Origin of the sequence: Paenibacillus sp. AN1007, from assembly GCF_040702995.1 — a bacterium.
In the GTDB taxonomy this organism is placed as follows: Bacteria; Bacillota; Bacilli; order Paenibacillales; family Paenibacillaceae; genus Paenibacillus.
On record NZ_CP159992.1, the window covers coordinates 2,610,658 to 2,841,343 of the forward strand.

At 46.3% G+C, this 230,686-nt stretch carries 188 protein-coding genes and 5 pseudogenes (2 of these 193 running past the window's edge); 43 read left to right on the top strand and 150 right to left on the bottom strand.

The annotated features are described in order from the left end of the window. Positions 1-314: the 3' portion of an FAD-dependent oxidoreductase gene (locus tag ABXS70_RS11555; protein WP_366295926.1), read on the top strand. Its footprint begins 910 nt before the window's first position; the window shows 314 of its 1,224 coding nt (coding positions 911-1,224); the start codon falls outside the window, past its left edge; it ends in the stop codon at positions 312-314. A gap of 168 nt (positions 315-482) precedes the next feature. Here the strand turns inward: ABXS70_RS11555 and map are convergent, their stop codons facing one another. The 5 genes from map to ABXS70_RS11580 all read right to left on the bottom strand — a co-directional run bounded on the left by map (position 483) and on the right by ABXS70_RS11580 (position 8,009). Next, positions 483-1,223, bottom strand: coding sequence for a type I methionyl aminopeptidase (gene map, locus ABXS70_RS11560; protein WP_342556105.1), 741 nt, complete (start codon positions 1,221-1,223; stop codon positions 483-485). A 281-nt stretch (positions 1,224-1,504) separates the two neighbouring features. Then, positions 1,505-3,553, bottom strand: coding sequence for a glycoside hydrolase family 16 protein (locus ABXS70_RS11565; RefSeq protein ID WP_366295928.1), 2,049 nt, complete (start codon positions 3,551-3,553; stop codon positions 1,505-1,507). A 206-nt stretch (positions 3,554-3,759) separates the two neighbouring features. Further along, a complete protein-coding gene (locus ABXS70_RS11570; protein WP_366295930.1) occupies positions 3,760-5,208 on the bottom strand; it encodes a family 1 glycosylhydrolase in 1,449 nt (482 codons plus the stop codon). A 15-nt stretch (positions 5,209-5,223) separates the two neighbouring features. Then, positions 5,224-6,063 carry a BglG family transcription antiterminator LicT gene (gene licT / locus ABXS70_RS11575; protein WP_342556102.1) on the bottom strand — a complete coding sequence of 280 codons (840 nt, stop codon included), beginning with the start codon at positions 6,061-6,063 and terminating at the stop codon, positions 5,224-5,226. Between the two features lie 44 nt (positions 6,064-6,107). Then, on the bottom strand, positions 6,108-8,009 hold the full coding sequence (locus ABXS70_RS11580) for a beta-glucoside-specific PTS transporter subunit IIABC (protein WP_366295932.1): 1,902 nt from the start codon (positions 8,007-8,009) through the stop codon (positions 6,108-6,110). 292 nt (positions 8,010-8,301) lie between these two features. Here ABXS70_RS11580 and ABXS70_RS11585 point away from each other — a divergent pair, with 292 nt between their 5' ends. The 3 genes from ABXS70_RS11585 (at position 8,302) to ABXS70_RS11595 (ending at position 9,613) form a co-directional block, all read left to right on the top strand. Next, a complete protein-coding gene (locus tag ABXS70_RS11585; protein WP_342556100.1) occupies positions 8,302-8,487 on the top strand; it encodes a hypothetical protein in 186 nt (61 codons plus the stop codon). A gap of 78 nt (positions 8,488-8,565) precedes the next feature. Beyond that, entirely contained in the window at positions 8,566-9,021 is a 456-nt protein-coding gene (locus ABXS70_RS11590) for a hypothetical protein (RefSeq protein ID WP_342556099.1), read from the top strand. Between the two features lie 121 nt (positions 9,022-9,142). Beyond that, on the top strand, positions 9,143-9,613 hold the full coding sequence (locus ABXS70_RS11595) for a ferritin-like domain-containing protein (protein ID WP_366295935.1): 471 nt from the start codon (positions 9,143-9,145) through the stop codon (positions 9,611-9,613). 142 nt (positions 9,614-9,755) lie between these two features. Here ABXS70_RS11595 and ABXS70_RS11600 read toward each other — a convergent pair whose 3' ends face one another. Further along, positions 9,756-10,655 carry a cation diffusion facilitator family transporter gene (locus ABXS70_RS11600; RefSeq protein WP_366295937.1) on the bottom strand — a complete coding sequence of 300 codons (900 nt, stop codon included), beginning with the start codon at positions 10,653-10,655 and terminating at the stop codon, positions 9,756-9,758. Between the two features lie 273 nt (positions 10,656-10,928). Here ABXS70_RS11600 and ABXS70_RS11605 point away from each other — a divergent pair. Beyond that, positions 10,929-11,181 (top strand): annotated as a pseudogene (locus ABXS70_RS11605) (hypothetical protein). Between the two features lie 161 nt (positions 11,182-11,342). Here ABXS70_RS11605 and ABXS70_RS11610 read toward each other — a convergent pair. From ABXS70_RS11610 to ABXS70_RS11620, 3 genes are all read right to left on the bottom strand, one after another. Then, positions 11,343-12,062, bottom strand: coding sequence for a hypothetical protein (locus ABXS70_RS11610; RefSeq protein WP_366295939.1), 720 nt, complete (start codon positions 12,060-12,062; stop codon positions 11,343-11,345). A gap of 127 nt (positions 12,063-12,189) precedes the next feature. Continuing rightward, positions 12,190-13,584, bottom strand: a complete 1,395-nt coding sequence (locus ABXS70_RS11615) for a HAMP domain-containing sensor histidine kinase (RefSeq protein ID WP_342556095.1) — start codon at positions 13,582-13,584, stop codon at positions 12,190-12,192. 29 nt (positions 13,585-13,613) lie between these two features. Continuing rightward, positions 13,614-14,321, bottom strand: a complete 708-nt coding sequence (locus ABXS70_RS11620; RefSeq protein WP_342556094.1) for a response regulator transcription factor — start codon at positions 14,319-14,321, stop codon at positions 13,614-13,616. A 157-nt stretch (positions 14,322-14,478) separates the two neighbouring features. On the opposite strand from ABXS70_RS11620, the gene ABXS70_RS11625 reads away from it, so the two are divergent. Next, positions 14,479-14,736 carry a GlsB/YeaQ/YmgE family stress response membrane protein gene (locus tag ABXS70_RS11625; RefSeq protein WP_342556093.1) on the top strand — a complete coding sequence of 86 codons (258 nt, stop codon included), beginning with the start codon at positions 14,479-14,481 and terminating at the stop codon, positions 14,734-14,736. 103 nt (positions 14,737-14,839) lie between these two features. Here ABXS70_RS11625 and ABXS70_RS11630 read toward each other — a convergent pair whose 3' ends face one another. Next, a complete protein-coding gene (locus tag ABXS70_RS11630) occupies positions 14,840-15,607 on the bottom strand; it encodes an alpha/beta hydrolase (RefSeq protein WP_366295942.1) in 768 nt (255 codons plus the stop codon). 138 nt (positions 15,608-15,745) lie between these two features. On the opposite strand from ABXS70_RS11630, the gene ABXS70_RS11635 reads away from it, so the two are divergent. Next, on the top strand, positions 15,746-16,381 hold the full coding sequence (locus tag ABXS70_RS11635; protein WP_342556091.1) for a TetR/AcrR family transcriptional regulator: 636 nt from the start codon (positions 15,746-15,748) through the stop codon (positions 16,379-16,381). Positions 16,382-16,484: 103 nt separating this feature from the next. Here the strand turns inward: ABXS70_RS11635 and ABXS70_RS11640 are convergent, their stop codons facing one another. The 7 genes from ABXS70_RS11640 to ABXS70_RS11670 form a co-directional block, all read right to left on the bottom strand. Next, the gene (locus ABXS70_RS11640; RefSeq protein WP_366295944.1) at positions 16,485-19,136 is read right to left on the bottom strand and encodes an FtsX-like permease family protein; all 2,652 of its coding nucleotides are present in this window, start codon (positions 19,134-19,136) and stop codon (positions 16,485-16,487) included. After that, the gene (locus ABXS70_RS11645; RefSeq protein WP_342556089.1) at positions 19,129-19,821 is read right to left on the bottom strand and encodes an ABC transporter ATP-binding protein; all 693 of its coding nucleotides are present in this window, start codon (positions 19,819-19,821) and stop codon (positions 19,129-19,131) included. Before ABXS70_RS11645 ends, ABXS70_RS11640 begins: the two co-directional genes overlap by 8 nt. Before the next feature lie 112 nt (positions 19,822-19,933). Beyond that, on the bottom strand, positions 19,934-21,178 hold the full coding sequence (locus ABXS70_RS11650; RefSeq protein ID WP_342556088.1) for a HAMP domain-containing sensor histidine kinase: 1,245 nt from the start codon (positions 21,176-21,178) through the stop codon (positions 19,934-19,936). Continuing rightward, positions 21,178-21,879: a response regulator transcription factor gene (locus ABXS70_RS11655; RefSeq protein ID WP_342556087.1), complete on the bottom strand. Its 702-nt coding sequence runs from the start codon at positions 21,877-21,879 to the stop codon at positions 21,178-21,180. The genes ABXS70_RS11650 and ABXS70_RS11655 overlap by 1 nt, the downstream gene beginning before the upstream one ends. Before the next feature lie 280 nt (positions 21,880-22,159). Further along, positions 22,160-22,633 (bottom strand): IS200/IS605 family transposase, encoded by a 474-nt coding sequence (gene tnpA / locus ABXS70_RS11660; protein WP_138227108.1) that lies wholly within the window; start codon positions 22,631-22,633, stop codon positions 22,160-22,162. Between the two features lie 250 nt (positions 22,634-22,883). Further along, the gene (locus tag ABXS70_RS11665) at positions 22,884-23,072 is read right to left on the bottom strand and encodes a hypothetical protein (protein WP_308721801.1); all 189 of its coding nucleotides are present in this window, start codon (positions 23,070-23,072) and stop codon (positions 22,884-22,886) included. 73 nt (positions 23,073-23,145) lie between these two features. Next, positions 23,146-23,886 (bottom strand): methyltransferase domain-containing protein, encoded by a 741-nt coding sequence (locus ABXS70_RS11670; protein ID WP_342556086.1) that lies wholly within the window; start codon positions 23,884-23,886, stop codon positions 23,146-23,148. Between the two features lie 139 nt (positions 23,887-24,025). Here ABXS70_RS11670 and ABXS70_RS11675 point away from each other — a divergent pair, with 139 nt between their 5' ends. Next, complete coding sequence (locus ABXS70_RS11675; protein WP_366295947.1) at positions 24,026-25,228, top strand: MFS transporter; 1,203 nt, start codon at positions 24,026-24,028, stop codon at positions 25,226-25,228. Beyond that, positions 25,215-25,862, top strand: coding sequence for a TetR/AcrR family transcriptional regulator (locus ABXS70_RS11680; protein WP_366295949.1), 648 nt, complete (start codon positions 25,215-25,217; stop codon positions 25,860-25,862). The genes ABXS70_RS11675 and ABXS70_RS11680 overlap by 14 nt, the downstream gene beginning before the upstream one ends. A 188-nt stretch (positions 25,863-26,050) precedes the next feature. Here ABXS70_RS11680 and ABXS70_RS11685 read toward each other — a convergent pair whose 3' ends face one another. Next, a complete protein-coding gene (locus tag ABXS70_RS11685) occupies positions 26,051-27,088 on the bottom strand; it encodes a 2-dehydropantoate 2-reductase (protein WP_342556083.1) in 1,038 nt (345 codons plus the stop codon). Between the two features lie 13 nt (positions 27,089-27,101). Beyond that, positions 27,102-27,848, bottom strand: coding sequence for an acetoacetate decarboxylase (locus tag ABXS70_RS11690; protein WP_342556082.1), 747 nt, complete (start codon positions 27,846-27,848; stop codon positions 27,102-27,104). 163 nt (positions 27,849-28,011) lie between these two features. On the opposite strand from ABXS70_RS11690, the gene ABXS70_RS11695 reads away from it, so the two are divergent. Continuing rightward, positions 28,012-28,896, top strand: coding sequence for a LysR family transcriptional regulator (locus ABXS70_RS11695; RefSeq protein ID WP_342556081.1), 885 nt, complete (start codon positions 28,012-28,014; stop codon positions 28,894-28,896). A gap of 316 nt (positions 28,897-29,212) precedes the next feature. Beyond that, entirely contained in the window at positions 29,213-29,629 is a 417-nt protein-coding gene (gene arr, locus ABXS70_RS11700; protein WP_342556080.1) for an NAD(+)--rifampin ADP-ribosyltransferase, read from the top strand. Position 29,630: 1 nt separating this feature from the next. Here the strand turns inward: arr and ABXS70_RS11705 are convergent, their stop codons facing one another. The 6 genes from ABXS70_RS11705 to ABXS70_RS11730 all read right to left on the bottom strand — a co-directional run bounded on the left by ABXS70_RS11705 (position 29,631) and on the right by ABXS70_RS11730 (position 37,145). After that, positions 29,631-30,809 (bottom strand): MFS transporter, encoded by a 1,179-nt coding sequence (locus ABXS70_RS11705; protein ID WP_342556336.1) that lies wholly within the window; start codon positions 30,807-30,809, stop codon positions 29,631-29,633. A 142-nt stretch (positions 30,810-30,951) separates the two neighbouring features. Beyond that, the gene (locus tag ABXS70_RS11710; protein WP_342556335.1) at positions 30,952-31,254 is read right to left on the bottom strand and encodes a metalloregulator ArsR/SmtB family transcription factor; all 303 of its coding nucleotides are present in this window, start codon (positions 31,252-31,254) and stop codon (positions 30,952-30,954) included. A 174-nt stretch (positions 31,255-31,428) separates the two neighbouring features. Further along, positions 31,429-32,895 (bottom strand): 6-phospho-beta-glucosidase, encoded by a 1,467-nt coding sequence (gene ascB / locus ABXS70_RS11715; protein ID WP_366295952.1) that lies wholly within the window; start codon positions 32,893-32,895, stop codon positions 31,429-31,431. 87 nt (positions 32,896-32,982) lie between these two features. Then, positions 32,983-34,965 (bottom strand): beta-glucoside-specific PTS transporter subunit IIABC, encoded by a 1,983-nt coding sequence (locus ABXS70_RS11720; RefSeq protein ID WP_366295954.1) that lies wholly within the window; start codon positions 34,963-34,965, stop codon positions 32,983-32,985. 157 nt (positions 34,966-35,122) lie between these two features. Continuing rightward, on the bottom strand, positions 35,123-35,971 hold the full coding sequence (gene licT, locus ABXS70_RS11725) for a BglG family transcription antiterminator LicT (RefSeq protein WP_342556074.1): 849 nt from the start codon (positions 35,969-35,971) through the stop codon (positions 35,123-35,125). 238 nt (positions 35,972-36,209) lie between these two features. Further along, the gene (locus tag ABXS70_RS11730) at positions 36,210-37,145 is read right to left on the bottom strand and encodes an ArsR family transcriptional regulator (RefSeq protein WP_366295956.1); all 936 of its coding nucleotides are present in this window, start codon (positions 37,143-37,145) and stop codon (positions 36,210-36,212) included. 277 nt (positions 37,146-37,422) lie between these two features. Here ABXS70_RS11730 and ABXS70_RS11735 point away from each other — a divergent pair, with 277 nt between their 5' ends. Next, positions 37,423-38,931, top strand: a complete 1,509-nt coding sequence (locus ABXS70_RS11735; protein WP_342556072.1) for an alpha-N-arabinofuranosidase — start codon at positions 37,423-37,425, stop codon at positions 38,929-38,931. A 585-nt stretch (positions 38,932-39,516) separates the two neighbouring features. On the opposite strand, the gene ABXS70_RS11740 is transcribed toward ABXS70_RS11735, so the two are convergent. The 5 genes from ABXS70_RS11740 to ABXS70_RS11760 all read right to left on the bottom strand — a co-directional run bounded on the left by ABXS70_RS11740 (position 39,517) and on the right by ABXS70_RS11760 (position 42,961). Further along, the gene (locus tag ABXS70_RS11740; protein WP_342556071.1) at positions 39,517-40,107 is read right to left on the bottom strand and encodes a hypothetical protein; all 591 of its coding nucleotides are present in this window, start codon (positions 40,105-40,107) and stop codon (positions 39,517-39,519) included. Positions 40,108-40,236: 129 nt separating this feature from the next. After that, the gene (locus tag ABXS70_RS11745; protein WP_342556070.1) at positions 40,237-40,974 is read right to left on the bottom strand and encodes a GAP family protein; all 738 of its coding nucleotides are present in this window, start codon (positions 40,972-40,974) and stop codon (positions 40,237-40,239) included. A gap of 73 nt (positions 40,975-41,047) precedes the next feature. Then, complete coding sequence (locus tag ABXS70_RS11750) at positions 41,048-41,524, bottom strand: hypothetical protein (protein ID WP_342556069.1); 477 nt, start codon at positions 41,522-41,524, stop codon at positions 41,048-41,050. Next, the gene (locus tag ABXS70_RS11755) at positions 41,511-42,458 is read right to left on the bottom strand and encodes a MerR family transcriptional regulator (RefSeq protein ID WP_342556068.1); all 948 of its coding nucleotides are present in this window, start codon (positions 42,456-42,458) and stop codon (positions 41,511-41,513) included. Before ABXS70_RS11755 ends, ABXS70_RS11750 begins: the two co-directional genes overlap by 14 nt. A 26-nt stretch (positions 42,459-42,484) precedes the next feature. After that, on the bottom strand, positions 42,485-42,961 hold the full coding sequence (locus ABXS70_RS11760) for a hypothetical protein (protein WP_366295960.1): 477 nt from the start codon (positions 42,959-42,961) through the stop codon (positions 42,485-42,487). A gap of 341 nt (positions 42,962-43,302) precedes the next feature. On the opposite strand from ABXS70_RS11760, the gene ABXS70_RS11765 reads away from it, so the two are divergent. Together ABXS70_RS11765 and ABXS70_RS11770 are read left to right on the top strand one after the other, a co-directional pair. After that, complete coding sequence (locus ABXS70_RS11765) at positions 43,303-43,962, top strand: TetR/AcrR family transcriptional regulator (RefSeq protein WP_342556066.1); 660 nt, start codon at positions 43,303-43,305, stop codon at positions 43,960-43,962. A 110-nt stretch (positions 43,963-44,072) separates the two neighbouring features. Then, the gene (locus ABXS70_RS11770; protein WP_342556065.1) at positions 44,073-45,218 is read left to right on the top strand and encodes a choline esterase; all 1,146 of its coding nucleotides are present in this window, start codon (positions 44,073-44,075) and stop codon (positions 45,216-45,218) included. 132 nt (positions 45,219-45,350) lie between these two features. On the opposite strand, the gene ABXS70_RS11775 is transcribed toward ABXS70_RS11770, so the two are convergent. From ABXS70_RS11775 to ABXS70_RS11805, 7 genes are all read right to left on the bottom strand, one after another. Then, positions 45,351-45,578 carry a hypothetical protein gene (locus ABXS70_RS11775; protein WP_342556064.1) on the bottom strand — a complete coding sequence of 76 codons (228 nt, stop codon included), beginning with the start codon at positions 45,576-45,578 and terminating at the stop codon, positions 45,351-45,353. Between the two features lie 184 nt (positions 45,579-45,762). Next, a complete protein-coding gene (locus ABXS70_RS11780; protein ID WP_342556063.1) occupies positions 45,763-46,557 on the bottom strand; it encodes a MerR family transcriptional regulator in 795 nt (264 codons plus the stop codon). A 191-nt stretch (positions 46,558-46,748) separates the two neighbouring features. Beyond that, positions 46,749-47,555: a type II CAAX endopeptidase family protein gene (locus ABXS70_RS11785; RefSeq protein WP_342556062.1), complete on the bottom strand. Its 807-nt coding sequence runs from the start codon at positions 47,553-47,555 to the stop codon at positions 46,749-46,751. A 184-nt stretch (positions 47,556-47,739) separates the two neighbouring features. Further along, a complete protein-coding gene (gene cydC / locus ABXS70_RS11790) occupies positions 47,740-49,470 on the bottom strand; it encodes a thiol reductant ABC exporter subunit CydC (protein ID WP_366295963.1) in 1,731 nt (576 codons plus the stop codon). Then, the gene (cydD, locus tag ABXS70_RS11795; RefSeq protein WP_366296622.1) at positions 49,467-51,245 is read right to left on the bottom strand and encodes a thiol reductant ABC exporter subunit CydD; all 1,779 of its coding nucleotides are present in this window, start codon (positions 51,243-51,245) and stop codon (positions 49,467-49,469) included. Before cydD ends, cydC begins: the two co-directional genes overlap by 4 nt. Before the next feature lie 108 nt (positions 51,246-51,353). Then, positions 51,354-52,367, bottom strand: coding sequence for a cytochrome d ubiquinol oxidase subunit II (locus tag ABXS70_RS11800; RefSeq protein WP_342556060.1), 1,014 nt, complete (start codon positions 52,365-52,367; stop codon positions 51,354-51,356). Further along, on the bottom strand, positions 52,364-53,740 hold the full coding sequence (locus tag ABXS70_RS11805) for a cytochrome ubiquinol oxidase subunit I (RefSeq protein WP_342556059.1): 1,377 nt from the start codon (positions 53,738-53,740) through the stop codon (positions 52,364-52,366). The genes ABXS70_RS11800 and ABXS70_RS11805 overlap by 4 nt, the downstream gene beginning before the upstream one ends. A 652-nt stretch (positions 53,741-54,392) precedes the next feature. Here ABXS70_RS11805 and ABXS70_RS11810 point away from each other — a divergent pair. Continuing rightward, positions 54,393-54,968 (top strand): GNAT family protein, encoded by a 576-nt coding sequence (locus ABXS70_RS11810; protein ID WP_342556333.1) that lies wholly within the window; start codon positions 54,393-54,395, stop codon positions 54,966-54,968. Between the two features lie 271 nt (positions 54,969-55,239). Here ABXS70_RS11810 and ABXS70_RS11815 read toward each other — a convergent pair whose 3' ends face one another. Then, on the bottom strand, positions 55,240-56,154 hold the full coding sequence (locus ABXS70_RS11815) for a DsbA family protein (protein ID WP_342556058.1): 915 nt from the start codon (positions 56,152-56,154) through the stop codon (positions 55,240-55,242). 134 nt (positions 56,155-56,288) lie between these two features. Here ABXS70_RS11815 and ABXS70_RS11820 point away from each other — a divergent pair, with 134 nt between their 5' ends. Further along, the gene (locus tag ABXS70_RS11820; protein WP_342556057.1) at positions 56,289-56,630 is read left to right on the top strand and encodes a helix-turn-helix domain-containing protein; all 342 of its coding nucleotides are present in this window, start codon (positions 56,289-56,291) and stop codon (positions 56,628-56,630) included. On the opposite strand, the gene ABXS70_RS11825 is transcribed toward ABXS70_RS11820, so the two are convergent. Continuing rightward, positions 56,622-57,677, bottom strand: a complete 1,056-nt coding sequence (locus ABXS70_RS11825; protein WP_366295966.1) for an alkene reductase — start codon at positions 57,675-57,677, stop codon at positions 56,622-56,624. The two genes, ABXS70_RS11820 and ABXS70_RS11825, sit on opposite strands and share 9 nt — an antisense overlap. A 189-nt stretch (positions 57,678-57,866) precedes the next feature. Here ABXS70_RS11825 and ABXS70_RS11830 point away from each other — a divergent pair, with 189 nt between their 5' ends. Then, positions 57,867-58,730: a LysR family transcriptional regulator gene (locus tag ABXS70_RS11830; protein ID WP_366295968.1), complete on the top strand. Its 864-nt coding sequence runs from the start codon at positions 57,867-57,869 to the stop codon at positions 58,728-58,730. Between the two features lie 46 nt (positions 58,731-58,776). On the opposite strand, the gene ABXS70_RS11835 is transcribed toward ABXS70_RS11830, so the two are convergent. The 6 genes and pseudogenes from ABXS70_RS11835 to codB form a co-directional block, all read right to left on the bottom strand. Continuing rightward, positions 58,777-59,079 (bottom strand): ClbS/DfsB family four-helix bundle protein, encoded by a 303-nt coding sequence (locus tag ABXS70_RS11835; RefSeq protein WP_366295970.1) that lies wholly within the window; start codon positions 59,077-59,079, stop codon positions 58,777-58,779. A gap of 64 nt (positions 59,080-59,143) precedes the next feature. Beyond that, positions 59,144-60,169 (bottom strand): hypothetical protein, encoded by a 1,026-nt coding sequence (locus ABXS70_RS11840; protein WP_366295972.1) that lies wholly within the window; start codon positions 60,167-60,169, stop codon positions 59,144-59,146. Further along, complete coding sequence (locus ABXS70_RS11845; RefSeq protein WP_366295974.1) at positions 60,166-60,660, bottom strand: sigma-70 family RNA polymerase sigma factor; 495 nt, start codon at positions 60,658-60,660, stop codon at positions 60,166-60,168. Before ABXS70_RS11845 ends, ABXS70_RS11840 begins: the two co-directional genes overlap by 4 nt. A gap of 387 nt (positions 60,661-61,047) precedes the next feature. Next, positions 61,048-62,112 (bottom strand): polysaccharide deacetylase family protein, encoded by a 1,065-nt coding sequence (locus ABXS70_RS11850; RefSeq protein ID WP_366295976.1) that lies wholly within the window; start codon positions 62,110-62,112, stop codon positions 61,048-61,050. A 420-nt stretch (positions 62,113-62,532) separates the two neighbouring features. Beyond that, positions 62,533-63,807 carry a cytosine deaminase gene (locus tag ABXS70_RS11855; protein WP_366295978.1) on the bottom strand — a complete coding sequence of 425 codons (1,275 nt, stop codon included), beginning with the start codon at positions 63,805-63,807 and terminating at the stop codon, positions 62,533-62,535. Then, positions 63,776-65,052, bottom strand: a pseudogene (gene codB / locus ABXS70_RS11860) (cytosine permease). The gene ABXS70_RS11855 and the pseudogene codB overlap by 32 nt, the downstream one beginning before the upstream one ends. Before the next feature lie 498 nt (positions 65,053-65,550). On the opposite strand from codB, the gene ABXS70_RS11865 reads away from it, so the two are divergent. Next, positions 65,551-66,978, top strand: coding sequence for an N-acetylmuramoyl-L-alanine amidase family protein (locus ABXS70_RS11865; protein WP_366295980.1), 1,428 nt, complete (start codon positions 65,551-65,553; stop codon positions 66,976-66,978). A 69-nt stretch (positions 66,979-67,047) separates the two neighbouring features. Then, positions 67,048-67,611, top strand: coding sequence for a GerMN domain-containing protein (locus tag ABXS70_RS11870; protein ID WP_366295982.1), 564 nt, complete (start codon positions 67,048-67,050; stop codon positions 67,609-67,611). 171 nt (positions 67,612-67,782) lie between these two features. Here ABXS70_RS11870 and ABXS70_RS11875 read toward each other — a convergent pair whose 3' ends face one another. The 16 genes from ABXS70_RS11875 to ABXS70_RS11950 form a co-directional block, all read right to left on the bottom strand. Beyond that, positions 67,783-70,053 (bottom strand): glycoside hydrolase family 3 N-terminal domain-containing protein, encoded by a 2,271-nt coding sequence (locus tag ABXS70_RS11875; RefSeq protein ID WP_366295984.1) that lies wholly within the window; start codon positions 70,051-70,053, stop codon positions 67,783-67,785. A gap of 332 nt (positions 70,054-70,385) precedes the next feature. After that, positions 70,386-70,913 carry a DUF3237 family protein gene (locus tag ABXS70_RS11880; RefSeq protein WP_366295986.1) on the bottom strand — a complete coding sequence of 176 codons (528 nt, stop codon included), beginning with the start codon at positions 70,911-70,913 and terminating at the stop codon, positions 70,386-70,388. Between the two features lie 159 nt (positions 70,914-71,072). Beyond that, the gene (locus ABXS70_RS11885; RefSeq protein ID WP_366295987.1) at positions 71,073-72,047 is read right to left on the bottom strand and encodes a sensor domain-containing diguanylate cyclase; all 975 of its coding nucleotides are present in this window, start codon (positions 72,045-72,047) and stop codon (positions 71,073-71,075) included. Next, a complete protein-coding gene (locus ABXS70_RS11890; RefSeq protein WP_366295989.1) occupies positions 72,040-72,675 on the bottom strand; it encodes a chemotaxis protein CheC in 636 nt (211 codons plus the stop codon). The genes ABXS70_RS11885 and ABXS70_RS11890 overlap by 8 nt, the downstream gene beginning before the upstream one ends. Then, on the bottom strand, positions 72,665-73,039 hold the full coding sequence (locus ABXS70_RS11895) for a response regulator (RefSeq protein WP_366295991.1): 375 nt from the start codon (positions 73,037-73,039) through the stop codon (positions 72,665-72,667). The genes ABXS70_RS11890 and ABXS70_RS11895 overlap by 11 nt, the downstream gene beginning before the upstream one ends. A 340-nt stretch (positions 73,040-73,379) precedes the next feature. Next, on the bottom strand, positions 73,380-75,176 hold the full coding sequence (locus tag ABXS70_RS11900) for an L-fucose isomerase (protein ID WP_366295993.1): 1,797 nt from the start codon (positions 75,174-75,176) through the stop codon (positions 73,380-73,382). Positions 75,177-75,199: 23 nt separating this feature from the next. Further along, the gene (locus ABXS70_RS11905) at positions 75,200-77,977 is read right to left on the bottom strand and encodes a family 78 glycoside hydrolase catalytic domain (protein ID WP_366295995.1); all 2,778 of its coding nucleotides are present in this window, start codon (positions 77,975-77,977) and stop codon (positions 75,200-75,202) included. Between the two features lie 50 nt (positions 77,978-78,027). Then, positions 78,028-81,078, bottom strand: coding sequence for a sugar-binding domain-containing protein (locus ABXS70_RS11910; RefSeq protein ID WP_366295997.1), 3,051 nt, complete (start codon positions 81,076-81,078; stop codon positions 78,028-78,030). 56 nt (positions 81,079-81,134) lie between these two features. Continuing rightward, positions 81,135-84,182, bottom strand: a complete 3,048-nt coding sequence (locus ABXS70_RS11915) for a family 78 glycoside hydrolase catalytic domain (protein WP_366295999.1) — start codon at positions 84,180-84,182, stop codon at positions 81,135-81,137. Between the two features lie 129 nt (positions 84,183-84,311). Next, positions 84,312-86,060, bottom strand: coding sequence for an extracellular solute-binding protein (locus ABXS70_RS11920; RefSeq protein WP_366296001.1), 1,749 nt, complete (start codon positions 86,058-86,060; stop codon positions 84,312-84,314). Positions 86,061-86,157: 97 nt separating this feature from the next. Then, complete coding sequence (locus ABXS70_RS11925; protein ID WP_342556035.1) at positions 86,158-87,078, bottom strand: carbohydrate ABC transporter permease; 921 nt, start codon at positions 87,076-87,078, stop codon at positions 86,158-86,160. A 26-nt stretch (positions 87,079-87,104) separates the two neighbouring features. Beyond that, a complete protein-coding gene (locus tag ABXS70_RS11930; protein WP_342556034.1) occupies positions 87,105-88,046 on the bottom strand; it encodes an ABC transporter permease subunit in 942 nt (313 codons plus the stop codon). Between the two features lie 244 nt (positions 88,047-88,290). Next, positions 88,291-90,114, bottom strand: coding sequence for a sensor histidine kinase (locus ABXS70_RS11935; RefSeq protein WP_366296003.1), 1,824 nt, complete (start codon positions 90,112-90,114; stop codon positions 88,291-88,293). Then, a complete protein-coding gene (locus ABXS70_RS11940; RefSeq protein ID WP_366296005.1) occupies positions 90,115-91,737 on the bottom strand; it encodes a response regulator in 1,623 nt (540 codons plus the stop codon). A gap of 3 nt (positions 91,738-91,740) precedes the next feature. Next, positions 91,741-92,961: a glycoside hydrolase family 140 protein gene (locus ABXS70_RS11945; protein ID WP_366296007.1), complete on the bottom strand. Its 1,221-nt coding sequence runs from the start codon at positions 92,959-92,961 to the stop codon at positions 91,741-91,743. Next, on the bottom strand, positions 92,942-93,166 hold the full coding sequence (locus tag ABXS70_RS11950; protein ID WP_366296008.1) for a DUF4038 domain-containing protein: 225 nt from the start codon (positions 93,164-93,166) through the stop codon (positions 92,942-92,944). The genes ABXS70_RS11945 and ABXS70_RS11950 overlap by 20 nt, the downstream gene beginning before the upstream one ends. A 300-nt stretch (positions 93,167-93,466) precedes the next feature. On the opposite strand from ABXS70_RS11950, the gene ABXS70_RS11955 reads away from it, so the two are divergent. After that, a complete protein-coding gene (locus tag ABXS70_RS11955) occupies positions 93,467-96,115 on the top strand; it encodes a chitobiase/beta-hexosaminidase C-terminal domain-containing protein (protein ID WP_366296010.1) in 2,649 nt (882 codons plus the stop codon). Between the two features lie 171 nt (positions 96,116-96,286). Here the strand turns inward: ABXS70_RS11955 and ABXS70_RS11960 are convergent, their stop codons facing one another. The 3 genes from ABXS70_RS11960 to ABXS70_RS11970 are packed head-to-tail and all read right to left on the bottom strand — an operon-like array spanning position 96,287 to position 102,601. Continuing rightward, positions 96,287-100,780: a carbohydrate binding domain-containing protein gene (locus ABXS70_RS11960; protein ID WP_366296012.1), complete on the bottom strand. Its 4,494-nt coding sequence runs from the start codon at positions 100,778-100,780 to the stop codon at positions 96,287-96,289. A gap of 42 nt (positions 100,781-100,822) precedes the next feature. Beyond that, positions 100,823-101,701, bottom strand: a complete 879-nt coding sequence (locus ABXS70_RS11965) for a carbohydrate ABC transporter permease (protein ID WP_342556028.1) — start codon at positions 101,699-101,701, stop codon at positions 100,823-100,825. A 15-nt stretch (positions 101,702-101,716) separates the two neighbouring features. Beyond that, positions 101,717-102,601 carry an ABC transporter permease subunit gene (locus ABXS70_RS11970; protein ID WP_342556332.1) on the bottom strand — a complete coding sequence of 295 codons (885 nt, stop codon included), beginning with the start codon at positions 102,599-102,601 and terminating at the stop codon, positions 101,717-101,719. A 211-nt stretch (positions 102,602-102,812) separates the two neighbouring features. On the opposite strand from ABXS70_RS11970, the gene ABXS70_RS11975 reads away from it, so the two are divergent. Beyond that, a complete protein-coding gene (locus ABXS70_RS11975) occupies positions 102,813-104,522 on the top strand; it encodes a histidine kinase (RefSeq protein ID WP_342556027.1) in 1,710 nt (569 codons plus the stop codon). A gap of 9 nt (positions 104,523-104,531) precedes the next feature. Next, the gene (locus tag ABXS70_RS11980) at positions 104,532-106,172 is read left to right on the top strand and encodes a response regulator (protein ID WP_342556026.1); all 1,641 of its coding nucleotides are present in this window, start codon (positions 104,532-104,534) and stop codon (positions 106,170-106,172) included. Positions 106,173-106,315: 143 nt separating this feature from the next. On the opposite strand, the gene ABXS70_RS11985 is transcribed toward ABXS70_RS11980, so the two are convergent. From ABXS70_RS11985 to ABXS70_RS12025, 9 genes are all read right to left on the bottom strand, one after another. Continuing rightward, positions 106,316-107,200 (bottom strand): IS3 family transposase, encoded by an 885-nt coding sequence (locus ABXS70_RS11985; protein WP_342553462.1) that lies wholly within the window; start codon positions 107,198-107,200, stop codon positions 106,316-106,318. Beyond that, the gene (locus ABXS70_RS11990; RefSeq protein ID WP_342553461.1) at positions 107,149-107,466 is read right to left on the bottom strand and encodes a transposase; all 318 of its coding nucleotides are present in this window, start codon (positions 107,464-107,466) and stop codon (positions 107,149-107,151) included. The genes ABXS70_RS11985 and ABXS70_RS11990 overlap by 52 nt, the downstream gene beginning before the upstream one ends. Positions 107,467-107,640: 174 nt before the next feature. Then, a complete protein-coding gene (locus ABXS70_RS11995) occupies positions 107,641-109,326 on the bottom strand; it encodes an extracellular solute-binding protein (protein ID WP_366296015.1) in 1,686 nt (561 codons plus the stop codon). Between the two features lie 154 nt (positions 109,327-109,480). Next, positions 109,481-110,059, bottom strand: coding sequence for a hypothetical protein (locus ABXS70_RS12000; RefSeq protein WP_366296624.1), 579 nt, complete (start codon positions 110,057-110,059; stop codon positions 109,481-109,483). A 173-nt stretch (positions 110,060-110,232) separates the two neighbouring features. Beyond that, positions 110,233-110,946, bottom strand: coding sequence for a glycoside hydrolase family 16 protein (locus ABXS70_RS12005; RefSeq protein WP_342556330.1), 714 nt, complete (start codon positions 110,944-110,946; stop codon positions 110,233-110,235). Positions 110,947-111,196: 250 nt separating this feature from the next. Then, on the bottom strand, positions 111,197-112,039 hold the full coding sequence (locus tag ABXS70_RS12010; protein WP_366296017.1) for an SUMF1/EgtB/PvdO family nonheme iron enzyme: 843 nt from the start codon (positions 112,037-112,039) through the stop codon (positions 111,197-111,199). A gap of 139 nt (positions 112,040-112,178) precedes the next feature. Further along, positions 112,179-112,811, bottom strand: a complete 633-nt coding sequence (locus ABXS70_RS12015; RefSeq protein WP_342556023.1) for a glycoside hydrolase family 11 protein — start codon at positions 112,809-112,811, stop codon at positions 112,179-112,181. 113 nt (positions 112,812-112,924) lie between these two features. Beyond that, positions 112,925-113,692, bottom strand: coding sequence for an alpha/beta hydrolase-fold protein (locus ABXS70_RS12020; protein WP_366296019.1), 768 nt, complete (start codon positions 113,690-113,692; stop codon positions 112,925-112,927). Between the two features lie 57 nt (positions 113,693-113,749). Beyond that, positions 113,750-115,033 (bottom strand): SGNH/GDSL hydrolase family protein, encoded by a 1,284-nt coding sequence (locus tag ABXS70_RS12025; RefSeq protein ID WP_366296021.1) that lies wholly within the window; start codon positions 115,031-115,033, stop codon positions 113,750-113,752. Between the two features lie 293 nt (positions 115,034-115,326). Here ABXS70_RS12025 and ABXS70_RS12030 point away from each other — a divergent pair, with 293 nt between their 5' ends. Further along, entirely contained in the window at positions 115,327-116,469 is a 1,143-nt protein-coding gene (locus ABXS70_RS12030) for a glycosyl hydrolase family 8 (protein ID WP_366296022.1), read from the top strand. Positions 116,470-116,591: 122 nt separating this feature from the next. Here ABXS70_RS12030 and ABXS70_RS12035 read toward each other — a convergent pair whose 3' ends face one another. From ABXS70_RS12035 to ABXS70_RS12105, 15 genes are all read right to left on the bottom strand, one after another. Next, positions 116,592-118,232, bottom strand: coding sequence for an ABC transporter substrate-binding protein (locus ABXS70_RS12035; RefSeq protein WP_366296024.1), 1,641 nt, complete (start codon positions 118,230-118,232; stop codon positions 116,592-116,594). Between the two features lie 35 nt (positions 118,233-118,267). Next, complete coding sequence (locus ABXS70_RS12040; RefSeq protein ID WP_366296026.1) at positions 118,268-119,194, bottom strand: carbohydrate ABC transporter permease; 927 nt, start codon at positions 119,192-119,194, stop codon at positions 118,268-118,270. Between the two features lie 27 nt (positions 119,195-119,221). Continuing rightward, positions 119,222-120,196, bottom strand: coding sequence for an ABC transporter permease subunit (locus ABXS70_RS12045; RefSeq protein WP_366296028.1), 975 nt, complete (start codon positions 120,194-120,196; stop codon positions 119,222-119,224). A 158-nt stretch (positions 120,197-120,354) separates the two neighbouring features. After that, the gene (locus ABXS70_RS12050; RefSeq protein WP_366296030.1) at positions 120,355-122,679 is read right to left on the bottom strand and encodes a helix-turn-helix domain-containing protein; all 2,325 of its coding nucleotides are present in this window, start codon (positions 122,677-122,679) and stop codon (positions 120,355-120,357) included. Between the two features lie 312 nt (positions 122,680-122,991). After that, positions 122,992-124,707 (bottom strand): RICIN domain-containing protein, encoded by a 1,716-nt coding sequence (locus ABXS70_RS12055; RefSeq protein WP_342556015.1) that lies wholly within the window; start codon positions 124,705-124,707, stop codon positions 122,992-122,994. A 2-nt stretch (positions 124,708-124,709) separates the two neighbouring features. Continuing rightward, positions 124,710-124,928 (bottom strand): hypothetical protein, encoded by a 219-nt coding sequence (locus ABXS70_RS12060; protein WP_342556014.1) that lies wholly within the window; start codon positions 124,926-124,928, stop codon positions 124,710-124,712. 81 nt (positions 124,929-125,009) lie between these two features. Continuing rightward, positions 125,010-125,957: a carbohydrate ABC transporter permease gene (locus ABXS70_RS12065; protein ID WP_342556013.1), complete on the bottom strand. Its 948-nt coding sequence runs from the start codon at positions 125,955-125,957 to the stop codon at positions 125,010-125,012. A gap of 17 nt (positions 125,958-125,974) precedes the next feature. Beyond that, positions 125,975-126,820 carry a sugar ABC transporter permease gene (locus tag ABXS70_RS12070; RefSeq protein WP_342556012.1) on the bottom strand — a complete coding sequence of 282 codons (846 nt, stop codon included), beginning with the start codon at positions 126,818-126,820 and terminating at the stop codon, positions 125,975-125,977. Positions 126,821-126,873: 53 nt separating this feature from the next. Continuing rightward, a complete protein-coding gene (locus ABXS70_RS12075; RefSeq protein WP_366296034.1) occupies positions 126,874-129,444 on the bottom strand; it encodes a DUF5696 domain-containing protein in 2,571 nt (856 codons plus the stop codon). 16 nt (positions 129,445-129,460) lie between these two features. Then, the gene (locus ABXS70_RS12080; protein WP_366296036.1) at positions 129,461-130,096 is read right to left on the bottom strand and encodes a Yip1 family protein; all 636 of its coding nucleotides are present in this window, start codon (positions 130,094-130,096) and stop codon (positions 129,461-129,463) included. Then, on the bottom strand, positions 130,080-131,498 hold the full coding sequence (locus ABXS70_RS12085) for an NHL repeat-containing protein (protein ID WP_342556329.1): 1,419 nt from the start codon (positions 131,496-131,498) through the stop codon (positions 130,080-130,082). Before ABXS70_RS12085 ends, ABXS70_RS12080 begins: the two co-directional genes overlap by 17 nt. Before the next feature lie 72 nt (positions 131,499-131,570). Next, the gene (locus ABXS70_RS12090) at positions 131,571-132,446 is read right to left on the bottom strand and encodes a carbohydrate ABC transporter permease (RefSeq protein ID WP_342556009.1); all 876 of its coding nucleotides are present in this window, start codon (positions 132,444-132,446) and stop codon (positions 131,571-131,573) included. 2 nt (positions 132,447-132,448) lie between these two features. Next, positions 132,449-133,405, bottom strand: a complete 957-nt coding sequence (locus ABXS70_RS12095; protein WP_342556008.1) for a sugar ABC transporter permease — start codon at positions 133,403-133,405, stop codon at positions 132,449-132,451. Positions 133,406-133,424: 19 nt separating this feature from the next. Next, on the bottom strand, positions 133,425-136,322 hold the full coding sequence (locus tag ABXS70_RS12100) for an extracellular solute-binding protein (RefSeq protein WP_342556007.1): 2,898 nt from the start codon (positions 136,320-136,322) through the stop codon (positions 133,425-133,427). A gap of 106 nt (positions 136,323-136,428) precedes the next feature. Then, positions 136,429-137,784: an extracellular solute-binding protein gene (locus ABXS70_RS12105; RefSeq protein ID WP_342556006.1), complete on the bottom strand. Its 1,356-nt coding sequence runs from the start codon at positions 137,782-137,784 to the stop codon at positions 136,429-136,431. A 274-nt stretch (positions 137,785-138,058) separates the two neighbouring features. Between ABXS70_RS12105 and ABXS70_RS12110 the strand changes: the two genes are divergently transcribed. Continuing rightward, positions 138,059-138,823 (top strand): helix-turn-helix domain-containing protein, encoded by a 765-nt coding sequence (locus tag ABXS70_RS12110; RefSeq protein WP_342556005.1) that lies wholly within the window; start codon positions 138,059-138,061, stop codon positions 138,821-138,823. A gap of 101 nt (positions 138,824-138,924) precedes the next feature. Here the strand turns inward: ABXS70_RS12110 and ABXS70_RS12115 are convergent, their stop codons facing one another. The 5 genes from ABXS70_RS12115 to ABXS70_RS12135 all read right to left on the bottom strand — a co-directional run bounded on the left by ABXS70_RS12115 (position 138,925) and on the right by ABXS70_RS12135 (position 147,324). Beyond that, on the bottom strand, positions 138,925-140,556 hold the full coding sequence (locus ABXS70_RS12115) for a response regulator (protein WP_342556004.1): 1,632 nt from the start codon (positions 140,554-140,556) through the stop codon (positions 138,925-138,927). Continuing rightward, complete coding sequence (locus tag ABXS70_RS12120; RefSeq protein ID WP_366296040.1) at positions 140,541-142,298, bottom strand: histidine kinase; 1,758 nt, start codon at positions 142,296-142,298, stop codon at positions 140,541-140,543. Before ABXS70_RS12120 ends, ABXS70_RS12115 begins: the two co-directional genes overlap by 16 nt. Before the next feature lie 37 nt (positions 142,299-142,335). Next, a complete protein-coding gene (locus ABXS70_RS12125; RefSeq protein ID WP_342556002.1) occupies positions 142,336-144,027 on the bottom strand; it encodes an extracellular solute-binding protein in 1,692 nt (563 codons plus the stop codon). Positions 144,028-144,173: 146 nt separating this feature from the next. Further along, the gene (locus tag ABXS70_RS12130) at positions 144,174-145,709 is read right to left on the bottom strand and encodes a glycoside hydrolase 43 family protein (RefSeq protein ID WP_366296042.1); all 1,536 of its coding nucleotides are present in this window, start codon (positions 145,707-145,709) and stop codon (positions 144,174-144,176) included. An 88-nt stretch (positions 145,710-145,797) separates the two neighbouring features. After that, complete coding sequence (locus tag ABXS70_RS12135; protein WP_366296044.1) at positions 145,798-147,324, bottom strand: glycoside hydrolase family 43 protein; 1,527 nt, start codon at positions 147,322-147,324, stop codon at positions 145,798-145,800. 208 nt (positions 147,325-147,532) lie between these two features. Between ABXS70_RS12135 and ABXS70_RS12140 the strand changes: the two genes are divergently transcribed. The 3 genes from ABXS70_RS12140 (at position 147,533) to ABXS70_RS12150 (ending at position 149,241) form a co-directional block, all read left to right on the top strand. Beyond that, positions 147,533-148,423: an AraC family transcriptional regulator gene (locus ABXS70_RS12140; protein ID WP_342555999.1), complete on the top strand. Its 891-nt coding sequence runs from the start codon at positions 147,533-147,535 to the stop codon at positions 148,421-148,423. A gap of 90 nt (positions 148,424-148,513) precedes the next feature. Beyond that, the gene (locus ABXS70_RS12145; protein WP_342555998.1) at positions 148,514-148,954 is read left to right on the top strand and encodes a ribonuclease domain-containing protein; all 441 of its coding nucleotides are present in this window, start codon (positions 148,514-148,516) and stop codon (positions 148,952-148,954) included. Between the two features lie 11 nt (positions 148,955-148,965). Beyond that, positions 148,966-149,241 carry a barstar family protein gene (locus ABXS70_RS12150; RefSeq protein ID WP_342555997.1) on the top strand — a complete coding sequence of 92 codons (276 nt, stop codon included), beginning with the start codon at positions 148,966-148,968 and terminating at the stop codon, positions 149,239-149,241. 177 nt (positions 149,242-149,418) lie between these two features. Here the strand turns inward: ABXS70_RS12150 and ABXS70_RS12155 are convergent. The 8 genes and pseudogenes from ABXS70_RS12155 to ABXS70_RS12190 all read right to left on the bottom strand — a co-directional run. Continuing rightward, positions 149,419-150,291: pseudogene (locus ABXS70_RS12155) on the bottom strand (glycoside hydrolase family 30 beta sandwich domain-containing protein); the annotation flags it as partial. 33 nt (positions 150,292-150,324) lie between these two features. Next, a pseudogene (locus tag ABXS70_RS12160) lies at positions 150,325-151,059 on the bottom strand (carbohydrate-binding protein); the annotation flags it as partial. Positions 151,060-151,131: 72 nt separating this feature from the next. Further along, positions 151,132-152,052: a carbohydrate ABC transporter permease gene (locus tag ABXS70_RS12165; RefSeq protein WP_342555996.1), complete on the bottom strand. Its 921-nt coding sequence runs from the start codon at positions 152,050-152,052 to the stop codon at positions 151,132-151,134. Positions 152,053-152,067: 15 nt separating this feature from the next. Next, a complete protein-coding gene (locus tag ABXS70_RS12170; protein ID WP_342556328.1) occupies positions 152,068-153,009 on the bottom strand; it encodes an ABC transporter permease subunit in 942 nt (313 codons plus the stop codon). Between the two features lie 164 nt (positions 153,010-153,173). After that, on the bottom strand, positions 153,174-154,850 hold the full coding sequence (locus tag ABXS70_RS12175; protein ID WP_342555995.1) for an ABC transporter substrate-binding protein: 1,677 nt from the start codon (positions 154,848-154,850) through the stop codon (positions 153,174-153,176). Positions 154,851-154,970: 120 nt separating this feature from the next. After that, positions 154,971-156,713 carry a histidine kinase gene (locus ABXS70_RS12180; protein WP_342555994.1) on the bottom strand — a complete coding sequence of 581 codons (1,743 nt, stop codon included), beginning with the start codon at positions 156,711-156,713 and terminating at the stop codon, positions 154,971-154,973. Continuing rightward, complete coding sequence (locus tag ABXS70_RS12185) at positions 156,710-158,278, bottom strand: response regulator (RefSeq protein ID WP_342555993.1); 1,569 nt, start codon at positions 158,276-158,278, stop codon at positions 156,710-156,712. Before ABXS70_RS12185 ends, ABXS70_RS12180 begins: the two co-directional genes overlap by 4 nt. A 398-nt stretch (positions 158,279-158,676) precedes the next feature. Further along, the gene (locus ABXS70_RS12190; protein ID WP_366296048.1) at positions 158,677-161,007 is read right to left on the bottom strand and encodes a glycoside hydrolase family 95 protein; all 2,331 of its coding nucleotides are present in this window, start codon (positions 161,005-161,007) and stop codon (positions 158,677-158,679) included. A 290-nt stretch (positions 161,008-161,297) separates the two neighbouring features. Here ABXS70_RS12190 and ABXS70_RS12195 point away from each other — a divergent pair, with 290 nt between their 5' ends. Then, complete coding sequence (locus ABXS70_RS12195; protein ID WP_342555991.1) at positions 161,298-162,179, top strand: AraC family transcriptional regulator; 882 nt, start codon at positions 161,298-161,300, stop codon at positions 162,177-162,179. A 120-nt stretch (positions 162,180-162,299) separates the two neighbouring features. Continuing rightward, positions 162,300-163,589, top strand: coding sequence for a glycoside hydrolase family 27 protein (locus ABXS70_RS12200; protein ID WP_342555990.1), 1,290 nt, complete (start codon positions 162,300-162,302; stop codon positions 163,587-163,589). 104 nt (positions 163,590-163,693) lie between these two features. Here ABXS70_RS12200 and ABXS70_RS12205 read toward each other — a convergent pair whose 3' ends face one another. The 6 genes from ABXS70_RS12205 to ABXS70_RS12230 form a co-directional block, all read right to left on the bottom strand. Further along, positions 163,694-165,109, bottom strand: a complete 1,416-nt coding sequence (locus ABXS70_RS12205) for an MFS transporter (RefSeq protein ID WP_366296051.1) — start codon at positions 165,107-165,109, stop codon at positions 163,694-163,696. A 70-nt stretch (positions 165,110-165,179) separates the two neighbouring features. Next, complete coding sequence (locus tag ABXS70_RS12210) at positions 165,180-165,770, bottom strand: TetR/AcrR family transcriptional regulator (RefSeq protein WP_342555988.1); 591 nt, start codon at positions 165,768-165,770, stop codon at positions 165,180-165,182. Between the two features lie 111 nt (positions 165,771-165,881). Then, positions 165,882-166,256: a hypothetical protein gene (locus ABXS70_RS12215; RefSeq protein ID WP_366296053.1), complete on the bottom strand. Its 375-nt coding sequence runs from the start codon at positions 166,254-166,256 to the stop codon at positions 165,882-165,884. 152 nt (positions 166,257-166,408) lie between these two features. Then, entirely contained in the window at positions 166,409-167,137 is a 729-nt protein-coding gene (locus tag ABXS70_RS12220; RefSeq protein ID WP_366296055.1) for an amino acid ABC transporter ATP-binding protein, read from the bottom strand. Beyond that, complete coding sequence (locus ABXS70_RS12225; protein WP_342555986.1) at positions 167,130-168,578, bottom strand: amino acid ABC transporter substrate-binding protein/permease; 1,449 nt, start codon at positions 168,576-168,578, stop codon at positions 167,130-167,132. The genes ABXS70_RS12220 and ABXS70_RS12225 overlap by 8 nt, the downstream gene beginning before the upstream one ends. A 330-nt stretch (positions 168,579-168,908) precedes the next feature. After that, entirely contained in the window at positions 168,909-170,981 is a 2,073-nt protein-coding gene (locus tag ABXS70_RS12230) for a serine hydrolase domain-containing protein (RefSeq protein WP_366296057.1), read from the bottom strand. A 253-nt stretch (positions 170,982-171,234) separates the two neighbouring features. Here ABXS70_RS12230 and ABXS70_RS12235 point away from each other — a divergent pair, with 253 nt between their 5' ends. Further along, positions 171,235-172,665 (top strand): PLP-dependent aminotransferase family protein, encoded by a 1,431-nt coding sequence (locus tag ABXS70_RS12235; RefSeq protein WP_366296627.1) that lies wholly within the window; start codon positions 171,235-171,237, stop codon positions 172,663-172,665. A 69-nt stretch (positions 172,666-172,734) separates the two neighbouring features. Here the strand turns inward: ABXS70_RS12235 and glyA are convergent, their stop codons facing one another. The 9 genes from glyA to ABXS70_RS12280 all read right to left on the bottom strand — a co-directional run bounded on the left by glyA (position 172,735) and on the right by ABXS70_RS12280 (position 181,944). Beyond that, on the bottom strand, positions 172,735-173,994 hold the full coding sequence (glyA, locus tag ABXS70_RS12240) for a serine hydroxymethyltransferase (RefSeq protein WP_366296059.1): 1,260 nt from the start codon (positions 173,992-173,994) through the stop codon (positions 172,735-172,737). A gap of 25 nt (positions 173,995-174,019) precedes the next feature. Next, positions 174,020-175,207 carry a benzoate/H(+) symporter BenE family transporter gene (locus tag ABXS70_RS12245; RefSeq protein ID WP_366296629.1) on the bottom strand — a complete coding sequence of 396 codons (1,188 nt, stop codon included), beginning with the start codon at positions 175,205-175,207 and terminating at the stop codon, positions 174,020-174,022. Between the two features lie 38 nt (positions 175,208-175,245). After that, a complete protein-coding gene (locus ABXS70_RS12250; RefSeq protein ID WP_366296061.1) occupies positions 175,246-175,989 on the bottom strand; it encodes a YggS family pyridoxal phosphate-dependent enzyme in 744 nt (247 codons plus the stop codon). A gap of 230 nt (positions 175,990-176,219) precedes the next feature. Then, positions 176,220-177,152, bottom strand: coding sequence for a ribose ABC transporter substrate-binding protein RbsB (gene rbsB / locus ABXS70_RS12255; protein WP_342555981.1), 933 nt, complete (start codon positions 177,150-177,152; stop codon positions 176,220-176,222). 15 nt (positions 177,153-177,167) lie between these two features. Beyond that, positions 177,168-178,139, bottom strand: coding sequence for a ribose ABC transporter permease RbsC (gene rbsC / locus ABXS70_RS12260; protein WP_342555980.1), 972 nt, complete (start codon positions 178,137-178,139; stop codon positions 177,168-177,170). A 1-nt stretch (position 178,140) separates the two neighbouring features. Continuing rightward, the gene (locus ABXS70_RS12265) at positions 178,141-179,622 is read right to left on the bottom strand and encodes a sugar ABC transporter ATP-binding protein (RefSeq protein WP_342555979.1); all 1,482 of its coding nucleotides are present in this window, start codon (positions 179,620-179,622) and stop codon (positions 178,141-178,143) included. A gap of 14 nt (positions 179,623-179,636) precedes the next feature. Next, positions 179,637-180,038, bottom strand: a complete 402-nt coding sequence (rbsD, locus tag ABXS70_RS12270) for a D-ribose pyranase (protein WP_342555978.1) — start codon at positions 180,036-180,038, stop codon at positions 179,637-179,639. Positions 180,039-180,083: 45 nt separating this feature from the next. Further along, on the bottom strand, positions 180,084-180,962 hold the full coding sequence (rbsK, locus tag ABXS70_RS12275) for a ribokinase (protein WP_342555977.1): 879 nt from the start codon (positions 180,960-180,962) through the stop codon (positions 180,084-180,086). After that, positions 180,955-181,944: a LacI family DNA-binding transcriptional regulator gene (locus ABXS70_RS12280; protein ID WP_366296064.1), complete on the bottom strand. Its 990-nt coding sequence runs from the start codon at positions 181,942-181,944 to the stop codon at positions 180,955-180,957. Before ABXS70_RS12280 ends, rbsK begins: the two co-directional genes overlap by 8 nt. A 267-nt stretch (positions 181,945-182,211) precedes the next feature. Here ABXS70_RS12280 and ABXS70_RS12285 point away from each other — a divergent pair, with 267 nt between their 5' ends. Then, a complete protein-coding gene (locus ABXS70_RS12285; protein ID WP_366296066.1) occupies positions 182,212-183,246 on the top strand; it encodes a DMT family transporter in 1,035 nt (344 codons plus the stop codon). Between the two features lie 247 nt (positions 183,247-183,493). On the opposite strand, the gene ABXS70_RS12290 is transcribed toward ABXS70_RS12285, so the two are convergent. Both ABXS70_RS12290 and ABXS70_RS12295 read right to left on the bottom strand, forming a co-directional pair. Further along, positions 183,494-184,627: a serine hydrolase domain-containing protein gene (locus tag ABXS70_RS12290; protein ID WP_366296068.1), complete on the bottom strand. Its 1,134-nt coding sequence runs from the start codon at positions 184,625-184,627 to the stop codon at positions 183,494-183,496. 202 nt (positions 184,628-184,829) lie between these two features. Then, positions 184,830-185,021, bottom strand: a complete 192-nt coding sequence (locus ABXS70_RS12295) for a hypothetical protein (protein WP_342555973.1) — start codon at positions 185,019-185,021, stop codon at positions 184,830-184,832. Positions 185,022-185,198: 177 nt separating this feature from the next. Between ABXS70_RS12295 and ABXS70_RS12300 the strand changes: the two genes are divergently transcribed. Further along, positions 185,199-185,870 carry a cyclase family protein gene (locus ABXS70_RS12300; RefSeq protein ID WP_366296070.1) on the top strand — a complete coding sequence of 224 codons (672 nt, stop codon included), beginning with the start codon at positions 185,199-185,201 and terminating at the stop codon, positions 185,868-185,870. A gap of 98 nt (positions 185,871-185,968) precedes the next feature. Here ABXS70_RS12300 and ABXS70_RS12305 read toward each other — a convergent pair whose 3' ends face one another. Both ABXS70_RS12305 and ABXS70_RS12310 read right to left on the bottom strand, forming a co-directional pair. Further along, complete coding sequence (locus ABXS70_RS12305) at positions 185,969-186,841, bottom strand: YitT family protein (RefSeq protein WP_342555971.1); 873 nt, start codon at positions 186,839-186,841, stop codon at positions 185,969-185,971. A 142-nt stretch (positions 186,842-186,983) separates the two neighbouring features. Then, positions 186,984-187,340, bottom strand: coding sequence for a MerR family transcriptional regulator (locus ABXS70_RS12310; RefSeq protein WP_366296071.1), 357 nt, complete (start codon positions 187,338-187,340; stop codon positions 186,984-186,986). Between the two features lie 112 nt (positions 187,341-187,452). Between ABXS70_RS12310 and ABXS70_RS12315 the strand changes: the two genes are divergently transcribed. Continuing rightward, a complete protein-coding gene (locus ABXS70_RS12315) occupies positions 187,453-188,235 on the top strand; it encodes an SDR family NAD(P)-dependent oxidoreductase (RefSeq protein WP_366296073.1) in 783 nt (260 codons plus the stop codon). 94 nt (positions 188,236-188,329) lie between these two features. On the opposite strand, the gene nspC is transcribed toward ABXS70_RS12315, so the two are convergent. Together nspC and ABXS70_RS12325 are read right to left on the bottom strand one after the other, a co-directional pair. Beyond that, the gene (nspC, locus tag ABXS70_RS12320) at positions 188,330-189,457 is read right to left on the bottom strand and encodes a carboxynorspermidine decarboxylase (protein ID WP_366296631.1); all 1,128 of its coding nucleotides are present in this window, start codon (positions 189,455-189,457) and stop codon (positions 188,330-188,332) included. 1 nt (position 189,458) lies between these two features. Further along, positions 189,459-190,703, bottom strand: a complete 1,245-nt coding sequence (locus tag ABXS70_RS12325) for a saccharopine dehydrogenase family protein (protein WP_342555967.1) — start codon at positions 190,701-190,703, stop codon at positions 189,459-189,461. Positions 190,704-191,898: 1,195 nt separating this feature from the next. Here ABXS70_RS12325 and ABXS70_RS12330 point away from each other — a divergent pair. Both ABXS70_RS12330 and ABXS70_RS12335 read left to right on the top strand, forming a co-directional pair. Next, on the top strand, positions 191,899-192,516 hold the full coding sequence (locus ABXS70_RS12330) for a TetR/AcrR family transcriptional regulator (protein ID WP_366296075.1): 618 nt from the start codon (positions 191,899-191,901) through the stop codon (positions 192,514-192,516). A gap of 66 nt (positions 192,517-192,582) precedes the next feature. Continuing rightward, positions 192,583-194,904, top strand: coding sequence for an MMPL family transporter (locus ABXS70_RS12335; protein ID WP_366296077.1), 2,322 nt, complete (start codon positions 192,583-192,585; stop codon positions 194,902-194,904). Between the two features lie 149 nt (positions 194,905-195,053). Here ABXS70_RS12335 and ABXS70_RS12340 read toward each other — a convergent pair whose 3' ends face one another. From ABXS70_RS12340 to ABXS70_RS12350, 3 genes and pseudogenes are all read right to left on the bottom strand, one after another. Further along, entirely contained in the window at positions 195,054-195,479 is a 426-nt protein-coding gene (locus tag ABXS70_RS12340) for a MarR family transcriptional regulator (RefSeq protein WP_366296079.1), read from the bottom strand. 99 nt (positions 195,480-195,578) lie between these two features. Further along, a pseudogene (locus tag ABXS70_RS12345) lies at positions 195,579-195,713 on the bottom strand (helix-turn-helix domain-containing protein); the annotation flags it as partial. Between the two features lie 136 nt (positions 195,714-195,849). Then, positions 195,850-196,200: a DoxX family protein gene (locus ABXS70_RS12350; RefSeq protein ID WP_366296632.1), complete on the bottom strand. Its 351-nt coding sequence runs from the start codon at positions 196,198-196,200 to the stop codon at positions 195,850-195,852. A 365-nt stretch (positions 196,201-196,565) separates the two neighbouring features. Between ABXS70_RS12350 and ABXS70_RS12355 the strand changes: the two genes are divergently transcribed. Continuing rightward, a complete protein-coding gene (locus tag ABXS70_RS12355) occupies positions 196,566-197,249 on the top strand; it encodes a DUF981 family protein (RefSeq protein WP_366296081.1) in 684 nt (227 codons plus the stop codon). Positions 197,250-197,358: 109 nt separating this feature from the next. Here the strand turns inward: ABXS70_RS12355 and ABXS70_RS12360 are convergent, their stop codons facing one another. Continuing rightward, entirely contained in the window at positions 197,359-198,117 is a 759-nt protein-coding gene (locus ABXS70_RS12360; protein ID WP_366296083.1) for a gamma-glutamyl-gamma-aminobutyrate hydrolase family protein, read from the bottom strand. Positions 198,118-198,376: 259 nt separating this feature from the next. Then, the gene (gene helD / locus ABXS70_RS12365) at positions 198,377-200,797 is read right to left on the bottom strand and encodes an RNA polymerase recycling motor HelD (protein WP_366296085.1); all 2,421 of its coding nucleotides are present in this window, start codon (positions 200,795-200,797) and stop codon (positions 198,377-198,379) included. Between the two features lie 418 nt (positions 200,798-201,215). Here helD and ABXS70_RS12370 point away from each other — a divergent pair, with 418 nt between their 5' ends. After that, positions 201,216-201,347: a hypothetical protein gene (locus ABXS70_RS12370; protein ID WP_342555960.1), complete on the top strand. Its 132-nt coding sequence runs from the start codon at positions 201,216-201,218 to the stop codon at positions 201,345-201,347. A gap of 119 nt (positions 201,348-201,466) precedes the next feature. Here the strand turns inward: ABXS70_RS12370 and ABXS70_RS12375 are convergent, their stop codons facing one another. Then, entirely contained in the window at positions 201,467-202,507 is a 1,041-nt protein-coding gene (locus ABXS70_RS12375) for an NAD(P)-dependent alcohol dehydrogenase (protein WP_366296087.1), read from the bottom strand. Positions 202,508-202,714: 207 nt separating this feature from the next. Between ABXS70_RS12375 and ABXS70_RS12380 the strand changes: the two genes are divergently transcribed. Beyond that, a complete protein-coding gene (locus ABXS70_RS12380; protein WP_366296088.1) occupies positions 202,715-203,170 on the top strand; it encodes a MerR family transcriptional regulator in 456 nt (151 codons plus the stop codon). 102 nt (positions 203,171-203,272) lie between these two features. Here ABXS70_RS12380 and ABXS70_RS12385 read toward each other — a convergent pair whose 3' ends face one another. Then, positions 203,273-204,313 carry an ABC transporter substrate-binding protein gene (locus ABXS70_RS12385; protein ID WP_342555957.1) on the bottom strand — a complete coding sequence of 347 codons (1,041 nt, stop codon included), beginning with the start codon at positions 204,311-204,313 and terminating at the stop codon, positions 203,273-203,275. A 299-nt stretch (positions 204,314-204,612) separates the two neighbouring features. On the opposite strand from ABXS70_RS12385, the gene ABXS70_RS12390 reads away from it, so the two are divergent. After that, the gene (locus tag ABXS70_RS12390) at positions 204,613-205,425 is read left to right on the top strand and encodes an undecaprenyl-diphosphate phosphatase (protein ID WP_366296090.1); all 813 of its coding nucleotides are present in this window, start codon (positions 204,613-204,615) and stop codon (positions 205,423-205,425) included. Positions 205,426-205,500: 75 nt separating this feature from the next. Here ABXS70_RS12390 and ABXS70_RS12395 read toward each other — a convergent pair whose 3' ends face one another. After that, positions 205,501-206,190 (bottom strand): hypothetical protein, encoded by a 690-nt coding sequence (locus ABXS70_RS12395; protein WP_342555955.1) that lies wholly within the window; start codon positions 206,188-206,190, stop codon positions 205,501-205,503. 285 nt (positions 206,191-206,475) lie between these two features. On the opposite strand from ABXS70_RS12395, the gene metE reads away from it, so the two are divergent. Then, positions 206,476-208,773 carry a 5-methyltetrahydropteroyltriglutamate--homocysteine S-methyltransferase gene (gene metE, locus ABXS70_RS12400; RefSeq protein WP_366296092.1) on the top strand — a complete coding sequence of 766 codons (2,298 nt, stop codon included), beginning with the start codon at positions 206,476-206,478 and terminating at the stop codon, positions 208,771-208,773. 110 nt (positions 208,774-208,883) lie between these two features. Here the strand turns inward: metE and ABXS70_RS12405 are convergent, their stop codons facing one another. The 7 genes from ABXS70_RS12405 to ABXS70_RS12435 form a co-directional block, all read right to left on the bottom strand. Next, on the bottom strand, positions 208,884-209,462 hold the full coding sequence (locus ABXS70_RS12405; RefSeq protein WP_366296094.1) for a redoxin domain-containing protein: 579 nt from the start codon (positions 209,460-209,462) through the stop codon (positions 208,884-208,886). A 10-nt stretch (positions 209,463-209,472) separates the two neighbouring features. Further along, entirely contained in the window at positions 209,473-210,189 is a 717-nt protein-coding gene (locus ABXS70_RS12410) for an ABC transporter ATP-binding protein (protein WP_366296096.1), read from the bottom strand. Continuing rightward, positions 210,182-211,003 (bottom strand): ABC transporter permease, encoded by an 822-nt coding sequence (locus ABXS70_RS12415; protein WP_366296098.1) that lies wholly within the window; start codon positions 211,001-211,003, stop codon positions 210,182-210,184. The genes ABXS70_RS12410 and ABXS70_RS12415 overlap by 8 nt, the downstream gene beginning before the upstream one ends. Before the next feature lie 24 nt (positions 211,004-211,027). Continuing rightward, positions 211,028-211,615, bottom strand: coding sequence for a nitrous oxide reductase accessory protein NosL (locus tag ABXS70_RS12420; RefSeq protein WP_342555950.1), 588 nt, complete (start codon positions 211,613-211,615; stop codon positions 211,028-211,030). Beyond that, positions 211,612-213,054, bottom strand: a complete 1,443-nt coding sequence (locus ABXS70_RS12425) for a NosD domain-containing protein (protein WP_342555949.1) — start codon at positions 213,052-213,054, stop codon at positions 211,612-211,614. The genes ABXS70_RS12420 and ABXS70_RS12425 overlap by 4 nt, the downstream gene beginning before the upstream one ends. Before the next feature lie 233 nt (positions 213,055-213,287). After that, entirely contained in the window at positions 213,288-213,965 is a 678-nt protein-coding gene (gene bshB2, locus ABXS70_RS12430) for a bacillithiol biosynthesis deacetylase BshB2 (protein WP_342555948.1), read from the bottom strand. 20 nt (positions 213,966-213,985) lie between these two features. Continuing rightward, positions 213,986-214,330, bottom strand: a complete 345-nt coding sequence (locus tag ABXS70_RS12435; RefSeq protein WP_366296101.1) for a YojF family protein — start codon at positions 214,328-214,330, stop codon at positions 213,986-213,988. A gap of 219 nt (positions 214,331-214,549) precedes the next feature. Here ABXS70_RS12435 and ABXS70_RS12440 point away from each other — a divergent pair, with 219 nt between their 5' ends. Next, entirely contained in the window at positions 214,550-215,320 is a 771-nt protein-coding gene (locus ABXS70_RS12440) for a DUF817 domain-containing protein (RefSeq protein WP_366296103.1), read from the top strand. A gap of 40 nt (positions 215,321-215,360) precedes the next feature. Here ABXS70_RS12440 and ABXS70_RS12445 read toward each other — a convergent pair whose 3' ends face one another. From ABXS70_RS12445 to ABXS70_RS12480, 8 genes are all read right to left on the bottom strand, one after another. Then, a complete protein-coding gene (locus tag ABXS70_RS12445) occupies positions 215,361-216,083 on the bottom strand; it encodes a hypothetical protein (protein WP_366296105.1) in 723 nt (240 codons plus the stop codon). 227 nt (positions 216,084-216,310) lie between these two features. Continuing rightward, on the bottom strand, positions 216,311-217,204 hold the full coding sequence (murB, locus tag ABXS70_RS12450; RefSeq protein WP_342555944.1) for a UDP-N-acetylmuramate dehydrogenase: 894 nt from the start codon (positions 217,202-217,204) through the stop codon (positions 216,311-216,313). A 303-nt stretch (positions 217,205-217,507) separates the two neighbouring features. Beyond that, the gene (locus tag ABXS70_RS12455) at positions 217,508-218,497 is read right to left on the bottom strand and encodes an SDR family NAD(P)-dependent oxidoreductase (protein WP_366296107.1); all 990 of its coding nucleotides are present in this window, start codon (positions 218,495-218,497) and stop codon (positions 217,508-217,510) included. A gap of 252 nt (positions 218,498-218,749) precedes the next feature. Beyond that, the gene (locus ABXS70_RS12460; RefSeq protein WP_342555942.1) at positions 218,750-220,801 is read right to left on the bottom strand and encodes a serine hydrolase domain-containing protein; all 2,052 of its coding nucleotides are present in this window, start codon (positions 220,799-220,801) and stop codon (positions 218,750-218,752) included. A 111-nt stretch (positions 220,802-220,912) separates the two neighbouring features. Continuing rightward, entirely contained in the window at positions 220,913-222,211 is a 1,299-nt protein-coding gene (locus ABXS70_RS12465) for a GHKL domain-containing protein (RefSeq protein WP_366296109.1), read from the bottom strand. Between the two features lies 1 nt (position 222,212). Beyond that, entirely contained in the window at positions 222,213-222,953 is a 741-nt protein-coding gene (locus tag ABXS70_RS12470; protein ID WP_366296111.1) for a LytTR family DNA-binding domain-containing protein, read from the bottom strand. Between the two features lie 268 nt (positions 222,954-223,221). After that, the gene (locus ABXS70_RS12475; protein ID WP_366296113.1) at positions 223,222-223,827 is read right to left on the bottom strand and encodes an alpha/beta fold hydrolase; all 606 of its coding nucleotides are present in this window, start codon (positions 223,825-223,827) and stop codon (positions 223,222-223,224) included. 170 nt (positions 223,828-223,997) lie between these two features. Further along, positions 223,998-224,306: a hypothetical protein gene (locus ABXS70_RS12480; RefSeq protein ID WP_366296115.1), complete on the bottom strand. Its 309-nt coding sequence runs from the start codon at positions 224,304-224,306 to the stop codon at positions 223,998-224,000. 204 nt (positions 224,307-224,510) lie between these two features. Between ABXS70_RS12480 and ABXS70_RS12485 the strand changes: the two genes are divergently transcribed. Continuing rightward, a complete protein-coding gene (locus ABXS70_RS12485; RefSeq protein WP_342555937.1) occupies positions 224,511-224,936 on the top strand; it encodes a hypothetical protein in 426 nt (141 codons plus the stop codon). Between the two features lie 89 nt (positions 224,937-225,025). Here ABXS70_RS12485 and ABXS70_RS12490 read toward each other — a convergent pair whose 3' ends face one another. Continuing rightward, complete coding sequence (locus ABXS70_RS12490) at positions 225,026-226,249, bottom strand: sialidase family protein (protein WP_342556324.1); 1,224 nt, start codon at positions 226,247-226,249, stop codon at positions 225,026-225,028. Positions 226,250-226,278: 29 nt separating this feature from the next. Continuing rightward, a complete protein-coding gene (locus tag ABXS70_RS12495; RefSeq protein WP_342555936.1) occupies positions 226,279-226,647 on the bottom strand; it encodes a hypothetical protein in 369 nt (122 codons plus the stop codon). A gap of 163 nt (positions 226,648-226,810) precedes the next feature. On the opposite strand from ABXS70_RS12495, the gene ABXS70_RS12500 reads away from it, so the two are divergent. Beyond that, the gene (locus tag ABXS70_RS12500; protein ID WP_366296117.1) at positions 226,811-228,091 is read left to right on the top strand and encodes a stalk domain-containing protein; all 1,281 of its coding nucleotides are present in this window, start codon (positions 226,811-226,813) and stop codon (positions 228,089-228,091) included. Between the two features lie 298 nt (positions 228,092-228,389). Here the strand turns inward: ABXS70_RS12500 and ABXS70_RS12505 are convergent, their stop codons facing one another. The 3 genes from ABXS70_RS12505 to ABXS70_RS12515 form a co-directional block, all read right to left on the bottom strand. Next, positions 228,390-228,608 (bottom strand): hypothetical protein, encoded by a 219-nt coding sequence (locus ABXS70_RS12505; RefSeq protein WP_342555934.1) that lies wholly within the window; start codon positions 228,606-228,608, stop codon positions 228,390-228,392. Positions 228,609-228,706: 98 nt separating this feature from the next. Continuing rightward, on the bottom strand, positions 228,707-229,897 hold the full coding sequence (locus ABXS70_RS12510; protein WP_342555933.1) for a Ger(x)C family spore germination protein: 1,191 nt from the start codon (positions 229,895-229,897) through the stop codon (positions 228,707-228,709). A 4-nt stretch (positions 229,898-229,901) separates the two neighbouring features. Then, a protein-coding gene (locus ABXS70_RS12515) for an endospore germination permease (protein WP_366296120.1) crosses the window boundary here: on the bottom strand, positions 229,902-230,686 show its 3' portion. The gene runs 331 nt beyond the window's last position; only the last 785 of its 1,116 coding nucleotides appear in the window; the start codon falls outside the window, past its right edge — the gene reads right to left on this strand; its stop codon occupies positions 229,902-229,904.

Below are 230,686 nucleotides of genomic sequence, written 5' to 3' on the forward strand. Positions count from 1 at the left end.
CCGAGACGAGAGATTCCAAAATGCTGGCCAGCAGAGATAAACTGATCACTGAGTTCGGCAAACTTTTTCCGAATATTGAGGTAGAACCAGAGTATTATTTGGGAGCCTTTTACGGCGGGACACATGACGGTTTGCCGGTGATTGGTCAATATGACTCCTATCCGCATTGTTATGTTATTATGGCATACGGTGACAACGGAACCGTGTATAACGGAGTTCTTGCGAAGATCGTCACGGATCAGATTTTGCATGGCTCCAGCCCGGATATGGATCTTTATTTGCAGAATAGACCGCTTGTTGAGAAAAGAAAATAACTCAATCATCCGTTTCGCCAACACGGTGACTTTCATCATGCAGAAGATGCCATCAGCTGCTTTATCTCATTGCTTCATCATGCATTGCCCTTAACGCCAAAAGCCGATTCCCCAACTGGAATCGGCTTTTAAGCATAACTTTTTTAAAACATTCAATGCGCTCTATATTTACAGCGTGATAATGATCGGTCCCTTTTTGGAAAGAATGATCGTATGTTCAATCTGTGCTACATGGCTGTTCTTCGTAGCAAAGGTCCATCCGTCGTTTTTTTGATACACTTCTTCTTCGGAAGTTGAGATAAAGGGTTCAAACGCAATTACCATGCCTTCTTTTAGCAGCTCATCATCGGATGTATCATTGTAATTATAGATATGATCCGGTGCTTCATGAATGGCACGACCAACCCCATGCCCTGTGAGATTACGAATAACCGTAAATCCGTGCTGGCGGGCTGTCAGGAAAACAGCTTTCCCAAGACCACTTTTTTTGGATCCGGGGTTTGCTTTTTTCAATCCTGCTTCAAAAGCCTGCTTGGCTGCCTCACAGATTTTCGTTAACACTTCTTCTCCCTGACCCACAACAAATGAAATGCCTGTATCTGCGAAATATGCATTTTTGGAGCCGGAAACATCAATGTTGACGATATCGCCTTCTTTGATGACCCGATCACCTGGAATCCCGTGTGCGACTTCTTCATTGACACTAATGCATGTATAACCGGGAAAGTCATATTCACTTTTGGGAGCGGAAATGGCGCCTTCTTTCTCAAAAAGTTCTCCAGCCAAATTATCGAGTTCTTTTGTCGTTACACCCGGAACGGTCCGCTCAACCAACGTATCTCTAATGGAAGCAACAATCCTGCCAATTTCTTTTAAACCATTAAAATCCTCTTCTGTTTTTGCAATCATAACCGGTACCTCACTATTCTTATCATTATTAACATGGTTCACTTTGATTGCATCATAAATCACCGCTGTTTGCAACATTTTTAGGATTTGATGTACTCGCACAAAGGAAAAAATCAACTATTTGACATCTACGTCTTTGATTACGTGCTGGCCCTTACCTCTCTTACGTGTGCAAAAAAGAGGTAAACCGAAGTTCACCCCTGGTAAATAACGTTAATGATCATGCTGCATGATAAATTTCGCTCTCGCTAAATTAACTCAAGTGAACTACATTAAAACCATTATTGCTGTTTATATACCCGAACATAGTCCACCTGCATGGTTGCAGGAATATCCGAAGCATCCGGAATGCGGCCACCATCGAAATTACCGCCGATGGCCAAGTTCATGATTAAATAGAACGGTTCATCAAATGGAGCATTAGGGTTGTTCGGTGCAGTTGCAGACGACCACTGCTGATTGGTAACTTTGTAGAAGAATTTACCGTCCACGTACCATTTGATGTTGTCCGGTTCCCAAACTACAGAATATACGTGATAATCGTTAGCAATAGTTTGTCCTGCGGGAAAGTGATACTCTCCCCCTGCATACTGATTGGCAGGCCATTGCCCGCCAAAGTGAATCGTTCCACTGGTTGTTCCAGGCAGACGACCTCTTGCCTCCATCACGTCAATTTCACCTGATGCAGCCCAAGTGCCATATACCGAATCTTGCGGCAGCATCCAGAGTGCAGGCCAAATGCCATCTCCTGTAGGCAGTTTGGCACGGAAATCGACACGCCCGTACTTCAAGGATAACTTGTCTTTGGTATTTACCTTACCGGAGGCATATTTCGCAAAACGATTCGGGTCTTGAGGGAATGATTGATTACTATGTGTTGCACGGATATTTAATTTTCCATCCTGAACAAAAATATTTTGCGGACTGGTAGTGTAGTGCTGCATCTCCGCGTTGCCCCAACCCCAGGTTCCCGGATCATCATTGAGATAATACCCTGTTTCTATATTCCATTTGCTTGTGTCCAGCGAAGAACCACTGAACTCATCCTGCCAAATAAGATTCATGCCTTCAATCACCGGATTGTTCGGTGTACCGATGGAGATATCTTCTTGGTCCGAACCATCGGGACGTGGGGCATCCGGGTTACCAATGAGTGTATAGTTCACATAGTTGCTGCCCACGTTTCCACCGGGCTGTCCGTTAAGCGGATAGCCGATTCGAATTTGCATATTTTCCTGAATAGGTCTAAACCACAGACCATAGATATGATCGGCCCAGTATCCCCACTGATTGGCATCGGAAATCGGATTGTAGCCATTGCCGGAATACGTAAATTTACTTTGACCACTATTACTTAAGTCTACCCATTGACCATTGATATTGATTTGGTATACAAAATTTTGTAATTCTTTCGCAATAGGTGCGCTCCCGCCAATCTTGGGCAATGGGATACCTATGGAACCGCTTCCATCTGCTGTGAAAGTTGTCCCTTCATAAGGAGTAACCACAAATGAGTTACGCACAGGTTCATTGAATGTAATGGTGTAAATAATGTTCGCATCGGATGTTTTGGACTGCAGCTTGACGTGAATAGATTCGGTTACGTTAAACCAGTACCCTCCTCCACCCTCAGAGAATTGGCCGAAGTTCTGGTCGTAAATCCAGCCGCTGGATGCGTTATTGTCAATATCAATCCACGTGCTGCTCTGAACAGGTTTCACATACACCTTGAGATCCTGAGCGACGGCTTCATAGGTGACTGATGGATTATTGTTAAAGGTGGGATACGTAAAGCCGGCGCCTCCGGTGCTGCTGGCAATGATGTCAGGCCCCTGTGTAGGGCTCATTGCTGTGATCGTTGTTTCGTTAATGTTTTGAAAGACCAGTCGATAATCCAGCTTTATTCCGTTCGCTTTGGAATACAATTGAACATCGGTTGTTGAGGAGAGAGTGAACCAATATCCTTGAAAGCCTGCGTCAGTCCAGTGACCCCAGTTTTGGTTGTACGTAAAGTTTTCTGCCTGATCAATATCCACCCATTGGCTTCCTACCTTCACATTAACACCTAAATCCCCGTTCACTTCGCTCCACGCAGCAGAACCCCCATTAAACTTAGGCATCACGAACCCGAAACTGGCCTTGCCCACCCCCGATTTGGATATGACCGGTCCGTCAGCAGACGAAAAGTACTCCATGGATGTAATCGTCTTCCCGGCAGCCTGAGCCGTTGAGCCAGGCCCTAGCAAAACACTGACCAGCATGATGAATAAGAGCAGCACACCCATCCTTCTGTACACCAATCGTCTCTCCCTGCAAGCCGCTGATTTCATTCATTCTCCTCCTTCAAATCATTTTTCCAATCTGTTATCAATAAGGAAAAAGATTACAGATCAGATAACTATATTCTACCGAAAAGAAGAATGTGGTGAAAGATATATTTATAAATTGTATTAGCCTGCCAATTCATGTTACGAATGGAAAGAGATGATTCCTTTAAGACAGAAATCATCTCTTACTTTCACTCTTTGGCATACGTTTAAAGTCCGTTATTGGCAATCAGATTTTGGTACCAGAAGAAGCTTTCCTTCCGTCTTCGCGCAAGTGTGCCGTTTCCGTCATTATCTTGGTCTACATGGATTAAACCATAACGCTTTTCCATTTCCGAAGAAGAATAGCTGATCAGGTCGATGATACCCCAGACGGTATAGCCTATAATTTCAACGCCATCCAGCAGCGCCTCATGCATTTGTTCGATATGGGAACGCAGGTATTCAATACGATAAGGATCACGAATCGTTCCGTTCTCTTCAACGGTATCATAAGCCCCCAGTCCGTTTTCTACAATGAACAGAGGAACCTGATAACGGCTGTACAGATTGTTAAGCGCGAGTCTCAGACCAATTGGATCGATCTGCCATCCCCAATCACTGACAGGCAGATAGGGATTCTTGATGCCTCCCATCGTATTGCCGCTAACCGTTTCCAAGCCCTCGCTATCTGCGCTGGCCACAAAGGAGTTGTAGTAACTGAATGATATGAAGTCAGCGGTATACTTGTTCAGCAATTCGTCGTCACCCGCAGCTTTTTCGATAACGATATTCTGTTCTCTAAAATATCTCTCGATGTAACCTGGATAAGCGCCGCGCACCTGCACATCGGTAAAGAACAGATTAAATTGATTATTTTTATGAGCGGCCAGCACATCCAGCGGATTACATGTATGAGGATAATGCAGCAGGCTTGTCAGCATACATCCGATCTTGGCGTCTGGAATAATCTCGTGGCACAGCTTTACGGCATAAGCGCTCGCAACGAATTGGTGATGCAGCGATTGGTATACTGCTAGCTCAACATTCTTGAACCGATCTGGAACAATACCACCATTGGTAAACGGATGACGCACAATGCCATCAATTTCATTAAATGTGATCCAATACTTTACTTTATCTTTGTAGCGGTTGAACACCACTGTGCTGAAGCGAACAAAGAAGTCGACTACCTCTCTGGATGTCCATCCACCGTAATGATCGACCAGATACATCGGCATCTCATAGTGAGACAAGGTCACCAGAGGTTCAATACCATTTTTAATCATCTCATCAAAAAGACGATCGTAGAAAAGCAGCCCTTCTTCGTTTGCATTCGTTTCATGCCCATTCGGGAAAATCCGAGTCCACGCAATGGAAGTGCGCAGCGTTTTGATCCCCATCTCACCCATTAACGCCAAGTCCTCCGGGTAGCGATGATAAAAATCAATTCCTCTTCGTTTCGGATAATTCACGGTAGATTGATCCTGGAGCGCTGCCGCGAGCTGCTCCGAGTTTACAGCATTTTGCTTTTTGTAGTCACCTATGTTTTTCTTATTCATTGCCGTATCAGCGGTAGATATGCCTTTCCCTGCTGTGTTCCAGGCTCCTTCAGCCTGATTCGCTGCAATTGCTCCGCCCCATAAAAATCCTTCGGGAAATGTTCTGATGGTCTTCATGTCATACTCCTCCTGTTAATGCGCTCTGTCCATCACACGACTAATGTGAATGATGAGATACAATCTCTCTTCGTTGGACATAAATCGTTCGAATTTCGCGCCAATATAATTGTTGATCTTGGAAACACAATTGCTTTCCTCTGGATATTTACTCGAAATTCGTTCCAGCAGTTCATCATCCTTGGATTCAAGCATCGTGTTCTCCAATAACCGCTGCACAAAAAACTGCAGATGCGTTAGAAAGCGTGAATAGTTAATGCTTAATGTATCCAGTTCAATTCCGTAATGAATTCGAATGATATTAAGAATATCCTTCACGGTGTTGGTCATGATCATGACCTGACTCATGTTCTGTTCCGTTTGCTGCGCATTGACCAGATGGAAGGCAATATTGGCTGCCTCCTCCTCGGGCAGATCCAGTTCGAGCCGATCTTTGATAAATTTCAACGCCTGTTTCCCGATGAGAAATTCTTGCGGGTAAAACTTCTGAACTTCCCATAACATGCGATTTTGAATCTGAATATTAGATTTGAACCGTTTGGCAGCCATATGAAGATGGTCTGTCAATGAGAAGTATAGATTCTCGCTTAGATCCCTCGATAACGCTTGCTTAGCATAGGATATGATTTCGTCTGCCAAAATTAAATACTCTTTCGGCGTCTCTTTCATCAGCGCTGTCATATCCGAGGACATTCCTTCATTCTCAACGACATATACCTTTTCAATCTCATGATCATGAATCATGTCTCCGGGTCTGCTTCTGAATCCGATTCCCCTGCCCATAGCGATAACCTCTTTATTATCATTCCGCTTGGCCAAAACAATGCTTGTATTGAGAACCTTAACTACTCTCATATCCATGCTCCTCTATGTTCAGGGTGAGCTTCACCCCATAATCATTACAAAATGGTTATAAGCGGCGTCTCTGGGCCTATTTTTTCCGATTTCTCGTGTCCCAGAATCTCCAGATAATCGCCACTGTTTGTTACAATCACCGGTGTTGTTGTGTCGTAGCCGGCTTTTTCAACAGCGTCCATATCAAACTCGATCAGAAGTTGACCGTGTTTCACGATGTCACCCTCTTGAACAACAACATTAAAGTGCTGTCCTTTTAACTTTACAGTATCAATCCCGATATGGATCAGAAGTTCAATGCCTTCTACTGATTTCAAACCGATGGAGTGTTTGGTGCGAAACACCGTTTGAACTGTTCCATCAAATGGAGCCACGACCTGCCCTTTGGCAGGTTTGATTGCCATGCCTTTACCCATCGCTTCTTGGGAGAATGCTTCATCCTTCACGTCTTTTAACGGAATGGCCTCTCCTTCAATCGGGGCGAAAACAACCAGACGGGATTGCAGTTTCTCTTTCTTCGGAGCTGCCTGAGATGTTGTTTCCACTTTAACAGATTCTACCGCGGAAGCTTGTGTATCAGACGCTGCTCCGGGATCGTTAAAGCCGATGAAATAAACGGCAACGGGAGTAATAATGATAGAAATGGCTGCTGTAATCAGCGCATAAGTAAAGTTATTTTCAGCTCCGATAAACATCGGTAAAGAAGCAAGACCCGGCCCTACTGCAGCATAGGCCTTTAAATTGACAATCCCTGCAAAGAGCCCTGCTGAACCCGCTCCGATCATACAGGCAACCAAAGTGCGTTTCAACCGCAGATGTACCCCGTACAGGGCTGGTTCGGTAATGCCGAACAATCCAGATATGCCGGCTGGCAGGGCAACCTGCTTCAATTTTTTATCTTTCGCCAAGAACCAGACTGCAAGTGCTCCGGCACCTTGTGCCATGTTAGAAGAAAGCATCGCACTGTGAATTAACGTTTCATATCCTGGTGAAACCATGGCTGCAAAAATAACGGGATAAAACACTTTGTGCATTCCGAACATCACGATAAATGGTAAGAATACAGCCAAGATAACAACGGTTAACCAGCCGATTTTACCTTGAATCCAGAATAAACCGTCAGACAAACCGACACCCAGATAGTTACCAATTGGTCCAAGAACCGTAAGTGCGAGCGGTGCCATGACAAGAATAACAATCAGAGGTTTAAGGAAGATTTTCACTGGTCCTGGAGACACCTTATCTGCAAATTTCTCCACATAAGACATGAGCCAAACGGTCAGAATGATGGGTAATACGCTGGACGCATAACTGATATTAGGTACTGGAATACCAGCGATTTGTACGGGCACTTCTCCTCCAAGTAATGTGATCATTTTAGGATGCAGTAAACCCCCCGCCAGTGTGGCTGCAATATATGGATTGGTTTTGAATTTCTGTGCACTTGAGTATGCCAGCAGAAAAGGCAGAAAATAAAAAGCAGAGTCAGCGATATTAAGCAGCAGCGCGTAGATCTGACTTTCTTTTGACAGTAGACCAAGAGATGTGCTTAACAAAAGCAAAGCTTTAAACATCCCTGCTGCTGCGATTGCCGGAATGATCGGCTGGAAAATGCCCGTGATCAATCCGGCAAAACTCTCAAACAAACCTTTGAAACTCATATCTCTTTTCTTGTTTGGCTCCGGGTTTTCATCTGTTTTTATAGTGATCATTTGTTTAAGTTCATTATATACATAGCTTACATCATTCCCGATAATAACTTGATATTGTCCGCCGCTGTATACGGCTCCCATGATGCCATCCATGGCTTTAATTTCATCTGTTTTTGCTTGATTTGGATCTTTCAGATTCATCCTTAATCGGGTGGAGCAATGGAGAAAATCATTGATATTTTCTTGTCCGCCTACGTTGTCAAGGATAGCCTTAGCGGTTTCTTTGTAATTCATGTAAACACCTCACCCTGAAATTGTGCATAAAAAAAGGCCTAAATTGGGTGGGTATAATAAATATACAAACCACCCAATTTAGGCCTTGCCTGCCGAACAGTAACACGCCAAATTGAATCATATATGATGTTGTTTAAAGCAAATATAAACGTTTACATCGATAATGTAGCATGGATTTCGACAAAAAGCAACACTTTATACGCAAAGGATCTTATTAGCATTTATGAATTACCTTAAGATTTAATGGGCATCTTAACCAGATGATATATGTACGCGACGGGGGTTATAAACAATGCAGCACATTAATGATTGGTTAAAACACATTGCACATGATTACATTTTGGTGATTATCGCTGCAGTTCTCTTCTTTGCAGTTAAAGCCATTGTAGGTTGGTTCACTTACAAGCACTACGATCGAAAACTAGATGCCATTGCGGAGCAAGTCAACCGTCTCCTCGAACAGAAAAAAACAGATTAACTCGTAATATACCACGTATAAACGCTATTAAATCCGAAACAGAAGTCGACGATCAGAGTTAGATTTGGAGGAAAAGATATGCTGGGTAACTGGGTTCTAGGTATGTTCATCCCCCTGCTGCTGGGTACGTGGATTTTAAGACGTCATTACTACTTGCTCGTGTTATTTTTCCCCCTTGGGGTGGCCATATCGGCTTGCATTAACAGTGTCGGGTTTAATTATTTTTGGAATATTATGCCGAATACAAACAACCAGTCATATGCTGCTCTGCCGATGGAACTTGGTATTTATCCTATTACGGGGTGTATCATGATGTACATGATTCTAGTAAAAAAGACCAGACCTTGGTCAAGCATCTTTATATCAGCACTTGTGCTGACGCTGATTGAGTGGTGTGCTAAGTTGATGGGGCATGTTGTTTATTTTAACGGATGGAATATCTTCTGGACGTACTGGTCCTATTTCCTTCCTTTTGTGCTAGCCTATGGCTATAGTAAGCTTTTTAAAAAAGACATTTCCAGACGCTATCGTTAAGCGTTCCAATCGTTAGAATGCCGGGGTAAGAAATGTCATATAGCAATTGTAACGAAAAGAAGGTTAACGCTGCTGGGCATCTGTGCATATCATAACTCATCATTGTTATGGAGGGATTGGAATGTACACGGCGTATCCTTATCTTTACAGAAGTGCTTTTACTCCAGTATGGGCGACATCCACGGCTGAAGCACTTGGATTAATACAATCGGCTGTTCAAGGTGAACGAAATGATGAAATGTTCTATGATGCTCTCATCCGCATGGCTCCTGACTCTACCCAAGCAGCTATAATTACAAGCATTCGTAATGATGAGCGCGGACATAATCAGATGTTCAGACAGATGTACAAAGATCTTACGGGTCAAGAAATTACGGGGGTAAGCAGTGAATCTCCGGAAACAGTTTCCTCCTATCTTGGCGGCTTGCAAAAGGCATTTCAGGGTGAACTTGCCGCTGTAGAGAAGTACAGAAAAATATGGTTTGGTCTCCCCTACGGCATATACAAAGACACAGTGTGGGGTATTATTCTGGATGAACAGAAACACGCGGATAAGTACAATAATCTAATCATGTACAATATGCCCAAATAAATGCAGCATGAGGACACTTTCATTAACACGGGAGTGTAAAAAATGTGAAAGAATTTCGAAGGTAACAACATCAAAAAAACCAGTAAACATTATTGTTTACTGGTTTTTTGCGTATTCTTGCCCTTTTATATTTCGAACAATATCACATGTATTCTTTGACTGCTTCCTGCTCTGGCTCCGGCTCGACATGAACGTGTACCGTATACACATCATGCTCTTCCAGAAGCTCGTTTTCCACATCGGTACAAATATCATGAGCTTGCTGCAGATCCAAATCTCCACGAACCGTGATCACCACGTCAACCACGGCGTTGCTGCCGTAATTACGTGCTCGTACATCTTTAACCGTCTCTACACCGTTGATTCCGGCGATGGTCTCCCGGTATTCTTGAATCAACTCTACGTCAAATCCATCTGTAAGATGGTGCGTAGCTTCTCTGAAAATATCCCAGGCCGTTTTGCAGATCAGCAAACCGACGATAATCGCCGTTACAGGGTCAAGCCACGGAAGGCCGAACTGGGAACCCACGATCCCGACGACGGCACCGATACTCACCCAAGCATCGGAAATATTATCCCGTGCGGCAGCCATAACTGCCTGGCTTTTGATACGTGTGGCCAGTCTTTTATTGTATCGATAGACTAAAACCATAACAACTGCGCAAAAAATGCCTGTATACGCGGCAAGGAGATCAGGAGATTCGTGCTTACCCTCGAATACGGAAGTGAAGGCTTCAAATAATACCTGCAGCCCCACAGCCATCATGATGAACGAAGCGACAAGAGAAGCCACCGTTTCTGCCCGCCAGTGCCCATATGTATGATCTTTATCGGCCGGACGCTGGGCGAATCTTAAACCAATCAGTACGGCGATGGATGCGACAATATCCGTTGCATTATTCAAGCCGTCTGCTTTGAGTGCTTCAGAGCCAGCAATAGTGCCAATCACCAGCTTTATTGCGGTCAAACATATATAAGCGATGATACTGATGATCGCCCCACGTTCCCCGAGTTTTAAGTTTTCGTATCTTACTTGATCCACATTCCGTTCCTCCCGCAATCTTCAACTCTCTTAACACTTGTATGATGGTATCATTGAACATTTGTGTGGGTCTAGAGAAACGTTTTGAGTGTAAGCAAACATAGTCTGAGTGCCGCAAGAGTTTAACGGGCATCCAAAAAAGTTGCGTAAGGAAAACTTGTACCCTTTATTCTTCAAGCACTTTTCTAAGTAATTAATGCTTTTAAACATGGGAAATAGTAGAATTCATAAGGAACATTTGTTCTTATATAATGGTAGAGGGAGATGCATCAGGTGTTTAAAAAATTAGAATGCGTTTGTATTCATACGAAAGATATTGAGAAATCACTTTTGTTCTACACTTCTATGGGTTTAACTGAAAATTGGAAAATAGAACGCAGCTTGGAGAACGGCTCTGCCTGGACAGTAATAAGTTTAAAATTCCCTCAGTAGGACAGTTCTGAAGAACTCCCTTTGCAACGGAGTCTGGAATATAGCTGTAATGAAAGCCCCTGATGAAAATGTGTTTGTATTAGTTGGAAAGTAACTTGAAAATATAGAGATGTGTTCATTTCACTATGGTTCGTCTATTCTGACCAACGTTATCAACTCATAACGACATAAAACCTGCCCAAACTTTTGGGCAGGTTCGAAAAGTAAATCTTATAAAACCGCTCTGTGAATCAAAGAAGTGAGTCGATTGTATATTTAGTCCAGCAGGCTGAAGATCTGAATACTCTCAACCTTGGCATCCTTGATATGGAACGACATGACATCTACATAGTTTGATGGCTCGTAACGGAAGTCATCTTCCTCGTCAGGTGCCCCATCCCCCACTAGCTTTCCTTCAGGATAAGCTTTTTTAAGTGTGTCCAAGCTGTCCCCTGCTTTAATGTTTCGAACTGTCGTATACTTGGGATCGGTAATTTGGATATTAAAGATCGAGTCTTGTTTGCCTTCAGGTACACTGATGGTTTTAATCTCCAGACCAGGGTACGTGTATACTTTTTCCGTAAATCCGATTAAATTATCCATATTGGTTCCATCACCTTCAGTATACGTATGGGATTTCACGTTATCCGGTTTACCCAGCATCTGCTCCATCTGCTCTTCATTCGCTGTATCCGAGATCGCAATCGTGTGTTCGTTATAGACAAAAGCAAGCTCCTTCAGCACCACATTGCCTTCCTTCTCCACTGAACCTTCTTTAATGACGGCACTATCTTCTCCCTCTGATTTCTCGGAAGCAGGGGCATTTGAATTTGCTGCTCCTTCGTCTTTGTTCTGCTCCTTCGATGTACCTGGTTCAACCGAGTTCTGAGCAGGCTCGGGAGACTCGGCATTGCTGGACTGACAGCCCGTCATTGCCATCGTTAGGACAATACTCAGTAGGATAAAACCTGCAGCTTTCTTTGTAGACTTCATCATTTAATCCCTCCATAAATGTGTGATTTGTTCTTATGAAGTCATTATAAAAAAAGCATTTGTTAGTCTTATAACAGAAATGTATCAGTCTTGTAACGGAACTTATTAGGGCTTCCATATGGGAGAAAGCTTAAGCACGGGGCAGCACAATGGTCACTGTCGTGCCTTGTCCTAACTCACTTTCCACGTCGATATATCCATTGAACCGCTCGACGATCTCTTTACAAATGGACAGCCCGAGTCCTGAACCATTCGCTGTGCTTGCATTTTTCGCCCGGTAGAAGCGTTCCTGTACTCGCTCCAGTTCGTCACCCGCGATTCCGATGCCTTGGTCACCTATCTTTACAACAACCTCGCTTGACGTATGTTCCATCTGCACTTCAATCGTAGAATGGCTGCCTGAATATTTGATAGCGTTATCCATAAGGTTGGCGATTGCATGGGATATGAGCATTGGATTGACATTCGCGTAGACTTTTGTCAGATTTTCATCTGCCGGGTCTCCCTCCGCTTGTTTAACCGTGATCCTGATCTTTTTCTCCTTCGCCTTGGCTTCCATATTCGTGGCGACTTGCTGGATCAGCGAGTTCATTTCTGTCTTTTCGACTTCCAGTTCGCTTGAACCTGTCTTATCAAATCGGGATAACAACAACAGTTCATTGATCAAACGGGTGAGCCGATCCGATTCCTGCAGCAGATGCGCATAGATTTTTTGCAGCTCTTCGTTCTCATTCTCCCCTTCGTACAAGTATTGAGAGAAACCACGAATCGCTGCCAGAGGTGTTTTTAATTCATGAGATACGTTGGAGACAAATTGTTTCTGGTATTGAATGTAATTATGAAGCTGCTGACCCATTTGATCTAACCCTTCCGCCAGCATGCCCAGCTCATCCTTGCGGTTCAGATGAACTCGGCGAAATTCTTGTTTGGAGAAACTTTGTGCGGCACCCAGGAGCACCTTAATCGGTTTGGTTGTATTGCGTGCAATCCACAGACTGGCTAACGTAATCAGCACAATGAATCCGCCTGCACCCGCAAATAAGACATAACGGATTTGATCCATGATCGCATAAAAGTACGAAATGTCCTCTACGAACTCATACACATATGCATTTTCGTAAAATTGATTCTGAATGGGTGTTGCAAAATAAAGCAAATGGTCATCCGTTACAGTGTAGGCATAACTTCCGCTCAGAGCTTTTTCAATATTTTTCTCGAAAATGTGTGGTTTGCCATCATTAATGATGATGCCATCTACAGCCAAACCGAGCAGCTGCTTGGAGCTGTCATAGATCCGCACTTCCTTGCCTGAAGCTTTCAGCTTCTCCAGTGCAAGTCTGACGATTTCTTTCGTCTGCGGCTCCCCTGATGATGATCGATGCTGTGCCAGCACCTCACGGAAGGACAACTCAGACAGATCCGCCTTCTCCATCATCTGTTTTTCAATGGTAATGAAGCTGTAGTAATCAATGGCTTTATTAATAGCAAATATGATAATGCCAAAGGACAGCACGGAGAAAAACAAATAGTTCAGCAGTAACCGGGTTGCGTACTTCAGGCCCCGCCACCTCCAAGCTGATAGCCGAACCCATAGATCGTTCGGACATATTTCGGTTCGTCCGCGTTATCCTCCAGTTTCTTCCGCAATCGCATGATGGTCATATCGACGCTGCGGCTATCCCCCATAAAATCATATCCCCATCCGATCTGTAAGAGCTCATCCCGAGTATAGATTTTGTCAGGCCTTTTAAGTAAAGTTTCGAGAATTTTAAACTCTTTGGCTGTTAGGGAGACAGGCACATCGTTTTTCAGCACTCTTCGGCTTTCAAGATCAAATGTCAATTCTTCATGAACGATACGTGTCGTTTGCGATTCTGTCCCTTCACCAGCTTCTACCTTGCTCTCGTTTCTTCTCAGAACCACTTTGATTCGAGCGAGCAATTCCCGATTGTCAAAGGGTTTGGTCATATAATCTTCCGCGCCAAGCTCTAGTCCGAGCACTTTATCTATAATCTCATTTTTGGCAGAGAGCATAATCACTGGAAGAGAACGTTTGCCCGTTATTTCCTTGCACAAGTCATATCCGGAGCAATCTGGCAGCATCAAATCAAGCAGCACCAGGTCGGGTTGAAATGATTCTAACAATTGCAGTCCGGTTTTGCCATCTTCTGCGGTTTTCACATCATAATTTTCTCGCCGTAGTACAAGCTCAATCAAATCTCGAATGGCGACTTCGTCGTCAATGACAAGTATTTTCTTCAATGTCTGTACACCCCTTCTATCCTTGTTCCCCAGCCTGCATCCTAAGTACTCTCATCTTAGCACAGACCATTTAAACTCCTCCACCAACAGGAAGATGAGGTATATTCCACTGAGCCCGACATAACTTGTAATAAACCCGAAGAAAGGAGAACAAACCATGGATCTGCTCTGGGTACTTATTGTTGGTGGACTTATTGGCTGGTTAAGCGGCAGCTTGATTGGGCGGGATGTACCGGGCGGTGTACTTGGGAACATTGTTGCGGGTTTTATCGGTTCCTGGCTAGGAACGGAATTGCTTGGACCGAGGGGACCGGTGATTGGCGGATTTCATATCATTCCGGCGATCGTTGGCTCGATTATTGCGCTGCTCCTCTTTTTTGCTCTGGCACGCGGCGGAGCTTTCCGAAGACGTTAACCAAGAGAAGCGGAGATCGATCCCGTTGTTCAATAGAAAATCAACAAAAGACCGACAGCATTCATCGTTTGCAGATGAGAGCCTCGGTCTTTTTTTTATTTCCTCATGGTTTTATTGATTTTATCCATTCTTCCAATGCCTGAACAACCTGCTTAAGCTGTTCCTGTTCTGTGATCTTAGGTTCATTGTCTCCCTTCTGCATTCCGTAGGAGCCAAATTGACCATGGTTACCGCCTTCAATACTTACATATGTCGTGTCAATCGGAAGATTGGATTTGGCTTTTTCCCACGATTCCCAGTTCAGAACACCATCCTTGCTGCCCGTCATTTGCAGTGCGGACAAGTTCGTTCCGTCCAGTCTCCCGCCATCATCTGCATAAGAAGCCAGGAAAAAGACACCTTTGATCTGGTCTGTGTGTGCCGCAGCATATCTTGAAGCAAACACACCTCCTAATGAATGCCCACCAATAACAAAGCTTTCACCCGCATGTTCCGCGAGAAACGAATCGGCCCGTTTCCCCCCGAACATCGCCAAGTTCAGCGGCATCTTTGTAATATATACACGATGTCCATGCTTCGCTAGTGCCCGTGCCATAGGCGCGTAACTTGCCGGCTCCACCAAACCTCCGGGATAGAACACAACATTCGGCTGTGAGATGTGCTGCCCTTTAGGTTCAAATTGATAACCGTTCTTCACTTCGCTGACAACGACCTGATTGTCACTTTTCATTGCCGCTTCCGCTTGTTCCGATGGGCTGTAGGTTACCGATGCCAAGTAGGCAGACATTCCTGCAACCAGGGCAATAATCACTACACTGGTCCATATCGCAATTTTTTTCCATCTGTTCTTACGCGCTGCTGTCCTTACCATAATTCTATTGCCCTACCTTTAAACGTATCATTTTTAATTACAGAATTAATTATATTTACTGGTAAGTAAAATTACAAGACTCTTTGCTTATATTTATGATTTGACATAAAATATTGTGGAAGGAGTGTGTACGAATCTATGCCAGAGCAAGTACCTAAACGTTTGCGCGGGAGACCCAAGCAGACGGACAATGACATTTCCATGCAGCAGACTATTATCTATACGGCATCCACCCTATTTAAAGAATTTGGCTACGAGATGGTGACCCTTCAGCAGATCGGCAAGAAATGCGGCGTATCCAAACCAACCATATATTATCATTTCGCGGGCAAAGCGGATCTATTCGTGGCAGCCATGACAACGATGCTGCAGAACGTTAGAAAAATTACCGCGCATATGCTGGATGAGGCGGAACATCTGCGAGACGGGTTAATTCGATTAGCAGAAGCTCGTCTTGCCAATCCGCATGGTGAGATCGAAATGATGATGCGTGAAGCGGAGCCTTTTCTGGAGGAAGAACAGATTCATGCCATTCGTGAAGCAGAACATCAGATTCATGAGGTGTTAGCCTCGCATTTTAGAAAAGCCATGGATAAGAAAATCTTTCGTGAAGAAGAGCCGCTATTCTTGGCAGAAGCTTTTTCGACTCTAATGTTGATGGGGAACCGAGAACATGATCAGCAAAAATATGAGTCTCATCGCGTCCTAGCGGAGAAAATTGTACTTGTTTTTCTTAAGGGAGTAACGAGCTCTTCATCCTCGGATTTGATCTGATGTTTAATTCTATAATTTTTCTCCTGTCTATTTCAGAATTTATTCATGCCAAAAAAAAGCTCGGTTGTTCGTTTTAAAGCGAACAACCGGGCTTTTTGACGCGTTAATTTTCCCCGCGCAAACCATCTGTAATCTGGATTCGTTCAAGACGTCTAAGCGGCCAGTAGGAGGCTAAGAGTGTGGCTGCGATAGCACCCAAGCTGCTAGTGAGAATGCTGCTCCAAGGCATAACCCATTCGATCTGCACAGCATTCCTCATCAGATAAGATACACCGTAGCTCAAGGCTGTACCGAGAAGACTTCCGTACACAGCTGCAAATACGCCATAGAACACACCCTCAAGCAAAACCATTTTGCGAATTTCCTTTTGCGTCATACCAATCGCTTTTAATACGGCGAACTCCTTCGTTCGCAGAATAAGATTCGTACTCACCGTATTCAAAATATTCAGAAACGCAATAGCTGCAATGACACCTATGAAGCCGTACAGGAATATATTTAACGTCATCGCATCGTTGCGAGCTTGTTTCATTTCCTCTACCCGATCACGGTAACTATACCCTGCATCCTGCTGCACAAGACTTTTGAAATAACCCACAATTGCCCCGTTATCTGTCTCAGGATTGGCTTGAAGTAATATTCTGTCATAAGCATTATCACTCGTGATGTTTTCAATCACCTTTGGTGTCGTTATCATTTGAATAATAGCACTTTCGGTGTATTCACCAGAAAGAGGACCTTGATCTGCGGTTCCGACAACAGTAACCGTTTTGTAAGGCTGATTGTCATTCATTGAGCGAACTTTAATTTTATCCCCAACCTTGAAACGGGTCTGGTCAATGATCATGTTAGTTCCTTTTTCGGTGGTCATGCTGATTTTCTGGATAACAATGACACCATTTTCATCGTTCATTTGGCTTGCATCAATGCTTCCGGAGGTGAGTTTGGGACGAAGCTCCTGAAGTCCGTTTATACCGTAAGACATGAGAAAGTTGTTATCCGTCCGATATCCGTTCTCCATTTCAACACTGTACATTTCTTTCTGCTGCTGGTAGTAATTCGGATTCAATTTTTCTTTCGGAATGATCGCTTGGAGCTGATGATTGTAGAAAGAATAAGCCTGTTTAACTCCATCAAGTGTAGCCAGCTTGTTATATACCGAATTAGGGATACGTTTACTCATACCCTGATAGTCCAAAGAGTAAGAGTAATTGATACCTGATGCAGAGGTTGTACCCAGAACGTTCACCAAGCCGCTAAACACAATGTACATGACCATGCTGATAATCATTGAAAAAGCCGTAATGCGAAATCTCTTTCGGTTCCGCCGAATATTTCGACTGGCAAACCGCCCTTCGAATCCAAGCCATTTGCTTCCGGCAAAGGACAAGCGTTTGACATCCCCCTGCTCTACCACCGTGCTGCCTGAGGTTTTCAGTGCTTCAAGTGGTGAGATGCTGGATGCCAGCTTGGCCGGACCCAGCGCTGACACATAGACAACAATCAGTCCTAAACCGGCAGCCGCAAGTAGAATAGGCACTGAAATAATCATGTGCATATCGTTCAGAAAACCTAATGTCAGCAAACTGATGTTATAGAATAACACTTTCATCAAAATGGTTCCTGTAAATAAACCGATCGGAATGGCAATCAGACTAAGCACAGTCGCTTCTTTGAATACAATTCTGCGAATCTGAGCGGGTGCTGCACCGAGACAGCGCAGCATGCCAAACTGAGAGATGCGTTCGAGCACTGAAATATGAAACGTATTGTAAATTACTGCGCTTGTGCATCCCATAATGATAAGAACAATGGCTGCCAATGCATAAATTGAACTTTGGTTAACGTTGGAATAGGTGCTTTTGCCAAAGAGTTTGAGCAATTCATTGTTGTATTCAATGCGTACATTCTTTATAACGGTTTCCCGGTTCAGCTCCTGAGCGGAACCTTGATCAACATTCCCCAAACCCGATGAAGACAGAATGGCTTCGCTCTTCTCCTTTATATTGTCCATCGATTTCATGGTCGCATAGATAAAAAAATTCTGAGACGGATCGATTTTTTGATGATCATCATACGTAATCGCTGAATAGATAAAAGTGGATGACCACGTTACATTTTTGGCTGTTTTCATCACCCCGACGACGGTATATTGCTGTTTCATGCGTGGTTTGAATTTCTCATCCAGGTCCCACCCATAATCACCAACGGAGTTCGCACTCTTCACCTTTCCTGTGGAAGCTTCGAGCCGATCTCCCAGGTTTAGCGTTATCTTATCTCCAATTGCTGGTTTCGAAGCGAACGTATTCAGGCTCCAGGATGACAGGATGATTTCGTTAGGCTTTTGCGGCAAACGTCCACTCTCTAACTGAACTTGAAGCTTGGACATGGCTTGCGCGTCGTATCCTTTCACATTCAAATAACGATACGGTGCAGCAAACGGGTTTTCGTTTTTCTCCTTTTCACTCGTTGAACTTATGATGGCATAACCAATACGATGAATGACTCCCGCACTGCCTATGGTGGCTTGATTCACGATGCGAGGCACGTCTTTGCCCGGAACTCCATTGAAGGACACCTCATAATCTCCGTAATCTTGAATCGTCTGACGTACCAGTTTGTCCTGATAACTCATCGCTAGTGTGCCGACAGCCGTAAGCAGCGTTACGGATAGAATGATGCCAACAATGGTGAGAATGGATCTTTTTTTCTGTCCAAGCAAATATTTCTTCGTGAGCTCCGTATACTTACGCATCGTGCTGTCCCTCAAGCTGCTGATCGAAAAGAACCCCGTCTTTAATGTTCACAATACGGTCCGCTCTCCGGGCTGCATCGGAATCATGTGTAATCATAATCAAGGTTTGATTGTACTTTCGAACCGAATAGGTGAGCAAATCTACAATTTCCTTGCTGTTTTTGCTATCCAGATTTCCCGTCGGTTCGTCAGCCAGAATGATGGAAGGTTTGTTAATCAACGCCCGTCCGATAGCTGTGCGCTGCTGCTGCCCACCCGATAGCTGGTTAGGGAGATGATGCTTTCTGTCTTTTAGGCCGAGTACATTCATTAATTCGTCTGCATAGTCTTCATCGGCTTGACGATGATCGAGCAGCATAGGCAGTTTAATATTTTCCTCTGCGCTTAGAACCGGAATCAGATTATAGGCCTGGAAAATGAAACCGACCTTTCGTCTTCTGAAGATTGCTAAATCCGTCTCGTTTAGAGAATATAGATCTGTCCCATCAATATTAACTTGTCCACTGGTTGGGCGATCCACACCTCCAAGCAGATGCAGTAACGAACTCTTTCCCGAACCGCTGGCACCAACAATAGCAACAAATTCACCCTGTTGAACCGTTAAGTTAATATCTTTCAGGGCATCGACTTTGGCGTCATTGCTTCCATATGTTTTACATAAGTCATTCGTTTTTAAAATTTCCAAAGCATGTGCCTCCTTCAAGAGCTTGAACAATTGATGTATTCATATGGGTTATTATAAGCTTGGAAGCTTACGTTAAAGTGAAGAGGAAGCTTACGTTATTGTAAGCTTCCTCTCAATACACAGTTTTCATGAAAGTAATTCGGAATTCCGTTCCTTCTCCAGGCTCGCTGGATACCGAGATCATTCCACCCAAACCTTCAATAATGGACTTGGTCAGTGACAGGCCTACCCCGGTACTGTGGGGTTTAGCATTGCTTCTCCCAAGGTAAAAACGCGTGAATACATGGGGAATCTGTTCCGGCCTGATCCCTTCCCCTTCATCCCGGATGATAATCGAGTGTAATAATCCTTCATCCTCCATCGTAATGTACACTTTGCCTGATACCGGAGAGTGTTCCAGTGCATTTTTAGTCAGATTAATAATCGCCTCGGTTAACCATTCCTCATCTGCATGCAGCAGCATGCCTTCGCCGCCTTGAACGATGATCCTCTGTTTCTTCTGCTCCGCCAAAGGCTGCAAGGTCTGCACCGTTGATTCAATAATGTCTTTGGGTTTAATGTTTTGCAGTTGAAAAACGATAGCTCCCGCTTCCACTCGTGCCAGCTTCAACAAGCTGATAATCAGCCATTCCATGCGTTCAATCTGCTGCCTGCTTCGTTCCAGAAAAGTGGTACGGATCTCTTCTTTCATATGTGGGTCATGCAGCATATTTTCATTAAACACAAGCAACGATGCAAGCGGTGTTTTAAGTTGATGTGATATATCGGTAAGCAGATGGCTGAGAAATGTTTTCTCCTGCTTCAGCTGATCTACACTATGACTTAGTCTGCCTGCCATCATGTTAAAGCTATGACCAAGGGTACTGAAGTCTCCCTCTGCATTCTCAGGCAATGAAGTATCGAATTGACCTTCCACCACCTGTTCCGCTGCATGTGTAACGCGGCGAATTCTGGAAAACAACTTGCGGTACTCCCAATATAAAAGCAGCAGCACCGGGATACCGCACAGAAAAAAGACCAACGCTGTATTCCCGGGCAAGGCTGTTCCCGATAGGGCAGGCTGATCCTGAATATTCATATGCTCTGTATACCCGTATCGAGACAATATCTGTTTACCTAACTTAAGATCCTGCTCTTCTGTACCTTGAGTGATCGTATGAATGAGCTGATCTTCAAGCTGCGGCTGCTTGCTTAACACTTGTCCGACAAAGGCCGCTTGCTGGTTCACAACCGTTTCATTGATGCTTTGGATCTGCAGATTCATCACAACGTAAATGATTGCAGTCAAACCTAATTGAACAAGGATAAATTTGGTGTACACAGATTTCCACTCCGGATTACGGATGACTTCAACCATCAGCGGTATGCTCCTGTCGTTTCGGCGTTCCATTTGTATCCAACCCCGCGAATCGTAACAATATACTTTGGCGCGGCTGGCGTTTCCTCCACTTTTTCCCTTAATCTGCGTATATGTACGGACAATGTATTATCATCAATGAATTCACCAGAGACATCCCATAACTTCTCAAGGATTGATGTCCTGCTGCATATTTGTTTAGGATGGGACATTAACATGAGAAGCAGGCGGAACTCCAGCGTTGTCAGTGCAACTTCCTTTTTATTTTTGAAAACAACACCTTCCAGCACGCGAAATTCAAAGTCGTCGGATTTCCATATGTTCGAATGCTGTTCAGGTCGGGAATGACGCCGTAAAACAGCCTTGATTCTGGAAAGAAGTTCCTTGGTACGAATCGGCTTCGTCATATAATCGTCAGCACCCAGATCTAATCCCGCGACCACATTCATCTCTTCATCCAGCGCGGTGAGAAAAATGATCGGTACCTGTGAGTCCACACGAATTTCTTTGCATAATTCATATCCCGTTCCGTCAGGCAAATTAATATCGAGCAAAATGAGTTCTATTTCGGTCTGCGCAAGAGCATCGCGAGCTTCCTTCAAGGTTCCCGCATGAGTGACCTCATAACCTTCATTGGTTAACGTATATTCTATTCCAAACACAAAATTCTCATCATCTTCAACAAGTAAAATGTGGTTCATTGCTGCACCCCTATTCTAGCGTTACCTCTTAAACTCAAGTGTATGTGCTTCATCATTCTACTAAATGTAACATTTGAAATACAAGCGGGGTCTCGTTTGCCGTTTGTATGAAGATATTCTGTGCTTAAGGAAAAGCCAAATCAGGACCACCCGTCCAACGGGTGGTTTGCTCTTGGGGTATAACCCCCTGTTGCCAAACTGCGCCTAAAGACGCTAGCCTGACAGCAGGGCTGTTCAGGCTCAGTGTAATTTGTCTCTTTCACTTACCAGTAAACTGGTTTTACTTCTTTTTGCTTCGATTACTGCTGAATGGATCTTCGTATTCTTTTACACTCAGCTTATCTACCGCCTGATCATGTGCTTCTTGCTCACGAATATACTTTCTTACGGTTGCTTCATTTAGACCCACTGTGCTCACATAGTACCCTTCGGCCCAAAATTTTCGATTTCCGTATTTATACTTAAGCTGGGCATGTTTTTCGAAGATCATGAGCGAACTTTTTCCCTTTAGATATCCCATAAACGTGGAGACCGCAATTTTTGGAGGGATGGCTACTAACATATGGACATGATCGGGCATCATGTGACCTTCTATGATTTCGACTCCTTTGTACTTGCACAAACGTTTAAAGATTTCGATTAAATCTCTTCTCACTTGATTATAGATTTCTTTCCGTCTATACTTCGGGGTGAACACAATGTGGTACTTACACATCCACTTTGTGTGAGCTAGGCTGTAGCTCTTGGTTGCCATGAATGACCATTCCTTTCTTTTTGAGCCTGAACATCTCAATTGTATTGGAATGGTCATAATGGTCAAACCCTTCATCCCTCCACCCGCATAGCGGGTGGTTTTTTGTTTCGCGCGTTTCACGCACTCAACTGGCTAAAGCCATAAAAAGACAACCGATATATGTATCGGCTGCCTGTAACGAAAAATGATAAAACGGTTATGTCGTACTAAACGTGCAGGATTGCTTTTGTATTCTCTCCCGAGAATTATTTTATTTCACCAACTTCTCCGGGTTTTTCACTTTAATGGAAACGACCTCACCGCAGTTCAGACAGATCGTATACACGCGTTCAGAACCAAGCGACATCTTTTTATCCAAAGGCCTCAAATTAATAAAGTCCGTTGCCTCCACAAAGGATGTACCTCCGCAATCGTTACAAGTTCTAGATGTTGTTGTCATATCCAATATTCCCCTTTCTACTTATGTAATTTCAACCCATCATTTCAATCATTTTAATCATTACGATGCATACTTACCCTTTCTTACATACACTAATTACCATTGGACTTGAGGGTTGAAACGTTGTTTGATCCCAGTTCGCATACTGTCTCTCTAAGGTAAAACCTTGCTTTGACAGCAACTGCTTAAGTGTCTGCACATCCGTAAATCGGCAAGCAATGCGTGACGTCGTTTGGCGATGGCCCCAGTCCCGAACGGTTGTCCAGTGCATGATCTGTTTCTCGGCATCATATGTCTGGCTGCCAGATACATTAACCGTCACGCCATCCACATCGACAAATGTGCCCCAGTGCTCTTCTTCTTCATCCGATAAATCATTGCCGTCCGGATTCCGCATCTCAAATGCAAATATGCCACCAGGCTCCAAATGATTATACGCCGTTTGCAGCAATGCCTGCTGATCCTCATCGCTCAGAAAAGCCTGAAATGCATTTCCTGTCAGAAAAATCATGGAGAAGCGCTGATCGGATTCAAACGTACGCGCATCTGCTTCGATAAAAGCAACCGGTAGATCCTTCGCTTTGACCCTCGCATACGCGAGCATAGGCTCTACGATATCTACACCGCTAATTTGAACTCCTCTTTCGGCTAAATAAAGTGTGGCTAATCCTGTTCCACAAGCAAGCTCCAGCACATGTCCCGGATTTTTCTTGGCAAGTTGAAGGAAAAATTCGTATTTGTCCGTCTCACCGCCAAATTCCAGATCATAGTTCATTGGATCTCGGTACTCTTCCTGATTGTTGTGATCAATCAATACGTCTCACCCTTTTTCCATCAAAAATGTATTTACAACAGGAATTATAACACACTATAATGGTTTACATTGAGTAAAGGTTAACGATATGTAAACTATAAAAAATGTGTACATGATGGAGAAGGAGAAATGTAAACGTATGCGTACGATGACACAATCCACCCGCTTTCCGATGTTTATTTTGATGTTAAATCTGTTTATTGCTTTGCTCGGACAAGGGATGCTGATTCCGATATTACCGGAGTATCTCAAGCTGTTCCATGCAGGAGGCACCGTTGCCGGATTTTTGGTCGCGGCCTTTGGCGCAGCTCAGTTTCTATTTTCTCCCCTAGGAGGACAATGGGCTGACCGTTTTGGACGCAAAAAGCTGATTATGGCAGGTATGTTTCTGGTTGTCGTGTCTGATCTTATTTTTGCGGTATCCACATCTCTGCCTCTTCTCTATATCGCTCGTTTTATCGGGGGAATCAGTCTAGGTCTGATGGTTCCAGCCAATCTGGCTTATGTGGCCGATATTACAACGCCGGAGACCCGTGCCAAGGGGATGGGTTATTTTGGTGCATCGATGAACCTGGGTATGGTACTTGGGCCTGGTCTTGGCGGTTTTATTGCCGAGATGGGTGTACGTATGCCGTATTTCGTTGCTTCCGGTTTGGGTTTGGTTGCGGCACTGCTCACCCTGCTCTTGCCAGAGACTCTTCCACCTGAAAAGAGAACGACCTCAACGTCGAAGAATAAAGGGTTCACAATAGGCGAGCAAATCCGGAGTTCGTTCAAGGTCCCTTATTTCGGATACTTGTTGATTATTCTTGCGATGACCTTTGGTCTGATGAGTTATGAGACGGTCTTCTCGCTATTTGCGGAGTATAAATACGGTTTTAATGCTTCAACCATCTCCATTATCATTACGATGGGAGCGATTATCGGCATCGTGGTCCAAATCTGGCTGCTGGACTTTTTTGTGAAACGCTTGGGTGAAATCAAACTCATCCGTCTGTCCTTAATCATGGCCCCTATTGCTCTTCTGCTCATGTTAATTAAGGTAAGTCTGGTATTTCTGTTATTTACATCGGCGCTTTATTTTGCATTTAATGCATTCCTTCGACCAACCGTCAGCTCCCTGATATCCAAAAGCGCGGGGGATCGTCAAGGTTATGCATCAGGCCTGAATACGACGTATTCGAGCTTAGGTACCGTGTTTGGCCCCCTAGCTGCCGGTCTACTGTTTGACAAAAACGTGAACTTTCCGTATATTTTTGGTGCCTTTATGTTACTGGCGGCATTATCACTTACGATGAGCACACAACGTTCGAAGAAAGGAAAACGATATGCAGGCGAATGAAAATTGGCATCAGCAGTTAAAAAATCAGAATCGGGATGAACTGATCGAAGCGGGCAAGCAGCTTTTTCTAAAGCACGGTCTGCTTCAAGTGAAAATCAAAGACATTTGTGCCGAAGCGAATCTAAGCCGAGTGACCTTCTATAAACATTTCCAATCGATCGATGAGCTGCTGCTTACCATTCAGATGCAGTTGGTTGAATCCATGACACAGTATGTCGGACAGGCTGCAACCCCAAATGGTAGTGGCCGTGAACAGCTTGCAGCAATGCTGAACGCATGGGTTTCTTTTGCTAAGGAAAATCCGGACCATATTCGTTTTATTCAATTATTTGATATCAATTATGAGGTGGTTCATTTTCAGCCGGAATTAAAGGATACTTATGAACGGTTTATCCAAAACGGTAAAGAGAACCACTTCCTGCTTGAAGCATTGAACTCAGGAGCTGCCGATGGCAGTATCCGTAACGCTGCCCCTCCGCTTAAGCTGGCGCAGTTCATATTTACGGTGATGATGGGTATGCTGCAGAAGATGTTTACACACCGATCTCATGAACTTCATCAGCTGGATGATCAGATGACGAGACAGTTAGTTGATATGCTGCTGCATTATGCTGGCAATGAGGACAAAGGGTAGTTAATTTGTGGAGCAGGATTAGACCGTTTGAACAACGATGCCTGAGATAGACTTGGCAAAATAAAGAAGCCCTCCCTAACATGTTTACATCTTGTGCTCATGTGGTAGGAAAGGCTTTTTTATATGTGTTCTATCTGTTATTTGTCTTATTTGTGTTATGAGTTCGTAATTACATCAAGCTTCAAGCTTTAGACCCGTGACATATTCAAAAGCTGTTCAAAAGCTTGGATGTTGGTTTTAAACTCAGGTACGTTGCGTGCTTCTTCTGCGGCTTCGACCAGTTGAACGACCATATCATTATACGGCGTTGCAATCCCGGTACCTTTAGCCTTGCTCGAAACTACACCGTTGATATAGTGAATCTCCGTGTTACGTTGTTTCTCCAGATCCTGCAGCATGCTCGCCTTAAGCAGTCTGGATGGTTCCATTACATGACGTAACGTTTCAATACGTGCGGGGATATCATTTCCGCTCTGCAGCTCCAGTGAAGCCATATCGAATCCGTTCATGGTGACAAAAGAAACACCGTTTGCATGTCCGACCTTGATCGTTTCGTCGATGATATGAACAGCACTTCGAATGCCCGCTTCATGATCCAGAATATCTCCATACGTGCCATTCAGTGCAGCGGACAAGCCGCTAAAAGCATTGTTGATCAGCAGTTTTGACCATTTCGTCCCTACCAGGTTATCCGAAATATGTGTACCACCAACGAGATCCAGCACTTCCTTTACACGCTGAATTCGCTCGGTCGTCTCCCCGTTCAATTCCCCGATCTGGAATGCGTACTGCTTGAATTGAGGATACGCCGTGGTCAGACTGGATACGCCAGGTTCCATGAATGTAGCGCCAAACTCCACCGAACCCGCGATAACTCGCTGCGCACCAACGATAGATGCCACGTTATCTTCCGGAATCCCGTTTTGCAGAGAACATACGACACTGTCCTCATGCAGATATGGAAGCAGTTCTTTTAACACAGACTCATTGTAGAGCTGTTTCGTTAATAATAATATTAGATCATACTGCCCTGACTTTTGATCAGGAGTGATGGCTTTTACTTTCGCCTGGAACTCAGTCGTACCGATTACTTTCGCTCCTGTCTGATTAAGTGCATCGACATGTTCCTGATAGGCATCAATTAACTCCACGTCCATTCCGCCATCTGCCAGATAAGCTCCAACGATGGTTCCAAGTGAACCCGCACCTACAATTGCAATTCTCATATATGCTGCCTCCTTATTTTTCTTCCAGATAGTTGTATACAGGTTGTGCTGCATTCAAAGTTAAGTTCGTCAGGATGTGGGAAGCAGACACGACTTCAAGCACCGGCAGATCAGCTAAAGGCGCAAGTGCATGCTCAAACAGCTGCAGCCGAGCCGGGCCTGTCCACGCTTCCTTCACCTCGATATCGGTAATTTGGGTACGAATCAAGTCGCAGATGCGAAGATTGCCTGTATAATCCGTGGCGATTTTGATCATAAAGTTGGGACGGCAGATTTCTTTTTTTGCAAGCTCTTTATCCATCTCCACATGTTTGAAACCCATCGTTGCGGTGGCTGCTCGCAGTGATCCATAGTCGAGTGTGCCCACAAGTGTGTCAGAGTCTGTGTACAGCTTGGGAGCACCAAGCTTTTTCGGATATGCGGTCAACTCTCGGCCGCTGGCGATCGCAGGGAAGTTATCCACGTACATCGAATGCACATAATCCCCTTCTTCTCCATTGAACTGAACCGGGATGACCTGTCCAGCTTCCGTGTATGCACCAAGTCCGGAGACGTCCGGCATCCACATCACTTCGAATTTCACCAAGGGTTCGGTGATTTGCAATGGCTCAGGAACAGCTGCCCGCAGAGCCTGTTCATCCGTTCGATAGATGATGTTCAGATATTCGCGGTTGACGAATTTATAAGGTGGCATCGGATATGCCGGAGCAGTTAAAGGGGTATTCAGGTTTTTAGCAATATTGTTTACATCGATTTTCATGAAAAAGACACCTGCCTTTGCATCAAGTTATTGGGGTATTGGTTTAAATGTAATTTGAATTTGTTGATTTGCTTATAAAAAAGTCTACATCATTCTTTAAATTTAATATAATACATAATAAGTACTATATATATTTATTGAAATAAATAAGGAGTGCATACCAATGGAGCTTCTCCAGCTAAAATATTTTCAAACGGTGGCTTACACAGAACATATCTCAAAAGCTGCTGCCCAATTAAACATTGCTCAACCTTCGTTAAGTCTCACGATTAAGCGGCTGGAAGACGAAATGGGTACTCCCCTTTTTCATCGGAAAGGCAGAAACATTGAGCTGAATGCCGCTGGAGAAATTCTGCTGAAACATGTGAACCGCATTTTTGTTGAGCTGGAGAATGCCAAGCTGGCCATTACGGAAAAAGAGGATGAACTGTCAAGGTTGATCCGGATCTCCATCTCCAATTCAAGATTTCTATCAGGTCTGATACGTGAGTATATCGAAGTTTTCCCCGATTCCCAGCTTCATCAAGGTATTGCAAGCCGAAATGACATTATTACACAGCTAAAAAAAGGAGACGTGGATCTGGGGATCACCGGCTACCCTGTTCAGGATGAGGAAATCGACAGCCGTGTGCTGGTCGAGGAGGACATTGTGCTTGTCCTGCCTGCTGATCATGCTTATGGCAGTGAACAGCAAATCTCATTACATGCCGCTGCGAGTGAACCTTTTCTTTCTCTCGCCAATAACGATGAATACCGACGTTTCACCATGATGCTGTGTGAAAGGGCAGGTTTTGTTCCCCATTTGGCATTCGAGGTCGATTCTCATACGTTGGTCGAGATCATCAGACTGGATCGGGGGGTTGCACTGCTGCCTGTCTCTGTCTGTCGTAATCTTGGACTGCACTATGTGCCGATCGCTGACGATGCTGCCGTATATCCGATCAGCTTGTCATGGATGAAACATCGAAACCTCTCTTCATCATTGGAGCAATTCCATCATTTTATTATCTCGTATTACGCTTCCAATGCCCCGATGTTTAAGGTGTAATATAAAAAATAATCCGATGGCAGATAATGGATGCAGCCCAAGTGTTTCGGCTGACTGCTGTTCGTATTAAAAACAAAAAAAGCCGCTAAGTTAGCGGCTTAATGGAAACAATTATGGTCCGTTCAACAGGACAGTATCTTCTACTAGTGAATGCTTTACATTAATGATTTCAACACAAAGATGAGACATATCGGCTCGATCATCTTTCCTCTACTCTAATTATAACGTTTACGAAAATAGAATAACAGACTGTTTTTTCACCGATGCCTGCACTATACTGCTAAATACAAATCCAATAAAAAAGAGGTGTTTCGGCATGGATGACACAAAGAATATTTTGGATCAAGGCCCTTTTTTCCACGGTACCAAAGCAGAACTAAACATTGGCGATTTATTAGAGCCGCAATTTTTATCCAATTATCAAGACAAGAAGTCGAATCACATCTACTTCACCGGAACCTTAAATGCTGCTAAATGGGGTGCTGAATTAGCACGATCTGATTCAAAAGAACGAATTTACATCGTAGAACCCTTAGGAGATTTCGAAAATGATCCCAACGTAACGGATAAACGGTTCCCTGGAAACCCGACCCGATCCTATCGATCCAAATCCCCACTAAAGATCGTCGCTGAATTAGGTTCATGGGAACGACACACGGATGAAGAAATTGATCATATGACTTCATCTCTGAAAAAGTTAAGTGATGAAGGTAAAAATGTGATCTATGATTGATTCACCCTAGTTCATGATTGACATTGGCTTGTTTAACGACATTTACTTGATTAAGAACGATCAACGCCATAACTGCGATCGCAATCCCGCCAGCACCAATCCAGGTTATCGATGAGAGAGAGAACGTTTCAATAGCGATTCCTCCCATGCCAGCACCCGCGGCCATAGCAAGCTGCATCATGGACTGATTAAGACTAAGCATAACCCCTGAAGCTTCCGGTTCAATGGTTGTTAAATGATATTGCTGCGTTGGACCGGATGACCAGGCGGAAAAGGACCACAACAAAAGTACGAGCATTACGCCCACTAACGTATGAGTTACAATAGACAACAGAATCAGCATGAGAATATGCAGTGCAAATCCACTGAATAATGTTCGATTAACTCCCCACCGATCCGCACTGAAGCCCCCAAGTTTGGAACCAATCATGCTTGCTATACCAAATATGAGTAAAGCTCCACTGAGATATTGTTCATTTAATTCTGAAACGTGAAGTAAGTAGGGTGAAAGATAGGTATAAGCAATTGAGTATCCTCCCAGCCAGAAGAAAGTGATCGCCAATCCTAATGCGACTTTAGGTTTTTTCAACAGCCTCAGCTGCTGCTTAAGCGGCACAGGCGCGTCCCCCTCAATACGGGGAATGACGAAAGAAAGAATGATCATAGCCAGCATTCCTAAAATCGCAATTCCTGCAAACATGGATTTCCAACCTAGAGTGTCGGCTGCAACTCTCCCGAGGGGGACACCAATGATTAATGACGCTGTGAAACCCATAACCACTGTAGCAATAGCACTTGCTTGTTTACCTGACGGTGCAATTTTAGCAGCAATGTTCAAAGCGGTGACCACGACAATTCCTGCTCCGATTGCCATCATGATCCGAGCAGCTGCAAAGAGTCCATATCCTGGCAGGACAAACGCAAGGATATTAGAAACAACAAATATCCCCATACTGATCATAATTAACTTTCTTCTGTCCATACTCGCGGTGAGTGCCATTAGGATTGGTGTACAAAGAGCATAAATCAAAGAAAAAATGGTGATTAACTGACCTGCTGCAGCCAGTGAGACATCAAAAGAGGCAGCCACTTTATCTAAAATACCCGATAAAGCATACTCGGAAGTACCGACTAAAAAACTGACTATGGCTAAAATGTAAACTTTCGAATGAGATGACATCAATTCAATCCACTCCTTAACGAATTTATAAATTGTTATATCTAAATTTGTAGATATAATGAAACATAAAAAGACATATTGGAAATTGTCGATATGAAGAGGTGAAGAAAAACTGAATTCCGGTTAAGAACTCAGTTGCAACTTACATATCACTCATCATATAACGAGTAAATTCAGCTATCGCTTCCTCGTCTCTCTGATAATATGTAAATTTGCCTATGCGTTTGGTTGTGATCAGCCCTGCCCGCTGCAATATCGTAAGATACTGGGAAGCGGTCGACTGCGTCATGTTAAGTTTGTCGGTGATTTGACTCACACACACCCCTACTTCATTCATATCCACTCCTTCATGGGGTTTGAAATGTTCGTATGGTTCTTTGAGCCATTGTAAGATCTGAAATCTGGATTCATTTGAGACAGCTTTTAATATTTCAATTGGATTCATAACCATTATTATATCGATCTTTTGCGATATGTCAATTCGAAATGTTTAATGACCTTTTGTGTTAGAGTTCAAAGGCGTGAAATGCAATATAAGAAGACTGCCTGATGAGGCAACCTTCTTATATTTTTATTAAAATAACTAGAGATAAGAATGACGAGTCTTAATTACATTTAATTAAAGAATCTCTCCATTGGACTCAATCACTTGTTTGTACCAGTAGAATGAATCTTTACGCGTTCGTTCCAATGAACCATGACCTGCGTTGTCTTGATCGACATAGATAAAGCCATAACGTTTACCCATTTCGGATGTAGAACAGCTGATGATATCAATGGGTCCCCAACTTGTGAAGCCCATCAGTTCCACACCGTCTGCCACTGCTTCCTTCATCTGTTCAATATGGCTGCGCAGGTAATCAATGCGATAAGGGTCATGCACAGATCCATCCTCTTCGAGCGTATCGGTAGCGCCGAGTCCGTTCTCTACAATAAAGAGCGGCATACGATATCGATCATACAACCGGTTCAGCGCGATGCGAAGGCCGATTGGATCGATTGGCCAGCCCCACTCTGTGGCTTTCAGATGCGGGTTTTTGATCTGACTTACCAGCATACCAGAGTTGCTGTTGTCGTTCGGGTCGTATTTACCGATATACGTCATGTAATAACTGAAAGCAATAAAGTCCACCGTATTGTCGCGGATAATCGCATCATCCTCAGGCTCTTTCACCAGTTCAATGCCTTGTTCTTCAAAGTATCTCTGCATGTAAGACGGGTACTCTCCACGCGCCTGCACTTCCGGATAGAACAGGTTCATCTGATCTTCTTTCATGGTCTGCAGCACATCTTCCGGTTTGCTGGATGCAGCATATGTCTCCAGACGGCAGATCATGCAGCCAATCTGAGCGTTAGGCATTTTTTCTTTACCGCTTTTCACAGCCAGTGCACTTGCCACAAACTGATGGTGTGTTGCCTGATAGGCTACCTGCTCCGGTGTACCTTTGATTTTATCTTCCAAAATGCCGCCGCCCGTGTACAAGCTGGTCAGCATCATATTCATCTCATTGAAGGTGATCCAGTATTTCACTTTGTCTTTGTAACGGTCGAACAATGTGTTCGCAAATTTCAAATACAGATCAATCATCTCACGGCTTTCCCAGCCGTTGTATTTGCGGGTTAACTCAATCGGCATTTCGTAGTGAGAGATTGTCACCAGCGGCTCAATGCCGTACTTCAACAGTTCGTCGAACAACTTATCGTAAAACGCAAGTCCGGCTTCGTTAGGAACGGTTTCTTCTCCTGTCGGGAAGATTCGCGGCCAAGCGATGGAAAGGCGGAATACCTTGAAGCCCATCTCGGCAAACAATGCAATATCTTCTTTGTAGCGATGGTAGAAATCGACGCCATTTCGTTTCGGGAAATACACATCCGTACTGCCGCTTAAATACTGCTCCAGTTCAACGGAGTTTACGTCAAAGGTAAAATCTTTGCCATCACGCTCCTCATGAGGAACATACGGTGCCATATCCGAGGTAGAAAGTCCCTTACCGTCAGCGTCAAATGCACCTTCCAGCTGATTAGCAGCCGTAGCTCCTCCCCACAAGAATCCTTTAGGGAATGCGTGTTTTGTTGTTTGTGTCATGATGGTTTCTCTCCTTTTTTGTGTAAATATAACGTTAAATTTTATAACTCGGTAAAATAGAAAGCCTTCATTCGTGTAGTAATAAACTTAACGAACGGTGAGCAGCAGCAATTCATTCAATGGAATCACCCCCTTCACCTTAACGGGAACTACATCAAGATAATCTGGCGTGTTGGCTACAATAATCGGGGTTGTTAGATCAATGCCGGCAGCTTGAATGCTTTCAAGATCAAACTCCAGCAGTAAATCTCCCTTGTTCACTCGTTGTCCGATAACAACCTTCTCTTCAAAAAACTTACCTTTTAGAGACACCGTGTTAAGTCCAACATGAATGAGAATGTCGATTCCGCTGTTGGATGTCAGCATAATCGCATGTTTGCTTTTGGCAATCATGGTTACTGTTCCATCAAAAGGTGCCGTTACACGTCCCTCTTTGGGATAAATCGCAATCCCTTTGCCCGTCATTTCTTCAGCAAATGTAGGATCAGGCAGTTCTTTAAGCAGCACCAGATCACCTGTTAGCGGGCTGAATATTTCGCCTTTCTTCTCCTCAATGGAATGAACGGTTACAGGCGGCGGTGAAAGTGCTTGATCAGGTTGTTTTGCTGATTCGGATGCTCCTGCAGTTAATGCTGTTGTCGTATCAGCTGCCGTCAATTCGGCTGCGCTTCCCTCCTCGGAAAGACCTGATACAGCGGGTAGAGTCATATTGGGTTCATCCCACTTGAGTAATAAGGTTACCGTAAAAGAAACGACAAAGCTGATGCCTACACCGATAAGCGCATACCAGAAATTGGACATCCCACCTCTTGGATCAATGTATAATGGCAGTGACAGCAGACCCGGAACGGCAAAACCGAAACATTTTAACCCTACCGCTGTAATAAATCCACCGCCGGCTGCTCCACCGATGATCGAAGCATAGAACGGTTTTTTCAGTTTCAACGTTACTCCATAGATTGCAGGCTCTGTGATGCCAAGAAAAGCAGATATGCCGCTGGATAAAGCAATCGATTTCATCGATTTGTTTTTAGTTTTGAGGAATACCGCCATTACGGCGCCAGCTTGACTCATGTTGGCTGCAAGGTTAAGCGGCAGTAACAGCACGTCGTAACCGAGTTTGCTCAAATTCTGTAAGGTTCCCGGGAAAAATGCATAATGCATACCCGTCATAACGATCACTGGCATAAGTCCGCCCAGCACGATTCCCGTTAATGGGCCCGAGTGAGCAAAGAGCCAGGATGTACCGATCTCCAGATAGATGCCAATGTAATTGCCAAGCGGCCCGATGGCGATTAACAGAATCGGAACGGTTATCACCAGCACGATCATTGAGGTAAATATCACTTTAACCGGACCAGGAATGAAACGATCCACCCAGCGATGTACATAACTAAGGAGCCATACACCAAGAATGATTGGGATCACGGACTGGGTATAATTGACGATCGACACTGGCAGAGATAGAAAACGAATCGGCTCCAGATGATTTTCCAGGTAAGCATTCAGAATGGTTGGATATAATAGTGTGCCTGCTAGGGTCAAGGCGATATATTCATTCACTTTAAATTTTCGTGCAGACGATACAGCCAGCAGGAAAGGTAAGAAATAAAAGGCTGCATTAGCGATTGACGCCAAAATCTGATATTCACCGCTGGTCTCCTGAATGGCTCCCAGGGTAACAAGCAATGCGAGAATCCCCTTCAACATTCCGGTACCTACAATCGCTGGAAGAATCGGGGTGAAAATACCCGAGATCGTGTCCAGTACGGCATTAAGACCTCTTGAACGCGGCGGTTCTGCTTCTCTCTCCGCTGCACCAGCTTGTTTCAACTGGTCCTCCAGCTCTTCATAGACGGCTGCAACCTTGTTGCCAATCACAACCTGGAACTGATCGTTTTGGAACTGTGCCCCAAGAACACCATCCAGTGCGCGAATCTGTTCAAGATGCACTTTCTTTTCTTCACACACATTAAAGCGCAATCGAGTGATACAATGCCAGGCTTGCGTAATATTTTCCCGCCCTCCTGTTAATCGGATAATCTCTTTGGACAACTCCCGGTGATCCATGCTGCTTCCTCCTTTTTTTGGCGAAAAAAAAACCAAATGTAAACCCGGCCCGGCAAACTCGCGGGATCGGAAACATTTGGTGGTGCCTGATCGAATCAGTAACACTCCATATTCAATTCATACCGTGATGGTACGCTTCAAATGGGTTGTATTGAGGTCAACCCGCGTCGGTTCGGGATGTCACTCTCTCGATGTGAATCATGAGGTATACCATCTCATCGGGAGTAATTACAAATCCGCGCTGCTGTTCCATCGTCTCCTTAATCTTGAGCGCGCATTGGAAGCTGTCTGGATATCGTTCTGACAATACATCGTATAAAAACTGCTGATCCTTGAATGAGAGCACTTCCCGGTTCATTTGCCGAACGATAAAGTATCTCAGATGTGTGATAAACCTGGAAAAATCGGCAGACTCCTGATTCAGCGCCCTTCCAAAATGATCGGTCATGATCCCAAGAATGTCATTGATCATCTGTGTAATCTTGATCGTCTGGTTCATACTGCCCGAATCAAATTGTGAATTCACAAAATGAAGGGCGATTGAACTGGACTCTCCAGCGGGCAGTGTAACCAGAAAAGCTTCATTGATCCTGCGTACTGCCAATTCACCAGCACGGTATTCGGCAGGATACAGATGCCGGATATCCCAGTGAAGCGGATTTTGCATATCCACTCCTTTTTTGAAACGATCCAGAGCAAAGTGAATATGATCTGCGAGCGTTAACAAAATGGAGTCATTCAGTTTTTTTCCTATAATCTCCCTGCCTTCTTCAATAATCTGATCCGTGATATCGATGACTTGCAGCGGGATATCGCTGAGAAATTGTTCAACTCGCTGATATTTATCATTCGAGCCGATCCGGAACGTTTTCTGAATCTGGCTTTGCTCGATAGGCTGTCCCTTTACTTTTTTGAAGCCTACCCCTGTTCCGATGACAATGACTTCACAGCCTTCGGCATCCTCTGCCAGGGCGATGTTATTGTTTAACGATTTCTTGAACCTCATGATGTTCTCACCCCCCAATATGCAAAAAGCACCACCATGGTCCAATACACAAGCAGAGAACTTGTGATATCCAGACTGTGGTGGTGCCTGATCGAATCAGTGACACTCCTTATTTAGCTGTATTTTATACCAGCCATGTAATCGTTGTCAATACCATTACTCTGGAGAAATTATCTATTTCGTTTAACGTCTGGCCTTGAGCAGTGTCTATATATAGATTGATAACAGATGGCATATGTTATTCATCGGACTCGTTATTTTCCGGACCATCATAATAGTATCGGATCAAAATATCCTGATCATAGTTGCCGAAACCTTTGCCAAACAGCGTAAGTCCCCCGCGGCCTGCCGCGCTTTCTTCCGGCTTCAAACCAAATGTCCAATAAGCGGCTGCCTGCGGCTTCAGGTCCGAGATGGATGCATCCGAGATTCGCTGACCATCGATAAACGTCCCCCCCTTGTTAATGCGCAGCACCTTCAGCACGCCATACTGATTAACGTCTAACTTCCACCATAATGGCGTATGTTTACCTTTCCGATCACCGAAGTCACCTGGGCTTGTCCAAGTACCCAGGTCAATACCGTTAAGGGTGAACCGAATATCGGATGGCCAGTTCTCATTGACCTTGGGTGCTTCCGAACTGAGTTCGAGTGAAATCTCAATCTCCCGAAGGTGCTGATCGTTATGCAGATAATTGGGAATCTTATATTCAAGAAAACCTCGTGCCATCCACAGAATTCCCGCATTAACCCGGTCCGGGTCCATGAAACAGGCCGGGGTATCATATTGTCCAATCATCTGGGTTGTTGTTGCGATGCCGCAGGTCGGCCATGCTTCGTAATCGGTATACTGCCCAACGGGAATAGATACTTCATGGTAAGAAGCGTCCGCGGGCACGGATGGCGACAGTTGAATGGTCATGAACTCCTGTACGATAAAACAATATTTATAGGTCCCTCCATTCTCCCGCTTCATTCGGCTGCCCACAATGCCTGCCTTCTGCAGTTTACTGACATGTGTGCTTACAATAGCTTTACTCAGGTACAGCTCCTGGGCTAGAGCATTAATATGCATTTCCCTGTTCTTCAGGAGCAGCCGTACGATATTTAAACGGGCTTCACTTGCTAGTGCCTCGTAGACAAGCAGCGAAGATGCGTCTGTTCCAAGCATCATAGAATCCACTTCCTTGATTTATTTTCAATATCACATTTGGGACCCAGCCGCTGTCCTGCAGTGTGAATAGGAGCTTATATAGCCGATTTCAGGATTCGCTATTTTGCGAACTGTGTAAAATCAACTTGCTCTGTACAATCGCATTATGATACATATTAAATAACAAATCAATGTTTTGATTTTGCTTTTAAGCGAATTCAATTCAAATTGAAACGATGATATGCACCCCAAGAGCTATGACATGATACTGCAAACTAATCTTATGGAGGTTTTCAATATGCTTAAATCCAAAATGCTGATCGACAAAGACTTTCAAATTGCTGAAGTAGACCCGCGGGTGTATGGTTCTTTTATAGAACATCTGGGTCGTGCCGTTTATGGCGGTATTTATGATCCAGGACATCCAACAGCAAATGCACAAGGCTTCCGTCAAGATGCCATCGAAGCCATCAAAGCGCTGAACGTGCCCATTGTGAGGTATCCAGGTGGTAATTTCGTATCCGGTTACAATTGGGAAGATGGAGTAGGCCCGGTAGCTGAGCGTAAGCGCAGGCTTGAACTGGCTTGGTGGACGATTGAAACGAATGCGGTAGGTACCAATGAATTTGCAGATTGGGCCAAGCTGGCAGGTACTGAAGTAATGATGGCTGTTAACCTGGGAACCCGCGGTATTGATGCAGCCAGAAATCTGATTGAATACTGCAACCACCCGTCCGGTACTTATTGGAGTGATCTGCGTATCTCTCACGGATATAAAGACCCGCATAAATTCAAAACATGGTGCCTCGGCAATGAAATGGACGGCCCTTGGCAGATTGGTGCGATGACTGCATACGAATATGGTCGGATTGCCAATGAGACAGCCAAAGCAATGAAATGGGTAGACCCGGATATCGAACTCGTGGCATGCGGCAGCTCCAGCCGTGATATGAGTACATTTGCAGATTGGGAAGCAACCGTGCTGGATCTTACCTATGAAAATGTGGACTACTTGTCTCTGCATCAGTACTACAATAACAACAAAGACAATACGTATGACTTCCTGGCGACCTCGCTGGATCTGGATCAATTTATCGATAGTGTTGCTTCGATCTGTGATTTTGTGCAGGCGAAGAAACGCAGCAAAAAGAAATTGATGCTGTCCCTGGACGAATGGAATGTATGGAAATCCATCGGTACAAGCCGTATGGAAGAACGCTGGCAGATTGCTCCTCCTGAATTTGAAGATGTTTACACGCACGAAGATGCACTGGCAGTAGGCTGTTACCTGATTACCATTCTCAAACACGCCGACCGTGTTAAAATGGCCTGCCTCGCGCAGCTGATTAATACGATTGCACCAATCATGACGGAAAATAACGGCGCAATCTGGTTCCAGACGACGTATTTCCCGTTCATGCACGCATCCAACTTTGGGCGCGGTACGGTGCTGCGGTCCATCACATCTTCACCTAAATATGATTCCAAAGCCTTCACGGATGTACCTTATCTTGAATCGATCAGTGTACATGATGAAGAGAACGGTACGATCACCATCTTTGCGGTAAACAGACATCTGGATGAGTCCATGGAGCTGAACGTTGACCTGCGCTCCTTCGGAGAAACGACTTTTGTAGAGCACATCGTGTTGGAAAACAACGACTTGAAGGCAGCCAATACCAAAGAGCACCCACGCAATGTCCTTCCTCACAATGGTGGACATACAACAGTGGATCAAGGCAAAGTACAAGCTGTGCTGAACAAAGCGTCCTGGAACGTAATCCGTTTGAAAACAAAACAAGCTTAATCGCAGCGTGATTGAAGCATTTCACACCCCGTACTGTAACTAGGTACGGGGTGTTTTGATGCAGATATTAGTAGAACTTTGCCTTCCCCCTCTTATTAATCTCCTAACCTGCAGACTTGACCTCTAACCTTGGTATGGCGCTAACGATCTCAGGTAACCTTATTTCCTTCTTTTGAGGCCAGTTTATATTCTAACGATTTCAGGAGACGCTATTTGGAACCATTGGGCGATTTTTCGCATCCAATCTCGCTTTTTGAGTGAAATAGTGTTTCTCAGAAGCGTTAAAATTTTTCAATGCTCGTTATTCTGCGGAATAGGGTCTCTGGAAATCGTTAGAGCTGGAACGGAACACAGATGCGAAACACGAAACACAAAACGCAAAATCTCTCACTCCTGCTCTCTTTATTCGTCCCCGTTATGCTGCCCTGTTTCATGACAAGGTGGTCAGCCACACAAAATACAAATAGGCCACCCTCCGCCTGAAGTACGGAGAGCAGCCTGCAGTTTCGAGTTTCACTATGGGTCATCTCTTCAACTAACGATCATTGGACTTTCTGTTTAGATGGACTTACTCTGCTTGCCGTGTTAGGCCTCCTGCTCTTCCGTTTCAGCCTCGGCTTGGGCTGCTTGAGCTGGTGACATCAAACCCTGCACAGCACCCATAAATGGCTGTATTTGTTTGATCATGCCGTACCCCATTTTCACAACAGGCACGAAACGCTGGATCATACCGAACAAGCGCATACCGCCTCCAAGCATACCTCCAATGGAACCCGCTCCGCCCAGCCCGCCGAAACCGCCTAACAACGAGCCCATCATTGGCATCAAAGACGAAACTTGAGCGCGACGAGGCGATGTACGTGCTGCCACACGAGAGCGTGTGGATGACTTACGCGCACCATTGATCTTACTCCGACTCCGGGAGGATACCGTTTTACCCGTCCGGGCTGGCTTGGATTTGCTTTTAAATGAACTACCGCTGCCGGCTGCACCTGTTGATGTTGTTGGTCTGCCCGCTGATGCTTGTGTTAGTTTTCCGCCCCCGGTAAGCACTACGCCTTCGCTGCTCACGCCAGAGATGTACCCGATGTACGTTTCGCCATTATGAAGAGTCACGCAGACCGGACGATCCTTGAACCGTTTTGCCTTAACGTGTATTTCATTGGTTCTAGCCATGGATTTCACCTCACTCGACTTGATCTACTTTAGTCTACGCGATGAGTGGACGACTTGCCTGTGCGAATAACACATCCATGTGTCGAAAACAGCAGGACACGAAAACGACTAAAACGATCCCCCCACGCCTCACTGGGTCCAACCTAGATCATAAACAGCGTTGACGGTTAACAAAAAGCCAACAATGCCGACAATCCAGGCCGCAGCACGATGGGCGTGGTTCACCAGCCAGTTATCTATTTTAGCCAAAGGTTGTTTCAAAACAGGATAGGCCAACAATCGTCCTGCCAGCAAAACTAACGCAGGTAATATCATAACGAAGCAGTACCCCAATAACAGAATTCCCGAAGTAGGCCATGCGGGTCCTTCTGTAACCAAAAGGCTGATTGCTGCAAGATAAGGCAGCATCGTTCCCAGTTCAAGCACAACCGCGGTCAGGGCAAGCCCGATAAGCACAGTGATAGACATTTTGCTGGAAACCGCATCTCCCGTAATACGTCCCCTCCATTTTAAAATAAAACCCTGTCCACTTGCTGCACGCTCCGCAGCGCGAGCACGAGATTTCTTCGTATCCATGAGCTGGCTTATGATCATTAACAGTATTCCTGACACCAGCTGCCCTAACAGAAATGGTTTTGAATCAAGCAGAAGAGCATATCTGTCCAGAAATGCATCCGCTCCGAACATCATAATGAGACCTATACCAAAGTAACAACCAGAGACGGTGAATAAATAGATTAAAAATCGATCTACCCGAACACGCCGGGGTGTCATCAGCAGCCAGACAGGAACTAAGAGAGTGCCCAAACTGGTCGAATCAATGAGTGCCAGCAGTACAAGGGTAGACAGCAGTGCTGTCAATGTCATCGTGTTCCTCGCTCTCTTCTATAGTTTATAACCTTCCAAGTGTTCATCAGAGCACAGAAACCTGCCCGTGAAGTTACCCCGGTCCCAGATGAAACTTTTTCTCACATACTGCCTTCGGCTCACTCCCTCGTGACTTATGCGACGCGACTAACTCCCCATCATACAAAATAGAACAGCTGATCCAACCCTCATCGCCTTTTGTTCCTGCCTTGACGTGAGTAGAAATCAGAGGAATAAACGTATCTTTCGGGATAACAAATTTCTCTTGGTATGGGAGTTTAATGGTATCCCAACGGATGCTTTGCGGATTTTTTCGGGCATTGATATCTACCTCCAGATCAACTGCGGAATCATGATCACTTTCAACAAGCACTTCCACAGTTATTACATCCGATTCATGCGCTGCTGCTCTTTTGGACTCTTCACGCCCCGTTTCGTTCAATGGATCTTGTGACATTCCACAAGCGGACAGCAGCATCAGCAAACCAGCCAACAAGACGAAGAGCCACAGATTCTTATTTACAATCCCGCTTTTTCTATTCTGCTTCATGGATGCCCTCCTCTCTTTGTTTCAAAAAAAAGCCAATCATCTCATCCACATAAGACATGAATTCATGATCCATCCCCATAACTACAGGTTCAGCAGGATCTTTCGGTTTCATAAGTTCCCAATATTTATCGAGCAGTTTTTCATCACGCTCAAACAGCTCCAATACCATTTCGTACAATTCGGCAGCAAGGTTCTGTGCTTCTGGAGAATATGGTGATGAAGACATCATGCTTCGTATACGCTGGAACATGGTTAATAGCTTTTCGACTCGCGGATCGCTACTGCCAAGAACAGGCAGACGATTCAATATGTCGATTTCCCTTGATGTTAACTGCAAATCATCACTGAATTCGGGTCGTATAATCCCTTCGCTCAGCGGCCGATCTTGCATATTGGAAATAATCTGCAGTAATTCCTCAAGGTCATTCATTCCTTTTAGCTGCAGGCTTTGAATGGTTGATCTGAGATAATACTGCTTACGGCTTAACTCTTGCTTTTTTTGTTCAATAAGCTCTATTTGTTCGTGTAAAGAAGCGATCCAATTGTCATTTTCGCCCATATGGCGCTGGTTCTGTAACAGCTCTTTAATCTGTTCCAACGTATAACCGATGGATTTCAACAGAAGAACTTTTTGAAGGCGTAGAATCGCATGTTCATCATAGTAACGATACCCATTCTCTGTAATAAGTGTGGGGCGCAGCAATTCAATTTGTTCATAATAATGAAGTGTTCTCTTGCTGATATTAGTTCTTTTTGCCAATTCTCCAATAAGGATCATGTGTACCACTCCTCCTTTAAACATTATAAACAATAACGTATACGTTATTGTAAAGCCCCAATTGTTATTCTTCCGGTAAGCGACCAAAGCAGGTTGCTGAAAAAGAGTCTGTGGATATAAATTTTCAGGCAAATAAAAGAACACATAACGCCCCATCGCGGATGTGTTCTTTCTTGTTCATGTTACATGCTGTTCACTGAGTAATACCTCTCGTACTCTTTTGTCATGACGTACCTGTTAACTCCTTTAGCAGCCTGCACGGCTTTCGCAGCAAACTCTTCGGCACGTTCATGATGATGCAGCTTACGTTCAATTTCGGCTAGAAGAGCATATCGCATCCAGTCTTTTTTAATGGAACTCAAATGCGCTCTGGCCCGCTCGCTCTCCCCTTCCTCTACAAGTAAAAACGTTTCATAGTATGTACGGTAATCCGACCTGCGCATCTCGCGCAGCGATTTTCTCAAGGAAAAAAGATCCTTGCGATATGCACTGTAGGCTGCCTGATAGTTTGCTTTCGCAAACTTGCTGGTAGATGTACTGCTCATCAGCTTTTCCATTGTGCGCTCTACTTCCTCATCCAGCTGATTGGCGGTTGCATAGAAAATATAAATGTACGGCGTGTTCTCCCTTTTTCGTAAAAAAGCCTCCAACCGCTCCATTCGCGTCTCCCATGCCATTGGATAAAAAATATAAATGCTAAAAAAGAGAAGTACGGCGATAAGCGATGTGCCAGCGACTAAAAAAATCGACTGTTCATTTAACAACATCACAAGCGCATAAACAAAAACAGCCGTATAAAAAACGAATTCCCCCCTGCTCACTTCCGGCTTTCAGTCCTTTCCAACTGGAGTTCTCTTAGAATGAATGATGAAATTATTATTATACCAGAACTACAACCTCATTTTGGAAGAAGATTTGCAGCTTTAGTTCATATTGACATGTGAATCAATTACATATATAGTGTGAATTAGTTCACACCATCTTTGAAGGAGAGTCATTTATGCCGAAAAATTCGTTCTTTCGTTTAGATGAAGCAAGGCGTGAAGAAATATCTAACAGTGCTTTGCCTTTATTTGTTGATCACGTTTATGAGGATATAACGATGAAAATGATTTTCGACTGTTTGTCTATGCATCCCGGAACATTTTATCGATATTTCGAAGACAAAGATGATCTGTATTGTCTCCTCATACGGAATGTGACCCAGAAAAGAGCCGTATATTTTAATAACAGTAACGGAGATTTACTTAACCAGTTTTTCCTTACCAGCCTATTCGGTAACGTTAACAGCTTAATGACCGAGCCGCTGAATGAGTTGGAAATCAAACTTACTGAAACCTTTTTAACTATTCCGGAGCCCGTTCTGCTTAAAGTGTATCTTCATGTGCTAAAAGGTGAGTCATTCCCCTTAATCAAGGACATTTTACGCCGAATGAGAATTGATGGATACCTCCGGCCTGATCTAGACGACGACTTGATTTCTTTTATGTTTGAGTCCATGCAGTTTAATTTAGTCATGTTTTTCAGGGAATTCGATATTAAAGATCCCCTGCTGCAGCACAAGATTAGCAGATACTTTGCTGACTTCATGGGTCATGGGCTGCTTGAAGATCATCAATATGCTGCGATCGTTAGTGATCTCAAGACAAACAAGGAGTAGATCGGATCCACCGAAGACAGAAGTCACGTTACAGCGTTTTGAAAACGATTATATATCTCAGGGCAGTGTATTCATATTCACCACTTTGATGAGTTAAGGGGGAGAAGAATTTGCAGACATATGACGCATTTCCAGAGCCCATTGGCGGTTATAAGGTCGGCAGAACGCAAATAGACTTAGAATATACAGCATCCGACCACGCCAAAAGAGAACTAACGGCTTTTGTATACTATCCGTCCGACAGCAGCGAAGGTAAGGCGACATCCACATATATGTTTCCTGAAGTCTATGCAATGTTTAATGAGCAGCCGCTTGTCACTGCATATATTAAGGGTAATGATGTTTTCTCTATAGATATTAAGACCCGGTGTTACGATGACCTCGCTCTCTCGGGAAAGGAGCGGCGCTATCCGGTGTTATTTTATGTTTGCGGCGGGGGAGGTTGTCCAGAATGGGGTACTGTGATCTGTACAGACTTGGCGAGCATAGGATATGTTGTCATAAGTATCGGCCATCCGAACAGCACGATGTATAAGCGTAAAGATGGGCGCCTGTTCAACGTATCCAAGAATTTTTCGGACGTCATTATGGCCTTTTCTGAAGATCGGGAGATGCTGGCGTTGGCTAAAACGATGGAGATGCGGCCTGATGATGAAACGGCCATTGAGATGTGTCATAACGTGCTTAGCCTGCCGATCCTTGCCGAGTTAACAGAGTATAGTGCACTACAGGCAGAAGATGTAAGGTATGCTGCCGATTATCTTGACAAACTGGACGCGGGAGAGCTGCATTCTATCTTTAAAGGCAGACTGCTGCTTGACATCGGCATGGGTATCGTCGGACATTCGTATGGAGGACCTACAACAGCGATGGTTTGCCGGGACGATGACCGGTTCGCCTGCGGGATTGGTTTGGATAGCGGTGCGTTTGGCCTTCTGGGCAGCGACATTAAAAAACCCTTTATGCTGCTGTTTAGTGAACCGAACTATAACATGAATGCGATCATTGGTGTCAACAACAGCATGGAGACCTATTACTTCTCTGTAGATCGTGCTGCGCATTTAGATTACTGCGATATTATGTTTACCGGCGTTAATAAGGGACTCCGAGGTGCACGGGATGCTGTGGAAATGCGAAATCTGGTGACCGACTATACGAAAACCTTTTTTGATCATTACATACGGCAGAAGGATGCAGCTGTGGAACGTCTGGCATACGATGGCGTACACTTGGTCAAGAAAACCAGCAGCACATGAGAACACTTAAGCAGGAAAAGAAAGTTTGAATTATACAACAGAAGAAAGTTTGAGATAACAAGAGCCTGTATCACTTAGATACAAGCTCTTGTCTGTTTGTGTATTTTTACACAACATAAGCTTTAGACATCCTCACATGGACAATCTCGTCAAAAAATCCTCGATCTCATCCATATATCCGTCAGTTGTTATACTTCTGGGAGCCAAAAGAAAACGAAGCCCCATCTTCCACTCGGACCCGGCAATAGATGTGGGTAACATGGAATGTTCCGTCTGCTGGAACGTTTTCACACGAAGCAGATCAGACGGATGAATCTCTTGACGATAAATTCGTTCCGTGTCCTTAATATCAACATTCATATCATCTTCTCCCAGCATCAGCAGTACCGGACTTTTGAAATTGTAGTCCTGCTGTGCAGCAATATATAACCCTATACCTGTGAGTAACAATATGACAATGAATAATGAAATCCGTTTTTTCGTTTAAGCCTGTTCTGTTTTGACATCGCTGTCTCCTTTGCGGGTCATGTAGTTCCATTGATGCTCATACACTTCCCGCCTCTGGATTGGAGAGATGCGACAAAAGTTCATAATGAAGCTGGTCAGGCATGAACAGGGACAAATAGGATTTTTCCACCATGACCAGCGGCCCTGAACAGATGTATCCCATCTGATCAGCGTAAGCATAGAAATGCTGGATATGTGTCTTAAGGTGTTCTTCATTCTGGACCCAAAGACTGCGGGATACATATGAACCTGCGGGCAGCATCAGATCATACGCTGCTTTTTCTTTCCGAGTATACATACCTACGATGCCCGAGTCTTGATACACATAATGAATATCCGCTTCGAACAAATTAGAGATGCTGCTGCCGTGTTTCACGAGTTTCTGTGCACTCAGACTTTCAGGAACCTGCATTTCAAACCATAGGGTGAGAGGGACTTGTTCCCGCTGCACAATCACGTACATCTCTTCGTCCGGTTGAGGCATGTGGTTTTTCTCCTCCAGCAGCTTTTCAATAAAATGTTTGGTTTCCTGAAGCCGTTGAATTGCTGCCTCTGTGTCTGATAGCGCCTGACGAATGAGCGGGATAATCTGCTCCGCAGTCAGATGTGACAGACAATCTTTGATCATCTGCACGGACAGGCCCATCTTACGCAGCAGCAAAATATGAGCGAGCCGGTATACTTCATCCATTCCGTACATCCGGTATTGATTTTCACCTGTATATGCGGGCTGCAGCACACCTTTTTCCTCAAAATAACGAATCTGATGTACCGATACCTGCATCAGCTTGGCCAGCTCGCTAATTGTAATTTCATCCTTCATACCATCCATCTTCATCTCCACCTTCGCTGTTCTGCCTGTTTACAGCATATACCTTAGGTCGGACCTAAGGTCAAGTACCCTTTCATTTCATTCATTATGAACCAATGCATATGTACCAAAACAGCAAAAGAGCAGGTCAATACGTGACCTACCCATAACGTGTTATTTGTGTATAAAGTAAAGATCTGTACGACATTCCCTCATCTTCTGGACTGTATGTGTCCTCTACGCTGCGCGCTGATCAGCATCGGGACAGCTATGAGCAGACTAACGATAACAGGCACAATAGATGCTTCGAGTCCGAAGGTTCCACCAGTCAGCAAAGATGGTCCTGACAGCTGCACGTCAAAAAAACCTTGTGCGTCAATACCGGAGACCGGAATACCAAGCACTCCCTCAAGTGCATTCCAAGCAAAATGAAGTCCAATCACAAACCACAGATTACGCCGCCACAGAAACCCGGCTCCCAGCAGGATACCTGCCTCAATGACGATCGCGATTGAACTCCAGAGTGAGGCTCCGGGATTAGGCAGATGAGCCAGACCGAAAAAAATAGAAGTTGCCGCGAGTGCAATCCAGCTTCCGCCCCTCTTCTCTATGGCCTGCAGAAACAGGCCGCGAAATAACAATTCTTCCACAATGGCTGCAGCGATCGCGATAGCCAAAATAGAACTGACAGCATTCTCCGTGGACCATGTGAAGCTGTAACCGCCAAGCATCATGATGATCCCGACAGAAACAGCAATGAAGGCCAAACCGACTCCTGCACCTAACAACAACTCGGTCCCTGCCCGCCGAGGCTGCAGTTCCTCCACGCTGCGCACTGCGATGAATTTCATAACAAGCCCGTAAATTGCAATGGAAACGATACCTCCGGCAAGTGCCAGCATAATGGACAGGATGCCTTCCGAGTTAACCAACAGTCTTTGAGAGATGAATCCGGATATCCCCAATAGAACGCTGCCTGTAAACATCCATACGAGCGGGAACTGCATTACTTTTTTCACCTTAAGCTAACCTCCTTACATTATTGGACTAGTTACCCTTAGTATATATGTATGACGTGTTTAATGCTTTCAAGCTATGATCGGCAGTGTTTGCCATATTCCTGCATAGAAAAATGGTTGAGCTTGTGGGCCTCGCAGCGTTAAACGACAAAAAGCCGCTAAGGAGCGGCTTTTCATCGTAGAGCTAGGTTTTTGATTCTCCAATCATCTGCAGTTCAATTTGTTTCATCTCGTAAAAATAACCCTTTTGCTCCATCAATACCTTGAACGAGCCTGTTTCCACAACACGTCCCTGATCCATCACTATGATCTGATCCATATGTTCAAGGCCTGTCAGCCGATGACAGATAAGCAGCAGTGTATCTTCTGCCGCTTGTGCCAGCAGCTGCTGCAGTACACGCGCTTCTGTAACGTAATCCAGCGAAGAGGTAGGTTCGTCCAGCAGCCACAACCTTCCCCTGTGCAGCATCGCCCGAGCCAGGGCCAGACGCTGCTTCTCGCCGTCAGACAAATTTTCTCCCTTTTCATAGACGGTGTCGTTCAAGGATAGATTGAACAGCTGCACTTGGTGGAGCACATCTTCCAGTTCTGCGTCCATGTGCCCCTCCTCGCTGAGCAGCAGGTTATCCCGAATGGTTCCCCGGAAAAAATGACTTTGCTGCAGAACAACACGGGTATTTTGCCAAATGCTCTCTTCCTGGAGTTGTTTTATGGGAATGCCGTTAACTTGTATGCTGCCTGAAACGGGGCTGCGCAGTTTGAGCAGCACATCCATAATGGTTGATTTTCCAGAACCGCTCGGTCCGACAATTGCCGTTTTGGAACCAGAGGGGAAATGCACTGAAACGTCATTTAACGCGCGTCTCCATTCGTCTTCGTATTGGTAAGACACGTGAGACAGATCGATCGAAACGGCTTCTTCAGGCATAGGCACAAGCCCATGAGGCTGGTCGTTTTTTTCTTCAGACATCCGTACAGTTTCGTTCAACCGTTTGGCAGCATACTCGCTGTCCAGCTTATATGCAGGTAATACGGCCATGGCAGCTGATTCCTCAAATACCGTTTGTGCAGCCAATATTAACATTGCCAGATATACTCCGGCAAACACTCCATCTGCAATGAGAAAAGAACTGAGCAGCAGTACCCCCCATGTGACCAAATAGGTGACGAAAATATGCATGGATTGCCCACGCAGCAGTTGTCCGGCATCTCTCCGCTGCCTTGATGCAAGTGCAGCTGATGTCTGCTGCAGCTGCTGCTCCCGCTGTATCAATTGTCCGTATACTTTCAGATCACGGAAACCATATAACACCTCGGTCACTTCCGTAGACAGTGCCGCCCGCTGCTCGCGAACCTGCCCATTCATTTTACGCTGCTGCATCAGCACCAGAGCTGGCACGACAAATGCCGTAATCAGCATGCCAACGACGAGCAAGCACGCAATCCAGAACGAAAAAACAGCCGTAAAGATGACTGTACACAGAAATACCATTACAACCATCATTGGCGGATACGCAACACGCAAAAAATAATGCTGCAGGCTTTCTACATCGCCAACGATACGAGCTAGCAGATCTCCACTTCGGTTTTTGTTTAATATCCCCGGTGTGACAGGAATAAGCTTGGCAAAGTATGCGGTACGCAAACGGCTTAGAATTGAGAATGTCGCCCGGTGTGAAGCCAGCCGTTCTCCGTAACGGCTGGCCGCGCGCAGAAACCCGAGCAGTTTAACCATCGACGTAAGCACAATCAACGTGTACAGCGGGGGTGCAAACACAGTTTGAGAGATGAGATATCCGCTGGCAGAAAAAAGAGCAACACCTGCTGTACCAGCTGTAAATCCGCATAAAATGGAAAGCAGAATGTCCTTGCGTTCCTGCAGCATGGCTTTGGACAGAACAGCCAACTCTTTCATACAATCCCTCCTGTTCTCTGGACTTGTACCATCTCGGCATATGCAGGCAGACGCTCCAGCAGTTCCTGATGTGTTCCGGAATCTGCAAGCAGCCCATTCGCCATAAACAAAATCCGGTCGGCCTGCTGAATCGTATATAAACGATGAGCCACCGTGATCATTACTGCCTTTTGAGACAATGCAGCGATGGAACGCTGCAGAATCTGTTCAGTGTGCAGGTCAAGTCCAACCGTCGGTTCATCAAACAAAATGATGGCAGGCTGTTTCAGGAAAGCGCGAGCAAGCGCCAGCCGCTGCTTCTCACCGCCGGACAGCCCGCGCCCGCCTTCCCCTACTGGAGTATCCAATCCTTTTTCCAGCTGCGCAATAAGTGTCTGTAGTCCCGCTTGTTCAGCGGCTCGTTCTATATCCACACGCGACATGGTCTGTTCTGCGCCAATTGAAATATTGTCAGCGAGTGTACCCGCAAAAATATAAGGATGCTGTGTAATGTAACTGATCTGCCGGAACCAGTCGGCTTCATCGATTTGCGTCAGCGGTTTCCCGTTAATTAGAACGGAACCGGATGTCGGCTGCAGTAACCCGGAGATCAGGTGCAGTAATGTGGTTTTACCTGAACCGCTTTTGCCGACAATGGCTGTATGTTCTCCAGGTTTGATCGAGATCTGTTCCGCCGCAAGTTTAAATGAGCCGGGGGCATAATGAAACTTTATATTTTGCAGTTCGATGGAAGGCGGCGCTGTGGCACGAGTTATCGCATGATTAGCTGTTGCTTCTTTCGCAGCTTGTTCTTGAACTGACTTTCCTGTTTCTTCCTTCTCGCCATCATGATTTGCTGTACTCGTGGTATCCGCTTCTGCCAGCATCTGCTCCACCTTGCGCATGGCTCCCATGCTGGTTCGACCGCTGTGAAAAGCAGTCCCTGTATTTTTAAGCAGGTTGTAGAACTCGGGCACAAGCAGCAGCACCAGAAAAGCGGTATGGAATGTCATGGATTTATACACAAGCAGCTGAATGGCAAGCTCAAGCGCGACGATGCCGATGCTTAACATCACGATGGCTTCCAGCATAAATGTATTCGTAAAGGCAATCTTCAGAATACTCATCGTGGTATCCCGAAAACCCAGACTACTGCGTTCAATCTCCTGCTGCTGGCGGCTGGCTTTTCCAAATATTTTTAACGTAACGAGTCCTTGAAGCGAGTCCAGAAATGTTCCGGAGAACTCGGCCAACTGCGCGTATTTTTCTTCGGATTTGTTTTTGGTCTGCAGTCCGACCAGAATCATGAACAACGGGATAAACGGTGCTGTGCACAGCAAAATCCAGCCCGTGTTAGCATGCTGCATAAATGCAGCAGCCAGAATCATGATCGGAATGATCGATGCTTCCATCATGCGCGGCATGTACTGACTGAAATAACTGTCCGCTTCGTCCACCGCATCGAGAGCCACACTGACCTTACCTCCCGTCTGCCCCTGCAGCGACGAGAACATAGAGGTTCGGGTCAGATTCTGTAACACTACAGCCCGCATTTGGGTTTTGGCACGTGCGGCCATGTATATGCCAACGCTGCCGTTGGCATATGCTAACAGCGTACGTACAGCCATAACGGTCAGTAATATACCAAGCAGCAGCATGATCGATGTGAAAGATGCCTTTTCTACAAAAATGCGCTGCACAGCCTCAGCCATAAACACAGCCTGACTTATAACAGCTGCACCCAGGGCCAGTGAAAAGGCCATAAGGAGCACTCTGCTTTTCCGAAGCGAAGACATTTGCTGTTTAATCAGTTCCGACTTCCTTCTGCCAGGCGACTTCCCCTGCTGCTCGGGTTGCTGCTTCGTTTGTTCTTTTCGCTGCCTTTTCACGGGACAACCCTCCTTTTATTTGCTGCCTTTGACATAGTCCGCGTCAAACAGGAACAATCTGAACACAAGAATCAGAGAAGGAATCAGCAGGCATAGTCCTCCGATAAAGACAACGACAAGCGCGAAACCCATAGCTGGCGATGTGGCACTGCTCTGAATCGTAATGTATGGATCGAGAATGTAAGGATACTGACCGATCCCGTAAGCAAAAAAGGCACAGAAAAATTGAAGCATGATGCATATAAATGCAAGACCATAACGACGTCCGTTATACAGCAGCCACATGGCAGTCATGAAGAAGGCTACCGATAAAGCGAGCAGCCACCAGAGGTCCATCATATTTTGAAAATGGCGTTCGTTGTGCTGACCCAGATATATAAATGCTGTCAGTGCCAGAATAATCGTCGGTGTGCTCCAGAACAGGGAGTAATTACGCATAAGCTTCAATGCGCCCTTATCCTCTGCCCTCGAAGCGTAGAAGGTTAGAAACGATCCGCTGATAAACAAAACGGAGACAATCGCAAGACCAACGATGCTCCAGGATAGAGGATTGGTAAACAATGCCCAGTAATCCAGGGAAATCGTCTCTCCCTGCTTCAGGATGAACCCGCCCTCGGACAAAGTCAGGGCCACGGACAGAGATGCCGGAATCAGCAATCCTGCAGCTCCGTATAAAAACAGGTACACGATGTTATTCTTGGAACCGTAATTTTCAAAAGCATAGAACGAGCCCCGAATGGCAATCAGAATGACGGCAATACTTCCGGGAACAATAAGTGCCGCACCATAATAGGAAGCCGTATCCGGAAAAAATCCGATGATGCCAATATAGAAAAAGACAAAAAATACATTCGTAATCTCCCAGACGGGTGACAGATAGCGGGAGATCAAACGGTTAATTAGATGATCCTGTTTTGTCAGGCGTGCATAAAAGGCGAAAAATCCAGCCCCGAAATCAATCGAAGCGATGATTAAATATCCATACAGGAACAGCCAGAGTACCGAAATACCGATCAACTCATAACTCATTGGTTATGTCCTCCATTCCCTGCAGCTGCAGCCGTTCGATCTTCTCTGGACTTCAACCACTTTTCCAGCTCAACCTCAGCAGGATTGTTGTTGAACAGACGCTTCAACACAAGGACACAGATCACGCCGAGCACGATGTACAAGAGCAGGAAGACAAAAAATAAAATTCGGATACTCGGGGATGAAGTGGCTGCTTCTTCGACCCGCATGTATCCACGAATGATCCACGGCTGCCGACCGATCTCTGCATAGAACCAGCCCATCTCCACAGCTAGAAAGGCAAGCGGTGCGCTGACTGCAGCAAGGCGAAGCATCCACTTGTTGAGTGGATTACGTCTCTTCCAGAGTACAAACAGAAAATATAGACCGGATATGGCAAGCAGCGCGAATCCAATGCCGGCCATCAGATCGAATAAATAATGCACAAGCAGCGGAGGCTGCTCATCCGGCGGGAATTCGTTCAATCCGGTGACCTTGGCATTAAAATCTCCAAAGGCCAAAAAGCTGAGGATCTTGGGCAGATGCAGTGCACCTATAATCTCATGTTCCGCATTCAGCCATCCGAGCAGAATCAAATCTGCGCCGCTCTCCGTCTCAAAATGCCATTCGGCAGCAGCGAGCTTCTCCGGCTGGTGTTCAGCCAAAAATTTGGCGGATACATCACCAGCGAGTGTATTGAATAAACTGAATACCAACACGACGGCCATCATCAGATTTAGTCCTTTTTTGTGATAAGCGGATACTCCTCTTCTCAACATGGCCAGCGCAGCGATTCCGGCAAGCAGAGCCGCCCCTGTTAAGTAAGCCGAGCTTAATACATGGAACACCTTGGAGAATGTGGCTGTATTCAGCATGGCTTGTACAGGGTTTACCGCAGTAAATTGACCTGCCTGCATTACAAATCCTTCAGGCTGATTCATAAATCCGTTCACGGTTGTAATAAACACCGCTGACATCCCTGCTCCCGCAACTACAGGAATGGTCAGCAGCCAGTGAATGTACGGGTTTTTGAACCGATCCCATGTGTAAAGATAGATGCCCAGGAAAATGGCTTCAAAAAAGAACGCGAATACTTCCATGAAAAGCGGCAGTGCGATAACATTCCCAGCCAGCTTCATAAAGTTAGGCCACACCAGAGCAAGCTGCAGTGAGATCGCTGTACCGGTCACCACTCCAACAGCCACCGAGATGACAAAACCTCTTGACCACCTCTTCGCCATAAGTATGTAGTGGGGGTCCTTCTTCCGAATTCCGATAAACTCAGCAATGGCGATCATTAACGGAATCCCTACACCAAGCGTTGCAAAAATAACGTGAAATCCGAGTGTCAGACCTGTTACGAGCCTGCTCCATAAGACGGTATCGATTGCCATTTTATAATGCCTCCTCTCAAACTCCATTCATTGATTATGTTTCTTTGTATCATTTTTTAGGTCTTAACATGAGAAAAATTTCACAAAACAAATGACAACGATAGGCTGCCACTCGTTAAGCACATTTACTCCTTCTTTACTCCTTCAGATGTAAAGCGAAATCCAGCGCTGGATGCCTTATATTCTCTGATTGCGAAGCGCCTCTAGGATTGGCTCAGACCTGATATTCAAAATTATTATATCCTCAATTTTAATCAATTCAATCACTGACACGTCTTCGACCTTAAACGTTCAAGAAAGGCTCAACTCTTTCTGACAAGTTGGTGAAAAATATTAAAACCACCCTTTGGAGCTATTGATTTGCTGCACACTCACGTGTTAATAAGCTTCGCAGCCACATAAATAATCTTCATCGTTTTACCGTGAGTGAGTTCCTGAATTTTGCCTTGGAGCCAACCGAAATTCTTGGGGCGCATGAATCTGTGTTACACTTAAATGGCTTAACGGTCTGATGACACAGAAAGAGCTGCATAATTAATGAAAATGAAAGGTGTGATGTCCATGGTACATAACCGACAAGCTCGAAAACCAGTCTATTTTTTCTGCAAAATCAAAAACAACAAATCCGTACAAAGGAGATGTCACATTGAACTTGAACATTATTGAAGGTAAATTTGATCATAGGTCGGAAACCGAGCGACTGGTGATTCGACCATTACAAAACGAAGATTATGAGAACTGGCTGCATGAATTCGAAAGCCGCTTTCCCTCTCGGCATCGACATGATCCTGGAAAAATCGATATGAGTGACTGCACACCTGAATGGTTCGAGCAGCTAGTGGAGAGACATCAGGAACTTGCCCGCACCGATGCCGTATATATATTCGGTGTATTCAGAAAAGAAGATGGTACACATCTGGGCATGATTGATATTGCCACGTTGGCTAGAGAACCGTTTCAATGGGCCAGCTTTGGCTACACCATCCACAATCAGCATTGGAGACAAGGATACGGTCAAGAGGCGGTATGCGAAGTTCTCCGTATGGCAGCAGCAGACTTGAAGTTTCACCGATTGGAAGCCCATATTAATGTGGATAACACTCCCTCTATTAAACTGGCTGAACGTGCAGGTCTGGAATTCGAATGTTTGCGAAAAGGTTTCATCTTTGAAAACGAAGAATGGACGGATCATCTCGTGTATTACAAAAACCTGCCTCACGTAATTTAGGCGCTCAGTCTAATCCGTTTAAAAGGATCAGTAACATCACTGAAAAAAGCAGCGGCCTGAATGGCAGCTGCTTTTTTACCTCTTTTTCCAAACTTCCATTTTACGATCAGACCCTAGAATCAGAACAGCGAAATACATACTACTTCCTGTTCTATAGATAAGGTCATTCTAGATGTATTAATGTGACTTTATTGAAATACAACCCTCGGGGAATTTGTAATAACACATGGATAAATGTACTAAATCCATTGTTAACTTTTACCTAAGACTGTTATACACGCTGAACGACCATTTCTCCTAATATTTGCTCGATCCGGTAGGTATCTTTTGGTAATTGTGAATGTACATAGGATTCCACATCGCCCGTATCAATGTCGTACAGCACCTCGATCTCTTTCGAGAAAAGAAGGTTCCCTTCTTGGAATGTGTGAGACAGGGCCGCGATCTTTTTGGGTTTGGGCGTCTCACCCAAAATCTGCTGCAGTGCTTGAACGTACGTTTCCAGAGCACGAGCCCCTACCACCTTAATTCCCTGCTGCTCTTTATTCACGATAATAATAGAGGGGAATCCTCGAACGCCAAGACGGGCAGTCATCTCAAAATCTTCTTCCAACAAATCCTGTGCAGCTTGCTGTGAGGATGCGTCCACGATTTCTTTACCATTCAGTCCGAGTTGGTTGACAAGTTCAATCAGCACTTCATCTTCTCCAATATTTTGATTCAATGCAAAGACGGCTTCTCGTGCTCGTCTCAGGAATGCCTGTTCCTTCCCAGGATGCATACGCTGAATCACCTTGAATACCCGAGAAGGCGGATAGGAAGATTGAATCGGCTGATCATACCATAAGGACCCGTCAATCGGCATGCGTGAGTGCTCGCCTACTTCCCTCCAATGGCCGGCAACATCGGAAGGTTTCTGAATACCGTTTGCACCATCAGAGAATCCCTCCCAGCTTGCCAGCAATCCTCCCATTTTAATCTCTACGTTAAAGTAATGACCATACTCTTCAATAAAGCGATGCAGGACAGGCTCAAGTGCCCAGCAGTGCGAACAGATCGGGTCGGTTGCATAGTACAGCGTAACTTTTTTCTCTTCCTGCTTTAGATCAATAACCTGCATCTCTTCTTCATCACTTATGCCGCATACACCCGTTTCCAGGTCACACATCATAGATTCGTTACTCATCGTTATCCCGCCTTTTTGATCTTATCGAATAGATTAGCTTTGTGTTAGTATGATTATAATATCTATAATCTTAAGAACAAGTACGATTCTTTTTCTGACTTAGTATCAAAAAGTATACTATTGGAGGTTTTCGTATGAAATACGATTTTAATTTTGATCAGCTGTGTCCCGCGACGTATGCTTTTCAGGTGATTGGCGGGAAGTGGAATCTGCCGATTCTGGCCATTCTCAGTGAAGATGACAGCATTCGGTACAATGAGTTAAAAAGAAGACTGCCCGGAATTACGCCAACGATGTTAACGAACTGTTTGAAAGACCTGATTCAATACGGAATCGTTCATCGCGAGCAGTATAACGAAATACCGCCAAGAGTCGAATATTCGCTTACTCCATCCGGCAAAGAGCTGGTGCCTTTGATCGAATCCATGGTGTTATGGGGGGAGAAAAATATACAGCGAAGTTCAGAATCACTTTAGCACGGATAAATGTTTAGTGCTCTCATACACTGTTATCGGAAGTCCGGATCTCCATCTCTGTACCAGATCCGGATTGGCAATGAATGGCCGGCCAAAGGCTGCCAGATCAATTACACCGTCATTGATTGCCTCCTCTGCCCTCTCCAGATCGAGATTCCCTACGCCGATAATCGTGTGCTCCCATTGTGAGCGAACCGCCTGATGAAAGTTGAGTCCATCCGACCAAACTTCAGCATAGCTTTCGGTTGAGGGGTGCAGTATCGTGATACCTGTTTCACGGAAAAGCTCCAGATAGGCGCGGATTGTCTCTGCCTTGGAAGTCCATGCATATGACGGATCGTCATCTTTTTTCTCGGAAAAGCGGATGATGATGCGATCTGTGCTGATTTCTTTTTTCACCGCGATAATGACCTCTTTCAAAAAGCGAAGTCTCCCCTGAAGGTTGCCCCCATACTCGTCATTTCGTATGTTCGTCCACTCATTTATAAATTGGTCCATCAGATAACCGTGGGCCGCGTGGAGCTCTATTCCGTCAAATCCCGCCAAAACTGCGCTGCGAGCAGCTAATTGGAAATGATAAACGACATCTTTGATCTCTTCAGTGGTCATCGTTTCAGGCATTTCGTAAGATTTGTGAAGTTTATGCACTTTTCCCTGTGCCTGGATGGATGAAGGAGCCTGCGGCCTCCTGCCGATCAGGTCCGAATGCGACAATCTGCCCACATGCCATAACTGTGCGATAATCGTGCCGCCGTGCCTGTGCACAGCCTCCGTTACCTTTTTCCATGAAGCAGTCTGTGCCTCTGTATATAATCCAGGTACCCCAAACGTTCCTTTACCCGAGAGCATGGGGGTAATGCCCTCGGTAATGATCAAACCGACGCCATCCTTGGCTCGTTGTTCGTAATATGCACTAATTTCTTCCGTTACCGTTCCGTCTTCGTCCCGTGCAAAGCCCCTTGTCAGCGGAGCCATGACGATGCGGTTGCGAAGGTTCCACTGCCCCAGTGCTACAGGTTTGAAAATGTTAAAAAATGAATTTGACATGTCTTTTCCTTCTCTCTTTTTGAAATTAAGGATATTGTAGAACGGATAAGACATATCGTAAAATGATTAGAATATATAGGAGTATCACTGTGAGTGATACCTCAGTTTGAAGGAAAATTGAAGATGGGATACTTCAATCTAGTCGGGGTTACTCTCTTATTGTCTAAATTTTATATTCAGGAGGCCATCATGGAATTATCCGATATTGACATCATGCTCGCCGTTGGACGCACAGGCAAAATCTCACAAGCAGCCAAAGAGCTGAACTATGCCCAGTCCAATGTCACGACACGTATCAAAAAACTGGAAGAAGAATATCAGGTCCAGCTGTTTGACCGCTCTGCCAAAGGTGTACAGCCTACAGAAAAAGGAAAGCAGTTCCTTGATTATGCTGCACGCCTTCGCAACCTGCTGTATGATCTGGAGCAGGAAATGACGGACCCGGAAGAACCATCAGGGACGTTAAGGATCGGAATTGTCGAAACGGCAGCATCACGGCGTTTTATCGAGATATTAAATGAGTACCAGATGACGTATCCAAACGTGTCGATCTCGCTGGTGAATGCTACCTCCCCCAAGGTGCTGCGGCATAAAATTCAGTCTTCTGAACTTGATGGTGCTTTTATTAGCGGGGCATGTGTCAAAGAAGGATTGAAGGTCGAATACGAGATGCAGGATACGGTACACATCATCTCCAAACGAACGGAGACCCCGCTTGAAACATTTTGTCAACTTTCATGGGTTGTGTTTCCGCAGGGATGTCCGTATCGTGAGATTACGGAGAAGTTTCTGGCGGAAGAAGGCCTATCGGCCAAAAACCTGATTGAAGTCAGTACTATGGAAAATCTGCTCGGCTGCGTAGAATCCGGGATTGCGGTTACGATCATGCCCTGCAGCGTTGTCCACAATCAACCTGAGGCATATACAGTGCATGATCTGTCTGATGTACTTACGCCAACCGCCACCACTTTTGTGCGGGGTGAGAACCGATATGCCAGCAGCGCCCTGCGTCAGTTCATAAAGCTGCTAAACGAGAAGTGTATGACCTTCTGAACGTTCTTACGAAAAGTGAGCTCGGCGTTTGGTGAATGTCTTTTACTTATAATTGTTTCGCCATTTGTGCACATTTTTTTAAAGCCCATATGTAATGATCTGCCGTGTTAGCCGCAAAGTAACTATACAGATTGCTTGTTTTGACCCATTTATAATGCTTTTTAGCCATGATCTCTTCTTGGGTATGCTGCTGTATGAGTGACATGACTCGTTCGTGGCTCAGTTCCAGTTTACGAATGGCTCCTCTTGGGAAAATAGTCTTATACCTCTTCCTTTTGGATATTCCAAAAAGAGAGCTGCCGTCTGGCTGCTCTCTCCGAATGCTGCATCTTGTTTCTCTGCTGCTCATTTTTGCATATCCACGATCTCAATCTACTCATTAGAGAAGCTCTTCTTACGCCCTCCAGTTATGCTTATTTGCTTAAGCTGTTCCATAATTGCTGAAATACCCTCTGATCTACTTTGAAAAATACGGGAGCATAGCCGTAACGTACCATGCTTTCCTCTCCGAACAGGACAAGTTGAACCCTGGTTTTATCCTCAAGAGTCAAATAGAGTATTTTGCGGTTATCATCCCCATAGAGACGTTCCTGCAGTTCAGGACTGGCCGCTGCGGGAGCTGCTAAAAATAACTGCTCGATAAAGCTGCTCAGTGAGCCGTCGACTGAAAGTTTCTGCAGCTGACCGAGCCCGTTATTCCAGCTATCAAAGCTCTCCCACTGCGCCGCAATCACCTGATCCTTAATGTTAAGCTTGCCAATGAGAGCGGAAAGGCCGCTGACCGATATACCATTTGTTTTATCAAAAAATTGAGCGTATCCTTGACCGTCTACTTCGATATAGGACATAATCCGAAAATCCGAATTGTATCCTTTCACGGTATAGATATCTGCCTTACCAATAGTCGAGGCCAACTCCTTGTAGTCATCCTGACTGCTCAGCTCATGGATGCCACCAGAGGTTTTGCCCAGTCTCTTGCCTCGCAGCGCCAAGGCATCTGCACCTTCCACCGTAGTCGCAGATTCGGTATAGACGTTTCCATGATAAACGACCAATCCAATCATGTCTGCCTTAACATTCTGGTTATCTCCACTGGGCAGCTCAATCTTCGGAATCTCTACAGGAACTATGTTTGAATTCTCGGTCTTGATCGCAGTGTATCCTCTGGTAACCTGATCCTTGTCCATTAATGCAGCATTTGACGCTATCTCTTTTGCAGGCGAAATCGTTCCACCCCACTGCTGCCAAACGGTTGGTACGGCAAGCCCGATGCTTGCTGCTGCGACAACGCCTGCTGCTATGTACAGTGACTTACGAGCACGCTTTGTTGTGGGGTGCTGGGCTTTCACATTCTGTTCGATTCTTTTTTTCATCTGATGATCTGTTTTCAACTGATCCACCGCTTTCTTATATCGCTGTTTGAATTCCTGCTCATTCATGGCTGTTCCTCCCCTTCAAGCTCCAGTTTTAACAGTTGTCTCCCCCGCTGTAACCTCATCTTTACTGCCGATTCACTAATCTCTAAAATCTTGCTGATGTCCCGGACTGCATAATCTTCGTAATAATAGAGATGAACAACCGATCTATATTTCACGGGTAGAGACAGCACCAGTTCGATCAAAGCCTGATCCTCAGGATCATTCGTGATCACTAGTTCTGAAGCTTCCAGTTTGACTTCCCGCTTACGCCAGCCTCTACGGAGTAAGGATTTGCAATGATTAGTCGTTACTCGAATTAACCATGCTTTTTGATGTTCAGCATCATGAAATGCTGGCGCCTTTTCCATGAATTTAATGAACGTATCCTGAGTGGCTTCTTCCGCGTCTTCCCGTCTGCCGAGGTGCACCATTGCAATCCGGAACAGCGTATCCGCATATGTCTCATAGATACTCATGACCTGATTGCTCTTCTGGGATATGGACTGCTGCATAGGATGTTTTTGCCCCCCTTTATACTCTGAACACTCTTACGGACGACATTTGGTCACATTTTGTTTTCAACTTTTTTCGGCCGGATCGAAAAGAACACAAAAAAAGGCTATCTCTCTGACAATGCACCGCGTAGGGTACATACCATTGAAACAGCCTTCCTTTTTCTATATAGATGATGTTAAGCGAAATTCACTTATAAATTGAACCCATACAGCTGTCAACTTAGGGCGTGTCTTGAAACCCGCTGAAGTGCATCTTTTATGCCCTTTTTGCCCCCTGCTGCGTCACTTTCCCTTGACGTGCGCCAGCACGCCTGCGATAAACTTTCTGGCATGGAACAGAAATTCGGCAAAATTTTGGCTTCCTTCAGCGTTTTCAGACACCCCCTAGTGAATTTCCAAATAATCCAGATATGCATCCCATGTGCCGTCGTCAGCGGTTACAATCAATTCAATCACCTGATTTCCGGTTCCATGACTGATGTTATTCAGCGTATAAACGGCGGGGCTGCTGCCTCCATAATAAAACGTGCCTTTGGTCTGCCCGCCAATCCTCAGATCTACCCGCGCCATATTGGCATTGTTGGATGCCCCCCTGAGCGAGAATGAATGCGTTCCGGTTGAGAAGTTATGTGTAGTCCGCACGGCATCGTTATTAGCATACAGGACAACTCCGTTGAACGGAGAGCTGATGTTACCGGTATACTGACCGCTTTTGGTCATATTCTCCGTTTCGATTCTCACCGCAGCTGCAGGAGGATTGTTGGTGCCGCCATCCGGTGCAACAGCTCGTCCGGTAGATGACGAGATCATGCCCGCACAGAGGCCGCGGCTTTTCAGGTTTTGAGCAATCTGAGGAATGGCCTGAAGTGTCGTTTGGTACTGATCATGCATCAAAATGACGTCACCGCTTGCCATGCGATTTACTGCCGCCACAATCTGGGAGGCATTCGCACCGTTCCAATCCTGTGAATCGACGTTCCATAATACTTCTCTCAAACCGTTCTGGCTGATCACCGATTTCAATGTTCCGTTCGTAGCACCATACGGCGGTCTGAAAAGCGATGGCGAAGAGCCTGTAATGGAACGAATCGTCTGCTGGGTACGTGTAATCTCGGATGCCATCTGTGTTGTATTCAGCTTGGTCATATCCGGGTGGGTATAGGAATGGTTGCCAATCCACATCCCCGCCGACACCTGCGCACGAACAAGTGCCTGATTGTTTTGCGAGTTTTGTCCGGTATTAAACATGGTGGCACGCAGGCCTGACTGCTTTAAGGCATTAAGAATATTGTTTGTATTGTTCGAAGGACCATCATCAAAGGTCAGAGCCACATATCCGTTGGGACAGCCGGCATCAGCCGCACCGACGGAAGGCATCGGTGGAATGAAAAATAAAGAGCTCATAAGTGCAGCAGACATGGCGGCTTTGATTAATTTGGATTTAAACATGAATACACCTCCAGAGATTGGTTGACATAATATTTATTTTGTGTAAGTAAAATATGCTCAGTGGTTATCCTGTCCTATTCCTCCTTTCTTCACCTCGACACAGGCTAAATATAAAGCGCTTACAAAAGTAAATAAAAAAAATTTCTCTCTCGCTGTAATCTATTCTTTCGGGTTGAATCTAGTATAAACGATGATTATATTGAAGTAAATTCAAATTATTACAATATATCCTATTTAACTTCGAGAAGCACACTTTCCAGCTTGATTTTAAAGAAAAGAAACTCCTTCAAGCAAGGACTTTGTCTTTGTAGATGACTTGGCCCTGCATGAAGGAGAAGGTATTGCTGTACAACGTTATTATGCTGCGCATTTATTTATAATTGTGCTCATTTCATGTATACAAGCACAGCCGTCAAGCATCTATTTGTTAAACGTCACTTTTTCCTTGCTGCCGTCCATAATAACAGATGTATCGCGCGGTTTTGTTTCCGCAATTTTACGCCCATTTCTGAACGAATACAGTACCGCTGCCTGCTTGCGAACCGCTTCGTATTCGTTCTCTGCTTCCATAACGATGAAGTTGGCTGGTTTGCCTTCTTCAACACCGTAACGGTCCTCAATGTGCAGCGTTTTGGCACTATTTTTCGTAATCAGGTCAATGGAATTCACAATCTGGTCGTACCCGAGCAGCTGGGAAGCGTGAATGCCCATGTGAAGCACCTGCATCATATTTCCTGTACCGAGCGGATACCATGGATCGAAAATATCATCATGTCCAAAGCAGACGTTCAGGCCCGCTTCCTGCAGCTCCTTCACCCGAGTCAGTCCTCTTCTCTTCGGATACGTGTCAAAGCGTCCCTGCAGATGAATGTTCACCAGCGGATTGGATACAAAGTTCAGATTGGCCATCTTCAACAGACGGAACAGCTTGTACGTATATGCATCGTTGTATGAACCCATTGCAGTGGTGTGACTTGCTGTGGTACGTGAGCCCAGACCGCGTTCATACGCTTCCTTCGCAACCACTTCGATGAAGCGGGACTGCTCATCATCAATTTCATCACAGTGAATATCGATAAGACGGTCATATTTTTCAGCCAGGTCAAAGGCCACTTTCATCGAATCCACCCCGTACTCACGGGTAAACTCAAAATGCGGGATACCGCCTACAACGTCTACGCCCATTTTGAGTGATTCTTCCAGCAGCTCCGCACCATTTGGATAAGAATGAATGCCTTCCTGAGGAAAAGCAACCAGTTGAATGTCAATGTAAGGAGCCAGTTCCTCCTTCACTTCAAGCATCGCTTTAACGGCGATCAGACTTGGATCTGTCACGTCCACATGGGTTCTCACATGCTGAATACCCTGCGCCATCTGCCATTTCAAAGCCGTTTTGGAGCGTGTTTTAACATCTTCGTGGGTCAAGAATGCTTTACGCTCCGACCAGCGCTGGATGCCTTCAAACAATGTACCGCTCAGATTCCATTCTGGCTCCCCTGCTGTCAGGGTTGTATCCAGATGAATATGTGGTTCAATGAACGGCGGAAGCACGAGTGCTCCGTTTACATCCAGCGTCTCTTCGTTTGCACCAACATCTGATTGTTGATCCTGCGTAACCTGTTCGAATTTCCCGTCTCTGATGATAATATTCCACAAGCCCTCTTTACCCCGCAATTTTGCGTTCTGTATAATCATGTGTTTTCCCCTTTTCTTTGGATGATGTCATGGACACGATGGCCATGATGACGATATACGCCACGGCTGTACCAATCAGCGCATTAAGCGGTGTTACTCCGGGAGCAAGCTGTGCGAATGCAACGCCGATCGCCCATGCGGCCATCGCTGCCCAGTTTACTCTTTTAAAATTCATGTCGGCGAATGGTGCATACGATCTGCGTTTTACAATGAAATAATCCGCAATAATGATGGCCCCGATTGAAGGAATGGCTGCACCCAGTACGTTCAGAAAACCAACAAAGTTGTTGTACATCCACATGGCAAACACGGTTCCGACAATCCCGTTAACGATAACAAAGAATTTTTTCGATATTTTGGTAATGTTCGCAAAACCGAGACCGGAAGCGTACAGTGCATTGTCATTGGTTGTCCAGATGTTAAGTCCCAGTACGATAATGGCCGGGATCAGCAGCCCTTGCAGGAACATCACTTCTGATATGTCAGCCAGGTTGTACGCCATTGCACCGACAGCGCCGAACAGGAACATGAGCGAGTTACCGAGAAAAAACGCAATCACCGTCGCCGTTACCGCCTGCCGGGATGTGCGGGAGAATCTTGCAAAGTCTGGTGTCAGTGTACCGCCACTTATGAACGAACCGATACAAATCGTCAGAGCTGCAGCCGCGGTAAGCGTCTGTGTTGGCGTGTAATCCAACAATCCTTGCAGCCCCCCAGTGAGCCCGCTCCCTCAAACATGGAATATCCTCCGAGAATCGCTATGGCAGGTACCGCAATATAACCAAGAATGACAAGAGACTTCATACCGAAGATCGCTGACGCTGTCATCGCAAGTCCAAACACCAGGATCAACAGGTATACATTCCAGTCCATCGCCTTGGCAACCGGAATGGCAAACATCGCTACGCCGACACCGAACCATCCAACCTGTGTAAAGCCCAGCAGGAATGAAGGCAGATAAGAACCTTTTTCACCAAACGAATATTTCGCCAGCAGATGGGTGGACAATCCTGTCTTGGCAGCGATATGTGCCAGTGCCCCCGTATATATGCCCAGCACCAGATTTCCTGCCAGCACGATGGCCATGAACTCCATGAAGGTCAAGCTGACACCAAGTGTTCCCCCTGCCAGCATACTGGCCGAGAAAAAAGTGAATCCAAGCATGACGGATAATGTTTTCCAGAAATGATTGCGCTGCGCCTTCGGCACCTCTTGCCATGAAAATTCTTGATCTTGTTTGCTCATCAGAAACCCTCCAGATAAAAGTGTTCTGATACCATAAAAAAAGCAGAAAAAGAGGCTACTCATCACGCTTTTACGCTGACAAGTAGCCTCTTTATGCATCATAACCCGCGCGAAGACGCAGAACATCCCTATGCAGGAAATGTCCTTTCTCGCGTGATTACAAAATCCGCTGCCCTTGCCAGCCTCTCTGGACTGAATTAAAGGTACCAGTATTCAATTACAATCTATTATTTTGGAAAAACGTTAAACTGTCAATGTCATTATTATCCAAAGGTCATTAATATTTTATAAACAAAAAACGGTGAATATCGCACAATCCCCTACCGGGCCTGAGATTCGAAAGCACATTTAAAACAGTGTCATCGTCTGAATTTCATCCAAAAAGATATTGGTATCAGGCAGGAACTGTATGTTTATTTGTAGAATATTGTCACAAGTGCTGTTCGTTGGATGGATGAACGTTCTCATCAGAAACTTAGAATTAAACTGAGGTGTAAAATGAAAAAAATCGTAAGTGTACTCTTGTTCAGTTTGTTATTTCTGCTTGCCCTGCCGGTTACAGGACATGCTGCATCTGCTCCGCAAACCAAAATTATATTGGACGGACAGGAGCTTATGCTTCCTTCCGATGTCGAAGTTGTCAACATCAACAAAAACGTGATGATCCCGATCCGTGTCGTTGCCGAGAATCTAAAATTCAAGGTGCAGTGGAATCAGAAAACGCAAAACGTAAGTATTGAGCAAAACGCGAAGGTGCTCTCCTTAAATGTTGGCAAAACAGAAGCCAGCGTTCAAAACGAGAAAGTGCAGCTGAACACGGCCCCGAGGCTGATCAAGAATACGGTCGTTGTGCCCCTTCGTTTTGTTAGTGAAGAGATGGGGTTGTCTGTAAGCTGGAATAACAAGGACAAAGTCGTGGGCCTGACAAGCGCCGCCGTTCCTTCAGATGAACCTTCTCCTGTTCCTGCCCCTGCTGTTCCAGGGCAAGGCAGCAGCACGGAATGGAGCAAAGTCAGTGATATCAGCTTCGCCAATCAGCAGCTTGTTGTATCCGTCGATACCGAGGTTACACCGCAGATCACAAGGCTGAATAATCCGGATCGGATTGTAGTGGATTTGCCGAATACTGCTTTTGGTGAAATGGGGCCAGCTCTGCAGCAGGGCAAGATGGGTAAGCTGGATGTCAGCGGTATTCCTAATGTAACCGAAATACGATACTCTCTTTTTAAAAATGATCCAGCTCAAGTCAGGGTTGTTATCGAGCTCAACAATCTGAGCGATGTACAGGCTAATACTCAATATGTCAGCGGCAAGCTGATCGTGGATCTGGCTCTTACCGGGATCATTGGCATTCCGGTGAGTCCTTCAGGAAGTGATAGCGGCAAAAGTGTCGTTGTTATTGATGCGGGACACGGAGGAAAAGACCCGGGTACAATCGGAATCTCGAATACACAGGAAAAGAATTTCACGCTGCCGCTCGCACTGAAGGTCCAGGCCCTTCTGCTGCAGGAGCCTGATATCGAAGTGGTAATGACACGCGAAACGGATGTTTATCCCACACGTCCGGAGCGAGTGCAGCTGGCAAACACATTGAACGCGGATGTATTTGTATCGATCCATGGAAACAGTGTGAAAGCTTCGCCTCAATCATCAGGTACTGAAACGTATTATTACAAGCGCAGCAGCAGTAAACAGCTTGCCGATATTGTGCATAAACATCTGATTGAAGCATTAGGCTTCAAAGATCGAAAGGTCAAAAACGGTAATCTGGAAGTGCTCCGCAACACAACGATGCCTGCTGTACTGCTCGAAATCGGGTTTCTCAGTAATCCTGACGAAGAACAAGCCATGTTCTCCGAGAGTGTCCAAAATAAAGCGGCTCAGGCCATCGTGGATGGCATCAAGGAGTTCTTGAATCAATCCTAATGAACAGCCGAACAAAACCTGAAAATGACTCTAAACCAGAAATGATTCTAAGGATAAGAAGGTGCTTGGATGAGAAAAAAGTCAACGTACACACAGCTGATCTGCCTTATGGCAGTGATGTTTATGCTCGCTGGCTGCGGCGATAAACCAGCAGTGGACCCTGGGAATGCGGAGCCTCCACCGAATCAGTCTCCTACCAATAGCTCTTCTCCTGCTGCGCCAAATGTGGAAGAAAAAGAGACACAAGAGATTGAAGTAAGTTATGTAGACCCCGAAGTAACGCAGATCAAGACAAAAAAAGTTGAAATTACATTTACGGACAGTAAAGAAAAATATACGCAAGCGTTTGATACACTGCAGCGCTCGGATGACCCAAATTATATTTCTTTATGGAGTAACATTGGACTCGAATCACTTGAGGAACAGGACGGAAAACTTACGTTAAACATTCATATTCCCGACGAAGCCAGACTTGGTTCCGGCGGCGAACTCCTTTTCCTTGATGTGCTCAAACAAACCATGTTCCAGTTTGAAGAAATCCAGAGCATTCAGCTGCTGGTGGACGGCAAAGAAACCGATAGCCTGATGGGGCATGTCGAGCTCGAAAACCCGATCCTTCGCAGCACAGAGTAAGCTGCAGATCCTAGTTATGCCAGTGTGCAGCAGCTATTTTTGACGTTAAATGGACAAACTTCATTTCCATTTTACCTCATAAAAACAACAGAAAAACCTTGCTGATCATCGAGACGGCAAGGTTTTTCTGCGTATGTCATGTGAAAAATGGATTTCATACATCGCATGCCTTTATTGGGCGGATCGCCCCGAATCAACGGGAAGTTTGCCTTGGGGTTCTCGTTGACCAAGCAGTACCTTAATGGCAGCGAGTGTGTTGGGTTCCTGTTTACCATACGCCGCAAGGGCGGAATGTACGTTTTGCAAATGAAGCATTTCGTAGGGATTGCCAAGAGACAGCAGCGTATAGCGCATCTGGCGCTGATTTAACTCGTTGACCAGCAGCTGCAGCTCGCTCCAGCGGAACTGACTTCCCACGCTGCGGAATTGATATGAAGCTATAAGCACATAATCTGCCTTGTTCAGCGTTTGGAAGATGCTTTTCATATCATCAGAATTCAAGACAGAGGTTACCGTTTGTAAGGGGAGGCTGCCCGCTGTCTGCTTAAGCTGTCGCTGCAGCTGTGCTGCCTGCTCAGCATCGGAAGCGACAATCACCACCCGATCGCCCGAACGAATAGTCTCAGATTTCATCCCTTCTGTCCCGGTCAGAACGGTGACAGCACGCTCTGCTATCATACGCTCCACCTGAAGATGAGGCTCAGCACCAACGATGCCTTTCAGAACACGCAGCTTCTGGGTGAGGGTCGGAGCGGGTTCAAACAGATTGTATTTGGACTTGACTGTCAAAATACGTTTTACCGCCTCATGCACTCGTTCTTTGGACAGCTTTCCGTTATTCACCGCCTGAATTAACGCCTGATGTGCCGAAGATGCATCTTGCGGCATGAGAATCACATCTACCCCCGCGGCAGCAGCGCGCACGACAGCTTCAGTTTCACCAAAATGCTCAGCAATACCTTTCATCGTGAACGCATCGGAAATAATGATACCTTGATAGTGCAGTTCTTCCCGAAGCAGACCGGTCAATACCTTCCGAGACAACGTAGCTGGAAGCGGCACGCGGGTACCGTCCTTGCGAGAGATAACCTGTTCATTATCAATCGCTGGGAACGCAATATGCGCCGTCATGATCATATCAGCACCCTGTTCGATCGCTGCTTTGAACGGTTTCAATTCTATCGCATCAAGCCGCTCACGTGCATGTGCAAGCACAGGCAGACCGAGATGAGAGTCAACGGCTGTATCTCCATGTCCCGGAAAATGCTTGACTCCCGCAACAACACCTGATTGGCGCAGTCCCTCCATCATGGCAAGACCGAGCCGCGTCACCAGATCCGCATTCGAACCGAATGACCGCATTCCGATAATTGGGTTGTCCGGATTACTGTTGATATCAAGGACCGGCGCGAAATTGACCTGAATACCAAGCGCTTTAAGCTCTTCTCCTGTCAGTTGACCGGCGGCTTCCGCCAGCGACGGATCGTTCGCAGCGCCCAGCGCCATCTGTCCAGGGAGATTGGTACCGCCAGGAATGCGCCGAATCACCCCTCCTTCCTGATCCATGCCGAGAAAGAGCGGGATATCTCCTGCCTGGCTTTGAATATGATGCGTGAAAGTGGTAAGCTGCGCATCCACAATATTTTTTTCGAAAAGGATAAGTCCCCCGACATTCTGATCCTGAATGCTGCGCTGCAGTCCCTCGTTAATCGTTGTAGTCGCCTTGCCGTTCCACTGCCTGATATCAGGCATCAGCATCTGCCCGACCTGCTCGCTAACGGTCATATAGGAGATCAGTTTGTCCCAATCTTTGGCTTCGATTGCAGCTTCACGTTCGAAACGAATGACCCGAGCCATAAATACGGCATATTCTGCCCGCGTCACTTTTTGATCCGGTCGATACGTCCCGTCTGCATACCCCCCGACTAACCCGTTTGAACTCATCATCTGGATTGGGGATGCGGCCCAGTGTTTCGCTGTATCCGTCCACTTGGCCGACTGCGGTCCTTGTTTTAGCGGATATGCACGTGTCAAAAACGCTGCCGTTTCAGCACGGCTGATCGGTGCATCCGGTCGGAATGAACCATCCGGAAATCCGCCAGCCAGCCCCTGCTGCTCAGCAATGGCGATCTCGCGGGAAAAAGGATGGGCTGCCGGCACATCTGTATAATTCAAGTGATCCACCGGTTTCTCAAGCTGATCAGGATAAAGCTCGCGTACCATAAAGGTAATGGCCTGTCCTCGGGTCACCGGGGTTCGGGGCTGAAATCGGCCATGACCGTAACCCGCCACCGTCCCCCTTTTTGCCATATAGTGAATGCCATCTTCGGCCCACTTCGAGTACTGAAGATCGACAAATTCAGTTTCTGCGTGTGCACTCCCCAGTCCGATCATCATCATACCGAAGACTGCAGCTGCAGTTATTTTATATTTAAAGCGCAAACCATTTCACTCCTGTTCCGTTTCTTGATGATAGATTAGACGCGGCTCCACGTACTTTTGTTGCTCACTCCGGTCCAATCCGTCATGGGGCAGCGCCTCATCTCTGTGGTCGCAGAACATAAAATGATATGTTATATTCATTAAAACTGTATTAATAGTTTATTTCAGGATTTTTTAGGAGGTTTTAACGTTGATCTCAAGTGTAGGTTTACCGGGAATGCTATTTGCGATCGTGCTTCTGATTCTTGTCATTATGCTGATTCGGCGAATATTACGACGCTGACTAATAAACTTATCATCCATTAGAACTGCTGTCATTTCGTAAAAGTACATCAGGATTTCACTTTGAAAATATGAATACTTACCCCTTCCGCTGCGGGGCAGCCCTCACCAATCAGCGCCTCTGTGTTCAGATAAGACAAAGCTTTACTGTTTGTGATGATTCGAGGAGATGTGCGAAACAGTCTGTTCCCCTTCGTCTCCCCGATGTATCCGTTATTTTCGATGTATATTTCGCAGGGCTGCCCCGTATAATCCTGTCCCTGCAGCATATAACGAGCCGACAGGCTGTGACGTCCTCCATCTTTTCCAATGACTTGAGTATCCACTCCTCCTTGACGCACAATGCCTTCGAAACAAGTTCCCGTAACATGTCCCCCGAACATAATCATGACTACCGTTTCGCCATCCGTATTCTTAAGCTCAATAGAACGTTCAATCTTCACATGTACAGTGAATAATTCCTCCAACTCTAACTCAACCATAATTCCCTCATCCTCTCCATCCATTAATTTCGGAATGATTAGATCAATCATCAACCATTCCGTTCTACTTCGATAAATATATACGTACTCCTGCATGATGGCCCAATCCAGAGGGGCGGGATAAATACAGCACAAAAAAGCTGCCTTAACAGCAGCTTAAGCTTGAACAGCAGAAATATTTTTATTTCGAATATAATCCGTAAGAAAGAAAAGTGAAGGCTCGAGTACACCTGACTTGTCCGAACCAGCGCTGCATCACCAGACTTGATCAATTTCAGGATGAAAGAAGGCATAACCGCGCTTTCCGTTTTTCTTGATGCGGTACATCGCCATATCTGCAAGCTTGAGAAGTTCAGTCGGATCTTGGCCATCCTTAGGAAAAAGACTGATGCCAATGCTTGCTGACAAGTGGATCTCGATCGCGTTCACATGAATCGGTATTGCAAATGCTGCCGTCAGGTTCTGAGCAACAATCTCCGCGTCATTATCCTGCTTAAGCTGGTTCAGAATAATGCTGAACTCATCTCCGCCTAGTCTTGCCACGCAGTCCGTACTGCGGATGTTTCCCTTCAATCGCCGGGCGACTTCCATTAACACCTGATCTCCTATTTCGTGACCGTAAGTATCATTAATCTGCTTGAATCCATCAGTATCGATATACAGTACGGCAAAACGCGTCTCACTTCTGACCGCATTGCTAATAGCCCATGCAAGACGGTCCTTGTAAGCAAGCCGATTAGGAAGACCTGTCAAGGAATCATGGAGAGATAGATGTTTGCTGATCTTCTCCGATACTTTGATCTTCGTATATTCTGTCTCCAGTTCTTTAATCAGATTTTTAAGCTTGTACACCCGAGTACTCGTATTGGTTGTATCGCTAATCTGCAGCAGTGCATAACTGTGATCGTTCTCATAAAGCGGTTCAACATGCAGATTCTGTCTGTAAAAGCTCTCATCTCCTCCATCCTTCGGAAGGATAAAGTTTTTATGTAAAGCGCTGGAGCAGAATCTGCTCTGCCCGTGGTACAGCGCATTTTGTAATATATTCAGATACATATTGGCCTTGAATCTGGGGCAGATCTGCAGCAGATTTTTTCCCAACACATCTTCGGCAGACATACCTGTAAAACGTTCAAGCCAGCCATTCCACACGAGAATTTTCAATTGTCTATCGATAATTATAATCCCCATCTTTGTTTTGTTCAGTGCCTGTACAACGAGATTATCCATGGTTACCCTCCAGCAGAGCATCTATTTTATTCAGCAGACTGGAGATGGAATCCATGCTCAATGCAATAACGATAATTCCTTTTACATCTGTATCCGCCAGTAAAAAGGAGGTGTGCAGCACCAATATGTATACTTCGTTTTGAAGCAGAATTTGCGGATCAGACCGCGTAACATGAATCAGTTCAATATCCGGGAGGACATATTCCAGTTTCATTTCAAGGAAGTTTCCAAATTCACCGATAATGGCATTAAGCAGCACATTGCTGACTTCCTGCAGCACATCGAGATCGGTATCCATCAGGTGGCAATTATTCGCATTGAGGTTCTCCGTAAGCTCTCCAAGACACATGTTCGCCAGCACTTTTGCCTGTTCTGCAGGAAACATGAGGAACGCTTTGCCTTGAAACTGATGTCCGAACTGCAGCGATGACCTGAAGAGATGACCTTCCGCGAATAAAATATTATATCTGCGATCCTCCGGGTCAACTTCAGCAATAGAGATGAGATCAACTTCAGGGATACTGAGTACAATATGCTTGTCTACAATCTCCGATAACATGTTTGCTGCTTGTCCAACATATACGTTCACCAGTTCGGTCAGCAGATCTTTCTGCAGCTCATTCAGCATAATGTGCCACCTGAATCATCTGCAGCAGTGTATTCGCTTTTTCTGCTGTTAGCGGCTTATTTAGAAATCCTGTGATACCCAGCTCTTCCACTTCTTCACGGGTAGCTTTCTGAATATCCGCTGACAATATAATAATGCGGACGTTCTGATCTTTTTCCCGAATCAAGCGAAGCATATCCTGGCCGTTAAGTCCAGGCATCAAAAGATCCGTCGTGATCAAATCAGGCTTGAAATCCTGATAAAGTCGGTATCCCTCTTCACCGTTGGTGGCTGTTCGAATTTCGCAATTCGGAATATGATCGCCAATCAACTTGCTCATCATTTTCTGCACAAACATTGAATCTTCCACAATTAATACTTTCATGATTCTACTCAGTCTCCTCGATAAATATTTAAGGGCGCAGGATATCAGGCGCTGTAGACAGTTCTTGAGAAGGAGCTTCGCGCACAGGTGGAACCCCTTAAAAGTGACTGACGAATAAAACAGGCAAAACCATATAAATTATAGTAACTAAAAAATTAGATTGTCAACAATACTTAAAAATAAAATAGAACGTATTCCTTTGTCAATGGAAGGGGAATCCCAGCTTATGCGTGTGGTATCGAATCAACTTCGATCCGCAAAAAAAGACAAAGCAGATCAGGAGATGCCATGTTGGCACTTCAATGATGATCCTGCTTTGTCTTTATGATTTCGTTTATGTTTAAACTGAACCATACAGCGGGCCATATGCAGCACAAGCGCGGTAGTCTGCGGCCTCCAGATCTTTCGTTCCAAATGCAGACCAGGCGCTGGGCCGGAAAATGCGGCTTGAATCCACATTATGCATGTTAACCGGAATGCGAAGCATACTGGCAAGTGTAATCAAGTCTGCACCAATGTGACCATAACTGACGGCACAATGATTGGACCCCCAAGCTGCCATTACATTATACACATCACCAAAAACAGGATCATCTTCCACCAGATTTGGCACAAACCATGTTGTAGGCCAGGTTGGGGTTGTTCGCAAATCCAACTGCTGATGCACCTCTTCCGGCAAATCCACCGTATAACCTTCGGCCAGTTGAACCACGGGTCCCAGACCTGCGACGAGATTGATACGTGCCATCGTCACCGGCATCTGCCCGCGCGTTGTATAGTCTGTAGAATATCCGCCTCCGGCAAACTGATCCATGTAGGTTGGGCGCCATCTGACAGCATTTAGGCAGGCCTGCACTTCCTGCGTTTCAATCTCCCAATGCGGCTTCATTACAGGCTGGCCGTCACGCTGCTGCTCCCCTGTTCCGTCCAGTGCTGCCGGACCTGAATTAATCAGATGGATGAAACCATTCGCTGTTAACCCGTCTGGCTTCCATCCCGTGGCTCGCTCTACAGCTTCCGGGCTCCAGTAAGCACGTACATCGGCAAAAATCTGAGCGGTATACGACAGATAATGGTTAAACAGCATGGTGATCGCGTTGAGATTATCATTCTCGGTGGCGATCATATACGGCTCTCGAATACCGTTCCAATCGAAGGAACTGCACAGGATGGCTTCGAGCACATCAGCGCTTGGCTGGTGATCTGTCCATTCCCGCTGCCCCTGAAATCCGGATGCAATGGCGTTATAACCGTACGCTTCTTCCTCATAACCCATCTCCGCCAGTCTGGGATTGCCAATCATCAGATCTCGTACAATCAACGTCATACGGATCGAGGTTTCCCAGTTTTTCATTTTGTTCTCCGGGCTGATCCGGACCGATTCCGGATTGGGGTCGGGCCCTTCTACGCAGTGGCGTGCGGCCCAAGCCATGGCGGTTACGAATTCCTGCTGGTCATAGATGTGTTTGTCGAGTCTGCGGCTGACTTCTGTCATATCAACATAAGCATTTTTCATGCCGAGATAACGCTGGTAGAAATATTCATCGACAATGCAGCCAGCTATGCCCATCGAGACAGGGCCAATGGACAGATAAGACCTGCCGCGAAGCAGAGCTGCCGCCATTCCCGCACGAGCGAAACGGATTAACTGATCACGTACGTCCTCGGGAAGCTTGCGTTCGTCCTGATCCTGAATGTGTTTCCCGTAAATTTTGAAGATGGGTAACCCCTTTTGGTTGTGTGCTGCATGCAGCGCAGCCAGATAGACAGCACCAGGACGTTCAGTGCCATTAAATCCCCAGACAGCATGCGGCAGTGTGGGGTCTGTCTCCATCGTCTCCAGCGGATAACACCAGCCATTCGACACGGTGACCACGACACCTACGCCTTCCTTGCGAAATTGTTCACCACATCGGGCAGCCTCTGTCACTCCGGAGATGCAGGGTTCAAAGATAATGACCTGCACGGGCGAGCCGTCCGGATTTCGAAGAACTTCCGTGATCTCAGCCGCTGCTTCACGAGCGAGTTCCATAGTACTGTCAGCCAGCGCCGCCTTTACAAGTTTGCGGCGATCCACGATCGGACGAATACCGATCTTGGGAAAGCCGCTGTCATAACGATGTGTATCCTGATTCATCGGTATCTCTCCTTCACTGATTTTTACAAATTCCTCTCGAACGGAAGAGAGAAGCTGTACTTTCCAGGGTTCAACTCATGGATACGCGGCAGTTTTGCTGCCGTAACGACAGCGGCGGGCATAACAAGTGTGCCTGTCGTTCCTTCAGGAACTTCTACCTGTATATGCAGCCCTGCTTGATCCTTCTTCCAAGATGAAGTAATGAGACCATATGCAGTCCTTAGGGACGCACTAACCTTATTCAATTTGCTGGGGATAAAAGGCTCAATCCATATTTTTTCATAACCTGGTGAGTTAGGCCTTATGCCTGCCAGCCTTGTATAAAAAGAGGCGCTGATGCCGCCAAACATCGCGTGATCATGCGAATGCATGCCTCCTTTCTCACTCCACTGCTCCCATAGCGTCGTTGCTCCGCGTTCGATCTGATAACCAAACCCGGGGTATTCCTTTTTGCTCAGCAGCTCGTAAGCTGTATCAATGTGTCCGTAATCTGCCAACACGTCTAACAGATATCTTGTACCATAGATGCCTGTGTGAAGATGTCCGTCTTTTTCGGCGATAGCCTGCACCAGCCGGGCTGCGGCGGCAGCGCGCAGTTTGACTGGTACCATACCGTAGGCAAGCGGCATGAGCTGCGCTGTCTGAGAAGCGCTCCCATAGATGCCGTCACCTGTGTGAAACTTGTCCTGGAAGGCTCGATTGATGTCACCAGCCAGCTTCCGATAGCGATTATAATCTGCCTGTATTCCTAATATGGATGCCGTTTCGGCAGTAATTGAAGTGATTTCGTAATAAACACTCGTATTCACAAGTTCAACTTCATGGAAATAGTTCTCCCAGCCATCGCCATTCGGAGGACACCAGTCTCCAAAGCCCTCCTTCACTATGTGTTCAGGCCACTTCTCATGCAGATGGTCAATGTATGTCTTCATAGACGGGTAACTGCGGCGCAGCGCTTCCAGATCGTTATAATGCTGATAAAGATGCCATGGAAGAGAGACTTTGTCTCCGCTCCAATCGGGATTAGTCATGCTGTCCTCAATATCCTCCAGCCATTTGCGGTAATAACGCTGCATATTGAAATGGTGCATGCCCGCCTCCTCAACAACAGCGGAATCCATGAGGCAGGGAGTGCGTTCATCACGCTGACAGCAGTCTGTCGGGATGCTCACCAGGTTGTTCAGATAGGACCAGCGAATGTTACTGTAAAGCTGGTTAAGCATCTCATCCGAGCATTCAAACGTGCCTGCCGATTCTACATCGGCATGAACCGGAACAGCCTGAATGGAGATCGAGCAGGAACCAGCGCTGACTTCAACATAACGGAAGCCATGATATGTGAAACGTGGTTCATATTTTTCTTCACCTTCTCCACGAAGAATGTAAGTGTCTGACGCCTTGGCGTTTCGATTCGTCCATGGATCAATACAACCTGATTCATCGATCAGTTCGCTGTATTTCATCCTTACTTCACTCCCTGCCCGGCCCTTAACCTGAATTCGGGCCCATCCCGAGATGTTCTGCCCGAAATCGTATACATTTACGCCGGGACGCGGATGAAAGACTGCTGTTGGTTCCAGCGGTTCAAAGGGCACAACCGGAGGTTGTTGATTTTCCTTCAGTTTGCCTGCAGGGGGCTCAGCGCTCACCACGCTTGACCAGTCGTTATTTTCAATAAAACCGGGTTGGCTCCAACCAAGCTGCTCCAGTCTTGCATCATAGGACTCCCCATCATAGATATCATTGACAAGAATAGGGCCTGCCGCAGATGACCAGGAAGAATCCGTGGTGATGCTATGTGTACTCCCATCCTCGAACCGGAGGTCCAGCTGCAGGATCAATGCTTTATCCCTGTTCCATTTCCAGCCCCAGCGTGAGTAGTTAAAATGGTACCCGTTCCCCAGCCACACGCCCAGCACATTATGTCCCTCTTGAATCAAATGGGTTACGTCATACGTGTCATAAAGCATGCTGTGGTTATACGGTGTGTTCGCCGGAGCAAGTACGCGCTCATCCGCACGATTTCCATTGATATGAAGCTCATACCACCCAATCGAATAGATGCGTAATCTGGCTTCAATCGGGAGGAAAGTCAGGTCAAATGTTTTACGAAACAGCGGACTATCTACCGGGAGTGGTGAGGTACAGATCGACAGCATATTTCCTTCCAGCACCAGCCCATTACCTGAAGCATGAATCGAACCTGCTGTACAGTGCGTCGTTTGGGGATCGTAAAAACGGTTGGAATACAGCACGCGACCGTTCGTGCCCGTAAGCTTCAAGTCGCGAAAGACCGCTTTTTGTCCTTCTTTCGTGCGAAATCCGACTGTTCCTTCATAAGAAGCTGCCCTGTATGAACAAATCCGCTGCTCATTCACCATCACGTGCCATACTTCGTTTTCTGTGTTTACTTTGAGTTTGATGGGCGCTGCCTTTCTTTCAAGTAAAGACACCGCAACCTCATCCAAGTTATGACGTATACCTTGTTTTATATAGTAAACGGACATGAGACAGGAGTTCACAAGCTGATCATTCCCGGGCTCCTTTTGATTCTCAGCGAATTCGATCCCGCCATGATTGTTTTCATCCTGATAACCGAAAAGAAATGAAGCTCCATCTGCTTCGATATGCAGAACAACTTCTGCCTGATATGCAGTCCAATCTTCACATGGTTGTGCCTTGCGAGTGATCCACTCCGCAGCCCATTGATCCGATTTCATTACAATTTGATTGTCCGTCCGTTCAACTGCTTCATCAATCGGGTCGATCCGTTCTGACTCGCTTCTCTTCATTGATGTCATACTGCTGCTCCTTCCTGTAAGTCAGCTTGGCTTCTCGTCATAGTGCCATACTATGGCTGGGTACGCAGCGTCACCTCAGGTGCATTCCAGGCACTGACAGACAGTTTGTCTAATCTAATTTCGAAGCCGGATTCATAAGCAATATGTCTCTGTTCTCCCGGCAGGAGACCAAAATCATTGTCATCCAGATAACAGCTCCAATCATCGGGAAAATGGTGAATGATTACCCGGATTGCGGGCACCATACCCGAATTGTGAATCACAATCGTTCCACCCGTCCTCCCCTTCTCATCCTTGTCAGCTGACTGGACATACCATTCAAGCGTGGTAGAGGGAAGCTCACGCATTGGAGCATTGGGTAGTTCCCCGTACAGCATAAAGGCATGCGCTGCCTCATGATCCGAGTATTCGTTTGAATGGTGTCTGTGCTCCTGCTCGAAGGCCAGCAGTTCGGCAGTTTTCGGCTGGGCGTTATACCAGTACCAATGATCGGAGAGCCGTCTTCCATCTTCTGAATGGAGCGTTACTGCAGCGAGGAAAGGCTGAATGGCTGAAGCTTCCGGCAGGAGCTTTTCCAGTGATGCAATGGGATAGACCCGTCCCGGAGACACGGTTAAACCCGGATAATTCCAAGTCATCCATTCCGTTAATTGGCTGCTGAACATCGTGACTCGAACAGTCACGTTACTAAGCGTTTCTCGCGAGTCGTTCACGAGATGCAGGTCAGCCCGGAACACTTCCCCTGCCAGCCAGCCTTCCAGTTTACCGGCGGTGATGAAAGCATTCTGTGGACGTGAAGCCTGCTTGGCTCGATAATAGGAAAGCTTGGCTGTGCCGTAATAATCAATCACTGCCCAGGAATGTCCCGGGAAACAGTCGGTGAATTTGTAATACCAGAATCCGCTCTTGTCCTTGCCGGTTCCTGCGCGCTGTACATCAGCGACCAATCGGATGGCATCCCCCTGAGCGGTCTGTGAATATATGATGTAGTCCTCCCAGCTCTGGATAGGTCCGTATGATGCGTAGCGCATTACTTTAATAACATCCTTCAGGCTGAATTGATGAAAATGAGCTTTCCAGCCCCTGCTTTCTTCGGTTGGCGGAAAAGAGGACAGTGCCTCCTCCGGCATATAACGCAGACAACTGGAGATATTGGTCTGGCTCGGAATGCCGAATTCCCCGTAAAATACCGAAGGCATTGCCACAACTGCCTCTTCCAGCGGTTCACCGCCGTGATACACGTTCCAGTTATGGGCGCTGCCTCCCCAAGGATCCGTTCGGTGAAATGGACGCGACGGATCAAACTCGCGGCATCGTTTTCCAACCAGAAAAAGTCCTTCATCTGCGCCTCCATGAGCTCCGTTCTCATTGCCTCCACCCCACATGATCAAAGAAGGGTGATTCCGCAGCCGTTTAACGGAAAGTGCCGTTTGACGGTCAATCACGCCAAGATCTGTTACCGGAGCATCAGGCGGGCCCCAGCAAAGCGGGAACTCCTGGTATACCATAATGCCTTTTTGATCACATAAATCATAGAATTCATCACTTTCCACTAATCCGCCGCCCCATGCCCGCAGCATTTGTACATGACCTCTGCGTGCCAGCTCCAGCAGCCGTTCAATCTGACCTTCCTTTTGCGTCAGCATGACGTCAGGCCAGCACCAATTGGCTCCTTTGATAAACATCGATTCGCCATTAATCACAAACTGCCAGCGATAGTCGGTTTCCGGCACCGCCTCCGTCATGGGCCTCATTTCAAGAGTGCGGATTGCAAATGAAGTTCGAATCTCACTTACGTTAACAGGCTTCGTGTCGGCATATCCGCCCACTGATCCAAGCAAAGATTCAGGCGCTGACTCGCGGGACAAACCATCGATGTCTGCATCTTTATGTTCACAGCTGCCGGAAGCAGACCTCAATATAAGCTCATAGATTGGCTGCTCTCCATATCCTGATGGCCACCATAGGTTAGGACGGCTTAGTTTAAACACAGTACTGAATTTGCTTCGCCCACGGGGCACTTCTATAGAAAAGATAAAGCTGGTGTCAACACGGCTGCCCCTTTCATCCGCAGTCGATTGGACTGCACTCGTTGGATTCCTCCAATCATCCCTGCTGCTCTTCTCCGTTTTTAAACGGATAAGGCCTTCAATCGTTAATGAGGTCCGCTCTGTAAGGCTGCTCTCTGTCGTAAATTCCAATTGCAGCAGGGCTTCATCGGAAGTGCAGGACATGGTTACTAGATAGGGATCAAGCAGCGCAATATCCGGCTGAACCGTTACCCATACATCCTTCCAGATGCCAAGTGAGATGAGATGGCCGTAATGCCAGCCAAAGCCCGGACTGGGTTTCATCAGCCCATTCCAGCTTTGCGGCGCCGGGTCGATTCGAACGACGAGCACATTGACCTCATTCCATTGAACCAGCTCTGTAATATCATGGACCGGACCGCCGAACATACCCTGATGATGTCCAAGTGAGACACCATTAAGAAACACTGTGCCTGAGTAGTCGATACCGTCGAATGTTAAGGAAAGCCGTCTTCCCTCCCACGTCTCGGGTACTTCTAACGCAGTGGCAAACCACCACTCCCTGCATTCCACACGTGTTCTGCGAAACCAGAGTGGAGTCTCTTGAGGCGTCCCGTTCTGTTCTAATTCATCAATGGTATTTGTGTTCCAATGCGGATCAGCCATTAATTCCAGATCGACCAGCGCCTGCTGCACCGTTGTAGGAACTTTGACTTCGAGCCAGTCACTCCGATCATGATCCGGATCATACCAACGATCGCGCATTCCTTCACTCGGCTTGGCTTTTCGTCCAAACCAGCCCGTCGCCGGGGCGGGATCACCATGATCCGCCGGTTCGCTCCCCTTCATACGCCAGATGCCGGAGAGCAGCATGGAATTCTCTGACTTCGAGCTGCTGGTCTGGAAGCTTGACATCGTTTGAACTTCATTTGGAATAGAGAGAACAGGAATGCGGCTGTCCATCTCCACCCATGCGTCTCCATGAAGCGGAGAGCGGGCATAAGCATCGTCCTGTACTTCATCCAGAAAACGCTTACCTTCAACAGGATAATAATACGAGATGTTTGTCATTTTCCTAACACTCCATTCGTGTTCTGCGAACCTCTGCCGACACTACATGCACTGTTTCAGTATGTTCTGTGTATGAGCAGTGGCCGATATCCTTCGGGAACTTCCATCTCCACCGCAACTTCTTTTGGTGCGACGACCTCCAATTGAAAAACGGAATCACCTGATTCCTTCCGAATCTCCCACTTCACGTCAATTCTTCCGTCCTGGGGAAGAGGCACCGCCCCTTTGGCCCACTGCAAATCGCCTGGCTGCGGGGCTATCCGAACGGCTGTCCAACCGTCTGCGGCAGGACGCACTCCGAGAACCACAGCACCTAAAAAATATCCCGGTGCAGCTGACCAGGCATGACAATGACTGCGTGTCAGATCCTTGGGGTTCGCTCTGTTCTCGGTAAATCCCGGGTACATTTCCCAGCAGGTTGTAGCTTCATGTTTCACCATCTCACCGAACTTCTCACGCATATCCTGCAGCATTCTATCGATCTCACCATGCATTACCAGTGCTTCATAATAAAAGAACGTCATAAACGGACTGCCTATCCCTACAAAATGATCAGGTGGTGAAGTTAGATAAGCTGCAAGTATCTCCTTACGCTCATCTGCTGCCGCTCCAGTAATCAAAGCCGTCACCTGAGTCTGCATGCTGAATGTGCTGGAAGGAGAACCATCGGCATAAATGCAGTCAATAAAAGCCTGATGCTCTTCACTCCAGAGATGTTTGTTAATGGCATAGATTAAATGCTGTGACCTGGCATCGTAATATGCCGCTTCTTCTGCACATCCTGCCAATTCAGACAACCGAGCTGCGTCTGCCAGCGTGCGTGCTAATATGGCATTCTGATGCGTAACTGTCCCGTCATTCGGCTGCTCGATCGGAGCCCAGTCGAGCAGATTCCATGCGTGAATGGTCAACAGGCCCTGCTTATCCAAATGCTGCAGATAATGATCCAGCGTGAACTTTACTTTTGGCCAAATCGCTGCAGCAAACGCTCCGCTTCCGGTATGACGTGTGTATTCAAGGCAGGCGGTTATCCAGAAAAACGTCCAGTTCGGAATCACACTGCTCCAGCCGCTGGGTACCTGATCCGCATAAAGCGGGGTCTGACTTCCTGAGCCAGGCACGAGCTGCAGACAGTGTTTAACGATATCCAATGCACCGAATACATAATAGTTCACCAGAGCTTCATTACGGCTGTCACCAATCCAGAAAACCTGTTCATAAGCCGGACAATCCACAAAGGTGTCTTCCATACACAACCGGGTCGTATGTTTGCTGATCTCCCAGATGTCATTCAAGAGCGGGTCGGAGCAGTGAAAGCGGCCAATCTCTGCCACCGGATAGCTGCTCTGCACCAGAGTTACACCGAACAACCGCAGAGGTTTCATATTCCCGTGGATCGTAAGCATCAGATATCGCAGTCCGCGCCGGACAGGCGATTCATAGCGTTGTCTGCCTTCACGGCACACATAACGCAGTGTATTATCCACGCCAAAGGTATCCTGCCGGGAACCACCGTCCATATACTCAAATCCGTAAGCATCCAGTATGGTGCCTTCAGGTGCCTCGATCTCAAATCGCAGGAAGCCTGACCATTCGCGTCCAAAATCCAGAATCAGCTCGGTACCTCTACCCGTCGTCGCTGCGGGTATGATGGCCGGTATCCGGTTGGCAAGACAGATCTGCTGTAATGGCGCAGGAACAGCCTTCGTCTGTTCCGCTCTCTTCCATATGCTGGATACAAATATCGAAGCATCGGAGCTGAGCAGGTCGGGGAAGGGTTTAACCCACCTACGATAAAGGAGGAGCTCTCGGATTGTAGACAATGTCCTGCACTGAAGATAAACATCAGCATCCTTGAAGGCGTGTATGTCCAAGGACTTCTGACCTCCGAAACCTTGATACTGACGAAGTGCATCCGGGTTGGGCTGATGATCAATGTGAACAAGTGAAGCAAACGGACCGATAAGGGCAAAGGGTGCTGCGCTCACGGTTTCTTTATCAAGAAGCGGTGACACAACCCTAAACGCAGCCTCACAATCGATACCCAGATGCAATCCGCCCCCATGATCCTGACCAGCGAGCTCGATAAGCAGCAGATTGTCACCCGCTTGGAGCTTGACTTGCTGCAGACGGCGCGGCCTTTCGCCTTCCATTGCTGACACAGGATAATAAATCCCATTAAGGGTGAATCCGCGCAGGGCATGGAAAGCACTGAAAAATCCGATGACCGCTTCGGCTTCGCGGCTTGAGTGAACGACTGCGGCAGCATAACCGGCAAAGGATACCGGATTGGCGTGCATTCTGCTGCCTGGGTCCATCGCTTCACGAACATCAAGCACATGAGTCCAGGAGATGGGCACTGCCTCTTTCAAAGACTCGACCCGTACAGGCCAAACTTCCTGCTCGGTCAGTTCAGGAATGTCACTGGGAATCAGCTTAACCCAAGGTGCGTCTCCTGCCTTTGCGATGACACGTGCGGCTGTCCAGCCTGACTCTTCAATTGATGCTGCATGCTCTGCTGCTCCAAACCATTCTCTCTTCCACTGCCTCGCATCCACCTGCTCTGTAAATCCAAGCTGACAAGACATACGTGAAGCTCTTCGCTCGTATCCGGCATATGGAGTGGTGCACCACGAAGCATCGGTAGCAGCGATCAACTCTCTTTGCTGAGGCGTTCCATCCGTATCAAGGTGTACCTGCTCCAGCTGCGCCAGAAGTCCGCCTCTCCCAGGCACATAAGAGAAAGTCGCCGTACCATAGCTCATGACCAGAACAGCCAGTGTATTAACGCCCGGCCGAAGTAAATGCCCTACTTCATGCACATGATAATTCAGTTCAAAGGGCCAGGAACGACTGGGTCCTCTTCCGCACAATACACCGTTCACGTACAATACGTATCTGGCATCTGCCGTTATCGTGATCTCAGCACTTTCGTGCTCCCACTGCCGCAGCGTAAATGCTTTTCGGAAGCAGCGCCATTCATTACGCGGCCAGTCCTCACTGCCTCCCCAAATCCAGGAAGCCTGCCAGACAAAGCGATCTGTACTGCCTTCCTTTTCTTTGATCGGCAGTTCCCTCCCGCCAGCTGTAAGAGTTTGATCCATTTTCAAGTCAACTCCTCACTTCAATGAATTGTGGGTTTTTCTTTAGATGCATGCTGCATAAGAAAAGGAGCTAAAACTTCACAGCTTCAGCTCCTCTTCCAACGCTCTACTCGCTTCAGTTAAGTCAGTTTACAGACCGTGAGCTTGACGAAGCCGCTGTACCTCACCGTTATACCAAGCGGTAAATTCATCTGCTCCGGCTTTTTTGAACGCCGCAAGTGCAGCTTGTTTATTGGCCTCGAAAGCCTGCTCATCTTTGGAAAGAATGATTTTTGCGGCTTCGCGTGCAGCCAGTTCTTTCAATTCAGCTTCCTGCTTTTTCAGTTTGTCATCCAGCGTTACACCTGGAACAGTGTTGCGTTTAACGATCTCCTCGTCGTCCATGCCGTTCATCCAGGTAGTAAATGTGTTGAGCTTACCTTCATCAATCCGCTTTTTGAACACTTCTCCCGAGTAAGAAGCGCCATAATGCTGTGCAAAGTCTTTTTCGAGCGGTGTGGCTGCCTTGGATAAGGCTTCCTCCGAGGTGAAGAGGTCTACTGGCATTTTGTCATTGGGATTAACCATGTCTCCGCCCAAACCGATAATGTTACGATCCAGAGAAAGCCCTGTTGCTTCGTAAGGTGCTCCACCTGCGGCTTTCAGCGCCAGTGTTTCATCCGTCAGTGCCGGTTTACCATCCGTCATCTTCCAATGTTTTCCCTCTACGCCGTTGTACATCGTACGTGCACCCTCATAAGAGTAAATATAATTCAGGAACTCCATTGCTTTTTCCGGATTTTTGGACGTTTTGGAGATGCTGTAGGCTTTATCCTGCCATCCAAGCGGGTTCACTGCACCTGTCCAAGCCAGCTTACCAGCCGGAACAACCAGATATCCTTTGCCTTCTCCTGCGTGCTGGGCATTGAAATCACCCATTGCCCAGGTTGCCGGCCCCACAACAATCTGTCCTGCCGTTGCTTTTGCCATGTAGTCATTGTTTTTCATCGTGAGGGAATCGGGATCAAGCAATCCTCGACGCTGCGCTTTGTTATAAAAGTCCATCGCTGTCCAGAAGTTGGAAGATTCATCGGTCAGATTGCTGATGAACTCGCTGCCGCCCACTTTGGATGCTGTCAGGTCACTTGTAGCACTTACATTTTCAGTGAAAATAACCGGCGGAATCGTATAAGGCCACAGCCCCCAATCCTGCCACATGGACACGCCGTACACCTTCTTGCCGTCTTCGGTCTGCGGATGTTTCTCCACGATTTTGCCTACAACGTCCAGCAGATCGTCCATCGTTGCTATTTCAGGTGCACCGACCTCTTTATACCAGTCCCAGCGAATCGTTGGTCCAATGGTGATCGGTGCAATGGATGTACCCGGCTTGGATTGTACTTGCGGAGGCAGGAAATACAGTTTTCCCGTCCCGTTACTCCAGTTCTTTTTACTGTATTCGACAACGGTAGGAATATTAGCGGTAATATCTTTACCGGATTTGGCAAGCATGTCGTCAAGCGGAACGATCAGGTCGCCTTCAATCAACTGCTTTTGATATTTATTCACGTTGGTCCTTACCAGGTCGGGCAGATCGCCGCCAGCAAGCAGTACATTGAATTTATTCTCGTCTGCTTCAACGTACTCGATTTTGACCCCGATCTTCTCGGCAATGGCCTGAGCTACCTCGTTGTTCTGCTGCGTATTCCATTTGGAGCCGGTTTCCATGATCAGAACACGAAGTGTTACCAAATCTTTGTTGGAGCCGTTGTCTGACGAGCCGGCTTCACCTGAACCGGGCTGCCCTGTTCCCGAGCCTCCGCTCGTACAGGCTGCAAGCAGCATAGACGTCATCATGAGCATGGCCATTACCCGGCGAAACGTTGTTTTAGTTCTCATGTCATAACCCTCCTGTTTATCTTCTTCTATAATTATCGGCATTTAACCGGATAATCCAATCTGCTTGCGGCATATTTGACTTTGCGGCTTTTTGGCTTTAACCTTTGACGGCGCCCATCATGATACCTTTAACAAAATACCGCTGCAGCATCGGGTACACCAGTACAATCGGCAGCGTAACCAGCATCGTGATTGTCATTCGGATGGACTGAGGTGTGAGTGTCCGCACAACATCTCCCCGCGTCAGCTCCTCCGTGCTCATATTCGACAGGTTGCTGGACTGGTTCAGGAAGTTATAGAGCACGAGCTGCAGTGTCTGCAGCTTCGGGTTCTCAACGAGGAAAAAGTTATCAAACCAGGTATTCCACTGTCCTACCGCAGAGAACACGGCAATGGTGGCGATAATGGGCATCGAGAGCGGGAAAATAATGCTGCGATAGATACGGAAATATCCGGCTCCGTCGATCTTCGCGGATTCCTCCAGAGAAGCGGGAAGCTGTTCGATGAACGTTTTGATCAAAATAATGTTAAAGCCTGACATTGCACTCGGGATGATGTACAGCAGGAAATTATTCTGTAAACCGTATGTCTTCATGGTCAGATACCATGGGATAAAACCGGCGTTAAAGTACATCGTAATCAGAACAAAACGGTAGATCATTTTACGGTACGGCATCTCTTCTTTGGTAATCAGATAGGCAAAGAATGAACAGCTGAACACGGTAATTAAAGTACCCAGCACCGTTCGGGAGACGCTAACCAGAGCAGCATCGATAATACCCGGCAGTTGTACCGTTGCCTTGTAAGCTTCAAGTGAGAAGCCGGCTGGCCAGAAATAGACCCCTTTCTGAACGTCAATTGGATCACTGATGGAATAGATGAAGATGTAATAGAACGGATAGATTGTAATAATAACAAGCATGGACAGCAGGATGTAGTTAAACAAAGTAAACGTAAAATCCTTCCAATCGATGTGGCGGACGGAACGAAGCGTCTGTCCTGAGGGCTGTGTGCGCATATCTTTTTTGCTCCTTTCCCTGCGAGTCAGACGATACCTTGACCGCGAACTTTCTTGGATAGAATGTTGACACTGAAGAGCAGCAGTACACTGATAACTGTTTTGAAAATACCTACAGCTGTTGAGTACGAGTAGTCACCTGTTACAAGACCAAGTCGATATACATATAGGTCAAGTACCTCAATCCGGTCTGCAATCATCACGTTGCTGAACACCAGATATTGTTCAAAACCTGCCGAGAGCAGGTTGCTGACGGAGAGCAGCAGAAGCACAATAAAGGTTGGCATGATGCTGGGCAGTGTAATATGCCAGATGGTACGCATGCGCCCGGCGCCATCCACCTTCGCTGCATCGTACTGCTCGCTGTCTATGCCTACGATGGCTGCCAGGTAGATAATGGCGCTCCATCCTGCCGATTTCCACAGCAGGAGCAGGGTCTGAACGGTCCATACCCGGTCAAAGTTCCCGAGGATATCCACGGGGGGACTGCCGATGCCGGTTTTCATCATGATGGAATTGACTGCGCCCTCCGTACTGAACATGCTGAAAGCCAGAGAGAAGACAATAATCCAGCTGATATAATTGGGCAGCGTGGATACGGTTTGCACCAGCCGTTTAAACCAGCCGGAGCGGACTTCCGAGATTAGAATCGCAAGCAGCATAGGTACAGGTGCTGTTGCTATGGACAATAAGCTGAGTGCAAGTGTATTCGCCAGCACGGGTCCCATCCGTGGATCATCGAACATATTGCGAAAGTTCTCTAATCCCAGAAATGGTGTCTGGTGCAGCGGAATGCCCGGTTTGTAATCGAAGAATGCATAGATCCATCCGAATAACGGAACGTAACTAAAAGCTAGAGTAAATAGTACAAATGGCGCGGCCAGCAGCAGGAGGTGAATACCGTCCTTGCGATTCAGCTTGCCGGCTTTTTTCGTTATGGAACGTGTCAGAGTTTCGGTTCGCTGCATATGAATTTCTCCTTTGTTCGGTGCTTTCGTTTTGGGTTAATCAATTGGCATATTCATATGATAGCGCTTTCTTAAAGGCGGTTAAATGAACGTTCCTCTGATCTCCTTGAAAAAAACAGGGCTGTTCCCCGAGCGGACTTGAACCATTTTAAGATGTTTCTTGAACAATTTATCAAAGACTTGCCGCTCAAAGAAAATGCTCTCATGCGCCGCCTCTTGGGCGAGCTCATGAGAGCATCCAATGTTATATTCGGCGAACCGGCAGGGTAACAATTGCCTTTGCTCCCTGCTCCGTTGGGGCAAAATGAATGCCGAAGTCTGGACCAAAATATAACCGAATCCGTTTGTTAACGTTATTAAGACCGATCCCGCTGCCGCCAACAGTCGATTTAGGTGATTCTCCTCCAGCCAGCTTTTCATTCAAAGTTTCGAGAGTCTCCTTGTCCATCCCTGCCCCGGAATCCGTAACGCTCAGGATAAGCCGATCTTCATCTCCAGCTGCACTGATTCCGATTTGAATGGCAAAATCTTCACTCTGGCGGCCTGATGCAATAGAATTCTCCAGCAGCGGCTGCAGCATAAAGCGCGGTACCTGACAGTTCATCCAGTGCTCATCCACGTCCATGGTGAACGTCATATTGTTGTTGAATCGCATGTTGATAATTTTTAAATAGTTGTCCAGGTACGACAGCTCATCGCGAAGCGTGCACATGGGATCTTTACTGGAGAACACGGGACGCAAAATATTGCCCAGCGCAACAATCGTATTCACGATGTTGTCAGCCTTTACAATGACAGCCATCCAGCGGATCATGTTCAGAGTGTTATAGAGGAAATGCGGATTGATCTGATACTGCAGCGCCTCCAGTTCCAGTTCCCGCTTCTTCTCTTGAATTTCATTGTTCTTCTCCACCAGTTCCACCATGCTGAGTGACATCTCGTTAAAGCGGCGGATCACGGTGCCAAGCTCATTATTCGGAACGTGATCCACGGTAACACCAAGTTCACCGCGGCTCATATCTTTCATTTTGCCCGAAAGCTGGTTTAACGGTTTAATGATTTTCCGCAGCCAGAAGTAGGAAGCAATAAAGATTGCCAGCACACTTATTGTAAAAACCAGCATAAGCATGCGCTGCACGCCGATAATCTGGTCTGAATACTGACTGAGCGGAATCTCTTTCAGCAGATACCAGCCGCCGTCATGAAGCTTATAATAGACCACCTGCATACTTCGTCCGGCTTTTTCATCATCTAAACTGCCATAAGCACCTTCTGCCAGCTCTGCCCCCGGCTTGAAATAACTTCGAGTCCCTACCCGGCCCTCCTCACTGGCCGATATCACTGTTCCGTCCGCACTTGCGATATACATATCGCCTTCTTCCCGGTTCAATGCCGTAGAATAGATCGATGACAGATAACGTTCATCAATATTAAATATGAGTGTAGCGCTCGTGGTTGGATCATAGATGGCACGCGTTCCCCGCATCAAACTGATTAAATAACCATCATCCTTACCGGTTAGATACGGGTTGTAGAACGATTTCTTGATTCCGGAATGAATAATCAGCTGCGGATACTGTTCAATGGTCTGACGAAAAGGCTCGGAGGTGAAAAAGCTCTGCTGCCATGCATCCCGATCATATACTAATGTCCGTTTCTGGCTTCCGCCTACAGCACCCAGATTGTTTGCTGTGATATAGATGGAATCAATATAATTGTAGTTATCGATGAAATCCGCAACGACACGCTGCACATCATTTTTGGATTCCAGAAATTCTTCTTCTGTTTTCTCTGATATTTTGTATAAAAAGCGCTGGATATGATCATCCCGCAGAAACAGCATCGATAATCGATCGATCTCCTTTACTAAACCTCCGATGTTGTGGTCCAGCTGCTGGAACTGCTGATAGAGCAGGCGTTCATTCTGGATCTTGACCATATTCTGCATAAAAGAATAAATAAAATAAGAAGCCCCCGCCATGACGGCGAGGCTGATGACCATAATATAGAGAATAAGCTGGGTTCGCAGCTGTCTGGAAGTGAAAAGCGATAGGAGGGTTTTCTTCATTTAAGGCACCCTCTTGTCTTTGAGTGTTGTTTGCCTGCGGTATTCATTTGGATTAAGTCCCGTAATTTTTTTGAAAACTTTACTAAAATACGTATACTCCGGCGAAAAGCCAACCAAGGCTGGTACATCGGAAGAACGCAGCTGGTTCTGGGCAAGCAGTTCTTTCGCACGTTCGATGCGGTATCGGTTAACGTAATCAATATACGTAATCTGCAGCTCCTTACGGAAGAGGTTGCTGAGATAACCCGGACTTAAACCCACATAGTCCGCGACCATCTGCAGACTGATATTTTCTGTATAGTGGCGTTTGATGTATTCAATCGCACGGGTGATCTCATCACTCATTTGTAAGCGCTTGCGAACCAAATCAACTAGAGTGTTCATGTATGTGAGGACCTGGTCAAGCATATCGGGCATCGTATCACAATTCTCCAGTTTTTCGGTCATGCTGAGCAGCAGCGTCTTTTCATTGTTGTGATCATATACATTTGTATTAATCCACTGTACAAACTGATACACCGTAATCTCCAGTGTTTTGCGATCTTCACACATCCCACATTCGATCTCATCCAGAAACTCATCATACTCTCTTTGTTTCAGCTGTGGGAGCAGCTCCCTTATGTCGTTATGGTTACGAATTCGTTCAACTCGTGCAAGTACACCGGTTCGGTCGGCACGCCCAGTCCCTTGGTGCTGCTGTCCTGGGCCGACAATAAATTTGCGCTGCAGCGCCCGCTGGGCTTCGGCATATTGTCTAGGGAGCGAATCATACCCTCCATTGACACTGCTGATTCCGAATGAGACCGTGCAGTTGAAATAATGACGAATCGTATCTTGAATATGTTCAAGCAGCTGCCGAATCTCCTGTACAATAGCTTGTTCAGACAGCATATCGGCAAAGTGCAGTACAATCGCGTAATGACGGTCGTTAATCTGGACAGCTTCTCCCCGTTTATACCCCGACATGATCTCGCTTAGAATATTCAGCATAGACATCTTGACCAGATGACCGTGCTCATCACGAAATCGCTCTTTGAGCGAAAAGTAATGGTCCACTTCCATGACGCATACGACAAGGCGAACAGGAGATAATCTCAAGCCATGTTCTGTAACGAACCTTGAGAACTCATCTGTAGAGAAAATCTGATAGAACATAAAGTCCTTGAACATTTTTTCTTTTACCAATTCTATATCCGGTGATGCCGAGGCTGTAGTCCTTTGAACAATATTCACATGGCTCTGCTGCTGATCCAGTTCTTCCCTGACACCTGTCAGCACCTGTTCAATCTCTTCTTCGGTCATCGTCAGTTTTAAAATGTAGCTGGACACATCCAGCTTCAGAGCTTTACGCGCCAACTCAAACTCTTCCAGACATGAGAGCACGACGACACGCGTATGTTTGTCTTGTCTACGGATGTTGGAGATCAGCTCCATTCCGTCCATTCTGGGCATACTGATATCGGTAATGACCACGTCGGGTTTCTCACGTTCATAATAATCCCATGCAGCCAGGCCATCAGGAAAGTCGGCGGTAACCTCCAACCCGAACCTGCTCCATTCGACGGAATTTTTCAGTCCGATACGAACCAGCATCTCATCCTCGACGATCATCACCTTATACATGCATCAAACCCCCTTCAGTATCAAAATCCAGTCATTCCCTCGTCCGCTTGTTGGGGCTGTATAACGTTCAATGCCTTGATTCAGTACTGCAGCATTAGAAGAAGCTTCTGTTCGTTCTCCTGTTCGGGGACAGAACCATGCTGCTCTAATCTGCTTGCCCTCAATATACCTCATGACTACATCGACGTACAAGCCATTTGGGAGGTAAATGTAAGCGTTCTCTCTATTTTGTAAAGCAGCCATTCGGTTAGCACCTGTGCGGTTGAAATGCAGCAAATCCAAGTTCGGCCTTAAGTCTCGCCCCATTTCTTGTTCTAACAAGGCCCGAAGGTGACGCATTTGCGCTGCACCGGGACGATGCAGGGCTTCGCGCCAGGACATGATGAAATAATCACCTTGCTGGTTAGATTCAATCAGGTCATCTCCCCCTCGGTACATCGACCAAATCGAATGGTGACCATAGGTATGACCCATTGCGCCTGAAAATAACGCATAATACGCTGCCTTCCTCACATCTGCCGCATCGAAATATCCCAGTTCCCCCCGAAATCCAACGGGAATGTCCTCGTAACACGGCTCCGCATCAAGCGTTGGCTTCGCCGGTTCCCGGTCATAATCCTGCTGTACACGTCGGTCATTGGTAATCTCCCGTTCTCCATGACCGGACTGGATCATATTAAAATCAAGCCAGGGCTCATCATGAAACTGGCGGGAAGAAGACTCGCATCCCGGCGGGTGAAAGGTCATCAGCTGCACGGCGCCGCCCTGCTTCAACCCTTCTACCATAGAAGCAGTGATGTCAAAATGCAGCTTGGTCTCTAATGCACGGTCCCCTCCAAGAACCCAGATCACTTGCGGATGTTTACCATACCGCTCCCCCAACCATCTGCCATAGGTATAAGCATTTTCAGGTGTAAAAATCTCAGGTCCTTTGCCCCATTTAAGATTGAATTTATCTCCCCATGTCGGGAGCAGTGCCGCATATATTCCATGACTTCGCGCAAGCTCGAGTACAGCATCCACATGATCCCAATAAGAGTAGGGGCCATCCGTATCGGGACGAGCCGGGTCAGGCTGCCCATCTTCATTCATATGAAGAGGTGTCCGGCCGGAAGCATTGTTCGTGGTTACCCCGCTGAATTCAGCGAGCAATACCGTTTGAATAACATTAAAGGACTGGGCCGCCCTGGTTCGAAGATACAGCTCACTCTCTTCCAGGTTCAAACGATGCAGCAGCTTCCCAAGCCGTATCAGCCAACCAGAAAAACGGAACCCCCGCGCAGGTTTCCAGATACCGTCCATTAGCAGAGACTTGGAGTGCTTCAAGGTGCACAGGCGCTGTTTTCTTTTCGACCCGATCATCAAAAGAATGCTTCGTTATAGGATGCTTCACTATCGTCTCATTAGTTTCCGATTGGTTACTGCTCATTTTCGCTGACACTCCTTGTAAAATTGATTTGTGCACGCGCATGTTATGGTCACTTTTCACTTCAAATCCTTTTCTCCACTTCATGCAAAGGGTTCTCTTAAAAAGCATAAAATGCACATTTGCATCCGTAAAGACCGTTTCGAAGCAAAATCGTTCAAGCAGGCTTTGTTTTGTTCAACCCGAGCCTCTTTTTTTCAACCGCATCAAATAATATTTCAAATCTGTATTTTATTGTAAACGTTATCATATGAAGTGCCGCACGCATGTTGTGCAGTAAACCAACAATAAAGGAGAGCTGAGATGAAAAGCAGATCCGACCGTTTAACTTCACGATGGGGTATTTCGCTCCTCACAGCCGTCATGCTTGCTTCGTTTATTCCCGCCCCTTCTCCGGTTGACACCGCAAAGAACCAACGTCAAAATCAGGACACAAGCACTCATACCATTACGATTGATCCGAATAACGTCATTCAGGATGATTTCCTGGGCGTGGGTGTCAATACCATTCCGACAGCACTCATGCCTGGACAGATGCAGTACGGGTATACCGAAGCTCATTGGGAGATCGATAAAAAGCGTATTCAAACCGTACAGCCCAAAATTGCCAGGGTCTGGTTTCAGATTGACTGGATGGAGCCTTCCAAAGGAACCTACACATGGGAGAGCTCTAACATGAAAGCTTTCTACAAATACCTTGATGCATTCAAAGCGGCTGGAACCGAAATTGAACTGAACTTTGGGTGGAAGGTAGGCTCGTCTGTTCATAACTGGTTCTCCATACCAGGAATTGACCCGTGGACAAGTGCCCCTGCGGATCTGGATGCTTACGCGGCCTCTGCTTCCGCGCTGCTGGAGGAGCTGATTCTGAACCGTGGTTATGACAACGTGAAGTATCTTACTTTTTATAATGAGCCGAACGGCAGTTGGGATTTCGAAGCACCGGGAGATCAGAAGGCATATTACGCCGAGATGGTCAATAAGATAAGTGCCAGACTAACTGCTGACGGCCTCCGTGACCGGATTGAAATCTGGGGACCTGAAGAGACGGGCGCTCCTGCATGGATCGAATATATGAAGCAGCATGCTGATGATGCCATCGACGGGTACAGCTTTCACGTGTACGGCGAATCGTACGAAGGACTGGGCAGTGCTTTTACCCTGCGTCAAGGTTATGTCGGAAATAAACCGCTTCATCTGACCGAGTTCGGCTGGGCAGATGATCAAGCAAGTAACTGGGATGCCGGTTATGCCAACTCGGTCATTCAAGCCGCCAATATGGGCGTGAAATCAGCTTTGATGTGGCAGTTAAACGGGGTCTGGACGAATGATCCTACGGGTGGAACGAACGGAACCTATACGATGTGGGATGCGGTTGTACTCGGCTTGAATCCGCGTAAAACCTTTTACATTGCAGGTATGCTGAACCGCTATATTCCCGAACACAGTGAAGTACTTGCTGTAAATACTGGCGGTTCCACCGATGTACGTGCAGCGGCATTTAAAGGTGCGGACGGCAATTATACCGTGCTCGTCGAAACCAAAGCAGGCTCCAGCAAGGAAATCACACTGGACTTTGGCAGTACTGCGATCAATAAAACGTTTCGGAAAATGGTCTACAACAATGACGTAATACCGGAAGCCAATGCCGTACTTCCTCCAGTCACAGCGAATTTCCCTGCAGGCACTTCACTAACAGACCGTTCAGTTGACGGGGATTACAATGTCATTATCTATACGACTCAACCTGCCCAAACTCAAGTAAAACTGGATCAAGTTAATCCAACCGTACGTTCAGGTGAATCTGTCACCCTTGCGGCAGATGTAATTGATAATAGCGGAAGTGTCACATGGAGCGTTATTGGACAAAACAACGGAACAATTAACACAAACGGGGTTTATCAGGCTCCTCAGGTGAACGATGAAACACTTGTTGCAATTCGTGCCACCAGTACAGCCGCCCCCGAAGCATATGGTGTCGCTCTCGTTCGAGTTCTTCCATCAACATCAACAGATAAGGTCGAGGTTCCCACCTTCAGTCTGGATCAGCACGTATTTCCCAGCTCGGAGGTGCTCTATCTGGAGACCGCAACCGACGGAGCTCAGATTCGATACACCACAGATGGAAGCGAACCTACAGCCCAATCCACCCTGTACGTGAGACCCGTTATTCTGAACGAAGGTTCTCTTGCCCTATACAAAGCCAAAGCGTTCAAGTCAGGATTACAGCCTTCTGGCACAGTGTCCTCGCTTTATCAGATTGGACAGATCAGCAGTGCACCGGACGGATACAAACTCTGCATGATTGAAAATGGTGGAGACTGTTATTTCCAAGGTAAAGCGGTCGTCGCTTATGGTGCAGACGGATTGTTTAATTATTCGATCCAGGAAAACGGCGCAGCATGTACAAGTGCCCTTTTGGGTGATCCGATCCCGGGTACAGCCAAACGCTGCTTTGTGAATCCGAACATCCCGGATGAACTTCCGGTAGTCACATTGTTCAATGCCGGCTTTGAGAAGCCCGCGACAACGTCAGCCAAACCGGGGCCGATGACCAACGGATGGGTATTCGACAGCCGTTCAGGTGTGCAGCATAACAACGGTCCATTTCAAGCCCCGTCAGCTCCTCAAGGGGTTCAGACTGGATATCTGAAAACGGATGGCGGTGTATCCGGCACATTAAGCCAGTCCATTAACTTCAAGCCGGGCGTCTATCAAATGTCGTTTAAAGCAGCCAAGCGGACCAGCTTCGGGGGTACTCAGTCTTTTGATATATATTTCGATAATCAGGTTATCGGCTCATATCAGCCTGAATCCGGCAGCTTCGAAACGTTCAGAACCGATGCTTTCGAGACAAGTGGCGGAAAACATACGATTAAATTCGCCGCAACGACAACTCAAGGTGATAATACAGCCTTTATCGATGATGTATCAATTACGTCACTGCCTTGATCAGATGTCGGGAGTTGACGACCCAGATTGAATGCCGATGCACATCAAAAAGGACGAGGCAGAAATGATCTGCTTCGTCCTTTTTGATGTGCATAAATTGATTTTAAAGATTATTCACACGTCGACTTCACTTGTATACTCCAATGACAGAATACTCTTTCAGTCACTGTTTTATTGCGATTTACCCATATTAATCAGACTAACGTCAGACAAAGTGATCGTGGTTCCTTCCTGTTCATTGCCGTCGATAAGGCCCATGTCAAAAACAATTCGGCTGTTATTATAACTCGCTTCAGTTACCGGGAACGTATACGAGAACTGCTGCTCTTCCGTCGTCAGATCCATTTGATTCCCGAAGAAGCTGGTCCATTTATAATTCGCAGGCACATCCACCCAGCCAATACCAACGCTCATTTTGCGTGCTTGATCCGCTTTTGCTTTGAATGTCAGCTTGTAGGTGTAACCCTGCTGCATCCCAAAGCCTTCCTGGATCAACTGCCGATCCCATGGATTCTCTCCCACTTGACGCACTTGTGCCTGAAGCTGCCCGTTATCAGCACGGATCACCAAGTCCTCCGGTTTATTACTGGCCGCATACGTGAACCAGCTGTCCGTTCCCTGCGAGAAGCCACCGTTCTGGATCAGGTTGACGCGTACAGGCTGCCCCCCTTCTTCTGCACTTGGATTAACTTCAAACAGCATTACATTCTGAATAGAAACGATATGCTCTCCTGTCGCCGCTGCCGGATTTCCGAGACCGAAGTTTAACATGCCTGCCTCATCCGCAGTCTCTCCCATGGTAAAGGTATACGTATACTGCTGTTTCGCTTCTGTTATTTCTGCTGTCTGCTCCATATACTTCTCTGTATCACTGCCCGCCTTCGACAAGACCACCTGCATAGATTTTGGTGATGAGGCCGCTGCGTCAAAGCTTAGACGATACGTTTTCCCGGCTTCAAGCGAGAGCTCTCCCTGCTGCAGTATGGCATCCCACCAATGCTCGGTTGTACCCGGAAGTGTCATACTGATGCCCTGCTCATTGCTGTATGTCGCCGTAGTTACAGTCGCAGGCAGCATCCAGTTTGATGAATCGGTACTCAAACCGCCGTTCTTCACTTTACTCCGGGAGATGTCGAGCCAGCGTGTGTTGTATTCGTTTCCTTCAAAATTCACATAATACGTTTTGTTTGCTTGTAAGGAAACTGGTGGCAGATATACGGTTTTGTACGTTTGCCAGCCGCCCGTATTTCCCAGCACAAATTCAGAGCTTGCAGCTGTATTGCCTTCCTCATCTTTGACGGTAAAACGTACTAAGGCATCATCTTTGGCACTCGCCATCCGTGTTGAGAACGCATATACTCCATCATTCGCAGCATTAATCTTGAATTGAAGCAGATCACCTTCATCCATATAGCTGACATGTTGGCCGCCCTCATCGGAAGCTTCGAGCTGAAGCCCCTGCATCACGTAGGCATCAGCCGCTGCAATATGTGCATAATTTTGAATCGATACCGGCTTTCCGCGCTTCGTCAACCGCACGTTATCAACATATACCTTGCCAGCGCTGCCGCCGAACATCAGCTTTAGTTCGGACGCTGCTGTCGCCTGGCCCTCTCCGATCACAATTTCACCAGTATACGTTTTCATTTCGTTTCCAATCTGAATCTGCTGTCCTTGAAGCACCTTCACGTCGTGGCCCTCAGCAGTGGATAAACCGATATCCATAATGCCTGCCGTATCTGCCTTGGCATCAAATGAGAATCCGTAGGCTGTACTGCCTTCCAGTTTCATGCCAGGCTGTACAACAGCAACCTGCTCCGGCTGTCCATTCGTTTTTTTCACATCGACAACAAGCTGTCTTTCCATGATCGGGAACTTCGAGAAATTATTGACTGATATCTGCGCATCCGCGTCCGTTTGAATCTGAGTGTTCCAGAAGCCGAGCCTTTGTTTTCCTTGATCAAATGTACCATTATAAACGTAATTGCCATCCGGCAGCGCTTTGCGTTCCACCGGCAGCGGATCGGCTTCACCAATCTCCTTCAGTCTTACATTGGTTACCCAGACTTCGCCTTCATTCAATCCCAGATTAAATTCAAACCTTGCGTTGTTGTCTGAACCATTACGCATGTTAAATTCGTATTCGTACGGCTGCCAATCCGTTGTGACTGAAAGTTCTTTTTCTTCAGAGTAATTCGTCCAGCTTTTCTCATACTGAGTCACTTTGGAACGAATAACCCGATTGGCCGAAGCTTTGGCATCAAACTCAACTTTATATTTTTTGTCTTTCTGTATATACATTGGCATCTGAGTCAGCTGTACCGAATAGGTCTCCGTTCCGGCTTTGGAGATCGTTACTTTGGCTGCTTTGCCTTTGACCGCATCGTCGACAACTTCAACCTTACCCTCTCCGCCTGCATTTGTTATGAAATTCCAATCGACAGGAACACCGCTTGCATCCACGCCTTTGGTAAACTGTTCATTATAAATCTGGTTGCGATCCTCTTGCGGTTCGCGCTGCTTCTCAGGCTCAATTGGACTGGAAGTTACATCCGGCCATTCATCCATATTTTTATAAGCGTATACGCGTACAAAATCTACATTCATTTTATCGGAAACAAATTCATTCTCCGGTGATCCCGGCCAATCCCCGCCAACCGCAAGGTTGAGAATCAGATAGAACGGACGATCGAACGGTGCGGGGAACGTATAGCTTTCCGGCTGTCCCGCTGCCGTGGTCTGCCAGTTGTTAACCTGATGGTGCAGCTTGCCATCTACATAGAAACGAATCATGCCAGGCAGCCATTCCACCTGAAAATCATGATATTCATCGGCAAAGGATTCACCTTGCGGCAGGGTAAACTTACCTTGGTCATGCCCGTGAGAACCATCCGCTTTTTTCGAATCATAGTGGATCGTGCTGTAGATTTCATGGTCCTTGTTCTGTCCGCCGATCAGCTCCATGATGTCAATCTCACCGGAAGCGGGCCATCCTCCATAGTGTGCTTCATCGGTAGGCATCATCCAGATTGCTGGCCACATACCCTGCTGCACAGGAAGCTTGGCTCTCACGACTACTTTGCCGTAGGTCCAGTCGCCCTTCTCCTTTGAGATCAGTTTGCCGGAAGTATAATTTTTGCTTCCTTTCTGCTCCCGCTTCGCTTCAATCTGAAGAACATTGCGGCTGCCGTCCTTCACAATACGAGTATTACTCGGGCTGTAGTACTGCAGTTCATTATTATAGACAAGCTCCGTATCCTGAACCGTCCATTTGGATGCATCTACAGAGGACGCATTGAATTCATCATTCCAAACCATTTCCCACTGCTCGTCTGGAATCGTGGTTGCCGGGATCGGTTTTTCGCCAGACGGTGTGCCTGGAACGGAAGGTGTCTGTCCACCCGGATTCGAGGACCCGCCTCCTTCTGAATTGGAGCTGTTGTTCGAACCACTGCTGCTTCCTGAACTGCCAGAGCCAGGTGCAGCAGGTTTCGGTTGTTCCGTCTGTCCGGTCCCAGAGGAAGTATTGTTGCTGTGACTCCCTGGTGTAACCGCTTTTCCATTGAGCAGCACATCAGGAGCATGCACATCGAACTGTTTGATCGTTCCTTTGCCGTCAATAGTCGTATGACGAGCTTTGCCGTTTACCTTTAATGTTTGAATTGTACTCTCAGCAGACAACTCAACTGAAGTTTTACGTTCAACAATCATCTCCTGCACCTGAGTTGTTCCCGTTATCGCGATATGTACCGGGCCGGTCCTTTTGTCCGCCACAATCCGGTTCAGACTGGAGTTATGAATTTCAATGGAGTGGCTTCCTCCACCCTTCACGATTACACTTCCAGTAACCGTTACTCCATCAAGCTTTACTGTACCTTCACCAATGGCCTCGGTCAGCAGCAAATTACCGTTAACGGTTGTATTTTGTAACGTCACATCTGCTGAGCGAATGATCAGATTGCCATCTACTTTGGATTCATAAATGCCCGGAACACTTTTGATCGCTGCAATCATCGATGACATCAGCGTGGCGGCCTCAGCTCGCGTAATATTGGACTTTGGTGCAAGTTTTCCATTGTATCCGTTTACAATTTTGTTATGCACAAAGTAATTTATCGCCCTTTTTGCGTAGTCAGCAGCATCTTTCTCGTCTTTGAAAGTGGAATTCAACGTTTCATTCTCACTATCTGTTGACAGCTGGAATGCACGATCTGCCATCACCAGGGCATCCTGCCGCGTAATTGGAAGCCGCGGGGAAAGGTGTGATTCATCCGTCCCTTGAATAATACCGGACCCGACTGCACGTGTTATCGCATCGAAATACCAGTCCTGCTCAGTCACATCTGTGTACGACGTTCCTGCAGCACCTCCTGCGAATCCGAACACCCGATCGAGCATGACCACAAACTCAGCCCGGCTGATGCGTTCATTCGGTCTGAACGTACCATCTGCATACCCTTTGGTCAGCGCCATGTCCTGCATACGCATAACATCCTTCTCGGCCCAATGCCCCTTCAGATCCTTGTAGGGAGTCAGAAGCAGGCTTGATGCCTGCACCTGCTCCGCTGCTGTTTGCTGCTTACCCTGTTCTGCCCCGGCTAATGCCGGAGCTGCTAGTGAAACGATCATGCTTCCTGCTACGAGACAAGCCAATCCTTTTTTCACCCAAATTCCTCCCTCGAATGTGTTGTCAGCTTCAGGGCAGTGTTATTCTTTCACTGCCCCAATGACGATACCTTTGACGAAAAAGCGCTGCAAGAATGGATAGATAACCAAGATCGGCAGTGCCCCGATGAAAATCTGGGCTGCGCGAACCGTACGCTGGGAAACATTCTCCAGCATGGATGGGTCCACATTGATTTTGCTTAGATCCTGCTGCACGATAATGGTTTGCAATAAGGAAGCCAGCGGATAATTTTTGACATCGGACATATAGATCATGCCGTCGAACCAAGAATTCCACTGACCCACCATGGTGAACAAAGACAATGTTGCAATAGCCGGCATGGACAAAGGTATGTAAACCAAGGCCAGCGTCTTCACATGACCAGCCCCATCCAGATAAGCTGCTTCTTCCAGCTCTTTCGGCAGCCCCCGGAAGAAGTTCATCATCAAGATGACGTTCCACACGGACAACGCTCCCGGAAGGACCAGCGCCCAGATCGTATCCATCAGGCCGAGTTTCTGGATCAGGATATAGCTCGGAATCAGACCGCCGCTGAACAAAATCGTGAATACAAAGAACCAGGTGTAGATCGAGCGGCCTTTGAAATTCAGATCTTCCTTGGACAACGGAAATGCGGTAAGCAGCATAATAACCATACCGATCACAGTTGCAATAACTGTTCGTTGAACCGAGACCAGCAGGGAGTTAATAAAGTTGGAATTACCGAACGTTTTCACATATGCATCTGTCGTAAAACCTATCGGCCAGAAGCCCACGAGATTCGCCGAGGCCGGTGCCATGCTGCTGAACGATACCGCCAGGATATGAATGATAGGCAAAATGCAAAGCAGGGACAATACGCCCAAAAAAATATAGTTGGCAATGCTGAATATTCGATAGCCTTTTGTTTTGTAATACAAGCCCTTTTCTCCTCTCTAGAACACGCGATAGTTCGCCAATTTGTAAGCCATGCGATATGAGATAACGATCAGAATCGTAGCTACGACGGATTTGAACAATCCTACAGCGGTTGCAAAGCTCATCTTGCCGTTCAGGATACCAAGTCGGTATACGAAGGTATCGATGATGTCGCCTTTGTCGTAAACAAGCGGATTATACAGGTTGAACACCTGATCGAATCCTGCATTCAGAATGTTTCCGATGGAGAGTGTCATCAGTACGATTGTAATTGGCATCAATGCGGGAATCGTAATATGCAGCGTTTGTTTGAAACGGTTCGCTCCATCCACTTCAGCCGCTTCATACAGCGCCGGGTTAATGCCGGACAGAGAAGCCAGAAATACGATTGTACCAAAACCAAATTCCTTCCAAACATCACTGACAATCAGTGTTATCCGAAACCACGTTCCATCCCCTAAGAAAAAGATCGGGTCACCGCCCAATGCAACAATCAGTTGGTTAACCATACCGCCCTGCGGAGAAAGAATATCGAGCAAAATTCCGCCCAGGATAACCCAAGACAGAAAGTGCGGCAGATACACGAGTGTTTGACTGACCCTTTTAAAAGCGGACAACCTCACTTCGTTTAACAAAATCGCGAACAAGAATGGTGCAATCAGACCTGCGATAATTTTGAAAAAGGCAATCACCAGCGTGTTCCAGATCACCTGACCAACGTCCGGGTATAAAAATAAATACTTGAAATTATCCCAACCTACCCATTTGGATTCGGTAAATCCGAGGTACGGTTTAAAATCCTGGAAAGCAATCACAATCCCGCCCATCGGTATGTACTGAAATACAATAGCCAGTAAAACCGCGGGTAAGAGCATCATGTGCAAGGTCCAATTCCGCTGCATATTCCAGCGCTGTCTCACCTTGGTGGCTCGCCCCTTACGAGGCGTCTCTAACGTATGTTCCTTCACCCCTACATCCCCCATGTTCTAAAATTTGTATTTTACAAGTGGATATGAACTTGTATATTAAAATTATAGCAACGGTTATTCGCGATCTATATCCTAATATTGCAACAACGATAACAATATTTTAATGAGTTGAGGGGGCCCCGCATTGTTCGCTCGTCTGAATGTCTTTACCAAAATTACGCTTCTGTTCGTGGCACTGCTTGTCCTGGTCTTATTCGTTTACACCTATTCAAACCAGGAAAGCGTACGAGTAATTAAACACGAAATCCAGAACAACACCATGAATCATCTGTCAACCTTTGCCGATTCTGTAGAATCCAACATTTACCAATTGTCACTGTATGGGATGTCCATAGGGCAGGATTCAAGTATTCAGGAATACCAGCGTCCGGATTACAAAGAAGTCCCTTATGAGAGAGTCAAAGTATCAAGTGCGATTCTTGAAAAAATGAACCTGTATAACGCGGCCAGCAAATGGCACTCGACGATTACGCTTTATTTTCCGCGGTTGCAAAAAGTCATTTCCACAGATTATTATGCTTATATCCCATACGAGGAAGATGATTTTTCCAACCCGCTTTCAAAATCATGGGCTTATACGCATAATCAGTTTGAGTGGTACACGACAGATCCGACGACAGCCATGGGTACTCCAGGGAAGTCCAAACTAATCACGAAGATCAGTTTCCCTGTGCGTCATCTGGTCAACATGCTTGACCAGAACAAACTAAATAATAAAGGCGACCCCTTTATGTTCCATCCCGACTTTGGCTTGATCAGCAACACCAGCGGTAACGAAACGCTGACTGCCATTCATTCCAAACTTAAAGAGATGAAACTGCCAAGAAAAGGCGGGTTCACGACAACGCTTGACCATACGGAATATTATGTTTCGTACATTCAATCCGGCAGTCTTGGATGGTACTATGTGGACTACGTCCCTATGCAGCAGATTCTTGGGCCCATCACAAGCAGTCGTAATCTCTTCTACGCCTCCATCGCTGTTCTGATTGCGATGAGCATCGTTGTGTTATACGTACTTTACCGCAGTGTGCAGCTTCCACTGCTTCAGCTTGTGAAGGGAACAAATCGTTTGTCGACAGGAGATTTTTCCGTGCGTCTGCACCATACTTCACGGAATGAGTTCAGTCTATTGTTTGCACGATTTAACATCATGGCACAGCGGATACAAGAGTTAATTGAGAACGTATACGAGGAACAGCTGCGAAGACGTGAAGCGACGCTGAAGCAGCTGCAGTCACAGATTAATCCGCATTTCCTGTATAACTGCCTCTTCTATATCAAAAATATGGCCAGGATGAAAAATGAGAAGGCGGTTGTAGCGATGGCGCTTAATTTGGGCGAGTATTATCGATACATAACCCGATCGGAGAATGACCAGGCCGCGCTGAAGGAAGAACTGACGATGGTCAAAAATTACCTGGAAATCCAGGCTCTCAGGCTGGAACGCATGCATTTTACGATCGACGTACCTGAAGATATGCTGCACAAAACGTTACCTCGCTTAACGCTGCAGCCTATCGTTGAGAACGCTATCATACATGGCATCGAACCTCGAACGGAAGACGGACATATCACGATAACGGGACATCATACGGATAAAATGAGCACGTTAACTGTGGAAGACAGCGGACGAGGGATGACAGAACAGCAGATGGAAGAGTTAACAAATAATTTGCACAAACCGCTTGATGGCAGCATGGGATGCGGGACTTGGAATGTTCATCAACGTTTGTCTTTTTTGTATGGTGAACAAGCGGGTCTGAGTTATGAGCACTCGCCTAGCGGCGGTATTAAAGTGAACATTACGTGGTACAACAATATCAATGAGTAGGTGAAGTACATGTTACAGATTTTATTAGTCGATGATGAACGTTCAGTTGTAGAAGCGTTGGCCGAAACCATCCCGTGGGAAAGCTGCGGGATCGGCACAGTGCACGAGGCTTTATCCGGTGCCGTTGCCCTGGAGATTATGGAAAATCACGATATTGATATCGTCATTACCGATATTCGCATGCCGGAGATGTCCGGCATCGATCTGATCACGACCATTCACGAAAAGTGGCCGCATGTGCAGACGATTTTACTGTCGGGATTCGCTGATTTTGAATATGCTAAACAAGCGATGGCGCAGGAAAGCTTTGATTATTTGTTAAAGCCGGTAAGTGACGAAGATCTGATCGAAACCGTGCAGCGGCTTGTTGACCGGATCAAGCAAAAGTGGGAAACCGCCGCTTCGTATCAGCGCGCCTTACATGCGTTTCAGGATAACCTGCCTCTGCTGCAGTCCACGATGCTTCATGAATTGCTCACAGGCAAAACCTATTCCCCCTCCGCACTTGCGGACAAGCTGGAACTTCTGGAACTGCCCTACTCCGTTGGAGAGGAACTGGGCATGCTTGTAATCCGGATGGAGGAGCATCTGTCTGAAATGGCGGATCATGATCTGTCGCTGATGCAGTATGCCATCTCCAATATCATTAGTGAAGTCATGCAGCATCATTTTCATATCTGGCACACGCGGGACGTCCATGATTATCTGGTTGTACTGGTTAGTGTTAAAAAGGGTGCTGCTCAGAACATGAACAAAGAAGAGAAACCACAGACGCTGCTTGAGCATTATGCTGCTCAAATCCAGACGAATGTTCAGCTGTATCTGAAGGGGGCTATATCCATCTCTGTCTCCCATTGGGGTAAATTCCCTTATGAGATTGGAGAAATATATGAGAGTGCTGTCAGGTCCATGCGGAAGCGTATGGGACAGGCCCAAGGTCTGTTCATCACGGCTTCTGATGATAAAGACGTTCATCCCCTTCCTGCCATCCGCTCTCTCTACAATCCGCCGACACTGATCAGTCTGCTGGAAGCCGGACGATTTGATGCGGTCGAGCAGAAAATTGAAGTCATTTTCGAAGAACTGCTGGAATCGGGGCAGCATCACGATATCGCGGAAACAACCATAGAGGTGTATCATGCTTTGGCTGGAGCATTTGCTTATATCATTCATAAAAACGGCAAACAGATCTCTTCTGTCCTGCCTGCTGAGATGTATAAATACTTTCAGGCTCCCAGCTATGCCACAACCCAGCAGTTAAAGGACTGGTCCGTTCGCACTTTACATTCCATCAGTGAAGATGCTGAACAGGAGCTGAAAGACAATCACAGCACGATCGTTCGAAGTGTCAAAAGTTTTGTTGATCAGCATCTCGCTTCAGATGTTTCACTGCCGGCTATTGCCGAACACGTTCACCTGCACCCGGTGTATTTATCCAAAGTGTATAAAGCGGAGACCGGGGAGGCACTCACAGCTTATGTCTATCGATTACGGATGGAAAAAGCAGCTTATTATTTGCGTTCATCCAGCGCCAAGGTTTTTGAAATTGCCGAGCTTGTCGGTTACAATAACACGGCTTATTTTATCCGGGTATTTAAGAAATTCTATGACCTGACACCACAGGAATATAGAGAGAATCTACCTGTCTGAACGAGTCTGATCAGGCAGCAGTACCCCGGCTTGTAATGATGCAAATGAAGTTCACGCCTTCTCTATATAAAAGATGGAAGAAACAAAAAAGCCCCGCTGGAATAATGGTCAAGACCCCATTTAGTAGACATTATAAAAAGACCCTAGGCTGCAAACTGGCGTCGGTACTCTACCGGCGTCAGTTTTTTCAGTTTCCGTTGTGGCCGCTTTCGATTATAAAAACGAATATATTTTTCGATTTTGCTTTGTGCTTCGTTAAGCGTTCGGATATGATAAGGGTAGAGTCCTTCCGTTTTGAGATGCGAGAAGAAACTCTCCATCGAGGCATTGTCATAACAATTTCCTCGGCGAGACATGCTGATTCGGGCGCCAACCTTTGGCAGCATGTCGTGGTAAGCATGAGACGTGTACTGGAAACCCTGGTCGCTGTGAACGACGAGTCCGGTCACGTCTTTTTGCTTCGCAAACGCCTTACTGAATGTGCGGAGCACCAGTTCATTATCGTTGCGTTCGCCTATTTCGTAGGCCACAATTTCGTTATTAAACAGATCCTTTATAGCTGAAAGATATATCCAGCGCTCTCCCACACGATACTGGGTAATGTCCGTTACCCATTTCTGATTCGGTTTTTCTGCACTGAAGTCTCGCTTCAGGCAGTTCTCTGCTACTCGCTGCGCAGGTGCATACGGGCCACTGGAGCGTCGTTTACGACGAATCCTGGATTGAATACCGAGCATTTGCATCAGGCGGAGCACCTTTTTATGGTTCATCCAAGTCCCCTGATCTTGCCAAAGGAACAACTGGAGTTGTCGATAACCATATTTCCCTTCATATCGTTGATAGGTTTGAAGTACTTGGTTCATCGCCTTTGTATCGCGGTCAAATCGTTTACGTTTTATGTAGGCATAAAATCCACTCCGTGACACGCCAAATACATCACAAAGTTTCTGGATATCCCCGTATGCCGCTACTTTTTCTATGATCTGAAATCTTTCTTGTTTGCTTCCTCCTTCCAGATGACCAAGCACTTTTTTAGCAACGCATTCTCCCGTTTCAGTTTTTGGACATAACGGTCTTGGTCCAAGTATTCTTTACGTCGCCCTCGCTGATCCATCAGTCCAAACTCACCTTGTTCCCGATATTTTCTCATCCAGCGCTTCATTCGTCCTGGGTCATGAATTCCCAGATGCTCATTAATCTTTCGATAAGTCCAGCCCTCAACCGTGTGCAGACGAATAGCCTCATTTTTCAACGTCTCCGAATACGTTTTAAACTTTTGTCCCTTAATCGCCATAAAAAATACACCCCCTAGAATTTCATCGGTTAAACCCAGGGGTTTTTCCAATGTCTATTCTAAGGGGTGCACTTCATAATTCCAGCGAGGCTTTTCTTTTGTAAGGTTTTACTTGACCCGGCAGCCTATGCAGCCTCAGCTAACGAACTGCCGAATTTTGTGATCCGTTCCATCTTACTTGCCGCTGGTTACGGATTGATACCATTCATTGACTTCATTCGTATTTTGATCTCCACCGGAAGATTTCCATTTTTCTACAAACGTATCGAACGCGTCAATTGGAGCTTTACCATAGATAATTTGTGAGAACAGGTCCTTCTCCATTTTGGTTAAGATGTCGTTATTCATCTGCATTGACATGGTTGGAGCACCTGTGAACATCTGTTTTAAAGCGATATCTTTTTGATCCTGAACAATCTTGGCCGCTTCAATCATTGGTGCCGGCACGCCAGATTTAAGCTTTTTCTCGAAAGGTGTTGTGGCTTCTTCACCGTTAGCAAACTTCGCAAGCGTAGTCATGTTCAGACTCGGAATACGTGCACCATCAAACGTTAATGTGTATTTCTCAGGTGCATAACCGCCTGTCACACCAGCATCCGTTGTTACTTTGCCGTCTTTCATTGCCCAGTCATATCCTTCAGCAAAGCCATTTTCGAATTCATCACCTGCTTTTGGATTTGCATAGTGATCAAATAGATAGTTTTGATATGTGAAAAAGACTTCTGGGTTCTTCATATCTTTGCTGATCAGAATTACACCGTTGTCATTCGCTGTACCGCGTCTGCCTGCCTTGCCATCAGGTCCAGATGGAATCGGGTAAGCTTTGTACTCCGCCTCCGGATTGTTTTTCTTCACATCTTCGAGCGGCCATGATGGCATCCAGTGAGGTCCGACAACAATCCCTGCTTTACCTGCTGTAAACTCTTCTGCTGCTTTGGTTTCGTCATAAACGCCTGCTTCTTCCGGGATGTATCCTTTGCTCATCCAGTCAGCGAGTGTTGCCAAAGCTTGTTTCGCGCCTGGGTTAACAGAGCCGTACTCCAGTTTTCCCTCAGCGTTCAGATTCCACTGATTTGGCATCGTGCCGTATGCTCCGAAAACCCAACCTGCATCAGACATCCATGTGCTGAGCCAGTTTTTGAAACCGATGGTCAGACCGTACGTGTCTTTTTTACCATTACCATCCGGGTCTTTATTCGTAAACGTTTCCATAATCACTTCAAGATCAGCCAGCGTTTTTGGCGCTTGCAAATTAAACTTCTTCATCCAATCTTCGCGAATCCACATCACTGGATCACTATTGTAGGAGTAATCCAAAATCGGAATACCAATTCGTTTACCATCCTGCATGTACGGATACCACACAGTAGGATCTTCATTCACAGCGGCTTTCCACGTATCACTTGCATATTTATCAAACAATTCACCAGCATCAACGAACTTGCCTGTTTCAATCAATTCACGTGCCAGATTGAAGTCGCCGCGATACGAGATAATGTCCGGCATCTCTGCATTGGAGGCAAGCGACAAGCGCAGCTTCGTTTCAAACGCATTGTTGGTGGACGGTGATACCCACTGATTTTTCAATTCAATACCGAGCTTGTCTTTTGCCCATTTGGTATGGACGTTGTTATCCTGATCCTCTCCCGATTTAAACTTTATTTCCGGTCCCCAAGGCCGTAAATAAGTGATGTTTACGGGTGGATCATACTTCCCATCTTTCATTTCCAGTGCAGTACTTGGTGTGCTTGGTGCTGCCTCTTTGCTTGCTCCACTGTTACACCCGCTCAGCACTACTGAAAGCGTCAACATTCCTGCTAAAGCCAAACCGCCGATCTTTCTTTTCTTGCTAGTGTTCAACTTGTGTGTCCCCCTGTCTATGTAATGATGTTGTCTACAGAGTCCATCATAATGAATGCCCATGGCTATGCCCATACTAATATTGCAACATTTATTGCATTAATTTAGGATATTAAAAAGTGAATATCGATGTTGTATTAGTGCAATGTCTCCGTTACGCCTCTCCGTTCAACCACGGGGCAAACACTGCTGGGTAATCACTCTTCCAGGCACCCATACAGCCAATCAGACAGAACTTAACGCAGGTGATCACACTGCTGTTCTCATCAGTTTCATACTCAACGGATATATTCATATTCGACTTGCGCCATGCCAGATAAGGGCCGCTGCCACCAAGCCAGTCACCCTGTTCATAGATATCCGGTTGTCCGTACGCGGCGACCCATTCATCAGGAGCTGCGTTCATCGTAATCCCCTTTGGCAGCTGTCCGGAAAACGGCTTTTTGATCCGGTCATCCGACCCCGGCGCAAGAAAATGAATCGCTCCAATGACCCACTCATCTCGAGGGAGATCATCACGCTCGGTTAACGTATTAATTTTGGGCGAGCGATATACATCGATGCGGACAGATGCTTTAACTGACCAGATGATGTCATCTTGGAAAGGACTGTCGGGCTTCCCTACTTTTTTTACACCGAAAGGCTCCAGCAATGCTTGTACCTGTTTCGAATCATATGGTTGACCTAACAGCTTTACGAACTGCTCGGAAGATTCATTCATATTCATATTCATATCCACATCTATTCCTCTCATCCTAAAATAGTTTCTATCTTTTTTTCTCATCATCTTACGTTTTGTTATTTCTGTAAAGGTTGAAAAACATAAAAAAACAGAGGAAGGCGGATCAAGTCCCCTCCTCTGTTTTATGCATGTCTCAGACTACGTGTACGTAATCAGCTTACGATTTAATTACTCGTATACTTCACCCAATCATATTCGGCGTGCAGCGGATTTGCTCCATTATAAGATCCAAGCCAGCCATCGACGCCGGTTCCATTCCAGATATTCATCATAATTTTACCTGGTGTCTTCGGAATGTTCGTAGTAGCCGTATGCTTCAGTACACCATCCACATACCACTTGATATGCCCTGGCTGCCAATCAAACGCATACGTATGGAAGCCTTGGGACGCATCGAAGCCCAGATTTACGATCTTCTCATGATTTCCGACACCATTTGTATAATAATTAAACTGCACTTTTGTCGTATCTTTGCCGAGGAATTCAATGTCAATCTCATCCCATTGAGTACCATGAGCAGGACCAGTATAAGTGAAAAAGGAGGATACGATTCCTGTATTTTTGGCAGGCTTCATGCTTACTTCATACAGACCGTACCCGTACGTATTCGTTGATCGGTATTCCCCGCAATCAAACTTGTTGTTCGCAGGACTCGTCAGACTTAACCGCAGCTTGCCATCGTTTGTGAAGTTGGCATTGTTCGCCCGCCATGTGCAGTTGAACATCGAACCGTTGGAATACCCGTCTGCTTTTTGCCAGGTACTTGCATTGTGATACGTCAGGGGTTCCCAAAACACCCACCCTGCGAAAGCGCTTACCGAAATAAATAATGAAACCACTCCCGATACCATTAATGTAAACCATGTCTTCCTCTTCATCATACACCTCCATTACGGATTCCAACCATATAAACGAAACCATACAACCAGCAGTTTGGGTACTGCACATCATCACGAATAAGCAGACTACCTGTTTTTGTTAAGCGCTTACATGGTTGGTATTTCCATTTTATACGGATCATTATGGACGAACTATAGCAAAGTTTAAAGAATAGATATTCACTTTTAAAGATAAATGCCCTGTTGGAGCAAATAATGCAAAAAGGACCTTCGTTAGGAAGGGGCCCCGTTATTTACTACGTACGACTCGCAACCCCTGATCGGGTCCAAGGCCATTTGCATCGAATTTTCCTGGATATGAAATCTCTGCTGTATTCACACTACTGACCCAGCCGCCACCTTTGCTGACTCTCCAAGTGTTGTCCGGGGTTTCCGGATGGCTGTGCCATTCCCAGCACCATTCTCTCACATTGCCGGACATATCATAAATGCCTAACTCGTTAGCTTTTTGCTGACCGACAGGCTTGGTTTGATTCCGATTGTTTTCAATTGCAGGCCAGTTCCAATCTCCTGTTAACGGTTTTTCCCCGGCATTCATCCAGTACCATGCTGCTTCGTCGGGATTATTGCTTCCGCTATAGGTGAAATTCTGACTTTTCTGCCCTCCACTCGCCGCGTATTCCCACTCTGCTGCAGTTGGCAGACGATATCCATTCGCATCTTCATTGATGGTTACAGTCCATTTCACGTTATCATTTTCATTTTTGTTATTCATATCCGTAGTTTCTTTGTCAATAGTGTAATATGGTTTCAAGTTTTCCTTCAGGCTTCGTGCGTTACAGTACTCGATTGCGTCGTACCAGGTCACTCTTTCAACGGGGCGTTCTTCCCCTTTGAAACCAGCGGGATTGTCGCCCATAACGTCAAACCACTGCTTCTGAGTCACTTCATATTTGCCGATATAAAAGTCAGACAATGTGATATCTTGGCCGCTATAACTCGTTTTGCTGCTCTTGAATCTCCCACCCTCTACCAATACAAGATCGTCGCTTACGGCGGCATTGCTGCCGGTTGAACATGCGCTTAGTCCAATAACAGCTGTAATGAGCAGTAATACCATCCACTTTCTCATCTCTGCAATTCTCCTTTGAAACGGATATTGAGAGCAGGACAGATCCGTAGACCTGTCCTGCTTGGGTCCGATAAGCTCAGTTCAGGAAGCAGGACTGTGCCTCACTTTCAGAACGAGTTCTCCAATTATATGAAAGCGCTTACCAAACAGTTACATTTGCATTACCGCTGCTTTGATATCCTTCCGTCGCCATAACTTGATAGGACCAGCTGTTACCCAGGTACATTCCTTTGCTCGCCCACGCATTTACGTGATTCTGGAACGTAATTTGGGAGTTAACACCCGTTGGACGTTTGGATTGTCTAACACTCCAGTATTGCGGGAATGTTGAATACCCATCAATGGATGGCGCGTTGTATCTCATGGTTGTATAAATATCATAAGTACCGCCGTCACTGTTCACGGTTCCTTTATATGTGCCTGTCGGGCGATACGTACCCCAGTTATCTACCACGTAGTACTCAATAAGTGCATTTCGGGTCCAGCCATAAAACGTCAAGTATCCATTACCGGACGGAGCAAATACACCTGCATTGTAGTTAACTACACGATTCGGTGTTCCGTATGTCCACCCTTTACCGACAACAAAGTTTCCAGTATTCTGCCAGCTTACACTGTAATTCCCGCCGGCACCGTTTACGGCATTAACTGTACCTCCGCCATCTGTCCAATTCTGCCAGTAATCCGTAGCGCCTGTAGTCGCGGCGAATACACCAAAACTCATGGAAGCTGCAAGAACAACTGTCAACAATTTTTTGCTGAATTTGAACATAGGGAAATACCTCCTGATATTTTAGTTTTTTTGGTTTAAGACCGTCCAACAATGAATTCCACGCTTACCACGGGCAGCACTATTGCGTACTAAATGAATAGAATGATTGTGCCTTACTGGAAGAGGCGCTGTGAGAATAGATAAAGATCATTCTTCCATACGGGCCAATCATGTCCTCCGCTTTCTTCGTACCAGATATGAGGCACACCCTGCTGGTTCAGATAATCATGAACATCCCTACTGATTTGAATAAGATTATCCTGATCTCCGCAGGACAGCCACAGCATGGACAAAAGAGAGGCTGCTTCGGCCGGGTCTGGTATAAGGGCCTCTGGAGCTTTGGTGTTGGGAGCTGCCGAGAAGGCACCCACCCAGGCAAAATGCTCGAGGTTGCGAAGTCCGATATTCAAGGACTGTCCCCCTCCCATAGATAAGCCTGCTATCGCTCTTTTGTCCCTTGTATGAGCCGCAGGGTAGCGCGACTCGATATGCGGGATAAGATCGCGAATCAGATCTGATTCAAATTGTTCGAATGCCCGGATTTTCACGGGATCAAATAGATCACCTTCTGCCCGATCGTTAGGCATTGCACGCCCGTTAGGGCAAACGACGATCATAGGCTGAATGAGATTGTCGCTGTATAGGTTGTCCAAGATGATATGTGGTGAGCCGTGTGTGTGCCACTCCGTCTCATCCCCTCCAATTCCGTGCAGCAGATAGAGCACGGGATAGGTATGCTCCGAGGAAAAGCCTGGCGGTGTATATACCATGGCTTTACGCACGCTGCCAACCGTAGTGGAATCATACTCTATCGTTTCGACTACACCACGCGCTATGTTATCACGATACTGGTCAAAGCCAGCGGATGCTGATGCTATCATTTGTTCTACTCCCTTCACGGTTAGCATAATTCTCTGACTCTCATACACAGGTTCCCGCTAATCCACATATCCGAAACCCAGAATGGTGAAATGCTTGTCCTCATGTCCTGGTGCCATGTCAATCTCGATGACATGTTCATCGACCTTTTGCTTACTAAACAGAAGCATGGCATGGCAGTGTGTCCAGTTGATCTGATGAGGATCAGCCTGTTTGGCAGGTTGACCATCCACCTTGATCTGGGCCGTTCCAAATCTCTCGCTGTCGGAGTCTTTATAGATCAAAATAAGGTGACTGCACCGCAAATGCAGCTTGAAACTACTGCTGACTGCTGCTTCACCGGGAACATTCATCCAGTTATTCGGAAAAAGTGGTGTGCCATAATCATGATCGTCCATCTCGGTCATCTGCAGCTCTGTATCTGTGTGGCAGAAGCTGCCTATTCCCACTCGGGCGATCTGGTCCGCGTTTTTCCGATCCAGCAGTTTGACATTAACATAGTCATTGCCGATAATTGGATATTTCGTTAATTCATCTTCTTTCTGATCGAGATTTGTACGATCTGTAACACGAAACAGATTCGCCAGCGCATCAGCCATGATCCGATGTCCCACATTGGTAGGATGATAAATGTCATGAAAGTACTGCTCTTTGGTAATGACGCCGCCTTCATCTTTTGGCTTCTGGAACTGCTCTACAAGAGCATCCTTCATGCTCACCATGGGCAGGTCGTAATGAAAGCCCACCGGAGCGAGACGATCCTGGAGATTCCAGTCATTCCGGAATACACTGAAAAGCAGAATGACCGCTGGTTCGTTGTCCGAAGCAAGCGCTTTCAACACTAAACTTTCGTAACAATTCCCACGCGTCTCATCATCAGCGTCGTTTACCGCAAATTCGACAATGACAATGTCCGGCTGCACACTTCCATCCCGGAGCACATCCCGCTCATAACGTATGACGCCAAGTTCTGAAGGCGTCCCGCCTACACCCGCTTTAATCAGCTGAACCGTACTGCTGTTCAAAGGAGCAAACATTGTTTTGAAATGTTCATAAGAGTGATAGGCATAACTTTGGAGATGAATAGGTGCTGCACCAGCGCCATGAGTAATCGATCCCCCGATAAAAGCAATAACGACAGGTTCCCCTCGTTTGGCCTTCTCAATCGCTCTCTTCAATCTGACATTGTTCCCTAAATTCAGGAGTGATCTGTCGATCATGTCATGATAAGCGGAAGAATTGTAATCAAAGTCAGCCTCTAACGTGGAAACTGCAGCTCGATCAGGGTCACGCGGTGCATGGGTTCCTTCATTCTGATCTACATCTCCTGAATCGCCAATCATGTTACAACCTCACCAACCTTCCAGCGAAAATTTTACACTCCAAGCACTGCTTCATGAAGGAGCCTGAACGAAAATGATGTCGATATCAGGCGGCTCCTTCTCTCCGAGTGTAGCGCTTACATAATTTAACAGCAACCTGATAAACTATAGGACTTGACTAAATATATCATCGACCGCACAAAATGGAAATAGATGGCATATGACACCTATAATTTTCCATGTAAACGCTTTAATTTGAGTAGTATGGCGAATGTTATACTTTCATATATGAAGCATCTATAAAGGAGGAGCTTATGAACATCATAGGAAAAGGCGCTCATGATACAGGTACATATGCCAATCTTTTTCAAAAGTCGGGGTATACAGAAGTAGAAATATCAGCACGACTGGAACAAACCTGGAATGATCTGTTTTATGGAGATGAACATACACGAATTTATTATCCTGTTGGTGAGGATCAAGGTTACATGCTGGACACAGGCAACGACGACGTTCGTTCCGAAGGCATGTCATATGGCATGATGATGGCTGTGCAGATGGACAAGAAAGAAGAATTTGACCGTCTCTGGAATTACGCAGTGACGTATATGCAGCACACAGAAGGACGGTACAAGGATTATTTTGCGTGGCACTGCAAGCCTGATGGGACTCGACTGTCTCAAGGTCCCGCCCCTGACGGCGAAGAGTTTTTTGCGATGGCTTTGTTTTTCGCATCCAATCGCTGGGGAGATGGACCTGCTCCTTATAACTATAAATCTCAAGCTCGAAAGATCCTTCATGCCTGTGTGCATCAAGGCGAACAAGGGGAAGGTAATCCCATGTGGGAACCGAGCAATAAATTGATCAAGTTCATTCCCGAGACTCCTTTTAGTGATCCTTCCTATCACCTCCCCCATTTTTACGAACTGTTTGCTGCATACGCGAATGAAGAAGATCGATCTTTTTGGAAAGAAGCTGCCGAAGCAAGCCGGGCTTATCTGCGTACAGCCTGTCATCCGGTAACCGGGCTTTCGCCTGAATACGCGAATTATGACGGCACGCCTGCCCCGGTGCAGCCTCATGGTGATTTCAGGCATTTTTACAGCGACGCCTATCGCGTTGCTGCGAATATTGCACTGGACTGGGAATGGTTTCGCAAGGACCCGTGGCAGGTTGAACAGTCCAATCGGATTCAGGCCTTTTTTAGCGACATCGACCCAGCGGATTATCGCCGCTATACGATTGAGGGTAAACCTTTTGACGAACCTGCGCTGCATCCTGTAGGTTTGCTGGCAACCAATGCGATGGCTTCACTCGCAGCGGATGGCCCTCATGCTGATGATTTCGTTCGATTGTTCTGGAATACACCGCTTCGCCAAGGAAAACGTCGTTATTATGATAACTGTCTTTACTTCTTCACGATGCTTGCCTTAAGCGGAAATTATCGGATGTATTAGGTTTTAGATTTGATAGGTTCGATAAAGTCGGTAGATTCGAAGGACTTTTGAAAATCCAATAAAAAAAGACGGGCCAGACCGCTTATCTGCGGGTCAGGTCCGTCTTGTCTTTTGTTACCTTGTTATTTGGATGAAACGGATGATGCATCATAAGCGGACTGCATAATTTCCAGATAACGATTGATGTTGAGCCCTTCCAGTCCTTTCACATAATCGTCCCAGTCTTTATCCAAGCTTTTTGCTCCTGTGACGAATTGCAGTGCGTTCTGGTCGATATAGTCCTTGATATTGGTCTGCATCATGCTGGTTTCATCCGCAAGGGACGGATCAACCCACAATGCCCAATGCGGGAATACCTCTTTAGGTTCCTTGCCTTCCATCAACAATGTAGCTTCGTACAGGCGGCGTTCATACCCGTCGTTGGCATAGATATCTGTTCCCTGTACTTCTGCATCGCGATAGGCCCGGTGATGATTGTACTGGCTTAGTGCAGACCAGCTATCATTACGAGGTTCTTCTCCGGATGGAAGCGGAATCGCTTTATAGAGCGGTTTCACCTGGTCATTCAGCGCCACTTCTCCCTCTTCCGGTTTACGCCAGCTTGTGCCCTCTTCGCCCAGATATGAAGCCATTGCACCTTCTTGTGTATAGAAGTAGTCCAGCATCTGGATTGCAGCAATCTGAGTCTGTTCACTGGCTTTGTTCGTTAAGACAAATGTAGCTCCTGGATCAATCGGATAGTTGTAGGATGCATATTCGGCATTCGGCCCTTTGAGTGGTGGAATCGGATTGTAATCATTGCCATAAGGTGAGCCTTCGGCAGTCGTTACGAATAAGGACGGATGCATTGCTGCTCCTGCACCCAGAAGCTGCGCATCGGCATTGTCTCCAATTTTCTTGAAGGCACCTACGTTTTGTGTAAAAGCACCCGGGTCAATCAGTCCTTCATCATATAAAGATTTGATATACGTAAGGCCTTCCTTCCATTCCGGCTTGTTCGCAGCCGTTTCAACTTTTCCTTGATTCAGAATCAGGTAATTTCGATCATCATTATAGATGAAACCATTCATCAGATACGGAATAATGTGCACACCAAAGTTTTCGGTCGAACCACTCAGCGGTACTTCGTCTGCTTTGCCGTTGCCGTTCGGATCTTTCGTTTTAAACGCTTTCAGCATTTCCCGAAACTCTTCTGTCGTTGTTGGCTCTTTGATATTCAGCTGCTCCATCCATTTCGTATTCACCCACATTTTATTTGGATATGAGCAGTGGAAACATTCATTCAGCCCGGTCAATCCATAGATTTTACCGTCAGGCGCGGTATTCATCGCTTTGTAGTACTCGTTGCTTTCAAGCACTTTCTTGATGTTAGGCGCATGCTGATCAATCAGATCATTCAGCGGCAGGATCACACCCTGCTGACCAAATTTCAACAAGTCTGTCTGTGAGAAGCGATCGACCCATGGAATAAGCAGATATAGATCCGGGTAGTCGCCAGAAGCAAGGGATATCTGTCTTTTTTCAGCTGCTCCATCAAAAGGAACTGTCGTCCAGTTGAACTGGATATTGAATTTCTCCTCCATTTTCTTGGTGAATTTATTGGTAGCGAGATTCATGTCTGATCCTTGATGTACAAATACGTTCATCGGGATTTTCCCGTTCGCATCCACCTCTCCGTTCCCCTTATCAGAAGACGAACAGCCTGCCAGTACCGACGTAAGAAGCAGCACACATGCAAGTACCAATGCACTTGTTTTCCTCAATAAAATCCTCTCCCTCATGAAAGTTGTAATTAAACTTATCCTTTGACTGAACCGATCAGCATACCCTGTACGAAATAGCGCTGTACAAATGGATAGATGATCAGAACCGGCAAGCTGGCCATGACAATCAAGGAGTATTTCATCAGTTCAGCCATCTGCTGCTGCTTGATCATTTCGGAAGCATCCATATTGCCCGAGCTGCCCAGAATAAGAATACTTCGCAAAATCAGCTGCAGCGGGTAGAGCGACTGCGATTTCAAGTAAATCAGTGCGTCGAAATAGGCATTCCATTGACCAACTGCGTACATCAACGACAGCACTGCCACAATTGGCTTGGCAAGCGGCAGAATTACACTGAAGATAAACCGAATATCACTGCAGCCATCAATATCGGCCGCCTCTGAAAGTTCATCCGGAATGGAATTTTGAAAGAAAGTACGTGCAATAATGACCTGCCATACCCAGATCGCATTGGGAATCAGAAGCGCCCACCGTGTATCAATGAGTCCAAGAGATTTAACAACCAGATACGTTGGAATCAAACCACCGGCAAAAAGCATTGTGAACGTAATGAAGATCATCAATGTACTGCGTCCGACAAAAGTCTTTTTGGAAAGTGGATAGGCGATCATGATCGTTAACGCTACACTGATAAACGTGCCGCAGGCAGTATAAAACAATGAGTTAGCGTATCCCATCAGCACTTGTTCATTTCGCAGCACGGCCTTGTATCCTTCGAAGGATAGATCCACCGGCCAGAGCCATACTTTTCCTGAAGAAACGGCTGACGGACTGCTGAGTGATGAACTTACGATGTAAATCAATGGATACAGCACAGCAACCAGCACGAGTGACAGAATGATGTAGATTGCTGTAATAAACAGACGATCCCCAAGCGATTCTCTGATTACAGAGTTTCTGTTCGCTCCTGAACGACCGGTCTGTGATTGTAAATTAGACATCCTTCAAGTCTCCTCCCCTCCGTGTGGTTACCATAAGCTTGTGTTGGACAGCCGTTTTGCTGCTGCATTGACGGTCAGCAATAAGATGAGATTAATGACGGAATTGAACAAACCAACCGCTGTAGCAAAGCTGTAATTGGCGTTCAACAGTCCCATTTTGTACACATACGTTGAGATAATTTCCGAAGCCGACAAGTTTAGAGGATTTTGCAGCAGATATATTTTCTCGAATCCCACCGCCATAATATTTCCTACGCTTAGAATCAAAATAATGACAGCCGCCGGCAGCAAACCCGGCAAATCCACATTAATAATCTTCTGCAGCCGATTGGCTCCATCCACTTTGGCAGCCTCATACAATGAAGGATCAATGCCAGCAAGCGCGGCCAAGTAAATTACTGCGGAATATCCCATGCTCTGCCATACGTCGGAAAATACATAGATCGAGCGGAACATGTCTGGATTGCCGAGGAAATTCACCGCTTCAAAGCCCAGCGCGCTTGCAATGGTATTCACAATACCCAACCTCGGCGAGAGGAACAGCATGATGATCGATACCATAACCACCGTGGATATGAAATAAGGTGCGTAGGTTACCATCTGCACGGTTTTCTTAAACTTCATGTTTTTAATTTCATTCAAAGCCAGCGCCAGCAGAATCGGAATCGGAAAACCGACAATCAGGCTGTAGAATGAGATGAGCAGCGTATTTTTGATTAACATCATAAACGCTGGATTCTGAAAAAGCAGATCAAAATACTTGGTGCCTGCCCAAGGGCTGCCCCAGATTCCTTTGATGACGTTATAATCCTTGAATGCGAGAACCGTATTCACCATCGGTACATACTTGAAAATGATAAAGTACACCACCGGAGGTAAAATGAGCAGATATAACTGCCAATGCCTCCTGAAGCTTCTAGCCAGCGCATGCTGTAATGTTGATCGCCTGCGCTCCTTCACACCCGACTTGTGTTCACTTGTTGTTACTGTTCTCAGAATCATCCCCCCAGTCAGAGATACCTATGATTGAAGTTAGCGCACCTTTTTTTGGCAGCGCTTTCTTTGTGCTCATATCATAAGTTTGACTTCGGGGAAGCGTAAAGGTACATCTCGGAAATGAGCGTACATTATACGCATGGATACTAAATCAGAAGCGTACATTAGCCGCTCTGATTGTCCATCTTCCGAAATACGCTCGGTGAAATCCCGCGTACACGCTTGAATGCTCGGCGGAATGAATGTGCACTGTTGTATCCGGTCGTAAGCGCAATCTCGTCAATGGTTTGGCCGCTCTCCAGGAGCAGCTCAGACGCTGCATTAATTCTCACCCGTTCCACATAATCGGAAAGATTCTCTCCGGTGTGCTCTTTGAACAACTGGGAGATGAATTTTTCGGATTTTCCCATATGTTCGGAAATGCGGCAGATCGTCAAATTCGCATCGCTATAATTATTTTCAATGTAACGGGTAATTTCTTGTACGGTGTCGGCATGGGTGGATGATCTTTTTCTCAAAACTTCCTTACACATCTCTTCGGTCAACCACTTGAATTTCCCGCGTAATGCTGTGAGGGAATCGGTAACCTGAATACTCGCGACGCCGCTTTTGTATTCATCATTAAAAGAATCATTGTGCTTCATTTTGGGCTCATCCAGCTTCAGATACGTTCCCTTCAGTTCCATGATGAACTGCTGTACCATCTCATACGAAAGCTCCCGCTCTTCAAAATTCCGTACGAACAGCTGATCCAGAATGCGAATAGCTTCTTCCATTTCTCCGGCTTTGATGGTATTCAGCAGACGCTGTTCCGATTCAATCGGATAATAATACATCTCATGTTCCTTCAATGTATCCTCGAATTTGACAAGTTGGTCTGCTCCCATATGGATCGCATATTCCACAGCCTGTTTCGCCTCATCAAATGAACGTCCCACATCATTCCAAACTTCATAAACGGCCCCGGTACCTATCGTAGTTGATATCCGGTAGTCCTTGTAAATGAGTTCTGTCAGTCTGCCAAGTTCAGACTCATAATGATGTGCTGCTGTGTCCAGCGGCGTCTCCGTTACCGGACATATAAAAGCAATCTGGTCTGTGCCCCAGTCCGTCATCAGCACATTCGCATTCCATTCCGTGATGATCTGTCTGATAATCAGTTTCGCCACACTCAGTTCTTGAATCGTTTCCTCACTATCCAGACTGGCATAACCGTTTACCTTCAGCAGACCGGTTATCCCCTGACTGTTCTGAATTAAAATATGTGTCTGCGAAGAAATCGCCTCCAGCTCTTGTAGTGTATAGAACTCACCTGTGAGCAGCCGTTTGATGAATCCGTCTCGCAGTAATGGAATTTGCTCGTTCAGCGCATTCTCCAGCGTTTGATTATTGGCAATTAAATGGTGAATATGGCTCGCCAGAAAATCATACTCATTGCGCTTTTTATCAGAAGGTTCACTTATTTGTTCACGAAAAGCAGACAGCAGTTTATAGATCGGTGCACTGTTTCGATACGCAAGTATAAGTCCGAAGGCTAATCCAACCAGCAGCGTAGCTAAAGTAAATGCCAATGTGACTTGTTTAATCCCATCCGCTTTGGTCATCAACGCCTTCTCAGGAATGCCTGCCATATAACTCCAGCCGTTTCGATCCGAATGGATAGATAGAAGCAATCGTCCATCTTCTGCTCGCTGCACCTCATTCGAATCGGGCTCGTAACTTTGTGCCAAACGCTGCGCTTCCGCCTGTTCTATACCGCGTGAAAAGATGATCCGGCCTTCGGCATCTCTAACTAATGTCCAGCCGCCATACTGATCGACGATATGCTGCGTCAGGTTCGCCATCTCATCTTCATCAATCAGAACACCAATGGTAGCCTGCGGTTTATTGAAACTGTTCAGAGGCAGGGATTGTAAAAAGGTAATCGCTGGTACATTCGCAAGTACATTACTGCTTATTTCCCGTTTGTAGTTTTGAAGCGGAATAATTTCGTTAAAATGCGGCTTCTTTAAAATATTCTCGTTCCACTGCTTAAAGGTCATCCCCTCCATTGCATTGGCCGCATAATAATGCTCCGGCCTGTAATAGACCGTGGTGGGCGTAATGATCACGTTATAGTTGGGAATGAAAATAAAAAAGTGAGATAAATATTCATTTGTACTGCTGTACATGGACAAGCTGCGCTGCATTTTGCCGATGCCATAAACATTATAGACATCAAGTGGTTTGGGATCAGCAATCAAACGATGCAGGTCCTGATTGATGGCGAGCTGCCTGGTGAACGCTTCAACCTGAAGCAGGTTTCGTTCAATGATTTCTTTGCCAAGATTCAGGGATTTCAAGCTGTTCTCAATCGAACTGGTCCGGGCTGCTTCAATGGACGCCCTGTAAGAGGCGTACCCAGCAATCTGCGGAATCATGAGAATAACGAGATACGAAATCAGAAATCGGCGGAACATCGGTGAAAATTTGGACCATAGGAGCTTCAATGTACTCCCCCCTTTTTCTAGTCAAGCGCTTACATTTCTCGATAGTGTGACCGTCATTTCATGATACAATGGGCATTTCTCCTCGGTGAAGGTACAACTTCTTCCCTATGGTACATTTACATCCTGCAGTTATACAATACCTGTTTTTCGAATATGTACGTTGAAGCTTCGCGGGTCATAGCAGATAGAGCATGCCTCTTGGCCCAATCTTCACAAGGTTATGAAAATATAAAGACGAAAAAACAACCTTTCCCAGTCATGAAATGACCGAAAAAGGTTGTTGGGGATTTAAGAAATTATAAAATTAACGCATTAATTACTCACCATAACAAATTTCCACTGCTGATTCGACGCACCTGTATACGTGTTCTGCTGGAGCTTGGCCCCATCAGATGTGGAAGCGTTCTCAACTTCAATCGCTTTGTTACTGTTTACATTAATAATGCTGTAATACCCGTTGCCAAGATCATTAACCTTGAAATGCTGTGCAGTTGTGTTCAAATTAGCCATAAGCTGCACTGCTTCGCCATTAGTCTGTGTACCGTTGCGAATATCAATAACTTTATCAGGCGAATTCACACTTGTGAGTGTGTAGCTGCCGCCGCCAATGGATGTCAGTACCCACTTCTGCGGGTTGCCTCCCAGATCGCTCCACTGCTGCAGCTGGAGGTTGTTTTCATTTTTCCCGCCCGGAACATCAATGACTTTATTGGAATGGCGGGCTGTAATCTTGTAAGTCGCACCAGACACCAGACCTGTAGTTGGATTCGTTGGATTGGTCGGATTACCGCCGTTTCCATAATTCTGGGAACGCTCGTTATACCAGTTAAACAGGAATCGTCCCATCGCACTGCGTGACGCATCTCCATCCCACTTCAGTCCTGCTGTCGGATCAGCGAACGAACTGCGAGGACCCGGTTCCAGAATGAAACCATTCATATGAGCCGCGATGCTGACATTACCTGCCGCATTGAAAATCGTTTTGGTGTTCGTTCCGAAACCTTCGTTACTGCCATTAAACAGGTTCCAGTAAGCGGAATCTCCCGGCTTGTTCTTGAACCAGGTCACTTCCGTAATGTTGATTGGATATTTGTCAGCAGCAGCCTTGACGTTGGTGTTCCATTGATCTTGTAAAATGTTAAAGTTGTCATACGCTCCATAACCCGGGTACCAGTGAACAGCATAACCGTAGTTGTTCAGAGGGTCAGTCAGCGGATGACTTGCTGTCAGACTGTAGAACTGATTGTAACCCAGACCAGCCGCCCAGATTACATTGTCTGCGCCCTGATTACGAATCGTTGAAATCATTGAATTTTGGAAATTACGAAGATCATTCCAGTGATCTACGAAATCATTTTCCCCGTTATATCCGCCCCAGTGTCCATTGGCAAAAGATTTCACCGGCTCGTTAATCAGCTCAAAATGTACATTGTCTGCACTTTTAATCTCTGGACGGGAGGCCAGATAACCCCAGATTTGATTGAATTTTTGCAGATTGGAAGCTGTTGTTGCCTGATCATCCTTCAATGTGAAGTCCAGACCCAGAACCACATACACACCTTTGGTTTTTGCGTACTGGATATAAGGAATGATGACGTTCTGCGTCACAGTCTGCACACCGGCAAAGTTGTATGTACCTGCCGCCACATCTCCCATGTCCTGACGATCGATGAAAAGACGTACCTGATTCATCTTCCAGCCGTGATTGCTGCCGTATTTCGGGCTGGTGTCTGCAAACGTGTCCGTAATGTCTTTCAGATAAGCCAGTGTTGCAGCATGACGATTGTTACCGTGAAGGTTCAGATAATAGTTGCTGTCCTGATAGGTCCAGTATGCCCCGGACGGTTGATGCCAGCCATTTAGAAGTACAGGCTGATTGCTGCTGTTCACCAAATGTTTGCCGCTGACTTTAAGTTTCCCCATAGGCATGCCTACCCAAGCCTCAGCCCGGCTGCCTCCCCATGGAGCAATCGTGATCAGTAATGCCAAGACGAGTAAAAGCTTGCAAGACGTAATAATCTTTTTCAATGCTATTCCTCCTGATCGAATAAATTGGTGTACATTACTGCAGTGGGAAGCGGACGACAAGCAGCATATGACCAGCGGGAGGGCTGGGTCGGAGCGCGCTCCCGCAAACCATTCCATATCCAGTGAAGATACTGGCTGTAACGCATACGCCTGTGCGTCCACCATGTGCAGCCATTTACACCGACACTGTAGGCTTGCTTTGTATCAGCTGAACTATTCACGATATCTGCCTCCTTTCTTCTCCAAACTTTTTTATTGATTTAAAAACTGCAATCTTCAATCTTTATGCTGCACTCATTGTTCTAACCTACGATACCTGTGCGCTCCACACTTTCAACAAAATATCGCTGTACGAAAAGATAAATAATGATTAGCGGCAGAATTGCAAGCAGAATGCCTGTATCCTGAATCATGCTTAGATAGAAAGGATCGGCCTGAGAAGCTGCACCGTCAGTAACCTGCTGCGCCAGATTGTATGGAAGAGAGGACAACTGGGTCGACATGACCTTACTGGAAGTCAGATAAGTCGTTGTATAGAAGCTGTCGTTCCACTGCCATACGAATGAAAACAGCATAACCGTTACCATCGACGGGATCGCATTAGGCAGCATGATGCGGGAGAATGTGCGGCCTATGCCAGCTCCGTCCACATAAGCAGCCTCCTCTACTTCTTTCGGAATCCCCCTAAAGAACTGTCGGAAAATAAAAATATAAAGTCCTGCCTTAAGTGAGTTCGCTGTAATGGCTGTTAGAATAAACGGCCAGTACGTATTAAGCAGATTGACCGGTTTTCCGGACAAGAGTGTCATGAGTCCCATCAGATCAAAGCTTTTCAGATTCAGATATACCGGAATTAGAATCGTTGTCGGCGGCACAAGAATCGTTAGAATGACCCCGGCAAACAGCCAATTGCTTCCCTTGAACTTCAGTCTGGCAAATCCATAGCCTGCAAGTGCACAGGAGGCTGTCGTCAGAATGGTTGTTACTGATGACAGCGCAAACGTATTGAACAGGGTTGCCCAGTAGTCCATAACCTGGATTGCCTGTTTGAAATTATCAAGCGAGAAGTTCTGAGGAATCCATACGACTACTGCTGAATATAGATCCCCTTTGGCTTTGATCGATGTTGAGATTTTTTGAAATATAGGAAATAAAATAACAAAGGATAGTCCGGTAATCAGAACGAACCTTATGACAGACCACAGCCAGCTTTTCCAATGCTCTAACGATAATAATCGTGATGTCGTCACGCGGAATGCCCTCCTTTCTAATCTTGATAGAAGACTCGTTTCGAGAAAATGACGGATACGATCACAAGAATGACAGCAATAGCCGCGAAATACACCCAGGCCATAGCAGAACTGAGACCAAAATCAAATTTGACAAATCCCGTGTCACGGATCAGTTTCGTCATTGCATTATTAGCAAACGAATCTATGATGGTGTAGATCGCGTTAACAAAAATAAGCGGGCTGACCATCGGAAATGTAATTTTCCAGAACGCTTCGTATCCTGTCGCGCCTTCCATCTTGGAAGCCTCATACAGCTGCGGAGAGATCGTTTGTATACCGGCCAGGAAGATCAGAATCTGTACACCGGATTGGCTTACAATCTGGTATATGCGATCGACTGCTCCGCTCAAATACGTAACTACCCATTCACTTACACCTGCGTTAAGCATCAGACTTTCCAGTTCCAATGTGCCAAAAGCACTTCCGCCTGTGCTGCTCTGATTCACAGCTTCAATCAAACTTGTGCTTTCGAGCGACATAATGACACCGGATGCCAGAATGACTGGCAGGAAAAAGATAGATCTTGCCACGGCACGGCCTCTGAATTTCTGATTCAGAATGACTGCCAGGAATAAGCTGAAAATGACAATAAGAGGTACGTTGACAAGCACGTCTGTAATGGATTCAATTAGTGCCCTGTTAAAGCTTGTATTAACGGTGAGTGCCTGAATATAATTGGCGAGTCCCGTAAATTGAATGGCAATTCCCTCTGCATTGGCCTGAATCGTGCTCATGCTGTAGCGCAGCGATGCGAGCAGCGGAACAAAGAAAAACAGTATAAAACCAATAAGCCACGGAAGTACGTAGATGACACCCCACATTGCTTTCTGCTGAGCATACGTACGACTTCCCCATTTGAACTTCAGGAGTGTCTTCAGAGCTGCTCACCACCAGTCACATAACTTAGGGCTTCTACGGTATGATTCTCTACATTAACAGGAGCGTCGTTGTAATTGACAATCACATATCCTCCGCCTTCATACATTGTTCGGAATACGCCTTCCGCCAAGGTTTCATGAGAGATCATTGGTTTACCCGTGAACGGCTGGTTTACTTGGCTGACTTCGTTATAAATATCTGAAGCCAGATCAATCCACTGCTCATAATTCGCAGCATAGAGATTGTTGTAATCCGTTTCTTTCACTACATGGTTAGGCGCATTAAACCAGGCAAAATAAGGACTTGCTCCATATTCAATCAGTTTCAGCACATACTGCCTTGCATTGGTATATGTCGACAAATTGTACGGGGAACCCGTATAAGCTACACTGCCGTGTACAACCAGTTGGAAGAACGGAATTTCTTCATCCTCCAGTTTGAATCTGCTGCTGCTCATCGGAGCATCGGTAAGTCCTGTGACATAAGGAAGCGCATAAGCGTTGCCGCCTTCAGCAACGATGGATCCGGTTTGCTGTTTGATCTGATCCAAAGCTTGACGGATCGTATCCAGCGCCTGCGTCCGATCCAGTAATTTTTTGGGATTCATGTCGCTGTTTAATTGTTCAGCCATATCTTTCAGCGATATACCTTCCACTTGCAGCGCTTTCATATCCTTCAGCATACCTGTTGTCACATCCGTAATCTCATTAGGTGAAAGGACATAAGATGCTGTTAAATCCTTCGCCCGACGCTCCAATGCAGGGTCCATCGGATACAAGATAGCCGGTTCCTGCGTTAGAGTCCGCGAAGCCTCACTGGAAGGACGGAATCCTTTTTTGGACTGAACGTTCAGCACAGCGACATCAGGATAAAATCCGATTCCTGCTTCACTTGTGTAAGCGCTGAATTCCTTCATACCCTTTTTCCCGCCAATCACGCCGTCCACTTTGATGGAATCCGGTAATCTGTGGTGCAGTCCGTCGTTGAACCATCCAGCGTAGCGAAGCTGAATGTTAGATACGTTTTTCTCGGAGAGCTTGGATAGAATGGCTTTGCCCTCCTCAAATGTCGTGAGAGCCTCAGTAGAGTTATACGGTATGCCAAGCATATGCTGCCTGGTTGCCATTCCTCCGAACAGCTTCAGATAGAACGGGATACCTGTCTGTTCATTTCCAGCTTTCAGTTCAGGGAGTCCTCCTGTCTGCTGTAAATACTCCCGGTACACTGAAGCGAGACCCGAATATGAAGCCTGTTCCGCCCCCACAAATGCGTAACGGACAACGAAGTCGGATGACGTCGGTTTATTCTGGAATTTCGGCAGTGTACGAACCATGTCACTGGACTGAAGGGTTATATCACTTTTATTCACGACATAAAAGCTCGGATATACGTTATTGTAGCTGTTCAGTTTACCGCTAATATCGGCATTCACCACAGCCACCGCATCCCCTTCCTCGATGATGCCAAGGAACGCTCCCTCCGGACGAATGACTCCAAAGACCGGTAATCTTGCCTTACTTTCGTTCGAACCTGCTTCCCGAACCTTCATTGTCAGATCCGGACCGTAAATATCCTGCTGGTAGGAAGGATACTGTAATTTGCCGTTGTTAAAATGAATTAGCGCTCCTGACCCGTCCGGAACCAGCATAGCTCCCTCTTCCTTGGAACCTCCGGCTCCGAAATATTCCAGCACAGATATCGTGTTAATTGGATATTCTTCCGGGAAATGAATGCCGGACGCCGGAACCCTCACCCGCAGCTGATCGCCGTCCAGTTCATACTCCATCGTGAGCATAAACAGGCGCGGCCCGCTTCGTTCGTGCTCAATTCCATGTTCGGCATGATCCTTTGCAAGATCCTCTTCGGTATAACCTGCGTCTTCAAACGCTTTCAACGCGCGGGTCAGCTGGAGTCCCTGCATCGCCTTGTCAATCCGAACGTATACCCCTTCATCCTTATCTTCCGCATATCCAACTTTCAGCGCCCGTTCGCCTGATTTATCGAGCTTTGCCAGCAGGTTTTGTTCAAAACGTTCCTTGCTAATCTTCACGGGCAAATCTTCAATGGAACGCTCGGTGCTGCCGAATTGATAGTGAACCCGAACACCGCTTGGCAGTGCTTCATAGCTCACCTGCTTATGCCGAGTGCTGTCCGTGTACGAATTCACCATACTGCTCTGACCCGAACTGTTGAAGAAGCTGAGTCTGGATTGGGAGGACAAAAGATCCTTGTTAATTCCGGCTGCAGCGCCATCCTTCTCGCGGTCTGCTGGATTACTGCGCCAGATTTGTCCGCTCTGGCTGTGAACTATGGCAATCTCGGCAGTCTCTTCGTTGATGAAAAGCTGCAGTGCGTCATTTCGGGCGATGCCGATCATGCCGGGAATGCGTGTATCGCTAAAAGCAGATTTCAGTTTTTCTCCGGGAGGCAGGGAAGGAGTCTCCACTTGACTAACATCTGCTGCCGTCTCGCGAGTCGCCGTTGATGGCGAGAACTGACAACCGCTTAGAAGTAAACTGCTCACCAGCAGTATTCCGGTTATTTTTTTGGCTGCGGCATATTTCATTGTGATTTCCTCCTTCCTAGCCCCGAAGCACTAATTCCTGATAGATGGTATAAACAAAAGATACAATCTGCTGCACGAGGCTGAAGAACAACAAGCATAAAAATGCCATAAATGCCATAGCTACAAGCGTGAGCAGCATCGTGAGAATCGTTTTGGCTGGTGTGTACTGATGGACAGTCATATTGCCTACAAACAGCAGATAGATGGTCCAGCAAACCGCAATAGCGTTGGAAAAGTAATAAAATGCCGTTTCCTGTTCAGAAATAGCAAGACTCAGCCAAATCCACGGAAAATGTACCAAAAACATCGGTACCAGCGCAAAACAGGTAGACATGAAGATTTCCGAGAACTTGCCTTCCCCATCCATCAGTGTTGTGAGCGACCAGTTGGCAATACACCAAAACAGTACAGGTACGATCACATACACCATCTCAAGCAGGCTGTTCAGATACTTGGGATTGTTATAATTAATTAGAAAGCCGCTGTACTGCGCCTGCAAAATTTTAGTGACAATCAGCAGCACCATAATCATCAAGGCGATCAGCAGTGTTGTTTTTTGGTTCCGTTCATATTTCAATTCCCAATATCCGTCGAATGGGTGGAAAATCAGATGCAGCGGATATTGGTACAATTGTTTACTTGATGCCTGCATTCGTTGTCCTCCTTTTCTGTCTGCGAACGATGATGACGGTGACGAACGCCGCTGCAGCCAGGAATATACCTGACATCACCCATGAAAAATGCTCACGCATCAATTCTTTACGGTACAGAAGAAAAGCTTTGGAATACCCTTTACGCTCCATACTTTGTTTGAAGTATTCTGCAGACTCGGCGTACTCCTTCTGGCGCAGCAGCGCTTTGCCGATACCTGCATAGGCATACTCCAGATTAGCGTTCATCTCGGCTGCCTTCGCAAATAGCTGCGAAGACTGATCTTCCTCCCCGTTATAATAACTGCGAACTGCATCATGCAGAATACGTCCGTACTCTGTCGTCTCGAATACGGTAATCTCGCCAAGCGCTTTGTCCAGCACGAGCATCCGGTCTCCCGCTCGTTCAAGCGCGACTGGGGTATTGAACATACCCGTTCGGTTCCCGATGCCGCCAAAAATATGAAGCAGATAACCGTCGCCATTATAAGTGAAAATACGGCCTTTGTTCGAGTCCAGCACAGAATACATATCGCTGTCACCCACGTCCACATCAATCAACCGGGATGCTCCGCCTTCGGTTGAATAGCGCAGATCACCTTGAGGAGCTGCATAACCTTCTCTACGCAAAATGTCCGTTCCCTGGGCATTTAATTTTTTGATCGGGTCTTTGCCGCGATCGCCGCTAGTTGCATAGATGAAACCTTCTTCGTCCATATCCAGATTGGTGAATTCGGTAGGAGTGAACATCACCATTTGGCTTCGCTGTTCCCGGGTAGCAAATCGTTTCCAGAGATACTCTACCGGATCAACCTGAACCCGGTTCGCGCCGATAAAAGATGAGAATTCGCCATCTGCGCTGAATTCCATAAATCCATCAAATACCCCTGCGGCCATGACGTAGATTCGTTCCCCTTTATCCATCACAATCCGAATAGGTTTGAATTGAAAGTCTTCATTCAATAAGTCGGACTTCGGTTCGGATACGATCTTGACGAGCTGTCCCTTGTCATCCAGATGCACGACCCGGTGATTCTCCGAATCGGCGACCAGCAAATCGCCTTTTTCCGTTACAAACAACCCCTGAGGGTTTTTGAACTGATCTTGTTTACCGGCGTTTTTGAAGGAATCAATGGTCCGCACGAGCTTGAAGTTACGGTCGAGCTCCACAATCCGGCCATTGCCCGAATCAAGTACGTAGACACGCTCGTCTGGTGTAACATGCATATCACTAGGTTCCTTGAACGAGCTGATATTCAGCGTCCTGCCTGTAATAATCATCGACGCTTCATAAGCAGCCGGAGCCGGAACGGCATCTCCATAGTAGGAATAATGATAGGCATCTGCTTCACCGTCTGCGCTTGCAGGCAGTGCTGCTGAACTGAACAGCAGGAGGCAGACCATGCCCATGATGACCCATTTCCGATGTTTCCATGTGCTTTTCCGTGTGCTTTGCTGCACTTTGCTGCCTCCTTTCTATTCTTTCATGCCCGAAGTAGCCATCGTCTGCATGACACTGCTCTGAGAGATCACAAACAGTGTAATCGGAACGATCATAAGCAGCAGTGCTACTGCAGCACCGACCCCTGCCCTGGCAATCCCGCCCTGCACAATCTGACTGAGCGCATAATGCAGCGTTTTAAGGTTTTCACTATAGATGAAACTTCCACCATCTGTTCCCCACAGCGCCGGGAACTGCAGGATCATAAGCGTAAGCCACGCGGGCTTCACATTTGGCATGACGATGCTCCAGAAAATGCGATATTCGTTCGCACCATCAATCTTCGCTGCCTCCAGCAGTGCATCAGGAATCTGTTCCATGAACTGTTTCATCAGGAACAACCCAAGTGAGAAGGCCAGCGAAGGCACGATAATGGATGCATGTGTATTGATCCAGCCAAGCCAAGACATGACCATGTAGTTCGGAATCGCCGTCACGTGCGGCGAGAACATCAGGGACAGAATAACAATGGTGAACAAGATTTTGGAACCTGGAAAACGATATTTCGCCAGCGGGTACGCCGCTGCAGAAGCAAGCAGGATATGACCTGCTGTACCCACGAGTGTAATGAGCAGCGTGTTGGCGATATAGCGGGATAATGGTACCCAGGAATTACCCATCAGGTTAATCAAATCTGCAAAGTTTTCCGTTGTCGGATTGTTCACCCAGAAGCGTGGCGGGAAAATAAACAGCTCATCCAGCGGCTTAAAGGCATTGTTTACCGCATAAATCAGCGGAAGTACCATAAATGATCCGAACACAGCCAGCAGCGCAAACAGCATGAAACTGACGGTAAATGACCGATTAAGTCTCTTTGGCATGCCGAACATGGCACGTACTTTGCTGGTCATGGTCATTCACCTATCTTTCTCAGCATTTTTTGCGTAAACACGTTTGTTCCAAGCATCAGAGCAAACAGGACCGTTGCGATCGCTGAAGCATATCCCATTTCAAAGCGGATCGTACCAAAGTCCATCAGATGCGTGACTACCGTATGTGCTGCATAGTTAACACTCGGGAATCCGGCCAGCGCAATCGAGATTTCAGCTACAGCAAACGACGCTGTAATCTGCATGACTGCCCCAAACATCAGCTGCGGCCGCATGGATGGCAGTGTGATGTACCAGAGCTCCTGCCAGCGGTTTTTAATTCCGTCTACGGTTCCTGCTTCCACAAGTGAACGGTCAATCGTCTGCAGACCCGCAATAAAGGCCAGAAAGCTGGTACCGAGGCTAAGCCACAGCTGCACCAGAATGACGATGCCGAGTACATACTTCTCATTGGCAAGCCATTGAATCGGCTCCAGAATTACACCGAGGCGCATCAGAAAACCATTCATATAACCGTAGCTGTCTCCAGAGAAGATGATCAGCCAGATAAAAAACACATTGCCTGATATGGATGGTGCATAGAACACCAGTGTCATGACTGCCCGGACTTTAGGAGACAGTTCATTAATGATCCAGGCAAACAGGAAACAGGCGATGTAACTGACCGGACCGGTGATCACGGCAAACAGCAGTGTGTTTTTAAGTGCGATCAGGAATACATCATCGTTCAGGAACAACCGTGAGTAGTTCTGCCAACCGACAAAACGAGGCAGTTCCAGCATATTGAAGTGAAAAAAGCTTAGGCCCAACGAAATGCCGACCGGAATGACTGTAAACATGAAAAAGATCAGCATAAATGGTGCCATCAATACGTAATAATGCCTGCTGAGATACAGATTCCTTTTCAATAGGGACCACCAGCCGACCTCGCGTGTATGCATGACAGGAGCGGCGGCTGTCTTGGATGTTTTGGCTTGCAACCGTTACCCTCCCTTTCCTTTATTCCAGATTAAATTCCTTGCGCTTCAGTTCAATCTCATCGTCAATATAAAGTACATAGTCTGACAGGGCTTCACGCGGATTTTCACTCGCGTTAACCACTTTACGGAAGGCATTATCCAGATGTCGGCCTGTAAAATAACCCCCTGGCATCTGCGGGATGCCCTGTACCCATTCCCACTGCTTCTTCAGGTTTTGATAATCCTTCACCGGCCAAGGTAACTGCTCTAACGCTTCAATGTTAGCTGTCGGGTAACGGGCAGCCGCTCCCATCAGACCTTCCATTTCCCGTCCGTACTCAATCTGGGTGGATTCATCTGTCCACCATTTCATGAACTTCCATGCCGCTTCCTTATTGCCAGCATTCTCAAGCATCATTACAGCACTGGTTGCACTGGCTACCTCATGTCTGATGGAACCGTCCGGAAGCTGCGTGCCGGGTACAATGGTAAAGTCCCACAAGTTGCGAATTTCCGGTGCTAATACCGTCAGCATGTTGTAGGTCGTGTAATCGGCAATCCCGATGGGCATCTCCCCTGTACGGAAACGGTTCGGGAAGTCTGCTTTGAGCGGAAATTTATAATTGGTATAAAACTGCGTCCATCGTTTGAATGCTTCCATCGATATTTCTGAATCAAGTGCACTTTTTTTACCGTCTTCCGCATAGAATCTGCCGTCATTCTGATACAAAAGCATCGCAAAGGTTGCATTAGGAACCATGTTTGCGTTGTTCAATGTGTCCTCAATAGGCAGGTAGAACTCCATATTATGCTTTTGCAGAACTGCGATCGCATTATACACGTCCTGCCATGTTTTTGGCGGCTCCAGACCTAATTCATTCAGAATATCTTTCCGGTAAAAGAGCATTGGAAAATGCTGCTGCTCCGGGAGTGCGTATACTCCCTCGTTATACTCATACGGCGTTAATCCGCTTGCACGGAATCGGGATGCCACATCTTTGAAATCCGGAAATTTGCTCAAATCCGCTGCTGCATTTCTCATCGCGTAGTTAACAGGAATATCTTCGCCCATCTGCATGGCCACATCCGGTCCTTCCCCGGCAAGTGTCGCAGGCAGCAGAATATTCGGCGGCACCAGACGCAGCTGAACGGATACGTCCGTATCCGGTGTAAACGTATCGTCAATCATGCCCTTGAGCACCTGAGCCTGATCTCGTCCTGTTGTGATCCAGACGGTAATGGCGTCCTTCTTTTTCTCCACATTTCCGATGCTGTCATAATCTTCTGTGTACGATGCGACATAGGCACCCAGTTCGTGCTTCACCTGCTGTACGGCAGATGCCGCTGCTTTCGGCAGCTCCTGCCCTGGTGGAGCAACGATCAGGTAATCCATCGTAATCGGCTGCTCACGTACGGTCAGAATCCATGTACCGAGACCGCCGACGTTGATTTTAAATGTATCCAGCCGTTTCGGAACCGTTTCCGGCCTTGCTGCCATATCTTTCAGCTGCACGACCATCGCATGCAGAATGGCTACCTTATCACTCTGTTCTCCAGTTGCCTTTTCCAGATACTCGGCTACAGAAGTAAGAATCACGGCTTGTTTTTCAAAAACCTCCGTCATCTCGGGTATACGTTTCTCCAGTTGATAATCCCGAAGTGGATCAGGTTTATTGGAGGTAATCATCAAAATTTTGCGGTACATCTCATTCAATTCAAGTACGCTTGATTCAACGGTACGCAGTAACGGGGCGATATCGCCCAGTGTGACTGTCATCCGTAAGCGATGCTTGCCTTTCTCAAGATGAAACAGATATGGTTCTTCTCCACCATTTCCAAGTACCTGTGTCTGCCAGGCCGGACTGTAGTTGAACCGAATGCGTTTCATTTCTTCGAACGGAGCTTTGCCATTAATTGTGAGACTGCGCGTGGCATAAATGCCGCGAAGCTGATCCTGCTTCACTTTAAGAGCAATCTGATATAGTCCATCCTCCGGAACATCAACCTCCCACTCCACCCACTCGCCCGGAAGCTTCCAGTTCATGCCTCCGATCGCGTTGACCCTGATTTTGGATACATCGTAGGGTTCAAGTGATGGACTGGACCGATCCGAGATTGGCGCAAGTGTGGGAGAGGATTTGGTTACCGCTTCTTCCCCTTGTACTTTAAGCATCACGGGACTCGCTGGCTTTAAACCTAATGAATCATAGGTTTTCTTCAGTTCCGCATACGCAGGAACAGCCTCTTCCTGATACAATTCAATATAATCAATCGCCATACTCTCTCTCAGAGAGGTCAGAGATAATTGCTGGGTGCCCTTTTCAAAATAAAACTGGAACGGTTCCTCGAAATACCCGGCACTGTCTCGAAACGAAGCAAGCTGCCATTCAGGTTTTTCTACCTGTCTTGGCCTGAGATCATTACCTCGATCGTCCTGACGCACATGATCTTCGCGATTCCCCCATACCCTGTCGAATAGAAGTACATCTGCTTCTCTGAAAGGAACCTCCCCGTTTAACTCCAGCTTGCGCTCGATACCCGAGCTTTTTCCTTCGACAGGAAAATAATGAACGCGAACGTTATATAAACCACTCACTTGAACGGGGACATCCCAACGAATGGTTCCGGATTCGGGTGTAATGACAGCACTGCCATCCAGCCCCGCATATCCCTTTACGACCTCGAACTCTCCATTTTCCGCCTGGGTGTAAGCTTCACCTTCAACCCTCACGGTTGTATCCGGTTTGGCAGTGCTTGCATACTTATCCTGATAATTTTCATAGCTTCGTGAATCCCTGGTGCCCGATACAGCTTCAAAATCCTCAAGTGCATGTACTATCCCGGGGCTCTGATTCTTTGATGGATAGATCACGATGATCGAGAACACCAAAGCCAGAACAAGTACCAGAATCAGTCCCTTTTTCTTACGTGACCGCATGTTTGAAAGTATCCCCTTTCCTGTAAGCGTATCGACAAATGAACGATTGACTAACCCGGGCAGACCGCACCAGCTGCTCGCGCGTTCTGCCCGTATGAAGTAGTGCTTATTTGTATACCTCATCGATTGCGGCCTGGAAAGGAGCCTTGTATTTCTCGATCAGCGTAGATACGGAAACGCCTTCTTTCAGCTCTCCATCAAAATCCCAATAAGGCAGTGACGGGAAGGTGTTGTGATCGAGCACAAGCATTCCAGCTGCCACCTCTCTGGCGTTGTTGATATCTGCTTCATCCGTCAAGTGTCTCTCCAAAGTGGATTGTTCCGGATAATCATAAATCGAATCGATTTCATTGATTTTTTCCCAGATATACATCAGCTGCTCCGGATTTTCTACCGCTTTAGGAATTGTGATTGCCTGGTAGCGGGATTCACCAGAGTGATATGCTGAAGCGCTCGGCCCTTTTGGATACGGCAGGAAGCCGATATCGTAGTCCGGCATATCTGTTTTGATGCCTTCGATTTCATACATCGCGCCAGAATACATCAGTGTATTTCCTTGACGGAAGAAAGTAGCTGGTTCAGTCCAGTCACCGCCTTCTGTCGGTCTGCCCACTTTCTCTGTAGCCAATTTGTTCAAGAAGTTGAGTGCTTCTTTTGTTTTTGGGTCTTCGAGGTTCTGTTTATCCTCTTTCGTCAGGGAAGCTTCGTTAGAATACAGGATCGGTTCGAGGAGGCCCGTTTGAGCAAGTCCCCATGTATCCAGCTTGCCATCATTATTACGATCCTTGTTGGCCTGTTTGGCAACAGCCAGGAAATTATCCCAATTCCATTCATCAGCATCCACGTATTCCTGCAGCGGCTTCAGTCCAAGCTCCTGCATAAGTGTACGGTTGTAGAATATGCCATTAATGAAGGAAGATTTATCTTCTGTGAAACCATAACCTTTGCCCTCATACTGCATGTATTCTTTGGTTGTTTTTTGGTTGAATACCTTGTCGTTCTTGATATAATCATCTACTGGCCACAACAGATCCTGTTTGGTCAGTGCTGGTATCGCGTAGTTTTTACCCAGTCTTACAAAGTCGCCCAGCGGTTCACCTGCCATCAGGGAGGCAACAACTTTCTCCTGATACTCACCAAAATCAATGGATACGTATTCAATGTTGAAGTTATGTTTTTTCTTCAGAGCTTCCAGGTTTTCGATACGTTTAATATTGTCCGGGTTGTTATCTGTAATCTGCATATCCCACCAAGCTACCACTTTAATCGTTCTGCCGCCCATGTCGAAATCCATCTCAGGCGTAGAATTTTCATTCTTTGGCTCCGTTTCAGCCGGTGCCTGCTCTTCCTGTGGTGCGGGTTTTTCCGGTGCAGGCTCGGCAGCAGGTGCAGAGCTGCAGGCGTTGATCAACAACATGGCTGCAAATATCAGACTGAGCAGCATAAACTTGTTTTTCTTCATTGTCTTCCCCCCTGATTGTCGTGTGCCCTCAAAGTGTATCCTCCAAATGTAAGCGCAAACAACCTGCTTAAATACAGGTGTTTACCCCGACAAATTATAGATCATGCCGGTTTGAACCGGAATATAGATGATTTCACAAACAATTGGTAAAGAAATGCACTCTCTGCAAAATAATGCACATTGTATGCGCTTTCTTTTCTTCCCATAATGAAATTAAGCCTTATTTCAGTTGAACAGTTGATCGGAATATCAGGAGAAGGTGAGGTCATGTTTCGTGTACAATATTTTACTTGTAGATTACAGCCGCCGTCTGTGTAAAGAGCTAAGACAGCTGCTCGAAGACAACAAATTCCCTCTTACAATCACAGATTCAGTCTCTACTTCAAGCGATGCTCTCCATGCATTGTCTAATCGAGACTTCAGCGTTGTCGTTGTGCACACGGAGCGATACGATACTGCTGGATTATGGTTGTGTCACCACATTCGAAAAACGAGTGATATCCCCATCCTCCTGCTCGGTGGAAGAGATCAATTCAGACTGGTTCGCAAAGCCATGACGTATCAGGTGAACGATTATCTGCCTTCCCCTGTCAGACCTGCTGCACTGCTGCAAAGTCTGCGTGGACTTCAGAACAAACTCGGGCCCGTGTCTATGAAAAAAAGCCCTGCCATTAAGCCAACAATTCAGCTTAATGGCAAAGCATTGGATTCCAGCCATGTGATCCGGATTGTAAAAGCGTATGTAAGAGATCACTTAAATGAAGAGATTACACTGAAAAAAATTGCCGATATGCTGCACTTTAACTGTGCCTATTTGGGACAAAAATTTAAAATGGAAGAGAACATTTCTTTTAATGACTATATGCTTCAAGAGCGAATGAAAAAAGCAAAACAGCTCCTCCTGTCCACCAACCTGCGAATATACGAAATCGCGTTGGAAGTGGGGTACCGTGATATCGATTGGTTTTACAAGAAATTCAAAGCGTACGCCGGGTCCAGTCCTAACGCCTATCGTCGGCAAAAAGCTCATACTGCCTAAACCAGCCCCAGCTTCTAAATCTTCCTGCAGTGTATTTCATTAATAGACAACAAACAAAAAGCAAAGAAACGCAGAAGTAGCCCTCTGCGTTTTTTTGCCGATTACCGCTGTGCCGAACGGGTTAGTAAGGACTCACGATACTCCTGAGGCGTCATGCCGGTCAGTTTCTTGAACAGCCGCGTAAATGAATGGGCGGATTCATAACCGACTTGAAGCGCAACTTCCCGAACCATCAATTCGTTGTTTAACAGCAGCTCCTTAGCTCTGCGTATTCGGCTGTCATCAATAAACTCTGATAAATTTATGCCCATTTCCTGTTTGAAAAATCTGGACAGATAAGAAGGGTTAAAATGATGCAGTTCTGCCAGGCGAACCAGCGTAAGATCCTTTTCAAGATTGCTTTTAATGTAATTGCATAAGCTTTGCACGACTAGATTGGCTCGTTCCTCTTCATTTGAGCGTTTGAAATTGACCAGTTCATCGGCCGCGGCATACAGATACTGAACGGCATCTTTCATGCTGGGGAAATTGCTTAAATGAAGCAGGCTGCGCTGATCCGGCGTTTTCTGCTTCAGCCCCCACCGATTAAAGGCAGCATACAGAGATAGGGCCAGGTGATAATACATCTCCATCGCCCGTTCCATCGCCATATCCTGCTGCATAAGCTCACCAGTAAGCTCTTCGAAAATATCGTAAAAGGATTGAAACCGTCCTGTCTCCAAAAAGCCCGACATAACCTCCACGCGACTTGAGATGCGCGCAGTTTCTTTTGGAATGCCCGCTTGTAGTTCCTCGTAATTGTCCGTCAGCACCATCGACACACCGTCACCAATCTTCATCCACTGCAGTAAGCGCAAACGCTCATATTGCTGTGGAATTCGGGACCATTCACACCCTCGACCGCTGAATGTAAACGCAACGGACACACCAAGTGAAGCAAGACACGATTCCTGCACAAGCTCTAATGTGCCTTCAATATATCTGGCAAAGTGCTGATCTTCGTCTCCTTGTTCTTCTTTGGGCTGCAGCAGCCATACTGCATCACCGTAGTGATCGGCAGCGCTGGCGCAGGCTGCATGTTCGCCTAGTAATGATGTTCCGATGATGCGCACAGAACTTTGAGTACATCCTGATCCGGCTTCTGCCGGTTCGTGCAGTTTTCGCCCCAGCACCAAATATACTGGGGAATCAGCCTTCAACCCCATCTCCTTGATCAACGGCTCGGACTGAATCTGTGCAGATGACCCAGCAGGTAAACCTTCCTGCAAAAGCTTCCGGACGTATTCATCCTGTTTAAAAGCCGTCAGGCGAGAGGTAATCTCACGCTGCTGTTCTACCAGATTGTTCATATCATGACTCTGTCTGATCTCCTCCATGACCTGCTCCACCATGTGCATTACTTTATCGTACCCTTCCGTTTTGAGCAGATAACGTACATTGTTCATCTGAAAAGCTTTGTACGCATATTCAAAATCACTGTGTCCTGTCAGAAAAATGACACGGCACTGCGGCCAGCGGCTCTGAATCTCTTCCGTCAGCTCCAGCCCGCTTATCCCGGGCATGCGAATGTCAGTCAGCACAATATCAATTCTGGATCTTCGCATCCAGGTAAGTGCCTCTGCGGCGGAGTATGCTTTACATACATCCAAACGATCGGGCATGTGTCTCGCAAATGTTTCATACAAACTATCCGTAATGATCTCCTCATCATCAACAATCAGCAGTCGATACATTCGTGTTCCCCTTCCTTCCACTGGATTCGAATGACAACTTTTAACCCCTGCAGCTCACTTCGTGAAAGATAAAGCCCGCTGCCCGCTCCATATGTCAGAACGAGACGCCTATGGATATTCATTAATCCGGTTATGTCTTCCGTCGCTGCATCATTGTACAGAAGATGCTGCAGCTTCTCAATATCTTCTGTCTGAAGATCCTGCCCGTTATCTTCCACGATGATTTCTGCACAGGATGATGTCCTTTGGAATTGAACTCGCAGCAGACCGGCAGCCGTATTCTTTTCCAGACTGTGCTCGTACGCATTTTCAATGACCGGTTGAATGATAAGCCGTGGAACCTGCATTTGCTCCATTTCAGGTGGAACCTCTCCAAATTCAACTTTGATTCGCCTGGAGAATCGCAGCTGCTGGATTTCAGTATAAATACGGGAATGATGCACTTCTTCCTTGAGCGGTACATGATCTGTTCCATTGCGTGTAATGAAGCGAAAATATTCCCCAAGCATATTGGTGAATTGTTCAATTCTCTCTGTCTCTCCTGTCCTCGCTAACGAGTTCAGAATAAAGAAACTGTTGTACAGAAAGTGTGGATTAATCTGCGATTGAAGCTGTTTTAGTTCAGCTCGCTGCATCATCATCGTTTTTTTGAAATCACGGTCAATGAGCATCTGCAGATTCTCAATCATATGGTTAAAACGGGAGTACAGAAATCCGAATTCATCTTTACGATGATGTACGATCGGAATATCCAGCACACCACCTTCCATCTTTTTGAACCTCTTGACCAGCAGCAGCAGGGGAATGTGAATCAGTTTATACGTTGAGTAGAGATACGCTGTAATCGCAATGAAGGATGTAATTGCAAAAATCCAAGCCCATTTATAAAATTTGCTCAGAGGTTTGGTAACCATCTTTTCAGGCAGATATGTAGCAATGGATAAACCGAGCGGCGCCATATGATGCTGATTCACATGGTACGTCGTATCCTCCACGCCTACCCGAAAGCTGTCGAGCGAGTTCTTTTGACTATATTCACGATAGTTAGCAAGAATGATTTTACGTTCGTTCTGATCTAAAATAGCAAACCCCGTTCTCTCCTCAACAAGAAGAGAGGCACTCTCAGGATAGAGATTAAGCTGTGACAGCTCATTCTGAAAAGCAGCGTTATCCAGCTCCACCTGAACGACAAACAGCGGTGTGTCTCCTAGTTTGCCTGTTACACGTACAGCACTCAGATTCAACGCATCGTCTTTTACTGTAAATCGAATGCCATCTTCCTGCATGGACGAACTGAAATATTCGTAAGAAGCTTGATCGTACTCATCAATGCCCTGCACTGCTGAAATACTCTTGTTGACTGAAGGAATATGTACATAAACGTTCTTAATATAAGCACTGCTGTTTTTAAAAGCGGCTAACCGCTCGGATAAATAATTTAATATTTCACGTTTTTCAATTTGGTCCATGTTGTTCCAGAGGATCGCCAGCCGATTCAGCTTGCGGTCCTCTGCAATATCAAACTGCTGCAGCTCCATCCACTCAATCTCCCTGTTGAGTTCTGTGGCATATTGACTCAGACGCCTTTCTGTAGACAAGGAAATTTCCTCGCTTGCCGTATCATAGCTCCAGTGGTACAGATATACCCCCAGAAGAATCAGAGGTATGACAAAAACCAGGTAGGTCATTATCAGCCGTGCAAAAATGCTGTTGAACCACGACTGTGCCGGTATCTTGAACAACGCTCTCCCCTCCTGATTTCAGATCAAAGATACCTGCCTAATAGGACAAGGCAAACGCCTGGTGATTCCGTGATGCATTGGTTCTATACCATGCGTTCACCTCCGATGTGATCTCGGCCCCGCCCAATTGAAGCCAATCCTTTACAAATTGATCAAAGTCTTCTATAGGCGATCCATGGATAATATTCATATACGCTTCAAGCTGAAGATCCCGAAGGATGATCTGTCGATCCACCATCGTTTCTGTGATCCCGCCTGTGAATTGATCATAAAGCAGCTGCCCGTTCACCTCATAACGATCCGCAATGCTGAATGCTCCTGTCGGACCATAGGTTTGTTTCCACCCCCATCCGCTCTGCAAACCTTCGGATTCATAGGCTGCAATTCGTTTGTGAATGGCAAGTGCTTCGTTCTCCAGTACGGAGAAATCCCCCGTCTCCCTTGCGTCCCGAATGTCTCTATACGCATCCATATTTTTCGTTCCAGGAAAAGGCGTGACCGGAGACAGCATCCACACAGCGCGAGAGTCATCATTATAATACGTTTCATATTCAGCGTTCTGTCCCCAGTTCTTGTCCAGATGCAAGTTCATCAGCTTGACGACAACTTCAGGGTGGGCGAATCCTTTTCTCACCGCAAAATAATGTCCCGTATTGGAACGAAGCGGGACAGCAAGGCTCCGTCCTGCCTCAACTGCAATAGGGAAAGCCTGCCATTCGGCTTCAGGATCCTGTTCACGGGTGGATTGTATAACAAAAGGAGTCCACTGCTCGCCATAGAGCATTCCAATTTTCCCCTGCTGAATGAGACGATACTCCTTGCTTCCATTTTTGTATGCAAAGTCCGGATCAAGCTGCCCTTCCAAGTACATCGTCTGCAGCACCTGCAGCGCTTTGCGCACTTCCGGCTGTATCCCTCCGTAAATGAGCTCTCCCTCTTGATTTTTGATCCAGATGTTCGGGAAAGCACCATATCCGGCCATAAATCCCGAAACACCCATAACGGGGTCCCAAAGATAACTCGTCAGTGCCAAGCCATAGGTGTCCTGTTTACCATTTCCGTCAGGGTCCATCGATGTAAACGCTTCCGATAATTTCAACACATCTTCGATCGTCTCAGGTGCCTGCATCCCCAGTTTATCCAGCCAATCCGTTCTGATCCACAAGTACTGTGCTGTCTCAATAGAGGAAGAGGATTCGGGAATTGCCATCAGCTTACCGTTAATCGTAGCGGCATCAAATGCCCCTTTGCCTTCGGCCTCCAAAATTTTCTTGGTCAGCGGTGAGGCAAAATCCCGGTATACTTCGGTCAAATCTTCAATCAAATTGGCATTACTCAGCTGCCTAAGCTGATATGGGTTGACCTTGACCACATCGGGAAAGCGTCCTGCAGCAAGGGAAACCCCGAGCTTTTGATTGTATACGTCGCCCGTCGCGATCCAGTCATAACGAATCTGAATGCCCAGTTCTCTTTCATAGAGCCGAGTCCAGCGATTATCCACTAATGTCTCATCCGGCAGCTGCTCTATCATTCGCTGCAGATCTTCTCCTGTTTCCCTGACAAAAGAGACTTTAATGGGTGGGTCATAAGCCTCGGAGGAAAGGCCCGGCTGTTCATTGTTGGAGCTGTTCAACTGCCCCGAGTTCCCTTGCGTCAGTCCGACAGGCATACAGACTGTAAGAAAAATAATAATGGTCCATCTTGTTTTGTACATCCATCTCTTATGCATGGTGACCTGCCCCCATTTTGATTGAATGAACGCATCCTTTTTCTTTTCTATTTACCAGAATTGTTATCATTGTACAACATCTAATCTGTGATGAGTACGAAAAAGCTGCCGCTCGGCAGCTTTTATTTACAGCTCTGAAGAGAAAATTACCGCTTAATATGATAATCGAAATTAGAAAAGTCAGCTGAACCTCCGATTGTTTCTGTAGAAAACAGAAACAATCCAATTCTGCACCCCATAAAGTGATCCAGCTTGTAAACCATATGATGAGGAACCCCGAGACTCTTCCACTCCACCCCGTCCTTATAGGCAAAGCGGCATTCATCCTGATTATTCGCAAAATTTGCGGAAGCCTGCAGTGTCACCATCGGCCCTGACACGGGTATCCGAGCGTGCTCTACGGCAGGCTCCTGATCGATAAAATTGCCAAAAATACTGGAATCTTGACTTTCTCTGGCCTGCATAACCAGAAAGTATTGGCCTTCATCTTTGGTCAATGCAATCAGACCGTAGGTCCCTATCAGAAAACAAAGACCCGCATAATCCCCGTTATTCAGGCGGCTGCCATCAAGCGTTACTGAAGCTTCACAAGCCGGACCCATCGCACGCTGTGTCAGTGTGTTTACTGCAAACGTCAGGTTCGGGCTGAGCTGACCGGTTCGAATCCGGTACACCCCCGGTTTTTCAGTTACAGACCACAGATCATCATGCGGCGTATGATTCCACTGCCAAACATCTCGCAGGCGCACCTTACCCTGGTCGTCAAGCGTGTATTCAAAACGGTCGCTTGCAGCGAGCGGGTTATATTGGTGTCCAGGCTTCGTACTGGCAATGTCGATTTGTTTCGGAGCTTCTTTCGCAAATACCGGTAACCCTTCCTCAAAACGCATCGGTACCAGCACCGGAATCCGACCCACAGCCCCATGATCCTGGAAAAGCACTGCGTACCAGTTCCCCTCAGGCGTATCCACGATACCGCCCTGAGCGACTCCTGAATTAAAATATCCCATATCATCGTTGAATACTTCTCCACCGACAAATGTACTATCCAGCGTATCCGCTCTGTAACATGCTTGTGTTCTTCGCCCTGCTTGCTTCGTCATGTGAATCAGGAAGACATAATAAATTCCTTCAATTTTGTAAAAATGTGCACCTTCATATCCAAGATAATGCGGCTGATGATCTGTTACTATGATCCGATGTCTGCCATCCGGCCTAGGCCCCGAAAGATCCGGTTTCAATTCAGTTAGGTGAATCTCTCGATTACCATGCACTAGATAAACCCGTTCGTCGTCATCAAAAAACAGCGAGCAGTCGTGGTAGAATCCCTCTACAATCTGTTTGCTCCAGGGCCCTGTTATCGTTTCAGATGTGTACAGATAGGTTTTACGGGTATCATTGGCCACGAAGATGACATAAAATTTCCCCTGATGATAACGCAGTGAAGCAGCCCACATCCCCTTACCATAGATCTGTTCACCATTCTCCAGCCGCTGTGCCGGAGTATTATCCAGAATGTCATACACATACGCAGCCGTTTCCCACTGCATCAGATCATACGAACGTAGAATGATACAACCAGGCATCATATGCATTGTTGTGCTCACCATATAATACGTATCTTCTACCCGAATGACGTCCACATCAGGGTAATCAGCCCATATAATCGGGTTGGAATGCATGTTTGAAAGCACCTCTTTTTTCCGCTTTTGCGGGATATCAGTTCATATAGATTCGGTTCGTGGTCTTGTGTAAAAAACACTTATCATTCTAAGCTTTTTCAAACGCCCACTGCTGCAGCAGAATACACGGACTGCTGCTCGAATTGCTGTCTGGTGACTGCAGCATAAGATACAAATCATGCACACGCTCCGCACCTGTAATCGAAGTCCACCCTTCCATCCATTCCCTACCTTCGGCTGCTGCCGGAATATGCACAGTTCCGATCAATTCTCCGTCTTCACGATCCAGTCGAAGTTCAAGTATCCCTGCACCACCTTGACTGCATAGCAATGAGGTAAAACTGGCCGCTCCTTGTTCACCAAAATCCACAGAAGAGAGAGCAATCCAGCTTCCGTCACGCATGAGACTGACAACTTCATCCTGCTCTGAAGACTGTCCATGCTCGGCCGGGCTTAGTTGGCGTGTGCTTACTCCTGCACTCCAGCCCATCGCTGCACCGCTAACGGTTTGATACGGGTAAAATGACTTTAATTGATCTACGCCTGCATAGTCGGCATGAATTTCCTTCATCCTTCCACTTGTCTCCTCATACTCTACGCGGTTCAGATGTGTAGAACGATACCCTTCAGGAATATCCATAGCTTGACAGAGCGTCTGCGCATGATAGGCAATATACCACTGATTATGCAGTGGAAAAATGGCATGATGATTGTTACCACCGATACCAAAGAAGTGACCCGGATTCTTCAGGATCGTTCCCTGATACGTCCATGGACCCATCGGCTGCGAACTTGTCATGTATGCGATCTCTCCAGGCGGCGGGCTGTCTTCATCACGTTCCACTTGGAAGAAATTTGAGCAATAGGTGTAGTAGTACGTATTATCATATTTATGTATCCCTGAATTTTCAAACATAAAAGGTGCAGGAATTACTTTGGCCCTGCCTTCAACGCTGACCATATCCTCCCCAAGCCGCATCACTCGTGCCGTATCCGGTCTTTCCGGTTTGCCTTCAGGCACGCCTCCTCCGAAGTAGAGATAAGCCTGATCGTCATCATCCACTAGAACGGCCGGATCAAATAACCAGGTTACATCTTCTACCCCCGGTGTTTCTCTAGTGACCAACGCTTTACCAATCGGATCAATCCAAGGTCCTGTCGGTGTTGGCGCACTCAAGACACCAATGCCGCTGGCATTATTCGCAAAATACAGATAAAAACGGTCCTCTCCGTTGATGCTGCGATGGGCAGCTGCCGGAGCCCAGGATTGAGAAGCCCATGTTGCCGCTCCTTCCGGACCGGCAACCTTGATCTCCCCGTGATCCGTCCAGTTGATCAAATCCTCTGAAGAGATCACCGTTATTTTATTAATGGACTGATAGCTGTTTTTCTGAGGAATCTTGTTCGCATCGTATTCCAGTTTGTCACTGGTCATGTAGAGATAAACACGGTTATTATACACCAGCGCATAAGGATCGGCCCCGAATTTGTGAGCCATTAAAGGATTAGCATTTGGACGAATCTTGCCAACTTCCTTTGATGTACATTCCCGAGGAACGGTCAAACCGTTCTCATCCTTTTGCTTGTTGGTCTGCGGCATCGTATCGTTATTCATTTCATTTCCTCCTGAAAATAGAATTGAACTACCTAATATCTTCAACTTCACCTGAGATATCATAACAATTGAACACACCAAATAGAAAGCGTTTGCAAAACAAACGTTTTCATGATAGGATGATTACATTTTAAGTGAATCTAAGTCCAATTTCATTGCGTTGTTTGCTTGATTTATTGCGCGAAATGACAGGAGGTACTTACGCCAGATGTCTTCTGACTACTTTTATGACCCCATTCAGCCAGAGCTGCTGTACCGTCATCCTTTAACGACATACCAACTCGAAACCAGTTATCATCGTCATAATGCGTACGAAATCTATCTGTTCCTGAAAGGCAGCGTACATTTCTATGTGGATCACCGTTGTTATCCCATGCAGTGCGGAGACTTACTTGTCATCTCTCCCGAAGAGATGCACCGGACGCTGATTCTGGATGAGACTGAATATGAACGGATCACAATAAACCTCAAAAAATCATATCTATGCCAGCTGTCTACTGTACGGACGAATCTGTTGTCCTGTTTTGATCAAAGGCCTGAAGGAATAAGCAGCATTATTCATCTGCATAACGATCAGTTAAACCAGCTGCTGTTCTGGACCAGCCAGATTGAAGAAGCAGCGGATTGTAATATGTACGGAGCAGACGTGCGCACGAATGCGGCAATGGCTCAGCTGCTTGTTCTCATCAACCAGTGGTTCCAGCAGAATTCCTTTGTACCTCAAGATATCATGCCGGAATTGGTTCGCAGAACGATGGAATATATCGAACTGAACATTACACAAGAGATTACACTGGGCCAACTGGCTGAGGAGTTCTATCTGAACAGCACCTCCATCAGTCGACAGTTCAAAAAACATACAGGACTTACTCTTCGTTCCTACATTTTAGGTCGGCGCATCGAACTGGCGAAACAGCATCTGACAGAAGGAATGAGCATTACGGATGCCTGCTTCCAGTCAGGATTCAGTGACTATGCCAACTTCATTCGAAGTTTCACTAAAATTGTAGGAATCTCACCGGGGAAATATAGGAAGCATCGGCGGGAAACCTCAGATTCGCCATCTCTCCAGCAGATTGTAACCAATTTCGAGCCATAATAAGACTTGATGTTTAATGGCGAACATTGATTTACAACCAGAAACAGATTAACATTAAATGCATTGTCATCATTAAAAGGAGATCAGAACATGCATTTAAGAAAATGGTTATACCCCCTGTTCATCCTGCTTTCTGCATTGCTTTTTGCAGGCTGCACCACGCCAATCACGACCGATACCGGCTCTCATGCGGGCCAAGTTTCGAAGGAGATGGGTTTTCAGGAAGTTGCCGACTATATCAAGGAGCATCACGAACTTCCACCCCATTATATTACCAAAAAAGAAGCGCGTGCTCTTGGCTGGGAACCGAGTGAGGGCAACCTGCATAAGGTGGCCCCTGGCAAGAGCATTGGCGGTGATATATTCAGAAATCGCGAAGGTCTTCTTCCAAGCAAAAAAGGACGCACCTGGTATGAAGCAGACATTCATTATACCGGCGGCAAACGGGGAAGTGACCGAATTTTATATTCGAGTGACGGCCTAATCTATCAAACAACAGATCATTATAAGACGTTTTATCAGATCAAATAACGGAGGAAAGCATGAATATCATTCTGATTGACGGTCGTGATCCTCATAACCGCGAAGAACTTCATCAGCTGCTGCAGGACAAGCTTCGACTGCACGAACATTATGGACGCAATCTGGATGCTTTATGGGATGCCTTGACAGGCGAAGTGATGATGCCGCTGACCATCCGCTGGAGTTTTTTCGATGCATGCAGAGAAACGCTTGGTGATTATGCAGACCAAGTGGTCGAAGTGATGCGCGAAGCAGAACAGGAGATCGATGGATTTATACTCGAGCTGCTGCCATGACAAACAAACAGGCTGCCCTTAGGCAGCCTGTTTATTTTAATACTCTTTTCTTCTTTTCAAGCATTTGTTCTTTAGTTCTTTAGTTCTTTAGTTCTTTAGTTCTATCTTCTATTGTACTTTTGTTTTATTGTAGTTCTTCTATTCTTATCTAATTCTTTTTCTTCATTTCATAAGTTCTTACGGCTGCACGACAAATGTTGTGACACTTTGGGCCGGAAGATCTGCCGTAAATCCGCTGCCGGAAATCTGCAGTGGAGAACCAGCCGCCAGGTTATGCGTGCTGTCTGTTACCCAGGAGGATACGGCTGAAGCTGTTCCATTCTGCACAGTGAATCGCTGATTCACAGCTGAAGTATTTTTGTTAATCGCCACAATGGTAACCTTGTTGTTCTCTCCTTTGTAAGCTGACACATATACTCCGTTTGCCGGATTTTTGGTTGCGTCTACTCTGACATCACCCGGACGAACAAACTTCGAGTAATGCGCCATACTGTAACCCCGTTTACTAATCGTCCCGTCCTCTTTAATTGGACCATAATGTCTGCGGATGTACCACCAAACATAGGTCTGAAAATTACCTTCAACCATCGCATTATACATATGTTCCGCTACCCCGAGCGCTTCTGGCCAGCGATCTGCCGAATTGGTTTCGCTATTTGGATAATACACTTCTGTCATCCAAAGCTCTTTCCCCGCTCCCTTTTGTTCAAATAAAGGATACGGAAAATCGCTGTACTGCGTACCATACGTATGTGCACCGAGAATATCGAGATTCGCAAGCGCTTGCGGGTCATTGAGAAGCGGGTCTGACATCGTTTTCACATAAGAGAAGGATTCAGGAGCAATTACACGATTATGGATGGAACCTGCATTTTCTTTCATAAAACGCAGCATTTCCTCTGGAGACCACCAGGTCCAGTCATGTGCATAGTCCGGTTCGTTCTGTACGGAAATCGCGTAAAGGTTAACCCCATTATTTTTCATAAATGCATCAAATTCATTCAAATATTCAGCGTAGGCTTCATACTTGTCATATTTAAGACGTTTGGCCTGGGTAACCTGCGTATATGCAGTGACGTTGATATTGTCGATGTTCGGGCCACCCGTTCCCGTAGTAACCAGCTTTAACGTGCTTGTACCGTTCACCATCGGTACCTGAATCGACTTATCCTTCCATGTGTTTCCACTTCCAGTCGCTTCAAATGGTACGCCGCTAAGTGCTAATGAACCGTTCACGTAGACATCCAGATTACTGGTTCCTGATGGGAGTGAATATCGAATCTTGATGTTTTTGGTACCTGTGCTGCCAATCAGGATTGTATTCCACTGGACGGCCGAACCGCTTGCATTCTGGAAGGAAGCATAACCTGACCCGGTATAACCGGTAAACGTACTGCCCACTTCTGCATCCGTCAGCGTTGTTGAGGTTTCTGCTTCATAGGTTGAACCACCGCCAGAAGTGATCCCCAGTGTAACCAATTCCGTCATGTCCGCTGGCGGATTCCAAGGAGATGCAAATACAATCGCTCCGTGTTCAATAGCTTTTTTGGCCGTATCCACTTCCCGCTGCCAATTGTTCTTGTTCTCGTCAATCGGAATTCGAAGCACGGAGAACCCAAGCTGATTATCCCCATTGCCAAAAGCCGTCTGACGCTCCGCCGGTGTAAGATCGCCAATCCAGCCGGAATGAGTCATGCCGCCAAAACCACGAATCACTTGTTTGGGCGAAGTTACATTAATAACAGCATCGTTTGCTGCCATCACTTTGGATGAGGCAGGAACATACAACAAGGGTAGTGCTGTCAACGCTGCAAGCATCGTACATAGTGATTTTTTGATCAAAGAATTCACGATTGCTCATCTCCCAACATGTATGATTCGAATGAAGCCTTATCCCTTTACGCCTCCAATAGTCATACCTTGTACAAAATATTTCTGCAGGAACGGATAGACCATCAGGATTGGCACACTCGCTATTATGGTCATCGTTGCTCGAATGGAAGTCGGCGTCACGGATACGCCGCTGTTCTCGGCAGCCTGATACACATCACTTGCTGATGAAGTTGCCGCTGTCGTAGAAGTTTGCAGAATCTTCATCAATTCATACTGCAGCGTGCTGAGTTCCTTATTGGAAGAGTTGTACAGGAAGACGTCAAACCAGGAGTTCCACTGACCGACTGCCACGAAAAGTGAAACGGTAGCCATGGCTGGAATCGTTAATGGCAGCACTACTCGAATAAACGTCGTAAATTCCCCGGCTCCGTCAATGCGGGCTGACTCCAGGATGCCTTCAGGCAAACCTTCTATAAAGGAACGAATGACAATCATATTGAACACACCGATGACACCCGGAATGATATAGACCCAGAAAGAGCCAATCATGCCGAGATCACGGATCAACAGATAACCCGGAATCAATCCTCCGCTGAAGTACATCGTGAAGACAAAAAACATCGTCACGAACTTGCGAAGCACAAATTCCTGCCTGCTGAGAGTATAGGCAAGCATCGCCGTACAGAATACAGACACGATCGTTCCGATAATCGTACGGAGCGCCGAGATCAGCGTGGCATGGTAAATGTCGGATTCCCCAAAGATGTATTTGTAGTTATCCAGTGTCCACTCTCGCGGCCACAGATATATACCTCCGCGAATCGCATCATTCGCATTATTCAGCGAAACGGCAATCATATTAATAAACGGATAAATCGTAACAATCATCAAACAGATCATGAAAGTGATATTGATGGCATCAAACGCCCGGTCCCCGGCACTGCTGTTCCGCAAGCGGGATGATTTTGCTTTTGGCATGGCCTAGGCCTCCTCTTAGAATAGTCTGCTTTCTCCCATTTTTTTGGCGATATAGTTGGCGGTGAAGAGGAAGATGAAGCTGACCACAGTTTTGAAAATCCCTGCCGCTGTACCTAAAGAGAAGTTCCCCATTCCCAAACCATACTTCAATACAAAGATATCCAGGTTCTCTGAATAATCCATATTCATTCCGTTGCCCAGCAAATATTGAGGTTCGAATCCTGATTCGAGGATGCTTCCCATGTTCATAATCAGCAAAATCACGATAACCGGTTTCAAACCTGGCAGTGTAATGTACAGCATGCGTTTGAAACGACTGGCTCCGTCGATCTCAGCTGCCTCATACTGAGCAGGATCGATGGCTGTAATAGCCGCCAGATAGATGATCGTGTTCCAGCCGACATCTTTCCATACTTCGGTGGCTCCCAGTATGCCCCAGAAATACTCCCCTTTTCCCATCCACAGCACTGGACTGTCGATCAAGTGCAGCTTCATAAGGATGAGGTTGATGATACCATCAGGTGAAAGTACGGTAAGCACAATACTTGATGCAACAACCCAAGAGATAAAGTGAGGCAGGTAACTTACCGTTTGTACAAAACGTTTAAAAACGATATTTTTCAGCTCGTTTAACAGAAGTGCCAGCGTAATAGCTGTAACAAACCCGAGTACCAGCTTAATGGAACTCATCACCAGCGTATTTCGCAGCACCCGATAGAACGTATTATCTTCAAACAGGGTTTGGAAATGCTTCATTCCTACCCACTGCTGATCCGCGAAAGCTCTTGCCGGTTTGAAGTTCTGGAACGCCATCGTCCAGCCCCATAACGGCAAATATTTAAATACAAACGCCCAAATTACAAAAGGAATACACATAAATGCCAAGCTGCGCTGCTGCAGCAGTCGTCTGTAGAAGCTATTTCCTCGATCACCTTTTGGACGGGAAGCCCGCGGAATCGATTGAAGGGGTACATTAGGTTCCTCCACGATGCAGATACTCCTTTCCCTTTTCTGTTATTCGTGCGCGGAGAAAGGTAGTTATAGAGGGCTGTTCCCCTTTTTCTCCAGCGCACGTAACAGTTTGTTTTATATTTTTATATTTTTATATTTTTTGGATCTCATCACCACTTGCCAGCAACCCGATTTTGAATGACTTCAGTCATTTTTTTCTCGTAACCTGCTTTATCCAGCTTGCTGAATTCGGCCATGTAAGCATTCCAAATATTGTCGAAGTTGGATGGCGCGCTCAGAATCATCTCAGGCAAATATTTGCGCTGTATATCATCTGATTTGGTGGTGAATACCTGTTCAGGTGAACCCTGCTCAAGAGCAATGGACCATGCCGGGAACCATGGACGCTCTTCCGGCTTGTTGAACAGTTCGCTGAATGTTTTGACGCCATAAGCATCGAGGAGTTTTTTATCTCCTTCGGTATAGGTTGCTGCGACAACTTCCGGCTGATTACCTGGACTGTATGCGTTCCCATCCGACAGCGTGGATTCTGTACCATAACGCGGCCAGTCATTGGCGAAATAAGCAAAGCCGAATTTGCGGCTCAGTTCTACATCGTCATGCATCTTCCGCTGCTCATCATTGGCGTAATAGAAGCGGCCCTTTTCATCTACGCTGTATGTTTGATCCTTGATCCCCCATTGCACGAGGATCTGATTCTCTTCTTTGAGCAAATTATCAAAATACTTAATGATCCGTTCCGGATCTTTCGCATTCACGCTGATTCCGGTTGCATAGTTGTTTACGAAGCCGGGAGGATCAATGTATTGATCCTTGATGTTTTTGTCAAAGACGATTGGCAGAGGTGCGTAACGCTTCTCGTCAATGCCTGCCGCTAGGAGGTTATTGGTTGCATCTCCAACCTGCCATGCGTAGTTAAAATAACCGAGAACCCGACCCGAGGTCAGTTTGGCCAAATACTGATCCTTGTTCATCGTGAATGATTCCGGATCTAGTAAACCTTTTGCGTTAATTTCATTCAGTTTTTTGATCCAGCGTTTCTGTTCCTCTGTGCCCGAAACCGTTCTTGCGACATGGGTTTTCATATCTACCATAACGCCGCCGTCGTTAGGATATCCTGCAAGGTGCATGGCCGGATTCTGCAGGGTGAAGAAGTTATTGGCTACACCAGCAAGGGACACAAAACCGATGGTCTCTGCTCCGTCAACCTTCGGGTGCTTCTCTTTGTAATCCTCGATCAGATCAAAATATTCATCCAGCGTCGTAATTTTAGGATAGTTAAATTCCTTCAGTACAGAACGTTGAATCCAGAAAGCTCCTCCGCCAATGTTAGGGCTGCCTGAATATTCGCCCTGATTGGCCGTATACGGGAGTGCATAGATTTTTCCGTCTTCCGGGTTTCTCATTTTGTCAAAGTAAGGTCCGTATACTTTTTTGATATTCGGACCATATTTTTCAATCAGATCATCCAGTGCAATGTAAGCTCCGGCATCGAGCAGCTTGGACATTTCTCCGCTGGAAGCGATAACATCTGGATAGTCGCCGCTGGCAATCATAACCCCTGCCTTAGTGGCGCTATCGCCAACCAGATATTCCATTTTAAAGTCCACACCCGTCTGCTTCTGCAGCTCTTTACCAATCGCTGTTTCACTTGCCAAAATGTCCTTCTTGCCAGAAGAAAACATATAATACGAGAATGTGACAGGGCTGTTATCATCTTCTTTTGCTGCAGAGTCCCCTGGAGATGAGCTGCCTGAAGTACATCCAGCAAGAAGGGATGCCAGTAATACAGCTAGTCCTGTCGTTTTCAAAAGCGGTTTTAACATGTGTTCTATTTCCCCCTTTTTAATTAAGCGGTGTCTGTAAGCACTCTCAATATATCAAGATAACGCTTTCATAGTTACCCACGAAACTGTACATTGTTCTTTAAAAAGTATATCGGACCATCATTTCCCTTCCATCATTTCGTCTTCATCCAGCGGCAGCCGAATCTGTATACAAGTCCCCCTGCCTTCTGCTGTCTGGATCGAAAAAGAAAAGCGGTCCTTGTAACATAGTTTCAAACGGCTGTAGGCATTCTTCATTCCTACATGCTCGCCCATGTCCGTATTTTGATCCATATATTGCAGTAATTCCTGCAGCTTGGCATCCGACATGCCGATCCCGTTATCCTCCAGCCGGATTTGAAGCTCCTGACCATCTTTTATCACGACCAGTCGAATGATGCCTTCACCTGGCGTGGATTCAATGCCATGAATGCTGGCATTTTCCACAAATGGCAGGATGACCATTTTGGGAATCCGGTAGTTTAAAGCGGTCGGGTCTGCTTCAATATGCACCTGCAGCTTTTCACCAAAGCGGTATTTCTGGATCTGCAAAAAGCTCTCAATCAGCTCCAGTTCCTCTTTCACGGTTACATCGTGCTGGTTCCAGCTGATGGACTTGCGAAACATTTTAGCCATGTGGTGTACAATTTTGGCGGTTTCCTTCTCGCCTTTGATCAGGCTGCGCATCCGAACGGATTCAAGCGTGTTAAACAGAAAATGCGGATTAATCTGACTATGTAATGCATGAAGCTGAGCCTGCTGCTGTTTAAGCTCCAGGTCTTTTTTCTGAATATCTGCCAGGTATACCTCATCAATCAGGCTGCGAATGGTCTCGGTCATCCGGTTGAATTCGGTCGTTAATTGGCCTATTTCATCCCTTGCATCTTCAGGAGGAATGGTCTGAAAATTTTGAGTTTTTACTTTTTTCATATGTTTCAGAATGCGTACCAGCCTGACATGGATCGATCTGGACATCGCCGCGATAATGATTGAAGGCAGCACAAAGTTGATACACGCCAGCCAGACGACAAAGGATCGTGATTTACGCACCTCTTGAAGCACAATCTCTTCATCCATCACCCCTTGCAGCGACCAGCCTTCCAAATAGTTGATGCCGGAATAGACACGTTCAAACCGAATCGTTTTGTTCGGAAATTCTAAATTGCTGTACACCTCTCCGATCGGCGCATCTGCTGACTTCGGATCATTCGAAAACCGGATGTGTCCTCCCGGATCGACCAGATACACTTTGCCATCAAACCCGCTGTTGCGAAATTGTTCTTTGAGCAGATCCATATTAAAGTCAATCTTGAGCAGCTGTTCAACTCCGCCGGTATCCATATTGTTTAATCGCTGTACAAGACTTAACATCTGATCTGTCGCGATCAGCGTCGGGTAAGGTACCGATGTATCCTGCAGCTGCTTGTACCAGCTGGACATGCGAACGGCCTCGGTTAAATGCTCGATGTATCCCGAGGACAAAATGGTTGGATTATCCGTATATACTTGGTACCAACGAATTCCCTGGCTAAGCTGGCCGGAGAACTCTCCTCTGAGATATGAATTGTACGCACGAATGTACTCCGAATGACTGGCGAACGAACGGGATAACGTATCATTAAATACGGGGTCAACATAGAGCGAATAAGATAACCCGACGCCCTGATCAATCGTGACGCGCAGCTCGTTCTTCAAGTTTTGTAAAGCTACACCCGCGTCCCGTGTTTTCTGGCTTCGGATGTTAGCGGTTGTCACTTGATAAAAAACGACGTTTGTCACAACAATCGGAATAAACACCGATAAAACGTACATCAGCAGCAGCTTGTCCCGAAGTTTCATGTAATTCAGATTCCACCTTATCATTGGGCACCCCGCTGTCCATCCTCTTTCAGAAGATTACGATAGGCAGTCGGGCTCATGTTCACGATTTTCTCAAACTGCGTCACGAAATAGTCCGCATTCTGAAAACCGATCCGGGCGGCTACCTCATACATTCGCAGATCCGTCTGGCGGAGCAGCTTCTGTGCCTCTTGAATCCGAAGATTGAGCAGGTACTCATTAAAATACTGGTTGTAACTTTTGCGGAATAGTCGACCAAGATAGACCGGATTCATATAGAACTGGGCCGCTATACTTTTGAGACTGATATTCTCCATGTAATGGGAATCGATATATCGTTTGATTTTGTTAATATCCCCTTTGGACTGCTCCGTCCGCAGCTGCGCAATATATTCCTCGGCTTCCTCCAGTGCTTCCAAAAATGCTCCTTTCAGCAGTCGCAGATTCCAGCCATCCTGATCTTGTTCGGCCAACAGTTTAAGCTGCTGCAGTCCTGCATCTGTACCTCCCATCTCATGAACAACAGACAATATCCCCGTAATACAGCGCAGCAGAGAACCCGTGACAGCCTGAGGCGAAAAACGTCGGGAATGGAACGTATTGAACATTTCGTCCACAATGGTATGACAAGCCGCTCGATTTCGCTCTTCCAGGCTGAGAATCAATGGGTCAACCTCTTCTTGATTAATGTTGAATACGTATAAAGGTCGATCCCTCACTTCGACATAACGTACGATACTTCCCGGTTCAGCAAATTTATGTCTCGAGGCCTCATCCGCTTCTGCATAAGACCGAGGCGCATCGAACAAGTTATTTACCACTGTACCTGCATACAGCCCTATATCTGCATCCAGCTTTTCCATTAGTATTTTCTGAATTGATTGAATTTTGTCTTCGATCTGGCGCTGCGGATAGGGTTCCTTCCATAGAAGAATCAAGGCAAATCTGCTCAACTGTTCCTCAATAACGTATACATCAAAACGATCATCCTTTATGGTTTGAAGCGTATGACTAACCTGCTGCACAGTAACTTTTCTCCGCTCCGAGCCTGTCTGCAGTTCAAACAGCACAATCTTCAACGCCGTCTCGCGGTCAATACCGAGCATTTCGGCATAACGGATCTCATCCTCTGTTCGCACTTGACCCTTAATCATGTCTTTGAGCATAATACGGTTTGCTTGTTCCTCTGCCAGAAAGGCATGTTTTCGCTTGTTTCGAATCGAATGAGCAGCTTTCTGCAGCGTAGCAGTCATTTCCTCGTCATCAATCGGCTTGAGTATATAATCCTGAACACCGTACCTTATCGCCTGCTGCGCATATTTGAAATCATGGTAACCGCTGATGATAATAAAAACAGGCTCCAGAGTAGGAGACTTTTCTACAGCACGGATTAAATCTAAGCCATCTAGAATAGGCATTCGGATATCCGTAATAATAATATCAGGATTCATACATTCCGCCTTGTTCAGCGCTTCCAGTCCATTCTCGGCCTCCCCTGCAATCTCCATACCCAGGCTCTGCCAATCAATCAGCTCGTACATCCCTTTGCGGATATACATCTCGTCATCGACCAGCAATACTTTTAACATGTTATCTTCCCCTTTCCTTATAACGAAAAATATCCCGCCCGCAGTTGATCAGCTTCAGGCAGAATCCGTTTAAACTACAGTCATATGCTGTGCTGTACTGTTGTTGAACAAATCAACAAATAAACGGTATGCTCTAATTATAATTTAGAAACCGCTTACAAATCTGCAGCTGTTTTCACCAGGATTCTTTCCATTCTAAAGTCTGCAGTTTGCAAATTCATTGCACGAATCGCCAAATTTATTGCGCGAAAATACAGCCGGCATGATGGAGATATAAAAAAAGCGAAAGCGTACCGAGTCTAAACCCGGACGTTTCGCTAATGAGATCATTATGAATCAAGTACAGTCTGACGTGTCGTTTGATCCTGAAAATGTTTTACAAAAGCATGATTTTCAGCTTAGTTGGCTGCAGATGCTGCTGTCCAGTCCTTCCCTTCTAAAACAATCGAGTTGTGAACATTATGGAACTCCAGTTCCATCTGCTGCTCCTGATAAGAAACACTGATTTTACCCGCCTCACCTGCACGTATGCTAGCATGAAGCAGCTTCCCTCCGGACCACTCCATATCAATCTCGAACCCGCCGCGGGCACGCAAGCCCCGGACCGAACCTTTCGGCCATGCTTTGGGCAGCGCAGGGAGTAAACGAATCTCCCCGCCATGACTCTGAAGCAGCATTTCAGCTATGCCCGCAGTACCTCCAAAGTTACCATCGATCTGAAACGGGGGATGATCACAGAATAAATTAGGCAGTGTTGAGGAACGCAGCAGCTCTATTACGTTATCATAAGCCAGTTCAGATTGTTCCAATCTTGCCCACATATTTAGAATCCAGGCCCGGCTCCAACCCGTATGACCGCCGCCATGCTGAAGTCTGCGATCCAGCGTGATCCGGGCGGCCTTGGCCAGGTCGGGAGTCGATTTCGGGGTGATCTGTGATCCAGGATGAAGTGCAAACAGGTGTGAGATGTGCCTGTGGCCTGGTTCAAGCTCAGCATAATCTCTGCTCCACTCTTGAATCTGTCCATGCTTTCCCACAGCGATGTCTGGAATACGAGTTAACGCTTCGCGCAGCTGTGATGCAAATAATTGATCCTGCTGCAGAATTTGTGAACTTTCGATACAACGTGTGAACAGCTCTCGAATAATCTGGTTATCCATCGATGCTCCATAACAGAGTGCTCCTGACTCGCCATTATCCAAAATGTAAATATTCTCTGGTGAAGAAGAAGGACAAATGGCAAGGTTCCCTTCCGGGTCTTCCACTAGAAAGTCCAGAATAAACAAGGCTGCCTCTTTCATCGTTTCATACACTTTTCTCAAAAAAACCTTGTCCCTGCCGTATTCATAATGGTCCCACAAGTGAAGTGACAACCATGCGCCTCCCATGGTCCAGAAAGTGGACGTCAGACATACATCCTGAGGTGCAGAATCAGCCCATATATCCGAATTATGATGCGCCACGAATCCGCTGCACCCATACATCCTGCTCGCAGTTTCCCTTCCGCGCGCCTGCAGTCTTTCGATAAAATCAAATAGCGGAATATGACACTCCGGTAGATTACAGCTCTCTGCAGGCCAATAGTTCATCTCCGTATTGATATTAATGGTGTACTTGCTGTCCCATACCGGAAGCATATCTTTGTTCCATATGCCCTGCAGATTGGCAGGAAGCGAACCTGGACGACTGCTGGAGATAAGCAGATATCGTCCAAATTGGAAATACAGACTAACCAGTTCAGGATCATCACCGCCTGCCTTAAGCTCTGCCAAACGCTTATTCATCGGTAGATCGATGCAGCTTGTATCGTTATCTTTGCCCTCCAGGTGAAGCTCCACTCTCTTGAACAGTGTTTGATAATCTAATATGTGATTCTGCAGCAGATCGTCATATGACTTGGTTGAAGCTGCATCTAATCTCCGCACGCATTCCGTCTCCAGCTCTTCCATGGCATAGCGAAAATCCGTACATGCAGCAATCAGTACCGTGGCCGCATCCCCCTGAGACAGGGACAGTTGACCACTCGAATACTGCAGCTCTCCTGCTTCATGCATGATCCGGATCGCACAGCAGAAACGGACTCCTTCTTCTCCTCCGCTTCTTCCCCGGATAATCACATCTCCATTGCTGTGCTGCTCGATTCGATCGATCAAAGATTGAAAACCAACCGGATGCCGCAGTGCACCGGTTAACGGAGACCAGTTCAGCACCGAACCTCTCCCGAATAAGGCAGTAAATGATAATTCGCCAGGCTTGCTGGTTGATAAACGAACAGTCAATACCTGATCGACATAACTTGAGAAATATTGACGAGTATATGTAGTGTTGCCTGATGTATACTGGACTTCAACTATTCCCTGTTCAAGGTCAAGATTTCTCCGGTATGCTGCTGTTTCCTCTTCTGAATGATGCATGGCGAGATAAAAATCACCAAGCGGTTCATAGTGCCTCTGCCCATCGGGAACACCTACCAACGACGCAAGTGCAAGCTCCTCTGCTTGACGAATCTGTCCGTTAAACAGCAGTTCACGGATGGTATCCAATGATTGGATAGCCATAGGGTTGTTTCGCTCCATCGGTCCACCGTACCACAAGCTGTCTTCATTTAACTGTACTCTCTCCAAATGAGTTCTCCCAAAAATCATGCCTCCAAGGGTGCCGTTTCCAATCGGAAATGCTTCTTCCCACTGCGATGCAGCGCAATCAAACCAGATTTGATTCGAATTCATCTTATACCTCCAACCGAAATATGTTAAGGTTTGCTGCAGCACCATTAAGATCGACGGTATTACCAAAAGGACAGTATATTACAAAAGTGCAGGCTGCACTATCAGTCTAGCGTGTTCACAGGACGCGCTGAATGCAGAATACTAACCTAAAACTTCACAATTCTAACCACTTTGCTCACATCCTGAAGTAAACGCTTGCATTCCTCAAATTAACATGCTAGGATAATACCATTTTATGCCCAAATCTACGATAAGAACACCTAAGTATGATCAGAATCAGGGGGACATCTATGGATATTTCAAAAGGCACCTACGGGTTCCGATTTGCTGAAGATCGTGCACTGGAACTGTGCAAGCTATACGCCGTAGGGTGTGATGTGATCACCGATTCGTCATATCACTGGGACGGAATGGAACGTACCGACGGCCCTCTTCTGTTATTTCAGTATACCTTTTCTGGCGAAGGCATTTATGAAATCAAGGAACGTAAATACCGCATTCATTCGGGGCAGGCTTTTCTTGCGGAGATTCCGGGACCCCATCGATATTATTATCCTCCTGCCGCTTCCGAACCGTGGCATTTCATTTTCCTGTTATTCAGGCCCGACCTCATTATGGCCCACTGGCAGCAGTTCATCAGAGAGGCAGGCGAAATCCCTTTTCTTCCTATGGACTCCGCTCCCATTCGACTGCTTCGGATGATTGTAACGGATGCCGCTGCTGGACGAATTACGGACTCGCTGATCGCTTCATCCAGTGTATATCAGTTCATGACTGAGCTGGTCCGGCTGCAGTCCACGACAAGGAATAATCGTGAGAACTGGTCTGAACAGATTCGACTGGCCGCCGCGTACATAGAGAACGATTATGCCAGCATGATCAGCATGGACCAGCTTGCAGAGCATGTTTCCTTGTCCAAATATCACTTCATTCGCAGATTTTCGTCATCCACAGGCCTCACACCAGGAGCTTATCTTACAAGGGTTCGGATCGAGAAAGCGATGGAATTGCTGCGTGGAACGACACGAAGCATTGAACAAATTGCCGCGCAGGTCGGATATTCGAGCGGCAGCTATTTTATCAAAGCTTTCCGGGGCTTAACCGGACTTACACCCGGAGAATTCCGAAGCGGCGGTGAGAGTCTTGTATATCGCAGGTTGTTTTTTGATTGACTTACCGCAATATATTGCTATTGAAGGTTCAACATTACTGTAGATTATTATATTTCTCCTGCTTATGATGAATATAATTGGAGCAATAATTTAAATCAATTACAGTAAAGGAGCATTCAAATGAACCATACCCATGCGGCACCAACGCCCCCTCTCGGCTGGAACAGTTGGGACTGTTACGGCGCTGCCGTTACTGAAGAAGAGATTCGCGGGAATGCCGAGTACATGGCTTCACATCTGAAAGAATACGGCTGGAACTACATCACCGTTGACATTCAATGGTATGAACCTCTAGCCGTATCCTCTCAATACCGTCCCTTTGTTCCGCTTATTATGGATGAATACTCTCGCCTCATGCCTGCCGAGAATCGTTTTCCCTCAGCTGCAGGGGGCCGCGGATTTAAACCTCTAGCTGACTATGTACACAGCCTTGGACTGAAATTCGGCATTCACATTATGCGCGGAGTTCCAAGGCAGGCGGTCCATGCAGGTACAGATCTGCTGGGTTCCAAGGCGACCGCTCGCGAGATCGCTCATACCAACTCCATCTGCCCGTGGAATACGGATATGTATGGCGTGGATCACAACAAAGAAGGGGCACAGGCCTATTATGATTCGCTCTTTGATCTATATGCCTCATGGGGCGTTGACCTGGTTAAAGTGGATGATATCGCAGCCTCCAGATTATATGATACACATCAGCCGGAGATCGAGATGATCTCGAAGGCGATCAAGCGTGCAGGGCGGCCCATGGTTCTTAGTCTTTCCCCGGGTCCTGCTCCGGTAGAATATGCTGAATTCTTCGCCGAACAAGCTAACATGTGGCGTGTCACCGATGATTTCTGGGATCAATGGCCGCTGCTGCGGGACATGTTCGAAAGGTGCCGCACTTGGCAGGGGATTCCTAAAGAAGGATGCTGGCCGGATTGCGATATGCTGCCGCTCGGCCATATTGGCATTCGCTCTGTCGATGGGGACGGAGCCGACCGCTGGACAAGGTTCACTAAGGATGAGCAGTTGACAATGATGTCGTTGTGGAGTATTTTCCGTTCTCCTCTGATCTTTGGCGGCGAGCTGCGAGATAATGATGACTGGACGCTGTCTTTACTGACGAACCGTGAGGTTCTGCGCATGCATCGTGAAAGTTACGGAGCAAAAGAACTACTGCGTCAGGGAGATCTCATCGTATGGACCGCAGCACATGCGGATGGATCAACTTATGCGGCAGTGTTTAATGTAGGCGAGCAGCAGATGCTTCCTGTGGAACTTAATCTTGAACTTGTCGGTTCAAGCACTTCAGTTGTAAAACAGGGTACTGAATTATGGAGCGGTCAAGCGGCAGTAGTGGACGGGAACACATTACGTACAGATGTCCCCTCTCATGGTGTTCGTCTGTACCGTTTCAGCTGAACCCATTCATGTAAAAGAGGCCTGTCATTGAAGACAGACCTCTTCTTTTTTATTTTTGCAATTCTACGGATGTAAATGATTGGATGGAGAATGCACTTTGGGCTTCAGCAGACCCAAGTGCCCGGTTCATTCACCTGCGCATGGGATTTACGATCAAACTGCCACCGATACAGAAAAGTCATCAATACAATCAATACAGCAAGCAAAATAAACAGATTACTATATACAAATGCAGATGACAGGCTGATAAAAGGATTGAAATGCAGCTGCGGCGCTCCCCCGTCGATGACCTTGCCAAGAACGGTTGTAGATACTGAAGCCGCGATGAAATTGAACATGGATAGCAGCCCCATGCCAACGCCAACCTGTTCTTTGGAAAGCGTCTGTGCGATCGTATTAGAAAGCGCAATTTGCATATAGGATTGACCAAGAACCGCCAAGATTAGAAAAGATGAAATATAAAACAGAGCCAAGCCGGCTGCAAACGATAGACTTATAAAGCCGATAACAAGCATCGTCGAAGCTGTATATATCAAATATGCATTTCCTTTCTTATCAGCCAATCTTCCTCCACGCCTTCCCAGTAGTGCTGCAGTCAGCGCAGACGGCAGCATGGTTAGACCTGCCAGAGCCGGATAAGCATCATACACATGGGTTAACAGCTGCGGGATAATAAATGGAATGCTGAATCCACACGCCACCAATATAAATGAGATTAACATTCCCCACGTATAAGATCGGTTGCGAAATACAGCCGGCTCTACAAACGGTGATGCTGCATGGAGAATCCGAAGGATAAACAGGATCAACACGGCAATGCCCATAAGCAAGTACCACCAATTCAAATTCGTCAGTGCAAGCAGCATGGCTCCAATGCTTCCCGCGAGCAGCAATCCTCCGAGATAGTCCATTTTATCGTAGACTCCCTCTTCATGATTCAGATACTTTCGATAGAAGGGCAGAGTCAACAGTGACAGCAGCGGTATCGCAAATAAAAACTTCCAGTCAAGTGCACTGGAGATTAGTCCGGCAGCGATGGGACCTAGAGCAGATCCCAGGGCAATGCCGATCGCAGAAGTACCCAGTGCCTGACCACGCTTGTTCGGTGGAAAATATCGAACCGGTATAATCATTGCAAGAGCTGGAATAACAGCAGCTCCGGCGGCTTGAATGAGCCGTGCCAGAATAATCATAAAGTAGGACGTCGAAATAATGCCCACAATGGAACCTAAACCTAACAATAGGAGTCCAAAAGTGATTAGATTTTTAATGCTGTATCGATCGGTTAGTTTTCCGTATGTGACTGTAGCGACGGCGTATACGATTAAATATCCGGTGACGATCCAACTCGTCTCCGAAGCGGATCGTTCAAATTGTTCCCCTATGACCGGTAAAACAACATTAAACATCATCCCGTTCATTACAGAAATGATAAGTGTAAAGACCAGCACGCGAAGCAGTGCCGTTTCTTTACCTGTTGAAGGTGTATCGTGGGTATCCACGCTCTTTGTAAGTTTCATGTTTTTTCCTCTTTTCAAGTGAACTGTCATTTGACTGTCAGTACTTACTGACATTCATTTACTTAAAAAACTAGGGCGTTAGAGCCCTAGTAAAGGTCCATACACTTTCGGCAATCACATCTTCCAAAGAAATCCATGGAAAATGTACATGATCCTCCATATGATTAATAAACAATCCATAATTTAATGCCATGAAGGAAAAAGCCTGTATTTCAGCGTTGATCTGAACCACCTTTCCCTGCTCGTACATCGTCTGTAAATAGCCGGTTAAAAGCTCAAGCAACTGCTGCGGATGCCGTACCGTTCGTGTTCTTAAATCCGGCAAATGATTCATTTCCTTCAGACTGATCATAAACAATTTGCGATTTTTATGCATAATTTCATGATAGGTTCTGCTAACCAGCAATAAATCCGAATGCAGATTCCACACCAGTTTTTCTTCGAAAAGACGTGTCATTTCTGCTGCATAATGATATTCATCGAATGCGCTCTCAAGCAAATTTTGTTTCGTACCAAAGTGGCGAAATAGAGTTTTCTCACTTACGCCCGCGGTTAAGGCAATCTCCTGCGTTGTAACACTTTTATATCCTTTTACCGAGATCAGATCAATCGCCGTTAACATCAGCTTTTCTTTTGTGCTCCGTTTAATTGAATTGGACATGAAGCTCTCCTTTTACCAATGTCAGTGACCACTGTCATAAATGAAGACTACCTTTTGAATCAGTCCTTGTCAAGGATTAATTTGAAAGTTCGTAATTGGTGGGTATGCGTTTTAGAGAATGCGCCCAACTTCATCCATCGCCTGCACGGCGAGCTGAAACGCTCGAATTCTTCTCTCGAGCAGGGTGCGCTGAGGTGTTCCTGCTGCAGTCTTTTCTATCATTTTCTCCACCGATGCCAGAAGTTTGTTCATCACATGACGTGCCTCGGTAATCTCCAGCCTACTGTATCCTTGTTCAGGTATCCTGTTCCAGATATATCCCAGAACATGCAGACTCACGCATAGAGCATGAAGTCTTTTCTCAAGAACAGACGTATTTGCCCCTTTCTCGGTCATATTCTGCAGCGCGTTCTCCGATTTGCGAATCACCGATTGGAAGGCTTCAATGGATTGCATTTGTTCCGTTTCAGATACCGTTTCCATCATGGATACACTCCCCTTCTGTTCGAATAAGTATACTGCATGTTCATGCCTGCGCCGCGTTCCGAAAACCTATTATAGTGCCTTCAGCCTAAATGTACCAAACAAAAAAACCGCAGATCGCGGCTTTTTGTGCTGCACCATATATTTGCTTGTCGTTAAAGTACCTTTTCCAGGAAACTGATCGTCCGTTCATGCCGGGGTTGGCCGAATATTTGCTCAGGATTACCTTCTTCGACGATATATCCGCCATCCATAAAAATAACCCGATCCGCAACTTCGCGGGCAAAGCCCATCTCATGCGTAACAATGATCATCGTCATACCTTCGCGCGCGAGATCCTTCATAACCCCAAGCACCTCTCCAACCATCTCCGGGTCAAGGGCCGATGTCGGCTCATCGAACAGCATGACATCCGGGTTCATCGCGAGTGCACGTGCAATGGCTACACGCTGCTTCTGTCCGCCGGAGAGCTGGTTTGGGAAGCTGTCCGCTTTGTCTGCCAGACCGACGCGGTCCAGCAGACGAAGAGCGGTTTCTCGTGCCTGTGCTTGATTTAATTTGCCAAGTTCCGTTGGCGCAAACATTATATTTTTAAGTACGCTAAAATGCGGAAACAGATTGAAATGTTGAAATACCATGCCGATGTTTTCACGGGCTTTGTTAATATCGGTATCTCTGCTGTTCAAGTCCTGATTATCGACAATCACGTGACCTGCCGTAATCTCCTCCAGACAATTGATGCAGCGCAGAAATGTACTTTTCCCCGACCCGGACGGGCCTATGACACATACGACTTCTCCTTCGTTTACCGCAACGTCGATGCCTTTCAGTACCTCATTCGATCCAAAGCTTTTTTTAAGACCTTCTACTTTAATTTTACCCACGGCGCAACTTCACCTCCAGATAATCAGCAATTCTTGTCAGTATAATAATGACGATAAAATACATTGCCGCAACCGTTAACCAAATGTCAAATGAAGCAAATGTTCTGGCAATAATGATTTTACCCGACTGTGTAAGCTCAACCAGCCCGATGACAGAGAGGATTGACGTATCCTTCAGCGTAATCACCATCTGATTAATAAATGACGGGATCATTACACGGATCGCCTGTGGCACGACAATTTTCATCATGGCTTTACGATATGGAAGACCCAGTGAACGAGCTGCTTCCATCTGTCCTCGGTCAATCGATTGAATCCCTCCGCGGATAATCTCGGTGACATATGCTCCGGCATTTAAACTCAGCGTCAGAATTGCTGCAAGGAACAGCGGCATCGTAAAGCCAAACGCTTGAGGAACACCGAAGTATATGAAATAGGCGAGAACCAGCAGCGGAATGCCTCGGAAAAAATCGACGAAAACCATAGCGATGCCGCGCAGTATTTTATTACGTCCCACTTTCATGAAGGCAAAGATCAACCCGAGAATAAAGGCAAAGAACAGCGACACAAGGGTATACCAAAGCGTCTTGCCCAACCCTTTCAGCAGTGCTGGTAGAGATTTGACTATAAGTTCGAAGCGTCCCAGACTTTCAGCAGTCTCCGCATTTTCATCCAGATATTTGTCTCGAATGCTCTGGTACTCGCCACTTGCCTTGATGTTGGCAAGTCCTGCATTAAACTTCTGCAGCAGCTCCTCATTTTTACCTTTGCTGACGGCAAAACCGTAGGGTGCACCTTCCTCTGGTTCAGTTACAACTTTCAGTCCGTTGTTCTGCTTCTCCCCATATCTCAACACAGGATAATCATCGAAACATGCGGCGGAATTCCCCGTTTTTACATCATCATACATCTGCACGGATTCATCAAAAGGTACGATGGTGAACCCGTATTTGGACGCGTTCGCTTCAGCAAAACGGTATCCTTCCGTCCCCGTTTTCACAGCTACTTTTTTGCCGCGAAGATCCTCGTAACTTTTAACGGAATCATTGTTCGCTTTGACGCCCATAACGACGCCTGATTCAAAATAAGTATCGGAAAAGTCGAATTTGGCCTTCCGCTCATCGGTGATACTCATGCCCGCTATAACGCCATCCACTTGGTTCGATTCCAACGCCTGGACGGCAGCATTAAATCCTAAAGCTTTGATTTCATATTTGAAATTTTGATCCTTCGCGATGGCTGCCAGAATATCCATATCGATGCCGACAAAATCACCGTTTATATCCTCAAATTCAAACGGCGCAAAGGTAATGTCGGTACCGATCACATAGGTTTTGCCCGAGTCCGATTGTGCCTGCACACTTCCCGTCCAACCTGTAAAACCGGACACCAGAAGCAGCAGCATGGTAAGTATAAGTAATGTAATCCTGTTATTCTTCATATGTCCTCCTCGTCTTGACGTCATGCCATACTTAAGTTTCCAAACTTGCTCCAGTTATTATTCTCAGCACTTAAACAATCAATGCTCTTTCTACCCACCTTCATCTTTTGTTTCCATGGCATTTCTTCAATGAACTTGTAAAAGTCCTCTTATACTTACCCTGGAGGCCAAGCTCGCGAAACCTGAATTTAAAATTTGAAATATTATACGCAAAAAAAGCCGCAAAATGCGACCTTTGAGCGATCTCGTTAATGAGCTGTGTTTATGTTTCATAAAAATTCTGTTTCTTTTTTGAAAAGTTCCTATCGTTTTTGAATGAAATTTAAGCGTTTATTTTAACGTAATTTCAAAGGTGGATCCCGCTTCACCAGCAAATACGATACTGCCTTTCTCCGGGAGTATCATTGTCGTTTGACCACTGACTAGGCTGTGATTCAGGCTGACACCGTACTGGTCGTAGACAACAAATGAGGCATTTGACGGCATGTTCACGTTCATTTCTTTCCCTCCAGCAGAAGACGGGATGGAGTACCATTTGGCGTAACCATTCGACTGAATCGTCGTCTTCGATTGCTGACCTGCATAGATCGGTTTAATGATGTCCTGGCTGGCATATACATTGCCTCCTTGAGACACATACTCCACACCATCTTGTTCATAAAAGTTGAATTCCATCGTGTCCCGTCCTGCGACACCAGGGATTTGCAGGTGATTCACAGCCTGGTCCGCATCCGTGATGGCATTTGTGTAAATATAACCTGGCAGCTCACTTGGCAATTGAATTGGAATAAGCGGCATGGCCGTATTATATAGAGTCGAGGTATGTTTCTCATTCACGAGCACATACGCTTTGCCCACTCTTGCCTGCCACGCAGCTGCGGTCTCTTCCGACAAGGGATTAGCTTCCAGCTTCTCTGCCTTGTATTCCGAGGAAGCCAGCTGCCCGAGTCCAGGCACCGATTGATATGAACGTGTCCAAAGATACGTATTTCCGTTACTCTCTTGAACAAACTTCACTTTCTCCGTACCTGCTTCATTCACAAACGAACCATCCGCAGTGTAGATGTACGTCTGTTTCGGGCTGTTTGGAACGCCCAACATCGTCGTCGTGAGCTGTCCGTTCTCCTGCACATCCAGTTTCAGCAGCATGTTGGCACCGCCGCCATAAATTCCCGAATGATCCATCTCTTCCTTCGGCATTTCCGCTTTCACGGGAATCCCGTGTGACTTCTCCGGTTTACGCTCAGGAATCAGCTTCTTTTCTTCCAGCGCACGGAGTAACAGCTCTGATGCAATCAGTTGATTCGTTGAACTGGAACCTCCAGAAGAAGTAACGGCTGCGGCCATGTTATGCTCAGGCAGTACAATTAGAGAAGAATGATAAGCAATCGTATTGCCTCCTTTGGCCCATGCCTTGATCCCGTATTGATTGAAAGGGAACAGATTCACGCTGTCCCATCCAAGTCCGTAAGCAATAGAGGAATCTCCATCCTCCGGCCACATTCCCCGCTTGTATTCTTCCTGTCCGGCAGCTTCCGCTGATTCTTTGGATAGAACACCATTCTTCTCGTTCGTAAATACTTGTGACAGCTTCACCAAATCTTCGGCTGTGGAATAGATGCCGCCCGAAGCAATCATATTGGTTGTCTCCAAAGGCTGCTGTTCCTTCTTGGCGGAGTACGTCGCTGCCATTTGTTGAAGATTTAACGGATCTTGTGGCGTTTTGGTATGATTCATGCCAAGAGGTGTTGTAATATTACGGTGCATAAACGCTGTAAAACTCAAGCCGCTGACTCGCTCCACCAGAATCTCGGCTAAAGAGAACCCGTCATTGCTGTAGACCGAATAAGCTCCCGGGTCTGCTTTCAGATGCTGTGATGCCAGTTGTTCCAATAAAGTATCATGTGCGTATGTATCCGGGTCTTCAAATAGAATCGCACTGTTACTGGATGTGCCCAGCAGTCCGGATGAATGATTCAGCAGCATGCGTACTGTAATCTGAGTATAGCGATTGTCCTTCATTTTAAATTCAGGAATATAGCCCACTACAGGATCGTCCAGTTTCACTTTGCCCTCGTCGACCAGTTTCATAACTGCGGTTGTCAGGAACATTTTACTGGTTGAACCGATGCCATACATGGTGTCTGACGTGAGAGGCACGTTCTCCGCAGGATCATTCATACCCGTTTGTCCGGAAAGAACAATATTTCCTCCATCGATAAGCGCGTATTGAACACTGGTAACACCGTAATTTTCGGTCAATGTTTTCGTTTTTGCAGTGACGGCTTTTTGAGTTATTGCCAAACTTGATTTACTCGGAATCTCGGCTGCATATACAGCCGTGGGAGTTAACATCGCCAGCACCAAGGTCATAGCGATTATAGACGTTCTTTTTTTTCTCATCTTCATCTTCTCCTATTCTGCTGTGTGATCGTCATGTTGTGCTGTTTCCTAACTCAGTATAGAAAATGAAAATGAACTACCCACGAACTTCATATGAACTTAAGATGAACAGTCAAATTAATATATTAATCGCGATTTATCGTTGCAGTTTGAACCGTTGTCATGATAACATTCCCTACAATGGAACGCCCGAAATTTTATCATGTTCAAGTATTATGCAATCCATAATTTCAACAACAACGGAGTTGTTATGATGTTAAAAGTGAACCGAAATGATGACCGTCCGATCTGGCAGCAGCTGCTCGACCAGGCTATTCACAACATTACAACCGGGAACTGGCCACCAGGTGAACTGCTTCTTCCGTCACGTGAGTTAGCCGGACGGATCGGTGTTTCACGGTCTACAATTCAGATCGTTTATGAGGAATTATTCAGCCGGGGTTATACAGTAACCTCACGTCGCGGTGGAACAAGAGTCAGCCGCTCGATCCAGGTGCTCCGTTCTTTAGAAGAGGAGCCGCCGTCCGGGCCTGTACCTCCCCCACTGCCCGTAGTAAACGAATCCATTGCCAAGCTGCAGAGCTGGTTTGGAGATCAAGATGCACCGCAGGTGGACATTGATTTTAACCCGCACGAGCCTTATATCGATGAGACGTTCACCCAATCCTGGAGAAAATCATTTTTGCAGGTGTCTGCTGAACCCGACCTTGATATCTGGTCGTATGGGGATGCCAGAGGTTTCCTGCCGCTGCGAGAACAGATTCAGCGTTACCTGTCCCTAGAACGAGGAATTCATATTGAAGCTGATCAGATTTTGTTAACTTCAGGCGCACAGCACAGCATTGATTTAATTACTCAGGCACTTCTGAGCGAAGGGGACAGAGTATCCGTGGAGGACCCGGGCTTCCCTGCAGCCTGGACCACCATGAAATACCGCAAAATGCAGATCGATGCCGTACCTGTTGATGAGCAGGGACTATGTGTTGATCGCATCCACCCCGAATCCAGGCTCGTATTTGTGACTCCTTCGCACCAATGCGCCACCGGAATCATCATGTCAGAGCCGCGCAGACAGCAATTCATGCAGTTAGCCGGAAAACATGGAATGTGGATTATCGAGGACGATTACGATAGCGAATTCAGATATCGTGGAGACCCGATTCCTACCCTGTTCAGCCAGCTGCCTCAGAATACGCTTTATATGATGAGTTTCTCCAAAATGATTGCGCCCGGTATACGTTTATCCGCAATTATAGGACCTCAGGCAGCGATTGAGCGGCTTACCCAGATTCATGAACTGACTTATCGTCATTTACCCATCATGGAGCAGTTAACGCTGAATCATTTTATTGAGCGGGGGCAATTTATGCGCCATATGAGAAGGGTTCGTAACATTTATCGCCGCAGACACGAGGTCATGACCAAAGCGATCCATTCTTCCGGTCTTAGTTCACGTTTTAGATTAAGCGGAGTAGAAACCGGATTACATATTCTTCTTGAAGCAGATGCGTCATGTGATGAAGCAGCAATAACCTCTGCCGCCCGCAGGCAGGGGGTCTGTGTTTATCCGCTGAGCAGATACTGTCTGGAGAGTGATCGTAAGGGGTGGGTGTTAGGTTTTGCAAAAGTAGATGAGGAACGAATCGAAGAAGGCATCTCCCGATTTGCCCGGACCGTATTATAACAATTGAACAGAGCCCGTCAGCATTGCAAAATCGATAAGAAGATTGCAATGCTGACGGGCTGTATCTATTTATGAGGTGAACGAGGCCCCTGCTTCGTACAGAGGAAATCGTGATGTGATCTCGCGCACACAACCGGATATGTGCTGCTTTACTTTAGTATTCGCTGGATTTTTAAATGCAAGTGCGATCAGCTGGGCAATTTCTTTCATCTCCCCGGCACCAAGTCCTCTGGTTGTCATGGCAGGAGTTCCAAACCGAATACCGCTTGTAACTAACGGACTTGCTGTATCATGAGGAATCGAATTTTTGTTTGCCGTGATGCCTGCTTCATCCAGCATATGTTGAGCGTCTTTACCCGTAAGGCCAACGCTGCGCAGATCAACGAGAATGAGATGATTATCGGTACCTCCAGAAACTAGAGAAAGCCCTTCATTCATTAGCGTTTCCGCCATTACTTTGGCATTATTCAGAACGTTTCTCATATAAACAGTGAAATCCGATTGCATTGCTTCCCCAAAAGCGACTGCTTTTCCCGCAATAATATGCATAAAAGGTCCGCCCTGCGTTCCTGGAAAAACAGCTTTATCGATCGCCCGTGCCCAGGATTCTTTACACAAAATAGCACCTCCACGCGGACCACGCAGCGTCTTATGTGTCGTGGTTGATACAATATGTGCGTGCGGTACGGGGTTAGGGTGTAATCCTGCTGCAACAATGCCTGCGATGTGTGCCATATCTACAAAAAGTAAGGCTCCCACTTCGGAAGCAATTTGAGCAAAAAGTTCAAAATCAATACGCCTCGGGTATGCACTTCCGCCTGCAACGATCATTCGTGGACGATGTTTGTGAGCCAGTTTTCGAACTTCGTCAAAGTCAATAAGACCCGTTTCTGGATCAACACCATAGGGAACAAAGTGATAAAATCTTCCTGAAAAATTAACAAGATTTCCATGTGTCAGATGACCGCCATGAGAAAGATTCATTCCAAGAATCGTATCACCCATCTCGACTGAGGCAAGATATACAGCCATATTCGCCTGTGAACCGGAATGCGGCTGCACATTCGCATGTTCAGCACCGAATAGTTGTTTCAGGCGATGATTAGCAATATCCTCTACCGTATCAACATGCTCGCATCCACCATAATATCTTCTGCCCGAATAACCCTCTGCGTATTTATTGGTTAATACGCTGGCTGTGGCCTCCATTACGGCTTGGCTCACAAAATTCTCCGAAGCAATGAGTTCTATCGTATCCCGCTGTCTTGCAAGCTCGTGACGGGCTGCTGCTGCCAAAGCTTTATCTTGACTCTCTATATGTTTTAACATCCTGATCATCATCCCTTCCGGTTTCTTAACCATTCGTTCCAAGTTGTTTTTTTGCAAATTTATGATGAATTAGAAGATGCGCCATGACTCCAGCCACAAGTCCCCAAAATGCACCGCCGATGCCAAACAAAGTTACATTAGCCGCTGTTGCTAAAAATGTAATCAATGCCGTTTCCCTTCCGTTCGGGTCCGCCAGAGCGTTAGCCAGGCTGCCGCCGATCGTTCCAAGCAAAGCCAGCCCTGCTAGTGTGGCGATAAAAGCTGCTGGAAGAATTAAAAATAACGCTGCTAAGGTTACTCCGAAGATTCCGACAGTTATGTAGAAGACTCCGCAGGCAATGCCTGCTATATAACGCTTGGATGCATCTTCATGCGCATCTTTCCCCGTGCATATGGCTGCGGTAATGGCTGCCACGTTAAATGCATGTGAGCCGAATGGTGCGGCGATAAGTGAACCCAGGCCAGTTACCGTTAATATAGGGTTGGCACTCGTTCGAAAACCATCATTGCGAAGAACCAGCATACCTGGCATGTACTGTCCTGTCAGCGTAATAATAAATAACGGCAGGGCCACACCGAGCAGGGCCTGAATTGAAAATTCGGGAGCTGTGAATACAGGTAAAGCGACCGCGAGCTGAATGGAGCTGAAATCGGTTTTCCCCATAATCACCAGGTAGATCAGGCCGAGAACCAATATACCAACGATGGCATAGCGAGATGTAAACCGCTTTAACACGATATAGGCGGTGAACAATAGAATAACCAGTGCAGGTTCGACCTTGGCCCCTTCAAACGCGGAGATACCAAACTGAAGTAAAATTCCTGCAAGTAACCCAGAAGCGATCCCTGGCGGAATTAATCGGACGAACCGTTCAAACAAGCCAGACATGCCCAAAATGACAAAACCAACGGCGGATATCATATAAGCACCTATGGCTTCTGAATAAGGAGTTACAGCCAGCATGGACACAAGGAAGGCTGCCGCTGGAGTAGACCACGCTGTAATGATAGGTTCTTTATAGCGGTAACTAAGCCAAATCCCCGTGATCCCCACGCCTATCGATATGGACCATATCCAGGAAGCGGTCATTTCCGGGCTTAACCCTGCTGCTTTAGCCGCTTGAAACACAAGAATGAAGGTCCCTCCATAATTGACAATGACAGAAATTAAAGCCGCAGTCACTGGCGATATCAAATCGCGCCCACGAATCATATAAGATGCTTTTTTCAATGTAAACCCCTGCCCCTCAACTAATCTTCTATCTTTGTATGTTCGTTCCAGTAGTATTCATCGGGCAGATAACGTGGGCCAAACACATTGGTTCCCACACGAACGATGGTCGCTCCCTCTTCAATCGCCATACTGAAATCACCCGACATGCCCATCGATAACATTCCCATGTCGACACGCGAGATGTTTCTCTCTCTAATCTCTATGCTGAGCTGTTTCAACAACCGAAAACATTGACGGGTCTCTTCAGCTGATGCATGGAGTTTCCCAATCGTCATTAACCCTTTTACATGCAGCGTTTCAAATTGAGACAATTGTTCAACGAGCTCCACTGCTTGCTCTGGAGAAGCACCGAATTTACTTTCTTCATAGGACGTATTGATTTGTACTAGAATGTCCATTGTGCGCTGTTCTTTGACAAGCTGGTCATGTAAGACCTGCCCGAGCTTCAGACGATCCACCGAATGGATCATGGTCACATACTTAATAACCTCCTTTACTTTATTCGTCTGCAGATGTCCGATAAAATGCCATTCCACCGCTTTGGACTGCTCCATAAGAGGATATTTATCTCGCAGTTCCTGCACCTTGTTTTCTCCAAACAGCTGTTCACCTGCCTGCACAGCGATCTGTAACTTCTCAAGCGGCACCGTTTTCGTCGCTAAAAGCAGCTGCACATCGGTAACGTTTCTCCCAGAAGCCTTGCAGGCCAGAGCCATTTGTTTTCTAACCATTTTCAAATTTTCTTCAACCGGATAATCCAAGCAGGATACCCCTTTCTACTCGCCATTTGAATGACAGTATAACAACCTATGGACTGAATATGTATATCCAAAGATATTGTTTTTGTCCAATCCAAAACGTTGTGATGTGCAATTGGATTCAGGTACGAGTCTGGTTCGAGCTCAATCAACTATGATTTCCACGAAAAAAAAATCCCGTTCCGGCTTTTTCGCCAGAGCGGGATTCATATATTACTTATTAAATATTGAATTTATTGATTTACGTTTTCCTTGGTAACCAGCTTCAATTCAGCCGGGATGGATTTCTCAACCTGTTTACCGCTCAGCACATCCAATGCCGCCTGCAGCGCAAGCTGTCCGATTAGTTCGGGCTGCTGAGCTACGGTCGCTGTAAGTTTGCCATCCTGAATCGATTTAATGGCATCATCGTTACCGTCAAATCCGATTACCGGGATATCTTTACCTGAGCTTTGAATCGCTTCGATGGCACCCAGAGCCATCTCGTCATTGTGTGCAAATACGGCTTGTACTCCCGGATTCCCCTGCAGCAAGTTCTCCATAACATTCAGACCTTTGGAACGGTCAAAGTCAGCAGATTGTTTGGCAACCACATCCAGCTTCTGATCTGCAATCTCATGGAATCCTTTGCCCCGCTCCCGGGTAGCAGATGCACCTGGCACACCTTCAAGTTCAATAACTTTGGCCCCCTCACCCAGCTGCTTCACGATATATTCGGCTGCCATACGTCCACCCTTCGCATTATCGGATGCAACGAGAGCTGCAACTTCACCTTTATCTGCCGAACGATCCAGCGTAATTACCGGAATGCCAACACTATTAGCGGATTGAACCGCTGTAGAGATCGCTGCGGAATCTGCCGGGTTGATGAGTAAGGCGTCTACACCCTGCTGAATCAGATCGTCCACATCATTCGTCTGTTTCGCGGAGTCATTCTGAGCATCCACCACGACAACCTGAATGCCTTGTTTCTGAGCTTCTGCAACGACACCATCTTTCAAGGACACAAAGAACGGATTATTTAGTGTCGAGATCGACAAACCAATCTTTTTCTGCTCTTTGCCTCCCGCCGTCTTCGGTTTCGCCCATCCTGGTGGTTCCAGCGAGCATCCGGCGAGAACAACAATCAGCATCATACTTACCAGCGTTAATATCCATTTTTTCATGTTGAATTCTCTCCCTTACGCAGTTTTCTTGCGGTCCAGCAGGACAGCGATAGCAATAACGACACCCTTCACAACCATCTGATAAAAGGAGTTCACACCGAGCAGGTTCAGACCGTTATTCAGTACTCCGATAATCAACACACCAATCAATGTACCTACAATGCGTCCCCGACCGCCGGAAAGACTTGTTCCGCCGAGTACAACTGCGGCGATAGCGTCCAGTTCGTATGATGTACCTGCCGTAGGTTGAGCAGAATTCAGACGGGATGTCAGAATTGCACCAGCAAGCGCTGCAAGCATACCTGCGAGGGAATAGATCATAATTTTCACACGGGATACCTTGATACCCGAGATAATGGAAGCTTTCTCATTACCGCCGATAGCGTACGTTTTGCGGCCGAAGGCCGTTTTATGCAAAATGGTCCACAGAATGACAAAGGTAATCAGCATCGTAATCGCTGGTACCGGAATGCCAAGCAGGTAACCGCGTCCAAACAACTGGAACAGCAGACTGTCACCCAGACCTGTTATCGGGTTACCGTTGGTGTATACCAGCGTCAAACCTCGGAAAATAGTCATTGTAGCAAGGGTTGCGATAAATGGCGCCATGTTCCCCTTGGTAATCATCAGTCCATTCACCATACCCATGACTCCACCAAGGGCAACCCCGATGATAATAGAGAGAATCGGATCAAGACCGGATAACATCATATTGGCTACGAACGCACTGGATAGTGCAAGTATAGAACCAACCGACAGGTCAATCCCGCCAGTGAGAATAACAAACGTCATCCCAAACGCAATCAGTGCATTAATGGAAACCTGACGGAGCAGATTCAAAATGTTAAGCGGTTCCAAAAAACTTGGATTAAGCACGGAAACGATAACAATCAGGATGATTAATCCGAGTAATGGTCCGAGTTTCTGCGTTACGCCTGACAAGCGGAAACCACTTTTGGCTGTTTTATTGTTCTGCATCGTTGTCATGTTACTGTCCCCCTGTAGCTAGAGTCATAATGTGTTCCTGTGTCGCTTGTTCCTTCGGCAGCACGCCGGTAATACGCCCTTCATGCACAACCGCAATGCGGTCACTCATGCCCAGCACTTCAGGCAGTTCGGACGAAACCATGATAATCGCTACCCCGCGGTCCGTCAGTTCGTTCATGAGCTGATATATCTCACGTTTTGCACCAACATCCACCCCGCGAGTAGGCTCGTCCAGAATGAGAACACTCGGACCAATACCTACCCATTTGGCAATAACGACCTTCTGCTGGTTCCCTCCCGACAAGTTACGAGCCGCGGTTTCCGAGGATTGCGTTTTGATCTGCAGCCGTTTAATCAGTGTGTCCACAAACTCCTGCTCTTTGGAGGTCGAGATGAAACCTTTGCTTGAAAAGCTGAACAGATTCGTCAGTGCCATATTCTCACGGATGGAAAAATCGAGCACCAGCCCTTCATCCTTCCGGTCTTCCGTAATAAAACCGATGCCATGCTTCACCGCATCGGATGGTTTGCGAATGTTCACCTTTTTACCGCGAATATGGATCTCTCCACTGTCTAGACGGTCCAGACCAAAGATCGCTCTCATGATCTCTGTTCGCCCCGAACCCATCAGACCAGAGAAACCTAATACTTCGCCAGCTTTCACATCAAAGCTGACATTTTCGAACAATTCTTTGCGGTTCGCGTTTCGAACTTCCAATATCACTTCACCATATTTCGGTTTACGGGAAGGATAACGCTCGGTCAGCTCACGACCAACCATCTTGCGCACAACTTCATCGAAGTTTGTATCAGGAATCGCTTTGGTATCAACGGTACGTCCGTCACGCATAATCGTGATGCGATCACAGATGGTGAAAATCTCCTCCATCCGGTGTGAAATGTAGACAATCGATACACCGTTCTTACGTAAAGACCTGATGACCTCAAACAGCTTCTGAATCTCACGTTCCGTTAAGGCTGCTGTAGGTTCATCCATAATAATGACTTTGGCATTGGTCATCAGCGCTTTGGCAATCTCAATCATCTGCTGCTGTCCAACAGAGCACTCTCCGGCAGGACGTTCCAGAGGAATATCGACCGACAGTTTGGCAAACTGCTCACTGGCAAGCGCTTTCATTTGTCTTGTATTCAGCAGACCCATGGAGGACGATATCTCCTTACCGATAAACAGGTTATCCAGCACCGTCATCTCCGGCCAGACATTCAGCTCTTGGTGAATGAACGTAATACCGAGCTGCTCCGCTTCTTTCGGACTGCCAAAATACGTTTCCTTCCCATCTATCTTGATCGTTCCCTGATCACGCTGGTGCAGGCCAATCAAAATGTTCATCAGTGTTGACTTACCAGCGCCGTTTTCTCCCATCAGGGCATGAACCTCACCGTCTTTTAATTCGAAATCCACGCCGCTCAGCACTTGATTGGTGCCAAACGCTTTGTGAATGTTATGCATCTGAATGTGCATAGTGCAGCCTCCCTTTAACCAAAATAAACCCCCGATTGTAAAATGCAATTGGCATACGGCGCAGCCTCGCCAGTGCGTATAACCGCCTTTACCTGCCGGGTTAAGGCTTTGAATTGTTCATGATTCACGCTGTCATCGATAACTTCTGTCCCAAACTTCTCTTTCAGGTAGGTGAGTGTCTGGGGATTGCCTTCTTGAATCTCACTGGCTATGATGACCTTCTCAATCACCATGTCGTCCGCAATGACGTCCAGCACTTCGCGGAAGCTCGGTGTACCATACTTAAGTGCAAGGTCAATCTTGAGTACACCATCCGGAACGGGCAGGCCCGCATCCGCAATGGCAATCTGATCGGTGTGACCCAGGTCAGACAAGATTTTAGAAATGTGACTGTTCAAGATGCCGTTTCTTTTCATATCAAGTTCCCCTTTATTTCATTTGCAGACTTCTCTTTAGTTGGTTTATAGAGTCTCCTCTACTTCGTCCCGAGTTGGCATACCGCCCTGAGCACCAAACTTGGTTACGGATAGAGACGCTGCCCGATTGGCAAAACGTACACTGTCCTGAATCGATTTGCCTTCAGCCAGAGCGACTGCAAATGCTGCATTAAACGTATCACCTGCTCCGGTTGTATCTACAGCTTCGACTTTGTAGGTTGGCACAAGCACTTCTTCATGACCATCAAAATATCGAACCCCTCTGCTGCCTTCTGTGATAAACAGCTTGTTCGGATGCTGACGGAGTGCTTCTGCAGGCTTCATATCTCGAAATAAAATTTCGGCCTCATGTTCATTCGGCGTAATATAGGCTGCGTTATCAATTACTTCTTGCGGTACTTCACGGGCCGGAGCGGGGTTCAACAGTAATGGTGTTTTGTATTCCGCACACAACCGGCTAACATGAAGCACCGTTTCCTCCGGGATTTCCTGCTGGATGAGTACAATGTCCGCGTTACGGATCGCTTCGGCTGCTTGATCCACGTAAGCAGGGGTCACTTCGCGATTGGCTGCTTCAACAACAATAATGCTATTATCTCCTTCGGCCAGGATGATATGAGCAGTGCCGCTTTCTGAATGTGTAACCGGTTTCACATTATCCGTATTTACACGATTAGCTTTAAAATTCTCTAAAATTTCTGTACCGAATGCATCATCGCCAACGCGGCCGATCATGATAACTTCAGCTCCCAAACGAGCTGCTGCAACGGCTTGGTTAGCACCTTTCCCGCCGGGTACGGTTTTGAAGCTCTCGCCAAGCACGGTTTCACCCGCGCCTGGTCTTCTGGAGGATGTCACGACCAAATCCATTGAACTGCTGCCAATTACACATATGTTAGCCATCTTTTCTCACCTTTCTCGTTGTTCCCCGTTCAATGAACGACACGGGAAGCTGTATGTTTTTGTTCTCCATGTTATTTTGCTCTACTAATTGAATAAGTAATCCTGCTGCTTCTCTGCCCATCTCATATGCTGGCTGACGAATCGTAGATAAGGCCGGTGACAATAACCCGCTCATCGGAATATCGTCAAACCCGATAACCTGCACATCATGCGGGACACTCTTTCCGATTCGATAGGCTTCATGCAGTACCGCCATCGCGGCTATGTCATTACTGGCAATAACGCCATCCGTGTCCGGATATTTACTGAACAGCTCTTCTGCCCATACCCCCGCCTCATTGAATGAGAAAGAGGTCGTTTGAATGACCTCATAACCGAGCCCCGCTTCACGGATGACTTCAACTGCGCCTTCAAAACGATCTTGAGCTGGCCGAATATGGGAAGGTCCCTGCATCACAGTAATACGCCTGCTGCCGCGCTCAATCATTTCCTTGGCAGCGAGTCTTCCGCCTTCTCTGCCATCGGCATAGACCGAAGGTCGATCCAATGAAGTTCGATCTAGAAATACGACAGGAATCTTTAGTTTTTCATATATTGAAGAGTGAGGATAATTGGTGGAAGAGATCACACCCACCACGTTATTCTGGATAAACGTCTGGATGTAATCCTGCTCCTTCCGTTCATCCTCATCGCTGTTTCCAAATATTAATCTGTAATCCTGTTCCTGCATGCGATCCTCCACACCTCTTGCAAGCTGCGGAAAATAAGGATTCGCGATGTCTGGAAGCAGTAACCCAATCAATTTTGACTTGCGTGTGTATAGTGAGCGAGCCACTTCATTTGGCGAAAAGTGAAGTGCTTTCACTGCTTCTTCCACTTTCTTGCGTGTATCCGCATGAACATAACCCCTGTCATTAATCACTCTGGATACTGTGGCTACCGATACACCCGCCAGATTCGCTACGTCTTTAATGGTTGTCATGAAAAGTTCTCCTTATGTGTAACCGGTTACACACATAAATTATCACATTCTTTTCGGTTTGGCAAGTCATCGCTTGCTGGAAATATAAACCACACGTTTTTTTTCCCAATGCTCTTTAGTCTCTCTCTCATTTGCAGACATAACGGCGGATACCTGATTCAACCTTTTTTTCTTCCAACACAAACTCTCGGATTTATGATATGGTCTATATGACATGACAATAATTATACATAAAGATGTGCACAACAAGCGAGGAGAAGATTAAGCGTGATTCAAAGAGAAACAAAATCCAAAAGTTCAACGAATGCAGAATATACAGAAAGTGACACAATAGCAAAAGGAAACAAAAATCATGACGCACAGGAACATCGCAGCAGATTTAGTGATCCATTCATCGTCATGCTCGTTGCGGGTCTATGCTGCCTGTTGTGGGGAAGTGCCTATCCCTCAATCAAACTTGGCTATGCTGCTTTTCATATTTTGCCTGAAGATATTGCTTCAAAATACGTTTTTGCAGGTTATCGCTTCAGCTTGGCCGGCATACTGCTGCTGCTTCTATACCGTGTCGGTTTCAGACGCAAGCTGAAGCTGCGTGGACGTGAATGGGCCAGTTTAGGTGTACTTGGTGTTCTGCAGACAGGCCTGCAATATATGTTTTTTTATGTCGGCGTTGCGAACACAACGGGTGTTAAAGGTTCGATCATGAATGCAACAACGACGTTTTTCAGCGTGGTGCTGGCTCATTTCATTTATAAAAATGACAAGCTGAGCCGTAACAAAATCATCGGCTGTGTGCTCGGATTCATCGGTGTTATTATTGTAAACTTTCATGCAGACCTGCTCACGTTTTCCTTCTCTTTTACAGGTGAAGGCTTTATCATCATCGCAGCACTCGTTTTCTCCATAACAGCCATTTATGCTAAACGCTTAACTGCATCCATTGATGTTATGATGATTACAGGTGTGAGCTTACTGGTTGGCGGACTTGCCCTCACGCTGCTGGGTCTGTCATTCGGCGGCAGGGTAACTCATTTCACTTGGGAATCAACGATGAATCTGGTCTACCTCGCCCTGCTGTCATCCGCCGCCTTCTGCTTGTGGAATGTGCTGCTGAAATACAACAAAGTGGGTAAGGTATCGGTATATAATTTTTTGATCCCGATCTTCGGTGCATTATTATCCGCACTGTTCCTTGGTGAGACAATCTGGGAATTGAAAAATCTGGCTGCGCTGCTGCTGGTGTCGATGGGCATTTATTTGGTGAACCAGGTAAACGCTTTTCGAATGACAAAAAGCCGCTAATTAGCGGCTTTTCTTGCTGTCATGATGACAAGATCATATCAAATTAGAGTAAGATCCTTTGCTACCTTTCACCTTATCTTATCATCTGCTACCGAGTTCATATACCATCTCATATCCGCCAACGGATTTATTGTAATATTCCGAAGAAGGTTTTCCAAGCCACAACTTCGCCTGTTCAAAAAACAAATAAACCCTACTGTTCTTACACAGCAGGGTTTGAGAATCAGCTAATCGTTATCACACCAGCTTACAAACAAGAATAGACCGCATTACGAAGACGACGCTGCACATAATGCTCCTGACTGTTCAGCAGATGCTGCGCATACATTACCGTTAGACCGGAATCCGGGTCCATGATCGCCATGCAGCCAGCCGCACCGCTCCAGCCAAATTCGCCAAGTGGACTCAATGATCCGCTGCCCGCCTTCGAGATATGTGTACGCACCCCCAGACCATATCCATAACCATACATATGGTCCCATGAAAAGTCCGGTCTTGTCATGTCATTAAGGTGATCCGTTCTCATTAGGTTTACAGAAGCTGGCGATAGAATACGTACCCCCTCTGGACTTGTTCCAAGTCCGGTCAGTGCGTTCAAGAACTTGGCATAATCATTTACGGTAGAGAGCAAACCTGCACCGCCGCTATCCAGTTCTGTACCCACACGGAAACCATTGCCATCCATCCGTACCGCTTTATTTTGTTCTTCGTCAAAAATGTACTGCGGGATCAAACGCGACTGCTGTTCTTCATTCAGATCAAAGGCCGTATCGTGCATACCGAGCGGTTTAATAATCTCATCCTGAAGGTATGTACCGAACCGCTTCCCGCTCACCACTTCGATGAGAGCGCCCAGCACATCATGACACATGCTGTAATTCCAGTGTGTACCTGGTTCAAACATCAACGGTTCTTTCGCGAATGCTTTTGCAAATTCCCGTGTTGGCAGCGCACCATTCGTGCATTCTACTGCCTCCTTGATACTGGGAGCGTTCACATTGTATGAAAAACCAGCCGTCATCGTAAAGAGATCTCTTACTGTAATCGGTCTTGTCGCTTTCTCGTAGTACACCTCTCCATTCGGAAGTGTTTTTCTCACCTGCATATCCCCATACTCCGGCAAATACTGAGACAAGGGATCAAGCAGCAGGATATCTCCCTTTTCAACCAACTGCAGTGCAGCAGCACAGGTCATAATCTTGGTCATGGAGTACAGATTCATGATCGCCCCATCCCGAATCGGCGTTTTCTCTTCCAGGTTTTCATATCCGTTACGGTATTGGAAAACGATTTCGTTTTGATGCATAACGAGCACTTCTGCCCATGGAATTTTCCAAGAGGTTAGACGATCAATTAATGAAGCAACCGGTTTAAAGTCCATATTTCCCCATCCTTTTATGCGCATCGTTTTGTTGTTGATCTTAAGACCAGTTCGCGCAATTAATTTCTTCCATTTCACATATACTACTATACGACCTTTTAAACGCATTGACCAGTTCGATGAAAAATCAAAAAAAGCCGATCCCTGTTCGGATCAGCTTGTATCCTGCCGCAGCAGGATGAGAGAAAGGCTTGAGGTTGAATCACGCTCTCTTATTCTCAACCGATTTCATTCGGTTCTGGTCGTCTGGCACGCGATCTTCACTGAATTCCTGTCCTGCTTCCATCTCACCGTGGCCGGATACATTGCGGGAGAAATTCGTGAATTGTCTTTTGTGCTCGTCCTGTTCGTGCTTCTGCTTCAAAAGCTCCTGTGGGTCCTGTTTCGTCATCATACTAACCTCCTTTATACAAAATCCTATATTCTTCACACTACACAAGTTTTCCTTAAGGAAGCAGCGCTTATGCATGAAAAGGAGATGCAGCACGTAAACCACTTAAACCCATGCTGCGGTTATCTCAATAAAATGAAGATCAATTACGTTATTTCATAGAAAAGGAGCAATTCGAATATGAAGCGACTTCTTTTGTCTTATCCCCTCGGTGTTCACACTCCGGTCTACAAAGACAATCCTCCAGTTGTCATCGAGCAGCAGTCAAGTATTGATCAAGGTGACCCTTATAACCAGTTTATTATTTCCAGTCTTAATCATAATGGAACGCATATCGATGCTCCCTGGCACTTTAACCCTAAAGGCAGGAAGATCAGTGAGATTCCGATTGACGAGTTTATTTTTACACACCCTGTCATTATTGATATCCCTAAACGTGATGATGAGTTAATCACCAAAGCGGATCTCGTACCTTATGAACATCAGATCGCTGGAGCTGACCTGCTGCTGATTCGCACGGGATTTGGCAGCATTCGCTCATCTGATCCTGAAAGATACGCTAACTATAACCCGGGTTTATCCGCCTCGGCAGCACAGTACCTGTTGATTTTTGACTCCCTGCGTGCCATTGGTATCGATATGATTTCCGCTGGTGCAGCGAATCATCCAGAGGAAGCCGTGGCTTTTCATCAAACGATTCTTGGCAAAGGCCGCGTGGACGGCAGGTACATTATGGTCATTGAAGACCTGAATCTGAATCAGGATTTGTCTAATATTCACAAGGTATACGCGATACCATTGTATATTGAAGGTGTTGACAGCAGTTTTGCTACTGTTTTTACGGAAGATTAATTGCTGGCTGATTAAAATAGCGGGTTGATTGATTTTGTTTGCGAAAAAGAGATAAGAAAAAGCGCTGACAAGAGGGCTGCTCTTATCAACGCTTGTTCTTAGTGAATGTCCTTCTTCTTGAAATTTCCGCCCTTCACTTCGGCTACGTCGTAGACAACAACAAAGGCTGCAGGATCAATCTCGTTAATGATATCCTTGATTTTACTTTCTTCCATCCGGTTGATGACACAAGTAATTTCCTTGAACTGCTCGTTGGAATAACCGCCATACGCATCCGTATACGTTGCTCCACGTCCAAGTCTGTCACGAATGGTCTCCACCATAACTTCCGGCTGTGTGGTAATAATTTTAAACGTTTTGGAACCGCTGAGACCTTCTTCGACAATATGTATCACTTTAGAAGCAATGAAATAGGCGAGTCCGGACAAAATAGCTCCCTGCAGGCCAAATACAGTCGAAACAACGATAAATACAAACATGTTCAGAAAAAGGATTAAGTCACTCGTTCCGAAAGGCAGCTTACGTGATAACAGCACAGCAAGCATATCAATTCCGTCCAATGCTCCGCCGTTACGCAGTGCAAGACCCATACCAAAACCGATAATGATACCACCCACTACCGTAACCAGCAGGGTATCTCCTTCAATAATCGTTGGCACATGATGCATTAGACTTGCACTAATAGCAAGTGAGGCAATGCCTATTACGGAGTATAACGCAAAACTTTTACCAATCTGCTTGTAACCAAGCCATACAAACGGGATGTTTAACAATCCGATCAGTAAGCCCAGCGGCAGTCCGAACAGATTCGAACCTACGATGCTGAGTCCGGTTACCCCTCCGTCCGATACCTTGTTTGGAATCAATATGGCCTCCAGGCCATATGCCGTGATGAATCCTCCAATAATGATCAGCAGCACTTTGGAGAGGATTTTAAGCTGGTTTGACTTGTGCACTTTTGGTTGATGCATTCCATTTCCCCCTTGATGAACGATGAACAGCATAAATTTTAACAAACATAAAAAATAGTCTATAACAAAAATCGCACATTTGGCAATAGAATGTGATATATAACTGTCATTATATGCTGTTCATCATGTCGACTTCATACCATTATCTCCCGATTAATGACCGATATGCCTTAATTTTAAGTTCAAGCATCTCGCTTGCGGCATGAAGGGTGTTCATCTGGTGTTCAACGGATTGTTTATGATCTTCCAGCAGCTTAAGTCGTTCTGCAGCCGTATGCTCACCCTCCTGAAACAAGGAAGCATACTGTTTGATCACTGCAATCGGCATTTGGGTTTCCTTTAATTTGATAACAAACTGCAGCCATTTCAGGTGTGACTCATTATAACGTCTGTCACCGCTGGAGTCTCGCAGGGGTATGATGATCTGTTCCTTTTCGTAATAACGAAGTGTATGCGCACTGATACCCAGCATCTGGGCCACTTCTCCGATGGTATGCATTATGGTCTTCACCTCCTTCATCCAAGCACTTGACTTAGAGTAAACTCTAATCAGTATAATCAATTCGTGGTCACCCCACAATAAGAATAGAACTGATCCGGGAGGAATTCACATGAAATATACCGTCATCACAGGGGCTAGCTCAGGAATAGGGTACGAAGCCGCTTTGGCCTTTGCAGCCAGAGGCAAACATCTGGTTCTCGCCGCCCGCAGAACAGAAGCATTGGAACAGCTGAAAAATAAAATCGCTGAACTTAATCCGACACTCGATGTTGTTATTCGCACAGTAGATCTGTCCATTACCGCAGATGTACATGCGTTCTATGAAGGTTTGAAAGGTTACTCCATTGAAACGTGGATCAACAACGCAGGCTTTGGCAATTTTGCTTCAGTCGGTGAACAGCACCTGTCCAAGATTGAACAGATGCTGCATCTTAATATTGAAGCACTTACGATTCTCTCCACTCTCTATGTTCGGGATTATGCGAATACTCCGGGTACACAGATCATCAACATCTCATCAGGAGGCGGCTACACCATCGTCCCTGACGCGGTGACGTACTGTGCCACCAAGTTTTATGTCAGCGCCTTTACCGAAGGGCTGGCACAGGAACTCCGGAGCAAAAACGCTCCAATGCAGGCCAAAGTACTCGCACCAGCGGCCACGGAGACCGAGTTCGCTGAACGTGCCTTTGATCTGGATCAGTTCCAATATGAAGGCCGAGTGGCCAAATTTCATACTGCCGACCAGATGGCCGGATTTTTACTTGATCTATACGACAGCGAGAATGTCGTAGGGATTGTAAATGGGCTGACGTATGAATTTGAACTGAAAGACCCGATCTTTCCCTATGCCGCAAGAGCGGCCTCCAAGCCAGTGGATTCTCCAGAATAAATAGGAGCTGTATGGCAAAAAAAGCTGTCCCCGATCACATGAATTGTGAGAAGGGACAGCTCTTTTTTACTTGTATCTACAATATAATAAAATATTAAGCCAGACGCATTTTGAAATCCTGATATCCGAATTCACGAACAATTTCGCAATCGCCGTCTTTGCGTTTAACCGCAATGGCAGGCAGAGGCATGCCGTTGAACGTATTTGTTTTCACCATGGAGTAGATTGCCATGTCTTCAAATACAAGGCGGTCACCCTCTTTTAAAGGTTCATCGAATGAGTAATCACCAATCACGTCACCAGACAGACACGTTTGGCCGCCCAGACGATACAGATGTGGTTTTTCACCCGCTTCTCCTGATCCGATCAGTGGCGGACGATAAGGCATCTCCAGCACATCCGGCATGTGGCATGTCGCGGAGGTATCCAAAATGGCAATATCCATACCGTTTTTGTGGAAGTCCAGAACGGAAGTCACCAGATACCCTGCATTGAGAGCAACCGCTTCTCCCGGTTCCAGATATACTTCCAAATTGTAATCGTTCTGCATCCGTTTAATGCATGCTTCCAGTTTTGGAATGTCGTAATCTTCGCGGGTAATGTGATGCCCCCCGCCAAAGTTGATCCATTCCATCTGCGGCAGCCACTGTCCGAACTTCTCTACAACGGCGTTCAGCGTCGTTTCCAGATCGTCCGAGTTTTGCTGGCACAATGTATGGAAGTGAAGTCCTGACACACCTTCAAGCAGCTCTGCACGGAAGTCTTCCTGCTTGGCGCCAAAGCGCGAACCTGGAGAACACGGATCATAGATCTCGTGTCCTTCCTGCGTAGAGCATTCCGGATTTACCCGCAAGCCAACCTTACAGCCGGCCTGCAGTGCTTTATCTTTGAATTTGGCCAGCTGCGAAAAGGAGTTGAAAATGATGTGATCACAGATCGAAACGATCTCATCTATCTCTTCCTCGCGAAAAGCCGGAGCAAACACATGATTTTCTTTACCCATCTCTTCATGTCCGAGACGAGCTTCATACAAACCACTCGCCGTCGCACCATTCAGGTATTCTCCAATAAGCGGATACATCGCCGTCATGGAGAACGCCTTCTGAGCAAGTACAATTTTGGCACCTGTACGCTGCATTACACCGTTCAGGATTTTCAAGTTTTTCTCAATCAAAGCTTCGTCAACAACAAAACAAGGCGTAGGCAGCTGTTCGAACTGCATATTAGCGAACAAGTTCCGATTCTTTAGCTTTGGACTCTTCTGGCAGTTCATCCACGAGAACCGGGTTGAAATCTTCTACCCAAGGAAGTCCCCATTTGTTCAGTTCTTCCATGAACGGATCCGGGTTGAACTCTTCTACATTGTATACGCCTGGTTTGTTCCATTTGCCTGTCATCACCATAGCTGCACCGATCATTGCCGGAACACCCGTTGTGTAAGAAATTGCTTGGGAACCTACTTCTTTATAGCACTCTTGGTGGTCACAGATGTTATATACATAATATGTTTTGTCTTGACCATCTTTTTTACCTTTGAAGATACAGCCGATATTTGTTTTACCTACAGTACGAGGTCCAAGGGACGCCGGATCAGGCAGAACTGCTTTCAGGAACTGCAGAGGAATGATTTGTTTTCCTTCGAACTCAATAGGCTCGATCGAAGTCATGCCCACGTTTTCCAGAGCTTTCAGGTGAGTCAGGTAGCTTTGACCAAATGTCATGAAGAAACGGATACGTTTCAAGCCAGGGATGTTTTTCGCCAGGGACTCCAGCTCTTCGTGGTACAGCAGGTACATATCTTTCTCGCCAACTTCTTTGAAGTCGTACACACGTTTGATTTCCATCGGTTTCGTTTCGATCCATTCACCGTTCTCCCAGTATCTGCCGTTTGCAGAAACTTCGCGAATGTTGATCTCAGGGTTGAAGTTGGTAGCAAATGGGTAACCATGGTCGCCGCCATTGCAGTCGAGGATATCGATATATTCGATTTCGTCAAAATAGTGCTTCAATGCGTATGCAGAGAATACGCCAGTTACGCCCGGGTCAAAACCGCTGCCCAGCAGTGCCGTAATACCTGCTTTTTCGAAGCGTTCTTTGTAATCCCACTGCCAGCTGTATTCGAATTTCGCCGTATCTTCCGGCTCATAGTTCGCTGTGTCCATGTAGTTTGTTTTCGTTGCAAGGCACGCATCCATGATTGTCAGATCCTGATAAGGCAGCGCCAAGTTCATTACGATATCCGGTTGGAACTCGTTGATCAATGCGATCAGTTCTTCCACATTGTCCGCGTCGACTTGTGCAGTTGTAATTTTTGTTTTGCCGCCATCCAATTTTGCTTTCAGTTCATCGCATTTGGATTTTGTGCGGCTTGCGATACAAATTTCTTCAAAAACCTCGCTGTTTTGAACGCATTTGTGTACCGCTACAGAAGCCACGCCGCCGGCGCCGATGATTAGTGCTTTTCCCATTTTCTCATTCTCCTATCCCCGTAATTAGGTTTTTTTGTTTTAGTTTTTTTCGTAAAATTCCGAGACGTTCGCAGTTATACTGTTTCATTATGCAGCGTCCACCCGCTCCTGATACAATAAAAAAAGCAAGGTGAAAAATGTCGCGTTTGCGCACACCATCACACTTGCTTGTCGATATACATCATAAAAAAGACGTGAAGACTCCATGACCAAAAAAGTCCAAAAGAACCCCTTCGGCGGAAAGCTTCTTCATGTATATCAATATTGGATCAGAGTCTATATAGCAAATAATTCGCCTTTACCACTCTTATTGACCGTTTCACAAGTTGATGTGCAGATGCACTGGTTGTAAAGTAACCAACTTATAAAATTTGAGCTTTGAACTCAATCAATAAGGCAACAGAAGTTGCCAATCGGCATTTGACCCGGCTGTCCGTATGGCCTTAACTCCTCGGTAGAAGTGGTCAAAAATTATCTGCTGGAAAGCTCTAATTCATATTGATAAATCAACTTTCCAAAATCACAGGTATTACACTATCAGACGTTTCCCGAAAAATCAAGGGATATTTCAAAATTTATTTTTCAACTTTATTTTAATCTGGAATGAAGACACCCCTACGATCTATCCAAACGATATATCTTCTCCTTCCTTAAGCAGCATTTATCCTGCCTCCTTCTAAAAATTAAAAGCTGTACCCCAACGCAGCGCCCCTCATCATATCCATACTATTCCTGCATAATTATGCTTTCGAATTTGGTTAAGTACAATCTTGAGATTGTGCACTTTGTGAATTGCTCCGTAATTTCAATTAGCCTTATATGATCGGTGCCCGAGACATTGTGTATAGATTTAATCGATGCCTTTTTCCATTCGTATTATCTTTTTGGGAAAAGGTTATTTTTTCACTCTCGGTTATCTTCTTGTTCGGTTCAAGCATAAATCCCGTGCACTTGTGTGCAGCTGAGCAGAAAGATCCAGATACTCCGTCAGCTGCAATTATAAGCTGCATATCCACTTGTCAATAATGTATATTCATAAGTTCAATTTGGATATTCATTCATAACAAAACAATTGCACAATGAGTAAATTTGCACAATGAGCAAGTTATTGATATGATGATTCCATTCCTTAGAATTCCCTTTGTTTTTTCAATTAATCCATCAAAAGGAGGTGAACGCATAGGCGGTAAAAACCATGAAACGAACACTGCGGCACCTTAAAAAAGAAGCTACGGAGAAAGCACTCGCCCGAGTCGCTTTTGACCTTACGATGGAGCATGGACTTGACGGATTCACGGTAGAAGAACTCGTTCAGCAGGTTGGATGCTCGCGCAGAACATTTGCTAACTACTTTACATGTAAAGAAGAAGCGGTTGCCCTGGGAGCCATTTCTGTTACAAATACAGCTGAACTTGAACGGCTGCTTACCCAACTTCCGGAGAATGCTTCGTTACTGGACCTGCTGTACGAGCTGGTAAAAATGCAGCTCACGTCGGAATTGATTGGCAGACTGCATCAGCTCGTTATCTTATCCCGGACCTATCCCGTGCTTGAACCTCATTATTTAGCTGCCATGCACCGACTGCAGACGCAGGCTCAAGAAACGCTGCTCGACTTGTCGAATGGACAATACGACGAGATTTATACGTACCTGCTGATCAGCGCGATCTACGGTACCGTGCTTCCCTTAATTGAAGGAAGACTTCACGTGCTGCTGCCTGGGCAGAATATCGCTTCCCATGATCGATCCGATGCAGTTTCCTTTGATCATTTTATGGAAACGGTGTTTGATCATTTGCGAAAAGGGTTTTAGCCTTTCCACTCATTCTGCATCATCACAACTCACATACTTATAATAGAAGGAGTGCAAACTAGAGAAATGTCTACCTTATTATACAAAATAGGAAAAACCGCTTTTCGCAAACCCGGTTATTTTATTATTGGCTGGGTTCTCATTCTAGGAATAGTGATCTCTATGATCAGCATGAACGGTATTCACATCAGTTCGGAAATGAAGATTGAGGGCACCGAATCACAGAAGGTTCTGGATCAGCTCGCAAAAGAACTGCCTGCCGCCTCCGGCGGTCAAGGAAGCGTTGTGTTCAAAGCGCCGGATAACGAGCGGCTGGATACACCTGAACGACTAGCTGCCATTATGAAAGGCGTCAGCGAAGTATATGGACTGGACAAGGTCATTAACCCTGCCGACTATGCGGCAGCACAAGCAAGCGGTTCAGGTTCATCTGCCGAAGCAGCTCAATCCATGAACATGGCGCAGCAGGGAGCGGCTTCTCCGCCTCCATACGGTCCTCTAATTGTAAACAACGTGCCTGTTCCAGGGGTATTGATTGCATCCGATGGAAGTACCGCCTTGTTTCAGTTCCAGTTCACGATTGAACAGTCTGCCATAACTCAAGATGTGTTCGATTCCGTCATTCAATCGGTGATGAAGGTTGAACAAGGAACACAGATCAAAGTACTGCCTGGTGAAACGCTTAAATCGGTATCCATCGGTGTGGGTTCAGCCGAGATTGTCGGACTGGTCATTGCTGTAATCGTATTGCTGATTACTCTCGGGTCCGTTGTTGCAGCGGGTCTGCCCCTGGTTACAGCGCTGCTCGGTGTGGCCATCGGAGTTGGGGGAGCATTCTCGATCTCCAAATTTGTTGACATGCCAAGTGTTACCTCCGTTCTGGCTCTGATGGTGGGTCTGGCTGTCGGCATTGACTATGCGCTCTTTATCGTCAATCGCCAGCGCCGGATGATTATCGATCAGCGCCTGAGCGCACAAGAAGCTGCTGCACGTGCAATCGGCACATCAGGGAGCGCCGTGTTCTTTGCAGGTTTAACCGTTATTATTGCCCTCTGCGGTATGCTTGTCATCGGACTGGCCTTCTTGTCGACGATGGCTTTAGTCGCAGCGGCCACAGTGCTCATTAATGTATTTGTAGCACTAACGCTGCTGCCTGCCCTGCTTGGTCTTGTGGGTGAACGAATCTGCTCCAAAAAAGCCCGTGCCAAGGTGGTCAGCTCATCGGAATCGACAAGTCATGGTGTGGCTGATCGATGGGTGAAGTTCGTTATCAAAAATCGCTGGGCTGCTGTTATTGCGATTGTTCTCATTCTGGGATTTGCCGCTATCCCCATTACCAAGATGGATATGGGCATTCCGGGAGCTTCCTCGGCAAATCTGGATACGGATGCAAGACAGAGTTATGATGCGATCTCGAAAAGTTTTGGCGAAGGTTTCAACGGACCACTAATCCTTGCAGCCGAACCACGTAATCCTTCTGCAAAAATGACGCCAGAGCTTCTGGGCGGACTCGCCATGGAGCTGCAGAGCCAGAATAATGTGGCACAAGTTTCACCTTTAGGCATGACAGAGGATCTAGCTATTTTCAGTCTCATACCCAAAACAGGTCCTAACGATAACTTGACGAAAACACTGGTGAACGATCTTCGTTCGGAAGATTCAAGTATGGCCAAAACGTATGACGTCAAACTCGGGGTTACTGGTCTGACCGCCGTAAATATTGATATGTCCGCGAAACTGGCTCAGGTTTTCCCGATTTATGTAGGCATTATCATCCTGCTTTCATTAATTATCCTGCTGCTCGTGTTCCGCTCCATCATCGTTCCTATTAAAGCAACCATTGGGTTCCTGCTCAGCATCCTGGCTACATTCGGGATCACGACAGCTGTGTTCCAATGGGGCTGGCTGCATTCCCTCTTCGGTTTCGATACAGGCGGCCCCCTGCTTAGCTTCATGCCGATTATCGTCACGGGGATTCTCTACGGTCTTGCCATGGATTATCAGGTCTTTCTGGTGAGCTCCATGCGTGAATCGTATGTGCATGGTCACCGCGGCACCGAGTCCGTTGTGCATGGCTATAATCAGGTCAGCCGCGTCGTCGTTGCTGCAGCAGTTATCATGGTCTCGGTATTTGCCGGTTTCATCTTTACCGATGATGTGATGATTAAACAGATTGGGTTCACGCTTGCTGTCGGCATTCTCATTGATGCTTTTGTCATCCGAATGGCGCTCGTACCTGCAATTATGGCGATGTTTGGCGACAAGGCCTGGACACTTCCAAAATGGCTTGATCGCCTGCTGCCTAATCTGGACGTTGAAGGTGAAAAGTTGATTGAGACTCTTAATGCTAAAAACGAAGTGAACATCAAGTCTGATATGAAGTCATAACCTATGCTCAACAAAAGACCTCCTCATGAACTGAGGAGGTCTTCACATTTTGCAAAAGGTACGACATAGCTTTCCCCTTCTGAATTCGCGCTTTTACATACATGCTATAGCATCTTTTATGTGTTCTCGAATCACTATCTCAAATTCACTTAATCCTCTCGCACATTCATATATAGTTTCTCTAAAATTGCTTTTAGCTGTTCCAGTTCCTCAGGCGGTATACCGCGTGTAACATAATTATCGGCCTCTTGGACCGTTAACAACAACTTTTGTTTCACTTCTTCTCCTTTGGGAGACAAATATAAATGATGCGAACGTTTATCTTGATCATTCACTATACGTCGAACCATTTCTTTACGCTCTAACGAATGAATCATTCGAACGACAGTGGTCTGATCCCGATCAATAGCCTCTGCGAGTTCTTTCTGAGTCGTAGCTTTATCGATATCCATATACGAAATAATACTCCACTGTTCAGGGGTGACTTCGTATGGTTTCAATTGTTTGATAAAATAATTGGTTAGTTTGAGGTCCGTCCGGTGAATCAAAAAACCAGTCACATTGTATAAGTCCATTGCTGTACCCTCATTCATCATTTTCTTATACCCAATTATAGGTGATCTGAACGAATGTTACAAACGGCACGCTTTAAGAAATGAGGCGGCTAAAAGTGATTATTTTAATCGAGTTCTCAGCTCATGAATCTGCAATTTATATCCCAATCCCCATACGGTATTGATCATGGAGGAGGAATCAGGAGAAATCTCATCCAGCTTTTCCCGAATTCGTTTGATGTGCGTGTCTCCTGTGACAGCTTCTTCAACAAGGAAACCTTCCTTCTCTAAATACAACCTTAGAAGATTACGAATTCGCAGCTCATCTTCAACAATTAAAATTTGTTGTGACTGCAGTAGTTCCATCTTGCTTCTCCTCCCTATGCAGCGCTTAGAAGAAATGATACAGGGATACCATCAAGCTGAGAACAAACAAAACGATTGCAGGAATGGCCTTCTGTATTGGATCTTTGGCCAAAACAATCAATGTGAATGCACCAGCAAACATCGTACCGCCCAGCAGCAGACCTGCCCAAAATGCAAGATCAGGGATCCATATTCCAGCAATCATCCCCATGGCTCCAACGATCTCAAACGATCCGGTCAAGACATTAAAAAAAGAGGGCAGGCCAAAACGTTTGAATTCATCGGCCATCTTACCCGAAATAATTTTGCTTCCTGTAATCAGGAAAAATAGACCTAATAGAACCTGTAAAACCGTAATAAAAGTAAACACAGCAATCCTTCCCTTCCTTCTTACATTGGTTTATGCATATAGGTCGCAGATCATATACATGCTGTACCATGTATTCGGCCCATGAGTCTGTAATTACACTGGATTTGTTTCATTCTCTGGCCGATCACATATTCACACCGTGTCATCACCATCTATATGCTATAGCATATATTTTGTTTTAAATTTTACATATTGTCAACCTTCAAATAAAACTCTTTATGCTGCCGCCATATTATATCTTTATATTTCTAAAAAAAAGGATTTGAAATTTCACAAATTAAGTTATATGCTAATGCATGTTCATTTTAATATAAGGAGTTCGATATTACATGATTATTGATTGGTCAGCGACTTCAATGTATAACACATTGATGTCTGTTGCTGCAGGAGCTGCATTGTTAATGATTCTTAAATTCAGTGCAGATGTGTTTCGATCCAAGGTTACTCACTTGGAAGGCTGGGCTGTCGGGTTCGGGATTACGGGTTTCATTTTAATCCTGACGGGTGCGCACATGACATTGACATGGCCTTTATCCAAGGTCGGGTTCCCTTTCGACGATATTATTTTCGGTGAACCCGTTTTAGCTTTTGGTGCTTTATTATGGGGGGCGACGATCATTCTTTGGAGAAAATCCAATCAATATCACAGAGCCGGTTTGAACTTAGAAGATTCAACGTTAATATCCGGAAAACTTCGGGCTGAACTGCCCTACCTTCTCCGACCGCTTTCCTATTTTGCTGCTGCTATGGGTATGGCTCTCATCTCCATCAGCTTCGCAGGTGTTGGTTTTCAATTATTCGCAGCTCCCCCGGAAGAACCCATTTCAGGCTGGTTTGCTGATTATCCGATGATCGAAGCATCATTCATGTCTTTATTATTTGCCATGACAGGGGTTGGAGCATGTATTTTCCCCTTTCTTCTGAAAGATAATCCTAATCCGAAGCTCATGCGCACTGTGAAGTACTTGTGGCTTATTGCAGGTATTATTTTTGTTGGTTTTGGGGTACTCAACTACTTCACTCATATTGGTTTGATTGTTCACACGATGAAATAATGCATACCCTGTGATCGTTCAGAGAAAATGTGAACCCCTTTCAAGTACATGCTATAACATGTACTTGAAAGGGGTTTTTAATGATCTATTCCCTTTTTGTGTGTTAGATTCAGGCTGTAATATCCTTAACATCCTGTTTAAGACTCTCGAATCGAGCTGGGCTGCAGGCGCTCACGAAAGCAGCAAACAGCTGCTGACTGTACCCATCCACTGCATAACTGTACTCCGGATGCCACTGAACAGCGAGTACAAATGAACTGCCCTGCATAACGACGGATTCAACCAATCCATCCTCCGCAATTGCTGCAGCTGTTAATTGATCAGATAACGTTTTGATGCCCTGATGGTGATAACTGTTCACCTGAATCTGCTCGGTCTGAAGGATATGATGAAGTATCGTATTCTTTTCAATATGTACTGAATGTACAAGATGGCTATAGGGTGGCCTTTGTTGATGATTAACCTGCGGATCCGTATTAAGCGCTGTAGGAATGTCCTGATATAAAGTTCCACCTAATAACGCGTTAAACAGCTCAGACCCGCGGCATATGCCGAAGGCGGGTTTATCCAGTGTAATCACTTTTTTAAATAGAAAAGCCTCCATCATATCCCGCTCCGTACACAACTCGCCACAAACACTCAGCATCTGCTCCTTGTACAGTTCCGGGTTAACATCATGTCCGCCGGTAAACAGAAATCCGTCAAAGGTGTTCGCCAGCGTTGTGATGATATCCTCGTCCGTCGTTAACGGCAGCATGACCGGTATCCCACCTGAATCTTCAATAGCTTTCATATAGTCAGGGAGCATCCAATAACTACTTTTGTCCGTATCATATAAAGGCAGTACGCCAATCATCGGTTTGTTCATCCCAAGCCGCCTCCTGTTTCACATTGGTTTTAACGCTTATGCATCCTTTATATTATCCCTGAATTTATATTCAAGTTTGCTTTATTTTACCAGACTTCCAGTTGTACTACATGCACAAAATCTTGCATTCTTCTACCTATTACATCGTTTGTTTAACACGAAAACTCATTGAACAACTCCAAAAAAAACATACATACGCCCAATCAAATGTTGAGCATATGCATGCACGGTATTCCGGTTCCCATTCAGTAGAGTTGATTTATACATCTTTCAATTCATACAGATGTGCAGGCATGGCCTGAACAAATGGAGACCAGTCCAACACCGTATATAGATGCAGCCGATGCATGGCGCGAGTACAAGCCGTGTAGAGGAGTTTGCGGTCATACTCTTCTCCATATCGATTCGCTGAGGCATCATATACAAGCACCGCATCGAATTCAACACCCTTGGCAAGGTAGACCGGAATAACCATCAATCCTTTTTCAAACTGTTCGGTCTGTCTTGTAATCAGCAGCAGGTCTTTCATGCCCTGTTTTTGTAAACGCTCATAGGCCATACGGCTCTCGGCTGCCGTTTTGGTTATGATCGCAATCGACCGATATCCATCCGCTTGAAGCGCTGCGATATCTACTTGGATGAACTCGTCACGATGCCGCTCACCAGCTTCTGCATGGATCAGAAGCGGCTTCTTATCCCTTCTGTCAAAAGCAATAATCTCATCACCGCCTGGCAGCATCTCCCGCGTAAATTCAACAATCTCTCGTGTCGAGCGATAACTCTGCACCAGTCTGATCAGTGTTGTATCCTTGGCTCCGTACAGCTTGGTTAGAGGGGAATCCGCAGCGGCAAGTTCCGTAGCCTGCATGTAGATGGCCTGCCCAAAATCCCCCAGTACCGTCATGCGGGCACGTGGAAACAGTTTTTTGAGATATTCATACTGAAAAGCAGAATAATCCTGCCCCTCATCCACAAACACATAACGGATATCCGAGTTGATGCGCAGACCTTCAATCATTTCTTTTACATATAAATACGGAGCGGCATCTTCATGGAACAGTTTATTCTGCTGCAGCATGTTTCTCGTTTGGCGGCAGATTTCATTCCAGTGAGGTGGAACAGCAGCACCGTTGGTTCGCTCTTTATATTCAGCCTCGTCTACAAATAACTGCTCATACGCCGCCTGCACATTCACAAATTTAAATTTACGCACACGCCGTCTCAGCGGCTTAAACTTCACTTTCACAATTTTACGGCGAAGCAGTTCTTCCTCCCGCTCCATATAATCATGTGCTCCTTCATCCAGATCAGGATGTTTACCTGCATTTTCACGGGCTGCATACTGCTCCGCTACTTCGAATACAGGCTTTTCCTTGTGCAGTTTGCGGTAAACATCCGCATAGTCATCCATATCCAGATAATTCATTTCCTCTTCAACCCAATCAGCAGCCTGCTCGCGATGTTCCAATAGAGCCAGTTCCTTCAGCATCCATTCCTGTAACAACAGAATCCGATTCGGTAAAGACAAACGGTCATCATAACTTGAAAATTGCCTTTTCATTTCTTTCGAAGTGATTAACTCCCGTTCCCGAAATCGGATGCCAATAAATTGGATGCCTTCCCTGCCCAGCCATTCCCCGTAACTTTTAAGTGCCTCCAGAAATGGTGTAGATGCCTTATATCGAATCCCTTCCATTCGTGCGGCATATCCAGCTTCTTTCTCTGCGGTTAACACATATTCCATTTGGTCAAGGGGGTCCTCCAGATCCAAAGCGGAACCAAGCCAATAGTTTAAATATTCCTGGAACGTTGTCTGCTGTATATTCTCTTCACCTAATTCAGGCAGCACTGTCGAGATGTAACTTGCAAACATTGGATTAGGTGAGAACAGAACCATCTGATCGGCCTTAACAGTCTGGCGATATTTATATAACAAATAGGCCACTCGCTGCAGCGCTGCAGATGTTTTACCGCTGCCCGCTGCTCCCTGTACAATCAGCATTCGGCTCCGATCATCCCGGATAATGGCGTTTTGTTCTTTTTGAATCGTCGCTACAATACTTTTCATCTGGGAACTTGCACCTTTGGAAAGCACCTCCTGAAGAAGCGCATCTCCAATCGTCTCACCCGCGTCAAACATGCCTTTCAGCTGACCATCCTGAATTTGAAACTGGCGTTTCAACTCAACGGTTCCTTCAATTTGCCCCATGGGTGTTTCGTAATTCGCAGGGCCGGAACCATGATCATAATAGAGGCTAGCGATTGGCGTTCGCCAATCATAGATGAGGAAATTCAAACCCTGCTCATCCGTAAAAGAAGATACTCCAATGTATATTTGCTCTGTATATCCCTGCCCCTTCTCTCTAAAGTCAATGCGCCCAAAATAGGGCAGCGGAAGTAAGCGGTTTACGTTTTTCCACTGCTGCAGCAAGAGCTTGTGACCCCGCTCCCGCTCAGCCAAAACCCGTGATTGCTGATTAATCGTATAATAAGCTTCTTCAAAGTCCGTATACGAACCAGTATTTATCGTCACTTCTTCCCAGAAACGCTTGCGAATCTCGGCGGCCTGATCTGCCAGTCCTGAAACCTTGGGTTCAAGTGCCTCAAGTCTTGTCTGCAGTTCTTTCCGGACATGAGCCAATCTTTCTTTTTCAATCAACCACTCATCTGCTTCTGCCATAAGCTCAACCACCCCTAAACCCATATATTGGAATAAAAAAGCGCGTTGACAAATCGAAGAATTCCTTGTATCATTATTGTAGGAGAAAAATGATTCAACATTTGAATTACATTCAATTTACAACTGCGCTCATGATTATATCACGGCGAATTTTTACGTTCAATCTTTTTCTTTTATACTTTTCATGTAATCTCAATTTCAAATATAGTTATACTTAAACACAAGTCCCTTATTAGTAAGGGGCTTTTTTTTAGTACCTCCTCCTTTATATTTACGATCCCTTTCACATTTGGATTGACTCAGGCCAACTTTTGATCGAAATAAACTGCAATTTCATTCGGAGAATATGACATAATAGTGAAGACAGTACTCCGATCTCTATTTTTGAAACCATCTGCAAATGGAAGGAAACGTGAATATGATGGAATACGTCAAACTTGGCAGCACAGGAATGGATGTATCCCGGTTTTGTCTGGGAAAGCTGTCCGCAGAGGACATCGCCTTTCTGGAAGAACCTTATATTCCTCACGCGGTTGTAGGTGCCCTATAAACTCGTATATGGCCGAAAAATAAAAGCATACAGGAAAAAAAGCCCCTCTCTCCGTCATGGAAATAGGGGCTTTCAGCTGCTGTTTTAACTATTGAACGCCTGAATAACGTTTTCCCTTCTTATATCGTGCTGGTATCAATAACAAACCGATACTTCACATCTGACGCAAGCACCCGTTTGTATGCTTCATCAATCTGATCGGCCGAGATGACTTCAATGCTGGGTGCAATCTCATGCTTCGCACAGAAATCAAGCATTTCCTGTGTCTCCCGAATCCCGCCAATCATTGAACCGGCGAATGAACGGCGATGACCGATCAGCGAGAACACATTTACGGCGAGCGGCTCTGGTGGAGCCCCTACATTGACAAGTGTACCGTCCAGTGTGAGCAGCGAGAAATAGGCATTGATGTCGATGCTGGCACTGACCGTATTAATGATCAGGTCGAATGTTCCTGCCAGTTTCTCAAACGTTTCCGGTTCACTCGTTGCATAGTAGTGGTCTGCACCAAACTGTAAGCCGTCCTGCTTTTTACTGAGAGTTTGAGAAAGTACCGTCACTTCGGCTCCCATGGCATGTGCAATTTTAACCGCCATATGACCGAGGCCGCCCATACCTACCACAGCAACCTTCTTACCCGGACCAGCGCCCCAATGATGCAGTGGAGAATAGGTGGTAATTCCGGCACACAGCAGCGGTGCCGCTGCATCCAGCTCGATATTATCGGGGATTCGCACGACAAAATTCTCGGTTACCACGATATGTGTGGAATAACCACCTTGGGTTGGCTCACCGTATTTGTCTACTCCTGCATACGTTGGAATGTTACCCTTCAGGCAGTACTGCTCTTCTCCTTTACGGCAATTCTCACATTCACCGCAAGAGTCGACCATACATCCAACACCTACACGATCGCCTACTTTATATTTTGTTACACCACTACCAACTTCGGTTACAATACCGGCAATTTCGTGGCCCGGTACGAGTGGATAATTGACTAGACCCCACTCCCCATGAGCAGTATGAATATCCGAGTGGCAGATGCCGGCAAATTTAATCTCAATCAATACATCCGTGGTGTCCAGATCACGGCGGTTAATCTCTGCGGAACGAAAGGCTTGATCGGGTCCGTCCACGGCTCTAGCTTTAGCTGTAATCAATGTAATAACCTCCTCATGATTTTGGATACCACTTGATCTTAAGCCCTATAGTTAACTCTAAGTCAAATGTTTTAGCCCACTTTCTTAAAAAGTTCATGTTTTGACAGCGATCCTGACCGCATGATAGAATTCACTGCGCTGTAGAATTCATACCTATAACGGTTGTTTATTACAATCTGATCTCGAAGTGAAAGGAACATCTGAGCCATGACCTATTCGATTGGTGAAGTCGCCAAAAAATTGAACCTGACCGTATATACACTGCGCTACTATGACAAAGAAGGTCTGATGCCTTTCGTCGAACGTAATTCGACCGGAACAAGGCAGTTCAAAGACTCGGATATCGATTTTCTAAAGATTATTCAGTGTCTGAAGGCAACCGGAATGCCAATTAAGGATATCAGAGACTTCATTGCCTGGTGCTCCGAAGGTGACGCAACACTGAAACAAAGATACGACATGTTTACTGAGCGCAAAGCCAGCGTTGAAGCAAAGATGGAGGAACTCCGGAGAACGATGGAGGTTATCGAACATAAGCGCAGCTATTATCAGCAGGCCATTGAAGCCGGAACGGAAAACATTCATAAATTCGCATTGGCTCCTAACGCTGAGCACGCGGTAAGCTCCCAGAACAAGAGAAAGGACTCATCATCTGTCTGTTGATGATCCCGTTCCACGCAAAGAGGCTCCACCATAGACAGTGAGAGCCTCTTCCCTTTTTTCAATGATCTATATTTCTATCATCGAAGTCTGCTTTCAGAAAAACTACTTGGATGCCGAAAGCAAGCTATCCGTAATGAATTTAAGCTGTCCTTCCAGCGATACAGGATCATTATAGGTGTCAGACGATGGATCTAGCTGAAACACATGATTGGCTTTGACTGCCGGAAGGTTCTTCCATAGTGTATTCTCGTATACCTTTTTGGAATCACTCGTATCCCCGGACCACGGGCTGGTAAAAATAATGTCCCCTGCATAGTCCGGCAGCACTTCAACCGAAATGGAAGCCCAGCCTGTTCCGCTGTCAATTGCTTCTGCCTGAGCCTTGGCTGGGGCTTTTAGTCCAAACTCGCCATAAATAATCTCTCCCCCGCGGCCATAGTTATGACCGAAGACATACAACCCTTTATCATACGGATTCAGGATCGATACGGTACGATTACCTACAGCTGCTTCTACCTTTGGTTTCAATTCGTTAATCTGAGTTTCCCACTTGCTTATCCAGGCTTTAGCTGCATCTTCTCTGTTTGTAAGTTTACCCATCTCCAGCATCAAGTCTTTGTAATTGCGCTTACCATACTCGATCTGAACCACAGGTGCAATCTGTGACAGCTTGTCGATGCCTTCTGTACCAGTGTACACAATAATCAGATCCGGTTTAAGAGCCAGCAGCTGCTCTGGTGTTGGCGGCTGATCACCTAAATCTGCTGTTCCTTGTGCAGCAAGCTGCTCTTTGATGTATTTGTTGTTCATTGCACCTGCAGCTGCCCCCACCACTGGAGCATCCAGTGCGACAAAGTATCCCGTAGAGAAGGCCGTCAGATCCACAATCCGTTTAGGATCTTTCGGCACTTTCACTTCACCGGCATCAGACTGGAATGAAACCATCTCATCTTCTGCACCTGCTCCTGTGTCTGTCGTACCATCTGAATTGTTACTGGTTTTGCTTCCCGCATCGGATGATACAGTAGTCTTCCCCGCCCCATCTTTAGCTGTATTTGAAGCAGACTGACCACATGCACTCAAGATCAGCATGAAAACAAGCGCCATCATGATCCATATTGAACTTCTTTTTGTACTACGCAAAAATAACCCCACCTTTAATGTATTGGATTCTATAAATCAAATGATATTGATAATCGTTATCAACGATATCACGACTCTAGCCTTTTGACAATACAAGTTTAATATATTCATTCCAAACTTCGTCTATTAAGTGAGAAAAGAGAATATACATCCCATTTCCACTGACAATTTCATTCCAAACTTGCCATCTGGTAAGTTAAAAGGCTATCATCATTAGAGTGGATAGAGAGATTTAACAAAGAGAATGATTTTAGAACATGATTTTTGAGAATGTAGAGAAATGTTTCAAGGAGGACAAGATGGATCAGATTATACTGTGGTTAAAGTACTTTTTTTTGGGTATTGTTCAAGGGGCAACGGAGCCGATTCCGGTCTCCTCCAGCGGCCATTTAATTATTGCCCAGCGGCTAATGGGACTGAAGCAAAATGGCCTTTCATTTGAAATTTTGACGAACACCGCCTCATTAATTTCCATTGTTTTTATTTTTCGGAAAGACATCATGAAGCTGATTACCGGTGGATGGGGTTACTTAACAACTCGTAAACCGGAATATCGGGCTGACTTTATGTTTTGCTTATATATCGTCATCGGTACGATTCCAGCTGCCGTTGCTGCTGTGCTGTTCAAGGATCAGATTGAGAGCATCTTCTCATCTGTTTATACGGTTGCGGTGGCCCTGTTAATTACAGGTGTGGCGCTCTGGCTTATTCGTAATCTGCGCGGTCGCAAACAGGACGGTGATTTAAAAACAAAGGATGCCGTGCTGGTTGGACTCGCTCAGGCCGTTGCTCTTATTCCGGGCATCAGCCGTTCGGGTGCTACCGTCATTTCATCTATTGCAGTCGGCATGAAGCAGGAGACGGCGTTAAAGTTCTCCTTTATGCTCTACATCCCGATCAGTATCGGCGGTGTGATTCAGGGCGCTTCAGATATAGCGCATGATCCTAATCGTGCCCAGCTTGCTATTCCTTACCTGATTGCGTTTATCACCACACTGGTCGTTACCTATTTCTCGATGAGATGGTTTATGGGCATTATGGCCCGAGGCAATCTGAAGTATTTTTCTTATTACTGCTTTGCGGCAGGAACATTGTTACTTATCTTTTTATAAATACACAGCAAAGGGACAACCATGGCGGTTGTCCCTTTTATTCTATAACTTCAACGCCCCACATTGAAGATGGGATTATGACTTAGCATATTGCAAAATCGCGGCTGCCGCTTGGACTCGCAATTGTTCATCTTTGCTCTGCAGTGCTTCTTGAAGTACATCCAGTGCGGCCTCAATCATGGATTGCTCCACTCGTGGAGTTGTATGTTCATGTGTTAGCGTTTTGAATGATTCTGGTGCTGCGGGCTGAGTTTCTTGGTTTAATGCTGTCCCAATAGTCTCCGCTGCAGCGCTATTCCCCTTAAGAACCTGATCCAGCCTCGCCTGCGTTACAGGCAACCTGAATTGGGCAGCTCCGTTTGGTTCTTGAAGCAAATTTTGCATATGTTCATTAATATCCTCCAGCGGTACCCTACCAAGCCAGGTTACGCCCCTGCGGTGGCAAATGAAGTCGTCGCTGGTGCCAATGGAGTCGTCATAATAATAATCACCAAGGTCTCCGACATACATCCAATCCTCATCCTTCATAACGACATAGTCGCCGTCGTTCATTACGTCTGCAAACAGCTTAATCGTCTGCGCAGCTTCACTCCGCTCATCACCAGCAAGTCCATAGCGCTGCTCCAACAGCTCGTGCACCTGCTCCAACGATATCTGCTCCAGATCTCCCAGTGCTGACCACGGGATGCCCACATAGTTGTCTTCCAGAAAACTTTTCACTTTACTGACTCCACCTACAATCGACTGAACGTAAAACAGATTCACAGATGCCGCCTTCCCTTCCTTCTTGCCATAAGCCTAGTTAACCATTGGAACGCTCCTATGTCTACTTCCACAGCAGATTATCTTCTTTCAATGGTGGCATCTACTGCTTTAAATCACCTTCGCTATCAAACCTTCCCTTTTAACTTCCTTGTCCCCACTCCTCTATCTTTTAGTCCTCTCTTGTTATAGCACAAAGCTATAGCTGGATATAATTTAATGGAATTACTTAATAACCATGCTTCTGTGATACCTTGTTGTTAACACATTGCAGAGGGGTAATGGCAAATGACAAAAAGCAGCGTATTGGGGTATCCGCGGATCGGAGCCGATCGGGAATGGAAAAAAGCACTGGAGGCGTTCTGGTCAGGAAAATTAGAAGAGAATGAACTTCATGCGAAGTTGCAAGAGATTCGTTTAGACCACCTGCGCAAGCAGCAAGCCAAAGGTATCGACCTGATTCCGGTAAACGACTTCAGCTATTATGATCATATTCTGGACACAGCCGTGATGTTTGGTATTGTGCCAAAACGCTTCGCTTATAACGGAGGTACAGTACCTCTCTCCGTCTACTACGGCATCGCCCGAGGAACGAAAGATGCCGCCGCTAGTGAAATGACCAAATGGTTCAATACGAACTATCACTATATTGTACCTGAACTGAACGATGCTTCGCCGGTTTTAACCGAGAATAAACCGCTAATCGCCTATCTCGAGGCCAAAGAGAAACTCGGCATTGAGGGCAAACCGGTTATCGTTGGACCGCTGACCTTCCTGAAGCTCTCGAAAGGCTACAGTGCATCCGAAACGGACGCTTGGCTAGATCAGCTGCTTCCTCTCTACACTCAGGTACTGCAAGAACTTGCAGACGCTGGCGTACAGTGGGTACAGATTGATGAGCCGGTTCTTGTCACCAAATTGAATGACGCAGATATCCAGCGTCTGAACAGAATCTATGCAGCCTTTGCATCCGCTGTTCCGGGTTTGAATATTGTACTGCAAACGTACTTCGAATCTGTGGAAAACTATAAGCAGATCATCACATTACCGGTTCAAGGCATCGGCCTTGATTTCGTACATGGTCTTGAAGGTAATCTGCAATCCATTCAAACTCATGGTTTTCCGGCAGACAAAGTGCTTGGAGCAGGCATCATTGATGGTCGCGGCATCTGGAAAGCATCCCTTCAGGACAAGCTGACACTGCTGGGCACCCTGACTTCACTCGTTACCCCTGAAAGGTTAATTGTGCAGTCATCCTGCAGCCTGCTGCATGTGCCTGTGACAACCGAGCGGGAAGCAAAACTGGCTCCCGAGCTGAAAAACGCCCTTGCTTTTGCAGATGAAAAGCTGGATGAGATCGTTATTCTGACAAAAGCACTGTCACACAGTGATGCTGCCATTACCGCTAAAATTAACGAAGCGGAGCTGGAACTGCAGGCGCTGCAGCGTTCTGAAGATCGCAATCGCAAAGCGGTACACGAAGCTGTTGCTTCCATCCGTGTACAAGAGCCTAAACGCTCACGCCCATTTGCTGAGCGTCATGCTGCCCAACAGGAGAAATGGCAGCTGCCGCTCTTCCCGACTACAACGATCGGAAGCTTCCCGCAAACGTCTGAAGTACGGAAAGCACGCCAGCAATGGCGTAAAAACGAACTGAGCAATGAACAGTATGCTTCCTTTATCCGTGATCAGATTGACAGCTGGATTAACATCCAAGAAGAAATCGGCATTGACGTGTTGGTTCATGGTGAGTTCGAGCGTACCGACATGGTTGAGTTTTTCGGAGAGAAGCTCGCAGGGTTTGCCTTTACGCAATATGGCTGGGTGCAGTCCTATGGATCACGCTGCGTGAAACCGCCGGTTATTTTCGGGGATGTCGAATTTATAGGTGAAATGACGGTGGAGGAAACCAAATATGCACAGTCGAAAACAGATCGTCCTGTAAAAGGCATGCTGACCGGACCGATCACCATCATGAACTGGTCTTTTGTACGGGAAGATGTTGAACGGGAGACGATCGCTTATCAGCTGGCTTATGCACTTAGACAAGAGGTTGAAGCTCTTGAAAAAGCAGGCATCGGCATGATTCAAGTCGATGAACCTGCCGTTCGGGAAGGCCTGCCGCTTAAGGAGCATAAACAAGCTGATTATCTGGATTGGGCTGTCAAAGCATTCCGCATCTCGACATGCACCGTACAGGAAACAACCCAAATTCATACGCATATGTGCTATTGCGAATTCCACGATATGATTGATTCCATTGAAGCGATGGATGCAGACGTTATCTCGATCGAAACATCCCGCAGCCACGGTGAGCTGATTCACAGCTTCGAGGAGAATACCTATGAGCTCGGTATTGGACTTGGCGTATATGACATCCACAGCCCGCGTGTGCCAAGCGTGGAAGAAATGAGCAGCATGATCGACCGTGCGCTGCGTGTGCTTGATCCGAAACTGTTCTGGATCAATCCGGACTGCGGTTTGAAAACCCGTGGACAGGAAGAAACCGTTGCTTCCCTGAAAAATATGGTCGAGGCTGCACGGATTGCGCGAGCAAAGAATGCTGCGGCTCCGGTACTGAAATAACCTGGAGAATCACCTGTCATACATTAAGCAGAATTGTTTTAAAAAGCCGGAATCCTGGTATCATGCAGGATTCCGGCCTTTTTGTTCACTTTATTTTATAAGCGATCCCATCACATGCTCTCTTTCAGCCATTGCTGCAGGGGAATGTCCTCTGTCAGTTCACCGAGCAAAATATGGCGGAACTGCCCCGAGCGATCAATGACCATTGTGGCTGGCAGACCCGTAATACGATACAGACTCGATACCTTACCCGCTGCATCAATGATTACCGGGAAATCGAACTGATGGCTTTTCATAAACTCGTTGATGGTACCTTTGCTCTCCCCCACATTGACAAATAGTGTCTCTACGTTATTTGCGTTCTGCTGTGCTAAATCATGAACTAGCGGCATTTCTCTTACACAAGGTGTGCACCAGGAAGCCCAGAAGTTGATCATCACGGCTCGGCCCCGGTAATCGGATAACCGTACCTGCTCTCCTTTGGAATTCACCGCTGTAAAATCGGGAGCTTCGGCTCCTGTCCGGATGGGATTGCTGCGTTTCGACTCGGAATCGGACCAATTCGTCGTAACGGCCCATATGCCAGCGAACAAAGCTGCAATCATAGTCACAATCGTTAATATACGTCTGACTTGAAATCCACGCTTTTTCCTGATCATCGGCTCATTCTGCTGCGGTTTGTTTTCCATAACGTCACCTTCACTTTATTCCGAGACTCCTCTGATGAAAAGCAGCATGAAGCGAACCATACTGCTCCCGAATGGCATCCGCAGTACCTTCCCCGACATTCCGTCCCTGATTCATAAACAGCACCTGATCTGCGATGTCATTGGCCACTTCCAACTGATGTGTGGAGAACACGACCATGTGCCCTTCCTGCTTGATATCTCGCAGCAAATGCACAAACTCCTGCATCCAGAAGGGATCTAACCCATTGGTAGGCTCGTCCATAATCAGAAGCGCAGGCCTCGCAAGCATCGCCTGAGCAAACAGCACACGCTGCCGCATCCCTTTGGAGAAAGTCGTAACGCGTTTATGTTTTTGCTGGTCGAGTCCAACCATGACTAACACTTCCCGCACCCTCTCTCGAGGAAGTTTGCGCAGAGAAGCCCAAAATAATAAAGCTTCCTCGGCTGTCAGTCCTTGGCTGAATTGATAATCATCCGGCATATAACCGATCTGGTTCGCATACTGTTTTCGATCCTGTGACCAGCTCACGTTATTCACCATAATCTCCCCTGAGGTTGGCTTCAGAATGCCTGCAAGCATGCTCAGCAGGGTACTTTTGCCTGCACCGTTCCCGCCGCATACGGCGAGCACATGACCAGATCCCAGACGAAAGGTGATATCATCCACAATGGTTTGATTTTTAATTCGTTTGCCCAGTTCATTCACGCTTACTTCCGGTTTATGCACGAGAGCGCCCCCTTTCCCATATTCCATAAACCACGAGGATGGAGAGGCTTATCCATAACAGGCATATCCCGATAAATATGACGCTGCCGCTCGGCTGCTGCACCCAGGTCACCCATTGATAATACTCCGGTCCCAGGATAGAACCTCCGCCAAGCTTGATCACAACATACAGACGCACAAGTTCCGCCGGGTTCAGAAAGGTCAGTACGACAAGAAGCGGTTTGATCCACAGATAAGGCATGAGTCCTAATACCGCAAGTAATAATGCAGGCCAGCCAATAATGGCGAAGAACCAGATCGATACGGAAATCGTCAAAGCCTGCCAGCGATTGCGTGATAACGAGCCAACGAGCAGCGCTATACTTAGAAATAACAGGACAAGCCCGCAGGAAAAAGCCAGGAACAGAACATAGGTCAGCAGATCCACCGGATTGCCAAGCAGCCCGCTGATCAATCCCCTCAGTCCGTACCCAAAGGCCACAATCGTCAGCAGTACGGCTGCCAGTCCAACATATTTACCTGTAATGAAGGATAACGTACCTATGGGATAAGTCGATAGAAGCTGCCAGCTGCCGTCTTCCTTCTCAGAGGTCAAAGAGAATGAACCCAGGAACAGCGTCATCAGCGGTAAAAGATAAAGAATGAGATTCAGCATGGAACCCGTTGCACCCGAATAACCTTGAACCGGATTCTGTGCATTGAGGAGCAATAAACTTAGGCTGAATGTGCAAAAAAGAACTAAAAATGAATACGCCCAAGGATTGCGAAATCCCATTTTCAACTCTCTTCTGGCGATGTGTATCATATCAGACATTGGCTTCACCATTCCTTATCCGCATCAGTGGCTGCCTGATCCTTCTTCCGATTCCCCCTCTTGATGCATGCCCTCGCCCATATCATGATCCGAACCTTGATCCGCCTCATCTTGATCGTGGCCATGCCCATGTCCTTCCATATTCATGTTATCCATATTCTGAGTCCACTCATGAGAGGCAAGTTCATCTGCGTTCATCATTTTGCCTACTCCCTGCTCCGTCACGAATGCTTCAGCAGATGCCTTATCCTTGAAGTTCACTATGCCGTAGGCCATAGGTGTTCTCAGCGAAGAATCGTACACATAGGTTGCTTTGTTAAATTCGATCCATTCTTTATCGTTATAATCACGCACATAATCCATACCAATATTGTCGGTGCCATTTTCTTTTTTCCATTGGTTCATACAGCCGAGGTCATCGAATTTGAGCGTTTTACCGTCCTTCGTTATGAGCTGTGTGGCAAACGCATCATCCTTCACCTGCATGTTACAAACAGCACAGATATCCACGTCCTCGTTAATCGGCACCGCCGCATACTTTTGGCCGCAAGCCGTTAACATTACTGTACCTAACAGAAGTATCATCGCCAAAATCCATCGTTTATTCCTCATTTTCTCCATACCCCCATATAAATCATCGTACCTGCAGATAAACCGAGTAAAAGTACACCGATCATTGAAACCAGACTTGAACCGTTTGTCCCGGCTGATCCAGATGATGCAGGCTGCTCCTGCCCGAGATTCATCTGCGGTGATTCATCCGTTGTCCAGCTGCTCTTCCCTTCCGAATGCAGATCACTCAGAAAAACCATGCCTGGTGATTGAAAAAACAGCTGATATGCAGCGTTGCGGCTCACCAGTTGTTCATAAAACGGATTGATCGCATAGGAAATATCGCTTACACCATCCCGATTCAGATCCAGTCCCTGAAACGAATCCCAGTAGTTTTGCTTCAACCTGTTATCCTTACTGTCCACGGCAGAAGCATCAATGACGTTAGAAATAAAGCGATTATGCGTAAATTCATTTCCCTCTGCCAGCACCATCTGGATTCCAACGAAATTACGAAGCAATTCGTTATCAGCGATCTCGTTGTCCGAGGATTCGGCGATATTCATGCCCACACGGTTGCCTTCAACCGTATTGCTGTGAATCCTGGACTCATGCACGTCATATAACAACATACCTTGGGAATGAACATTCGTGCTTTGTTTGCGAAAGGTATTGCCGGATACTGTGGTCTTTTTGACCCCCATGATCATGGCACCTGTCATATTCTCTTCCCCCGTGTTATTCAACACTGACGATCCATCAATATACATACAGTGAATGCCGTACCTTGTCCGAATCATGCGGTTATCGTTCACCGCAGCATTGCGGCTGTTCTCCAGATAAATTCCGTCGAGTACTCCCTGAATTCTATTGCCTTCAATTCGGCTGTTATCGGAATTGTAGAGATCGATGCCATTGCCTTTCTGACTGCTGGAGGCGGTGCTGGCTCCTGCCCACTCAACCGTGTTACGACGAATCACTGCGGCGGCTGCTTCACGCAGGAGCAATCCGGCTCCTTTGGTGTGAATGGTAAGCCCCGATATTTCGTTATCCCTTCCTGTGACCTGCACGGCTGCACTTGGCTGGCTGCCGTTATGCTCAATTGTAAATCCGCTCAGCTTCACATTTTCGCTCTGGATCGATACTGCAGCTTGATCCTGCTCATTCACAATCGTCACTGACTTATCCCCAACCAATGTTAACGGCTGCGTAATCACAACAGGACCTGAGTAGCTTCCAGCTTCTAGATCAATGACCGCTCCAGCAGGCGCCTGGTCTATAATCGGCTGCAGCGGTACATTCTCCCGAATTCCAGCTGCGGCCCCGGCGGTATGAAGCGCAGTCAGCAGTCCCAGTATGAACGTAAACAAACCGACGAGCGCAAGCCAGATATTTTTTATTTGCTTGGTTTCACTACCATGTTGGTTGGGATTGCTCTCCCTCCCATGACTTACATTCAGAATGTGTACGCCCCCAATTCCTGTACATTTTTCGTCCATATTCTTTTCATTTCCCTCCTTTCCTGCTCTATGGCGTTACAGGAAAGCGTTATCCCAGTCCTTCACACAGTGTATCGAAAATGAACAATTTCCCATATAGCCCCATCAGGCTATAGCTTGATTGCTTTTGTGTCCAATTTGTGATTGAATCAAAAAAACCGCCAATTTGGCGGTTTTAAGAACACGCGTGCCGGGAACGGCAAACGGTGCGAAAATTCAGTATGTGAAAATCGTTATGCCAACGGATAGGTCCAGAACCGCTCACGGCCAAAACGAGACTGAAGCTCTTCATCGTTCAGTTTGCGATTACCAAGCAGCTCAGCTGCCTGGAACTGCGAACGATGAGCGCGAATGGAAGCCAGCTTTTGCTCCAAAAACTCGCTTACGTCTACGGTTACATCTGGCTTGCCAATATGCTGCTCATGATTATTAGAAAAAGCTACGCAGTGAACGACAGGACGCTCTTCCAGCGGAAGACGACTGACCGCTCTGATCACGGCAGCTCCAGTCGCATCATGATCAGGGTGTACGCTGAATCCAGGATAGAACGTAAAGACCAGTGAAGGCTTAATCTCTTCCAGAAGAGCCATAATGCTGCCATCCAGCAATTGAGGATCTTCAAACTCTACCATTTTATCATGAAAACCCAGCATCCTTAGATCCTGAATACCTATTGCACTAGCTGCTTCAATAAGCTCTTCTTTGCGGATCGATGGCAGGGTCACACGGTTTGCAAATGGCGGAATACCCATGTTGCGTCCCATCTCACCCAAGGTCAGACAAGCATATGTAACATGTGCTCCACCATTAATGTATTTGGCTAACGTGCCTGATACCGAGAATGCTTCGTCGTCCGGATGGGGATAAACCACCAGGATGCGCTGATGCTCATCATGTGCATTCTTTGTCATATGTTGTTCCTCCACTTCCATTAGAACTTCTCCCGGCTCAGCTCGAGCGCAACAACCAGTTTGCCTTGGCTGTCATGGCCGGCCATAATCAGTCTTTCTTGTTCCTGCTCATCAATATGGGTAAGCCCTTCTGCATATACCCAGCCATCTGTCGTCTTCAGACCGACTCGGTATGGTCCTTCACCTGAAATGGAGCCTTGTGTATATCGAATGGCCGCATTGGTGATAAATGCCGAAGCCGGATGCCGTGAACTATCGTAATGTTGAGCATAAGCGCCCGTCGTCATTTCAAGATGCATATATATATCCTGATTGACAAGGCGATCGAGCCGAAGCTGGATATCTTGTGGTTGTATCAGTTGCATGACGGCCTCCCTGTTTCTTGTAAAGTGTGAACTCTATTTTAGCATATGCAAGAAAGAATATACATTCAAAGCTCTGCAGTGCGTCGAATGAGGGCAATAACAGGAACTTTCTTCGGCGATTTTTTCTCTTTTTCAATGTAGAGCTGATATATTACATTATATATCATACCGCATAATCAAACTTACTTATGAATCGTTGTCTTAAAGGAGATGCTCTCGATGAAACCGATCATCCAACTATTACACTTCGGCTATCACCAAGCCATGAGCTGCATCTTTCCTGTGGCCATATTTGGTACACTGGCTCTTTCAAGTGTCTTCCAATTCCCTTATATCTATCGTTATGATGCGATCCTGCTCATCCTGCTCGCCATCCAATGTATAATGCTGCGCAGCGGACTGGAGACATGGGACGAAATCAAGGTGATCTGCCTGTTTCACTTGATCGGTCTGATGTTGGAAATCTACAAAGTACATATGGGATCTTGGTCTTACCCTGAACCGGGATATACTAAAATACTTGGCGTCCCGCTCTACAGCGGATTTATGTATGCCAGTGTAGCGAGCTTCATGTGTCAAATCTGGCGCAGGCTGCGTATGGATATGACCGGCTGGCCTGGCATGGTTCCGTCTTTTCTGCTCGGCGGAGCCATCTATCTTAATTTTTTCACTCATCACTTTATTCCGGATTTTCGCTGGTGGCTGACAGCGCTCGTATTTATTGTCTTCTGGAAAACATGGATTATCTACCGGGTACGCTCTGCGACATACCGGATGCCGCTGTCCCTTGCCTTCATTATAGTCGGTTTCTTTATCTGGCTGGCGGAGAACATCGCCACCTTCTTTAATGGCTGGAAATATCCGGATCAGCATGACAGCTGGCAGCTCGTGAGCTTCAGCAAGATCAGTTCCTGGTTCTTGCTGGTCATTATCAGTGTGATTATCGTGGCTCAGCTCAAATATGTGAAAGCGAACCGCGCAGTGAAATAGCTTGGCGTTATCGAGTTGGGGCATACCGAGTATACACGGATCACATGGAGGCTGGTCTTTTTCCCAGCGTTAGTGATCCGGTATCACTCGCCATTTCAACTCGTTTCCTGCCCACCTGTTTACCTTCTTCATCATATACTTTGATTGTGTAGGGTGCATCCTCCGAGACCGGCAGCATCGCAAACCAGATATACTCTTCGATATCCACTTTAATCAGCTTGGCTTCCGCTGCATTGATAGAGCCATTCTGTTCTGTTTCAGCGATGACACGCTGGATTGCCGGGTGTTCAATCGTACCAAACACCATTGGAAACGGGGTCTTGATCTCCTCCAGCTTAGGCATGTTCATATAATACAAAGCAAACTCCGACGGATCAATTTCATCAGTTCCGTAACCTCCGCCCCATACCCATTTCCAGCCAAACCAATTTTTACGTACATACTCCAGCTGCAGATTACTGGATGTTTCACTGTTTGTTCGTTGTGTAAATAAGATCATTCCGCCATCAACAGGCTCTTGATGAACAATTTGGGTCGCCTCGGATGGGCCTCTGAACTGCTCAAGGGCTTCCTCAGGTGTGCTGGCGTTAGGAATACGTAATATGCTGTCCTGCATGCCTAATGCTTTCGACATCATGCGATCAGCAAGACCGCCAGGGCTTTCTTTTACATAGATATATGCAAAAAATGTTAAGACAGCGAGTGTTAAGAATATTACCGACATAGTCATAATCTTGAGCATGTTCCTTTTTTTCTTATGCATCTGTCGACTCCCCCTCTTGAAGATAGATGAACTGCATAAACGAAGTTCACAAACACATCTAATATTACCATAATTATGGTATTCGTTCTTTTGTTTCAGTAATTCGTTATTCCACTTCGATAATTCATCGCCAAAAAAGCCGCCATACGGCGGCTTCATCTTGTTTGCGGTGACTGGTCATGCTCTATGCATGCACCATGCTCCACTGTTATATATCCTATTCAACATTAATATTCTCCAAGGAATATTACTTCGGTTTCCAATTCAACCTGGAACGTGTCCCACACTTTTTTCTGAATAAACTGAATCAGGTCCTCGTAGTCTTTGGCTGTGGCATGGTCCACATTAACGATAAACCCTGCATGCTTCATGGAGATTTCAGCTCCTCCGATACGCGTGCCCTGCAGCTGACAGTCCTGAATCAGTTTACCGGCAAAATATCCTTCCGGACGTTTGAACACACTACCGCAAGAAGGGTATTCCAGCGGCTGTTTCGATTCTCTAAGGAAAGTTAGCTCCTTCATCTTGCTGGAGATCTGCTCCTTGTCACCGATGTTAAGCGTAAATTCGGCATCCAGAATAATATAATGATCCATCTTGAAGAGACTGTTGCGATAGCTCAGCTTCATCTCTTCACGAGGGATCACTGCAATGCTGCCATCACGCGTAATGACCGTTGCTTTTTCGATAACATCAGCGATCTGCCCGCCATAGGCACCGGCATTCATATATAGAGCGCCTCCCGTGCTGCCAGGGATGCCGCAGGCGAACTCCAGCCCGGTCAAACTGTAATCCAAAGCAGTTCTGGATACGTCAATAATATCGGAACCGCTCTGAGCCATGATGCGGGTACCATCAACCTTGATTTGGTCAAAACGACTGAGCGATATCGTTACCCCCCGGATGCCTCCATCTTTGATAATGACGTTAGAGCCTTTGCCAATGACAGTCAGCGGAAGCTGATGGCTGTTTGCAATTTCAACGACTTTGGTGATCTCCTCCACCGTGGTCGGATGAACGAGAATATCCGCTTTGCCTCCAATTTGAATAAACGTATGGTTTTTTAGCGGTTCATTAAATTTTACTTTTTCCTCAGGTATGTGGTTCTCAAAAATGTTCATGATTTTCTCTCCCTGCGTTCTTCAAAAAGAACATGATTCCTACATTGTAAATCGAAACACACTCCAATGACAATCTATCCTCATAATTCCCTCTATAGATCGATGAAATTCACCCTATACTCCATGATATTCGCCTGTTTGCCGAATAGGCACTCGGGTACAAGCCAAAATCAATCCATCAGCATATTTATACTCTGTTTAGAAGAGCAAAACGAAAAAACACTGCGGAGGCAGTGTCCGCAGCGCTGAATTTACATTGAGTATATTTTGCAATTTTCCCGATTCCATAAAATAAGTTTCAACTTACTCCCGCCCGCTTACCGGAATATCCGTGTTAGTCAGTTCGGCAGATAATGCCCATAGGCGCTCCGCCTGCTCTGCATCAATAGCGTAAGGTTTCACACCGTAAAATCCACCGTCTTCGGGAGCCATTTCACTGATGTTACAGTCTTCACAGTACACACCGCCGAAGCCTTCAAGCTTGGGAGATGCGGCAGCCCAGACTTGGGCTGCCGCACCCTGCTCAGGTGATTTGAATGCCGGATTCGCCACGCTGCCCGATTCATCAATCCATCCGAGAGTAACCATCTCCTCCTTGGGCATATGGCGCTGCAGCGGAGTCATAATTCCGCCCGGATGTACGGCAAACGCACGAACTCCATACGGCTTGCCAAGTCTGTCGAGTTCCACCGTAAACAAGCTGACCGCTGTTTTGGACTGACCGTAGGCGGGGAACTTCTCGTATCCCTGTTCAAAATGAATATCATGCCAGCGGATCGGTGAGAAATGATGCCCTGCCGAGGAAAGGGAAACGACACGAGCGCCGCCTTCGTGAACCAAAGCAGGCCATAACAGATTCGTGAGTGCAAAATGTCCAAGATGGTTTACAGCAAATTGGGCTTCCCATCCCGGACCGACACGAGTTTCTGGACAAGCCATAATGCCTGCATTCAAGATTAACATGTCGATACTGCGACCGGCTGCCAGAAAACGTGCAGCAAAGGCACGAATACTGGACAGATCAGCAAGGTCCAGCTCGTCCACTTCGACATGTTCAAGATCGGCCAAAGCTTCACGCGCTGCGTCTGGTCTGCGTGCAGTGACGACAACATGTGCTCCTGCACGAACCAGAGCACGCGTGGTCTCGAGTCCCAGACCGGAATAACCACCTGTCACGACAGCGAGACGCCCGGACAAATCTAATCCATGCAGGACCTCATCCGCCGTACTGTTCTTATCAAAACCTGAATCAATCCCATGCTGCTGCGTTCTTGTTTCATGATCAATGTTCATATGATTCAGCTCCTTCGTACTCTCACTGTAACTGCTTATACTATTAAGCCCTGATGGGACTCTTATAATCAGTCTACACCTTAGAGCAAACTCGAAGTCAAATCATTTCGGCTTGACCGGACCTTCCAATAAATATTTTTTCACAGCAGTCTGCCAGGTCCAGCGATAACTGATCTAAGTTTATTCAGATGCACAAAAAGCCGCCATGCGGCAGCCCTTTGCTTTGGAACGCTATACCCAAACCGTGTCTCTTTATTTTAGATGAATTTGAAAAATGTCACCAGCGCTGCCGCCAAACACGATAAACCCGTTCTTCGGAAGTTTGGTCGTCTGCTCGCCAGTTGCGATGGAGAAATGCAATACTTCACCTTTGTCACTATATACCGCATACCCTCCTTGCGCGGGAGAATCCACTGTGATCGTCTTTTCAGCCGATTTTCCGCCAACAGCATACCAGCGCGCTTGGCCACTCGCCGGGATGGTTGCAATTCCTGATTTTCCGCCAAATATAGGCTTGATATTCTTTTCAGAGATGTATTCCAGTCCGTTCTGGGTGAGAATTTCAGCCCCTTGTTTCTTCATCAATTGCAAATCAAAAGCGTCTCGGCCGTTCATAATCGGGATTTCGGCCACATTAACGGCATGATTCTCGTCTGTAATTTTCGTCCCGTTCACATAACCGTGCTCTGTGCTGACGTTAAAGTTTTTAATCAGCTGCGATGGAACCAGATAGAAAATGGATGTGATTTTTTCGTCCAGTGCAAAATAATTCACGCCGTTCCGTGCAGACCACTTCTCCTGGGTAACCGCATCCAGCTTGTTATGTTCCAGCTTCTGATAGTCATACGTGCTCATCCCCATCTGTCCAAGTCCCGGCAGGTTAAGATATCCTTGAACTTTCACATAGGTCTTGGCATTGCGTTCCTTCACAAAACTCACTTTCACGCTTCCGTCCTTGCTTGTGAAGTACCCGTCACCTGTATACACATAAGGTTGTTCAGCGATCAGTCCGCCCAGCATAGCTGGCAGTGTGAATACTCCATTCTGAATATCAATTTTTGTAACTGCACCAACGGTCCCATACAATCCGGAGTAATTTTTCATCTCAGCAGGCATCTTGGTCTGGACTGGTGCGGAGAAGGTGCGATCCGGTTTAATGCTGTCAATAATACCCTGCTCCTTCAATACCTCCAGCAATACTTTAGCGGCAAACATCTGGTCAAAAACGGAAGATCCGCCTGAAGATAACACTGCCATGGATATGTCGTGCTCCGGGATTGCGATCAACGAGGCGTGATACATCATGGTATCTCCGCCTTTGGTCAGTGCCTTGATCCCATATTCGCTGAACGGAGCAAGCTCTACGGCATCCCAGCCGAGTCCATAGTTAAATGAATTGATCTCATCAGTCACCCATATACCTTTGCGATACTCTGGACGCTGCATAGCCTGGACGGAAGCTTCCGACAGGATATCCGGATGATTGCCCATCAGCACTTCGGCAAATGCAGCTAACTCCTCGGAAGTGGAATAAATGCCGCCAGTACCGATAATATTCGCATTTTCAACAGGCATCTTCGGTTTAAACGTTGGCCAATAGGTCTCAGCTAACCTGTCTCTATCAAAAGAATCCATTGGCGTCTTCGTTGAATTCAGCTGCAGCGGCTTGCTGATGAATTGTTCCACATATTTGCTGTAACTTTGTCCGCTCATGCGTTCCACCAAAATCTCCAGCAGTTGAAACCCATCGTTACAATAAACGGAGTATTCACCAGGCTCAGACTTAAGACGTTCAGCCTGGAGTTTGATCAGCAGTTCATCATGATTGCGTGTGTCGTTATCATCAAACAGCATGCTGTTTCCGTACTGCGAACCATACAAGCCGGATGAATGATTCATTAACATGCGCGGCGTGATTTGCTTATAGCGGGGATCTGCCATTTTGAAATCGGTAATATATGTGGTAAGCGGCTGATCCAGATCAACCTTACCCTTATCCACGAGCATCATCACTGCAGATGTCACCACCATTTTGCTTACGGAGCCTATGCCGTACATGGTGTCTTTATCCACGGCTTTCTGGCTTGCTTTGTCGTGGAATCCTGCACCGTCCGATATAACCACTTTTCCTTTGTCCATAACGGCATACTGCACACTCGTAACACCATAATTTTGAACCAGCATTTCAGCTAATTGTTTGGCTTTTCCTTCGATCGTCTGCTTCTCATTCGCCTGGGCTTTAACATCTGTTACAGGCATAATAACAAGCATGAGGGCACATAGAACGGTGATTATTCTTTTCATTCAGACTTCCTCCTTGTGATGGATATACATGAATGCATTCATCATATCCGGTAAAGGCGCTGCCTGCGGTAAAGAACCCTGAGTGGAAAAAAACAACCCCTGAACGACAGTTCAGACGTTGTCTGTATTGAATGGAAGAACAACCATGTTATTAAACGAGCCCTGTCCCTGCTCAATCGTCATATGTCCTCCATATTTGCTGCAGATCCTCGATATGTTGGTTAGACCAAAGCCATGAAATTCCGAATCCGACTTATCACTCCTCAAGCCCGGTGCGGGTTGTACTGCGTGATTCATAACCTGAATTACCAGAGCTGAAGCTGTAGAATGGATAGATATTAACATATAGCGATCTTCGGCAATTCGCACTTTCTTGGATGCTTCAACAGCATTGTCCAGGATGTTTCCAAGCACAACACACAGGTCGTATCGTTCAATGCCTACATGCTGGGAATGGAGCTGAATGCGCGTATCGACTCGAATTCCGTTTGCCTGTCCAACAGCCAGTGTATTGGTAACCAAAGCATCAATAACCAGATTACCACTATTCACGCGTTGGTAAGCATGCTCGATGGTGTTCAAGGTAACGTGCATATGCTCTGTTGCTGCTGCCAATTCATTACGCTGCACACATTCTTCAATATATAGAAACTGCTGATTGATATCGTGAATAATGCTTTTAATACTCTTGAAACTGTGTACGGTCTTCTCATAATTGGCATCCTGATAATCCATCTGCCGCTGCAGTTGTTCATTCTCGTGCGCAAGCTGGGCTTTCTCTACGATATTATCGAATACATAGACAATGAATACATTGAGAAAGAGCGAGCCCAACACTGAAAAAATGTAATAAATATTTTTCTCGCTGTAGATCGAAATGACATTAATCTGGTACACCGTAATCGCCGTTACGATTAGAAACAACAAATATGACCGATAATGCACCGCAAAGCTCATGCGTTTGGCAATCAGATGAACAATGGGAATAACAATAAACATGATACTGCATCCGAGCAGTAGAACTTTGGAGAACAGCCATATAGCTTCCGTGCCATAGACAGCCTCTTTCAGGTAATCAATGCCGTCAATCACGCTGAAAACATAAATTGAAATGACATTCACCGTGGTCAGCAGTGCTGCATACATCACCGTAAACATGATCTTCAATTTTAATTCTGCCCGGTAGGATTGCGCCAAAGTAAAGATAAAGATCAATGCTATTACAGTCGAAAAAACAGAAGGTAATCGCACAGCCAAATAAAAGAAATCCAGCAGCATAAACACAGTGAAATAGATCGTTCTGCGAGGTTTGCGCCGGGACTTCCCCAGTACAGAATCAAAATAATAATTCGCTTGAAAGGTCATGAGCAGCGTCAACAAAAGGACGGGCACCAGATGCAGGAAGTTCATCTTACTGCACCCTCATAATCATATATTTGGTGTACGTATCCTTAACTTCTTTGATTTTGGAACGACCTATGGGTAATGAGGTCCCATCCAGCATCGTGACTTGTGTACCCGTGAACTTGTGTACATGCATCAGATTGATCAGGACGGATCGGTGAATCTGCATAAAACCGTGCTCTTTCAGCGCTCGAGCGTAGGCCGATATAATACCTTTTGTTTCATAAGAGTTATCATGAGTGATCACCTTTAGCTTATTTTTAACCGTAAGGCTTTTGATGACCTCAATCCATAAAATATCTTCATATTTCAGCATCAAATCATCGTAATCCGATTTAATTACCATATACTTTTTATCCATAGCTTGAAAATACTGATGGAGCTTGATCAGCTTCTCTTCCAGGATGCTTGTCTGGATCGGCTTAATCAAATATTGAAACGTCATGACATCAAAACTTTGAACCATATACTCGGGATAACTAGTTAGAAACATGATCTGTACATCCAAGATCTTTAATTTTCTGATTTCATTGGCCGTCTGTATCCCATTTAACCCACCCATCTCTACATCCAGAATGATGAGGTGAAACGCCTCTCTCTGATCCTCATAGTGTGCCAAAAGTTGTTCTCCTGAACTGAACATGGTGATCTGAAACTCGATATTGGTTTTGAGCGAGAACGAAGTCAGCATATGCCTTACCAATTCTCGCTGCTGCTCGTCGTCATCACATATCGCTGCATGATACATCCCATCCCGCCTTTCCTGCGCGCAAGCCTTTATTTATTTTTCTAATATACTATCTTATCAAGTAAAGCTGTATAGAAATGGGTTGAAATGCTCTTACAGCGCCTTGAAATGCATCCAAATCTGTTATCCTATCCACTGGATGTTTTGAATGGACCCAACTTTCTGGAAATGTGAAGACCGATTGATACTGATTCAAGCATCTCCTGTAATTCAAAAAAACGACTGACCAAGAATGGTCAGTCGTTTCATAAGTGTAGATTCTCTACAGCTATTCTATTAGTGCCGCTTTGATCAACGCATTTACTCTGGAGTTAAACAGCAGCCCAATATGCGTTACCAGATTAACAGAAATATTGTTTGCCCCGTCTAAACGGGACAAAACCGGTGAGACAATGGTATCACTTGTTGAATAGATCGAAGTAACTGTAACGCCGCTCGGCGCTCTGCTTGTTGTCAAGCGATTAGCCCCACCCAGCGTAATGAGCTTATCTACTTTGTCAGCGCCTCCACGGTTCAATATGTAATACAGGCTGTTCGCACCGCCCATACTGTGTGCGACGATATGGACTTTGGAATGACCCGTTTGGCGAAGTACATCATCCACAAAGCGACTGATCGCTGCGGAATTCAACAGTTGATTCCCTGCCTTGCTTGGAAGATCGATGGCGAACAACTCTTCCCTTGACCATCCCTCACCGCGCAGATATCTCTCAATGGCCAAAAAATTGCTGTCCGAACCTGTTAATCCATGAACAAATACGATTGGAGTGCGTGCCGTTGCAGCAGAAGCCTTCATATTCTGCCCAATGCCAGGTAAAGTAAAAGCAAGGATCATACTCATGAAAACCATCAGCAGCAGCCTAGACTTTCTCAAATCAAATCATCCTCCTGTAAAATGAGATATCCATATTCTACAAGGTATAATTTGGAAATAAAATGGAGCTTTAGTCTCATTTTCCCAGAAGAATCATTTGGAGTAATTATTATTATTGTGACAGTCTAAATCGATTCCGCCTTCTTTTCTTCATGCCTTCTGAAGGCTGCCTATCCCTCCACGATATCGCCATGCAGGTGAGAAGCTGCTTCCATCATCACTGGAACGATGGCCTCATTTGAAATCGCAGCGTATAACTCTCCCATATATAAACGAAACGGAAATTGCTGTCCTTCATGCTCCCACATAAAGAAATCTCCTTGAATGGTCATCGTACTCTCCGCTCTAACGATATGAAGTTCCGTGGAATACGTAAAATCTGGTCTGGATGCAAAATAAGCTTTGCATTCCTCTAATGAAATGCTCTGTTCGGGGTTATTCTCCTGCATGGATCTGGTAATTTTGAAGCGCTGATTCATTTTTCAAACCTCCAACATCGATTGTTTAGTACTCTTCATGCTGCGACAACATATTTTCTCATTCCATCCCCCTCATGTCAAAGGACTGAAACTCAACCTGCTCTCTGATGCAGTCTCTTAATTTTTTCTGTGCTAAGCGCTCGTCCATGCGAACCAGTGAATGTTGAATATAGTATCCTATCTGATCGCTTAGGAGGGATTTATATGACCAAGCTTCTTGATGCAAGGGTATCGCTGAATGCCGCTCTGTTCAATTCCATTGCTATCCCTATTCCAGTCATTAATACACCTCAATTATTTGCTCAGATCGGGTTAATCACTGCGGGTGCAGGCCCTAATCCGAGAGTGTCTTTGAAAGGCACAATTACGGTGCAGCTTCCACTGGCTCTTTTCCAAGTCAGAATTACGATTGTAAGAGGTACACTCCCGACTGATCCACTCGTTTATTCCGCCAACCATACTTATGGTCTGGGCGGATTGCTTGTACCGGAAGTCATCATGTTTTCTGCCAATGATTATAATCCGCCTGTAACTCCGCAGATAACCTATACTGCATTTATCACCACCAATCTGCTGGGTACCGTCCGGGTCGGTCCTGAAAGTTTCGACGGATTTATCGTTTCGGATTAAACAAATGCGTACACGGCCTAATCCCCATACCTGTGACCCGTACTTTGAACAAGAACAGGTATGGGGTTAGTTCGTTAGTAGGGATGATGTTAATTCCCGAAATAAACATCCAGCTTGCCCGTCGGTGGCGTGGTTGCCATCCATACCGCAGCCAGATTATCCGGAGCATATGTAGCGGCTGTAATGTAATCGCCAATGAGAACGGTCGGCACTGGAGATATACCGTTAGGATTGAAGGACGTCGTTGTTAGACGCCGGTTGCTGAAGCTCGCCCCTCCATCAAAGGACTCTGCAGCGAATACATCCAACAGAAACCCGTCAATTCGATTGCTGTAATAGATTACCCGAATCGTTCCCGCGAATGGAGAAACGGTGATGGCCGGAAAAAAGTTCTGCGTACCTGGCGGTGCTGCCGTAATGCTTATCGGATCAGACCACAGAAGCCCATCGGGAGATTCACACAGAAGTACGTCGGTATACCCAGCGCGAGCGTCATTCCACACCGCATACAAAGTTCCGCTGTTTGGACCAATGGATATATCGGCAGCCAAACTCAGATTGGTCTGCACTCGGAAATTATAATTAGGCACAGGCAGAGGTGATGGCGAAGGCACAACGGAGCTAATAAAGGTGGACTGTCGTTCGATCGGCGGCTGATAATTGATTCCTCCATCGTAAGATATACGCAGTAATGCTGAAGGGCTGGCTGGTCCTGTAATGATATAACCCGCATAGACCTCGCCAGAGAAACCAACCGCCAAGGCTGCGCGATCATGGATACCTCGGGGATTCGATTGTCGATCGGGGGGTTCCCACGTGATTCCTTGATCTACAGATCTTTGAGTGAAAATAGCAGAAGAAGTTGTAGCAAGCGGGGTATAGCCTACATACGCATGACCCCGATATGGACTGCCAGGGGAGCGGTCTACAGCAATGAAAGGTTCATCATTATGCACGATGGTTCCAAACCCCAGCTGCACAATGACCGGAGGCTGAAACGTAGCCCCATCATCGAAGGAAGTATAGCTCACAATCGTTCCGTCATTGATTCCGTTAAATGCATGGACTGTAACGATAAATGTACTTGGAAACGTATAGTCGATGGTAGGAGCTTCCGCTCCTGAATAGCCTGCGGGTTGAGGAAGAACAGTAGTTGACCAGCTATTCCCCCCGTCGATAGAACGATAAAAACCTGTTAATGTTGGTCCAGTGCTTGTATCCACAGCAACAACACACATGATATTCGGATTTAAAATATTGACTGCGATAGAAGGTTCGAATTGATTGCCACCCAAAGCACCGGTAATATTCACAACGACCAAACGACTTCACCTCTATTCTTTTATGGAATGTTTGTGAAACGGTCTATTAATGTCATCTCTGATTGAAGAACTCGCTGTATAATCTGGCCTGTAGAATCCACGCCATAAACATGAATCACGGTACTGGTCGCACTGAAATAATCACTCTGCACCTCGAAAAATGCAGCATTAACCAGTGGATAGATGAGCGTTCTCGTGGCTTGCGGTAAAATCTCAAATAAATCATGACCTATTGGAACTCGAGTCAATTGGGTTGTATCCCACCTGAAAACCTCCAACTCTACACTGACAGGAGCATTGAGCGAATCGTTAATGCAGGTGACAATAAGCTGCGTAGATTGTGTCGGACCCGAAGTCGGGTTGTAAATAAAACCGGTGGAGTTCGGCAAAAAGACACACTCCTTTCGCACAATATACTCCACTATATTTAAGATTAAGCTTGTGTTATGCCTACTCTCTGCTTTCTCGTATTGGAACAATATGAAAATTTTGTTATGATAGATTTGCTTTATTTTGAATGATAGATTACTAGATTTCTGGAGGTAACTTACGATGTTCATACAGCGTACTGGAAAAATCGCGGCAGCGGCCGTCATGGCATTGTCCATGATGAGCAGCATGCCTGCAGCCCAAACAAGCAGTCTATATGCAGCGCCTGCCATCTCCGTGCAGTTGGATCATGTTCCCCTAAAGTTTGATGCAGAACCGCGAATCGATCAGGGCGTCACCTATGTTCCCTTCCGTACCGTCGGAGAAGCACTTGGCATTGATATCAGCTGGAACAGCAAGACACAGACCGTAACCGCAGTTCATACGTCCATGGGAAAAACAACGAAAGTAACGCTTCAGGTGGGGAGTACAACAGCGACTGTCAATGGTGCCAAAGTAAAGCTTGCTGCGGCTCCGGTACAGCGGGAAGGACGTGTGCTCATTCCTCTCAGTTCGTTCAGCAGCCAGTTTGGTGTACGCACCGGATGGGATCAAAACTCCAAGACGGTCTCCATGGTGTCACCACAACGGGAGATGCATCTCCGTGCATTCTATGCGGTAAAAGCCTATCACGAGATTGATCTGCTGCCCTCGATGAATTCCGTTGCTTTTGGCTGGAGCCGTATTGATCGGGACGGTCGATTCACGCTTGAAGGAAAAGAATACCAGGTTCCAGCTGCCGCTGGTGAAGTAACGCCCAAATCCATCGTGGCTGACGCGGCCAGTCAGCACATCCAGCCCAGTCTGATGGTGTATGCTCTGGATGGCAATGGCGAATTAACCAAAGTGCTTAGTGACGGCAGTTTACGACAACAATCCATAGAGGGGATTAAAGCGGCCGTTCAGGATTACGGTTTTGGCGGTGTGGTGCTTGACTTTGAAGGACTCGGTTTCAAACTGGATGCGGCACAGCAGCAGCTGCTGCTGAATCAGTATGTGAAACAGCTTCGGGAATCACTGCCTCAACAGATTCAAATCTCACTAGCGGTTCCTCCGCTCAACAGCGCATACAAAGGATATGATTACAAAACACTTTCTTCCATAGCGGACGATCTTATTATTATGGCCTACCAGTATAATCCGGCAGGAACGAAAGCGCAGAATGCCGAACCAAACAGCTTGGTTGATCAGGCTGTTCAGCTTGCGCTGCAGACAGGTGCACCCAAAGAGAAATTACTGCTTGGCATCAGCATAAATAGTGAGACCCCTGCATCAGTCGGGGACAAGCTCGGACTTGCTAAACGATACGATCTGAAGGGAGCAGCCTTCTGGCGGCTGGGTCTGTTCCGTACGTACACCAACGAAATGGAGTCCGCTGTACGTGCATCGGTAGTGAAGGAATAAGAGGCAGGTTCATCTCTGTTCGCTTTTTCTGAGTCTTGAATATGTATGCGGCAGGTGAATATGTATTCGGCCAATAGACATGTAATGAACATGTGTAGATGAAAATCAAGCACGTGCCCTTAACCATATGGGGTACGTGCTTGTTTGGTCCTGCCAGGATTTATATCATCCTCTTCATCTGTCTATTGTCTAATGTAACGTTACGATATCTACTGTAACTCCTCGTATTTTCTTACGTTTTCTTCACGATTTGTATTTCTACTCCTTGGTCTTCTTTCCCCTGCTGCCCTGATTCTCGCTACTTCATGACTTTATCGACACTGCCAAACAGAAGCTTGATCAGCTCACTTGGTCCTGGCAAACTGGGATCAATCAGCAGTAAGATGCCGATGACTGCACTTGCTGCGGTAATTCCGGCCAAGATGATCCGAGTTTTCTTCTCTCTGTACTGCTTCCATTCTACATATATGATCGCTGCAGCAAGCATCAGAATCCCCAGCATAGACGCTATTTTCACGACTTATGACCTTCCTTCTATTCATCATTCCATCTCTGTTCTCCCCAGACTATAAAATGGAATTTGCATCCTGACCTTTCACTTTATCCGGTGATGGGTTACTTCCCCTGCTCATCCGGGATTCCTTGAGGTCCCGCCGACTTGCCTGTACGCACAACCTGCGCATGAACCTGAACGTCCACGTCCAGTTCCGAATACAGCTGCTCCCAATTTTTTTCTTGTGCCTTCCACTGTTTCGGATAGTATCTGCGAAACTCCACGCCAAACTTAAACAAGTCTGTACGCATCTCTTGTTGGGACAGGTGAAGTGCTGATTTTGCCATGTGCAGCAGCTGTGCTGCCCAGGCCTCCTCCAGCTTTTTCATCACAACCGGGTCGGTGAGATCTAGGTCTGTTGTATTTAACATGACCTCCCCCCGAGTCTGTACATCCACCTTCATTCTCCAATGTCCTCCCGAAATATTCGGCTTCAGATTCGTCTTCACCTCAAGCGGCTGAATGGAGAATGAACCTTTTTCCGGCTCCACATCGACAGGCATAATAATGTTATTCAGCTCGTTGGCGAGCATCAAAATACCCACAGTTAACGGTTCCTGCACACTACGAATGTAAGTATCGCCTTTATAGAGACTCAACCCTTTCACATAAGGTGTCGTGGTCAATTGGTCCTGACCTTCATCCGGCGGAAGTGTCAGCATGCGGGACAGAATCACCGACTGGTTTGGCCCTTCAATAGATTGCGCGAGTTCCAGGACGGTAGTCCGTGTTCCGAGCTTCATATTGGCCATCTCACGCAAAGACTCGGCAGAGCTTCTTTCCAATGGATCAAGCAGGTCAAGAATGTTTTTGGCAGGCTCAGGCGTGGAGAAAATGTAGGCATGTTCCCTGATCTGAGGATATCGGAGGAAAAAATCGATATATTCACGTATGCCTTTTTTTCCGGCATCTTCACTTATTACAATCACTTCACAGTGTCCCCAGAACATGTTCCGCGGAACTTTGCGCTGCAAACGATTAAGAGCCTCTGCGATGGTACGCCCTTCTGCTGATCGTGTCAGTGTTACTCCGCTCGGGCTGCCTCCACTGCCAGCGCTGTCGCCTCCTCCTGCCTTACGAGGAACAAATATTTGCGATGTCAGTTCGACTTGATCATTGTGGTAGTCCACTCCGGTAGCCAGCACGATGGCGAGATCATTAATCTCGATTCGATCCCAGCATCCACTGAGCAGTATGCAGCATAAGAAACTCAGGAGTAATGTTCTGCATCCTGAAGTCCTTTTTGTTTTCATGGAATCAGGCATCCGCACGTTTTTTCCGCACATAAGCCCACCCCTTCTTCGCCCACGCAATGCCATAGGTTAACCCTGGGAGAATGAGCAAAATGGTAATCGTATAAAAGTTAGCCGAAGGACTCACAAGGCTGGATAACCCCGACCCGCCCGAGGCTACCCAGAACGAAAAGACCATGCATAGAAAGGAAAGCGGACTAACCAGAGGTTTGTAGTCGTTCAAGCCGCACCATTCTGCTGTAGAAGTCACAAATATATAGAAAAACACTGAAATCTTCACAAAAATCCCGAAGATCCACACGGCAATGATAATGGCTTCAATATGCTGTAAAAAGTCCGCGATTGTTATATACCTTGCCGCAATCATGACCGGAAATACAAACGTGTCTGTCAAATCTCCGATTAAAAACAAACAAACGACGTTAATCACGGTCATGACAATCGTAGTCGTAAACAAGGAACCCAGCATCACACGTGCGGTACGCCTCTTCCGATTCACATAAGGCAGCAGAAATGCAATCACGATATATTCACTGAACCACGCCGCAGGAGCGAGTGCTCCTTTGACGGCAGGCATCGGGCCATCTTCCATAAAAGGAAACAGCTCGGGCGGATGCAGATCCCCAATAAGCAGCACAAAGACGAGACCCAGCATAACCATCACTAGTGTCACAAAAATCTGAGCGGTTCTTCCGACGACTTCAATGCCAAGTCTGACATTAATCGCACACACCAGCATCATCGTACCCATGATTATGAACATCGGTGTACGAGGCAGCGCGTTGTTCG

Excerpts from the sequence above, each read along its gene's own strand:
- ABXS70_RS12335 (WP_366296077.1), top strand. The coding sequence starts at position 192,583 with ATGTCTACCTTATTATACAAAATAGGAAAAACCGCTTTTCGCAAACCC.
- ABXS70_RS12075 (WP_366296034.1), bottom strand. The coding sequence starts at position 129,444 with ATGAAATATGCCGCAGCCAAAAAAATAACCGGAATACTGCTGGTGAGC.
- ABXS70_RS12485 (WP_342555937.1), top strand. The coding sequence starts at position 224,511 with ATGACCAAGCTTCTTGATGCAAGGGTATCGCTGAATGCCGCTCTGTTC.
- ABXS70_RS11650 (WP_342556088.1), bottom strand. The coding sequence starts at position 21,178 with ATGGTTGAAGTCATCCGTAATCCGGAGTGGAAATCTGTGTACACCAAA.
- ABXS70_RS12205 (WP_366296051.1), bottom strand. The coding sequence starts at position 165,109 with ATGAAACTTACAAAGAGCGTGGATACCCACGATACACCTTCAACAGGT.
- ABXS70_RS12100 (WP_342556007.1), bottom strand. The coding sequence starts at position 136,322 with ATGCGGTCACGTAAGAAAAAGGGACTGATTCTGGTACTTGTTCTGGCT.
- ABXS70_RS11635 (WP_342556091.1), top strand. The coding sequence starts at position 15,746 with ATGCCAGAGCAAGTACCTAAACGTTTGCGCGGGAGACCCAAGCAGACG.
- ABXS70_RS11910 (WP_366295997.1), bottom strand. The coding sequence starts at position 81,078 with ATGACAAACATCTCGTATTATTATCCTGTTGAAGGTAAGCGTTTTCTG.
- ABXS70_RS11915 (WP_366295999.1), bottom strand. The coding sequence starts at position 84,182 with ATGGATCAAACTCTTACAGCTGGCGGGAGGGAACTGCCGATCAAAGAA.
- ABXS70_RS12245 (WP_366296629.1), bottom strand. The coding sequence starts at position 175,207 with ATGATTCGTGGGCGCGATTTGATATCGCCAGTGACTGCGGCTTTAATT.
- ABXS70_RS12005 (WP_342556330.1), bottom strand. The coding sequence starts at position 110,946 with ATGAAGAGGAAGACATGGTTTACATTAATGGTATCGGGAGTGGTTTCA.
- ABXS70_RS12455 (WP_366296107.1), bottom strand. The coding sequence starts at position 218,497 with ATGAACATTGATCATGAAACAAGAACGCAGCAGCATGGGATTGATTCA.
- rbsC (WP_342555980.1), bottom strand. The coding sequence starts at position 178,139 with ATGACAACGATGCAGAACAATAAAACAGCCAAAAGTGGTTTCCGCTTG.
- ABXS70_RS11750 (WP_342556069.1), bottom strand. The coding sequence starts at position 41,524 with ATGAAGCAGAATAGAAAAAGCGGGATTGTAAATAAGAATCTGTGGCTC.
- ABXS70_RS12360 (WP_366296083.1), bottom strand. The coding sequence starts at position 198,117 with ATGAACAAACCGATGATTGGCGTACTGCCTTTATATGATACGGACAAA.
- ABXS70_RS12290 (WP_366296068.1), bottom strand. The coding sequence starts at position 184,627 with ATGGACTTTAAACCGGTTGCTTCATTAATTGATCGTCTAACCTCTTGG.
- ABXS70_RS11815 (WP_342556058.1), bottom strand. The coding sequence starts at position 56,154 with ATGAGTAACGAATCTATGATGTGTGACCTGGAAACGGGTGTATGCGGC.
- ABXS70_RS12510 (WP_342555933.1), bottom strand. The coding sequence starts at position 229,897 with ATGAAAACAAAAAGGACTTCAGGATGCAGAACATTACTCCTGAGTTTC.
- ABXS70_RS12425 (WP_342555949.1), bottom strand. The coding sequence starts at position 213,054 with ATGGACGAAAAATGTACAGGAATTGGGGGCGTACACATTCTGAATGTA.
- ABXS70_RS11830 (WP_366295968.1), top strand. The coding sequence starts at position 57,867 with ATGGAATTATCCGATATTGACATCATGCTCGCCGTTGGACGCACAGGC.
- ABXS70_RS11710 (WP_342556335.1), bottom strand. The coding sequence starts at position 31,254 with ATGAATCCAATTGAAATATTAAAAGCTGTCTCAAATGAATCCAGATTT.
- ABXS70_RS11625 (WP_342556093.1), top strand. The coding sequence starts at position 14,479 with ATGGATCTGCTCTGGGTACTTATTGTTGGTGGACTTATTGGCTGGTTA.
- ABXS70_RS12480 (WP_366296115.1), bottom strand. The coding sequence starts at position 224,306 with ATGAATCAGCGCTTCAAAATTACCAGATCCATGCAGGAGAATAACCCC.
- ABXS70_RS11755 (WP_342556068.1), bottom strand. The coding sequence starts at position 42,458 with ATGGGGCGTTATGTGTTCTTTTATTTGCCTGAAAATTTATATCCACAG.
- ABXS70_RS12030 (WP_366296022.1), top strand. The coding sequence starts at position 115,327 with ATGAACATCATAGGAAAAGGCGCTCATGATACAGGTACATATGCCAAT.
- ABXS70_RS11980 (WP_342556026.1), top strand. The coding sequence starts at position 104,532 with ATGTTACAGATTTTATTAGTCGATGATGAACGTTCAGTTGTAGAAGCG.
- ABXS70_RS12080 (WP_366296036.1), bottom strand. The coding sequence starts at position 130,096 with ATGCAGGCATCAAGTAAACAATTGTACCAATATCCGCTGCATCTGATT.
- ABXS70_RS12440 (WP_366296103.1), top strand. The coding sequence starts at position 214,550 with ATGAAACCGATCATCCAACTATTACACTTCGGCTATCACCAAGCCATG.
- ABXS70_RS12305 (WP_342555971.1), bottom strand. The coding sequence starts at position 186,841 with ATGCATCAACCAAAAGTGCACAAGTCAAACCAGCTTAAAATCCTCTCC.
- ABXS70_RS11640 (WP_366295944.1), bottom strand. The coding sequence starts at position 19,136 with ATGCGTAAGTATACGGAGCTCACGAAGAAATATTTGCTTGGACAGAAA.
- ABXS70_RS12370 (WP_342555960.1), top strand. The coding sequence starts at position 201,216 with ATGATGGAATACGTCAAACTTGGCAGCACAGGAATGGATGTATCCCGG.
- ABXS70_RS12390 (WP_366296090.1), top strand. The coding sequence starts at position 204,613 with ATGGATCAGATTATACTGTGGTTAAAGTACTTTTTTTTGGGTATTGTT.
- ABXS70_RS11580 (WP_366295932.1), bottom strand. The coding sequence starts at position 8,009 with ATGAATTACAAAGAAACCGCTAAGGCTATCCTTGACAACGTAGGCGGA.
- ABXS70_RS12380 (WP_366296088.1), top strand. The coding sequence starts at position 202,715 with ATGACCTATTCGATTGGTGAAGTCGCCAAAAAATTGAACCTGACCGTA.
- ABXS70_RS12215 (WP_366296053.1), bottom strand. The coding sequence starts at position 166,256 with ATGATGGAAACGGTATCTGAAACGGAACAAATGCAATCCATTGAAGCC.
- ABXS70_RS11590 (WP_342556099.1), top strand. The coding sequence starts at position 8,566 with ATGCTGGGTAACTGGGTTCTAGGTATGTTCATCCCCCTGCTGCTGGGT.
- ABXS70_RS12140 (WP_342555999.1), top strand. The coding sequence starts at position 147,533 with ATGTCTTCTGACTACTTTTATGACCCCATTCAGCCAGAGCTGCTGTAC.
- ABXS70_RS11565 (WP_366295928.1), bottom strand. The coding sequence starts at position 3,553 with ATGAAATCAGCGGCTTGCAGGGAGAGACGATTGGTGTACAGAAGGATG.
- ABXS70_RS12465 (WP_366296109.1), bottom strand. The coding sequence starts at position 222,211 with ATGAACTTCCTGCATCTGGTGCCCGTCCTTTTGTTGACGCTGCTCATG.
- ABXS70_RS12445 (WP_366296105.1), bottom strand. The coding sequence starts at position 216,083 with ATGCATAAGAAAAAAAGGAACATGCTCAAGATTATGACTATGTCGGTA.
- ABXS70_RS12330 (WP_366296075.1), top strand. The coding sequence starts at position 191,899 with ATGAAACGAACACTGCGGCACCTTAAAAAAGAAGCTACGGAGAAAGCA.
- ABXS70_RS12150 (WP_342555997.1), top strand. The coding sequence starts at position 148,966 with ATGAATATCATTCTGATTGACGGTCGTGATCCTCATAACCGCGAAGAA.
- murB (WP_342555944.1), bottom strand. The coding sequence starts at position 217,204 with ATGAACATTTTTGAGAACCACATACCTGAGGAAAAAGTAAAATTTAAT.
- ABXS70_RS12235 (WP_366296627.1), top strand. The coding sequence starts at position 171,235 with ATGTTAAAAGTGAACCGAAATGATGACCGTCCGATCTGGCAGCAGCTG.
- ABXS70_RS11690 (WP_342556082.1), bottom strand. The coding sequence starts at position 27,848 with ATGAAAATCGATGTAAACAATATTGCTAAAAACCTGAATACCCCTTTA.
- tnpA (WP_138227108.1), bottom strand. The coding sequence starts at position 22,633 with ATGGCAACCAAGAGCTACAGCCTAGCTCACACAAAGTGGATGTGTAAG.
- arr (WP_342556080.1), top strand. The coding sequence starts at position 29,213 with ATGGATGACACAAAGAATATTTTGGATCAAGGCCCTTTTTTCCACGGT.
- ABXS70_RS11870 (WP_366295982.1), top strand. The coding sequence starts at position 67,048 with ATGAGAAAAAAGTCAACGTACACACAGCTGATCTGCCTTATGGCAGTG.
- ABXS70_RS12130 (WP_366296042.1), bottom strand. The coding sequence starts at position 145,709 with ATGCATTCCAACCCGATTATATGGGCTGATTACCCTGATGTGGACGTC.
- ABXS70_RS12300 (WP_366296070.1), top strand. The coding sequence starts at position 185,199 with ATGAAGCGACTTCTTTTGTCTTATCCCCTCGGTGTTCACACTCCGGTC.
- ABXS70_RS12280 (WP_366296064.1), bottom strand. The coding sequence starts at position 181,944 with ATGACAACCATTAAAGACGTAGCGAATCTGGCGGGTGTATCGGTAGCC.
- ABXS70_RS12195 (WP_342555991.1), top strand. The coding sequence starts at position 161,298 with ATGGATATTTCAAAAGGCACCTACGGGTTCCGATTTGCTGAAGATCGT.
- ABXS70_RS12105 (WP_342556006.1), bottom strand. The coding sequence starts at position 137,784 with ATGAAGAAAAACAAGTTTATGCTGCTCAGTCTGATATTTGCAGCCATG.
- helD (WP_366296085.1), bottom strand. The coding sequence starts at position 200,797 with ATGGCAGAAGCAGATGAGTGGTTGATTGAAAAAGAAAGATTGGCTCAT.
- ABXS70_RS12200 (WP_342555990.1), top strand. The coding sequence starts at position 162,300 with ATGAACCATACCCATGCGGCACCAACGCCCCCTCTCGGCTGGAACAGT.
- ABXS70_RS11840 (WP_366295972.1), bottom strand. The coding sequence starts at position 60,169 with ATGAATGAGCAGGAATTCAAACAGCGATATAAGAAAGCGGTGGATCAG.
- ABXS70_RS11855 (WP_366295978.1), bottom strand. The coding sequence starts at position 63,807 with ATGATTATACAGAACGCAAAATTGCGGGGTAAAGAGGGCTTGTGGAAT.
- ABXS70_RS11630 (WP_366295942.1), bottom strand. The coding sequence starts at position 15,607 with ATGGTAAGGACAGCAGCGCGTAAGAACAGATGGAAAAAAATTGCGATA.
- ABXS70_RS12420 (WP_342555950.1), bottom strand. The coding sequence starts at position 211,615 with ATGAGGAATAAACGATGGATTTTGGCGATGATACTTCTGTTAGGTACA.
- ABXS70_RS11745 (WP_342556070.1), bottom strand. The coding sequence starts at position 40,974 with ATGACATTGACAGCACTGCTGTCTACCCTTGTACTGCTGGCACTCATT.
- map (WP_342556105.1), bottom strand. The coding sequence starts at position 1,223 with ATGATTGCAAAAACAGAAGAGGATTTTAATGGTTTAAAAGAAATTGGC.
- ABXS70_RS12230 (WP_366296057.1), bottom strand. The coding sequence starts at position 170,981 with ATGAGAAAAAAAAGAACGTCTATAATCGCTATGACCTTGGTGCTGGCG.
- ABXS70_RS12435 (WP_366296101.1), bottom strand. The coding sequence starts at position 214,330 with ATGCAACTGATACAACCACAAGATATCCAGCTTCGGCTCGATCGCCTT.
- ABXS70_RS12225 (WP_342555986.1), bottom strand. The coding sequence starts at position 168,578 with ATGAAGAATAACAGGATTACATTACTTATACTTACCATGCTGCTGCTT.
- bshB2 (WP_342555948.1), bottom strand. The coding sequence starts at position 213,965 with ATGACAAAGAATGCACATGATGAGCATCAGCGCATCCTGGTGGTTTAT.
- ABXS70_RS11850 (WP_366295976.1), bottom strand. The coding sequence starts at position 62,112 with ATGTTTAAATCCAAATTAATCAAAGCCGCCATGTCTGCTGCACTTATG.
- metE (WP_366296092.1), top strand. The coding sequence starts at position 206,476 with ATGACAAAAAGCAGCGTATTGGGGTATCCGCGGATCGGAGCCGATCGG.
- ABXS70_RS11765 (WP_342556066.1), top strand. The coding sequence starts at position 43,303 with ATGCCGAAAAATTCGTTCTTTCGTTTAGATGAAGCAAGGCGTGAAGAA.
- nspC (WP_366296631.1), bottom strand. The coding sequence starts at position 189,457 with ATGCAGTTCGAACAGCTGCCTACGCCTTGTTTTGTTGTTGACGAAGCT.
- ABXS70_RS11900 (WP_366295993.1), bottom strand. The coding sequence starts at position 75,176 with ATGAATCAGGATACACATCGTTATGACAGCGGCTTTCCCAAGATCGGT.
- ABXS70_RS12310 (WP_366296071.1), bottom strand. The coding sequence starts at position 187,340 with ATGCATACCATCGGAGAAGTGGCCCAGATGCTGGGTATCAGTGCGCAT.
- ABXS70_RS11695 (WP_342556081.1), top strand. The coding sequence starts at position 28,012 with ATGGAGCTTCTCCAGCTAAAATATTTTCAAACGGTGGCTTACACAGAA.
- ABXS70_RS12210 (WP_342555988.1), bottom strand. The coding sequence starts at position 165,770 with ATGTCCAATTCAATTAAACGGAGCACAAAAGAAAAGCTGATGTTAACG.
- ABXS70_RS12115 (WP_342556004.1), bottom strand. The coding sequence starts at position 140,556 with ATGTATCGACTGCTGATTGTTGATGATGAGGAGATCATTACGGATAGT.
- ABXS70_RS12045 (WP_366296028.1), bottom strand. The coding sequence starts at position 120,196 with ATGATTCTGAGAACAGTAACAACAAGTGAACACAAGTCGGGTGTGAAG.
- ABXS70_RS12340 (WP_366296079.1), bottom strand. The coding sequence starts at position 195,479 with ATGGACTTATACAATGTGACTGGTTTTTTGATTCACCGGACGGACCTC.
- ABXS70_RS12165 (WP_342555996.1), bottom strand. The coding sequence starts at position 152,052 with ATGCCAAAAGCAAAATCATCCCGCTTGCGGAACAGCAGTGCCGGGGAC.
- ABXS70_RS12185 (WP_342555993.1), bottom strand. The coding sequence starts at position 158,278 with ATGTTAAAAGTATTGCTGGTCGATGACGAGATGTATATCCGCAAAGGG.
- ABXS70_RS11780 (WP_342556063.1), bottom strand. The coding sequence starts at position 46,557 with ATGGATGGTATGAAGGATGAAATTACAATTAGCGAGCTGGCCAAGCTG.
- ABXS70_RS11845 (WP_366295974.1), bottom strand. The coding sequence starts at position 60,660 with ATGCAGCAGTCCATATCCCAGAAGAGCAATCAGGTCATGAGTATCTAT.
- ABXS70_RS12135 (WP_366296044.1), bottom strand. The coding sequence starts at position 147,324 with ATGAATAACGATACGATGCCGCAGACCAACAAGCAAAAGGATGAGAAC.
- ABXS70_RS11865 (WP_366295980.1), top strand. The coding sequence starts at position 65,551 with ATGAAAAAAATCGTAAGTGTACTCTTGTTCAGTTTGTTATTTCTGCTT.
- ABXS70_RS11800 (WP_342556060.1), bottom strand. The coding sequence starts at position 52,367 with ATGAGTTATGAGTTGATCGGTATTTCGGTACTCTGGCTGTTCCTGTAT.
- ABXS70_RS11990 (WP_342553461.1), bottom strand. The coding sequence starts at position 107,466 with ATGGCGATTAAGGGACAAAAGTTTAAAACGTATTCGGAGACGTTGAAA.
- ABXS70_RS11730 (WP_366295956.1), bottom strand. The coding sequence starts at position 37,145 with ATGATGCTTGGAACAGACGCATCTTCGCTGCTTGTCTACGAGGCACTA.
- ABXS70_RS12315 (WP_366296073.1), top strand. The coding sequence starts at position 187,453 with ATGAAATATACCGTCATCACAGGGGCTAGCTCAGGAATAGGGTACGAA.
- licT (WP_342556074.1), bottom strand. The coding sequence starts at position 35,971 with ATGAGGTTCAAGAAATCGTTAAACAATAACATCGCCCTGGCAGAGGAT.
- cydC (WP_366295963.1), bottom strand. The coding sequence starts at position 49,470 with ATGAAAGAGTTGGCTGTTCTGTCCAAAGCCATGCTGCAGGAACGCAAG.
- ABXS70_RS11595 (WP_366295935.1), top strand. The coding sequence starts at position 9,143 with ATGTACACGGCGTATCCTTATCTTTACAGAAGTGCTTTTACTCCAGTA.
- ascB (WP_366295952.1), bottom strand. The coding sequence starts at position 32,895 with ATGACACAAACAACAAAACACGCATTCCCTAAAGGATTCTTGTGGGGA.
- ABXS70_RS11970 (WP_342556332.1), bottom strand. The coding sequence starts at position 102,601 with ATGCAGCGGAATTGGACCTTGCACATGATGCTCTTACCCGCGGTTTTA.
- ABXS70_RS12015 (WP_342556023.1), bottom strand. The coding sequence starts at position 112,811 with ATGTTCAAATTCAGCAAAAAATTGTTGACAGTTGTTCTTGCAGCTTCC.
- ABXS70_RS11685 (WP_342556083.1), bottom strand. The coding sequence starts at position 27,088 with ATGAGAATTGCAATTGTAGGTGCGGGTTCACTTGGAACCATCGTTGGA.
- ABXS70_RS12470 (WP_366296111.1), bottom strand. The coding sequence starts at position 222,953 with ATGTATCATGCAGCGATATGTGATGACGACGAGCAGCAGCGAGAATTG.
- ABXS70_RS11935 (WP_366296003.1), bottom strand. The coding sequence starts at position 90,114 with ATGAAGAAAACCCTCCTATCGCTTTTCACTTCCAGACAGCTGCGAACC.
- ABXS70_RS12175 (WP_342555995.1), bottom strand. The coding sequence starts at position 154,850 with ATGTTAAAACCGCTTTTGAAAACGACAGGACTAGCTGTATTACTGGCA.
- ABXS70_RS12020 (WP_366296019.1), bottom strand. The coding sequence starts at position 113,692 with ATGATAGCATCAGCATCCGCTGGCTTTGACCAGTATCGTGATAACATA.
- ABXS70_RS12460 (WP_342555942.1), bottom strand. The coding sequence starts at position 220,801 with ATGAAAAGAATAATCACCGTTCTATGTGCCCTCATGCTTGTTATTATG.
- ABXS70_RS12025 (WP_366296021.1), bottom strand. The coding sequence starts at position 115,033 with ATGATTGGCGATTCAGGAGATGTAGATCAGAATGAAGGAACCCATGCA.
- ABXS70_RS12125 (WP_342556002.1), bottom strand. The coding sequence starts at position 144,027 with ATGCATAAGAGATGGATGTACAAAACAAGATGGACCATTATTATTTTT.
- ABXS70_RS12295 (WP_342555973.1), bottom strand. The coding sequence starts at position 185,021 with ATGATGACGAAACAGGACCCACAGGAGCTTTTGAAGCAGAAGCACGAA.
- glyA (WP_366296059.1), bottom strand. The coding sequence starts at position 173,994 with ATGTTAAAACATATAGAGAGTCAAGATAAAGCTTTGGCAGCAGCAGCC.
- ABXS70_RS11895 (WP_366295991.1), bottom strand. The coding sequence starts at position 73,039 with ATGAAAGTATTAATTGTGGAAGATTCAATGTTTGTGCAGAAAATGATG.
- ABXS70_RS12265 (WP_342555979.1), bottom strand. The coding sequence starts at position 179,622 with ATGCACATTCAGATGCATAACATTCACAAAGCGTTTGGCACCAATCAA.
- ABXS70_RS11740 (WP_342556071.1), bottom strand. The coding sequence starts at position 40,107 with ATGGCTAGAACCAATGAAATACACGTTAAGGCAAAACGGTTCAAGGAT.
- ABXS70_RS12085 (WP_342556329.1), bottom strand. The coding sequence starts at position 131,498 with ATGGTCTGCCTCCTGCTGTTCAGTTCAGCAGCACTGCCTGCAAGCGCA.
- ABXS70_RS11890 (WP_366295989.1), bottom strand. The coding sequence starts at position 72,675 with ATGCTGAATGAGCTGCAGAAAGATCTGCTGACCGAACTGGTGAACGTA.
- ABXS70_RS12500 (WP_366296117.1), top strand. The coding sequence starts at position 226,811 with ATGTTCATACAGCGTACTGGAAAAATCGCGGCAGCGGCCGTCATGGCA.
- ABXS70_RS11940 (WP_366296005.1), bottom strand. The coding sequence starts at position 91,737 with ATGTATAAGGTGATGATCGTCGAGGATGAGATGCTGGTTCGTATCGGA.
- ABXS70_RS11775 (WP_342556064.1), bottom strand. The coding sequence starts at position 45,578 with ATGAATGTTGATATTAAGGACACGGAACGAATTTATCGTCAAGAGATT.
- ABXS70_RS11805 (WP_342556059.1), bottom strand. The coding sequence starts at position 53,740 with ATGGCAATCGATACCGTCTTATGGAGCAGGCTCGTAACAGGTCTGACA.
- ABXS70_RS11835 (WP_366295970.1), bottom strand. The coding sequence starts at position 59,079 with ATGAGCAGCAGAGAAACAAGATGCAGCATTCGGAGAGAGCAGCCAGAC.
- ABXS70_RS11820 (WP_342556057.1), top strand. The coding sequence starts at position 56,289 with ATGAAATACGATTTTAATTTTGATCAGCTGTGTCCCGCGACGTATGCT.
- ABXS70_RS11920 (WP_366296001.1), bottom strand. The coding sequence starts at position 86,060 with ATGAGAACTAAAACAACGTTTCGCCGGGTAATGGCCATGCTCATGATG.
- ABXS70_RS11950 (WP_366296008.1), bottom strand. The coding sequence starts at position 93,166 with ATGAGCAGTAACCAATCGGAAACTAATGAGACGATAGTGAAGCATCCT.
- ABXS70_RS11655 (WP_342556087.1), bottom strand. The coding sequence starts at position 21,879 with ATGAACCACATTTTACTTGTTGAAGATGATGAGAATTTTGTGTTTGGA.
- ABXS70_RS11955 (WP_366296010.1), top strand. The coding sequence starts at position 93,467 with ATGAAAAGCAGATCCGACCGTTTAACTTCACGATGGGGTATTTCGCTC.
- licT (WP_342556102.1), bottom strand. The coding sequence starts at position 6,063 with ATGAGAGTAGTTAAGGTTCTCAATACAAGCATTGTTTTGGCCAAGCGG.
- ABXS70_RS12325 (WP_342555967.1), bottom strand. The coding sequence starts at position 190,703 with ATGGGAAAAGCACTAATCATCGGCGCCGGCGGCGTGGCTTCTGTAGCG.
- ABXS70_RS12010 (WP_366296017.1), bottom strand. The coding sequence starts at position 112,039 with ATGAGAAAGTGGATGGTATTACTGCTCATTACAGCTGTTATTGGACTA.
- ABXS70_RS12405 (WP_366296094.1), bottom strand. The coding sequence starts at position 209,462 with ATGGAAAACAAACCGCAGCAGAATGAGCCGATGATCAGGAAAAAGCGT.
- ABXS70_RS11665 (WP_308721801.1), bottom strand. The coding sequence starts at position 23,072 with ATGACAACAACATCTAGAACTTGTAACGATTGCGGAGGTACATCCTTT.
- ABXS70_RS11720 (WP_366295954.1), bottom strand. The coding sequence starts at position 34,965 with ATGGATCACCGGGAGTTGTCCAAAGAGATTATCCGATTAACAGGAGGG.
- ABXS70_RS12000 (WP_366296624.1), bottom strand. The coding sequence starts at position 110,059 with ATGAATATGAATATGAATGAATCTTCCGAGCAGTTCGTAAAGCTGTTA.
- ABXS70_RS11705 (WP_342556336.1), bottom strand. The coding sequence starts at position 30,809 with ATGTCATCTCATTCGAAAGTTTACATTTTAGCCATAGTCAGTTTTTTA.
- ABXS70_RS12190 (WP_366296048.1), bottom strand. The coding sequence starts at position 161,007 with ATGAATTCGAATCAAATCTGGTTTGATTGCGCTGCATCGCAGTGGGAA.
- ABXS70_RS11825 (WP_366295966.1), bottom strand. The coding sequence starts at position 57,677 with ATGTCAAATTCATTTTTTAACATTTTCAAACCTGTAGCACTGGGGCAG.
- ABXS70_RS12355 (WP_366296081.1), top strand. The coding sequence starts at position 196,566 with ATGTCTGTTGCTGCAGGAGCTGCATTGTTAATGATTCTTAAATTCAGT.
- ABXS70_RS12040 (WP_366296026.1), bottom strand. The coding sequence starts at position 119,194 with ATGTCTAATTTACAATCACAGACCGGTCGTTCAGGAGCGAACAGAAAC.
- ABXS70_RS12090 (WP_342556009.1), bottom strand. The coding sequence starts at position 132,446 with ATGACCAGCAAAGTACGTGCCATGTTCGGCATGCCAAAGAGACTTAAT.
- rbsK (WP_342555977.1), bottom strand. The coding sequence starts at position 180,962 with ATGGCTAACATATGTGTAATTGGCAGCAGTTCAATGGATTTGGTCGTG.
- ABXS70_RS11585 (WP_342556100.1), top strand. The coding sequence starts at position 8,302 with ATGCAGCACATTAATGATTGGTTAAAACACATTGCACATGATTACATT.
- ABXS70_RS12180 (WP_342555994.1), bottom strand. The coding sequence starts at position 156,713 with ATGATAAGGTGGAATCTGAATTACATGAAACTTCGGGACAAGCTGCTG.
- ABXS70_RS11680 (WP_366295949.1), top strand. The coding sequence starts at position 25,215 with ATGCAGGCGAATGAAAATTGGCATCAGCAGTTAAAAAATCAGAATCGG.
- ABXS70_RS11930 (WP_342556034.1), bottom strand. The coding sequence starts at position 88,046 with ATGCAGCGAACCGAAACTCTGACACGTTCCATAACGAAAAAAGCCGGC.
- ABXS70_RS12070 (WP_342556012.1), bottom strand. The coding sequence starts at position 126,820 with ATGTGGGGTGTCATCTACGTACTTCCGTGGCTTATTGGTTTTATACTG.
- rbsD (WP_342555978.1), bottom strand. The coding sequence starts at position 180,038 with ATGAAAAGAAACGGCATCTTGAACAGTCACATTTCTAAAATCTTGTCT.
- ABXS70_RS11570 (WP_366295930.1), bottom strand. The coding sequence starts at position 5,208 with ATGAAGACCATCAGAACATTTCCCGAAGGATTTTTATGGGGCGGAGCA.
- ABXS70_RS11880 (WP_366295986.1), bottom strand. The coding sequence starts at position 70,913 with ATGCAGGAGTACGTATATATTTATCGAAGTAGAACGGAATGGTTGATG.
- ABXS70_RS11885 (WP_366295987.1), bottom strand. The coding sequence starts at position 72,047 with ATGGATAATCTCGTTGTACAGGCACTGAACAAAACAAAGATGGGGATT.
- ABXS70_RS12145 (WP_342555998.1), top strand. The coding sequence starts at position 148,514 with ATGCATTTAAGAAAATGGTTATACCCCCTGTTCATCCTGCTTTCTGCA.
- ABXS70_RS11760 (WP_366295960.1), bottom strand. The coding sequence starts at position 42,961 with ATGGAGCGGTTGGAGGCTTTTTTACGAAAAAGGGAGAACACGCCGTAC.
- ABXS70_RS11905 (WP_366295995.1), bottom strand. The coding sequence starts at position 77,977 with ATGACATCAATGAAGAGAAGCGAGTCAGAACGGATCGACCCGATTGAT.
- ABXS70_RS11925 (WP_342556035.1), bottom strand. The coding sequence starts at position 87,078 with ATGCGCACACAGCCCTCAGGACAGACGCTTCGTTCCGTCCGCCACATC.
- ABXS70_RS12415 (WP_366296098.1), bottom strand. The coding sequence starts at position 211,003 with ATGTCTGATATGATACACATCGCCAGAAGAGAGTTGAAAATGGGATTT.
- ABXS70_RS11610 (WP_366295939.1), bottom strand. The coding sequence starts at position 12,062 with ATGATGAAGTCTACAAAGAAAGCTGCAGGTTTTATCCTACTGAGTATT.
- rbsB (WP_342555981.1), bottom strand. The coding sequence starts at position 177,152 with ATGAAAAAATGGATATTAACGCTGGTAAGTATGATGCTGATTGTTGTT.
- ABXS70_RS11675 (WP_366295947.1), top strand. The coding sequence starts at position 24,026 with ATGCGTACGATGACACAATCCACCCGCTTTCCGATGTTTATTTTGATG.
- cydD (WP_366296622.1), bottom strand. The coding sequence starts at position 51,245 with ATGTCTTCGCTTCGGAAAAGCAGAGTGCTCCTTATGGCCTTTTCACTG.
- ABXS70_RS11735 (WP_342556072.1), top strand. The coding sequence starts at position 37,423 with ATGCTTAAATCCAAAATGCTGATCGACAAAGACTTTCAAATTGCTGAA.